217 protein-coding genes, 1 tRNA gene, 1 other RNA gene and 3 pseudogenes (1 of these 222 only partly in view) are annotated in these 224,142 nt (G+C 71.1%); 100 read left to right on the top strand and 122 right to left on the bottom strand.

The window, feature by feature from the left end; all coding sequences use genetic code 11:
• Nucleotides 1-641 (bottom strand): acyl-CoA dehydrogenase family protein (locus G569_RS0113820; protein WP_028063841.1); only part of this gene is annotated, 641 nt, incomplete at its 3' end.
• Between the two features lie 23 nt (nt 642-664).
• Between G569_RS0113820 and G569_RS0113825 the strand changes: the two genes are divergently transcribed.
• Complete coding sequence (locus G569_RS0113825) at nt 665-2,104, top strand: acetate--CoA ligase (RefSeq protein ID WP_028063842.1); 1,440 nt, start codon at nt 665-667, stop codon at nt 2,102-2,104.
• Here G569_RS0113825 and G569_RS48240 read toward each other — a convergent pair.
• The gene (locus tag G569_RS48240) at nt 2,079-4,043 is read right to left on the bottom strand and encodes an LVIVD repeat-containing protein (RefSeq protein ID WP_084284994.1); all 1,965 of its coding nucleotides are present in this window, start codon (nt 4,041-4,043) and stop codon (nt 2,079-2,081) included. The two genes, G569_RS0113825 and G569_RS48240, sit on opposite strands and share 26 nt — an antisense overlap.
• A gap of 52 nt (nt 4,044-4,095) precedes the next feature.
• On the opposite strand from G569_RS48240, the gene G569_RS0113835 reads away from it, so the two are divergent.
• Nucleotides 4,096-4,722 (top strand): DUF305 domain-containing protein, encoded by a 627-nt coding sequence (locus G569_RS0113835; protein ID WP_028063843.1) that lies wholly within the window; start codon nt 4,096-4,098, stop codon nt 4,720-4,722.
• Here G569_RS0113835 and G569_RS0113840 read toward each other — a convergent pair.
• Together G569_RS0113840 and G569_RS0113845 are read right to left on the bottom strand one after the other, a co-directional pair.
• Complete coding sequence (locus G569_RS0113840) at nt 4,709-5,503, bottom strand: hypothetical protein (RefSeq protein ID WP_028063844.1); 795 nt, start codon at nt 5,501-5,503, stop codon at nt 4,709-4,711. The two genes, G569_RS0113835 and G569_RS0113840, sit on opposite strands and share 14 nt — an antisense overlap.
• Nucleotides 5,500-6,759: an nSTAND3 domain-containing NTPase gene (locus G569_RS0113845; protein WP_028063845.1), complete on the bottom strand. Its 1,260-nt coding sequence runs from the start codon at nt 6,757-6,759 to the stop codon at nt 5,500-5,502. Before G569_RS0113845 ends, G569_RS0113840 begins: the two co-directional genes overlap by 4 nt.
• A 183-nt stretch (nt 6,760-6,942) precedes the next feature.
• On the opposite strand from G569_RS0113845, the gene G569_RS0113850 reads away from it, so the two are divergent.
• The 5 genes from G569_RS0113850 (at nt 6,943) to G569_RS0113870 (ending at nt 13,477) form a co-directional block, all read left to right on the top strand.
• Complete coding sequence (locus G569_RS0113850) at nt 6,943-8,589, top strand: alpha/beta hydrolase (RefSeq protein ID WP_169542141.1); 1,647 nt, start codon at nt 6,943-6,945, stop codon at nt 8,587-8,589.
• A 99-nt stretch (nt 8,590-8,688) separates the two neighbouring features.
• A complete protein-coding gene (locus G569_RS0113855) occupies nt 8,689-10,068 on the top strand; it encodes an aspartate aminotransferase family protein (RefSeq protein ID WP_028063847.1) in 1,380 nt (459 codons plus the stop codon).
• A 72-nt stretch (nt 10,069-10,140) separates the two neighbouring features.
• The gene (locus G569_RS0113860; protein WP_037496584.1) at nt 10,141-10,971 is read left to right on the top strand and encodes a hypothetical protein; all 831 of its coding nucleotides are present in this window, start codon (nt 10,141-10,143) and stop codon (nt 10,969-10,971) included.
• 2 nt (nt 10,972-10,973) lie between these two features.
• Nucleotides 10,974-12,089: a hypothetical protein gene (locus tag G569_RS0113865; protein ID WP_028063849.1), complete on the top strand. Its 1,116-nt coding sequence runs from the start codon at nt 10,974-10,976 to the stop codon at nt 12,087-12,089.
• Nucleotides 12,090-12,124: 35 nt separating this feature from the next.
• Complete coding sequence (locus tag G569_RS0113870; RefSeq protein ID WP_028063850.1) at nt 12,125-13,477, top strand: NCS2 family permease; 1,353 nt, start codon at nt 12,125-12,127, stop codon at nt 13,475-13,477.
• 35 nt (nt 13,478-13,512) lie between these two features.
• Here G569_RS0113870 and G569_RS63790 read toward each other — a convergent pair whose 3' ends face one another.
• On the bottom strand, nt 13,513-14,274 hold the full coding sequence (locus G569_RS63790) for a hypothetical protein (RefSeq protein WP_169542140.1): 762 nt from the start codon (nt 14,272-14,274) through the stop codon (nt 13,513-13,515).
• Nucleotides 14,275-14,455: 181 nt separating this feature from the next.
• Here G569_RS63790 and G569_RS0113880 point away from each other — a divergent pair, with 181 nt between their 5' ends.
• Entirely contained in the window at nt 14,456-18,043 is a 3,588-nt protein-coding gene (locus tag G569_RS0113880; RefSeq protein WP_028063852.1) for a serine/threonine-protein kinase, read from the top strand.
• Here the strand turns inward: G569_RS0113880 and G569_RS62550 are convergent.
• Nucleotides 18,028-18,843 carry an HAD family acid phosphatase gene (locus G569_RS62550; protein ID WP_053226337.1) on the bottom strand — a complete coding sequence of 272 codons (816 nt, stop codon included), beginning with the start codon at nt 18,841-18,843 and terminating at the stop codon, nt 18,028-18,030. The genes G569_RS0113880 and G569_RS62550 overlap by 16 nt on opposite strands.
• 97 nt (nt 18,844-18,940) lie before the next feature.
• On the opposite strand from G569_RS62550, the gene G569_RS64565 reads away from it, so the two are divergent.
• The gene (locus G569_RS64565) at nt 18,941-20,461 is read left to right on the top strand and encodes a hypothetical protein (RefSeq protein WP_028063854.1); all 1,521 of its coding nucleotides are present in this window, start codon (nt 18,941-18,943) and stop codon (nt 20,459-20,461) included.
• A gap of 42 nt (nt 20,462-20,503) precedes the next feature.
• Nucleotides 20,504-21,136: a VldE C-terminal domain-containing protein gene (locus tag G569_RS0113895; RefSeq protein ID WP_028063855.1), complete on the top strand. Its 633-nt coding sequence runs from the start codon at nt 20,504-20,506 to the stop codon at nt 21,134-21,136.
• Here the strand turns inward: G569_RS0113895 and G569_RS0113900 are convergent.
• Nucleotides 21,133-21,771, bottom strand: a complete 639-nt coding sequence (locus G569_RS0113900) for a ThuA domain-containing protein (RefSeq protein WP_211232985.1) — start codon at nt 21,769-21,771, stop codon at nt 21,133-21,135. The two genes, G569_RS0113895 and G569_RS0113900, sit on opposite strands and share 4 nt — an antisense overlap.
• Before the next feature lie 75 nt (nt 21,772-21,846).
• Here G569_RS0113900 and G569_RS0113905 point away from each other — a divergent pair, with 75 nt between their 5' ends.
• On the top strand, nt 21,847-23,919 hold the full coding sequence (locus G569_RS0113905) for a hypothetical protein (RefSeq protein WP_028063857.1): 2,073 nt from the start codon (nt 21,847-21,849) through the stop codon (nt 23,917-23,919).
• Nucleotides 23,920-24,000: 81 nt separating this feature from the next.
• On the top strand, nt 24,001-24,237 hold the full coding sequence (locus tag G569_RS48245; RefSeq protein WP_053226338.1) for a PspC domain-containing protein: 237 nt from the start codon (nt 24,001-24,003) through the stop codon (nt 24,235-24,237).
• Here G569_RS48245 and G569_RS57905 read toward each other — a convergent pair.
• The 8 genes from G569_RS57905 to G569_RS48260 form a co-directional block, all read right to left on the bottom strand.
• The gene (locus G569_RS57905) at nt 24,234-24,722 is read right to left on the bottom strand and encodes a DUF2017 family protein (protein ID WP_028063858.1); all 489 of its coding nucleotides are present in this window, start codon (nt 24,720-24,722) and stop codon (nt 24,234-24,236) included. The two genes, G569_RS48245 and G569_RS57905, sit on opposite strands and share 4 nt — an antisense overlap.
• On the bottom strand, nt 24,722-25,009 hold the full coding sequence (gene clpS, locus G569_RS0113920) for an ATP-dependent Clp protease adapter ClpS (RefSeq protein ID WP_028063859.1): 288 nt from the start codon (nt 25,007-25,009) through the stop codon (nt 24,722-24,724). Before clpS ends, G569_RS57905 begins: the two co-directional genes overlap by 1 nt.
• An 11-nt stretch (nt 25,010-25,020) precedes the next feature.
• Nucleotides 25,021-26,577 carry an FAD-dependent oxidoreductase gene (locus G569_RS0113925; protein ID WP_037496586.1) on the bottom strand — a complete coding sequence of 519 codons (1,557 nt, stop codon included), beginning with the start codon at nt 26,575-26,577 and terminating at the stop codon, nt 25,021-25,023.
• A 145-nt stretch (nt 26,578-26,722) separates the two neighbouring features.
• Nucleotides 26,723-27,643: a type I pantothenate kinase gene (coaA, locus tag G569_RS0113930; RefSeq protein WP_028063861.1), complete on the bottom strand. Its 921-nt coding sequence runs from the start codon at nt 27,641-27,643 to the stop codon at nt 26,723-26,725.
• Entirely contained in the window at nt 27,637-27,825 is a 189-nt protein-coding gene (locus G569_RS0113935; protein WP_028063862.1) for a YbdD/YjiX family protein, read from the bottom strand. The genes coaA and G569_RS0113935 overlap by 7 nt, the downstream gene beginning before the upstream one ends.
• The gene (locus tag G569_RS48255) at nt 27,812-29,920 is read right to left on the bottom strand and encodes a carbon starvation CstA family protein (RefSeq protein ID WP_037496588.1); all 2,109 of its coding nucleotides are present in this window, start codon (nt 29,918-29,920) and stop codon (nt 27,812-27,814) included. The genes G569_RS0113935 and G569_RS48255 overlap by 14 nt, the downstream gene beginning before the upstream one ends.
• Nucleotides 29,921-29,974: 54 nt before the next feature.
• Nucleotides 29,975-30,286 carry an AzlD domain-containing protein gene (locus G569_RS0113945; RefSeq protein WP_028063863.1) on the bottom strand — a complete coding sequence of 104 codons (312 nt, stop codon included), beginning with the start codon at nt 30,284-30,286 and terminating at the stop codon, nt 29,975-29,977.
• Nucleotides 30,283-31,032: an AzlC family ABC transporter permease gene (locus G569_RS48260; RefSeq protein ID WP_084284995.1), complete on the bottom strand. Its 750-nt coding sequence runs from the start codon at nt 31,030-31,032 to the stop codon at nt 30,283-30,285. Before G569_RS48260 ends, G569_RS0113945 begins: the two co-directional genes overlap by 4 nt.
• Nucleotides 31,033-31,063: 31 nt before the next feature.
• Here G569_RS48260 and G569_RS57910 point away from each other — a divergent pair, with 31 nt between their 5' ends.
• Nucleotides 31,064-31,699 (top strand): CGNR zinc finger domain-containing protein, encoded by a 636-nt coding sequence (locus G569_RS57910; RefSeq protein WP_169542142.1) that lies wholly within the window; start codon nt 31,064-31,066, stop codon nt 31,697-31,699.
• On the opposite strand, the gene G569_RS48270 is transcribed toward G569_RS57910, so the two are convergent.
• From G569_RS48270 to G569_RS0113975, 4 genes are all read right to left on the bottom strand, one after another.
• A complete protein-coding gene (locus G569_RS48270) occupies nt 31,656-32,744 on the bottom strand; it encodes a M24 family metallopeptidase (protein WP_037496590.1) in 1,089 nt (362 codons plus the stop codon). The two genes, G569_RS57910 and G569_RS48270, sit on opposite strands and share 44 nt — an antisense overlap.
• 12 nt (nt 32,745-32,756) lie before the next feature.
• Nucleotides 32,757-33,338, bottom strand: coding sequence for a CAP domain-containing protein (locus tag G569_RS48275; RefSeq protein ID WP_157592023.1), 582 nt, complete (start codon nt 33,336-33,338; stop codon nt 32,757-32,759).
• Between the two features lie 63 nt (nt 33,339-33,401).
• A complete protein-coding gene (gene ilvA / locus G569_RS0113970; protein ID WP_037496592.1) occupies nt 33,402-34,613 on the bottom strand; it encodes a threonine ammonia-lyase in 1,212 nt (403 codons plus the stop codon).
• A gap of 2 nt (nt 34,614-34,615) precedes the next feature.
• The gene (locus G569_RS0113975) at nt 34,616-35,002 is read right to left on the bottom strand and encodes a Rid family detoxifying hydrolase (RefSeq protein ID WP_053226340.1); all 387 of its coding nucleotides are present in this window, start codon (nt 35,000-35,002) and stop codon (nt 34,616-34,618) included.
• A gap of 19 nt (nt 35,003-35,021) precedes the next feature.
• Between G569_RS0113975 and G569_RS0113980 the strand changes: the two genes are divergently transcribed.
• Together G569_RS0113980 and G569_RS48280 are read left to right on the top strand one after the other, a co-directional pair.
• Nucleotides 35,022-36,974: a thioredoxin domain-containing protein gene (locus G569_RS0113980; RefSeq protein WP_028063866.1), complete on the top strand. Its 1,953-nt coding sequence runs from the start codon at nt 35,022-35,024 to the stop codon at nt 36,972-36,974.
• Nucleotides 36,975-36,984: 10 nt separating this feature from the next.
• Nucleotides 36,985-39,120, top strand: coding sequence for an MMPL family transporter (locus G569_RS48280; protein WP_169542143.1), 2,136 nt, complete (start codon nt 36,985-36,987; stop codon nt 39,118-39,120).
• Here the strand turns inward: G569_RS48280 and G569_RS0113990 are convergent.
• The 7 genes from G569_RS0113990 to G569_RS65970 form a co-directional block, all read right to left on the bottom strand.
• Complete coding sequence (locus G569_RS0113990) at nt 39,080-40,420, bottom strand: glutamine synthetase family protein (protein WP_028063867.1); 1,341 nt, start codon at nt 40,418-40,420, stop codon at nt 39,080-39,082. The two genes, G569_RS48280 and G569_RS0113990, sit on opposite strands and share 41 nt — an antisense overlap.
• A 56-nt stretch (nt 40,421-40,476) precedes the next feature.
• Complete coding sequence (locus G569_RS48285; protein WP_053226342.1) at nt 40,477-40,752, bottom strand: winged helix-turn-helix transcriptional regulator; 276 nt, start codon at nt 40,750-40,752, stop codon at nt 40,477-40,479.
• Nucleotides 40,753-40,849: 97 nt separating this feature from the next.
• Complete coding sequence (locus tag G569_RS0114000; protein WP_028063868.1) at nt 40,850-41,416, bottom strand: carboxymuconolactone decarboxylase family protein; 567 nt, start codon at nt 41,414-41,416, stop codon at nt 40,850-40,852.
• Between the two features lie 92 nt (nt 41,417-41,508).
• A complete protein-coding gene (locus G569_RS0114005) occupies nt 41,509-42,531 on the bottom strand; it encodes a hypothetical protein (protein ID WP_157592025.1) in 1,023 nt (340 codons plus the stop codon).
• Nucleotides 42,532-42,664: 133 nt separating this feature from the next.
• On the bottom strand, nt 42,665-43,174 hold the full coding sequence (locus G569_RS62560; protein WP_157592026.1) for a c-type cytochrome: 510 nt from the start codon (nt 43,172-43,174) through the stop codon (nt 42,665-42,667).
• Between the two features lie 31 nt (nt 43,175-43,205).
• Complete coding sequence (locus G569_RS57915) at nt 43,206-47,252, bottom strand: DNA polymerase III subunit alpha (RefSeq protein WP_245602487.1); 4,047 nt, start codon at nt 47,250-47,252, stop codon at nt 43,206-43,208.
• A 31-nt stretch (nt 47,253-47,283) separates the two neighbouring features.
• Nucleotides 47,284-47,412, bottom strand: coding sequence for a hypothetical protein (locus G569_RS65970; RefSeq protein ID WP_306765010.1), 129 nt, complete (start codon nt 47,410-47,412; stop codon nt 47,284-47,286).
• A gap of 57 nt (nt 47,413-47,469) precedes the next feature.
• On the opposite strand from G569_RS65970, the gene G569_RS48300 reads away from it, so the two are divergent.
• Complete coding sequence (locus tag G569_RS48300; RefSeq protein WP_053226345.1) at nt 47,470-48,003, top strand: GNAT family N-acetyltransferase; 534 nt, start codon at nt 47,470-47,472, stop codon at nt 48,001-48,003.
• On the opposite strand, the gene G569_RS0114030 is transcribed toward G569_RS48300, so the two are convergent.
• The 4 genes from G569_RS0114030 to rnpB form a co-directional block, all read right to left on the bottom strand.
• Nucleotides 48,000-48,533, bottom strand: a complete 534-nt coding sequence (locus tag G569_RS0114030) for an SMI1/KNR4 family protein (protein ID WP_028063870.1) — start codon at nt 48,531-48,533, stop codon at nt 48,000-48,002. The genes G569_RS48300 and G569_RS0114030 overlap by 4 nt on opposite strands.
• A complete protein-coding gene (locus tag G569_RS62565) occupies nt 48,520-48,783 on the bottom strand; it encodes a hypothetical protein (RefSeq protein ID WP_157592027.1) in 264 nt (87 codons plus the stop codon). Before G569_RS62565 ends, G569_RS0114030 begins: the two co-directional genes overlap by 14 nt.
• Nucleotides 48,784-49,102: 319 nt before the next feature.
• Nucleotides 49,103-50,707, bottom strand: coding sequence for a Y-family DNA polymerase (locus G569_RS0114040; protein WP_028063871.1), 1,605 nt, complete (start codon nt 50,705-50,707; stop codon nt 49,103-49,105).
• 181 nt (nt 50,708-50,888) lie between these two features.
• Nucleotides 50,889-51,217: RNase P RNA component class A (rnpB, locus tag G569_RS58065), an RNA gene on the bottom strand.
• A gap of 80 nt (nt 51,218-51,297) precedes the next feature.
• Here rnpB and G569_RS0114045 point away from each other — a divergent pair.
• Together G569_RS0114045 and G569_RS0114050 are read left to right on the top strand one after the other, a co-directional pair.
• Entirely contained in the window at nt 51,298-51,495 is a 198-nt protein-coding gene (locus G569_RS0114045) for a hypothetical protein (RefSeq protein ID WP_157592028.1), read from the top strand.
• A gap of 72 nt (nt 51,496-51,567) precedes the next feature.
• A complete protein-coding gene (locus tag G569_RS0114050) occupies nt 51,568-52,416 on the top strand; it encodes a 3-hydroxybutyryl-CoA dehydrogenase (RefSeq protein ID WP_037496599.1) in 849 nt (282 codons plus the stop codon).
• A 37-nt stretch (nt 52,417-52,453) separates the two neighbouring features.
• Here the strand turns inward: G569_RS0114050 and G569_RS48310 are convergent, their stop codons facing one another.
• The 3 genes from G569_RS48310 to lexA are packed head-to-tail and all read right to left on the bottom strand — an operon-like array spanning nt 52,454 to nt 54,166.
• Nucleotides 52,454-52,834 (bottom strand): nuclear transport factor 2 family protein, encoded by a 381-nt coding sequence (locus tag G569_RS48310; protein ID WP_037496601.1) that lies wholly within the window; start codon nt 52,832-52,834, stop codon nt 52,454-52,456.
• A 10-nt stretch (nt 52,835-52,844) separates the two neighbouring features.
• Nucleotides 52,845-53,507 carry a hypothetical protein gene (locus G569_RS0114060; RefSeq protein ID WP_157592029.1) on the bottom strand — a complete coding sequence of 221 codons (663 nt, stop codon included), beginning with the start codon at nt 53,505-53,507 and terminating at the stop codon, nt 52,845-52,847.
• Nucleotides 53,508-53,518: 11 nt separating this feature from the next.
• Nucleotides 53,519-54,166 (bottom strand): transcriptional repressor LexA, encoded by a 648-nt coding sequence (gene lexA / locus G569_RS0114065; RefSeq protein ID WP_028063875.1) that lies wholly within the window; start codon nt 54,164-54,166, stop codon nt 53,519-53,521.
• 109 nt (nt 54,167-54,275) lie between these two features.
• Here lexA and G569_RS0114070 point away from each other — a divergent pair.
• Together G569_RS0114070 and G569_RS0114075 are read left to right on the top strand one after the other, a co-directional pair.
• Nucleotides 54,276-54,360: transfer RNA gene (locus G569_RS0114070), tRNA-Leu, on the top strand.
• A 763-nt stretch (nt 54,361-55,123) separates the two neighbouring features.
• Nucleotides 55,124-55,444 (top strand): hypothetical protein, encoded by a 321-nt coding sequence (locus tag G569_RS0114075; protein ID WP_028063876.1) that lies wholly within the window; start codon nt 55,124-55,126, stop codon nt 55,442-55,444.
• Here G569_RS0114075 and G569_RS48315 read toward each other — a convergent pair.
• Nucleotides 55,426-56,259 (bottom strand): sigma-70 family RNA polymerase sigma factor, encoded by an 834-nt coding sequence (locus G569_RS48315; RefSeq protein ID WP_053226346.1) that lies wholly within the window; start codon nt 56,257-56,259, stop codon nt 55,426-55,428. The genes G569_RS0114075 and G569_RS48315 overlap by 19 nt on opposite strands.
• A 358-nt stretch (nt 56,260-56,617) precedes the next feature.
• Nucleotides 56,618-58,330, bottom strand: coding sequence for a GAF domain-containing sensor histidine kinase (locus G569_RS0114085; RefSeq protein WP_084284920.1), 1,713 nt, complete (start codon nt 58,328-58,330; stop codon nt 56,618-56,620).
• A gap of 10 nt (nt 58,331-58,340) precedes the next feature.
• On the opposite strand from G569_RS0114085, the gene G569_RS48320 reads away from it, so the two are divergent.
• Both G569_RS48320 and G569_RS48325 read left to right on the top strand, forming a co-directional pair.
• On the top strand, nt 58,341-60,083 hold the full coding sequence (locus G569_RS48320; protein ID WP_157592030.1) for a bifunctional aminoglycoside phosphotransferase/ATP-binding protein: 1,743 nt from the start codon (nt 58,341-58,343) through the stop codon (nt 60,081-60,083).
• Nucleotides 60,080-60,502 carry a response regulator gene (locus G569_RS48325; RefSeq protein WP_053226347.1) on the top strand — a complete coding sequence of 141 codons (423 nt, stop codon included), beginning with the start codon at nt 60,080-60,082 and terminating at the stop codon, nt 60,500-60,502. The genes G569_RS48320 and G569_RS48325 overlap by 4 nt, the downstream gene beginning before the upstream one ends.
• Before the next feature lie 120 nt (nt 60,503-60,622).
• Here G569_RS48325 and G569_RS0114100 read toward each other — a convergent pair whose 3' ends face one another.
• From G569_RS0114100 to G569_RS0114130, 7 genes are all read right to left on the bottom strand, one after another.
• Entirely contained in the window at nt 60,623-60,991 is a 369-nt protein-coding gene (locus G569_RS0114100; protein ID WP_028063879.1) for a DUF2089 domain-containing protein, read from the bottom strand.
• On the bottom strand, nt 60,988-61,647 hold the full coding sequence (locus G569_RS0114105) for a hypothetical protein (RefSeq protein ID WP_028063880.1): 660 nt from the start codon (nt 61,645-61,647) through the stop codon (nt 60,988-60,990). Before G569_RS0114105 ends, G569_RS0114100 begins: the two co-directional genes overlap by 4 nt.
• Nucleotides 61,644-62,726 (bottom strand): C45 family autoproteolytic acyltransferase/hydrolase, encoded by a 1,083-nt coding sequence (locus G569_RS48330; protein ID WP_157592031.1) that lies wholly within the window; start codon nt 62,724-62,726, stop codon nt 61,644-61,646. The genes G569_RS0114105 and G569_RS48330 overlap by 4 nt, the downstream gene beginning before the upstream one ends.
• A gap of 35 nt (nt 62,727-62,761) precedes the next feature.
• A complete protein-coding gene (locus G569_RS0114115) occupies nt 62,762-64,249 on the bottom strand; it encodes a biotin carboxylase (protein WP_053226348.1) in 1,488 nt (495 codons plus the stop codon).
• Between the two features lie 2 nt (nt 64,250-64,251).
• Nucleotides 64,252-65,667, bottom strand: coding sequence for an amidase (locus G569_RS48335; protein ID WP_053226349.1), 1,416 nt, complete (start codon nt 65,665-65,667; stop codon nt 64,252-64,254).
• Nucleotides 65,667-67,073, bottom strand: coding sequence for an amino acid permease (locus tag G569_RS0114125; protein WP_053226350.1), 1,407 nt, complete (start codon nt 67,071-67,073; stop codon nt 65,667-65,669). Before G569_RS0114125 ends, G569_RS48335 begins: the two co-directional genes overlap by 1 nt.
• Nucleotides 67,074-67,418: 345 nt before the next feature.
• Complete coding sequence (locus G569_RS0114130; RefSeq protein ID WP_028063883.1) at nt 67,419-67,976, bottom strand: hypothetical protein; 558 nt, start codon at nt 67,974-67,976, stop codon at nt 67,419-67,421.
• 201 nt (nt 67,977-68,177) lie between these two features.
• Between G569_RS0114130 and G569_RS57920 the strand changes: the two genes are divergently transcribed.
• Nucleotides 68,178-68,774: an ANTAR domain-containing response regulator gene (locus tag G569_RS57920; protein ID WP_053226351.1), complete on the top strand. Its 597-nt coding sequence runs from the start codon at nt 68,178-68,180 to the stop codon at nt 68,772-68,774.
• Between the two features lie 10 nt (nt 68,775-68,784).
• Here the strand turns inward: G569_RS57920 and G569_RS62570 are convergent, their stop codons facing one another.
• From G569_RS62570 to G569_RS0114165, 4 genes and pseudogenes are all read right to left on the bottom strand, one after another.
• A complete protein-coding gene (locus G569_RS62570; RefSeq protein WP_028063884.1) occupies nt 68,785-68,997 on the bottom strand; it encodes a hypothetical protein in 213 nt (70 codons plus the stop codon).
• A 149-nt stretch (nt 68,998-69,146) separates the two neighbouring features.
• Nucleotides 69,147-69,901: pseudogene (locus G569_RS66355) on the bottom strand (phosphoketolase family protein); the annotation flags it as partial.
• 97 nt (nt 69,902-69,998) lie between these two features.
• On the bottom strand, nt 69,999-70,700 hold the full coding sequence (locus G569_RS0114160; RefSeq protein WP_306765012.1) for a VIT1/CCC1 transporter family protein: 702 nt from the start codon (nt 70,698-70,700) through the stop codon (nt 69,999-70,001).
• Between the two features lie 24 nt (nt 70,701-70,724).
• Nucleotides 70,725-71,894, bottom strand: coding sequence for a cation:proton antiporter (locus G569_RS0114165; protein ID WP_028063888.1), 1,170 nt, complete (start codon nt 71,892-71,894; stop codon nt 70,725-70,727).
• Between the two features lie 450 nt (nt 71,895-72,344).
• Between G569_RS0114165 and G569_RS65975 the strand changes: the two genes are divergently transcribed.
• Nucleotides 72,345-72,476, top strand: coding sequence for a hypothetical protein (locus tag G569_RS65975; RefSeq protein WP_306765013.1), 132 nt, complete (start codon nt 72,345-72,347; stop codon nt 72,474-72,476).
• Entirely contained in the window at nt 72,476-72,724 is a 249-nt protein-coding gene (locus G569_RS65335) for a hypothetical protein (RefSeq protein WP_028063889.1), read from the top strand. Before G569_RS65975 ends, G569_RS65335 begins: the two co-directional genes overlap by 1 nt.
• Before the next feature lie 320 nt (nt 72,725-73,044).
• Here the strand turns inward: G569_RS65335 and G569_RS0114180 are convergent, their stop codons facing one another.
• The 10 genes from G569_RS0114180 to G569_RS57945 are packed head-to-tail and all read right to left on the bottom strand — an operon-like array spanning nt 73,045 to nt 82,337.
• Nucleotides 73,045-74,109, bottom strand: coding sequence for a 2,3-butanediol dehydrogenase (locus G569_RS0114180; RefSeq protein WP_028063890.1), 1,065 nt, complete (start codon nt 74,107-74,109; stop codon nt 73,045-73,047).
• A 3-nt stretch (nt 74,110-74,112) separates the two neighbouring features.
• Nucleotides 74,113-75,345, bottom strand: coding sequence for a metabolite traffic protein EboE (eboE, locus tag G569_RS48355; protein ID WP_037496605.1), 1,233 nt, complete (start codon nt 75,343-75,345; stop codon nt 74,113-74,115).
• Nucleotides 75,345-76,427, bottom strand: coding sequence for a zinc-dependent alcohol dehydrogenase (locus tag G569_RS0114190; protein ID WP_028063891.1), 1,083 nt, complete (start codon nt 76,425-76,427; stop codon nt 75,345-75,347). The genes eboE and G569_RS0114190 overlap by 1 nt, the downstream gene beginning before the upstream one ends.
• Nucleotides 76,424-77,389: an alpha-ketoacid dehydrogenase subunit beta gene (locus G569_RS0114195; protein WP_028063892.1), complete on the bottom strand. Its 966-nt coding sequence runs from the start codon at nt 77,387-77,389 to the stop codon at nt 76,424-76,426. Before G569_RS0114195 ends, G569_RS0114190 begins: the two co-directional genes overlap by 4 nt.
• 10 nt (nt 77,390-77,399) lie before the next feature.
• A complete protein-coding gene (locus G569_RS0114200) occupies nt 77,400-78,587 on the bottom strand; it encodes a dihydrolipoamide acetyltransferase family protein (RefSeq protein WP_037496736.1) in 1,188 nt (395 codons plus the stop codon).
• A 26-nt stretch (nt 78,588-78,613) separates the two neighbouring features.
• A complete protein-coding gene (locus tag G569_RS0114205; protein ID WP_028063894.1) occupies nt 78,614-79,594 on the bottom strand; it encodes a thiamine pyrophosphate-dependent dehydrogenase E1 component subunit alpha in 981 nt (326 codons plus the stop codon).
• A 13-nt stretch (nt 79,595-79,607) separates the two neighbouring features.
• On the bottom strand, nt 79,608-80,060 hold the full coding sequence (locus G569_RS48360; protein WP_053226352.1) for a VOC family protein: 453 nt from the start codon (nt 80,058-80,060) through the stop codon (nt 79,608-79,610).
• Nucleotides 80,061-80,068: 8 nt separating this feature from the next.
• Nucleotides 80,069-81,139: an SDR family oxidoreductase gene (locus tag G569_RS0114215; protein WP_037496607.1), complete on the bottom strand. Its 1,071-nt coding sequence runs from the start codon at nt 81,137-81,139 to the stop codon at nt 80,069-80,071.
• On the bottom strand, nt 81,139-81,900 hold the full coding sequence (locus tag G569_RS0114220; protein WP_028063896.1) for an SDR family NAD(P)-dependent oxidoreductase: 762 nt from the start codon (nt 81,898-81,900) through the stop codon (nt 81,139-81,141). Before G569_RS0114220 ends, G569_RS0114215 begins: the two co-directional genes overlap by 1 nt.
• Complete coding sequence (locus tag G569_RS57945) at nt 81,897-82,337, bottom strand: cupin domain-containing protein (RefSeq protein WP_053226353.1); 441 nt, start codon at nt 82,335-82,337, stop codon at nt 81,897-81,899. Before G569_RS57945 ends, G569_RS0114220 begins: the two co-directional genes overlap by 4 nt.
• Before the next feature lie 177 nt (nt 82,338-82,514).
• Here G569_RS57945 and G569_RS48370 point away from each other — a divergent pair, with 177 nt between their 5' ends.
• Nucleotides 82,515-83,801, top strand: a complete 1,287-nt coding sequence (locus tag G569_RS48370; RefSeq protein ID WP_211232990.1) for a M24 family metallopeptidase — start codon at nt 82,515-82,517, stop codon at nt 83,799-83,801.
• Between the two features lie 21 nt (nt 83,802-83,822).
• Here G569_RS48370 and G569_RS48375 read toward each other — a convergent pair whose 3' ends face one another.
• The 5 genes from G569_RS48375 to G569_RS62580 all read right to left on the bottom strand — a co-directional run bounded on the left by G569_RS48375 (nt 83,823) and on the right by G569_RS62580 (nt 90,433).
• Nucleotides 83,823-84,563: a helix-turn-helix domain-containing protein gene (locus G569_RS48375; protein ID WP_053226355.1), complete on the bottom strand. Its 741-nt coding sequence runs from the start codon at nt 84,561-84,563 to the stop codon at nt 83,823-83,825.
• Nucleotides 84,564-84,636: 73 nt separating this feature from the next.
• Nucleotides 84,637-87,102 (bottom strand): ATP-binding cassette domain-containing protein, encoded by a 2,466-nt coding sequence (locus tag G569_RS48380; protein ID WP_037496609.1) that lies wholly within the window; start codon nt 87,100-87,102, stop codon nt 84,637-84,639.
• Complete coding sequence (locus G569_RS0114245) at nt 87,099-88,226, bottom strand: substrate-binding domain-containing protein (protein WP_084284931.1); 1,128 nt, start codon at nt 88,224-88,226, stop codon at nt 87,099-87,101. The genes G569_RS48380 and G569_RS0114245 overlap by 4 nt, the downstream gene beginning before the upstream one ends.
• 34 nt (nt 88,227-88,260) lie before the next feature.
• Nucleotides 88,261-89,199 carry an ABC transporter permease gene (locus G569_RS0114250; protein ID WP_245602489.1) on the bottom strand — a complete coding sequence of 313 codons (939 nt, stop codon included), beginning with the start codon at nt 89,197-89,199 and terminating at the stop codon, nt 88,261-88,263.
• A 346-nt stretch (nt 89,200-89,545) separates the two neighbouring features.
• Nucleotides 89,546-90,433 (bottom strand): NAD(P)-dependent oxidoreductase, encoded by an 888-nt coding sequence (locus tag G569_RS62580; protein ID WP_028063899.1) that lies wholly within the window; start codon nt 90,431-90,433, stop codon nt 89,546-89,548.
• An 81-nt stretch (nt 90,434-90,514) separates the two neighbouring features.
• On the opposite strand from G569_RS62580, the gene G569_RS0114260 reads away from it, so the two are divergent.
• Together G569_RS0114260 and G569_RS48385 are read left to right on the top strand one after the other, a co-directional pair.
• Nucleotides 90,515-91,498, top strand: a complete 984-nt coding sequence (locus tag G569_RS0114260; RefSeq protein WP_028063900.1) for a zinc-dependent alcohol dehydrogenase — start codon at nt 90,515-90,517, stop codon at nt 91,496-91,498.
• A 32-nt stretch (nt 91,499-91,530) separates the two neighbouring features.
• Complete coding sequence (locus G569_RS48385; RefSeq protein WP_084284934.1) at nt 91,531-92,214, top strand: helix-turn-helix domain-containing protein; 684 nt, start codon at nt 91,531-91,533, stop codon at nt 92,212-92,214.
• On the opposite strand, the gene G569_RS0114270 is transcribed toward G569_RS48385, so the two are convergent.
• From G569_RS0114270 to G569_RS0114290, 4 genes are all read right to left on the bottom strand, one after another.
• Nucleotides 92,145-93,590 carry an alpha/beta hydrolase domain-containing protein gene (locus G569_RS0114270; RefSeq protein ID WP_157592033.1) on the bottom strand — a complete coding sequence of 482 codons (1,446 nt, stop codon included), beginning with the start codon at nt 93,588-93,590 and terminating at the stop codon, nt 92,145-92,147. The genes G569_RS48385 and G569_RS0114270 overlap by 70 nt on opposite strands.
• An 11-nt stretch (nt 93,591-93,601) precedes the next feature.
• Nucleotides 93,602-94,990, bottom strand: a complete 1,389-nt coding sequence (locus tag G569_RS0114275; RefSeq protein ID WP_157592034.1) for an alpha/beta hydrolase domain-containing protein — start codon at nt 94,988-94,990, stop codon at nt 93,602-93,604.
• Nucleotides 94,991-95,457: 467 nt separating this feature from the next.
• Nucleotides 95,458-96,456, bottom strand: coding sequence for an NADP-dependent oxidoreductase (locus tag G569_RS0114285; RefSeq protein WP_028063903.1), 999 nt, complete (start codon nt 96,454-96,456; stop codon nt 95,458-95,460).
• Nucleotides 96,453-97,316, bottom strand: coding sequence for an alpha/beta fold hydrolase (locus tag G569_RS0114290; protein WP_037496613.1), 864 nt, complete (start codon nt 97,314-97,316; stop codon nt 96,453-96,455). Before G569_RS0114290 ends, G569_RS0114285 begins: the two co-directional genes overlap by 4 nt.
• Before the next feature lie 80 nt (nt 97,317-97,396).
• Here G569_RS0114290 and G569_RS0114295 point away from each other — a divergent pair, with 80 nt between their 5' ends.
• Nucleotides 97,397-97,975: a TetR/AcrR family transcriptional regulator gene (locus tag G569_RS0114295; RefSeq protein WP_028063905.1), complete on the top strand. Its 579-nt coding sequence runs from the start codon at nt 97,397-97,399 to the stop codon at nt 97,973-97,975.
• 373 nt (nt 97,976-98,348) lie between these two features.
• On the opposite strand, the gene G569_RS0114305 is transcribed toward G569_RS0114295, so the two are convergent.
• Nucleotides 98,349-100,541, bottom strand: a complete 2,193-nt coding sequence (locus G569_RS0114305; protein WP_157592035.1) for a PQQ-binding-like beta-propeller repeat protein — start codon at nt 100,539-100,541, stop codon at nt 98,349-98,351.
• A gap of 203 nt (nt 100,542-100,744) precedes the next feature.
• On the opposite strand from G569_RS0114305, the gene G569_RS0114310 reads away from it, so the two are divergent.
• The 4 genes from G569_RS0114310 (at nt 100,745) to G569_RS57950 (ending at nt 102,951) form a co-directional block, all read left to right on the top strand.
• A complete protein-coding gene (locus G569_RS0114310; RefSeq protein WP_028063908.1) occupies nt 100,745-101,269 on the top strand; it encodes a hypothetical protein in 525 nt (174 codons plus the stop codon).
• Between the two features lie 133 nt (nt 101,270-101,402).
• Nucleotides 101,403-102,134 (top strand): Gmad2 immunoglobulin-like domain-containing protein, encoded by a 732-nt coding sequence (locus G569_RS0114315; protein ID WP_028063909.1) that lies wholly within the window; start codon nt 101,403-101,405, stop codon nt 102,132-102,134.
• Nucleotides 102,135-102,300: 166 nt separating this feature from the next.
• The gene (locus tag G569_RS62585) at nt 102,301-102,444 is read left to right on the top strand and encodes a hypothetical protein (protein ID WP_157592036.1); all 144 of its coding nucleotides are present in this window, start codon (nt 102,301-102,303) and stop codon (nt 102,442-102,444) included.
• 12 nt (nt 102,445-102,456) lie between these two features.
• Nucleotides 102,457-102,951 carry a DUF4232 domain-containing protein gene (locus G569_RS57950; protein WP_053226358.1) on the top strand — a complete coding sequence of 165 codons (495 nt, stop codon included), beginning with the start codon at nt 102,457-102,459 and terminating at the stop codon, nt 102,949-102,951.
• Nucleotides 102,952-103,081: 130 nt separating this feature from the next.
• Here G569_RS57950 and G569_RS0114330 read toward each other — a convergent pair whose 3' ends face one another.
• From G569_RS0114330 to G569_RS48395, 6 genes are all read right to left on the bottom strand, one after another.
• A complete protein-coding gene (locus G569_RS0114330) occupies nt 103,082-105,253 on the bottom strand; it encodes a hypothetical protein (RefSeq protein WP_028063910.1) in 2,172 nt (723 codons plus the stop codon).
• A gap of 156 nt (nt 105,254-105,409) precedes the next feature.
• Nucleotides 105,410-105,565, bottom strand: a complete 156-nt coding sequence (locus G569_RS62590) for a hypothetical protein (RefSeq protein WP_157592037.1) — start codon at nt 105,563-105,565, stop codon at nt 105,410-105,412.
• Nucleotides 105,566-105,738: 173 nt separating this feature from the next.
• A complete protein-coding gene (locus G569_RS0114340; RefSeq protein ID WP_028063911.1) occupies nt 105,739-106,581 on the bottom strand; it encodes an efflux permease Rv1217c-related protein in 843 nt (280 codons plus the stop codon).
• Complete coding sequence (locus G569_RS0114345; RefSeq protein ID WP_028063912.1) at nt 106,578-107,468, bottom strand: ABC transporter ATP-binding protein; 891 nt, start codon at nt 107,466-107,468, stop codon at nt 106,578-106,580. Before G569_RS0114345 ends, G569_RS0114340 begins: the two co-directional genes overlap by 4 nt.
• Before the next feature lie 75 nt (nt 107,469-107,543).
• Nucleotides 107,544-108,452 (bottom strand): lysylphosphatidylglycerol synthase domain-containing protein, encoded by a 909-nt coding sequence (locus tag G569_RS0114350; protein ID WP_028063913.1) that lies wholly within the window; start codon nt 108,450-108,452, stop codon nt 107,544-107,546.
• Complete coding sequence (locus G569_RS48395) at nt 108,449-109,078, bottom strand: glycerophosphodiester phosphodiesterase (RefSeq protein WP_053226359.1); 630 nt, start codon at nt 109,076-109,078, stop codon at nt 108,449-108,451. Before G569_RS48395 ends, G569_RS0114350 begins: the two co-directional genes overlap by 4 nt.
• Nucleotides 109,079-109,237: 159 nt before the next feature.
• On the opposite strand from G569_RS48395, the gene G569_RS0114360 reads away from it, so the two are divergent.
• Both G569_RS0114360 and G569_RS64585 read left to right on the top strand, forming a co-directional pair.
• Entirely contained in the window at nt 109,238-110,128 is an 891-nt protein-coding gene (locus G569_RS0114360) for a universal stress protein (protein WP_245602490.1), read from the top strand.
• A gap of 6 nt (nt 110,129-110,134) precedes the next feature.
• Entirely contained in the window at nt 110,135-112,132 is a 1,998-nt protein-coding gene (locus G569_RS64585) for a PKD domain-containing protein (RefSeq protein ID WP_028063915.1), read from the top strand.
• 3 nt (nt 112,133-112,135) lie between these two features.
• Here G569_RS64585 and G569_RS57955 read toward each other — a convergent pair whose 3' ends face one another.
• Nucleotides 112,136-112,363, bottom strand: a complete 228-nt coding sequence (locus tag G569_RS57955; protein WP_053226360.1) for a protein kinase family protein — start codon at nt 112,361-112,363, stop codon at nt 112,136-112,138.
• Between the two features lie 12 nt (nt 112,364-112,375).
• The gene (locus G569_RS57960) at nt 112,376-113,419 is read right to left on the bottom strand and encodes a protein kinase domain-containing protein (protein ID WP_053226361.1); all 1,044 of its coding nucleotides are present in this window, start codon (nt 113,417-113,419) and stop codon (nt 112,376-112,378) included.
• A gap of 150 nt (nt 113,420-113,569) precedes the next feature.
• Here G569_RS57960 and G569_RS0114375 point away from each other — a divergent pair, with 150 nt between their 5' ends.
• A complete protein-coding gene (locus G569_RS0114375) occupies nt 113,570-114,124 on the top strand; it encodes a hypothetical protein (protein ID WP_028063916.1) in 555 nt (184 codons plus the stop codon).
• 71 nt (nt 114,125-114,195) lie between these two features.
• On the opposite strand, the gene G569_RS0114380 is transcribed toward G569_RS0114375, so the two are convergent.
• The gene (locus tag G569_RS0114380; protein ID WP_028063917.1) at nt 114,196-114,891 is read right to left on the bottom strand and encodes a VIT1/CCC1 transporter family protein; all 696 of its coding nucleotides are present in this window, start codon (nt 114,889-114,891) and stop codon (nt 114,196-114,198) included.
• Between the two features lie 96 nt (nt 114,892-114,987).
• On the bottom strand, nt 114,988-115,437 hold the full coding sequence (locus tag G569_RS48405; RefSeq protein WP_157592039.1) for a hypothetical protein: 450 nt from the start codon (nt 115,435-115,437) through the stop codon (nt 114,988-114,990).
• A gap of 90 nt (nt 115,438-115,527) precedes the next feature.
• Here G569_RS48405 and G569_RS0114390 point away from each other — a divergent pair, with 90 nt between their 5' ends.
• Both G569_RS0114390 and G569_RS0114395 read left to right on the top strand, forming a co-directional pair.
• Nucleotides 115,528-116,181: a response regulator transcription factor gene (locus tag G569_RS0114390; protein ID WP_028063918.1), complete on the top strand. Its 654-nt coding sequence runs from the start codon at nt 115,528-115,530 to the stop codon at nt 116,179-116,181.
• A complete protein-coding gene (locus G569_RS0114395) occupies nt 116,181-117,404 on the top strand; it encodes a HAMP domain-containing sensor histidine kinase (RefSeq protein WP_028063919.1) in 1,224 nt (407 codons plus the stop codon). The genes G569_RS0114390 and G569_RS0114395 overlap by 1 nt, the downstream gene beginning before the upstream one ends.
• Nucleotides 117,405-117,445: 41 nt before the next feature.
• On the opposite strand, the gene G569_RS0114400 is transcribed toward G569_RS0114395, so the two are convergent.
• The 5 genes from G569_RS0114400 to G569_RS0114420 form a co-directional block, all read right to left on the bottom strand.
• A complete protein-coding gene (locus G569_RS0114400) occupies nt 117,446-118,984 on the bottom strand; it encodes a hypothetical protein (protein WP_157592040.1) in 1,539 nt (512 codons plus the stop codon).
• A gap of 4 nt (nt 118,985-118,988) precedes the next feature.
• Entirely contained in the window at nt 118,989-119,423 is a 435-nt protein-coding gene (locus tag G569_RS0114405) for a cation transporting ATPase C-terminal domain-containing protein (RefSeq protein WP_084284942.1), read from the bottom strand.
• A gap of 3 nt (nt 119,424-119,426) precedes the next feature.
• Nucleotides 119,427-120,473 carry an FAD-dependent oxidoreductase gene (locus G569_RS0114410; protein ID WP_028063922.1) on the bottom strand — a complete coding sequence of 349 codons (1,047 nt, stop codon included), beginning with the start codon at nt 120,471-120,473 and terminating at the stop codon, nt 119,427-119,429.
• 65 nt (nt 120,474-120,538) lie between these two features.
• Entirely contained in the window at nt 120,539-122,026 is a 1,488-nt protein-coding gene (locus G569_RS0114415) for a GAF domain-containing sensor histidine kinase (RefSeq protein WP_028063923.1), read from the bottom strand.
• Between the two features lie 3 nt (nt 122,027-122,029).
• The gene (locus G569_RS0114420; protein ID WP_028063924.1) at nt 122,030-123,217 is read right to left on the bottom strand and encodes an FAD-dependent oxidoreductase; all 1,188 of its coding nucleotides are present in this window, start codon (nt 123,215-123,217) and stop codon (nt 122,030-122,032) included.
• 130 nt (nt 123,218-123,347) lie between these two features.
• On the opposite strand from G569_RS0114420, the gene G569_RS0114425 reads away from it, so the two are divergent.
• The 10 genes from G569_RS0114425 to G569_RS48420 all read left to right on the top strand — a co-directional run bounded on the left by G569_RS0114425 (nt 123,348) and on the right by G569_RS48420 (nt 132,044).
• The gene (locus tag G569_RS0114425) at nt 123,348-124,475 is read left to right on the top strand and encodes an NAD(P)/FAD-dependent oxidoreductase (protein ID WP_028063925.1); all 1,128 of its coding nucleotides are present in this window, start codon (nt 123,348-123,350) and stop codon (nt 124,473-124,475) included.
• 11 nt (nt 124,476-124,486) lie between these two features.
• On the top strand, nt 124,487-125,659 hold the full coding sequence (locus G569_RS0114430; RefSeq protein ID WP_028063926.1) for an FAD-dependent oxidoreductase: 1,173 nt from the start codon (nt 124,487-124,489) through the stop codon (nt 125,657-125,659).
• 44 nt (nt 125,660-125,703) lie between these two features.
• The gene (locus tag G569_RS48410; RefSeq protein WP_084285004.1) at nt 125,704-126,198 is read left to right on the top strand and encodes a nitroreductase/quinone reductase family protein; all 495 of its coding nucleotides are present in this window, start codon (nt 125,704-125,706) and stop codon (nt 126,196-126,198) included.
• 81 nt (nt 126,199-126,279) lie between these two features.
• Nucleotides 126,280-126,609 carry a hypothetical protein gene (locus G569_RS0114440; RefSeq protein WP_028063927.1) on the top strand — a complete coding sequence of 110 codons (330 nt, stop codon included), beginning with the start codon at nt 126,280-126,282 and terminating at the stop codon, nt 126,607-126,609.
• Entirely contained in the window at nt 126,606-127,487 is an 882-nt protein-coding gene (locus G569_RS0114445; protein WP_028063928.1) for an FAD:protein FMN transferase, read from the top strand. The genes G569_RS0114440 and G569_RS0114445 overlap by 4 nt, the downstream gene beginning before the upstream one ends.
• On the top strand, nt 127,475-128,560 hold the full coding sequence (locus tag G569_RS62600; protein ID WP_064750356.1) for a ferric reductase-like transmembrane domain-containing protein: 1,086 nt from the start codon (nt 127,475-127,477) through the stop codon (nt 128,558-128,560). Before G569_RS0114445 ends, G569_RS62600 begins: the two co-directional genes overlap by 13 nt.
• Nucleotides 128,557-129,735, top strand: a complete 1,179-nt coding sequence (locus G569_RS65980) for an NADH-ubiquinone oxidoreductase-F iron-sulfur binding region domain-containing protein (RefSeq protein WP_028063929.1) — start codon at nt 128,557-128,559, stop codon at nt 129,733-129,735. Before G569_RS62600 ends, G569_RS65980 begins: the two co-directional genes overlap by 4 nt.
• Nucleotides 129,732-129,944, top strand: coding sequence for a ferredoxin (locus G569_RS0114460; RefSeq protein WP_028063930.1), 213 nt, complete (start codon nt 129,732-129,734; stop codon nt 129,942-129,944). Before G569_RS65980 ends, G569_RS0114460 begins: the two co-directional genes overlap by 4 nt.
• A 31-nt stretch (nt 129,945-129,975) precedes the next feature.
• Nucleotides 129,976-130,650, top strand: a complete 675-nt coding sequence (locus tag G569_RS0114465; protein WP_028063931.1) for a response regulator transcription factor — start codon at nt 129,976-129,978, stop codon at nt 130,648-130,650.
• Nucleotides 130,647-132,044: a sensor histidine kinase gene (locus G569_RS48420; RefSeq protein WP_053226363.1), complete on the top strand. Its 1,398-nt coding sequence runs from the start codon at nt 130,647-130,649 to the stop codon at nt 132,042-132,044. The genes G569_RS0114465 and G569_RS48420 overlap by 4 nt, the downstream gene beginning before the upstream one ends.
• Here G569_RS48420 and G569_RS0114475 read toward each other — a convergent pair.
• From G569_RS0114475 to ppdK, 7 genes are all read right to left on the bottom strand, one after another.
• Nucleotides 132,031-132,747 (bottom strand): GIN domain-containing protein, encoded by a 717-nt coding sequence (locus G569_RS0114475; protein ID WP_028063932.1) that lies wholly within the window; start codon nt 132,745-132,747, stop codon nt 132,031-132,033. The two genes, G569_RS48420 and G569_RS0114475, sit on opposite strands and share 14 nt — an antisense overlap.
• 336 nt (nt 132,748-133,083) lie before the next feature.
• A complete protein-coding gene (locus G569_RS48425) occupies nt 133,084-133,839 on the bottom strand; it encodes a hypothetical protein (RefSeq protein WP_157592041.1) in 756 nt (251 codons plus the stop codon).
• A 41-nt stretch (nt 133,840-133,880) separates the two neighbouring features.
• Nucleotides 133,881-135,512, bottom strand: a complete 1,632-nt coding sequence (locus G569_RS0114485; protein ID WP_028063933.1) for an NAD(P)-binding protein — start codon at nt 135,510-135,512, stop codon at nt 133,881-133,883.
• Nucleotides 135,509-136,480 carry a thiamine pyrophosphate-dependent enzyme gene (locus tag G569_RS0114490; protein WP_028063934.1) on the bottom strand — a complete coding sequence of 324 codons (972 nt, stop codon included), beginning with the start codon at nt 136,478-136,480 and terminating at the stop codon, nt 135,509-135,511. Before G569_RS0114490 ends, G569_RS0114485 begins: the two co-directional genes overlap by 4 nt.
• Before the next feature lie 2 nt (nt 136,481-136,482).
• Complete coding sequence (gene porA, locus G569_RS0114495; RefSeq protein ID WP_028063935.1) at nt 136,483-137,697, bottom strand: pyruvate ferredoxin oxidoreductase; 1,215 nt, start codon at nt 137,695-137,697, stop codon at nt 136,483-136,485.
• The gene (locus tag G569_RS0114500; RefSeq protein WP_028063936.1) at nt 137,690-138,205 is read right to left on the bottom strand and encodes a 2-oxoacid:acceptor oxidoreductase family protein; all 516 of its coding nucleotides are present in this window, start codon (nt 138,203-138,205) and stop codon (nt 137,690-137,692) included. The genes porA and G569_RS0114500 overlap by 8 nt, the downstream gene beginning before the upstream one ends.
• A gap of 11 nt (nt 138,206-138,216) precedes the next feature.
• A complete protein-coding gene (ppdK, locus tag G569_RS0114505) occupies nt 138,217-140,853 on the bottom strand; it encodes a pyruvate, phosphate dikinase (RefSeq protein WP_028063937.1) in 2,637 nt (878 codons plus the stop codon).
• A gap of 154 nt (nt 140,854-141,007) precedes the next feature.
• Here ppdK and G569_RS64590 point away from each other — a divergent pair, with 154 nt between their 5' ends.
• Complete coding sequence (locus tag G569_RS64590) at nt 141,008-141,277, top strand: hypothetical protein (protein WP_028063938.1); 270 nt, start codon at nt 141,008-141,010, stop codon at nt 141,275-141,277.
• Between the two features lie 27 nt (nt 141,278-141,304).
• Here G569_RS64590 and G569_RS0114515 read toward each other — a convergent pair whose 3' ends face one another.
• The gene (locus G569_RS0114515; RefSeq protein ID WP_064750357.1) at nt 141,305-142,435 is read right to left on the bottom strand and encodes a carboxylate-amine ligase; all 1,131 of its coding nucleotides are present in this window, start codon (nt 142,433-142,435) and stop codon (nt 141,305-141,307) included.
• Between the two features lie 167 nt (nt 142,436-142,602).
• Between G569_RS0114515 and G569_RS0114520 the strand changes: the two genes are divergently transcribed.
• The 6 genes and pseudogenes from G569_RS0114520 to G569_RS0114540 all read left to right on the top strand — a co-directional run bounded on the left by G569_RS0114520 (nt 142,603) and on the right by G569_RS0114540 (nt 146,864).
• Entirely contained in the window at nt 142,603-143,157 is a 555-nt protein-coding gene (locus tag G569_RS0114520) for a hypothetical protein (protein WP_028063940.1), read from the top strand.
• Between the two features lie 541 nt (nt 143,158-143,698).
• Nucleotides 143,699-143,869, top strand: a pseudogene (locus G569_RS66360) (excalibur calcium-binding domain-containing protein); the annotation flags it as partial.
• 105 nt (nt 143,870-143,974) lie between these two features.
• Nucleotides 143,975-144,430: a thermonuclease family protein gene (locus G569_RS65350; protein ID WP_053226365.1), complete on the top strand. Its 456-nt coding sequence runs from the start codon at nt 143,975-143,977 to the stop codon at nt 144,428-144,430.
• A gap of 146 nt (nt 144,431-144,576) precedes the next feature.
• A complete protein-coding gene (locus G569_RS0114530; RefSeq protein WP_028063941.1) occupies nt 144,577-145,302 on the top strand; it encodes a dihydrofolate reductase family protein in 726 nt (241 codons plus the stop codon).
• Between the two features lie 12 nt (nt 145,303-145,314).
• Complete coding sequence (locus tag G569_RS0114535; RefSeq protein ID WP_028063942.1) at nt 145,315-145,677, top strand: YciI family protein; 363 nt, start codon at nt 145,315-145,317, stop codon at nt 145,675-145,677.
• Nucleotides 145,674-146,864: an RNA polymerase sigma factor gene (locus tag G569_RS0114540; RefSeq protein WP_028063943.1), complete on the top strand. Its 1,191-nt coding sequence runs from the start codon at nt 145,674-145,676 to the stop codon at nt 146,862-146,864. The genes G569_RS0114535 and G569_RS0114540 overlap by 4 nt, the downstream gene beginning before the upstream one ends.
• A gap of 65 nt (nt 146,865-146,929) precedes the next feature.
• Here G569_RS0114540 and G569_RS48435 read toward each other — a convergent pair whose 3' ends face one another.
• The 4 genes from G569_RS48435 to G569_RS0114560 form a co-directional block, all read right to left on the bottom strand.
• Nucleotides 146,930-147,517, bottom strand: coding sequence for an excalibur calcium-binding domain-containing protein (locus G569_RS48435; protein ID WP_053226366.1), 588 nt, complete (start codon nt 147,515-147,517; stop codon nt 146,930-146,932).
• 115 nt (nt 147,518-147,632) lie between these two features.
• Nucleotides 147,633-148,571 (bottom strand): hypothetical protein, encoded by a 939-nt coding sequence (locus tag G569_RS48440; protein WP_053226367.1) that lies wholly within the window; start codon nt 148,569-148,571, stop codon nt 147,633-147,635.
• A 4-nt stretch (nt 148,572-148,575) separates the two neighbouring features.
• On the bottom strand, nt 148,576-149,604 hold the full coding sequence (locus G569_RS57970) for a hypothetical protein (protein WP_028063944.1): 1,029 nt from the start codon (nt 149,602-149,604) through the stop codon (nt 148,576-148,578).
• Complete coding sequence (locus G569_RS0114560; protein ID WP_028063945.1) at nt 149,605-150,201, bottom strand: hypothetical protein; 597 nt, start codon at nt 150,199-150,201, stop codon at nt 149,605-149,607. It abuts the gene before it with no gap.
• A gap of 256 nt (nt 150,202-150,457) precedes the next feature.
• On the opposite strand from G569_RS0114560, the gene G569_RS57975 reads away from it, so the two are divergent.
• Together G569_RS57975 and G569_RS57980 are read left to right on the top strand one after the other, a co-directional pair.
• Nucleotides 150,458-150,940, top strand: coding sequence for a hypothetical protein (locus tag G569_RS57975; RefSeq protein ID WP_157592042.1), 483 nt, complete (start codon nt 150,458-150,460; stop codon nt 150,938-150,940).
• A gap of 64 nt (nt 150,941-151,004) precedes the next feature.
• On the top strand, nt 151,005-152,555 hold the full coding sequence (locus tag G569_RS57980) for a 3-keto-disaccharide hydrolase (protein ID WP_053226369.1): 1,551 nt from the start codon (nt 151,005-151,007) through the stop codon (nt 152,553-152,555).
• A 19-nt stretch (nt 152,556-152,574) separates the two neighbouring features.
• On the opposite strand, the gene G569_RS48460 is transcribed toward G569_RS57980, so the two are convergent.
• Complete coding sequence (locus G569_RS48460) at nt 152,575-153,180, bottom strand: TetR/AcrR family transcriptional regulator (protein WP_053226370.1); 606 nt, start codon at nt 153,178-153,180, stop codon at nt 152,575-152,577.
• Between the two features lie 116 nt (nt 153,181-153,296).
• On the opposite strand from G569_RS48460, the gene G569_RS57985 reads away from it, so the two are divergent.
• Genes G569_RS57985 through G569_RS0114615 form a run of 8 tightly spaced genes read left to right on the top strand, consistent with a single transcriptional unit; the run spans nt 153,297 to nt 162,785 of the window.
• Complete coding sequence (locus tag G569_RS57985; RefSeq protein ID WP_053226371.1) at nt 153,297-154,088, top strand: alpha/beta fold hydrolase; 792 nt, start codon at nt 153,297-153,299, stop codon at nt 154,086-154,088.
• Nucleotides 154,085-154,345 carry a hypothetical protein gene (locus G569_RS0114585; protein WP_028063946.1) on the top strand — a complete coding sequence of 87 codons (261 nt, stop codon included), beginning with the start codon at nt 154,085-154,087 and terminating at the stop codon, nt 154,343-154,345. Before G569_RS57985 ends, G569_RS0114585 begins: the two co-directional genes overlap by 4 nt.
• A gap of 8 nt (nt 154,346-154,353) precedes the next feature.
• The gene (locus G569_RS0114590; protein WP_157592043.1) at nt 154,354-155,010 is read left to right on the top strand and encodes a hypothetical protein; all 657 of its coding nucleotides are present in this window, start codon (nt 154,354-154,356) and stop codon (nt 155,008-155,010) included.
• A gap of 13 nt (nt 155,011-155,023) precedes the next feature.
• Nucleotides 155,024-156,616 carry a sialidase family protein gene (locus tag G569_RS0114595; RefSeq protein ID WP_028063948.1) on the top strand — a complete coding sequence of 531 codons (1,593 nt, stop codon included), beginning with the start codon at nt 155,024-155,026 and terminating at the stop codon, nt 156,614-156,616.
• Nucleotides 156,604-157,824, top strand: a complete 1,221-nt coding sequence (locus G569_RS0114600) for a hypothetical protein (protein ID WP_028063949.1) — start codon at nt 156,604-156,606, stop codon at nt 157,822-157,824. Before G569_RS0114595 ends, G569_RS0114600 begins: the two co-directional genes overlap by 13 nt.
• 17 nt (nt 157,825-157,841) lie before the next feature.
• On the top strand, nt 157,842-158,666 hold the full coding sequence (locus tag G569_RS0114605) for a class I SAM-dependent methyltransferase (protein WP_037496628.1): 825 nt from the start codon (nt 157,842-157,844) through the stop codon (nt 158,664-158,666).
• A 2-nt stretch (nt 158,667-158,668) separates the two neighbouring features.
• Nucleotides 158,669-159,970, top strand: a complete 1,302-nt coding sequence (locus tag G569_RS0114610) for a glycosyltransferase (protein ID WP_028063951.1) — start codon at nt 158,669-158,671, stop codon at nt 159,968-159,970.
• 22 nt (nt 159,971-159,992) lie between these two features.
• Nucleotides 159,993-162,785: a helix-turn-helix transcriptional regulator gene (locus G569_RS0114615; protein WP_169542146.1), complete on the top strand. Its 2,793-nt coding sequence runs from the start codon at nt 159,993-159,995 to the stop codon at nt 162,783-162,785.
• Between the two features lie 8 nt (nt 162,786-162,793).
• Here G569_RS0114615 and G569_RS0114620 read toward each other — a convergent pair whose 3' ends face one another.
• The gene (locus G569_RS0114620; protein WP_028063953.1) at nt 162,794-164,695 is read right to left on the bottom strand and encodes a hypothetical protein; all 1,902 of its coding nucleotides are present in this window, start codon (nt 164,693-164,695) and stop codon (nt 162,794-162,796) included.
• Between the two features lie 157 nt (nt 164,696-164,852).
• On the bottom strand, nt 164,853-165,350 hold the full coding sequence (locus G569_RS0114625; protein ID WP_053226372.1) for a GNAT family N-acetyltransferase: 498 nt from the start codon (nt 165,348-165,350) through the stop codon (nt 164,853-164,855).
• Between the two features lie 205 nt (nt 165,351-165,555).
• Here G569_RS0114625 and G569_RS0114630 point away from each other — a divergent pair, with 205 nt between their 5' ends.
• The 5 genes from G569_RS0114630 to G569_RS48480 all read left to right on the top strand — a co-directional run bounded on the left by G569_RS0114630 (nt 165,556) and on the right by G569_RS48480 (nt 169,827).
• A complete protein-coding gene (locus G569_RS0114630; RefSeq protein ID WP_028063955.1) occupies nt 165,556-166,104 on the top strand; it encodes a hypothetical protein in 549 nt (182 codons plus the stop codon).
• Between the two features lie 155 nt (nt 166,105-166,259).
• The gene (locus tag G569_RS48470; protein ID WP_053226373.1) at nt 166,260-167,183 is read left to right on the top strand and encodes a universal stress protein; all 924 of its coding nucleotides are present in this window, start codon (nt 166,260-166,262) and stop codon (nt 167,181-167,183) included.
• 1 nt (nt 167,184) lies between these two features.
• Nucleotides 167,185-167,763: a GNAT family N-acetyltransferase gene (locus G569_RS57990; protein ID WP_084284961.1), complete on the top strand. Its 579-nt coding sequence runs from the start codon at nt 167,185-167,187 to the stop codon at nt 167,761-167,763.
• 9 nt (nt 167,764-167,772) lie between these two features.
• Nucleotides 167,773-168,453 carry a response regulator transcription factor gene (locus tag G569_RS0114645; RefSeq protein WP_053226375.1) on the top strand — a complete coding sequence of 227 codons (681 nt, stop codon included), beginning with the start codon at nt 167,773-167,775 and terminating at the stop codon, nt 168,451-168,453.
• A 111-nt stretch (nt 168,454-168,564) separates the two neighbouring features.
• The gene (locus G569_RS48480) at nt 168,565-169,827 is read left to right on the top strand and encodes a catalase family protein (RefSeq protein WP_064750358.1); all 1,263 of its coding nucleotides are present in this window, start codon (nt 168,565-168,567) and stop codon (nt 169,825-169,827) included.
• Here G569_RS48480 and G569_RS0114655 read toward each other — a convergent pair.
• From G569_RS0114655 to G569_RS48490, 6 genes are read right to left on the bottom strand one after another with little or no spacing between them, the layout of a single operon-like run.
• The gene (locus G569_RS0114655; protein WP_028063957.1) at nt 169,824-170,744 is read right to left on the bottom strand and encodes an alpha/beta fold hydrolase; all 921 of its coding nucleotides are present in this window, start codon (nt 170,742-170,744) and stop codon (nt 169,824-169,826) included. The two genes, G569_RS48480 and G569_RS0114655, sit on opposite strands and share 4 nt — an antisense overlap.
• A gap of 9 nt (nt 170,745-170,753) precedes the next feature.
• Nucleotides 170,754-172,037 (bottom strand): cytochrome P450, encoded by a 1,284-nt coding sequence (locus G569_RS62610; protein WP_053226376.1) that lies wholly within the window; start codon nt 172,035-172,037, stop codon nt 170,754-170,756.
• Entirely contained in the window at nt 172,022-173,836 is a 1,815-nt protein-coding gene (locus G569_RS0114665; RefSeq protein WP_211232993.1) for a peroxidase family protein, read from the bottom strand. Before G569_RS0114665 ends, G569_RS62610 begins: the two co-directional genes overlap by 16 nt.
• Nucleotides 173,833-174,279: a hypothetical protein gene (locus tag G569_RS0114670; RefSeq protein WP_028063959.1), complete on the bottom strand. Its 447-nt coding sequence runs from the start codon at nt 174,277-174,279 to the stop codon at nt 173,833-173,835. Before G569_RS0114670 ends, G569_RS0114665 begins: the two co-directional genes overlap by 4 nt.
• The gene (locus tag G569_RS0114675; protein WP_028063960.1) at nt 174,276-175,658 is read right to left on the bottom strand and encodes a Dyp-type peroxidase; all 1,383 of its coding nucleotides are present in this window, start codon (nt 175,656-175,658) and stop codon (nt 174,276-174,278) included. Before G569_RS0114675 ends, G569_RS0114670 begins: the two co-directional genes overlap by 4 nt.
• Entirely contained in the window at nt 175,640-177,028 is a 1,389-nt protein-coding gene (locus G569_RS48490; protein ID WP_053226377.1) for a hypothetical protein, read from the bottom strand. The genes G569_RS0114675 and G569_RS48490 overlap by 19 nt, the downstream gene beginning before the upstream one ends.
• Before the next feature lie 75 nt (nt 177,029-177,103).
• On the opposite strand from G569_RS48490, the gene G569_RS48495 reads away from it, so the two are divergent.
• Nucleotides 177,104-179,272 carry a GMC family oxidoreductase N-terminal domain-containing protein gene (locus G569_RS48495; protein WP_064750359.1) on the top strand — a complete coding sequence of 723 codons (2,169 nt, stop codon included), beginning with the start codon at nt 177,104-177,106 and terminating at the stop codon, nt 179,270-179,272.
• On the opposite strand, the gene G569_RS0114690 is transcribed toward G569_RS48495, so the two are convergent.
• Together G569_RS0114690 and G569_RS48500 are read right to left on the bottom strand one after the other, a co-directional pair.
• Nucleotides 179,226-180,389, bottom strand: a complete 1,164-nt coding sequence (locus G569_RS0114690) for a patatin-like phospholipase family protein (protein ID WP_028063961.1) — start codon at nt 180,387-180,389, stop codon at nt 179,226-179,228. The genes G569_RS48495 and G569_RS0114690 overlap by 47 nt on opposite strands.
• A 44-nt stretch (nt 180,390-180,433) precedes the next feature.
• Complete coding sequence (locus G569_RS48500) at nt 180,434-180,982, bottom strand: LmbU family transcriptional regulator (protein ID WP_053226378.1); 549 nt, start codon at nt 180,980-180,982, stop codon at nt 180,434-180,436.
• Nucleotides 180,983-181,131: 149 nt separating this feature from the next.
• Here G569_RS48500 and G569_RS0114700 point away from each other — a divergent pair, with 149 nt between their 5' ends.
• Both G569_RS0114700 and G569_RS0114705 read left to right on the top strand, forming a co-directional pair.
• Entirely contained in the window at nt 181,132-181,542 is a 411-nt protein-coding gene (locus G569_RS0114700) for a hypothetical protein (protein ID WP_028063962.1), read from the top strand.
• Nucleotides 181,543-181,548: 6 nt separating this feature from the next.
• A complete protein-coding gene (locus G569_RS0114705) occupies nt 181,549-182,253 on the top strand; it encodes a hypothetical protein (protein ID WP_157592045.1) in 705 nt (234 codons plus the stop codon).
• Between the two features lie 28 nt (nt 182,254-182,281).
• On the opposite strand, the gene G569_RS0114710 is transcribed toward G569_RS0114705, so the two are convergent.
• From G569_RS0114710 to G569_RS0114720, 3 genes are all read right to left on the bottom strand, one after another.
• Nucleotides 182,282-182,503 carry a hypothetical protein gene (locus G569_RS0114710; RefSeq protein WP_028063964.1) on the bottom strand — a complete coding sequence of 74 codons (222 nt, stop codon included), beginning with the start codon at nt 182,501-182,503 and terminating at the stop codon, nt 182,282-182,284.
• 155 nt (nt 182,504-182,658) lie between these two features.
• Nucleotides 182,659-184,386 carry a D-arabinono-1,4-lactone oxidase gene (locus G569_RS0114715; protein ID WP_028063965.1) on the bottom strand — a complete coding sequence of 576 codons (1,728 nt, stop codon included), beginning with the start codon at nt 184,384-184,386 and terminating at the stop codon, nt 182,659-182,661.
• Nucleotides 184,383-187,214 carry a helix-turn-helix transcriptional regulator gene (locus tag G569_RS0114720; RefSeq protein ID WP_028063966.1) on the bottom strand — a complete coding sequence of 944 codons (2,832 nt, stop codon included), beginning with the start codon at nt 187,212-187,214 and terminating at the stop codon, nt 184,383-184,385. The genes G569_RS0114715 and G569_RS0114720 overlap by 4 nt, the downstream gene beginning before the upstream one ends.
• Before the next feature lie 159 nt (nt 187,215-187,373).
• On the opposite strand from G569_RS0114720, the gene G569_RS48505 reads away from it, so the two are divergent.
• The 3 genes from G569_RS48505 to G569_RS0114735 are packed head-to-tail and all read left to right on the top strand — an operon-like array spanning nt 187,374 to nt 191,988.
• A complete protein-coding gene (locus G569_RS48505; protein ID WP_053226379.1) occupies nt 187,374-188,072 on the top strand; it encodes an RNA polymerase sigma factor in 699 nt (232 codons plus the stop codon).
• 19 nt (nt 188,073-188,091) lie between these two features.
• Nucleotides 188,092-190,827, top strand: coding sequence for an SGNH/GDSL hydrolase family protein (locus tag G569_RS0114730; protein WP_028063967.1), 2,736 nt, complete (start codon nt 188,092-188,094; stop codon nt 190,825-190,827).
• Between the two features lie 18 nt (nt 190,828-190,845).
• Entirely contained in the window at nt 190,846-191,988 is a 1,143-nt protein-coding gene (locus G569_RS0114735) for a dipeptidase (protein ID WP_028063968.1), read from the top strand.
• 4 nt (nt 191,989-191,992) lie between these two features.
• On the opposite strand, the gene G569_RS48510 is transcribed toward G569_RS0114735, so the two are convergent.
• On the bottom strand, nt 191,993-192,349 hold the full coding sequence (locus tag G569_RS48510) for a YidH family protein (protein WP_037496631.1): 357 nt from the start codon (nt 192,347-192,349) through the stop codon (nt 191,993-191,995).
• A 78-nt stretch (nt 192,350-192,427) separates the two neighbouring features.
• On the opposite strand from G569_RS48510, the gene G569_RS48515 reads away from it, so the two are divergent.
• Genes G569_RS48515 through G569_RS0114775 form a run of 7 tightly spaced genes read left to right on the top strand, consistent with a single transcriptional unit; the run spans nt 192,428 to nt 198,665 of the window.
• Nucleotides 192,428-193,531, top strand: coding sequence for an amidohydrolase family protein (locus tag G569_RS48515; protein ID WP_053226380.1), 1,104 nt, complete (start codon nt 192,428-192,430; stop codon nt 193,529-193,531).
• The gene (locus G569_RS48520) at nt 193,528-194,292 is read left to right on the top strand and encodes an ABC transporter ATP-binding protein (RefSeq protein ID WP_053226381.1); all 765 of its coding nucleotides are present in this window, start codon (nt 193,528-193,530) and stop codon (nt 194,290-194,292) included. Before G569_RS48515 ends, G569_RS48520 begins: the two co-directional genes overlap by 4 nt.
• Nucleotides 194,289-195,074 (top strand): ABC transporter permease, encoded by a 786-nt coding sequence (locus G569_RS0114755; protein WP_037496633.1) that lies wholly within the window; start codon nt 194,289-194,291, stop codon nt 195,072-195,074. Before G569_RS48520 ends, G569_RS0114755 begins: the two co-directional genes overlap by 4 nt.
• A gap of 12 nt (nt 195,075-195,086) precedes the next feature.
• Nucleotides 195,087-196,241 carry a substrate-binding domain-containing protein gene (locus G569_RS0114760; protein WP_028063970.1) on the top strand — a complete coding sequence of 385 codons (1,155 nt, stop codon included), beginning with the start codon at nt 195,087-195,089 and terminating at the stop codon, nt 196,239-196,241.
• Nucleotides 196,241-196,780, top strand: a complete 540-nt coding sequence (locus tag G569_RS65360; RefSeq protein WP_028063971.1) for a carboxymuconolactone decarboxylase family protein — start codon at nt 196,241-196,243, stop codon at nt 196,778-196,780. The genes G569_RS0114760 and G569_RS65360 overlap by 1 nt, the downstream gene beginning before the upstream one ends.
• Nucleotides 196,777-197,628 (top strand): LLM class flavin-dependent oxidoreductase, encoded by an 852-nt coding sequence (locus G569_RS0114770; RefSeq protein ID WP_028063972.1) that lies wholly within the window; start codon nt 196,777-196,779, stop codon nt 197,626-197,628. The genes G569_RS65360 and G569_RS0114770 overlap by 4 nt, the downstream gene beginning before the upstream one ends.
• Entirely contained in the window at nt 197,625-198,665 is a 1,041-nt protein-coding gene (locus G569_RS0114775) for an LLM class flavin-dependent oxidoreductase (RefSeq protein WP_028063973.1), read from the top strand. The genes G569_RS0114770 and G569_RS0114775 overlap by 4 nt, the downstream gene beginning before the upstream one ends.
• 178 nt (nt 198,666-198,843) lie before the next feature.
• On the opposite strand, the gene G569_RS58000 is transcribed toward G569_RS0114775, so the two are convergent.
• From G569_RS58000 to G569_RS58015, 5 genes are read right to left on the bottom strand one after another with little or no spacing between them, the layout of a single operon-like run.
• Complete coding sequence (locus G569_RS58000) at nt 198,844-199,677, bottom strand: LLM class flavin-dependent oxidoreductase (RefSeq protein WP_053226382.1); 834 nt, start codon at nt 199,675-199,677, stop codon at nt 198,844-198,846.
• A complete protein-coding gene (locus tag G569_RS58005) occupies nt 199,677-200,633 on the bottom strand; it encodes an LLM class flavin-dependent oxidoreductase (protein WP_053226383.1) in 957 nt (318 codons plus the stop codon). Before G569_RS58005 ends, G569_RS58000 begins: the two co-directional genes overlap by 1 nt.
• A complete protein-coding gene (locus G569_RS48540; protein WP_053226384.1) occupies nt 200,630-201,652 on the bottom strand; it encodes an LLM class flavin-dependent oxidoreductase in 1,023 nt (340 codons plus the stop codon). Before G569_RS48540 ends, G569_RS58005 begins: the two co-directional genes overlap by 4 nt.
• On the bottom strand, nt 201,649-202,182 hold the full coding sequence (locus tag G569_RS58010) for a peroxidase-related enzyme (RefSeq protein ID WP_053226385.1): 534 nt from the start codon (nt 202,180-202,182) through the stop codon (nt 201,649-201,651). The genes G569_RS48540 and G569_RS58010 overlap by 4 nt, the downstream gene beginning before the upstream one ends.
• Nucleotides 202,179-202,745 (bottom strand): carboxymuconolactone decarboxylase family protein, encoded by a 567-nt coding sequence (locus G569_RS58015; RefSeq protein ID WP_028063974.1) that lies wholly within the window; start codon nt 202,743-202,745, stop codon nt 202,179-202,181. The genes G569_RS58010 and G569_RS58015 overlap by 4 nt, the downstream gene beginning before the upstream one ends.
• Nucleotides 202,746-203,019: 274 nt before the next feature.
• Between G569_RS58015 and G569_RS62615 the strand changes: the two genes are divergently transcribed.
• The 7 genes from G569_RS62615 (at nt 203,020) to G569_RS0114835 (ending at nt 209,257) form a co-directional block, all read left to right on the top strand.
• The gene (locus tag G569_RS62615; protein WP_157592046.1) at nt 203,020-203,157 is read left to right on the top strand and encodes a hypothetical protein; all 138 of its coding nucleotides are present in this window, start codon (nt 203,020-203,022) and stop codon (nt 203,155-203,157) included.
• Between the two features lie 117 nt (nt 203,158-203,274).
• Nucleotides 203,275-203,898 carry a VOC family protein gene (locus tag G569_RS0114810; RefSeq protein ID WP_028063975.1) on the top strand — a complete coding sequence of 208 codons (624 nt, stop codon included), beginning with the start codon at nt 203,275-203,277 and terminating at the stop codon, nt 203,896-203,898.
• Between the two features lie 2 nt (nt 203,899-203,900).
• Nucleotides 203,901-205,376 (top strand): DHA2 family efflux MFS transporter permease subunit, encoded by a 1,476-nt coding sequence (locus G569_RS48555; protein ID WP_157592047.1) that lies wholly within the window; start codon nt 203,901-203,903, stop codon nt 205,374-205,376.
• Nucleotides 205,373-206,080, top strand: a complete 708-nt coding sequence (locus G569_RS0114820; RefSeq protein WP_053226387.1) for an SDR family oxidoreductase — start codon at nt 205,373-205,375, stop codon at nt 206,078-206,080. The genes G569_RS48555 and G569_RS0114820 overlap by 4 nt, the downstream gene beginning before the upstream one ends.
• Before the next feature lie 10 nt (nt 206,081-206,090).
• Nucleotides 206,091-206,573 carry a hypothetical protein gene (locus G569_RS0114825; RefSeq protein ID WP_028063977.1) on the top strand — a complete coding sequence of 161 codons (483 nt, stop codon included), beginning with the start codon at nt 206,091-206,093 and terminating at the stop codon, nt 206,571-206,573.
• Entirely contained in the window at nt 206,570-208,297 is a 1,728-nt protein-coding gene (gene poxB, locus G569_RS0114830) for a ubiquinone-dependent pyruvate dehydrogenase (RefSeq protein WP_028063978.1), read from the top strand. The genes G569_RS0114825 and poxB overlap by 4 nt, the downstream gene beginning before the upstream one ends.
• 9 nt (nt 208,298-208,306) lie before the next feature.
• Nucleotides 208,307-209,257 (top strand): acetamidase/formamidase family protein, encoded by a 951-nt coding sequence (locus G569_RS0114835; RefSeq protein WP_037496636.1) that lies wholly within the window; start codon nt 208,307-208,309, stop codon nt 209,255-209,257.
• Here G569_RS0114835 and G569_RS48560 read toward each other — a convergent pair.
• Nucleotides 209,247-211,967: an ATP-binding protein gene (locus G569_RS48560; protein ID WP_157592048.1), complete on the bottom strand. Its 2,721-nt coding sequence runs from the start codon at nt 211,965-211,967 to the stop codon at nt 209,247-209,249. The genes G569_RS0114835 and G569_RS48560 overlap by 11 nt on opposite strands.
• 75 nt (nt 211,968-212,042) lie before the next feature.
• Between G569_RS48560 and G569_RS0114845 the strand changes: the two genes are divergently transcribed.
• From G569_RS0114845 to G569_RS0114860, 4 genes are all read left to right on the top strand, one after another.
• A complete protein-coding gene (locus G569_RS0114845) occupies nt 212,043-212,945 on the top strand; it encodes a LysR family transcriptional regulator (protein WP_028063980.1) in 903 nt (300 codons plus the stop codon).
• Between the two features lie 48 nt (nt 212,946-212,993).
• Complete coding sequence (locus tag G569_RS0114850; protein WP_157592049.1) at nt 212,994-213,749, top strand: hypothetical protein; 756 nt, start codon at nt 212,994-212,996, stop codon at nt 213,747-213,749.
• 100 nt (nt 213,750-213,849) lie between these two features.
• Complete coding sequence (locus G569_RS0114855) at nt 213,850-214,293, top strand: COG4315 family predicted lipoprotein (RefSeq protein WP_028063982.1); 444 nt, start codon at nt 213,850-213,852, stop codon at nt 214,291-214,293.
• Between the two features lie 127 nt (nt 214,294-214,420).
• Nucleotides 214,421-215,161, top strand: coding sequence for a DUF4253 domain-containing protein (locus G569_RS0114860; RefSeq protein ID WP_028063983.1), 741 nt, complete (start codon nt 214,421-214,423; stop codon nt 215,159-215,161).
• A 12-nt stretch (nt 215,162-215,173) separates the two neighbouring features.
• Here the strand turns inward: G569_RS0114860 and G569_RS58020 are convergent, their stop codons facing one another.
• Genes G569_RS58020 through G569_RS64600 form a run of 3 tightly spaced genes read right to left on the bottom strand, consistent with a single transcriptional unit; the run spans nt 215,174 to nt 217,234 of the window.
• Nucleotides 215,174-216,118 carry a phosphotransferase family protein gene (locus G569_RS58020; RefSeq protein WP_028063984.1) on the bottom strand — a complete coding sequence of 315 codons (945 nt, stop codon included), beginning with the start codon at nt 216,116-216,118 and terminating at the stop codon, nt 215,174-215,176.
• Between the two features lie 10 nt (nt 216,119-216,128).
• Entirely contained in the window at nt 216,129-216,959 is an 831-nt protein-coding gene (locus tag G569_RS0114870) for an SDR family NAD(P)-dependent oxidoreductase (protein WP_028063985.1), read from the bottom strand.
• A 23-nt stretch (nt 216,960-216,982) separates the two neighbouring features.
• Nucleotides 216,983-217,234 (bottom strand): dihydrofolate reductase family protein, encoded by a 252-nt coding sequence (locus G569_RS64600; RefSeq protein WP_211232997.1) that lies wholly within the window; start codon nt 217,232-217,234, stop codon nt 216,983-216,985.
• A gap of 83 nt (nt 217,235-217,317) precedes the next feature.
• On the opposite strand from G569_RS64600, the gene G569_RS64605 reads away from it, so the two are divergent.
• Nucleotides 217,318-217,524 (top strand): hypothetical protein, encoded by a 207-nt coding sequence (locus tag G569_RS64605; RefSeq protein ID WP_211232998.1) that lies wholly within the window; start codon nt 217,318-217,320, stop codon nt 217,522-217,524.
• A gap of 49 nt (nt 217,525-217,573) precedes the next feature.
• On the opposite strand, the gene G569_RS0114880 is transcribed toward G569_RS64605, so the two are convergent.
• The 4 genes and pseudogenes from G569_RS0114880 to G569_RS0114890 form a co-directional block, all read right to left on the bottom strand.
• Nucleotides 217,574-218,002 carry an SRPBCC family protein gene (locus G569_RS0114880; protein ID WP_028063986.1) on the bottom strand — a complete coding sequence of 143 codons (429 nt, stop codon included), beginning with the start codon at nt 218,000-218,002 and terminating at the stop codon, nt 217,574-217,576.
• Nucleotides 217,999-218,133, bottom strand: a complete 135-nt coding sequence (locus G569_RS65985; RefSeq protein ID WP_306765016.1) for a hypothetical protein — start codon at nt 218,131-218,133, stop codon at nt 217,999-218,001. Before G569_RS65985 ends, G569_RS0114880 begins: the two co-directional genes overlap by 4 nt.
• An 18-nt stretch (nt 218,134-218,151) precedes the next feature.
• Nucleotides 218,152-218,328 (bottom strand): annotated as a pseudogene (locus G569_RS66365) (ArsR/SmtB family transcription factor); the annotation flags it as partial.
• Between the two features lie 15 nt (nt 218,329-218,343).
• A complete protein-coding gene (locus G569_RS0114890; protein WP_028063988.1) occupies nt 218,344-218,712 on the bottom strand; it encodes an ACT domain-containing protein in 369 nt (122 codons plus the stop codon).
• Nucleotides 218,713-218,920: 208 nt separating this feature from the next.
• Between G569_RS0114890 and G569_RS0114895 the strand changes: the two genes are divergently transcribed.
• The 5 genes from G569_RS0114895 (at nt 218,921) to G569_RS0114915 (ending at nt 223,715) form a co-directional block, all read left to right on the top strand.
• Complete coding sequence (locus G569_RS0114895) at nt 218,921-219,172, top strand: helix-turn-helix domain-containing protein (RefSeq protein ID WP_157592050.1); 252 nt, start codon at nt 218,921-218,923, stop codon at nt 219,170-219,172.
• Between the two features lie 420 nt (nt 219,173-219,592).
• Nucleotides 219,593-220,732 carry a hypothetical protein gene (locus G569_RS0114900; RefSeq protein WP_028063990.1) on the top strand — a complete coding sequence of 380 codons (1,140 nt, stop codon included), beginning with the start codon at nt 219,593-219,595 and terminating at the stop codon, nt 220,730-220,732.
• 373 nt (nt 220,733-221,105) lie between these two features.
• Nucleotides 221,106-221,651: an RNA polymerase sigma factor gene (locus G569_RS58025; protein ID WP_053226389.1), complete on the top strand. Its 546-nt coding sequence runs from the start codon at nt 221,106-221,108 to the stop codon at nt 221,649-221,651.
• A complete protein-coding gene (locus G569_RS0114910) occupies nt 221,648-222,565 on the top strand; it encodes a hypothetical protein (protein WP_157592051.1) in 918 nt (305 codons plus the stop codon). The genes G569_RS58025 and G569_RS0114910 overlap by 4 nt, the downstream gene beginning before the upstream one ends.
• A 259-nt stretch (nt 222,566-222,824) precedes the next feature.
• Entirely contained in the window at nt 222,825-223,715 is an 891-nt protein-coding gene (locus G569_RS0114915) for a hypothetical protein (RefSeq protein WP_028063992.1), read from the top strand.
• A 128-nt stretch (nt 223,716-223,843) separates the two neighbouring features.
• Here the strand turns inward: G569_RS0114915 and G569_RS48585 are convergent, their stop codons facing one another.
• Nucleotides 223,844-224,142: the final stretch of a LysR family transcriptional regulator gene (locus G569_RS48585; RefSeq protein WP_053226390.1), read on the bottom strand. The gene runs 649 nt beyond the window's last position; the window shows 299 of its 948 coding nt (coding positions 650-948); its start codon lies off the right edge, out of view; the stop codon is at nt 223,844-223,846.

Genomic DNA, 224,142 nt, shown 5'->3' on the forward strand with positions numbered 1-224,142 from the left:
ACGCCCTTATAGCCGAGCTTCTTGATCTTGGGCGGCACGATCAGCCCCGGGTTCTCCGGCGCGCCCGGCTCCTTCTCGGCGATGAAGCAGGTCAGGCCGCGATGCGGCGGCGACGCCTCACGATCGGTCCGCAACAACACGAACACCACCCCGGACAACAGCCCGTTGGTGACCCACATCTTCTGGCCGTTGATCAGATAGTCGTCGCCGTCCTTGACGGCGCTGGTCTTGATCGCCGCCACATCCGATCCCAGCTCGGGCTCGCTCATGCTGAACGCCGCCCGGATCTCCCCCGTGGCCATCCTCGGCAACAACCGCGCCCGCTGCTCCGGCGTGCCGAACTTCATCAACAAATACGAGCCGATGAAGTGCGTGTTCACGATCCCACTGATCGAGATCCAGCCACGCGAGAGCTCCTCCACGATCATCGCGTACGTCGTCAGATCCAACCCCATCCCACCGAACTCCTCCGGGATCGTCACCCCGAACAAGCCCAACTCACGCATCTGCGCCACGATCGGCTCCGGAAACTCGTCCACCGCGTCGTAATGCTCAGCCCGCGGCAGAACCTGCTCGTCCACGAACTGACGCACCATCTCGAGGATCGCCCGCTGGTCCTCCGTGACGTCGTAGAAGGCCATGGCGCGATCGTATCCTGGCGACGGTGAACTTCTGGCGTGACGTCGTGCACACAGCGCCGCCGCAGGCGCGCGCGGTGGTCGAGCTGACGCGCGACGGCCGCCGGTTCGAGTACACGTTCGGCGCGCTCGCCGGCGCCGGCGCCCGCCTGGCCGGGACGCTCGACGAGCTCGGCGTGCGCCGCGGTGACGTCGTCCTCACCCTGGTCGGAAACCGCCTGGAATGGGCGCTCACGATGCTCGCGTGCTTCCGCCAGGGCTACGTCGTGCTGCCCTGCACCGAGCAGCTGCGGCCGAAGGACCTGGCGCAGCGGCTGGCCGTCGCGCAGCCGCGGATCGTCGTCGCCGACGTCCGCAACGAGGCGACGCTGCGCGAGGCCGGCTGGTCGGGCGAGACGCTGTGGGTGCCGTTCGAGGCTGAGGCATCTCACACTCCCGAGCCCGCCGAGCTCGCCCCCGAGGACCCCTGCCTGATCACCTTCACGAGCGGCACCGCGGGCGAGCCGAAGGCCGTCCTGCACGGCCAGAGATACCTGACGGGCCAGCACCTCCAGGCCGAGCACTGGCTCGCGCCGCAGCCGGGCGCGCTCGTGTGGTGCACCGCCGCCGCCGGCTGGTCGAAGTCCGCCCGCAACGCGTTCATCGCGCCCTGGCTCCGCGGCGCCGCCGCGCTGCTGCACGACGCCCGCTTCGACCCGCAGGAGCGCCTCGAGCTGATCGCCCGCGAGCAGGTTGACGTGCTGTGCATGGCGCCGACCGAGTACCGCGTGATCGCCAAGCGGGTGGAGCTGCGTCCGCTCCCCAGCTTGAAGGGCGTCGTCGCCGCCGGCGAGGCGCTCAACCCCGAGGTCCTGCACGCCTGGCACGACGCCATCGGGCTGTGGATCCGCGACGGGTACGGCCAGACCGAGACCGGCCAGCTGACCGGCGCCCCGCTCGGAGAGCGCCCACGCCCCGGCTCGATGGGCAAGCCGCTCCCCGGGGTCGAGCTCGACGTCGTCGACGGGGAGCTCGTCCTGAACGCCCGGACCGACCCGACGTTCTTCCTGCGCTACCTCGGGGACGAGCCACACGAAGGCCCCTGGCACACCGGCGACCGCGTCACCCGCGACGAGGACGGCTACCTGCACTTCGAGGGCCGCACCGACGACGTGATCATCTCCGCCGGCTACCGGATCGGCCCGTTCGAGGTCGAGTCCGCGCTCGTCGCCCACCAAGCCGTCGCCGAGGCGGCGGTCGTCGCCGCCCCGGATGACGAGCGCGGCTCGATCGTCCGCGCCGTCGTCGTCCTGCGCGACGGCTACGAGCCGTCCGAGACGCTCGTCAAGGAGCTCCAGGACCACGTCAAGGGCACGACCGCGCCGTACAAGTACCCGCGCGTGGTCGACTTCGCGGCGGACCTGCCCAAGACCAGCTCGGGCAAGGTCCGCCGCTCAGTGCTCAGGGCGTCGTCGTCGACAGCGTGAACGTCAGCGTCTTGCTGTAGGTGCCCGTGCGCAGCGGATCGTTCTGGTTGATCCGCTGGCTGAAGCCGAGCGTCACGGCGTCGTTTGAGATCGGGCCGGAGTACGTGAGCAGGTTCAGCGGCGAGGCCGAGGAACCCACGTTGTTGTACGCCGTGCCCGTGTTCGCCGCGTTGCGGGCACGGGCCTGGAGCGGCTGCGCGAGCGCGAAGGCGCCGTTGACCAGGTAGCCCGTGGCGTTGGAGTTCGGGTCGGCCACGCTCAGCAGCGCGTCGCCCGCGGTCGAGATCACGGTGGCGCCGGTCGACGCCTCGTAGGTCTTGGCCAGGCCCGGCGTGAAGGCGCCGAAGCTGGCGGGCGGGCCGATGGCCAGCGACAGCGTCGCCGGCACGTTCCCGCCGACCGGTGACGTCGCCGGAGGCGAGGTCCACACGATCGCGTCCTGGCTCTGCGCGTTGAAGCGCTCGGCCTTGACCGTGCGGTTCTTGGCGAAGTCGATCTCCGCCTGCGTCAGGTCGGCGGTCGGCTTGAGGTCGAGCACGTCGAAGCCGCGCGCGATCTCCGAGCCGTAGATGGCGCCGTTGTACCAGTACGTCGACCAGTAGCCGCCGAGCACGAGCGAGGCCGCGCTGATCGGGCCGCGGTCGAAGTACCCGATCTCCTTCGGGTGCGCGGCGTCGGTGAAGTCGACCAGCGACGCGCCGCCCTGGTACCAGGCCTGGACGAAGATGTCGCGGTTGGGGATCGGCACCAGCGACGGGATGTGGCTGACGCAGTTCTCCGAGGTCGTCTGCGCGACCGGCAGCTTGTAGTAGCTGCGGAAGACGAGCTTGCGGTTGACGATCTCGTAGATCGCGTTGGCGCCCCAGCTCAGCTGGTCGGTCGCACGGCAGCGCGCGGCGGTGCCGCCGCCCCACTCGTCGGTGAAGAAGACCTTCTTGCCGTCGTTGGAGAACGTCGCGCCGTGCCAGTAGGCGAACAGCGGGTCGGCGACGGCGTCGATGCGCTTCGGGTTGGCCGGGTCGGAGATGTCGATCAGGAGGCCGTTGCCCTCGCAGGAGCCCGCGGCGATGTCGAACTTCTCGTAGACGGTGATGTCATGGCAGGAGTTGGTGTCCGGCACGGGACCCCAGTTGATGCCCGACGGGTGCTGCGGCGTCTGCGGGGCGTTCTGCAGGCCGTCGATTCGACCGCTCACCTCGTCCTTGAACAGGCGCGGCTCGCTGACGACCGCTGCGGTCGCGGGCGCGGCGAGCGGGACCTTGATGACCTCGATCCGCCACTGCGACGGGTTCGCGCCCGTCGCCGGGCCGCCGTCGCAGCCGGCGAGCTCGGTCGCCGCGCGGACCCCGCCCGTCCCCGAGACGTAGATGTAGACGTTGTTCGCGTCGTTCTTCGGCCGCACCAGCGTGTGCGTGTGCGAGCCGCGGCAGGTCTGGACCTGGCCGACCTGGACCGGGGCGTCGATGTTGGAGATGTCGAAGATGCGGACGCCGCGGAAGCGGGTCGTGGCGTCGGCGGCGGGCGTCAGCGTGCAGTCCTTCTTCGCGCGCGTCTCCTCCACCGACATGAACAGCAGGTTCTTGTAGACCGAGACGTCGCCCTGGCCGCCCGGGCACACGACCGACGTCTTGATCGCCGGCGCGGCCGGGTTGGAGATGTCGAGGATGTTGAAGCCGTTGAAGGAGCCGAAGAAGGCGTAGTTGCCCTGGAACGCGATGTCCGAGTTCGGGAACGCGAAGTCACCCGGGTTGGCCGGGTTGAACCATCCCGGCGGCTTGTTGAGGTGGGCGAGCAGGTCGAGGCCCTTCGCCGACGTCGCGGCGTTGTCCAAGCCGGCCGACAGCGCGGCGCGCGGATCGGACGTCGATGGCAGCTGGGCATCGGCGGTGGCTGGAACTGCGAGCGCGGCGCCGGCTAACAGCGCCGACAGGATCCTCATCCTCATCTCTCCTCCTTCTCACGCCAGTCTCACCGGACGATAACCTAAGAAGATGCGCATGGGCAAATGGCTGCTGTTGGCCGCGCTCCTCGCCGGATGCGGCGCCTCCAAGCCGCAGGAGGAGGCCGCGCCTCAGCCGACGGTGAACGTCGTCCAGCCCGGCGCGGTCGGCGAGCCGGCCAAGCGGGTGGACCCGAACGCGACGCCCGCCGCGGTCCAGCACACGCAGGCCGACGTGGAGTTCATGCAGGGCATGATCCACCACCACCAGCAGGCGCTGACGATGGCCGACTGGGTCCCGGACCGCACGCAGAGCACGAGCATCCGGCTGCTCGCCCGCCGCATGGAGCTCTCCCAGCAGACCGAGATCGACCAGATGTGGAAGTGGCTCGAGGCGCGCGGGGTCGACCCCACCGACCACACCCACAAGCACGTGGTCATGCCGGGAATGCTCAACTCACGTCAGCTCGAACGCCTCAAAGACGCCCGCGGCGCGCGCTTCGACGGACTGTTCCTGCGCTACATGACCATGCACCACCGCGGCGCGCTGACGATGGTGCAGGAGCTGCTCGACAAGGGCGGCGGCGCCGAGGCGGAGATCGGCGCCTTCACCCGGCATATCGACGCCGATCAGGCGATCGAGATCACGCGCATGCAGCAGCTGCTCAGAGGTCTCTGAGCACGCGCTCGATCGGGAACCCGTTCGAGATCGGGAGCTCGTCCGGGACCGCTTCGGCGACCTCGAACGTGAGCGCGAGCGACTCGTTCATCGCCTGTCCGGACAGCTCCTTGTCGAGGCTCGCCAGCCGCGCGAGCGACTCGATCCGCAGCTCGCGCTCGATCGGCGGCTCGTCGCGCGGTGTGCTGGTCGCGAACGCCTCCAGCACGCTCTCGTAGCGCTGCGGGAAGCCGAGGCCCTCGATCAGCTCGGGCGTGCGCTCGGTCAGCAGCTCGGCGAGGCGCAGCCAATCGGCCATCCGCTCGAGCTCCTCCGGCGTCTCCGGTGCGTGCGACGGCTCGAGCTCGAGCCACGTCATCGCCACGGCCGGCGGGTCCGGCCGCGGGTCGAGCTTGACCGAGAGCGCGGCCCACGCCCCGATCGCGTCGACGCTGACCGCCTTCCCGCTCCAGCCGAGCCGGTTGAGCACGAGCCGCGAGAGCGCCTCGACCTCGGCGTCCTGTTCGGTGTCGGCAAGCACGCCCAGGAGGAGCAGCGCCTGCGGCTCGTCCATCTCCGGGCCGCAGAGGTAGTGCAGGCCGTCGCCGAGCGCGTCCCAGTCGGCGTCGTCCTGCAGCAGCGGCCGGCTGCGCTCGCCGGCTGTCCCGCCGTGGCTCGAGAGCGCGAGCGCCGCGCCGTCGACGCCGCAGCAACGCAGGAAGCGCCGGCGTTCGGTGGCGTCCTCGGCCAACGACTCGATCACGACGTCACGCCAGCTCGGGTGGACCCAGTCGACCCTCATACGATCACCCGCAGGAAATGGTCCGCGAGGCGGTCGACGAGGTCGGCCGGCGCCTTCGGCAGTCCGCTGGTCGCGTGACGGCGCAGCCCCGCCGCGAGGTCACGCTCGGCGACCGGGCCCGGCGGGGAGTCGAGCATCGCCAACAGCAGCTCCCGGTGCTCGGGCTCGAGCGCGGCGAACGAGGTCCGCATCGCGTCGGTCGGCTCACGCAGCTCACGCTCGACGTCGTCGACCGGGATGCCGCGGCTCACGAAGCGGCGGATGCGCTCCGGGGTGAAGTGCGGGTCGTGGACGATGGTCGCGCCGTGCTTCTGGACCAGCTCGCGCTCCTGGATGGGCAGGTTCGCGGCGCGGGCGTGGCGGAAGAGGATCAGCGTCTTCTCCTCGACGCCGAGCGCGGACGCGTCGACCTGGACGGCCGCGGGCTGCGGGAAGTGCTCGCCGCCGCGCTCGCGGTGGAGCCGTCGCAGGCCGGCGCTGAGCGGGGCGGGACGTGACGTCCAGACGAGCCAGTGGTGCTCGTCGGTCGCGCGCAGGATGCGGTCGAGGTTGTTCGCCCAGCGCTCGGCGGCGTCCGGGCGGTACTCGGTCGAGCCGAACGCGTCGTCGGCGATGAACAGCTGCGGCCTGGAGCGGTCGAACAGCTGCTCCACCTGCTCGGGCCGGGTGGTCTCGTGGACCTCCCAGCCCTGGGTGAGGAGCGCCAGGCCGAGCATCCGCGCGATCGCCGTCTTGCCCATCTCGGGCGGCCCGGTCAGCACGAGGAAGTTGTGCGCCTTCAGCACGCCGACGGCGCGGCTCCAGGCGGGCGTGGGGACGAACACGCGGGCGAGCTGGCGGGTCGCCGCGATGTCGAACGTCGAGCGCCCAAGCGCGTCGGGGTCGGGCGGGGCGGCGTCGAGCGAGAGGATCGACGGCAGCTTCATCCGCAGCGCCGGCAGCCGCCGGATCGCGTCGCGCAACTCGTCCTCCCCGTAGTAGACATCACCGGGAAGTGGGCGGTTGGCGAACATGACGACCGACTTGAATCGCGGCGGCGGCGAATCGACCGGGTCGTTGCGGGACCACTGGCATCGGATCAGCACGGGCGGCGCCAGGGTCCGGCCGTTGAGGTGGATCTCGTCCTCGAGGACGACCTCACGGCAACGGTCTGCGGAGCCTTCCCACCGCGTCGGGTCCACGCCCGCGTCAGCCTCGAGCACCAGCTCGCAGAGACGTTCGAATTGCAGCCACCCGAGCTCTTCGAGACCAGGCATGCATGAAGTGTGCCTGGTTTGGAGACATTGGCCAACGTCCACACCCACCGTTTTCAGGAGTAACTCATGGCTGTAGGCAGGCCCCGCCGTGCGGTCGTACTCGCAGCGCTCTCTTTCGTGGTCCTCGCGCTGACTCCGGCCGCGGCGGATGCGGCGTGTCCGAAGGGTGCGCAGTGCTCGACCTTGACCGTTCCGCTGGATCACTCCGGCGCCACGCCGGGCACGCTCTCGCTCGCGTACGCGAAGCTGCCGGCGACCGGCACGCCCACCGGGACGATCGTCTTCCTCAGCGGCGGCCCCGGCCAGTCCGCGGTCCCGCTGACGAACGACATCGCCGAGGTGCTCAAGCCACTGAGGTCGGCGTATGACCTCGTCACGGTCGACCAGCGGGGCACGGGTGAGTCCGGCGCCGTCGACTGCGACGTGCAGCGCCTGAGCGACGTCGCCGGCTGCGCCGCCAAGCTGGGCGACAAGCGCGCGTTCTGGAGCACACCGGAGACCGCGATGGACGTCGAGGACCTGCGGCGCGCGTTGGGCGTGGACAAGCTGACGCTGCTCGGCGTGTCGTACGGGACGAAGGTCGCGAGCGAGTACGCGCGGCGCTACCCCGCCACGACGGCCGCGCTGGTGCTCGACTCGCCGACGCCGGTCGACGGGCTCGACGGCTACGACCAGCTGCGGCACCTCGGCACGCCGCGAGTGTTGAACGAGGTCTGTTATCCGGGACCGTGCGCGGTCACCGTCCGCGATCCCGACGCGGCGCTGACCGCGGCGGTGGAGCGGCTGCAGAACGGCTCGATCCGCGGCCCGCTGGTCGCTCCCTCCGGCAAGGTGACGACCGCACGGGTGAGTGAGCCGACGCTCTACAACGCGCTCTCGCAGTCCGACCTCGACCCCGGACTGCGCGCCGGCCTGCCCGCCGCGATCGCCTCGCTGGCCGCCGGCGACGCGGCGCCGCTGCTGCACCTCGGCGCGCTGATCCCGTCGAGCTCCGGCGGGGTCGACGACATCAACGAGGCACGCCTGCTGGCGACGTCCTGCATCGAGGCGCGCCTGCCGTGGACGCCCGACTCGCCGGTCGCCTCGCGCGGCGACGCCGTCAAGGCGTTCCTGGCGGCGAACGCGGACGTCTTCAAGCCGTTCTCGGCCGACACGGTGCTCTCGTCGAGCCTGGTCGGCCTGTGCGAGAACTGGCCGCCGACGCCGCGCCCGGCAGCCGTCTCCTACCTCGGCCCGGACGTCCCGGTGCTCGTCCTGTCCGGCCGCGCGGACCTGCGGACGCCGTTGGAGGACGCCCGCCGGACCGCGCTCCAGTACCCGCACGCGAAGGTCCTCGCGGTGCCCGGCGTCGGCCACTCCGTGCTCGGCACCGACCTCAGCGGGTGCGCGGTGAAGGGCACGGTGGCGTTCCTGCGGGGCGCGCCGGTGGCCGCCTGCTCGCGCACCTCGGCCTCGGCGCTCTACCAGGGCCTCTCGCTTCCGTTCGCCCCCGCGTCGATCGACGACCTCCGCCCGACGGGGACCTCCGGCCTCGCCGGCCGTACGTTCTCGGCGGTGTCGGTCACGTTGGCGGGTGTCGGCTATGACGCCGCGTTCGCGACGTCGTCCCGCCGCCCGGGCCTGCGCGCGGGCTACGTCACGTCGACGCGGACGAAGCTGACGCTGCATGGCGTCGAGTGGATCCGCGGTGTGCGCGTGTCGGGCACCTTCAGCTCCACCGGGACCGGCACGCTGACGGTCTCCGGGCCCTCCGCCGCCGCGGGCACGCTTGAGTTCTCACGTGCGCACGTGACCGGAACGCTGGGCGGAAAGCGCATCTCGGCGGGTTAACCGCACCAGATCGAGCCGGTCTCCGAGGTACGGTTAGCCGCACGGCGACCCTGCCCCGGTGGCCGGCTCTCTAGGTCACCCACGAGGAGGTGCTCACGCATGTCCGCAACGCTGCCTGCTGCCCCGTCGAACATCGATCGGGTCCGGGTCAATTCACTGATGGAGCGCGAGCGCGCTCTTCTGCTCGAGCGCACCCGCAAGTCGGGTGAGTACTACGAGCGCGCGAAGGCCGTGATGCCGGGCGGCGTACCGTCCCAGTTCCAGAAGAACGACCCGTGGCCGACGTACCTGACGGTCGGCAAGGGTTCACAGGTCTGGGACGTCGACGGCAACCAGTACACCGACTTCCACAACGGCTTCGGCGTGATGTGCGTCGGGCACGCGAACCCGGTGATCGCCGCCGCCGTCAAGGCGCGGATGGACGAGGGCACGCACTTCGCCGCGCCGACCGAGGGCTCGATCGTCGTGGCCGAGGAGCTGCGGCGCCGTTGGGGCCTGCCGCACTGGCGCTTCACGAACTCCGGCACCGAGTCGACGATGGACGCGGTCCACCTCGCCCGCGGCCTCACCGGGCGCCCGATCATCCTCAAGATCGAGGGCACCTACCACGGCCACCACGACGCCGTGATGGTGAGCGTGAAGCCCTCGCCGGAGACGATGGGCGACCGTTCGCGCCCGAACCCGGTCCCCTACGGCCTCGGCTTCGCCCCGGGCACCGCGGAGAACACGCGCGTCGTCCCGTTCAACGACGCCGAGGCGCTGGCCGCCGCGCTCGACGACCAGGTCGCCGGCGTGATCATGGAGCCGGCGATGATGAACATCAACATCGTCCCGCCGGTCCCGGGCTACCTGGAGAAGGTGCGCGAGCTGTGCTCGGCCAACGGCACCGTGATGATCTTCGACGAGGTCAAGACCGGCGCCGCGGTCGCGGCGGGCGGCATGACCGAGCTGTTCGGCGTCACGCCGGACGTGGTGTGTCTGGCGAAGGCGATGTGCGGCGGCCTCCCGGGCGGCGCGATCGGCATGACCGACCCGCTCGCGGAGCTGGTCGCGGCCGGCCAGGTCAAGCAGCAGGGCACGTTCAACGGCAACCCGCTGACGATGGCCGCCGCGCAGGCGACGCTGCTGGACGTCCTCACCCCCGACGCCTACAAGCAGCTGCACGCCGCCAACGAGAAGCTGATGGCCGGCTGCGAGCGCGTGATCGCCGAGTACGAGCTCCCCGCCCACACCGTCGGCCTGGGCTCGAAGGGCTGCGTCGTGATGTCGTCCGAGCCGGTGCGCGAGTACCGCGACTACCTGACGAAGATCCACCACGACCTGACCGACCTCGCGTGGCTCTACCACATGAACAACGGCATCTTCATGACGCCGGGCCAGGACGAGGAGTGGACGCTCAGCGTGCTGCACTCCGACGCCGACCTGCAGCGCTACGTGGACGTCTTCGAGACGTTCGCGCGCGAAGTCACCAACCGCTGATCGCAGCTCCTGGTCCAGCGGTGGTGGCCGACGCCGGCCACCACCGCTAGAACCTTGCTCGTGCTTCGAGCCTTGGCCATTTCTGCAGCCGCGGCGCTGCTCGGCACGACCGCCCCACCCCTGTCCGGGCGCGTGGTGGTTCTGTGCGCCCATGAGCCGCTCGCGGTCGGCATGTACGAGATCTTCGACGGACGTCTCGCCCGACTGACCGACATACGTCGTATCGATGCTTTCTCCGTAGCCAACGGACAGGTCGCGTTCTCCTATCCGATCGATCTCCTCGACCACGTCGTGGTCGCCGATCGCGAGGCGACGCCATACCAGGGCACCGTCATCGGTCCTGGGCACAGTCCAGCGCTCGGGACCGACGGCCGCCTGGCGTTCGCCCGCCTCGTAGAGCGCGACGGCCGACTGGCTGACCAGATCGTGACGCGAGCCCCTGATGGTGCCTTCAAGGACGGCGCGACCTACAAGTACGTGTGGGGGCTTGCCTACGTCCGCGAGAGCCTTACTGCGTTCGTCCAGGACAAGGGGAAGTTCGAAGTCATCCGCAGCGCGGGCGGCGCTGATGAACGGCACGTCCGCATCCACATGCGTAGCGCCGGACGCATCGCCTTCGCCGCGGACGGGCGCTTCGCGTACGGCATAGGACAAGCGAAGGGCGCTCGGTTGAGGATCGTGTCCGAATCCGACCGGCAGATCGCGAGTTACGGCACTGACTGGCAGCCATCCGCATGGTCTCCCGATGGGCGGCAGCTGCTCGTGGCAAGGACGCGGTACGCCGGCGGCCGTTTCAGGCGCCCGCAGCTCGGTCTCATGAACCCGGCCACTGGCAAGGTCAAGGCGCTGAGTGGCCCGCTCCCCTGCGGCGCGGTCGTGACGTCTCAGTGGCTAGCGGGGTAGCGATGGTGACGGTGGACGGGTGGGTGTGGACCGAGGTCCAAGAGCTGCGCGAAGACGGTCCGGGTTGGGCGCTCGAACTGGTCCTCGACCTCGAAGCGGGTGACCGTGAGGCGGCATGCGCGATCCTCCACGACGCTGTCGGAGCACAGATCGAAGGTTTCCGCGGCAACCTGGAGGTCTTCGGAGGGTGGCACTTCGAGGCGATCGCTGAAGGCGTCCGGTTCTATGTCTCGACGAGCGAGGTGTTCCAGGAGGTGCTTCCGGTACTGCTCGCCGCGCTTGACGCCAGTGGATTCCAGGGAACGCTGGTGGTTCGGGACACGACCGTATCGCGGCCTCCGGCACGTGCACCGATCCTTGCCTGCCGGGCGAGCCTCCGCGGTGAACGGCTCATGACAGGGCCCGGCGAATACGCCTGGGTCGCGGACCCGATGGCCGTCAGGGCGTTCATGACCGGCGCAGTCGAGCTCTGTCGATGGAACGGTGCGACCGCGGCCTACCTTGAAGCTCGCCACGGGGACTGGCAGCGTCGCGAGTCGGTGCTCGCTGACTCGTTCGCGTGGCCCGAGCTCGAGTTGCACGACAACGCCGTGCGCCGCATTTACGCGTCGAACGGCGACCGTTTCCGCAGTGTCGCCTGGGCCCGACGTTGCGACCGCATCGTCGTGGTCTTCGGCGGCGAAGATGGTGGCGAGTGGTGGCGTTCGATGCTGGATGACGTCGTCGCCCTCCTGCGCAGCCACGCGGCCGAACTCGAGTACGCCGCGGTCTGGCGAGGGTGGGACGTGAGTGGCGCACTGTCGCCGAACTACGTCCGCCGTGATTGGCCGCGCCGCCCGGACGGTCACAACGCCACCGCATTCGATTCGCTCGTCGCCGATGACGCTTACGGCATCCAGTTGCTGGGCGCTGGGTTCGCAGATCGCCTGCTGACGACCGACCCGAAGTGGACGAGAGAGGAACTCGCCGAAGGGCGTGTGCTCCTTCAGCACGAGGATCTCGAAGGCTGGTTCGGCGCGCCGATGCTGAACGAGCGGGAACCGCCGGACAAGCCCGTGCCGGACCTGCTCAGAGCCGCGCGTGAAGACCTCGCCGCGCTCCTGCAGATTCCGGGGTAGATGGTGCCGCCGCAGCCGGTTGTAGCTTGCGGCACATGGTCGAGCGCTACTTCGCCGTATCCCAACGCGGGTCGACGGTCCGGACCGAGGTGCTCGGCGGCCTCGTGACGTTCCTGACGATGGCCTACATCGTCTTCGTCAACCCCGCGATCCTCAGCGCGGCGGGGCTGCCGTTCAATGCGGTCGCGGTCGCCACGGCGCTGGCGGCGGCGATCTTCACGCTCGCGATGGGCCTGTTGACGAACCTGCCGTTCGCGCTGGCGAGCGGGCTCGGCCTGAACGCCGTCGTCGCGTTCGACCTGATCCTCGGCCGCAAGCTGCCGTGGCAGGTCGCGATGGCGTGCGTCGTGATCGAGGGCCTGGTCGCGCTCGTGCTCGTGATCGCCGGCCTGCGCGAGGCGATCATGCGCGCGGTCCCGATGGAGATCAAGCTCTCGATCGGCGTCGGCATCGGCCTGTTCATCGCGCTCGTCGGCTTCCGCGACGCGGGCATCACGGTCAACAACGACGCGACCGGGATCAGCCTCGGCGTCCTGACCGGGGGCGCGCCGATGGTGGCGTTGGCCGGCCTGCTGGTGATGATCGTGCTGACCGCCCGTGGCGTGCGCGGCGCGATCCTGATCGGGATCCTGGCGAGCACCGCGATCGGGCTGATCTTCGGCGTGCTCGATCCTCCGGACAAGGTCGCGCAGGTCCCGAGCAGCTCTGACTTCTCGACGATCGGCGACGCGCTGAACCCGGACTTCTTCTTCGACGCCTTCACGTGGGCGCTCGTGCCGGTGATCTTCGTGCTCTTCGTGAGCGACTTCTTTGACACGATCGGCACCGCCGTCGCGGTGTCATCGGCCGGCGGCCTGTTGCAGGAGGACGGCAACCCGCCGCGCCTGAAGCAGTTGCTGCTGGTGGACTCCGCGGCGGCAGCGGGCGGCGGCGTGATGGGCGTCTCGAGCGTCACCACGTACGTCGAGTCCGGCGCCGGCGTCGCCGAGGGCGCGCGAACCGGCCTGGCGAGCGTGATCACCGCGGGCCTCTTCCTCCTGACGATCTTCTTCGTACCGCTGATCGCGGTCGTCGGGCAGAGCGTCGGCGAGGCGGGGCTGCACCCCGCCGTCGCTCCCGCGCTGATCATGATCGGCTACCTGATGATCCGGCTCGTCGCCGAGATCGACTGGACCCGCCCGGAGGCGAGCATCCCCGCGTTCCTCGTGATCGCCGGCGTGCCGCTGACGTTCTCGATCAGCGCGGGCATCGGGCTCGGCGTCCTCGGCTACGTGGCGGCGATGATCGCGGTGGGCAAGGCCTCGCGGGTCCACCCGCTGATGTGGGCGATGGTGCCGCTGTTCCTCGCGTTCTTCAGCTCGGACTGGCTGACGAAGAACGTGTTCTAAGCCGGGGGGTCCGGGGGGCGGCAGCCCCCCCGGTGCTAATACGGCTTAGCCGTCGGGATGCACGTGTGGTAGTCGATCTGCTCGACGGCGGTGGTCGTGAAGCGCTTGCCGTCGCGGGTGCGCGTGATGCTCACGCGCAGCGTGTAGGTGTCCTTGGGCTCGCCGACCAGGTTGATGCGGATGCGGATCTCCTTGCGGCCGATGACGCTCTTGAGCTTGCGGCCGTTGAGCGTCGCGCGCACCCGCAGGTCCGTGCCGGCGGGGCGGAAGACGTGCTTGGTGAAGTCGCGGCGGCTCTTGCACACGTACGGGTCGGGCTCCGCGCGGATCACGAACCCGGTCCCGGCGAGGTGCGTCGGCGCGGGTGAGGCCTCAGGTGTCGGAGTCGGCGTGGGGGTCGGCGTCGCGGTCGGCGTCGGCGTCGGTGTCGCCTCGACGGGCGGAGCGCCGATCGTGAACACGAGCGGCGCGGAGTAACCCGTCTCCTGCTCGCTGTTGCGCTGCCGCGCGCGGGCCGTGTACGTGCCGTCCGGCAGCACCGCGGGCAACACGCCGCTGAAGCCGCCGGTCTCGCGGTCGAGCATCGCGTTCGCGACCTGCAGCGGCTTGTCGCCGACGACGTCGCCCGCCCAGATGTCCACCGCGATCTCACGGCTCTCCCACTCCAGCTTGCCGCCCGTGCCCGCGAACGTGGGCGGGTTCGCGGACTGGCGCCCGGACGGGGAGGTGAGCGTGACCTCCGGCGGCATCGCCAGCGCCGGGGCGGCGAACGCGAGCGTCGCGGCGATCGTGGCCATCGACATCCGACTGCGGGAAAGCTGGAGCATCAAGGCCCTCTGTCTCGGCGCCGACATCCTTGCGGCGACTTGGAGGCCGACGGTAGGAACCGTGACACCTACTACGGGCCCGGCCTAGACCTTCGGCGACTCTCAGGCAGGCCATTGCGCCAGGCTCTGGCGGGTGCTAAGACGCGGCGCAATGGACGAGTTCGCCGTCGGCGCCACCTTCGCCGATCACGTGATCCGCGGCGTGGCCGGCCGCGGTGGCATGGGCGTCGTCTACCGCGCGTTACACGTCCCGCTCAAGCGTGAGGTCGCGCTGAAGGTGCTCGCGGCCGGCATCTCGACCGACGACGAGTTCCGCACCCGCTTCCGGCACGAGTTCGAGGCGGCGGCGTCGATCCAGCACCCGAACGTCATCCCGATCTACCACGCGGGACAGCAGGACGGCCTGCTGTACGTGACGATGCGCTACATCGACGGCACGGACCTCGCGCGGCTGATCGCGGTCGAGACGCGGCTGGACCCGATCCGCGCCGCGGTCATCACCGGCCAGGTCGCCGCCGCGCTCGACGCCGCCAACCGCGCGGGCCTCGTGCACCGCGACGTCAAGCCGGCGAACATCCTGATCGAGGCACCGGGGGCGAGCGAGCGCGCGCTGCTGACCGACTTCGGCCTGACGAAGTTCCTCCACAGCGACACGAAGGTCACGCAGGCGGGCACGCTCGTCGGCACCTTCGACTACACCGCGCCCGAGCAGCTCAACGAGGATCCGGTCGACGCCCGCACCGACGTCTACGCGCTCGGGTGCGTGCTCTTTCAGGCGCTCACCGGCCGCGTCCCCTTCCCGCGTGACTCGCTCGCGGCGAAGCTCTTCGCCCATCTCGAGTCGCCGCCGCCGTCGGTCACCGCGCTCGTCCCCGAGGCGCCGCACACGCTCGACGCCGTGATCGCCACCGCGCTCGCCAAGGACCCGCATGACCGCTACGCGTCCGCGGGCGACCTCGCCCGCGCCGCGCTCGAGGCGGTCGACCGTCCTTCGCTCGCGCGCGGCATCCAGCGGCTGTCGATCGGCGAGCGCGCCCCCGGCTGGCAGTTCGCCGACACCCCGCTCCCCCGCCCGCGCGGCATCCCGCTGCCGGGTCCGCTGCAGGCGGAGCTGAGCCCGTTCGTCGGCCGCGAGGACGCACTGGAGCGGCTGCGCGACCGCTTCGCGCGCGCCGTGGACGGCGAGCGCCAGGTCGCGCTGCTGGTCGGCGAGCCCGGGATCGGCAAGACGCGGCTGGCGGCCGAGCTCAGCCGCGAGGCCCACGCGGAGGGCGCGATCGTCCTCTACGGGCGCTGCGACCTCGAGTCGCTGGTCCCCTACCAGCCGTTCGTCACCGCGCTGCAGCACTACATCGCGCAGCGCGAGACGCTGACGCTGCCGCGCGAGCTGGAGCCGGAGCTCGCCGAGCTCGCGCGGTTCATCCCCGCGCTGCGCCGCGGCGAGGGGCGCGAGCCGATCGCCGAGGACGGCGAGACGCGGCGCTTCCGCCTGTTCGAGGCGGTCACGCGGCTGCTCGCCCACATCGCCCGCGAGGCACCGGTCGTCCTCGTGCTCGACGACCTCCAGTGGGCGGACACGTCGACGGCGCTGCTGCTCGCGCACCTGCTCGGCGATCTCGAGCCCGCGCGTCAGTTCGTCCTGGGCACGGTCCGCGACGCCGACGCCCACCGCAGCGGCGAGCTGAACGAGTTGCTCGGGCGGCTCGCGCGCGAGCCGCAGTTCGAGCGGGTCCCGCTGCTCGGGCTCAGCGGCGGCGAGACGCAGGCGCTCGCCACCGCGGTCGGGCACGAGGCCAGCGACTCGCTCGTCGTGCGTCTGCACGAGACCACCGACGGCAACCCGTTCTTCATCAAGGAGACGCTGCGCAGCATCGCCGAGGGGTCCGACGCGAGCGTGCCGGAGGGCGTCAAGGACCTGATCGGCACCCGGCTCGCCCGCCTCTCCGACACCGCCAACCAGCTGCTGAGCGTCGCGTCGGTGATCGGCCGCGAGTTCGACCTCGAGGTGCTCGAGGCGCTCGTCTCCGAGCCCGAGGACCGGATCATCTCGGCGCTGGAGGAGGCGAGCGACGCGGCGCTGATCGGCGAGGTCGAGGACGCCGCCGACCGCTTCGTCTTCTCCCACGCGCTCGTGCGCGAGACGCTCTACGAGCGCCAGAGCACCACCCGGCGGGTGCGCGCGCACCATCGAATCGCCCACGCGCTCGAGGAGGTCGGCCGCTCGGCGCCGGCCGAGATCGCCTACCACTACTTCGAGAGCCGCCACCTCGATCGCGAGGGCAAGGCGGTCGAGTTCTCCAGGCGGGCGGGCGACGCGGCGACCCGCGCGTTCGCGTACGAGGACGCGGCGACGCACTACCGGCACGCGCTCGAGCGCCTCCCGGACGAGGACCCGCGACGCTGCGCGCTGCTGCTCGCGCTCGGCGGCGCGCAGTCGCGCGGGGGCGATCCCGAGGCCGCGGCGACGTTCTCGGCCGCGGCGGAGCTCGCCCACGCCCAGGGTCTCGCCGCCGAACTGGCCCACGCCGCACTTGGGCGCACCATGGGCTACGCCCAGGCGGCCGCGGTCGACACCGAGGGGGTCGCGCTGCTCGAGGCCGCGCTCGCGGTGGTGGACGACGACGCGCTGTCGGCGCAGCTGCACGCGCGGCTGGCCAACTCCCTGCACTTCACCGGCCAGGCCGACCTGGTGGAGACGCTCAGCGCGCGGGCGCTGGAGCTCGCCCACTCGAGCGGCGACCCGCTCGCGCTCGTGAGCGCGTTGGAGGCGCGCCAGACGGTCCTGGTCCAGTCGCCGGACCTCGAGGAGCGGCTCGAGCTCTCCCGCGAGTTCCTCGCGCTCGCCGCCCAGCTCGGCGACCGCGAGCTGAAAGCGATGGCACAGCATTGGCAGATCTACCACCTGCTCGACGCCGGGGACGTCGACGGCGCCCGCCGCGAGTCGCGTGTCCTACGCCACCTCGCGGAAGAGCTGCGCCAGCCCACCTACCTGCACTTCGCGAGCCGCTGGGAGACCCTGTGGGCGATGCTCGCCGACCACGAGGAGGAGGCGCAGGAGCTGATCCTGCGCACGTACGAGATCGGCCGCCGCGCCCAGGCCCCGGAGATCGACATCGAGGCCGCCGGCCGCCACCTGTCGCTCGCCTGGCGCCACGACGCGCTCGGTCAGTTCGCCGAGCTGCTGGCGGCCCAGGCCGACGAGAACCCCCAGCTCGGCACCAACCTCCCCGTGATGGCGCTCGCCTTCGCCCAGTCGGGTGACCTCGACCGCGCCCGCGCCGTTCTCGAAGGCATCGACATCGAGGCGCTGCCCCGCGACATGCTCTGGATGGCGGGCATGGCGATCCTCGCCCAGGCCTGCGCGATGGTCGGCGACCGCGGGCGGGCACGCGTGCTCTACGACCTGCTGATCGAGCACCGCGCCCGCAACGTGATGGTCGGTATGGCCAACTGCATGGGCTCGGTCGAGCGCTACCTCGGCCTTCTCGCTACCACCCTCGGCGACCTCGCGGCCGCGGAGGTCCACTTCGACACCGCGATCGAACGCAACGCCCTCGGCGGGCTCGACCACGTCTTCGCGATGGTCCGCAACGACTACGCGGCGATGCTCGAAGTCCGCAACGGCCCGGCCGACGCGCTGCGCGCCGCCCAGCTGCGCGCCGAGACGCTGCAGAGCACCGGCGAGGCGACCCAGGTCGCCCCGCCGCCGCCCACGCAGCGCGCTCAGGGCAGGAAGTAGAAGGGGTTGGCGAGCTTGTACGTCACGTCGGCGTGCCCGCCGGCGAGGTCGGAGTACTGGTCGCCCACGTTGGCCACGATCTCGTAGCCCTGCTTCTCGATGTCCGCCCGCGCCGCGCTCTTGTACGCGACGGTGGTGAGGGTCGAGCCGGCCGGCTTGAGCACGACCGCGTTCCACTTGGTGAAGCCCTGGGTCTGGAGGTTGTGCTCGGTGTGGGGGCGCGTGGCCTCGCCGCGGCCGGTGATGAAGAACACGGCGACGCCCTTGCTGATCGCGTCCTGGTAGAGCGCGAGCGTGCCCGGGATCGCGACGCCGATCTCGTTGGTCGCCTCGGCCTGGGAGTTGGGCCCGAACGTGAAGTTGTCGGCGTTGATCGCGGAGTAGTTGGACAGCGAGGTCTCGTCGATGTCGAGGACGATCGCGGGCTTGCGCGGCCCGTGGCCGTTGCCGCCATGGCCGTGGTCGTGCCCGTGGCGGGCGGCGCGAGCCTTCACGCGGCGATACTTGCGCACGCCGCGGTCGAGCGCGTTCTGGGCGATCTTGTCGATCTGGGCGACCTGGTTGAGGTAGGTCCCGGAGTCGTGGTAGGTGCGCAGGGCGTTCTCCCAGTCACCCGCGTTGTAGCTCGTGGTCGACCCGAGGTACGGGAGCCCGCCGCCTCCGTCATAGAGCTCGACCATCGGCGTCCTGTCGATGGTGGTGACGATCGGCTTGGGCGCCGGCGCGACCTGCGCGGCGGCGGGGGCGGCGGCCGTGACGAGCACGGCGGCCGCGGCGACGATGGAGATGCGTGCACGCATGGGTGCGCGGTACCCGGATTCCGGTGGAATCGATGAGAGCGCCGGGCCTTGGCTCTCATGTATCAGCGTGAGCGCCGACGCGTTCAGTTGTGCAGCCATGCGCACGCCCGATCCCGTTCCCGCGCCCAGCGCGACGGAGCCCGCGGTCGCCGAGCTCGGCCTGCTGCCGAGCTTCGAGTCCGGAGTGACGCGCGCCGCCGCGCTCGCCGGCGCGGCTGCCGGCATGGTCGGGCTGCTGTACGTGATCGGCGGCAGCGTGATGTGGCTGCGCTTCGAGAAGGCCGGGCTTCCGGCCGACCAGGCGGTCGCGCTCGTGCCCAAGGTCGACCTGCTGATCATCGGCCTGCGGGTGATGGTGCTGCCGGCGCTCGCGAGCGGCGCGCTCTTGCTGTGGCTGGTCTCGCGCTGGGGCCGCCCCGGCGCGATCGAGCTCACGCGCAAGCAGCGGCCGCGGCTCTTCTGGCTGCTCGTCATCCTCGCCGCGCTGACCGCGCTCGCCGTCCCGTTCAGTCCGGGCGCGCTGGCGTGGCCGGCGGGTCTGGCCGCCGTCATCGTCTCCTGGCGGCAACGACGCACCGAGGCGTTCCGCAATCCGGACGTGCCGCTCCCCGTCTGGCGCGTCGCGGCCGTCGCCGTCCTCGCGTCCGCCGTCATCTCGATCGCGCGGCAGACCGACCCGCCGGTCCAGCTGCCCGTCGTCCAGGTGACGGTGGCGGACGCGTCGAAGATCCCGCCGAACGTGTTCGCCGGCAACCGCCGGTCGTCGCCGGACGACACGATCACCGTCACGGGCGTGATGGTCGCGATGACCGCGAGCGACGTCGCGGTCGGCGATCCCGCCACGCACGCGATCGCGTCGATTCCTCGCGCCGCGGCGTCCTCGATCGCCGTCGGGCCGTCGGTCGACCGGAGCTCGCCGCCGCAGTCGATCCTGAGCCGGTACGTGATCGGACGGACCGCGTGGGCGATGACGCCGCTCGAGTTCTGGTGCGGGAACGAGCGCTACGGCTGGACGCGCCTGCACAAGGTGTGCACCGGGCGGCCGAGCGTCGTCGCCGCGTCGGCGACCACCCGGCCGGACGGTCTCGTCGGCCTGGCGGTCAATTGCCCCGCCGACGCCCCCGAGGTCTGCACCGGATTCCTGCACGTGACCACCAAGCGCGCCTTCCCCAGCGCCGACCACCGGCTCACCACGCCGCTGTCGATGCCGGCGGCGGCGTTCTCCGTCACCCCGGGCGACGACGGTGCCGTCAAGGTCTCCGTCGACCAGGCCGAGCTCTGGAAGCAGGTGGCCAAGGGCGAGCGCCGCGAGCGCGTCACCTTGGCCGTGGACCTGCGGATCTCGATGGACGCCGCGGGCAAGACCGTGGTCTACGAAGGCGAAGGCCGGCTCACGGCGATCCATCCCCCGCTCGCCAAGCCCCGCCCGGACGCCACCGCGACGCCCACGCCCACCCCCACCGGGACGGCGACGGCCACCCCCACCGGGACGCGCACCCCGACCCCGACCCCGACACCCACGCCCACCCCCACGCAGACGGCGACGCCCGACGCGTCGAGCCCGCTGCAGCCGCAAGAGGACAGCCAACTCGTCCCGGAAGCGACACCGACCCCCTGAGCGCGCTCAACCACCCCCTGGACCGTGCCGACAACAGACCGTATGCCGGTCCGTCTGTCGTTCCTCGTCGCCCTGCTCGCCCTCGTCCTCGCCGCTCCCGCCCGCGCGGACGACTTCAACTGGCCCGTCGCCTACACGTCGCAGGCCAAGAACCCCGCTGACGCGCTGGCGGACCTCCCGATCGAGGCGCCGGCGTACGATCCCGCGACGCACTGCTCCAAGAAGGCCAGGCCCGGGATGACCGCGCTCGTGAACTGGCTGACCGCGAACGCCGGCGGCACGTTCTGGGGGACGTACCGGTGCGAGAAGTGGGGGCCGCACTCGGCTTCGCTGCACGCCGAGAACCGCGCGGTCGACTGGGCGCTGGACGTCGACGTCCCCGCCCAGCGCAAGGAGGCCGAACGGCTGATCGAGTTGTTCCTGGCGCCGGACAGGCTCGGGCAGCCGCAGGCGCTCGCGCGCCGGATGGGCGTCGAGGAGATCATCTGGGACTGCGGCTACTGGGGCGCGGGGATGGGCCAGTACCGGCCGTACTCGCCGTGCCTGTCAAAGAAGGGCAAGCTCAAGCGCAAGGTCGACAAGACGATCGCCCACCGCAACCACCTGCACATCGGCATGACGAAGGCCGGCGCGGCGAAGAAGACGTCCTTCTGGACGCGCCGCCCGCCCGCCTAGCCGCGCGCGGCCCAGAGCATCCCGCGCCGCTGCATCGCGGCGACCTCGGGCACGTCGAGCTCCTCGATGGCGTGCCCGATCGAGCAGTAGAACACCGCGCCCGCGCCCCAGCGCCGCGTCCACGCCACCGGCATCACGACGCCCTCCGCCCATGGCGCGGTCTCGGGGTGGAAGACCGTCGTCGCGAGCACGTGGTTGGACGGGTCGACGTGCATGTAGTACTGCTCGGAGGTGACGCTGAAGTCCGCGAGACCGTCTGTGATCGGGCTCGCGCGGTCGACGATCGTCACGTCGAAGTCCTTGATGCCGTCGGGGTGGGCGACGAACTGCCCGCCGACCATGAACTGATACTCGGGCGAGGCGCGGAACGCGTCGCCCGCGCCACCGTGGAAGCCGGCGAGGCCGACCCCGCTCTCGACCGCGTCCAGCAGCGCACGCAGCTGCGGCTCGGCGATCGCCCCCATCGTCCAGATCGGGACGATCAGGCTCAGCTCACCGAGCTCGCCCAGCAGCACGTCCAACGTGTCCTCGACCGACACGTCGAAGCCCTCCTCGCGCAGCATGCCCGCGTAGGCCTCGGCGAACAGGTCCGGCGAGTGGCCCTCCCACCCGCCGTGGATGATCAGCGCCTTCACGACGAAGAGCGTATCCAGTGGGCCACGATTTGGGTCTCTTGAGCAATGGAGAAACAACCCCACAAGCCAGCCCATGTGGAGCCGACGCGGGCGAAGTTCCGCACGCTCCTCGCCGCCAACCCGAACTACTTCGGCACGGCACCCGGTCTCGTCGACTTCCCGGTCGTCGTCGAGCAGAGCTTCAACACGTCGTACGAGGCGCTCACGTGCGTCTCCTACAGCCCGCGTCTGGACCGGCTCGAGGCGACCCTGATCGTCAAGCGGCCGACCGGCTACGCGGGTGACCTCTGCACGAGCGGCAGCTACGAGTTCGTCCGCTTCTACATCGACTACGGCTCCGGCTGGCAGGACGCCGGGCCGGCCGGCGTCAACGTGCACGACATCCCGATCGGGCACGACTGCCACAAGGACCCGACGCACCCGCTGGTCTACGTCGTCGGCGTCGATCACCAGCCACGCCGCGACTGGTGCGGCAACCCCGTCCTGCCGCGCGTGCGCGCGATCCTCTCGTGGAACGTGATGCCGCCGGCCGGCCAGCCGGACTGGCACCCGGTGTGGGGCGACCGCCACGAGTGCAACGTGCAGATCAGCCCGCGACGCTGGTTCGTGAAGGACGTCATCGCCAAGCTCCCGAGCGACGCCGTCAAGAAGCTCGAGCTCCCCCCGCTCGAGCTGATCGAGGTCCCGACCCCGCCGCTCCCGGATCCGCCGCCGCTGCCCGACACGCCGATCGAGTACCTGGCGAAGCTCTACCAGCAGGTCGAGGTTCCGCCGCATCGGTTCGCGCTGCCGCACATCGCCAAGACGATCAGCGCGTCGGCGGACGCCGACCAGCTCGCGACCGTCGCGGTCTCGGCCAAGGACGCGGGCATCGAGCTCGCGCCCCTGCTCGACACGATCGATCAGACCTCCGGCAACACCGCCTACGAGGAGCTCGAGTGCCTCGGGCTCGAGCACCAGAACAACGCCGACCGGCTCGTCGCGACGTTCAACGTCAAGCTGCCCTACGGCTACTCCGGCCCGCCGTGCACGGCCGGGAGCACCGAGTACGTCGCGTTCTGGGCGGACTGGGACAACGACTGCAAGTTCGAGTACCTCGGCACCGTCGAGACCAACCTGCACGACTACCAGCAGCTGCCCAAGGGCGGGCTCTGCTACGCGGCCGTCCTGCCGGTCGACGTCAACGCGATCCGCAAGAACTGCAAGACGCCGGTGCTGCGCCGCGTGCGCGCGGTCCTCTCCTGGGGCGCGAAGCCGTCGACGACCGACCCGAACCTGCTCCCGACCTGGGGCAACCGTCTCGACACGCACGTGCAGATCGCCCCGGGCACGCCGTATGACGGCACGGCGAAGTTCGTGATCGTCGGCGGCGTCGCGACCGACGAGATCGACAACACGACCGGGCTGACGAAGCCGGTCGCGCACCTGGCGGTCAACGGGACGCCGCTCGATGCGCGCGGCTGCCCCTTCGCGGGCGCGGTCGTTCTCCACGGCCCGACCGACCCCGCGCTGAAGAACACCGTGTACCGGATCATGGTCACGAACACCCCCGGCGGCACGCCGTTCCCGTTGACCGGCGCGTTCCCCACGGTCACCGGCGACGGGCACTTCGTGAGCCGGACGCCGGGACCGGGCGGGTGGACGACCTGGCTCGGCTGGCAGGACAACACGACCGGGGTGCTCGGCTCCTTCCCGACGAGCGGCGACGCCGTCTGGAAGATCGAGCTCGAGCTCCAGGGCGGCACGATCGCCGACACGCGGTTCGTGCAGCTCGACAACACGCTCAACGGCGCGAGCGTCGACCCGAACAACGTCGCCGACCTCGAGCTCGACACCCTCGGGGACTGCGAGGTCAAGCCCGGCTGGGTGACGGGACGGTTCCGCGCCGCTGACACCCACTTCCGCCGGTGGGACATCGCGGTGCTCGGCGGGCCCGGAGGTGTCCCGTCGCTGCCGACGGGCGTCGCCGACCCGGCACTGGCCCACGAGGTTGCGACCGGCGGGTGGCACGGCTTCAAGGTCGACCTGTCGGCGCTGCCGCCCTGCGGCTACGTCGTTCAGCTCTCGGCCTCCGACCGGGCGGTGGTCGACAGCGCGTCCACAGGGCGAGCCGTGCACGTCCAGCGTGGGCTCTGCCTGCGTCCCTGACCCGGAACCCTAAGCCGCCCCGGGCCACCTAAGGGTCATTCCCAATGGTGCCCGGGGCGCTTTTGCACGATCTTTGATCCCATGAACACGACCAAGCGCCTCACCCGATCTTCCACCGACAAGTACGTGGGCGGCGTCTCCGCCGGCCTCGCCGAGCACGTCGGCATCGACCCCACGCTCGTGCGAGTCGGCTGGGTGTTCGCGACGCTCGTCTCCGGCGGCGCCGCGATCCTCGCCTACGCCGCGATGCTCGTGGTCATCCCGCGCGACGACGCAGACCCGCAGGTCGACGATCGGCTCCCCGGTGTCCCCGCTTAGCGAAGGGCTTCGAGCTGGGCATCGACGATCTCGTCGAGCAGACCGCCGAGATACCCGTAAAGAGCTTGCGTGCGAGCCTCCGGGTCATCGGGGTCGAAGCCCAGTTCCTGGTCATCGTCCGTGATGTCCAGGAGGGTGCCGAGCACCAGCCGCAGCGAGTTGATCGCCTGCATCCAGGCGGTCAGCTGCTCCTCCGTCAGCGTCGTGGCGTCGACCGACGCCTCGACGGTGTCGACGTTCGCCAGACGCGCCGAGCGCAGCTCCTCGTGCGTGAGCCGGCGGTACTCGTCCTCCTTCTCCGCGTCGTCGGCGTAGGCCGACGGGTACAGCCGCCGGACGCGGAGATCGTTCGCGTCGAGCATCAGCAGCGCGCGCATGTCGCCGAGGATCTGGCGGACCAGCGCGCGCTCGCGGTCGTCCAGGCGCAGCTCGTAGCCGCCGGCGGCCGGCGTGACGCGCGGCTTGGGCCGGTTGCGCCCGAACATCAGTCCTGCCTCATCGTGGCCCAGAGGCCGTGCTCGTGCAGGCGGAAGACGTCCAGCTCGGCCTTCTCGCGCGTGCCGGAGGACACGACCGCGCGCCCCTTGTGGTGGACGTCGAGCATCAGCTCGGTCGCCTTCTCGCGGTTGTATCCGAACAGCTTCTGGAAGACGAGGACGACATAGCTCATCAGGTTGATCGGGTCATTCCAGACGATGACGATCCACGGACGGTCCGCGGCCTGATCGTCGTCGGTCTCAGGGAGCTTGACCTCGGCGGGAGCGGCTGACACTCCCCCTTAGGCTACGCGCTCGGGACGTGACTCATCGCGTGCTCTGCCAGCGCGGTGATCGTCAGGCTCGGGTTGACGCCCACGTTGGCGGGGATCGCGGCGCCGTCGCAGACGAGCAGGTTCTCGTAGCCGAAGACCCGCATCCGAGCGTCTACGACGCCTTTCGACGGGTCCGCGCCGATCACCGCGCCGCCGAGGATGTGGGCGGTCGACGGGATGTTCGCCGCGGCTTCCATGATCGAGCTCTGCGCGATGCCGCCCGTGCGCTTCGCCAGCCACGCCGTGAACTCGTTGGCCACGGGGATGAAGGTGGGGTTCGGCCGCTCGGGGTCCTGCTCGGTCCGCAGGCGGACACGCCCGCCGCGCCCGCGACACGCGCGCAGCGAGATCGCGTTGTCCAGCGACTGCATGACCAGGACGATGATCGTGCGCTCCGACCAACCGCGCGGGTTGAGCGTCTTCATCAGCGTGCGCGGGTGCCGCACCGCCGCGCCCGCGAGCTTCAGCGGCCGCGTGAGCGGCGTCCCTTCGCCCGTCAGCAGCGTGAAGAGCGGTGACGCGCCGTCGCCCGCGTTGCCGTAGACCACGGTCTCGATGTGGGTGTGCGGGTCGGGGTAGATCGAGCCGGTGATCGCCACCCGCCGGATCACGTCCGGCGAGCCGTGCGGCAACGTCACCGCGAGGATCGCCTCGGAGTTGGTCCGCACGAGCTCGCCGAGCCGGGGCGAGATGTGCGGCAGCGAGCCGTTGAGCCGGCACGCCGCCAGCAGCCGGTTCGTGCCGAGCGCACCGGCCGCGACGACCACGCCGCGGGCCCTCAGCGTCTGGCGGCCGCGCCGCAGCCCAGACGGCGTCGACGTGACCGCGTAGCCGCCTCCGGCGAGCGGCTTGATGTCGAGGACGGTGCGCTCGGGCATGATCCTCACGCCCTCGCGCTCGGCGAAGTACAGGTAGTTCTTGACGAGCGTGTTCTTGGCGCCGTGCGGACAGCCCACCATGCAGCGCCCGCACCGCAGGCAGCCGGTGCGGTCCGGCCCCTCGCCGCCGAAGAACGGGTCGGGCACGGTCTTCCCCGCCTCGCCCAGGAAGACGCCGACGCGCGTCTTGGCATGCGTGGACGCGACCCCGATCTCCTCCGCGTACTCGCGCAGATAGTCGTCGGCGGGATCGTCCTCGTCGTACGTGGCGACGCCGAGCATCCGCTCGGCCTCGTCGTAGTGCGGGGCGAGCGCGGTCTGCCAATCGTCGAGCCCCGCCCACTGCGGGTCCTCATAGAACCGCGCCGGCGCGCGGTAGAGCGTGTTCGCGTACCCCAGCGACCCGCCCCCGACCCCCGACCCCGAGGCGATCGCGACGTCCTTGAAGATCGTCAGCCGGAAGATCCCGTTCAGGCCGAGCCGCGGCGCGTACCAGTAGCGCCGCAGGTCCCAGGTCGACTTCGGGAACTCGTCGTCGGCGAATCGCCGCCCACACTCGAGCACGCCGACCTTGTAGCCCTTCTGCGCGAGCCGCAGGGCGCTGACGCTCCCGCCGAAGCCGGAGCCGATGACGAGCCAGTCGAAGTCCACCGGCGGAATCTAGGGGACCGAGAGGCCGTCCGTGTGTGAACGTGCTCCGAGCGCCTCGCCGCCGGCGCGGCGTGGAACGCGATCGGCGGCGCCAGGCTGGTGCGGCGACGCGCGGCGCGGCACCAGAGCCAGACGGCAAGCGTCTTCACGTGCGGCGGAGCAGCACTCGGGTGACGAAGTGGTCGGCGCCCTTCTCGAGGATCACGTCGGCGCGGGGGCGGGTGGGCTGGATGTTGTTGAGGAGGTTCGGGCGGTTGGTGCGCTCCCAGATGCCCGAGGCGACCGCGAGCGCCTCGTCGTCGGAGAGCTGCGCGTAGCGGTGGAAGTAGGACTCGGGCTTCTGAAAGGCGCCGTTGCGGAGCTTGAGGAACCGGCTCAGATACCAGCGCTTGACGTCCTCCTCCTCCGCGTCGAGATAGAGCGCGAAGTCGACGAAGTCGGACACGTAGACGCGCCCGCTGCCGCGCTGGAGGACGTTCACGCCCTCCAGGACGAGCACGTCCGGGGCGCGCACGAGCTGGGTCTCTTCGAGCACGTCGTAGGTGAGGTGCGAGTACAGCGGCGCGCGCAGCTCCTCCACCCCGCTCTTCAGATCGGCCACGAAGCGCAGCAGCGCGCGGCGGTCGTAGGACTCGGGGAAGCCCTTGCGGGCGAGGATGTCGCGCTCGATCAGGGTCGCGTTCGGCAGCAGGAAGCCGTCGGTGGTGACGAGCTCGACGCGCCAGTCGGGGCGCAGCGACTGCAGCAACCGCACGACGAGTCGCGCGGCGGTGCTCTTGCCGACGGCGACGCTGCCGCCGAGCGCGATCAGGTAGGGCACGCGGTGCGACTCGCCGAGGAACTCGCCCTGGGCGGCCGAGAGGGTGCGGGCGGCCGAGATCCGCAGCTGCAGCAGTCGCGCCAGCGGCACGTAGACGTCGGTGACCTCGTCGACCGCGACCGGCTCGCCGAGCCCGCTGAGGCCGGCGAGCTCGTCGTAGGCCAGCGACTCGTCGCCGCCGCCCAGCTCCCGCCAGCGCTCACGTTCGATCGCGGCGAACGGCGACGCCGCCCGCAGCTTCAGCAACAGCGGGCCTGCGGTCGGGCCTCGCGGGCGTCCTGGCGGCGGCGCTCGAAGTCGCGCCGCGACATCACGGGCTCCCCCGGGTGCTCGCGCCGCCGGTGCTCGACGTAGCGGTCGTACGCGCTCTCGCCCGAGACCTCGCGCAGGTACCAGCGCACCCCGCTGAAGACGTCACGCGGTGTCATAGACCTCCTCGCGGTCACGGGTGAACAGCCCGGACGGCGCGCGCAGGTGCGACTCGGCGGGCGGAACCTCCGTCGTCGGCAGGCCACCGGCGCGGATGGCCTTGATCGAGATCCGGGCGGCGTCGGCGATCACGATGACGATCAGGATCGCAAAGAACGCCGAGAGGATGCCGTCGACCGTCGAATTCGTCACCACGGCGTGCATGTCGTCCATCGACTTGGCGGGCGGCAGGACCTGTCCCTGCGCGATCGCGTCGTTGAACTTGTCGCGCTGGGCGAAGAAGCCGAGCTTCGGGTTGTCGCTGAAGACCTTCTGCCAGCTGGCGGTGAGCGTGACCGTCGCGTCCCACGCGAGCGGGATGCCCGTCACCCACGCCCACTTGAGCTTGCCGTGCTTGATCAGCAGCACGGTGCAGACCGTCAGCGCGACCGCGGCGAGCAGCTGGTTGGCGATGCCGAACAGCGGGAAGAGCTGGTTGATCCCGCCCAGCGGGTTCGTCACGCCCGCGTAGAGGAAGTAGCCCCACGCGCCGACGATGATCGCGCTGCAGAGCCACACGCCCGGCTTCCACGAGACCTGCCGGAACGGCTTGTAGACGTTGCCGAGCGTGTCCTGGAGCATGAATCGCCCGACCCGCGTGCCCGCGTCCACCGTGGTGAGGATGAACAGGGCCTCGAACATGATCGCGAAGTGGTACCAGAAGGCCCGCAGGCCCTCGCCCGTCGCGCCGGCGAAGATCGTCGACATGCCGACGGCCAGCGTGGGCGCGCCGCCGGTGCGGGCGACGAGGGTCTGTTCCTCCACGCCGCGGGCGGCCGCCTCGAGCGCGCCCGGGGTGATCGTGAAGCCCAGGCTGTTGACGGCCTCGGACGCCGATTGCACGGTCGATCCGACCAGCGCCGCGGGCGCGTTCATCGCGTAGTAGAGCCCCGGATCGATGATCGAGGCGGCGATGATCGCCATGACCGCGACGAAGGACTCCATCAGCATCGCGCCGTAGCCGATGAAGCGGACCTGGGTCTCCTTCTCGATCATCTTCGGCGTCGTGCCGGAGGCGACCAGCGAGTGGAAGCCGCTCAAAGCGCCGCACGCGATCGTGATGAACACGAACGGGAACAACGCGCCCGCGAACACGGGGCCTTCGCCGCTGGAGGCGAACTTCGTGACCGCCTCGTTCTTCATGACGGGCAGCGTCACGAGGATGCCCACCGCCAGCAGCAGGATCGTCCCGATCTTCATGAAGGTCGAGAGGTAGTCGCGTGGCGCGAGCAGCATCCAGACCGGCAGGATCGACGCCACGAAGCCGTAGGCGATCAGGCAGAACGTCAATGCCTCCGGCGACAGCGTGAACGCGTCGGCCAGGCTCGAGTCCTGCACGACCTTGCCGAGCGCGATCGCCAGCAGCAGCAGCGTGACGCCGATCGCGCTCGTCTCCAGCACCCGCCCGGGCCGGATCACGCGCATGTAGAACCCCATGAACAGCGCGATCGGGATCGTCATCGCGAGGCTGAACGTGCCCCACGGCGAGTTCGCCAGCGCGTTGACCACGACCAGCGCCAGGACGGCCAGCAGGATCACCATGATCGCCAGCACCGCGACCAACGCCGCGGCGCCGCCGACCGGGCCGATCTCGTCGCGCGCCATCTGCCCGAGCGACTTCCCGTCCCGGCGCATGCTGAAGAACAGCACGACCATGTCCTGCACCGCGCCGGCGAAGATCACGCCGACGATGATCCAGATCGTCCCCGGCAGGTAGCCCATCTGCGCGGCCAGCACGGGGCCGACGAGCGGGCCGGCGCCCGCGATCGCGGCGAAATGGTGGCCGAAGAGCACGCGCCGGTCGGTCGGCTGGAAGTCGACGTCGTTCTCGAGGCGCTCGGCCGGCGTCGCGCGATTGGCGTCAGCGCCGAGGACCTTGTACTGGATGAACCGCGCGTAGAAGCGGTAGGCGATCGCATAGGACCCGACGGCGGCGATGATCAGCCAGGCGGCGGAGATCTGCTCACCGCGAACCAGGGCTATCACGCCCCAGGCGATCGCACTCACCACCGCAACCGCGACCCAGATCGCGATGGAACGTTGCTTCGTCCTCATGGCGTCTCCTCCCTGCAGGGGCTCCCGACTCGGGAGTCATCCCCAAGGTAAGGATCAGCTAAACGCGCGCAGGCCCGCCGTCACCGCGGCGGCGAAGAGGATCACGACGATCATCGGCGCACGCAGGGCGATCGCGACGACCGCGGCGCCCAGACCCGCGGCGCGGGCGTCGAGCGTGATGCCGTTGCCGCTCGCGCTGAACGTCTCGTAGACGACGAGCGCGGCCAACAACGCCGGGGCGACGAGCCCGGTCATCGCCAGCGTGCGCTCGCCGGGCGGGCGCTCGCCGAGCAGGAGCGGGCCGGCGATCTTCATCCCGGCGGTGCCGACGGTGAGGACGGCGATGGTGATCCAGACGGCGGTCATGACGCCTCCCCGGTGGCGAGGTCGGTGCGCGTGGCGGAGCGGCGTGGCGGGGCGTCGCCGCCCGTCGCCATCTTCGGCGATCTGGCCGCGCGGCCGCGCAGGCCCAGCAGCGCCGCGGTGGTCGCCGCGAGCACGGGCACGCCGGGGGGCGCGAACGGCATCAGCGCGAGCGCGATGACGGCGCCGATCGCCGCCGCGGTCAGCGGCATCCGCCCGATCCGCGCCTCGCCCCACAGCAGCACCGCGAAGAACGCCGGGAACATCGCGTCCAGGCCGAGCGCGCCGGGGTCGGTGAGCACCGAACCGGTCAGCACGCCGATCAGCGTCCCGCCGCTCCACGCCGCCGCTTGCGGCAACGTCGCACCGATCAGGATCCCGCGGTCGTAGGTCCCGTCGGCGCGCCGGGAGAGCGCGAACGACGCGTCGACCAGCGCGAGCGACTGGGCCGAGCGCTTGAGCCGGCCGCCGGAGAGGAACGGGCCGATCGCCAGCCCCATCGGCAGCCAGCGGCCGTTCATCAGCATCCCGGCCGCGATCGCCGCCACCGCGCTCCCGCCCGCCGTCAAGACGGTCAGCGCCGCGAACTGCGCCGCGCCCGAGAAGACGACGAGCGACATCAGGACGGGCGCGAACGAACCCATGACGGGCTGGGCGAGCACTCCGAAGGAGATCCCGCCGGCCAACGTGGGCAGCACCAGCGGGAGTCCCTTGCGGACCCCGGATCGGATGTCGCTCGGCTTGTGCATCACCGTCACCTTACCGTATAATGTCCATGTCGTGGTAAGGGTAACCCCCGAATCGATCAAGTTGCAGGGCGGCGCGTTGTCGGTCGACTTCGCCAATTCGGTCGACTGGACCGAGGACGAGCGCGAGATCCCAGCGACGGACGCGTTGCTGGAGCCGGACTCGCTCGATCGCTGGGGCGCCCGCCTGGAGGTGGCGGGCAGCCCGGGCGGGCCCGAGGAGCTCGAGCTCGCGCGTGGCCTTCGCGAGGCGCTGCACCACATCTTCTCCGCCCTCGCGCGCGAGGAGACGCCGGACGAGTTCTCCCTCGCCCGACTGCGCTTCGCCTACGCGCAGGCGGTGGCGGCGGGCACGCTGTCGGTGCGCGAGGACGGCGGCTACGGCCTGGACTGGCGGCCCGACGAGCCGCGCCGCGTGCGCTTCGCCGTGGCGGCGGACGCGGTCGCCCTGTTGGGCGACCCGGCCCGCATCGCCCGGCTGCATCGCTGCCCCGGGCGCGATTGCGGGTGGGTCTTCCTGGACACGAGCGGCCGCCGCCGGTGGTGCTCGATGGCGACGTGCGGCAGCCGCGCGAAGATGCGCCGGATGTACGAGCGCAAGCGCGCCGAGCGCGCGGGTGGGCGGGCTATCCCAGAATCCTCAGTTGGAGGGGATGCGACGACAGCATGACCGGGCCGTCGGGGCCGACCGCGACGTCGTCCTCGAGCCGCATGCCGCCGACATCGGAGTTGTAGATCCCGGGCTCGATCGTGAAGATCATGCCCTCGACCAGGTCCACGTCCCAGGTCGGGATCAGGAACGGCGGCTCGTGGACCTCGGTGCCGATCGCGTGGCCGGCACCGTGCAGGCAGGCGCCGATCTCCGGGTGGGCCTCGATGATCACGCGCTGCGCCGCGTCGACGGTGCGGGTGGTGCCGCCGAGGCGGGTGGCGTCGACCGCCGCCACGTAGGCCTCGTGCACGACCTCCCACGCCTTGGCCGCCCAGTCGCTCGGCGCGCCCGCCGTGGCGCAGCGGGTGAGGTCGCCCCAGTAGCCGTCGGCGAACTGCGCCGCGACGTCGGCCACGACCACGTCGCCGACCTCGAGCTTGCGTTCGCCCGGCGTGCCGTGCGAGTCGGCCGAGTGGGTGCCGAAGAGGATGTGCGGCTCGGAGTGCTTGGCGCCGCGGCGCATCAGGCTGAACGCCACGCGGGCGTTGATCTCGGCCTCGGTCATGCCGGGCACGAGCTCGGCCCACAGCTCGTCGTACGCGGCCTCGATGTGGGTGCAGGCGCGGCGGACGGCCTCGATCTCCTCGGCGTCCTTGGCGGCGCGCAGGCCCATGACGATGTCGGTCGCCGGGACGAGCTCGTAGCCGGCCGCCTGCAGCGCGTGGGAGCGCGCGAAGTTCAGGTGGTCCTCCTCGACGCCGATGCGCTTGGGCGCGTCGCCGAGGATCTCGGCCAGCTCGGTCAGCCCGTTGGACGTCGCGGCGTTGTAGAGCGCGCGGTCGAGCTTGGTGGCAGCGGCGTTGACGCTCTCGCGGTCGAGCGTCGGCGCGATCAACGCGCCGGTTCCGCCGCGCTTGACGACGACACCGAAGAACCGCTCCATCTGGAGGCCCCAGAAGCCGGTGAAGTAAGCGATGGAGGCGTCTTTGGTGGCGAGGACGGCGTCGAGACCCGCCTCCTCGAGCAGCCCGTCGAGGGCGGCGACACGGGAATCAAGCGACATTGGGGCGCCACCCTAGCGGCGGCGCACCCCGAATTCGGCTGACACCGTCACGCCCGGCTCACCTTCCGGGGTGCCGAGGCGCACCGCGAGACCGAGCTCGCGGTAGCGCGGGTTGAGGATGTTCTTGCGATGGCCCGAGGAGTCCATCCAGGAGCGCATCATCGCGGCGGGGGTGGCGAGGTCGCCGGTCGCCCAGATCAGGTTCTCGGCCAGCGACCAGCCGTCGTTGCGGCGGGCGTAGCCGGCGGCCAGGATGCGCTCGTCGAAGGTGCCGCCCTCGGGCGTGTCGTGGTCGAAGTACCCGCGGGCGATCATGTCGTCGGTGTGCTCGGCCGCGGCGGTGTCGAGCGCCTCGTTGGCGGCCAGCGTGCCGAGCCCGCGCTTGGACCGGACCTGATCGTGGAGGCAGTCGAGCGCGCCGCGGATCAGGTCGAGGTTGCCCTCGTCGGGCATGAGGTCGGCGTTGGGGCAGACGGCCGGCGTGGCGACGGTCGCCAGGACCTTCTTGCGCTTCTTGGGCGTCTCGGCGGACGCGGGAGCGGACGTGACGGCGCCCAGCAGTGCGAGCGCGACCAACAGACGGCGAACGGACACGGCATCCGTATCGACCGTGTGCGGTTTGGCGCAAGCCCCGATGTCCCCCAGGCGGGGGTGAAGTCAATGGAGGACTTGCGCGACGTATCCCTCGTCGTTGAGCGTGCCGACCACGCGCTGGGCGTGCTCGTGGCCGCGGGTCTCCAGCACCATCTCCACCGCGGTCTCGCGCACGTGCAGGTCGAGCCCTTCGCGCATGTGGCTGACATCGACGATGTTGGCGCCGGTGCCGGCCACCGTGGCGAGGATGCGGGCCAGGGCGCCCGGGCGGTCCGGGACGCGGGTCAGCAGGACGAGGCGGCGCCCGGACTCGTTCTCGTGCCGGCGGGCGATCGCGGCCAGCAGGCCCGCGTCGACGTTCCCGCCGCTGAGGATCGCCACGGTCACGCCGGTCGTGGCAGGCTTGACCTGACCCCCGAGCAACGCCGCGACGCCGACCGCGCCGGCGCCTTCGACCACCAGCTTGCAGCGCTCGAGCAGGAGCGCCATCGCCTCGGCGGTGGCGTCCTCGCCGACGCAAACCACGTCATCGGCCAGCTCGATCAGCAGCGGCAGCGTGATGCCGCCCGGGCGCTTGACCGCGATGCCGTCGGCGATCGTCAGCGCGGTATCGGCCGCGATCGGTACGCCCGCCTGGATCGATGCCGGGAACGGCGCGCAGGCGGCGGCCTGGACGCCGACGATCTGCACGTCGGGCTTGACGGCCTTGATCGCCAGCGCGACCCCCGCGCAGAGCCCGCCGCCGCCCACCGGGATCACGACCTTCGCCAGGTCCGGCACGTCCTCGAGCAACTCGAGGCCGAGCGAGCCCTGGCCGGCGACGATCACGGGATCGTCGAACGGGTGGATGAACGCGAGCCCGCCGGTCGCGGAGCGTTCCCGGGCGGCGATGAGGCACGCGTCGACGCTGTCGCCGGCGACGTGGACGGTCGCGCCCGAGGCGCGGGCGGCCTCGACCTTCGCCATCGGCGCGTCGGCGGGGACGTAGACCTCGCAGTGGATGCCGAGCTGGCGCGCGGCGGCCGCGAGCGCCTGGCCGTGGTTGCCGGCGCTGGCCGCGACGACGCCGTGGCGGGTCTCCTCCTCGTCGAGCGAGGCGAGCTTGGCCGCCACGCCGCGGACCTTGAACGAGCCGGTCCGCTGCAGGTTCTCGGCCTTGAGCACGACCGTCCCACCCGCGCGCTCCGAGAACGTGCGGGTGGAGAGGATCGGGGTCCGGCGGGCGACGGTCTCGACCGCCCTTCTTGCGGCAGTTACGTCGCTCGCGGTGACCATCTTCAGACGGCGATGATGGCGTCCATCTCGACCTCGGCCCCCATCGGGAGCGCGGCCACGCCGATCGTCGTGCGGGCGGGCGGGTCGGACGGGAAGTAGGTGGCGTACGCCTCGTTCATCTCGGCGAAGACGCTGACGTCGGTCACGTAGACGGCGACGCGGACGGCGTTGGAGAGTTGCGCGCCCGCGGCCTCGGCCACGATGGTGAGGTTGTCCAGGCAGCGCCGGGCCTTCTCGGCGGGCGTGTCGCCGGTCAGCTGACCCGTGGCCGGATCGAGGTGCACCTGGCCCGACAGGAACAGCAGGCCGTTGGACTTGACGGCATGCGAGTACGGCCCCGCAGCGGGCGGTCCGGGGTCCGCGGTCACGGTTTCGCGAGAATGGGACATAGGAAGGACCGTATCTGAGATGCCGAACCGCCTCGCCTCCGAGACATCCCCATACCTGCTGCAGCACGCCGACAACCCCGTGGACTGGTACCCGTGGGGCGACGAGGCGTTCGCGCGGGCTCGTTCTGAGGACAAGCCGGTCTTGGTATCGATCGGGTATGCGGCGTGTCACTGGTGCCACGTCATGGAGCACGAGTCCTTCGAGGACGAAGAGGTCGCGCTGGTGATGAACACGCACTTCGTGTGCGTGAAGGTCGACCGCGAGGAGCGCCCGGACGTCGACGCGATCTACATGGACGCGGTCCAGGCGATGACCGGGCAGGGCGGGTGGCCGCTGAATGCGTTCCTGACGCCCGACGGCGTGCCGTTCTTCGCCGGCACCTACTTCCCGCCGGTGGCGCGCCCGGGGATGGTGTCCTGGAAGGACCTGCTCGTGGGCGTGTGGAACGCGTGGACGACCCAGCGGGCGGAGATCGAGGAGGCGGCGCGGAACAACGTCCCGCGGCTGCAGGGCGCGCGGTTCCTGGAGGCGCCTGAGGGTGAGGTGTCGCCGGACGTGCTGTCCGCGGCCGTCGTGACGTTGCGCCGCCAGTTCGACGAGGCCAACGGCGGCTGGGGCGGCGCGCCGAAGTTCCCCTCGACGTCGGTGATGGAGTTCCTGATGGCGCGCGGCGAGCCGGCGATGCCGCTGCAGACCCTGCGGCGGATGGCCTCCGGCGGCATCTACGACCAGGTGGGCGGCGGGTTCGCCCGCTACTCGGTCGACGCGCAGTGGCTCGTCCCGCACTTCGAGAAGATGCTCTACGACAACGCGCTGCTGGCCCGCGCGTACCTGCACGCGTTCCAGATCTCGGGTGAGCCGCTGTTCCGGCGGGTGTGCGAGGAGACGCTCGACTGGGCGATGCGCGAGCTGCGTCAGGACGAGGGCGGCTTCGCGTCGTCGCTGGACGCGGACAGCGAAGGCGTCGAGGGCAAGTTCTATGTGTGGACGCCGGACGAGATCCGCTCCGTTTTGGGCGATCTCGCCGAAGTGGCGATCCGCGCGTTCGGCGTCACCGAAGCCGGCAACTTCGAGGGCGCGAACATCCTCGTCCGGGCGACGTCGGACCCGCCTGAGTTGGCGGAGATCAAGAGGGCGCTGCTGGCCGCGCGGGCCTTGCGCGTCCGGCCGGCTTTGGACGACAAGCGGCTGACGTCGTGGAACGCGCTGATGATCAGCGCGCTGGCGGACGCGGGTGCCGCGTTCGAGCGCGCCGACTACCTGGCCGCGGCGGTCGCCTGCGCGTCGTTCATCGAGCGCGAGCTGCGCGACGGGGACGGCCGCCTGTTGCGGACGTTCAACCGCGGCCGCGCCAAGCTCCCCGCGTTCCTGGAGGACCACGCCTACCTCCTGGAGGCGTACCTGGACCTGTACGAGGCGACGTTCGACGCGCAGTGGTTCGGGCGGGCGGTCTCGCTGGCCGACGAGGTGTTGGAGCGGTTCTTCGATTCCGAGCGCGGCGGGTTCTTCTCGGTCTCGGACGACCACACCGGCCTGATCGCCCGCCGCAAGGACCTCGAGGACGCGCCGATCCCTTCGGGCGGCTCGGCGGCGTGCTTCGGCCTGTTGCGGTTGGCGCGCTTCACGGGGTCTTCGCGCTACGAGGACGCGGCGCTGTCGTTGGTCCGGCTCCTGCACACCGTCGCGCCGGAGCACCCGTTGGCGTTCGGCCATCTGCTGCGCGCGATCGACTTCGTGTTCGCGCCGGTTCGCGAGGTGGCGCTGGCGGGCGAGGACGTCGCGTCGTTGGCTCGGGTGGTCCGTGGCGGGTACTTCCCGCACGTCGTCCTGGCGGGTGGCTCGGGCGACATCCCGCTGTTGCGGGACCGCGAGCCGGTGGACGGCCAGGCCGCCGCGTACGTGTGCGAGCACTTCACCTGCCGGCTGCCGGTGACCGCGCCCGAAGATCTGATTCGGGCTTTGACCACGTAGCGTGAGCATGATGCTGACGCTCCCCGCTGGGCGGACCGCGAAGTGGTTCGTCCTGATCGTCGTCGTACTCGTCTTCGGTGCCCTGGCCAGTCAGGCGGGCAAGCTCGAGGGCGCGCAGAAGAACGAATCGAGCTCATGGCTCCCCGCGGACGCCGAGTCGGTGAAGGCGCTGGACGCGGTCAAGACGTTCCCGGGCGGGGAGCTCGCGCCGGCGGTCGTCGTGTACGAGCGCCGCGGTGGCTTGACGGCGGCGGACAAGGCGCGGATCGCCGGCACGGTCGGGAAGCTGAACGCGAACCGGCTGCCGCTCGTGCTGGAGGCGCAGCCGCCCGTGTATTCGCCCAACGGCGATGCCGCGCTGATCGTGCAGCCGGTCCAGCCCGGCGACGGGTCCGGCGACACGTTCCAGAACGCGGTGCAGTCGATCCGCGACCGGGTCGGCGAGCCGAGCGGCGGGCTCGACGTCAAGCTGACCGGCGCGGCGGGCTTCAGCCTCGACGCGATCAAGGTCTTCGCCGGCATCAACGGCACGCTGCTCTATGCGGCGATGGCGATCGTGCTGATCCTGCTCGTCCTGATCTACCGCTCGCCGATCTTCTGGGCGATCCCGTTCTTCACGGTGCTGCTGGCCGAGGGTGCGTCGCGCGGCGCGGGCTACCTGCTGGCGGAGGCGGGCGTGACGATCAACGGCCAGACCGGCGGGATCCTGCCGGTGCTCGTGTTCGGTGCCGGGACGGACTACGCGCTGCTGCTCGTCTCGCGCTACCGCGAGGAGCTGCGCCGGCACGAGGACAAGCACGACGCGATGCGGGTCGCGCTGGGCAGCGCGGGACCGGCGATCGTCGCGTCCGGTTTGACGGTGATCGCGGCGCTGCTGACGCTCTCGATCGCCGAGGTCAACTCGACCGCGGGGCTCGGCCCGGTGGGGGCGATGGGCGTCGGGCTGGCGATGCTCTCGATGCTCACCGTCCTCCCCGCGCTCTTGATCGTGTTCGGGCGGCGCGCGTTCTGGTCGCCGTTCACCGACGCGATCCCGCACGTGGGCGAGACCGGGACCGACGAGACGCACGGGTTCTGGCGTCGGATCGGCGACCGGGTCGCCCGCCGGCCGCGCGCGATCTGGATCGCCGGCACGATCGTCCTGCTGGTGCTGGCGGCGAACGTCTTCAGCCTCGACACCAGCCAGACGACCGGCAACCAGTTCCGCGGCTCGGTGGACTCGGTGGAGGGCCAGCAGGTGCTCTCGCGCAACTTCCCGGCGGGTGCGTCCGCGCCGGCCGACGTGATCGTGGGAGACGCGACGCGTGCGCAGGCGGTCGCGGACGCGCTCTCGGCGGAGTCCGCGTTGGTGAGCAGCGCGCGGGTCGCGGCCCGCGGCGACGCCGGCGCCCAGCTGTCGGTGACCCTCAAGGGCGACCCGTACGCGTCGGCGACGATGGATCAGATCCCGCACCTGCGCTCGGTGGCGCGACAGGCCGGCGGACCTTCGACCCTGGTCGGCGGGCCGACGGCGCAGGAGTACGACCTACGCGTCTCCGCCACGCGGGACAACAAGCTGATCCTGCCGCTGACCCTGTTGGTGGTGCTCGCGATCCTGATCGTGCTGCTGCGGTCGCTCGTCGCGCCGGTGCTGCTGATCGTCTCGGTGATCCTGTCCTTCGCGGCGGCGCTGGGCGCCGGCATCTGGGTGTCGGATCACGTGTTCGGCTTCACCGGCGTCGGGCCGACGCTGCCGCTGCTGGCGTTCGTCTTCCTGGTGGCGCTGGGGATCGACTACAACATCTTCCTGATGGCCCGCGTGCGCGAGGAGTCCATCAAGCACGGCACGCGCGAGGGCACGCTGCGCGGCCTCGCGGTGACCGGCGCGGTGATCACCGGCGCCGGCATCGTGCTGGCGGGGACGTTCGGCGCGCTGGCGGTGCTGCCGCTGGTCGTGCTGACCCAGATCGGCTTCATCGTCGCCTTCGGCGTCCTGCTGGACACGTTCGTCGTCCGCTCGGTGATCGTGCCGGCCGCCGTCATCGACGTCGGCCGGCGCGTGTGGTGGCCTTCGAAGCTCGCCGCGCCCCACCGCGCGGGCGGCGGCGCGGCCCGCGCCGGCGGCCTCAGAGAATCGCCAGATACCTCTCGAGTTCCCACGGAGTGACCTGGACGCGATAGTCCTCCCACTCCTGGCGTTTGATCTCGACGTAGCGGTTGAAGATGTGCTCGCCGAGGGTCCGGAGCACGAGCTCTGACTCGGCGGTGACCTCGATCGCCTCGCCCAGCGTCTCCGGCAGCTGCTCGATGCCGAGCCGGCGGCGCTCGTCGGGGCTGAGGTGGTAGAGGTTCTTCTCCATCGGCTCCGGCAGCTCGTAGCCGCGCTCGATGCCCTCGAGGCCGGCCTGCAGCAGCACCGCGAACGTGAGGTACGGGTTGCAGGCGGGGTCCGGCGAGCGCAGCTCCATGCGGGTCGCGTTCTCCTTGCCGGGGTGGTACAGGGGGACGCGGACGAGCGCGGAGCGGTTTCTTCTCGACCACGCCACGTAGACCGGGGCCTCATAGCCCGGGACGAGCCGCTTATACGAGTTCACCCACTGCGCGAAGATGCTGCAGATCTCGCGCGCGTGGCGCAGCTGCCCGGCGATGAAGGCCTTGCCGATGTCCGACAGGAAGTACTTGTCGTCCGGGTCGTAGAAGGCGTTGCGGCCGTCCTTGAACAGGCTCTGGTGGGTGTGCATGCCTGAGCCGTTCTGGCCGAACAGCGGCTTGGGCATGAACGTCGCGTGCCAGCCGTACTTGAGCGCGTACTCCTTGACCGTGATGCGGTAGGTCATGCAGTCGTCGGCCATCTTCAGCGCGCTCGAGTAGCGCATGTCGATCTCGTGCTGGGACGGGCCGACCTCGTGGTGGGAGTACTCGACCTCGATGCCGAGGCGCTCCAGCGCCAGCACCGTGTCGCGCCGCACGTCTGACCCCGCGTCCAGCGTGGTGAGGTCGAAGTAGCCGCCCTCGTCGAGCACCTCCGTGCCGCGGTTGTCGCGGAACAGGTAGTACTCGAGCTCGGGGCCGACGTTGAACGCGTCGAAGCCCATCTCCTTCGCCCGCTCCTCGGCGCGGCGCAGGACATGGCGCGGGTCGCCCTCGTACGGGCGCCGCTCGGGGGTCTGGACGTCGGCGAACATGCGCGCGACGCCGGCGCCGTCATCCGGCCGCCAGGGCAGGATGTTGAACGTCGTCGGATCCGGCAGCGCGATCATGTCCGACTCCTCGATGGCGTTGAAGCCGGTGATGGAGGAGCCGTCGAAGCCCATGCCGCCCTCGAAGGCGTCATCGAGCTGCTCAGCGGAGATGGAGAAGGACTTCAGCTGCCCGAGGATGTCGGTGAACCACAGGCGCACGAACCGGATGCCCTGCTCCTCGACGAGCGCCTTGACGTCTTCAGGTGTCTGGGGTCGATCAGCCATAGCGGCCTGCAGGCTAATGGACCGGACGGCGGTGACGGGTGGACGTGCGGTCGGACTCAGTCCAACCAGCGGTCCGCCCAGACCTTCAGCTCGGCCATCGCCGGTGCGAGCTGACGGCCTTTCTCCGTCAGCTCGTAACAGACCTTCGTCGGCGTGCCGTCGGACACGTGGCGCTCCACGATCTTGCGCTGCTCGAGCTCCTTCATCCGCTCGGACAGCAGCCGGTCAGACAGATCCGGCACCGCGTTGGCGATCTCCGTGAACCGCAGGCGACCGCCGTGCAGCAGCACATACAGGATCGCGCCCGTCCACCGCTTGCCCACCAGCTCCACGGCCTCGTGGTACCGGGGGCAGCACTGACTGCACGCCTGTTGCGCTTGATCGTGTTGATGTTGGTGTTGGGCGGTGAGGCCCATCTCTCTCAGTACGTCATGCCGCGCGCAGCACGCGCGTCTCCTCGACCGACCCGTCCACCGGGACGTCGCCGGCAATGTTCACCATCGCGGTAAAGGATTCCATGCTGAGCACCGCGATGGCCTCCAGAAGCTGTTCTTCCGTCCAGCCTGCCTCCCGCGCCTCCTCGTGCAAATGCTGCGGGAAGTTCGCCCGGTCGCCCAGCAGCGGACGCAGATACCGCAGCAGAGCGGCCTCCGCGGCATCTCCCGAGTCCCACCGCTTGGCGCGCGCGACCTCGTCGATGCCCAGACCCGCCTGCCGGCTCGTCCGGGTGTGAAGTTGCAAGCCGGGCTTGGATCCGTAGTGCTCGGACACCGCCAGGCCGATCCGCTCGGCGGAGTGCCGCGGCAGGTGACCGTGCCGCAGTTCCGCTCTGTAGCGCGTATAGGCCTTCAGCGCCGCCGGCGCGCCCGCCAGCACGCCGAGGAAGTTCGGAAGCTGCCCTGCTGCTGACGACGCGCCCTTGAGAATCGGAAGCGATTCTTGCGGCGCCGTCAGGTCGTCGTGGATGGGGAACCGACTCATCTCTGTCTTGGGCATACGCCACCACCGTGGGGGAGCTGGGGGGCTGAGACTTACAAGACGTAAGTCTATGTCTGCCGCATGAGACCCGCAAGGGTCCAAGAGGTCGTTTATTGACCCGTGGTGAGAACCGCGATCAGCACCAGCACGAACCCGAGCAGCACCGCATAGCCCACGATCCGGTCCGGGCTCGCCCCGATCCGCTCCAGCGCCGTCTTCGGCGGCCGCTGCGCCCGCGCAACCGGCATCCGGTCCGGGTGCCCCGTGATCGTCACCGTCCGCCGCGCGGGCGGCGCCTCTTGGAACTCCGGCTCCTCGAGCTGCGTGACGACCGCCGCCGTGTCAGACGCCATCGTCTCGAGCACGACCGTCCGGCTCTCCCCGGGCGCGAGCTCGAGCTCCCGCCCCGCCTCGGGCGCCAGCCACGAGTCGATCGACCGCTTCCCGTCCTCGACCGGCACATGGTCGTCGGTGACCGTCCACGACTCCGCGGGCCGCCGCGCGCGGCGCGGCGCGGCGCCGTCGGCGCGGTCGAGTGCGGCGAAGTCGTCAGTGGTGCGGCGGGTGTCGTCGCGGCGCGCGTCATCGCGCGTGGGCGCGGCCCACTCGTTCGTCGCCCGCCGGCCGTCGTCGCGGCGCCCTTCGTCGCGCGTGGGCGCGGCCCACTCGTTCGTCGCCCGCCGGCCGTCGTCGCGGCGCCCTTCGTCGCGCGTGGGCGCGGCCCACTCGTCGGTCGTACGGCGTGGCTCGTCCGTCGTGCGGCGCGGGGCGTCGTCGCGGTCCGGCCAGTCGCCGCGGCGCGGCGCGATCTGGCGGCGCTCGTGCTCGTCGGTCCAGTCGTCGCGGCGGAGCGGGTACGACTCGTCGCCGAGGGTGTCCTCGCCGCGCGGGGCTCCGTCGCTCCACTCGTCGACCGGGCGGGACGGGCCGGAGACGCGGCGTTCGAAGCGGTGGCCGTCGAAGTCCTCGTGGTGGGCGCGACGGTCGGACCGCGTGAAGCGCCGGCTAGGCATGCGGTCGAAGATGTCTTCGTTCACGCCCCAGTCGGCAGCGGCACGACGCCGACGCGGCGACGGCTCGTCGCTCTCATGGTCATAGAACGCCCTGGTGCGGGCGTCGTGCTCTGGGGCCATGTTTGACTCGTCCTCTTCTTTTTGCTGACGGCGTCGAGCATTACGGCTCGCGCCAGAAGAGCGGCGCTACGACAACCGGACCGTGTTCGATCGTACCAGCGGTCGGAGCACCTGCACGCTTGTGCTTTTTACATCAACCGCCGGACGACTCGTCAGAGCCCACGGACTTTGCGACAAATTTCGCCACGTCCTCCGCGTCTTCGCCCGTATAGATGCCGGCCGGCATCTGACCGTTGCCGTTCGCGCGACCCTTCTCGATCGCGTCGAGCACGAACTTCTCGTTCGGCGCGAGCTGGTCCAGGTCCGGACCCACCCGCGCGACGGCGTTCGCGGCCTTGAGCGAGTGGCACAGGCCACAGCGACGGCCGAACAGCTCCTGCCCGTGCTTCTCCTGCTCGGTGAGGTTGTGGATGCCCGCGGACGGGATGTCGTCCTTGTTCTGGTCCGCGGCGATCACCGCCGCCGGCACGGCCACGCCGAGCACCAGCAGTGACACGAAGAACGCGAAGGTGGCGAAGCGACGACCGCCCCGCGACTGTGAATGCGCGACCGAACCCAACCCACCGCGCCCGCCACTCATGGCGAACAGCAGGGTCCCAAGGCCCAGGACAACGAAGGCAGCAACGAACGCGATGGTGCTCACAGGTGCGCAATCTACCCACTCCCGCGGTCACCTAGCGTCGTCGTCCGGACGCGAAGCTCTGGATCGGCGGCGAAACCTGCCTGAACTCGCCCATCGTCGAAGCCGCCTCGCGCCCACCCTGCGCGCCCTCGCCGCGACCCGTCGCCGCCGCCGCGACCCGCTTCTCCGCCAGCGCGACAACCTCCGCCGCCTGCTCCTGCGGCGCCACCAGCGGCCGCACCCCCTTGACGAACACGTTGATCCCCCCACCCGCCTGCGGCAGCTTCTCCAGCCGCCCTTCGCACAACAGCAACGGCTCACCCCGCACCGTCAGCCGGTTCGCCTCATAGAGATCCGGCGGAACGATGAGGTTGATCGTCCCGAACTCATCCTCGAGCAGCAGGAACACGATCCCCTTCGCCGTCCCCGGCCGCTGCCGCGCCACCACCAGCCCACCGAGCTTGACCGCCGTATTGTGCGGCAGCCGCGCCAGATCCCCGATCGACAACGTCCCCGGCTCCAGCGACGGCCGCAACAGCTGCATCGGATGCGGCCCGAGCGTCAGCCCCGTCGTCGCGTAGTCGCCGATCATCGACTCCCACGGCGTGAGCGGCCGCAGCGCCGGCGCATCCGGCACCTCGAGCGGCAACGCCAACTGCGTCCCCTCCAGCAGCCGCTCCCCCGGCACCGCCACCCCGAGCTGCCACAACGCCGTCCGCCGCGCATGCTCGGACGACCCCCCGATCAGCGAGTCGCACGCCCCCGCCCACGCAAGCCGATCCAGCGACGGCCTCCCCGCCCCGGCCCGTGACGCCAGGTCCGCCAACGACCGGAACGGCCCACCCTCCTCCCGCGCCGCGACGAGCGCTTTGACCTCCTCTTCCTTGACCCCGAGGATGAACCCGAGCCCAAGCCGCACGACCGCCGACGGCGCCCCGGTCGGCGCCCCGGAATGGCGCGCCGCGGCAGCCCGCTGCGCGGGAAGCAGCGGGGACACCGCACCCCCGCCAGGTGATGCACTCCCAGCCGGCGACGACGTCGCCGCGGCGTCGGCGAGCTCCGACGGCTCGCGACCCCCGGCACCGAGCAGGATGCCCGCGGTCCCCGCCGACGATCGCGCCACGGCGGAGAGGTGCGCGAGATCCTCGCCCGCGGCGAAGTGGGCGGTGGCGGGCGGGGCGGCGTCCACGCCCGGCGCGGCGCCCGCTGCGAGGCGGGCGGCGGCGCCCAGGGCGGCGGCGGCGCCCGGCCCAGCCGGCGGCGTGGCGGCCGCGCCCAGCCCAGCCGGCGGCGTGGCGGCCGCGCCCAGCCCAGCCGGCAGCGTGGCGGCCGCGCCCGGCCCAGCCGGCAGCGTGGCGGCCGCGCCCGGCCCAGCCTGCGGCGTGGGCACGGCGGCGAGTGGTGGGTGGGTGGCTTCTCGCAGGCGGGCGGGGGTGACGCCCTCCGGGGCGGGTGGCTCGCCGGGCGCGCCGGACCAGCGGGCGTCGGCCAGCGGTGGGATCTCGCCCATCTCCGGCACCCACTCGACGGTGCAGAGGGCTTGGCTGGCGTTGACGTCCGGGGGTGCGAGGGCGATGCCACGGCGTTGGGCCTCGTGGGCCAGGGTGTCCGGGGCGTAGAAGCCCATCGGCTGCTCGTTCATGAGCGCGCAGAGGAACTCCGGGCCGTGGTGGACGCGCAGCCAGGTGGACTGGTAGGCGAGGAGGCCGAAAGCGGCGCCGTGGGCTTTTGGGAAGCCGAAGCCCGAGAAGCCGACGATCATGCCGTAGACGCGTTCGGCGACGTCCTCACCGACGCCGTGGGTGGCCATCGCGCCGTCCAAGAACCGTTGGTGGTAGGCCTCGATCGCCTCGGCGGAGCGTTTGCGGCTCATCGCGCGGCGTAGGCCCTCCGCCTCGCCGGGCGAGAAGCCGGCGAAGGCCATCGCGACCTCGATCACCTGGTCCTGGAAGATGATCGTGCCGAGGGTGTCGTTCAGCACGCCGCGCAGCGACTCGTGCTCGTAGGGCACGACGTAGTCCGGGTTCTCGCGCAGGGTCTGCAGGCGTGAGATGTAGGGGTTGACGGCACCTCCGAGGATCGGCCCCGGGCGGACGATCGCGACCTGGATCGTCAGGTCCTCCAAAGATCGCGGGCGCGTCCGCAGCAGCGACGCCATCTGCGCCCGCGACTCGATCTGGAAGACGCCCATCGTGTCCGCGACCTGGATCGCGTCGTAGGTCTCCGCGTCGTCGTAGGGGATGCGCGAGAGGTCCACCCGCTCGCCCCGCACCCGCCCGATCTCCTCCACGCAGCGCTCGACCGCGCTCAACATCCCCAGCCCGAGCAGGTCGATCTTCAAGAAGCCCGCGTCGGCGCACGAGTCCTTGTCCCACTGGCAGAGCTGGCGGCCCTCCATCGCCGCCGGCAGCACCGGGCAGCAGTCGATCAGCGGCCGCGTCGAGACGATCATCCCGCCCGAGTGCTGCGAGAGATGGCGCGGCAGCCCGTAGGCCTCGTCGCACAGCCGCGCGAGCCACCGCCAGCGCCCCGGCAGGTGGTCGTAGGAGTGGGTCTCGGGCGAGGTCTCGTGCGCCTCCGCCTGGTCCGGCCGCTTGCCGTTGACCATCGCCAGCCACTCCGACGTGCTCATGGCGAACGCGTTCGCGCGGGCGTCAGGGTCCACGAACGGGCCTGGCTCCCCCGTCGGTTCCACCCCCATCGCGACCTCGACGTCGCGCCCCACGTTCTTGACCGCCCACGGCTCCGCCCCGCGCGCGACCCGCTCGAGCTCCCCCGGCGGCAGCCCGAGCACCTTCCCCAGCTCGCGGATCGCCCCGCGCGAGCGGAACGTCGGGAACGCCGCGACCAGCGCCGACCGCTCCTTGCCATAGCGGTCGTGCACCCGTGGGATCAGCTTCTCGCGGACGTCGCGGGGGAAGTCCAGGTCGATGTCCGGCAGTGCGTTGAGCTCCTCGTTGAGGAAGCGGCCGAGGAAGAGGTCGTTCGCGATCGGGTCGATGTGCGAGAGCCCGGTCAGGTAGCAGACGATCGAGGAGACCGACGACCCACGCCCGCGCCCCGGTGGCAGCAGCGCCCGCGCCGTGGCCGGCCCGCGCACCTCGACCGCGACGTCGCGCGCCAGCTCGAGCAGATCGCGGTGCAGGAGGAAGAACCCCGCGAGACCGAGCACGTCGATCACCCGCAGCTCCTCGATCAGCCGCGCGTGCGCCGCGCCGTGGTTCGCCGAGCCGGTCGGGTAGCGCACCTCCAGCAGCGACCAGCACAGCTCGGACAGCTTGCGTGACGCCGACGGGTCCTCCGCCCCCGGATAGCGATAACCGAGGTCCGCCGTGAGGTCGAACCTCAGCCGCTCGGCCAGTTCGCCCGATTCGGCGACCGCCGCCGCATGCCCTTCGAAGCGCGCGGCCATCGCCTTCGGCGTCGACAGCACGTGCGCGGTGTTGCCGCGCCGCACCGGCTCGGACGCATCCAGCGTCAGGTGATGGCGCAACGCCACGAACGCGTCCTGCAGCGGCGCGCGCGAGCGCGCGTGGGTGTGCACGTTGCCGGTCGCCACCGTCGGCACCCCCAGCCGCCCGGCCAGCTGCGCCAGCTCCCGGTTGCGCGAGCGGTCGTGGCGCTGGAACGGCCGTTGCAGCTCCACCCGCAGGTGGTCGGGCCCGAATGTGTCGAGCAGGCGGCGCAGCGTCGGCTCGTCATGAACGCCGTGGTCCGCGCACCCGCTCAGCAGCACGAGGCCGGCCGAGTACTCCTCGAGCGTCTCCAGCGGCACCGCCGGCGGTGGCTCGTGTTTCTCGCGGTCGTACTTGTGCGCCCGCGTGACGATCCGGCACAGGTTCCGCCACCCGACGCCGTTCTCGACCAGCAGCGTGACGTGACGACCGTCGACGAGGTCCATCTCGACCCCGTGGATCGCCCGCAGGCCGAGCGGCTTGGCCGCCATCGCGAACTCCATCGAGCCCGAGACCCCGTTGTGGTCGACCACCGCCATCGCCGAATGCCCCAGCTCCGCCGCGGCCGCGGCCAGCTCGGATGGCGACGACGCTCCGTCCAGGAAGGAGAAGGCGGTGTGGGCGTGGAGCTCGACATACGGCACGAACACATGTTCGCAGCCGGGTCGGACGAACTCACGTTCGCAGCTGCCGGATCGCGGGCACCGACAGCAGCGAGCCGTTGACGACGACGAGCGAGGCGACCGCCGCCCACAGCGCGGGCGAGAGCCCGATCGCCGCCGCGATCGGCCCCCATATCGCCATCCCCACCGGGACCCCTCGCGAGTCAGCGTAAGGCCCGTGTCAGGTAGAACCGGGGATGTGGACCAGATCGAGACGCCGCGGCTGCTCCTCCGACCGTTCCGGCGGGACGATGCCGTGCTCGTCCATCGCGTGTACTCCGACCCCGAGGTCATGCGCTACGTGGCGACCGGACCGATGGCCGACCTGGCGGTCACCGAGCGGCTGCTCGCGGACTACCAGGCGCACCAGAAGCGGCTCGGGTACTCGTTCTGGGCGGTGATCGAGCGGTCCTCGGGCGCGCTGATCGGCGACGCCGGCCTGTACCGGACGCCGACGGGCGAGGTCGAGCTCGGCTACACGCTGGGCGCGGAGTGGTGGGGACGCGGGTACGCGACCGAGGCCGCCTCGGCGTGGCTGGAGTGCGCGTTCTCGTCGCTCGGGATCTTCGAGGTCGTCGCGCTGGCCGAGCCCGCGAACGTCGCCTCACTGCACGTGCTGGAGAAGCTCGGGATGCGACGGACGGGCGAGCGGATCGCGTTCGGGCGCCCGCACACGGTCTTTCGCAAGAAGCGGGTGCCGAGTGGCGCGGCGATCCCGTCGAGGACGCACTAGACACCGAGCGTCCCTCCGAACCATCCGAGCCACAGTCCGCGCAGGTCGCGTGCCACGGTCCGGCGCTGGGCCGTGATCCGGTTGTAGTGGAGCGCACCGGTGCCCTGCAGCGGCAGGCAGAACCACCCGCTCCCCGCATCGTCGCCGACGAGTAGCAGGTCCCGCGGGCGTTCCGCCTCGAAGTTCTCGTCCACGAGGCGCTCGAGCGACCACGCGTACCAGTGGTGGCTGTCGATGTCATAGATGCCGTCCGTCGCCCCGAGAAACTCGGCGAGCTCCGGCGACAGCCGCAGCCCGAGGCTTCCCTCCGCGGCGGCCAGCGCGTGGCGGGAGCAGCCCGGAGGCAGGAGGACGTCGGGCGCGACGAGCTCGAGCTCCGCTCGCCAGTCGAACGCTCCTCCCCCGCCACCGTGGCTCTCTCGTGGATACCCGACCGCGCGCAGCCGCGCGCCGCCGCCACCACCGATCGCGCCGCCTGAGAGCCCGCCGCCGGCCACCACCCGCAACCGCGGCGCCTCACCGCTGCGCATACCAGCGTCCCTCGATGAGGTCGCGAAACACGACCAGGTCCCGTCCATCACCGGTCACCACCTCCCAGTACCGCCGTCTCAGCGGCGCATCGGTCCACCATCGGTCCTCCACCAGCCACGACTCCCGCACCGCGTCGACCTCGCGCTTCTCGATCTTCAGCGGGCGCCCGGTGTCATCCGCCTTCACCCGCACCGCCTTGGGCTTGGCGAGGCGCCGCGGCCCACGACTCGCGATGGGCTCGATGCCCACCGCCGCCGGTGTGACCGCCCCGGCCGGACGCCGCGCGCTTGCGCCATCCGGCGCCACGCGCCGCGAGCCGCCGCGTGGTGTCTCCCCACCCCGCGGCGCGGGCCGCGACGCGCGGGCGTCCTCGTCGCCCGGCGGCGCGGGCCACGACGCGCGGGCGTTGTCATCGCTCGGCGGCACGCGTCGCGGGCCGCCGTGGGCGGGCGGCGGGCCGGCCGGTGGGCGGCTCGGCGGGTGGCCGCGCTCAGCGGTCATCGTTGCCTCCAGAGGAGGGGTGCGCGACGTTTGTCCGGACAGGCCGAGCGAACGTGACGCACCCCCATCACGGCTCCCACGGGGCGAGCGCGAGGCGGCGTTCCGGCACGCGCGAGTCGGGGTCCACGGCGAGGATGCGCAGGGCGGCGTCCGGACCCGCCGCCGCGCGGGTCTGGCGGACGGCTTCGCGCAGGCGGGCGCGGCGGATTGTCGCCGGCTCGGCCAGCAGCGAGCGCTGATCGCCACTCGGCGGGCCGAACGCCTCCACGCGCAGGCGCAGCGAGTCCGCCGGCGCGGGCAGCTCCGTGAGCCGGCCGGTGATCGCGAGCCGCATCCGGCGCGGGTCGGCCAGCGCTTCCCGGAAGGTCATCTGCGACCGCCACGTCCCCCCGCCCACGAGCGCGGCCGACAGCACGACCGCGCGCACCGTTCGCCCGCGGCGCTCCGGGCGGGCGAGGACACGGTCGATCAGCATTCCCAGCGCCCGCTCCAGCTGTGGCCCCGAGGCCGACTCCGGCAACTCGAGCACCTCCTCCAACCGCTCGGACGGCACCCGCGGGCGCAGCGGCGTGTCCTTCCCACGGGCGAGGTCGCGGGCGAGTGGGCCCGCCGGGCCGAAGCGATCCGCCAGCTGCGCGCGCGAGAGCGCCGCGAGCTCTCCCAGCGTCGCGATCCCGAACCGCTCCAGCGACTCGGGCAGCGCGGCGACCTCCGGCCGCGCGTTCAGCAGCGAGACCGGCAGCGGCGCGAGATAGGCGGCGAGCCGCGCGGGCGCCTCCGGCGCGATCTCCGGTCGCCGCGCACGCGCCCGGTGCGCCGCGGCGAGCGCCGCGAACCGCGACGGCGCCGCCCCGACCCGCCCCGCCCCGGACGACGCCGCACCGCCCTGGGCCGCGCCGATCCTCCCCACGCTCGCCACCCCGGTTCCCCCGCCGGGAGAGCCCAGGCCGCGTGTAGTGGGGCCGCCGCCGCCCGGCGGGGCGATCTCCACCGGCGCGCTGCCGAAGGGGATGATCTCGCCGACGCGCGCGGGAGAGGCGGGGGCGCCACCGGGCACGGCGGTGCGCGGGGGCGCGGCGGCGCCACGCGCGGGTGAGGCGGGAGCGCCACCGGGCACGGCGGTGCGCGGGGGCGCGGCGGCGCCACGCGCGGGTGAGGCGGGAGCGCCACCGGGCACGGCGGTGCGCGGGGGCGCGGCGGCGTCGCGCGCGGGTGAGGCGGGGGCGCGTGGAGGCGCGGCGAAGGAGTTCGCGAACGGGGGTGTCGTCGCGCGTGTGGCGGCGGCGAGGGCGCGGCGGGCGGCCGTGATCACGGCCTCGGCGGACCCACCGTGGACGCCGCGCAGGCCCTTCTCCTCGAACCAGGCGATGCCCGGGTGCTCGGACTCGACCGCCGCGCCGATGCCTTCAAGGGCGGCGACGATGCGTTCCCAGGCGTCCGCGACACCCGCGGGATCGGGCGTGACGAGGCGCAGGGTAGGACAGCGGGCGAGGGCCTCCCCCAACCGCAGGCCGGCGCGGACGCCGTAGGCCTCGGCGGCGGCGGAGGTCTCGCCGATCAGGGGCTCCCGCCCGATCTCGGGAGCGAGGGCGAGTGGGCCCGAGGCGAGGGCTTCGCGACCGCCGGCGGCGACCGCCAACTCGAAGCGCGGGAGAAGGATGCAGACGACCATGTGTCGAACACATGTTCGCATCCGGGTCGGACGAACTTTTCGGCCTGTCGCAGTCCCGACGCCCGCTCGCCTGCATCCGCGTGACCGGCTCGACCCGCACCGCCGGCCCTGTCTCGATCACAGTGAATTAACGCTCGGAGCGGCAAGACTCTTGAAAGTAGGTGGGGCCCCGAAGGGCCCCACCCGTAGCGAATCTGTAAGCCGGATTCTGTCTTGAGCAACCATCCATCTCTGCGACCGACCTGGACCTTGGCGGGCAACCTGCAAACGGTCCGGCTTGGTCTTGCATCAGGTGGGGTTTGCCTGGCCGCCGCGTCACCGCGACGCCGGTGCGCTCTTACCGCACCATTTCAACCTTGCCGGGCCACGCTTGCGCGCGGCCTTAGGCGGTGTCTTTTCTGTGGCACTTTCCCGCGAGTTTCCCCGGGTCGGCGTTACCGACCACCTTGCCCTGCGATGTCCGGACTTTCCTCGAGGGCCGTCGGCCCCCGCGGCTGCTCGATCCGCCAGGTCAAAGTAGCTGGTTGTGACGGTACGGTGATCGGAACGTCACGAAGCCGTCCGGGACGCCGAACACACTGGACATGAGCATGTACGACGTCGTCTATATCGACGCGCACGGGGACGAGACGCCCGTGGCACGACAGCTCGACGACCGCAAGGACGCCGCGGAGGTCGCGCGGCAGGCCGCCGCCGAACGCGGCGCCGGCCGGATGGTCCTGCCGGGTTCGAGCCGTCTGCCGAACTGCGTCTGCGTCATTCCCGTTCCGCCCGCAGAAGCCGCGTAGCACCAGCCGCTCCGAACGGCCGTTTGGCGTTCGTCCGTGCGTCGGGCCGTCGGTCCGCTAGGTTCTGGCGCCATGCGAGTGGGTGTGATCGGTGGCGGCCTGATGGGGTCGGGGATCGCGGAGGTGTGCGCGCGGTCGGGTGTGGACGTGACCGTCGTCGAGGCCGACGACGAACGAGCGGAGCGCTCACGCGCCGCGATCGAGCGCTCACTGGCGCGCGCGGTCAAGTCGGGCAAGCTCGATGACGACGGCAAGGCCGCCGCTCTCGAGCACCTGGCCGTTACCTCGGTGTTCGAGGACATCGAAGGCGTCGACGCGGCGATCGAGGCCGTGGTCGAGAACGAGCAGCTCAAGCGCGACGTCTTCCGGCGTCTGGACGAGCTGCTCCCCGACGCGCAGTTCCTCGCCTCGAACACGTCGTCGGTGCCGATCATGAAGCTCGGCGCGGAGACCAAGCATCCGGGCCGCGTCCTCGGCATGCACTTCTTCAACCCGGTGCCGGTGCTGCCGCTGGTCGAGCTGGTCACGTCGATCATGACCGAGCCCGAGACCGTCGAGTCCGTGCGCGGCTTTGCCGAGGGCACGCTCGGCAAGCAGTGCATCGACTCGCAGGATCGCGCCGGCTTCGTCGTCAACGCCCTGCTCATCCCGTACCTGCTGAGCGCGATCCGGATGTACGAGTCCGGCTTCGCGTCCAAGGAGGACATCGACCAGGGCATGGTCCTCGGCTGTGCGCACCCCATGGGCCCGCTGCGGTTGTCGGATCTGATCGGGTTGGACACGCTGCTGGCGGTCTCCGAATCGCTCTATGACGAGTTCCGCGACCCCGCCTCCGTCGCCCCGGCGCTGCTGAACCGGATGGTCGAGGCAGGTCTCCTCGGCCGGAAGTCCGGGCGAGGCTTCTACGACTATTCGAAGTAAGGCGCGCGCGGCGACAGGGCCGCGTGACCGGCGAGCGTCAGCCGAGGATCGAGGAGTGGCGGGCGACGACCTGCCACTTCCCATCGCGGCGTGACCACACATCGGTCAGCCGGAACACGTTCGACAGGTTGTTCTGATCCCAGCTCGCCATCTGCGAGTACCGCGCGTGGATGACACCGGTGTCCCCGAAGACGTCGATGTCCATGTGCTCATACGCGAACGACACGATCGTGTAGCCCTCGCGCGCCGCGTCCATCCACTGCTGACGCGACATCGGCTCGGGATACAGGTGGATCGCGGTGAACCGGAAGCCGGGCGCGACCAGCTCCTCGAGCCGGTCCATGTCGCGCGCCTGCATCGCGGCCATCCACTCCTGCTCGAGCTCCGCGAGCTCCGTCCGATCCGCCGAGTCGCTCATCGCGCGGAAGCTACTCGATCGTCGTCCCGCACGAGGAGCACGTTCCGCGCGTCACACCCGCCGACGTCGGCACCACCTCACCGTCGCACAGCGGACAGGCCGCGGGCATCCCCCTGACCAGACCCTCCCACGCGCGCGACATCACGTCGTCGAGCGTCGGCCCGGCCAGTGGCGCCCGCGGCCTCCGCGCGCCGTCCGGGGCGAGCGTCGCCCGCTCCAGCGCCGCGAGCTCCTCGCCCGCGTCGTGCGTCGGCACCTCTGTCGGCGCGGAGCCGACCGCGAGGTCGTACGCCGCGAGATCCGCGGTCGACGGACCCGACTCGTAGCCCGTGAGGTACTGGCCTTCGTCGAACGGCGGGTGCTGCTCAAGCGGCGTGACGACCCCGGCCTCGAACGCGCTCGTCTCGGCGCGTGGCGCTTCATCCCAGGCCGCGCCATCGGTCTCGTGGGCAGGGGCGTCGGCGTCGATCGCCGTCGCCTCGGGGGACTCGGCCCCCACGTCGAGCGGCAGGTGCGCAGTCGCCTCGGATCGGTCGTCGCGGCGTGTGCGGCCGGGCGGGGCGTGCTCGCGCTCCCACGCAGTCGGAGCCGGCGGACCGGCCGCAAAGGCCTCGCCGCCGAACAGCGACTCCTGGCCGTCGTCATCGTCGAGCGGGCGTCTCCGCTCCGTCATCAGGGTTGACACTAGGCCACCTTCCTCAGGACTCCGACGACGCGCCCCAGCACGCGCACCTCACGCGAGCGGATCGGCTCCATCGTCTCGTTCTCGGGTTGCAGGCGCACGTGATCGGCTTCCCGGAAGAAGCGCTTGACCGTCGCCTCCTCCCCGACCAGTGCGACGACGATCTCGCCGTCGTCCGCCGTGTCCTGACGGCGAACCACGACCCAGTCGTCGGGCAGGATCCCTGCGTTCTTCATCGACTCGCCGCGGACGCGCAGCAGGTACTCCCCGTCGTCGCCGCCGGCGATCTCCGGGATCTGCACGTAGTCCTCGATGTTCTCCTCGGCGAGCAGCGGCTCACCCGCCGCGACTCGCCCGAGCACCGGAATACCGGTGGGCGTGACCGCCGACTTCATGGCCTCGACCGCGGAGACCACGGGAGCGGTCGCCCGGTCGAGCAACTCGATCGCGCGGGGCTTCGAGGGGTCCCGCCGCAGCAGGCCGACCTTCTCAAGGTTCGCCAGGTGCGCATGCACCGTCGACGACGACGCGAGCCCCACGGCCTTGCCGATGTCCCGCACCGTCGGCGGGTATCCGTGCCGCGCGGAATAGCGCTTGATGAAGTCGAAGATCTCCTGCTGGCGCTTCGTCAGATCCTTCCCAATGTCCATGCGCTTCGCGGTCTCCTCAACGGGTCGAACGTGTGTTCGCACAAGGTACTCATCCCGCCGGACGGACTCAACCCCCACCTCATGCGGGCTATACTGCGCCACCGCTCTTGCGCCGATGGCGGAATTGGTAGACGCGCCAGGTTGAGGGCCTGGTCCGGGCTAACCGGGTGGAGGTTCGAGTCCTCTTCGGCGCATCACGAAAGCCCCGCAAACGCGGGGCTTTCGCATTTCATCGCTCCGACTGGGCCGGGCATCGACGGGCATTAAGATCGCCGAGGATCGGCTCGAGGCGGGAGCCGCGGTGGCTGGTAAGTCGGCCGCTGCTCGGCTCGTCCAATCTCGACGGGCCGCCTCCTCTTGGAGATCGAGCACCACCTGTTCCCCGAACTGCCGAGCAACCGCCTCCCCGAACTCGTACCTGGGTTCGCGAGATCTGAGAGCGCTACGCCTGCCCTGCACCAGCGACTCGCTGCGGCGCAATACACGCATGCCCTCAAGACCGTCCTACGCCTCGCGTTCCTCGCCGGCGGTGCTCACTGACGTACACGGCCGAGTTCTCATCGATCGGCGGCGTTACGGGGACTAGTGTGGTGGTCAGCGCGGCTCCGAATTCGCACCTAGCGAAGCGCCCGTGACGGCAAGTGACCCAGGCCTAGCGCAGCCCCGGCCGCTCGCCCGACGATCCGAGGCGATATGGCCGGCTTGAAGCCCTTCCCTAGAGACGCGACCCGCGATGGCATCCGAGTTGCGAGGCACCGACCCGACGCCAGGACGGTCTCCACGGATCGGCCCCCGTGGTTCACCCGCTTGACGCTGGGCGCGATCGAAGCCGACCGTGACACGCGTGTTCAGCGCCGCACATCCCAGCATCGTCGTCCTACCGAGGACCGACGAGTCCCAGGGGTCCGCTTTCCGAGGCTCGCCGACGCATACGCACCTCAAGTGCCAGCCGCAAGCGTGACGCAGATCGAACGAGACCGCTCCAGCGATGACGACGGCACTGTCGACCCGCCCGCTCAATCGCTCACGGCCGACCCGTCAGCTGCGAGCGACATCGCACGTGAGCGCTTCGCGATCCGCAAGCTGCTGACACGGATGACCGGCGAAGAACACCGTCTCGAGCGGTTAGGGAGCACGTTCGACACGAATGAACAGACCACGAAGGACGGAATCGAGAGCATGTGGCGCCAGGAACACTGGGGACACGCGCCCACGCGCCCGCCGGCATGGCGACCTGACGCCCAGTCCGCCGCCGGAGCTCAGGTCCGGGGGGAGTAGCGCTCCGCAGGCGCGCACGACGGGGAGCGTTCGTCGCTCGCCGCCACGCGCAGCTGTTCGAGTGAGTTGCGAACGATCCGCGACACGTGCATCTGTGAGACCCCGACGATCTCGCCGATCCGTGACTGGGTCAGGTCCTCGTTGAAGCGCAGGTGCAGGACCAGCCGTTCGCGTTCGGGCAGGGCTCGCATCAGCACTTCGAGAAGAGCGGCGTCTTCCGCGGTCGCGAAGCCGGCCTCGTCGATCGCGACTTCGAACCTGCGAGTGTCTTGCTCCGCATCTCCAAAGCCCGTTTGATCGAGCGAAAGAGCGTGGCGGGCGGTCGCGGCCTGGAGGGCTTCGAGGACGTGCTCAACGGTGCTGTCGGCGAGTTTGGCAAGCTCGGCGGGCGCGGCGGAGCGGCCGAGCTCGGCATGTAGGTCGGCGGCGTGACGACCGACGCGCGCTGCCAACTCCTGCACGCCGCGGGGTGGCCGAACCGACCACCCGTGATCGCGCAAGTGGCGCTTGAGCTCACCCAGGATCGTCGGAAAGGCAAAACTGGTGAACGCGAGTCCTCGCTCGGGTTGGAAGCGATCGACGGCCTTCACGAGCCCGAGAGCAGCGACCTGTTCGAGATCCTCTAGATCTTCGGCGTGTTGGTAGCGCCGCGCGAGGTGCCGCGCGAGCGGCATGAAGTGCCGCACGATCGCCTCGCGCGCCGCGGGATCACGATCAGCGGTCAGCTGTGCAAACAACACGCGCTCCGCGTCCCGGCGCAACGGGTCGCGCCACGCGGGCGAACCGGGCTCAGCCATGACCAGCGTCGCTTGCATCGGCGCGTCCGACTGGGGGCGGTCGCGTCTTCCGCAACGCACGCAACGACCTGGGGTACGGCATAGATCCACCCTCCGAAACGCGCTCGCACGTCGTCAAGAAGTCAGACCGCGATGCCGGAGTAGGCCGACCGCGCCGCGATGCCCTCCCGACCCAGTCCACGGTGCGATCAACGTCGACGGGCAGAAGTGCGGGAAAAGGCACCATCCCGATTGGCGTCGACGCGACGGGTCCGGAGGCGTGTACCGCCGAGCCCTCGCCGAGCAGACCGCCCGCGGCATGTGCGACCGGCTCGACGCAGTGACCGCCGACCGCCGACCGCCGGCTCGCGCGGCTACGGTCCGCTGCGGTCCGTGATCATCGTCCCGCGGGGCTTGGAGGCGCCGCTCGCGATGCTGTTCCCGCGTCCGGCGTTGGCCGCGGGGTGAGCAGGCGGATGGAGATGTCCAGCGTCGTCCCGACCCCCGGAGCGGATTCGATCTTCAGCGCTCCCCGAACGAGCGCCAACCGCTCGCGTATGCCGAGCAATCCAAAGCCTGCCGAGCTTTCCTGAGGGTTGAAGCCCTTGCCGTCGTCGCGCACTGTCACGTTGACCGTGCCGTCGCGGTCGCTGACGCGTATGCGCACACGGGTCGCCTCCCCGTGCTTGACCGCGTTGGTCAGAGCTTCCTGCACGACCCTGTAGACGGTGGCCTCGATCTCGGGCGAATACCGGGAGTCGGCTTCGTCGTCTTGGACGAGATCGACCTCGAGGTCCACGGCGACATCGGTCTGCCGGCTCACACGCTCGGCGAGCGCTTCGAGCGCGGACTCGATCCCGAACTCGTCCAGCGCCGCGGGCCGGAGGTCGGTGATCAGCGACCGCAGGTCGCCGACGCCGGTCTTGAGGTACTCGATCGCGTCACCGACTGCGGTTTGCAACCGGTCGTGGTCACCGCTTCTCAGGGCACCCGAGAGCAGGACCCGCAACGCGGCCAGCTGCTGCAGCGTCTCGTCGTGCAGCTCGCGTGCCCACCGGCTGCGCTCCCGTTCCGACGCTTCGATGCTCCGGCGCAACGCCTCATCGCCCGCGTGTTGGGCAGTGGCCACCGCGATCGCGGCACTGGCGGCAAACGCCTCGAGGAGCCGTTCGTCCTCCTCGTTGAAGGGCCGATCGCCGCGCAAGCGATCGAAGACGATCAGGAAGCCGACCGGCTGACTCCGGAACGACATCGGCGTCACGAGCGCCGAACGCGCCCCGAGCTCGCGGTAGGCGAACGAGTCTTGCGGGATGTCCGGGATCCGGTGCAACCGACCCGATTTCAGCGCCGCGGCAGCGAGCGACTCGCCGATCGAGATCCGCGTGCCCGGGATTCCGCCGACGCCTTCTCCGGCGACTGCCGCGATCACGAACTCATCGCCATCCAGCAGCGCGATCTCCGCGGATCGCGCTCCGACCAACGCGCGCGAGCGCTTGACCACGAGCTCGAGTACTCGCTCGAGGTCGGTCTCGCCCCCGAGCGCACGGGTGATCTCGGTCGTCGTCTCGAGCCCGCGCACGGCCCGCTCCAGTTCGTCGCGCCGTTCACGGACGGCTCGGAACAGGCGCGAGTTGGTGATCGCGATGGCCGCCCAGTCGGCGAGCACGACGGCGGCTTCCTCGTCGTCGTCGGTGAACTCGCCTCCGTCCTTCTCGGTCAGGTAGAGGTTCCCCCACGCTTGGTCCTCGACCACGATCGGCACGCCCAGGAAGGTGGTCATCGGCGGATGCGCGAGCGGAAATCCGTAGGACCGCGGATGCGCCGCGACGTCGGCGAGCCGTAGGCGCTGGGGCTCGTCGATCAGCACCCCGAGCACGCCGTGGCCGCCCGGCAGCTGACCGATGAGCCGATGCGTGTCGTCGTCGATGCCCGCCGTGAGGAAACGCTCGAGGCGCTCGCGTCGTTCATCAAGGACCCCGATGGCGGCGTAGCGCGCGCCCGTGAGTTGGCGCGCGACCTCGAGCAGGCGCGCGAACACCGCCTCCGGGTCCAGCTGCGTGATCAGCGACCGGCCGACGTCCAACAGACGCCGCAGGTGCGCTTCATCCACGAGTTCGTCCTTGCCGGGCGCCGCCGCCCGTCGCCCCAGTCATGGCACTCGCGAGGCTACCGACCCCACGAGAGTCTGCGCACAACTACGCGCCGCGGTGAGGGTTTCGCCCGATGGAAGGACGGCCGTTCGTTGGCAGCATCGGACGCTCTGCTCGTCCGAGGAACGGAACACCGTGAGAGCCATCCCAGCAGTCGAACCCCGTGGCGCGCGGCGGACGTTCGGATCCACGATCGGCTTGCCGGACGCGCTCTTGGATCCGGCTGCCTACCAACAGGAGCCGGCGTCGGTGGAGCTGCGCGAGACCCACATCTCGTGGGTCTTCCTCACCGAGACGACGGCCTACAAGGTCAAGAAGCCGGTGCAACTCCCGTTCGTCGACTACAGCACGCTCGAGCGGCGACGAACCTGCTGTCACGCCGAGCTCGAGCTCAACCGCCGCTTCTCGCCGGGGCGCTACCGCGAGGTCGTCGCGCTCGTCCCGCGTGGGCGCAACGGCTTGACCGTCGCGCCCGAGCGCGACCCGCGCGCGGTCGAATACGCGGTCGTCATGGACCGCTACGAGGACTCGACGACCCTGAAGGCACGCCTCGCGGACGGCCGTGCGACCGAACCCGACTTGGTCGCGGTCGGGGCAACGATCGCCAGGTTCCATGCGGCCTCTGAAGTCGAGGCCGACGCCGATTCCGACGGGCTCGCCACGGTCCTCGATGAAACCCTCACCACCCTCCGCAGGGTGGGTGCTCCAATGGGGCGGCTCGCCGATCTGGCCCGCTTCTGCGGCGCGGCGCTCGCTGGTTTCGGACCCGAGCTCACCGACCGTGCGCACGCGGGCCGCGTCCGCGACGGCCACGGCGATCTGCGGGCGGAGCACATCCTGCTCGGCACTGACGTCCAAGCGGTCGACGGCGTCGAGTTCGACCGTGCTCTGCGCGTCGCCGACGTCGGTTACGACCTCGCCTTCTTGATCATGGACGTCGCCCGCCACGACGACGACCTCGCACGCGCCTTGCTCCGCGGCTACCGCTCCGCAGGAGGCGACCCGGGCAGCGAAGGACTGCTCGCCTTCATGTGCGTGGTGCGCGCCCTGGTCCGTGCCAAGGTCGACTTCCTGCGTGCCGCACAACTGCAGGGCGCGGCGGCGGACGATCGATCGGCTCGGGCGCACGAATTGCTGGGCGTGGCCGAGCGCTTCGCATGGCGTGCCCGGCTGCCGCGGGTGGTCTGCGTGACCGGGCTGCCCGCCAGTGGGAAGTCGACGCTTGCCGAAGCGCTGGCCGCGGCGGCCGAGCGCAGCGTGCTCTCCTCGGACCGCATCCGCAAGTTGCGCGCCGGCCTCGACCCGTACCAGCGGGCCCCCCCGAGCGCGTACAGCGACGATGAGAGCCAGGCCGTCTACGCCGAACTCGGTCAGCGCGCGGCCGCCGCCGTTCAGCGCGACGGGGGTGTGGTCGTCGACGCGACCTTCCGCCGCGCCGCTGATGCCGACGCCTTCGCTGCGGCGTCACACGCTGCCGCAGCGGCCGCCTGGATCGTCTGCGAAGCACCCCCAGCAGTGTTGCTCGAACGCTCCAAGGCTCGCGAGCGCCACGGATCGGTCTCTGACGCCGGGGCGACCATCGTCGCGCATGAACTCGCCACGTATCGTGGCCCCTTCCTGACTCCCGCGCCACCCCTGGCGCGGCTCGACACGACCCGCACGACAGCGGTGCTGTTGGCCGAGCTCGCATGCGCACTGGACGCGCGGCTATGACCACCATCGTCGTCGCCGACGACCACGCCGTCGTCCGAGAAGGGTTGCGTCTGTTGATCAACGGCGAGGAGGGCCTGCACGTCGTAGGCGAGGCCGAGACGGTCCCAGACGCTGAACGCCTCACGTACGCGCTCCGGCCGGCCGTGCTCGTCCTCGACCTCAACATGCCCGGCGGCTCCAGTCTTGAGGCGATCCCGCGCCTGCTCACGGCCGCGCCGACGACAGCGATCGTGGTCCTGACCATGCAGGACGACCCCGCCTTCGCTCGCCAAGCGCTACGTGCCGGCGCGTTGGGCTACGTGCTCAAGGAAGCCGCCGACGATGAACTGCTTCCCGCGATCCGCCTCGCCGCCACGGGCGACACCTACCTCAACCCCGTCCTGGCGGCCCGTCTCGCGCCCCACCCTGTCATCCGCTGATTCAAGGAGCCCCAGACCCGCACCATCATCGTCGCCTACGACCCACGTCTCGAGGATCACGCTCCGGTCGAGCTCGGCTCGCGCTCGCAGAGATGACCGGCTCGCGTCGCGGTCTGACCCTCATTCCGCCTCGCCGATCGCGGCCATTGCCGCGTCGACGTCGATCTCCCCGCGGGCGAGCGCCTCGAGGGTCTCGAGGCGCCGGCGCTCCTGTGAGCGCAGTCCGAGCCGGTCGATCATCGCGTCGACGCGGGCTCGGGCCGTGGGGTAGCTGACGCCGAGCCGGCGCTCGACCTCCTTGAGGTTGCCGCGTGACAGCAGGAAGAGCTCGAGTAGCGCGCGATCGGCGGCGTCCTGGGCACAGAACGGGCACGTCATGAACGATCCGGTGACCTCGGTCCCGCACGCGGTGCACGAGAGCCGGGTGACGAGAAGCTCCGAACGACACGCCGGGCAGTCGGCCGGTGGGCGGCGGTGCTCGTGGCTCATGTCGTCCTGACGACGACGTCGGAGAACGCGGCCTCGATGTCGATCGCCCGGCTCCCCGATCCGAGCACCGCGTGCGTCTCTGAGCCGAGGGCGTCGACGCGCGAATGTCGGCCGGTCACCGCGATCGCCGCGTCGGCGCCCGCGTCGAGCACGAGTTCGATCGAGGCGCTCTCGCTGCGCAGCCGCCAGTCCCCGTCGCGCGGTGACCCGGCGATCACCGCGGAGCCCGCCGTGACCCGGAGATCCAGAGCTCCCGACACGCCTTCGATCCCGGCGCTGCCGGCCTGCACGACCGCGCGCAGCGCTCCATTGATGCCGCGCACCGTGAGCAGCGCCCCGGTCACTTCGACGTCCACGTCGAGCTCCGGATTCACGCGCACCGCAAGCCGGCCGCCGCCGTGCCACGTCCCGAAGCGCGAGCCCCCGAACGCCGTGTCGCTGACGACGAGCACGTCGCCCTCGCGCTGGACGTGGTGCGTTCCGTCCACCACGACGAGGTCGGCGACTGCCGGGTCGGCCTCGACCTCGATCGGGTGGTAGGCCGACCGCACGCGTAGGCCCCGCGGGAGACCAACTGGAACGTCGAGCAGACGAACGGCATCGATCGGCTCCAGTCGGCCGGCCGCGACGTCCTCGAGGATCTGGCGGCGGCTCATGCCGGCGTCGCCGCGGTCTCGAGCTCGACGTCGAACGCACCTTCGTCGAACTCCTCGAGCGAGTGTCGCCAGGTCGCACCCGGCCAGTGGTACTCCACCTCGCCGCTTTCGGGTCGATAGACGGCCGTGTACAGCGTGCCGAACCCACCTTCGTAGTCGGTGCTGCGCAGCGGAGGCTGCAGCATGCCGGCGACCACGGCCTCGACATCGTGGTCCAGCAGCCCTTCGAGGTGGTCGAAGCGCTCGACCGTGCGCGTCCAGCGCGCATATTCCGGCCAGTCCACGACGCCCTGGTGGTTCGTCGCCACCCGGTGCTCGGTCACGCGCGTCGCCTCGCCGGGAGCGAGCCAGACCGTCGCGTGGTCGCCGTGGCGGTCGAGGAGCGTGACGTTGTACGCAGCCTGCACCGGGATGCGCTTCAGCGCCGCGACGCCGTCGGCGACAGTCGCGCACGTCTCCAGCACGTAGCGCACGACGATCGGGATGCTGAACCCGCGACCTGCGCACCGGCGCCCGCCAAATGTGAAGGACACCGCCAGCCCATGGTCGTTGACGCCGTCGAGCAGGCCCCACAACTGGTCGGCCATGCCGACCACGCGCGTATTGGCGAGCTGCGTGTGCAGCACGACGGCGTCGAACAGGTGTGGGTCGTAGTCGTAGTTGCGGACCAGCGCCGCGCCGCCGGCGAGCGCGGCCTGCGCGCAGCCGCTCAGCAGCGGTGGCGGGTCGTACAGCGTCAGCATCCGCGCGCCGAGCTCGTCGGCGCCGACCGCGGCGACCAGCGCAGACCACGCCGGCACGAGCTCGGGCATATGACGCTCAAGGGCCGCTCGCGCCTCCGCCAGCGGGGGGCGGGCCGCACCGTGTTGCTCATACCAGCGCCGATATGCGGGCCAGCGCTGCTCGAACAGCCCTCGCAGCCCGCCCGCGCCGACTGCCTGGAAGGCGAGGTCACTCGAGCGTGGGCCCGGGTCGGCAGATCGCTCGGCGCCCCGGATCTCAGCCAGGACCAGCTCGCGCACCGCGGCATCGGCGATGTACCGCGTGGCGGCGTCCTCAGCGATCTTCTGCCAACTCATCTCTCGCAAATTAGCAAGAGCGACTTGTCATATTGCTACCCCGGCTGCTTGAGGGCTACCAGCCTCACCGGCGCGGAAGGCTCGCCCGGGGCCACCGGCGTCCCGGCGAACTGCGCCTTGAGCGCGTCGATCCACTCGTGGCACCGCTCGGTCAGCTCGCCGTCGTCGTTCTGCATCCGCCCGCGCGCGACGAGGATGCCGAGGTCGGCGCCCTTGTAGCGGTACTCCCCGCGGGTGGCGATGCTCAGATAGAACGCCTCACCCTCGTCGATCAGGCTGTGCCAGTCGTTGGCCCAGCGCCCGAAGGAGATCCTCCCCCGCTCGTCGAGCCGCCAGACCCCCGTCTTCGGCGCGGCGGTCAGGAGCTCGATCTCGGGGTTGGTCTCCTTGATGATGATCTGACTCCAGACGTCGTCACCGGCACTTTGCGCCCAGCGGCGGTTGATGTCAGCCACGTCGATCTCGTACGGGACGTCCATGTACTCGAGCAGGTGGAACAGGAACAGCGGCATGTCGGCGTAGGCGCCGGCGGTCACGTTGGTCATCGAGCTGATGCCGCTGAGGCGCGGGTTGAGCTCGCCCAGATACAGCTCACCCGAGTCCTTGTCGACGAGGAAGTCAACCTCGAAGAACCCCCGGTAGCCCTCTTGCGAGAGCCGATTGCCGAGCTTCTCGGTGAGGTCGCGGGCTCGCGCGCGATGCACCTTCGGCAGCGCGTCGTGATAGATGTCGTTCCCGCACCATCCGCCCTGGTACGGCGTCAGTTCGGGACAGCCGATCATGCTGGTCATGAATGGCCCGACGACGGTGCCGCAGCGGGTCAAGCACGCTTCCAGGCACACCTCGAAGTTGTTGATCCGCTTCATGATCTTCAGCTCGCCGCCGACGAGCTTCTCGGCATGGCGGTCCCAGTCGCGCTGGCCGCGGATGAAGAACGTCGTCTTCCCCGAGTCGCCGTACGCCGTCTGGACGACGAGATCGTCACCCAGCGATGCCGCGTCGGCGAGCGTCTGCAGCTCCTGGTAGGTCGACGCCCAGGCCATCGTGTTGGGCACGCTCGGCAGGCCCGCCTCCTCGGCCAGCCGGGTCGTCACCAGCTTTGAGTCCAGCCGGGAGCGCAACTCGGCCGGGGGATGGATGACCTGCAGGCCGGCCTTGGCGGCCAGCGCCTCGGTCTCACCGTCGAACATGACGAACGCAGCTTTTCCGCCAGGCCCTCGCGCTGCCATCCACGCGAGGATCTCGGGGTCGCGCAGCAGGTGGTTGCAGACGTCCTCGATCGACGTGAACTCGCGATGCGTGCGATCGGTGGGCACGACGACGCGCGGATGCCCGCCCTCGAACGAGTCAAAGAAGGTGACGTAGAAGAAATTGCGCACCCACCGGTCGATCCCTAGCAGGTTGAACGCCGTTGGAGAGATGAAGTAGATCGGCGTCTCGTTGGTCCGGAAGAACTGCCGGATCTCGGCGATGCCACGCAGCGTCGGGTCGGCAGGGGCGTGCACGACAGCGCTCTTCAACATGGTCACTTCTCCAAAGTCTCGAATTCGGTTGGACGGGCGCTGAAATCGACGAGTCGCTCGATCGCCTCGGCCGCGGCGAGCACGGCGCCGTCGCTCCCGCGCGGACCGAGTACCTGCACCGAGACGGGCAGCCCGTCGTCGCCGAACCCGACGGGCACCGCGCAGGCCGGCAAGCCGGCCAGATTGGCGTCATAGAGGAGCCCGCACCAGTCCAGCCACGGGGCTTCGACCGGGAGCCCGCCGATCCGCCGCGGGTGCGCCGACCCGTGCGCGAAGGCCTCGATGCCGAGGGTAGGTGTGAGCAAGACGGACGCGCCCGATCGGTCGAAGAGATCGACGTAGGCGCGATGGATCGGTTCCCTCGCCATCTGCGCGCTCACGTACTGCTCGCGCGTCACACGGCCGCCGTGCGCCATGAACTCGGCGGCTGCCTCACCGAGCAGGGCATGATGATGCTCGAACGAGGAGGCCTCGGCATGTCTGGCCTCGGCCGTCGCGATCGTGGACCACGTCATGACTGACGACCCCAGACCGGTCGTGTCGTCGATGATCTGTGCGCCGGCGTCCTCGAGCAGCGCAATGACGGTCCGGAAGGCTGCTCGCACGTCGTCGTCGAGCGGCGCGAACCCGAGGTCCTCTGATGCCACGACTCGCAGTCCGCGCGGGTCAGCGACGGGGGTGTCGAGAGCGTCGACGTCGAGGCTGTGCCGGTCGCGAGGATGCCATCCGGCGAGCGCCCGGAGCATGAGCCGTGCGTCGGCCACCGAGCGCGCCATCGGGCCATAGGCGACCAGCGTCTTCCAGGCCACCGCGCACGGCTCGCGAGGGACGAGCCCGAACGTCGGCTTGAACCCGACGAGGCCGCAGAAGGCCGCCGGGATGCGAATCGAGCCGCCCCCGTCGCCGCCGAGCGCGAGCGGGCCGAGGCCGGCCGCGACCGCGGCGCCCGCTCCGCCGGAGGACCCGCCGGGCGTACGGCCGAGGTCCCACGGGTTGCTGGTGCGTCCGTTCACCGGCGAGTCCGTAGTCCCGAAGTAGCAGAACTCCGGCGTCGTCGTCTTGGCGAAGATGACCGCTCCAGCCGCTTCGAGCCGCTCGACGGCCACCGAGCTCTCAGCCGGGACGAAGGCCTCGAGCGCGCGCGACCCGGACGCCGCGCTCACGCCGGCCAGGTAGTGCGAGTCCTTGATCGTGACCGGCACCCCGCACAGCGGCCCGCCGCGCCCAAGCGTCAGGTCCGAATCCGCCGCCAAGGCCGCGCTCCTGGCGCGCTCGTCCAACCGCACCGCGAACGGGTTGATGGGCCCAGCGAGACGGTCGGCGCGGCCCAACACCGCCTCGAGCACCTCGACCGCCGAGACCTCTCCAACCGCCAGCGCCGAACGGAGCTCGACGGCCGAGCGCAAGCAGGGGTCCATCAGGTCGCCAGGGCGGGTACGCCGCGCCGCCGCCGGAGCAGGTACGCCCCGCTCACGACCGCCAGTGAGATGAGGCTCAGCACCAACTGCGAGCGGCTGCCCTCGATGAACCACATCGACCCGACAACCACCACGATGGCGACCATCGCGAGGTAGGTGAGAACCGGAAACAACCACATCCGCACGCGGATCAACCCCGGGCTCTCGCGTTCGAGTTGCCGCCGCATCCGAAGCTGTGCAGCGCAGATGAGGAAGTAGACGAACAGCACGATCGCCCCGGACGAGTTCAGGAGGAACAGGAACACCGTGTCCGGCGAGATGTAGGCCAGCGCGATCCCGACGTAGGCCACGCCCGTGCACGAAAGGATCGCTTTGACCGGCACGCCACGCGCATTGACCGCGAGCAGCGAGTGCGGCGCGTCACCGTTGCGGCTGAGCGAGAGCAGCACGCGGGAAGCGGTGTAGATCCCGGAGTTCAGACACGACAGCACGGCCGTCAGGACGACCGCGTTCATGATGTCGGCGGCGCCCGGAATCCCCATCACGTCGAACGCGGCGACGTAGGGCGAGTCGCCGAGCTTCGCGTCGTTCCATGGCAGGATCGTGACCAGCAGGACGATCGAGCCGACGAAGAAGAGCAGGATGCGGGAGACCACAGCGTTGGTCGCCTTGGCGATCGCCTTCTCCGGGTTCTTTGCCTCCGCGGCGGCGATCGTCACGATCTCCGCCCCGACCATCGAGAAGATCACCACCACGATCCCGCTGAAGATCGCCACCGCCCCTTTGGGGATGAAGCCGTCGTGCGCGGTCAGGTTGCTGAAGCTCGGGCCCTTGTCGGGCCATAGTCCGAGCACGTAGGCCGCACCGATGACCAGGAACACGATGATCGTGACGACCTTGATCGAGGCGAACCAGAACTCGAACTCCCCGTAGGCGCGGACCGACCACATGTTCGTGGCGGTCATCAGGATCGTCAGGACCAGCGCCATCAGCCACAGCGGGCCGTCGATCCAGCGCTGCAGGATGCTCGCTCCCGCCACCGCCTCGAAGCCGACGACGATCACCCAGAAGTACCAATACAGCCATCCGCTCGTGAAGCCCGCCCCGTCACCGAGAGAGCGACGGATCAGTTCCGTGAACGAGCCCAACGTCGGATGAGCGGTGGCCATCTCGCCGAGCATTCGCATCACCAGCACCACGAGGACGCCGGCGAGTACGTACGAGAGGATCGCGGCCGGCCCGGTGACGCTGATCACCGCGCCCGATCCGACGAAGAGACCGGCGCCGATCACGCCGCCGAGGGCGATCATCGTCAGATGCCGCTGCTGGAGTCCGGCCTGCAGGTGCGCGGCTTCGGGTTCCGGCGGCTCCGGACTGCTCACACGCTGCGGTGCGGTGACGGACATTCGGGCTCCTGGCGCTTGCGTTGTGCGCCGACCGTCGTTCGGTCATGCGCTACGCCGGCCAAGGGTTGGAGCCGGAACCATCGCTCCGCCGAGGGATGAAAGCCGAGCAAGGTGGAGACTACCACCGCGCACCGCCCAGCAAGGCGCAGTCGCGGGGGAAGTCGCTGACATGCCGACCGAGCACCCCACGGAGCCGACCGGCCCCCCGCGTGACCCCCGAACCGGTTCGGGACGTGCACGATGCTGCCGGGGGCCACGCGCCGAGCGTCCCGGGGTGATGATCCCGCTGTAATGCCCCGGCGGGTCAGGCCGGGGCGGGAGGCTGACGGAACCAGCGGGTCGCCGCTACGCGACGGGGACAGCGGCGGCGGTTGCTGAGCGCTCACGTTTGCGGGCACCCGCTGGGATAAGCGCCGCGAGCGTGAGGACGGCGAAACCGATGCCACTGAGCAGCAGGGCAAAGCCCATGACGATCGCGAAGGTGGCCACGCGTTCGGCGAAGAAGGCGGTGTTGAGCGCAGTCGTCAGCGCGGTCTCGGTGACCCAGATCTGACGCGCCTGGTTGGCGACCGGCTTCTTGGTCTGCGGGTCGACGGCCGCCAGGGCCTTGTCGTCGGTGGGGTTGCCCTTGGCGTCGAGGTACTGGCCCATCTGCGAGTAGGTCTTGCCGGCGGTGGCCTCGAGCGTGTGGTGGCGCATGATGGCCGCGAACGCCTGCGCCTCGCTGCCCGTGTCGACCAGCTGCCCGGGGATCGTCGAGTCATCGGTGCCGACGATCTGCTCGGCGGCCAGATCGGTGCGCACCTGGCTACGCCCGTTGAACCCGGTGAAGATGGCGCCGATGCCGAAGGCGATGAGCACGATGCTGGCGGCGATGCCGCCGTACTGGAGGAGCTTGCGCATCCGATGTCTCCTTGAAACTGCGTTGCCTGGTGAAGCTCACCTCCATCTCACCGGAAAACGACGCACCGCGCGTCCGCAATCGGGCGCTGACCAGCTGCGGGAAAGCCGCAGGGCCGCCGCGCTGGTCAGCCACGAGCGGACTGGCCGTCACGTCCTATGAGCGCCGCCCTCGTGCGTTTAAACTTGTGTCGGCGGCATCTCATGAGCTATCACGACACCGATCACCTGCGGGTCCTGATCGCCAATGAGCGCAGGGATCGCCTTGCGCTCGTCGCGCCGATCGTGGCTGCCCTGGGGCACGAAGTGATCGCGCGCGAGATCGATGTCGCCGACGTGGGTGCGGTGACCGCGCGAGAACGGCCCGACGTCGCGCTCGTCGGCCTCGGTGAGAGCTCTCAGCACGCCCTGGACCTGATCGACAAGATCGTGCATGAGGCTGCCTGCCCGGTCATCGTCCTTCTGCACGCGCGCGATCCGGCGTTCATCAAAGAGGCGTCCAAGCGTGGCGTCTTCGCCCATATCAGCGACGCGGACGTCGAGGACTGGCAGAGCTCGATCGACATCGTGCTGCGCCGCTTCGCCGAGTACCACGCCCTCGAAGGCGCATTCGGACGGCGCGCGCTGATCGAACGCGCCAAGGGCATCCTCATGGAGCGCCATGGGATCGGCGAGGCGGAAGCTTTCGCACTGCTGCGCGACCACTCCCGGATCTCCAACCGCAAGCTGATCGACCTGGCTACCGCCATCGTCGACGGACATCGGCTGCTACCCAAAGGTTCAGTCGGCGTGCCGCAGTGACCGCTCGTGCTCAGCCAGGGGTGGCACCGGCCGGCAGCGCCGCGCAGGCGCGCGCGAACTCGTCGACCGCCGCCCAGTCGGTGAAGTCATAGTCCCGGCTGGCATCGGTCGAATGGTCTTGGCGCTTCATCAGCAGGCGCGTCGCGAAGTCGTACTCGCGATATTGGTCGAACCGGCTGTCGGAGAGCCCGTGCGGATGCTCGCTCTCGGGCTGCAGGCGCATAGGTCGACGACGTTGATCAGGCGCACGCGCAACTCTGGAGGTGGTGGCGCCGGAGCGCCGCGGCGGCGACGGTCTCGAGCGTCGGGATGTCCCCCGCGCAGGCCACGATCACGTTGACGTAGTCGCGCGAGCGCAGGCAGTGGTCGGCCGACGACCTTGAGTCCGGTCCAGCCCTTCGGCGTGCGCAGGACGATCATCGGCCATGCCGGTCGCCTGGTCTCTCCCGCGCGTGCGCGTAGTCGGATCCCGGCGGTGTCGTCGGCGACCTCGTCCAGTGTGGCCGCCGTCAGCTGGTGCATGGCCTCGGGCTCTGAGTCCTCGACGAACCGGGGCGCATGGCCGTAGCCCTACAGCAACGCTCGCAGCTCGCGCTCTCCGATCCGCGCCGGCACCGTTGGGTTGGCGATCTTGTGGCCGATGAGGTGCAGCACCGGCAACACCGCGCCGTCGCGTGCGGCGTTGAGGAACTTGTCCGCGTGCCAGCTCGCGGCGAGCGGGCCGGTTTCGGCCTCCCCGTCGCCGATGAGCAGCACTTCGCTGTAGGTCCCGTCGAGGTAGGTGTTCGCGACGAGGCCATGTCAGCCGTGGCCGGGACCAGTCACGTACAGCACGCCGAGGTCACGTTCGCGGATCAGCCGGTTCAGATGCGCGTACACGAAGTTCAGCCCGGTGTCGTGCCCCAGTGCCCGAGCAGCCGCGGCTTGACGTTCTCCATCGTGAGCGGCTCGCGCAGCAGGGGTTGGCAAGCAGGTAGATCTGCTCCGACCGAGAGGTAGTTCGCCGCGCGCCAGTAGCCGTCCAGCACGGACAGTTCCTCGGCCGAGAGCGGCTGCGCGAGCGGGACGGTCGGGGTGAGAAGGTCGGTCGTGCGGCTCCTGTCGGGTGGCGGCGTCGACGCGCCCATGCCGGCCAAGGGTTGGAGCCGGGGACTGCATTCGCTCGCCGTGGGTTGAGGCGAAGCGAGGACAGCGCGTACACCGCGAGCGTGCGAAGGCCGTGCGTCAGGCGACCGTGCCGACCAGCACGCCAACGCCCGCGGTGATCGCCATGGCGACCGAACCCCAGATGACGATCCGGATCGAAGCGCGACGCTTCGGAGCCCCTCCGAGCCGCGCGCCAAGATCCCCGAGCCATCCAAGCGCGATCAGCGTTATCGCCACCGTGCCGCCGATCCGCAACGGCTTCGGAAGCGCGGCGACTGCCACCAACGGCAAGGCCGCGCCAGCCGTGAAGGACAGCGCGGACGTCCACGCCGCCTGGAACGGACGAGCCAGTCGCCGCTCGTCCAGACCGAGCTCGTCGCGCGCGTGCGCCTCGAGTGCCCCCTTGCGCGAGAGTGCCTCCGCCACGTGGCTCGCCAGCTCCGGCGTAAGACCTCGCCGTTCGTAGATCCTGGCGAGCTCGATCAGCTCGCCCTTGGGATCGCTGAGCAGCTCGCGTTGCTCGAGCCGGATATCGGCGCGCTCGGCGTCGCGTTGTGAGCTGACCGAGACGTACTCGCCCGCGGCCATCGACAGCGCCCCCGCGGCCAGTCCGGCCACCCCGGCGGTGACGATCGCGGCACCCGATGCGCCGGACGCCGCGACGCCGAGCACGAGGCACGCCGTCGAGACGATGCCGTCGTTCGCGCCGAGCACCGCCGCGCGCAGCCAGTTGGAACGGTGGCTGAGATGCACCGCGGGATGCCGCGTAGAAGCGCGCACGCCGAGTCGACCGTACACCTCCCGTCAGCCCGCTTCGAGCGCTGGCCGCGGCGCACTCGCCGATGGCTTCGTGCGACGGCTGAGCAGGTCCGTTCCGAGCGCGCAGAAGCCGAGCGTCGTCAGTGCCGCGAGCGTCAACGCGGCGCCCAGGCCCGGAGTGATGACGTGTTCTTGGAGGCCGATCTGGACCACCGCCGCGGGCACGCCGAGCTGGGCCGTCGCGACGAGGGCCGCCGCGGGCGGCTGTCGCGTGGCCACCGCAGCGATGGCGTGAACGGCGAGATTGAGCACGATCAACACGCCCGTCACGATCAGCAGATGGGGGTGGTCGACCAGCGCACTTACATCCAGCCGTGCGCCGAGCACGACGAAGAACAGCGGGACGAAGAAGCCTTCCGCGACGCCGCGGACCTGACCCGACAGGCGCTTCGGTCCTCCGATCCCGGCCACGACGAGGCCCATGGCGAACCCACCGAGGAGGACGCTGGCGCCGCTCTCCTCGGCAATCCACGCCAGGCCGAAGAGCACCGCCAGTGCGAGCCGCAGATCCAGCGCCCAGCCGCGGCGCTTTGAGCGCTTGCGCAGACGGTGGACCCACGGCCGCGGGCGGAGCGAGCGGGCGACATAGAAGACGATCAGCGCACACGCGGCGATGAGCAGGCCGCCGAATGCAATATTGACGACCCGGCTCGGCTGCAACACCAGAGGAACGGCGAGGATCGCGGTCACGTCGGCGACGGTGACCTGGGCGATGACGACCAGCGCCTCCGGGCCGTCGAGCCTTCGTTCCTGCAACGTGGGCAGCACGATCGCCGCCGAGCCCGAGGCCAGGACCACGCCGTACACCGCGGCATGGCCGGTCCCGGTCAGCTCGCCCGCGACCAATGCACCGACGGAGGCGGCGATCGCTGCCACGCCCGCCGCCAGCGCGCCCCGCCCGAGGGCGCGCCGCAGCCGCCGATCGCGCAGCGGAATGTGCATCCCCACGGTCAGCATCAGCATGGCGAACCCGGCCTGCGCCAGAAACGACACCGTCGCGTCGTCGGCCTGGATGACATTCAGGCCGCTGCGGCCGAGGATCACGCCGGCGAGGATCTCGCCGGCCACGACCGGCACGAACACTCGCCGGCTGGCCGCCAGCAGCGGACCGGCCAGACCGGCGGCCACGATCAGGGCGAGGTCGCCGAGGCTCACCGGGCGAGCCTACGCTGCGCGTGCCCGGACGTTGAAGCGCGGAGCAACTCCGCGAGCCGCAAGAGAGGTGGTAGCCGCACGCAGCGGCGGCAGGGGGCCACCGCCGGGCCGGGCCGGGCGCTATCTCGGCACACATTCGCTGGTCGACTATCTCGCGCTCTTCGAGTGCCTGCTGTTCAACGCTGACCCAAGAACTGTCATGCCCACTCGGAGGAATCAACGGCTTCGGCCCCAGCGGACGCGGCGTCGTCCGTGCGTCCGTCGAGTCCGCGCGCTCACCGAGCGCGACTCCGCCGACCCGCCATAGACGGACCTCGGCGTCGACGTCGTGATCGAAGCGACCGGCAAGTTCCGCTCGCGCGCCGACGCGACGCGCCACCTGGAGGCCAGAACGCGGAAGGCCATCCTCTCCGCGCCCGCAAAGGCGACGAGCCTGCCGACGCGAACCTCGTGCTCGGCGTCAACGACCACCTCTATGACCCCGAGCGCCACCGCATCGTCACCAACGCGTCATGCACGACCAACTGCCTGGCGCCTGTGGCCAAGGTCCTGCACGAGACCGTCGGCATCCGCCACGCGTGATGACCACCATCGACGCCTACGCGTCCGACCAGCACCTCCACGACGCGCCGCATAAGGACATGCATCGCGCCCGTGCCGCCGCGCTCAACCTCTTCCCCACGTCCACCGGTGCCGCCAAGACCCTCGGGCTCGTCATCCCTGAACTCGCCGGACGCCTGAACGGCTACGCCGTCCGTGTCCCGCTCGCAACCGGCTCGACCGTCGAGCTCGCCGCGCTGGTGATGGCGGAGGTGCCGGTGCTCAGGTGATCTCCCGGCCCGTGCCGGACGTCGTCGATTCACTCGAGGGGCAGCTTCTCTTAGCTGTCGCGACAAGTAGGCGACGAGACCCTGGTCTCTTATCGCGACAACATCCAGATCGTCCAGAGCGTCCAATGTGTTCACCGGCGTGGACGGAATCGACCGCATAGAACGAAACGACACGCATCGCGCAGGCGCGAACCAGGTTGAGGGCCCCGTCCGGGCTAACCGGGTGGAGGTTCGAGTCCTCTTCGGCGCATTGCACGAAAGCCCCGCACCCGCGGGGCTTTCGCCGTTCATCGGCTGCTGGACGGCCTGGCCCCCGGCGGCTAGGAGCCGACCGCGACGAGCACTTTGACCTCGGCGCCCTGGGGATCGGCGAGGACGTCGAAGCCGCCGCTCACGACATCGCCCGCCTCGACCCGAGCCGTGATCACGTCCTGAACCGGCAGGTCGCCGTTCGCGATCAGCGCGGCGATCCGCGGCCAGTCGTAGACCTTGTAGCACCAGGTCCCTTCGATGGTGAGGTCGTTGAGTGACCAGAGCATCGGGTCGACCTCGGTGGTGCCGACGTGCAGACCGGTCTGGACGACGACGCCCGCGCGCCGGGTCGCGCGCACGCAGTCCGAGAGCGCGCGGCCGTTGCCAGCGCACTCGATCGCGACGTCGACGCCGACGCCGCCGGTGCGCGCGCGTAGCGTTTGCACGATGTCCTGGGCGGTGGGATCGAGAATGTCCGACGGCGCGAGCTTCTCAGCGTGCGCGCGGCGCTGGGCGTTGGGCTCTGAGAGGTAGACCGCGGCGGCGCCGGCTGCCTTGGCGCAGAGCACGGCGAGCGCGCCGATCGGGCCGCCACCAGTGACCAGGACGGTGTCTCCTGGGCCGACCTTCCCGCGCTCGACGCCGTACATCGCGACCGCGGCGGGTTCGATCAGCGCGCCTTGCTCGTACGACAGCGACTCGGGGATCACCGCGGCCTGGTACTCGAGCACGATCGCCTGCTCGCCCAGCCCGCCCCACGCCCAGCTGAGTCCGACGCAGCCCATCTTCTCGCAGAGGTGGTTGAGCCCGCGCACGCAGAAGTAGCACTGCCCGCAGTAGGCGAGCGGCATGATCGCGACGCGGTCGCCGACCGCCACGGTCCGGACGTCCTCGCCGATCGCGAGCACGTCGGCCGAGAACTCGTGCCCGAGGATCTGCGGGTTCTGTGCGCCGGTCAGCGGGTGTGGCTCGACGGGCGTGACGATCGGGCCGGCAACGTACTCGTGCAGGTCCGTGCCGCAGATTCCGCACCAGCGCGGCTGGACGAGGATCTCGTGCCCGTGGGGCGCCGGCGGGTCCGGGACGTCCTCGACGCGGATGTCCCGGCGACCGTGGAAGCGAACCGCACGCATGTATCAGCCCTCCAGAGCGGTGGTCAGTGGGCGCTGGCCGAGCTCGGCCGCCGCCCATTCGATCTCACGTGAGACGTAGTCGACGATGTCTCCCGTCTTGAACTCGTCGGGAAGCACGTCGAACGTATACGTCTCGATCTCCACGTGTCGTGACAGCGGGCGCTCTCGATGCAGGGCGAGTGCGTCGGAGGTCTGCGCGCGGGTCGTCTGCACCGCCCCGAGGTGCCCGAGGAAGATCGGCACGTGGAAGTGGATGCGCCATTCACGCGGCGCTCCGCCTGGGTCGGCGGCGTACGCGGCCAGCGCGTCCTCGAGGTTCAGGTAGTGCGTGATCGCGCTGCCGCGGCGTTCGACGGTCTGGGTCAGGTAGATCGTGCCGGCGAAGCGCTCCAAGCGCTCGACCTCGTCCGGGCGGACCTCGGGCACGCGCAGCGCGGCGGCGAGCTGGAACTTGAAGATCGGGATGCCCGCGTCCACCAGCTTGTTCAGCGCCGGGCGTGGATCCTCGAACTCGACGGCCTGGTGGCCGACGTCGTAGACGAGGCCGATGTGGCGGCGCAACGCGGCCGTGGCCTCTGACACGGGGAGGCCGGCGAGCGCGGCCAGTGTGCGCGCCGCGTCGCCGCTGTAGAGGTGGTTCGCGAAGTAGTCGATCGCCTCGTCCGCGGTTTCGACGAAGCAGGCCGGCTCTGGCTCGATCGCGAGCGTGATCGTCTTGCCCGTACGGCGCTCGAGCTCGACCAGGTGCGCCGCGACGCGCAGCACGTTGCGGCGGTAGGAGTCGATCACGTCCGGCCCCGTGACCTTGGGCTTGAAACCCATCGGGGGCGTCTGGATCGACGGCTGGACCTCCGCGGGGGAGATCTCGGCCAGGAGGTCCGCGACCTGGCACGTGTAACGCACGCGGTCCTCGGTCTCCCAGTCGGGCTCGTACACGCGCTCCTTGACCAGCACGTCCTTGAAGCCGCCGTAGACGAACGCGTTGACGGTGAACACGTAGAGGTCGTTCTCGAGCAGGAACGTGCGCAGGGCGTCGCGCGCTGCGGCGTCGGCGGCAAGCGTCGCCGCGGACGCTGCCGAAACGCGCAGACAGAGACCGAACGGCGCGTCCGGTGACACGCGGGCCTTCACGCGTGGGACGTAGGTGGTGAGGCTCTCCCACAGCTGGTCCAACGTGTCGCCGGGATGGACGAGCATCGAGTACGTCAGGTGGCCGAGCCCGTTGCCGAGCCGCATCAGTAGCGCGCCGGTCGAGTGGTCGCCGCCGACGGATCGAACAGCGCCTTGATGCGATCACTGGAGCCGTTGGCGAGGGGGCGGATGCCGGCGTCGAGCACATCGTCGAGCGGCAGCACGTCGGGCGCCACGTCCGCCCAGCCCACCTCACGCGCAGCGAGCAAGCGCAGCGCTTCCGGGAAATCGTCGGCGACGACGTGGGCGACCGTGCCGATCAACTCGAGCTCGTCGAGCGTGACCCGCGCCATGTCGACCGGCGGCGGGGCCTTCTGCACTCCGACGGCGACGATGCGCCCGCCGCGAGGCGCCAGCCGCAGCGCCTGTTCGAGGGCCACCGCCGCGCCCGAGGCCTCGAAGATCACGTCCGGGGCGCGGTCGAGCGCCTCTTCCAACGTCTCTCCCGCACTCACGTCGACCGTGCGGGCCGCGCCGAGCGCCGCGGCGATCTCGAGCTTCTGCGGGTCGGTGTCCGCGACCACGACGGTGGCGCCCATCGCGCTCGCGGCGTAGGTGAGGAATGAGCCGATGCCACCGACCCCGATGATCGCGGCCAATTCGCCGTCCGCAACACGACCACGGCGAGCAGCGTGGACGGCGATCGCCATGGGCTGTGCGAGCGCGGCGGCGTCAGCGCCGAGGCCGTAGGCGCCGGCGTCGAAGCAGATGGCCGCCGGTGCCAGTACCGCCTCGGCCAGACCGCCGTCCTGATGGAACCCGATCGTGGCGTATGTGGTGCAGAGGTTCGTCCGGCCGTCGCGGCACGGCCCGCACGTACCGCACGACATCCCGGCGCCGCACGCGACGAGCACGCCGGGTCGCAGGTCGTCGACGCCGTCGCCAACGGCCGTGACCTCGCCCGCGAACTCGTGCCCGAGCGTCAGCGGGCCCACATGTCCGGTGACCGGGTGCGGGGTGTCGAGCGGCCGGACGAGGACAGGGCCCTGCTTGTACTCGAGGCCGTCGGTGCCGCAGATGCCGACCGTGCTGACCCGGAGTAGGACCTGTCCCGGGCCGGGCGCGGGCAGGCCGTCGACCTGCTCGACGCGGACGTCGCCTGCGCCGTGGAAACGAACCGCCTTCATCCGAGCCGCTCCTTGATGTTCGCGGCGATCGTCTCCGCCGAAGGCAGGAAGTCGGCCTCGAGCGGTGGGCTGTACGGGATCGGCTGGTCGGGGGTGGCGATTCGCCAAGCGTCGTCGAGATCATGGAGGGCCTCCTCGACCACACGGGCCAGCACTTCGCCCGCCCAACCGCCTGTGCGCGGCCCCTCCTCGACGACGACGATGCGGTTGGTCTTGGCCACCGATGCCAAGACCGTGTCCATGTCGAGTGGGCGCAGCGTGCGCAGGTCGATCACCTCGGCGTCGATGCTGTCGTCGGCCAGCTTCGCCGCGGCGTCGAGGCAGTCGGTCACCGACTTCATCGCCGAGACGAGCGTCACGTCGGCGCCCGCGCGCCGAACCTCCGCGCGGCCCAGTTCGGCGGCGGCGCCGTTGACCTCTCCCTTGACCGAGTACAGGCGCTTGTGCTCGAGGAAGAGCACTGGGTTGTCGTCGCGGATCGAGGCTTTCAACAGCGCCTTCGCGTCGCCCGGCGTCGACGGCGCGACGATCTTCAACCCCGGCACCCCCATGAACCAGCTGGCCGGGTTCTGCGAGTGGATCGCGCCGAAGTTGCCGCCCGCACCGAGCGTCGAGCGCACGACCAATGGCACCGACGCCTGCTCGTTGGACAGGTACCAGTACTTCGCCGCCTGGTTGACGATCGCGTCCATCGCCAGCGGCAGGAAGTCGCCGAACATGATCTCGATCACCGGGCGCAGGCCGTTGACCGCGGCGCCGAACGCCGCCCCGGAGATGACCAACTCTGAGATCGGCGTGTCGAAGACGCGGTCGGCGCCATGGCGTTCGCGCAGCCCCGGCGTGACCGCGAACACGCCGCCGGGTTTGGCGACGTCCTCGCCGAAGAACACGACTGACGGATCACGCTCGAGCTCCTCGTCGAGCGCGTCGCGGATCGCCTTGCGGAACTCGATGGTCTCCACGGGTTTCCTCCTACACGAGCAGTCGAAGTGGCTCCTGCAGCCCCGCGCGGACGTCCGCAAGGAACGCCGCAGCATCCGCTCCGTAGAGGATCCGGTGGTCGGAGCACAGCGTGAGCGTCATCACATGTCCGAGCCGCAGCTCACCATCGCGTACGACGGGACCCGGCTCGAGCGCGCCGACCGCGAGGATCGCCGCCTGCGGCGGGTTGACGACGGCGGTGAACCGCGTGACGCCGAACATCCCGAGGTTCGAGATCGTGAACGTCCCGCCGGCCAGCTCGGGCGGTGTGAGCTCGCCGTTTCGCGCGCGCTCGGCCAGCCGCCGCGTCTCGGCGGCGATCGTGCCGATCGACTTGACGTCGGCGTCGGTGACGACCGGTACGAGGAGCGCGTCCTCGGCCGCGACCGCCACGCCGATGTTGACGCGCGTGTAGCGCTCGATCCTGCCGTCGCGGTAGGCGCCGTTCACGCGCGGGTGCGCGGCGAGCGCGCGTGCGCAAGCCTTGATGACGAAGTCGTTGTACGACGGCGCCTCGCCAAGGTCGCGCTTGAGCTGCGCCCGCAGCTCGACCAGCGCAGCCGCGTCGACGCGCATCTCGACCTCGAAGTCGGGGACGGTCGCGCGCGAGTCCGACATCCGCCGCGCGACGGTGGTCTGCAGCCGCGAGAGGTCATCGAACGAGACCGCGCCCTTGGCGCCGTCAGGAGCGGTGGGCGCGCCCGGCCGTTCGGCAGAAGAGGGCGGCGAGGTCGCGGCCGCGGGCGGCGGCGCGGTGGGCGGGGGCGCCGACGCGGCGGGCGGCGCAGCGGCGTGGCCCTGCGCGGCACCCGCGCAAGGCGCGGCCGCGGCGCGCTCCACGTCGCGCTTGACCACTCTCCCCCGCGGGCCTGAGCCCGGGAGCAGCGTGGCGAGGTCGATCGCCAGGTCGGCGGCGATCCGGCGTGCGACGGGCGAGGCCGGGACGCGACCGTTCCCGTCACGCTCCGGGAGCAACTCCGCGAGCGGCGCGCCGAGCGCGACCGTCTCCCCTACGGCGGCGAGCTGGTGCAAAACGCCGGCGGCCTCGGCTTCGTAAGGCATCGTGGCCTTGTCGGTCTCGATCTCGACGAGCTCGTCGCCCACCTCGACGACGTCGCCGTCGGCCTTGCACCAGCGGACGATCGTGCCCTCCTCCATCGCATCCGAGAGGCGGGGCATGACGACGAGCGTCGCGGCCGCGGTCGTCACGGGCGGAACTCCGCGTCGGAGTCGGAGGGCTCGGGGTACGGAGCGGCGAGCGCCTCCTCGGCGATGCGCTCCATGTCGGCGTCGACCGCCTCGTCGACGCCCGAGATCTCGTCGTCGCCGATGCCGAACCGCTCGCGCAACGCCGCTGCCGCGACCTTCAGCGGGTCACGCTCGCGCCATGCGTCAAGCTCGCCGGGCTTGCGGTAGGCAGCGGGGTCACTTCGCGAGTGCCCGACGAACCGGTACGTCAGCGCCTCGAGGAACACCGGGCCGTCGCCTGCACGCGCCGCGGCCACCGCGGCGTCAGCTGCCGCCCGCACCGCGAACACGTCCATCCCGTCGACCTGTGACGCGCTGATGCCGTAGCTGCGCGGGCGATCGATGATCTGCCCGGCGGTGACCTCCTCCCATGGCGTGAACTCGCCGTAGAGGTTGTTCTCGCACACGAACACGACCGGCAGCCGGTTGACCGCGGCGAAGTTCAGGCACTCGTGGAAGTAGCCGTGGTTGGTCGCCCCGTCGCCGAAGTACGCGACGGCCACGCCGCCCCGTGCGCGCAACGCCAGCGCAGCGCCCACCGCGGCGGACATGCTGCCGCCGACGATCCCGAACGAGCCGATCAGCCGGTGCTCGAGGTCGATGACGTTCATCGATCCCGCGCGTCCGCCGCATACGCCGGTGCTGCGGCCGAGCATCTCGTCCAGCAGCGCTCGCGGATCGACGCCGATCGACAGCGCATGCCCGTGCCCGCGGTAGGTGGCGGCGACGCGGTCGTCGGGACCGAGTGCGCTGCCGACCCCGGTCGCGACGGCCTCCTGGCCGATGTACAGGTGCGTCGTCCCGTGCACCTCGCCTCGGAGGAAGAGCCGCTGCACGGTCTCCTCGAAGCGCCTGATCAGCCGGACGGTGCGGTAGAGCTCGAGCGCGTCGGCCGGTGCCGGCTCGGTGGCTTTCGGCTCGCTCTGTGAAATCGTCATGTCCACCTCGATGTCAGGCGTTCGAGTACGCGATCTCGACGAGCTCGACCAGGATCCCATCGGGGTCGCGGAAGTAGACCCAGCGCCAGCCGGCGAGCACGCCGTCGTCGACGACCGTCACGTCGCTGAGGAAGTCGACGCCCAACGCGCGGAGCCGTTCGACCTCGGCCGCCACGTCATGCACATGCAATGCGACGTGCTGCGAGCCCAGTGCGTTCTGCGGCAGCGGCTCCGCGACCGGCGACGCGGGCTCGACGTACTCGAGCAGCTCGAGCAACCCGTCACCGACGGCGAACGTGACCAAGCGCAGCTTGGCGCCGGGTACGCCGACCTTCGCGCCGAGCCCGGGGTCGTCGAAGACCCCGCTCGGCTCGGAGGCGAACGGAAGCCCGAGGACGTCGTGGTAGAAGCCGATGGACCGATCGAGGTCCGAGACCGTGATGCCCGTGTGATGGATCGCGTGCATGTCAGCTCCTACGCGCTCGGGATGATGCGCTCGCGCCGGAGCGCGTCGAAGACATCGAGGAACGAGGCGGCGCTGTCCTGGTACGAGAGAAAGCCGAAGCGCCGCGACTTGCCCATGCTCGTGAAGGTCTCGAGCGTGCGCCCGAGGTCCGCGTCGGTGTGCCACCAGGAGGCCAGTTGCTCGACGCGGTACGACCGCAGGCCGTACCGCTCGACCATCGTCTCCCAGAGCGGGCCGGCGTCGCGCATCTGTTCCTCGAGCGGCGTCGGAGCGCCGGGGTACGGCGCGGCCTCCAGGCCGAGCCCCTCGGCAACGACGCGCCACATGCGCTTCCAGCGGAACACGTCGCCGTTGACGATGTTGAACGCTTCGTCGGCCGCCGCCGGCGTGGTCGCGGCCCATTCGAGCTGCGCCGCCAACAGCCGCGCGTCGGTGATGTCGGTCACGCCCTCGTATTGCTCGGGGGTGCCCGGGAAGACGAACGGTCGCCCTGTCTGTTTGCAGATCGAGCCGTACACCGCGAGCGTGACGCCCATGTTCATGGCGTTGCCCAGCGCCCAGCCGATCATCGTGTGCGGACGATGCACCGACCACGTGAACCCTTCACGCTCGGCCGCCTCGAACAGGATGTCCTCCTGCTCGTAGTAGAAGTTCTCGTACGGCAGCCGCGGCTGCTCCTCGACGAAGGGCGTGTCGGGCTTGGTCTGCGCGTAGGCCTCGAACGGCCCGAGATAGTGCTTGAGCCCAGTTACCAGCGCCGCGTGCTGGAGCGAGCCGCCCACCGCCTCGAGCACGTTGCGCAGCATCGCGCCGTTGACGCGGATGTTCCCCGCCTCGTCTGCCTGCCGGGACCACGTGCAGAAGAAGAGATGAGTCGGCCGCGTATCCGCGAGCGCGGCTCGCGTGGCCTCGGCGTCTGTGATGTCGGCGGCGACGTGGGCGACGCCCTCGGGCACCTCCGCGGCGCGGCGCGAGACCCCCGTGACGCGCCACCCGTTGCCCGCCAGCCGACGGGCGACGTTGTTGCCGGAGATCCCGGTGACGCCGACGACCAGCGCGTGACGATCGGAGCCGGACATCAGTGGAGTTGCATCCCGCCGGTGACGTTGATGCCCTGCCCGGTCATGTTGCGCGCCTGGTCGGACGCGAGGAACGCGACGACCTCACCGACGTCCTCCGGCGTCTGGGGGCGCCCGAGCGGGACGCCGGCGATGAACTCATCGAACGCCGCTTCGCGCGTGATGCCCTTGTTCGCGGAGAGCTGGTCCAGGAGCGGCTCCCACAGGGGCGTGCGCACGACGCCCGGGCAGACGGCGTTGACGTTGATGTCGTAGGCGGCGAGCTCTTTGGCAAGCCCTTGGGTGATCCCGATCACGGCGAACTTCGAGGCCGAGTAGTGCACGAACAACGGGATCGCCTCCTTGCCGACCATCGAGGCGACGTTGATGATCTTGCCCGCGCGCCGCTCGATCATGTGCGGGGCAACCGCGCGACAGACCAGGAAGACGCCTTTGACGTTGATGTCGAAGACGCGGTCCCATTCGGCCTCGTCGATCTCGACGAACGGCAAGCTCTTCGACACGCCCGCGTTGTTGACGAGGATGTCGATCCGTCCCGCGCGCTCGATCGTCTCGTCCACGAGCGCAGAGATCGATCCGGCGTCAGTGACGTCGACCTGCGCGGCCCGCGCGCCGATCGCGGCCGCGGTCTCCTCGGCGCCGGTGCCGTCGACGTCGGAGACCGTGACATCGGCACCGTGACGGGCGAGCGCCTCTGCGATCCCGCGCCCGATGCCCTTGGCGGCGCCGGTCACGATCGCGGTGCGGCCCTCCAGGGTCATGACGCCTCGGGGATGTACCCCGCCTCGCTCAGCGACGCCGCGCCGTGGTAGGACCAGACCATCACCGCGGTCTCGGTCTCGGACGTGTTGCGGAACCCGTGCAGCTCGTCGCGCGCCACGAAGACGGCTTCGCCCACGCGCATCGACACGTCCGCATCGCCGACGCGCGCGACCCCTTCACCCTGAATCAGGTACTCGACCTCTTCCGCGTGCGGGTGCCGATGGATCTCGTGGGTGCTCCCGGGCGGGAAGTACGTGACGCCGAAGACCGACTTCTCGGCGCCCACGGTCTCGCGCGTGACGAGCCAGCGTACGTCCATGTCGATCCACCCGGGCTCACCGGCCTCGGGACGGTCGGCGGCGCTCGTGCGCACGGACTCGAGACTGGTCTTCTGCGGATGCTCGTCGACGACGGGTCGATCGGTCTGGCTGGCCATGGCTCCTCCGGGTGTCTTGGCGATTCAAACTTACTGGACATTTGCGCCAAGTGTCAATCCATAGTCGACGCCACTCCACAAAATCCCTGCATACAGCCGTTCATCTTGACTTTACGCGGTCCGTGGCGTTTAGTGTGAGCGGACAAACGGCCCTCGAAGACCAGGGAACAAGCCACCGTGAGCAACGCATCACCGGGCGCCACCATGGGCGTCGATTGGGAACAGCGGATCGACTTCGCCAAGCTGCGGTCGGATCGGCTGGAGCGGGCGAAGGCCTCGCTCGAGCAGTCGGACCTCGGCGCCTTGCTGCTCTTCGATCCGAACAACATCCGCTACACCACGAGCACGCACATCGGAGAGTGGGCGCGCGACAAGAACGCGCGCTTCGTCCTGCTTCCCCGCGGACACGATCCGATCCTGTGGGACTTCGGATCGGCCGCGCGCCATCACCAGCTCTACGCGCCTTGGCTGCCGGAGGAGTCCTTTCAGGCCGGCGTGACCCCGATGCGCGGTGCAATGCCGGACGAGACCGGCGTCCCGGACGCGATGGCCGCCCAGATCGCCCACGCGCTGCGTGAGCGCGGACTCGAGGGCGAGCCGGTCGGCATCGACATGACCGACATGGTCGCCCTGCACGCGCTGCACCGCGCAGGCATCCCGACGACGGACGGCTCGCAGGTGATGCTGCGCGCTCGCGAGCTCAAGACCCCGGAGGAGATCGAGCTGCTCGACCACGCGGCGGCGATCGTCGACGCGGTGTACGAGGAGATCTATCGAATGCTGCGCCCGGGCGTGACGGAGAACCAGATCGTCGCCCATGCCATGCGCTTCCTGTTCGAGCTCGGCTCCGAGCAGGTCGAGGCGATCAACGCCGTCACCGGCCCGCGCAGCAACCCGCACCCGCACGTGTTCTCGGACCGCCTCCTGCGCCCCGGCGACACCGCCTTCTTCGACATCATCCACTCGTTCATGGGCTACCGGACGTGCTACTACCGCTGCTTCAGCGTGGGCACCGCGAGCCGCTCTCAGCTCGACGCCTACAAGCAGTGCCGCGAGTGGCTCGACCAGGCGATCGCGCTGATCCGCCCAGGCCAGACGACGGACGAGATCGCGCGTGTGTGGCCATCCGCGGAGGAGCTCGGCTTCCCCAATGAGGAGGCCTGCTTCGGGCTCCAGTTCGCGCACGGGTTGGGCGTCGGCCTCTACGAGTCGCCGATGATCTCGCGCTTGCACTCGCTCGAGCGCCCGACGGAGATCAAGGAACACCAGGTGTTCGCGATCGAGACCTACTGCGCGGGAAGCGACGGCGTGTCCGCCGCCCGGATCGAGGAAGAGGTCGTCGTCACCGAGACCGGCTGCCGCATCATCACCCGTTTCCCGGCCGACGAGCTGCTCGTCGCCGGCCGCGTCTACGTCCGCGGCGCCGACCTGATGCCCACCGCCGAGCCGACGCCGGCAGCGTGATGTCCGACGACGCCGCCGCGGCTAGTCCGCGGCGGCGTTGTTGCGCGTGACGCGCGTGTCGTCGCGCCCGATCACGAACCACAGCGCTTTGGCCGGCACATCGCCGACGTTGAACAGGCGGTGGGGCGTCGTCGAGTCGAAGGCGATCGAGTCGCCCGGCTCCAGTTCGTAGGTGTCGAACCCGACCGTCACCGCGAGCCGCCCTTCAAGCAGGTGGCCGTACTCCCGGCCACCATGCCGGATCAGCGAGCGCTCCGGCGCCGAGGCGCCACCGACCTCATAGACCACGTAGAGGAAGTCGACGCCGTGGTCGGTCGGTGGGCTCATCCGCTCCCACGTCACCCCGGAGCCGAGGTGGATCGACTGGCGCTCGCCGCTGCGGACCAGAGGCCCGTCAGGATCGGGCGCCGGCTGCGTGCGCCGCTTGGTCCGTCTGACCGGCGGGTGGCTCGGGTCGTGATCGTCGGCGGTCTCGTCGCGGCGCTGGTGCGCCGGCGCACTGCGAGGCGGCGTCTGAGGCCGCTCGTCGAAGAACAGCTCGTCGAGTGACATGCTGAGCTCGTTGACGATCGTGTAGAGCGTGCCGACCGACGGCGTCGCCCGCCCGAGCTCGATCTGGGAGATCAAGCTGGCCGACACGCCGACGCGGCGAGCCAACTCGCGGAGCCCGATCTTCTGCCGCTCGCGCTCCTGCCGGAGGCGCTGACCGACCGTCGCGGTCGCTACTGCGGCGGGGTCCTCATCCCCTTGCGGCCGACTCATTGGTTGCAGCATCCGATCATCCGTCCCGACGAGTGTAAAGCCTCGGTCGACATTGACCCGAGCGACTTGACAGTCACGCCACCGCGGTGCCGCCGGCACGCCGAGCTGTGGTGTAGATCGCCGCGGCCGCGAGCGTCAACAGACCCAGGAACCAGAACTGCCATGCCTGCGACAACTGCAGGAACGTCGTCGCGTTCGTGATCTCGGTGATCAGCGCCGCGCCCAGCAGCGCGCCGATGAACGATCCCCGGCCGCCGAACAGGCTGGCGCCACCGAGCACCACCGCGGTGATACTCGAAAGCGTGTAGCTGACACCCTGCGTCGGATCCCCGACCCCGAGCTGCGCCATCAGCATGATGGCGCCCAGGAACGTCAGTGACGAGCAGGCGATGTAGGCGGCGATGAATGTCCGATGGTTCTTGACGCCGAGCCGATGCGCGGCCTGCTCGTCAGAGCCCGCTGCACGCAACGACAACCCCCAGCGTGCCCGCCGCAGTCCGACTTCGAGCGCCACGGCCATCACAACGGCGACGATCAAGGCCACCGGGATCGTGCCGACCGTGGACTGCACGGCATTCACGACGCCGGAGGTGATGAAGCCGCCCTGCTCTGGCCGCAGCAGCAGCGATACGCCTTGCAGCGCGATGTAAGAGGCGAGCGTCGCCGCCACCGGCGTGAAGCGGCCGTACCGCACGAGTGCGCCGTTGGTGAACCCGACCACGACGCACACGCCGAGCATCAGCGCGAACCCGGCCACCATCATTGCCGTCGACTTCCCGTCGACGATGAAGAACGAGCTGACCACGACGGTGAGCCCGGCGAGCGGCCCGACCGATAGGTCGATGCCCGCGGTCATCACCACGATCAGTTGCCCGAAGGCCATGAAGGCCAGCGCGGCGAGGAGTGTCAACAGCGAGGTGATGTTGAACGAGGCCAGGAACCGCGCGTTGTCCGACCATGTGTACAGCGCCAGGAGCACGATGACGACGGCGAGGATCACGCTCGGCGCGTAGTCGCCTTTGGCGAGGCGGCGGACGCGATCGGCCGTGGTCTCCTCGGCGCGCGCGGCCTCGTCGGCGCGCAGCGACGTCGCGGTGACCATCTCGCGGCCGATCCGCTCCTCGGTGACATCATCGCCGCTGAGCTCGCCCACGACCTGGCCGCGCGAGAACACCACCACGCGGTCGCACAGGCCCTCGAGCTCGACACCGTCCGACGACAGCACCAGGACGGGCGTGCCGGCGGACGCGATCTCGCGCAGGATGCGGTAGATCTCGACGTGCGCGCCGGCGTCAACGCCCTGCGTCGGCTCCTCCGCGAGCACCAGCGCGGGCTCGGAGAGCAGCGCCCGGGCGAGGACGACCTTCTGCTGGTTGCCGCCCGAGAGTGTGGCCACCGGGTTCTCGATCGATGCCGTGCGGATGTTCAGCGCGGTGCGCTGTGCCTCGACCGCGTGCCGTTCGCGGGAGCGGTCGAGGACGCCATGTGACGAGTACGCGGGCAAGGCCGACAGCGCCGCGTTCTCGCGCACGGTCAGGCTCATCAATAGGCCCTCGCCGTGGCGGTCGGCGGGCAGATAGGCGACGCCGGCGTGACGCGCGGCGTCGGGACGGCCGAGCGCCAGCGCGGCCCCCGCCAGCTTCGCTTCGCCGGACGCGCGCTCGAGGCCCGCGAGTGCGCGCATGAAATCGCTCTGGCCGTTGCCCGCGATCCCGGCGAGACCGACGATCTCCCCCGCGCGCACATCGAGGGTGACATCACTGAAGTTGTCGCCGGACAGGCCGCGCACGGTCAATGTGCTGCTGCCGTCGACCGCCTCGGCCTTGGGTGGGAACGTCGCCTCGACCGCGCGCCCGACGATCAGGTGCAGGATCTCGTCGTCGCTGATCTCCTCGAGCGCCCGCGTGGCCTGGATCGCCCCGTCGCGCATGACCGTCACGCAATCGGCGATCTGGCGCACCTCGGGCAGCCGGTGCGAGATGTAGACGACGGCCGCGTTGCGCGCCGCCGCGTCGCGCACGGCCTCGAACACGCGCCGGACCTTGTCCGCCCCGAGCGCGGCGGTCGGCTCGTCGAGGATCAGGATCCGCGGCTCGAGCGCCAGCGCCTTGGCGAGTTCGATCAACGCGCGCTGCGCGACGCTCACGTCCTCCATGCGGTCCGAGAGGCGGGCCGTACTGCCGGCGCGGGCGAGCGCCTCGCGCATCCACGCCTCGCCCGGCTTGCGGACCGCGAGCGAGAGGTTCTCGGCCACGGTCATGTCCGGCAGCAGCGCGGGGTGCTGGTGGACGATCGCCAGGCCGAGTTGCCGGGCGAGGTCGGGCGTCAGACGCTCGACGATCTCACCGGCGATCGAGACCGTGCCCTCGTCGGGCGCGATCTCGCCGCCGGCGACCCCCATCAGCGTCGACTTCCCGGCGCCGTTCTCGCCGAGCAGGGCATGCACCTCGCCCGGCCGCAGCTCGAGCGAGACGTCCTTGAGCGCGACGACGCCGGGGAAGCGCTTCCAGACGCCGGTCAGCTCGAGCAGCGCGGTCATTTCGCCAGCGCCGCCTTGATCTGGGGCTTGGTCAGGTGGCTGGAGAGGAACGCGTCACCGGACAGCGTCGGGTCACAGGTGACCTTGTTGGGCTGGCCGGAGATCGAGTCCTCGAACGCCTTCTGCGGGACCTCGGTGGAGTCCGGGACCTTCCCGCCCGTCGCCTTGGCCACCGCGAACTGCACCGCGGTGCGCGACATCCAGTTCTGCGAGTCGACCGTGAACAGCTTGAAGTCCGGGTTGGAGGACTGCTGCTTATCCCATGCGCAGGCGAGGACGTTGGCGTCCTCGGTGGCCACCGCCGGGATCTTGCGGTTGGCCTGATCGAACGCGCCGAACGAGCTCGCCAGTGCCGCGCCGAAGTCGGTCGTGATGGCATCGATCTGGGGGTACTTGGCGAGCACCGCGGTGACGACCTTCTGCGTCTCGGCAGGGTCCCAGTTGGTGACGTAGTAGGGCGTCGTACCGATGAACTTGATCCCCGGGCTGCCGGCGATCGCCTGCTTCATCCCCTCGAACTCGGCCAGGCTCTGCGAGTTCGCCGGCGGGCCGCCGAGGTTGATCACGTTCCCCTTGCCGTTGAGCGCCTTGACCAGCCAGTCGCCCCACAACTTCCCGGCCTGCGTGAAGTCGGTCGAGATGAAGTAGTCGTAGTCCTTCCCGGGGGTGCCGCCGGGGTCCACCCGGTAAGGCACCGTGACGACGCCGGCCTGATGCGCCTGGCGCAGCGAAGGCAGGATCGCCTTGCCGGCGTCGGGGAAGACGACGAGCGCGTTCACGCCCTGGGCGACGAGGCCCTTGATGTCACTGATCGCCTTCTGCGTGTTGCCCTGGCCGTCGGTGTAGATGTACTTCGTCACGCTCGGACACTTCTTGGCCTCGTCCTGGGCCTCCGCCGAGGTGATCCGCCGCCAGTTGTTCGCGCCGAACCCGTCGGCCAGAGCGAGCGTGATCTTCTTGGACCCGCACCAAGACGGCGCCCCGGCGACCGGCTTGCCGGCAGCTGCCGAAGCGTCTCCACCACCGCCGTCGCCCCCGCACGCCGCGACGCCGATCGCGAGCGCCGCGGCGCCGATGGCGAACCACGCCGCGCTGCCGCGGCGGAACTGCGCAAAGACGCTCATGCTTGCTCTCTCCTCGATTGCATTCCGGCTTGACCTAGTCCTGCGTCGCGAGCCCGGGGCGGTGAGACCGCCACTCCGTGAGGCGCTGGCGAACGCGAGACCACGGGACGCTGTAGATCGCGATCCCGACCACAAGAGCGAACGCCTGGACCAGGCTCTGAAGCGCCTCGCTGACGCCCGAGGTGAGCAGGAACTGGTCCAGTTGCGTCAGAAACAGCGCGGCGATCGCGCTGGCGGCGACATCACCGCGGCCGCCCAGCAGCGACGTACCGCCGAGGACCACCGCGGCCACCGACGGGAGCAGGTAGCTGTCCCCCTGAAAGGCGCTGGGCGTCGACACGACGCCGGCCAGCAGCACGCCCGCGCAGCAGTACAGCAGCGTCGCCCCGACGTAGGCGCTGAGTTTGTAGCGGCGGACGACCAGGCCGGCCGCCCGCGCGCCCGTGTTGCTGGCACCGACGCCCTCGAAACGTCGGCCGGCGACCGTCCGCTTGACCACGAACGCGACCAGCAGCGTGACCGCGACCGCGATCGGCACCGTGATCGGGACGCCCAGGACGCGGTCGCTGGCGAAGTTGCGCAGAGCGTCGGTCGTGGTGCGGGGCGTACCGCCCGAGATCTGCAGCACGGCGCCGTAGAGCAACGCGTTCATGCCGAGCGTCGTGACGATCGCGGTGATCCCGACGCGGCTCACGAGCAGCCCGGTGATCACCCCGGCGACGAGCGCCGCGCCGAACGCGAGCAGCAGCGCCACCACGACCTTGCCCGAGTCCCCGTTCGGGTAGCGCGTCATGATCACGACGGTCAACGAGATCATCCCCGGCACCGACAGGTCGATGCCACCCTGCTGGATGACCAACGTCTGACCGACCGCGACGATCGCGAGGATCGCCGCGAACGGGAGCATCCCCAGCAACGAGCTGTGACGCACGCTCTCGGGCTCGACGATCAGGCTCACGAGGAACAGCAGCACGGTCGCAGCGACGATCCCGGCCGCCCCGCCGATGCGGATTCGCGTCCGGGCTCGCGGCGCGGACACCTGGTGAGGGACCGGCGCCGCGCGTGCCGGCTCGGCCACTGGTGTGCTCGAGCTGGGACTGGAACTGCCGGGGATATCGGGGCTCATCCGCTCATTCCTCCGCTCGCCGCGCGTGCTCGCCGTTCGAGCCAGCCGCGTCGGCCACAGTTCAGCATTACTACACAGCTACTGCGGTCGTGTCAAGTCTCAGCAGACGATTGGAATCGACGGTTCTCGGCCGTGCAGCGGAGTTCCGAGAGCTATCCGTCAATCCGGGATGGACGAGCGTCGTTCAAGCGAGCTACACGAGCTGCGGCAGCGTCTTGCGCTGTCCCGCGTCCTGTTGCAGCTTGGCCACAAGGACCGCGAAATCGAGTTCGCCGAGCCCGGCGCCGATGCACGCGCGCAGAAGTTGCTGGACCGTCGCGGCGATCGGGACCGGCACACCCGCCGCGTCCGCGCAGTCCAGCACCAGGCCGAGATCCTTGTGCATCAGCCGAGCGGCGAACGTGGTGCTGTAGTCGTCGGCGATCAGGGGTTCTGCCTTGTACTTGGCGAACGGCGAACCGACCACCGAACCGCCGATCACCTCGAGCATCTGCCCGCGGTCGAGCCCGTGCCCCTCGCCCATGACCAGCGCCTCGGCCAAGAGCTGCATCGTGCCGGCGACCATCAGATTGAGCGCGAGCTTCATGACCCGCGCCTCCTCGCCGGCACCCAGATGGAGCACGGTCGGGCCGATGGCATCGAGCACGGGCCGCACCGCGGTGAATGCGTCGTGATCGCCCGAGGCGAGGATCACGAGCCGGCCAGCAGCGACGACGCCGGGATTGCCGCTCACGGGCGCGCGCACATACGCGACCCCGGCCTGCGCGATGCGCTCTGCCACGCGCGTCGACGAAGTCACGTCGATGGTCGACATGTCGATCACGACGTTGGGCGGTGACGGCGCCGCAAGCACCTCGCCCAGAACCGTCTCGACGGCTGGGCCGTCGGACAACATCGACACGCAGACGTCGACTCCGGCGCAGGCCGCTGCGGGTGTTCGAGCGACCTGTACACCGCGTTCCGCGAACTCGCGCCCGGGCCCGGGCGAGCGGTTGTACACCGTGAGGCCAAACCCGGCCGCCTCCAGGCGCCGTGCGATCGGCGCGCCCATCGCGCCGAGGCCGAGCACTGCGACGTTCATCAAGTCCTCCGCCGTTGCGTTCAGCTCGACTGTACAGTATACGTAGATGCCGACTGAACAGTCGCTCGACGAGGAGAGAAGATGAAGGCCTTGGTGTTCGAAGCCCCGCATCGCGCGGCGGTAGCCGAGATCGACGCGCCCGAGATCGGACCCGATGAAGTCCTTATCCGCTCGCGCGCCGTCGGCATCTGCCACTCCGACTTCGAGCTCTTCGAAGGTCGCTACATCATCCCGATCTCCTACCCGATCATCCCCGGGCACGAGTGGGCCGGAGAGGTCGTCGAGGTCGGCTCGGCCGTGAACGACCTGCGTCCCGGTGATGCCGTCGTCGGCGAGTGCGTCGTCGGCCCGGGCGGGCGCGATCACTTCGGCTTCTCCATCAGCGGGGCCGACGCCGACTACTTCAAGGCTCGCGCAGAGTGGCTGCACCGCCTGCCCGAGGAGATCGATTACCGCACGGGAGCGCTCGTCGAGCCGTTCTCGGTCGCCTACAACGCGGTCCTGACCGCGGGTGGGATGGATGCGAGTGACACGGTCGCCGTGATCGGCGGCGGCCCGATCGGCCTGCTGTGCGTGCTCGCCGCGTCAGCGAGCAATGCGCGCGTCGTGCTGATCGAGCCGCAGGCGACGCGTCGCGAGCGAGCGCTGACGCTGGGTGCGCGCGCCACGCTCGACCCGACCGCCGACGATTTCGAGGAAGCCGTCGCCGAGGTCACCCAGGGACGGGGCTTCGACGTCGTCCTCGAGGCCGCCGGCGTGCCCGCGGCGATGGCGAACGCGCTGCAACTCGCCGGCCACGGAGCGCGCATCGTCTACGTCGGGATCGACGTGGGCTCGAGCGCCCCCGCGCAACTCGGTCTGATCCAGTCCAAGGCGCTGCGCATCCAGGGTGTCATCGGCTCGCCCGGCGTCTGGCCGAAGACGATCCGGTTCCTGGCGAGCGGCGTCGTCGATCCGACGCCGATCGTGACCGCCGCGTTCCCGCTCGATCGCGGCCTGGAGGCGCTCGCCGCCGCGCGCGACACAAGCGCCAACGTCAAGGTCCACATCGAGCCAGGCGCTTAGCCATCCTCGACCAGCCCCTAGGATCCCGGGCAGTGCCCGCCCGGGACCCAGCATCGCTGCCCTCGCCACTCGACCAGACGGGCGACCGCCTCCGCGAGCGCCGGCAGGAACTCCGGATGTCCGCCCGCGAGCTGGCGCGCCGCGTGTCGCTCTCACCCAGCCTGATCTCGCAGATCGAGCGGGGAAACTCTGTGCCCTCCGTCGCGACGCTGTACGCGATCGTGTCCGAACTCGGTCTGTCGCTCGACGAGTTGTTCTCGCTCACCGGCAACGGCGATCACCCGCCCGCACCGGTCGCGCCGCGGCCGAACCCGGTGGTGCGGGAGGACGAGCGCGAGAGCTTGAAACTGGCCTCCGGGGTGCGCTGGCAGCGGTTGACCCCGGCGACAGACCCGCGCGCCGATTTCCACTTCCTCATCTACGAGCCGGGCGGGGCGTCGTGCGAGGAGGGTGTACTCGTGCGTCACTCGGGCCATGAGTACGGCCACGTGATCAGTGGCCGGCTCGCGGTCACGATCGGTTTCGATACGTATCGGCTCGGCCCGGGGGACTCGATCTCGTTCGAGTCGGCCCAGCCGCACCGGCTCGCCACCATCGGGGACGAGCCGGTGCACGCGGTGTGGGTCGTTGTCGGGCGCCTGGAGCCCTACGGCACGTTCGACAGCGCTGGGATGGCCGACTCCTCGGCCTCGTCGACCAGCGGGCCGACGTCGTAGGGCTGAATCCAGCCGTCGGACACCGCGTCGTTGACCGCGCGGGTGAACTTGCGCACGTAGATGTCGTGCGTCGGGTACAGCGACGCCAGGGTCGCCGCGTCGTAGGGCTGCTTGTTGCCCGCCAGCGTGCACGTCCCGACGCCGGTGTTGCCCTCGCCCTTCTGCGCGCCGGTCGGAACCACGATCTGCGGGAGGCGAACGCCGCCCTTCGTGATCCCCAGCTCGTTGCGGACGTAGTCGGTCGCCGTGCCGTTGGTCTGCACCTGCAGCAGCGGCGGTGTTGCCGGCTTGCGACCGTTGACGATCCAGCGCCCGATCGCGTCGAACGCCGTGTCGACGAGATCGCTGACATGGACGTCGTTCATCTGCTCAGGGCAGGTGTTGTACTGCAGCGGCGGGTTGGCGAAGGGCCACTCGCGGAACGCCTGGATGCGCATCAGCGCCTCCTCCTCGGCGTTGAAGTGCGAGGTGCCGGCGGCCTCCCAGAGGCGGAACGAGTCCGAGTTGGCCTGGCGCGCCAACACGTAGCGAGGCTGGCCATTGCGGACGACGTCCGACTCCGACTCGAGCGTCAGCACCTTCGCCGGGACGTCCGCGCGGATCAGCGTCGGCGAGGGGACCGGGATGCCCGGCGCGAGGTCGGCGCCGCCCGCCGAGCGGCTGTGGATCAACAGGGCGTCGAACAGCTGATCGCGCGGCTGAATGGCGTCCGCGTACGTCACCAGACGCGACGCCGATTGCGAGTCTCCATACGCGACCGTCTCACGCGGATGCCCGCCCGCGAGCGGATCGACCTTGCGACCGTTCAGTACGCCTTGCGCCACCTGGGAGAAGATGTCGTAGGAGTACTGGTCGCCCGGATGCGTCAGGGTCCCGTAGCGGTCCGGATCCCACGCGATCAACCCCGTGGGCGATGTCACAGTGATCGCCTGCGCGGTCACGCCGACGTAGATCGAGCCGCTCTTGAGCAGTTCGTTGTGGCCGAAGATCCAGCCGACGTCCAGGTCGCGACCGGTCGTCGCGTTCATCCACTCGAACACGACGGTGCCGTTGAAGCGGCTCATGTCGATCGGACGTCGGACGATGATGCGGGTCTTGTAGGGCGCCGTCGTGGACGGCTTCACCTGCCACCGGCCTTCACTACCCAGCGTGCCGACGGGCGCGTACGCCCGCGCGGTCCCGGAGACGAAGAACTCCTGCTCGGTGTACCCGTGCGAGCGCAGGTCGACCGACGACGACGTGTACGGGATGCCGTGCGTCCCGTCGAGCGAGCGTGGCGTTTTCACGGGGCCGCTGATGGCCGGCGACGGGACGATTGCGGCCTGTGCGGCGCCGGCGATCGACAGCGTCGCGGCCAGCGCGACGGCGGCGAACATGCAGCGCGGGCTCATGGGACGTCCGCCCGCGCGGCTTCGGCCACGGCCTCGACGGCGTCGGCGGGCAGCAGCCACCCCTCACGGACAAGCTGGGCGGCGCGCAGCGTGACCTTGAGGACGTAGACGCCGTGCGTCGGGTAGAGCGCCTTCAGCTTCTGGTGGCTGAACGCCTCCTGATGTCCCACGCTCGAGTTGCTGCAGAACCCGGCGTCACCGGGCAACGGAGCGTTCGTGTCGAAGTACGTCGCGGTCGGAACGTCCAATCCGATCGAACGCACACCTCCGAGCTCGTTCCCGTTGGCGTCCTTCGCCGTCGTACCGTCCGCGTTGAGACGGATGCGCTGCGCGTGCGGCGGTGACCAGCGCGGATCAGTCGTCCAGCGCTCGAGGTTCTCGAGCGCGACGCCCCATTGCTGCCGGAACGGGAACGCGTTCATCGGGTGCTGGCACCGGAACGGGTACATCGTTGCCCCGAACGACGTGTTCTTGAGCTGCAGGAACGTCGGGAACTGGTCAGGATGGGTCGCCGCGTCGGCGTGCGCCGGGCCGGCGACCTCCCACGTCCGGTAGCGATCCGCGGGCGCGTCGCTGTCGGGCCGCTGCTGCGAAGCGGGCTCGGGATGGCTGTGGAGCTTGATCACCGGTACGCCCGGTGGGATCACCTTCTGGCGCGGGTCGGTAGCGGGGATCGCGGGCGCCGTCGAGTTGATGCGCGGGTAGCCGCTCGGCTCGCCGACGATGTAGCCGTCGACGATCGGGCCGCCGCCGGGCATCCGCATCACGCGGGAGAAATCGTTGACCCAGATCTGCACGATCGCTCCGGCGCCCGACCACCCTGACATCAGCATTCGCCGGACTGGATAGCCGGCGAGCGGGCTCGTCGGGCCGCCGGACTTGATCAGCTTGCCGACCTGTGCGATCACGTCCCAGTTCAGGCCGTCCTCGGGGTAGTTGATCGACGCGTACCGGATCGGGTCGTACTCCTTCGCCAGCCCGACGCTCGACGTCAGCGGACCGCCGCGGCTGGTCGTGATCCGCACCCACGCGTCGCCGTCGCGCATCATCTTGTCGTGGTTCCACGCCCACACCTGCGTGTCCACGCCGAACTGCGGATGGCTCATCTCGTACTGGACGGTGCCGCTGAACCGATGCGGGTTCTTCGGCCGGCGGACCAGGATCAGTGTCGTGTACGGGACGTTCGGCGTCTTGACCTGGAGCGTCTGGCCCGACGCGTCGTACTCGTAGACGTTGGCGTTGCCGGAGACGAAGTACTCCTCTTCGACGTACCCGTTGCGGGCGAGATCGACCGACTCGGCTGCGCCCGGCAACTGTGCCGTCCCGATCGGGATGGACGTTGCGGTCCGCGGGATCGGCCCCTGCAGCGTCGGAGTCGTGGGCACCGTCGGTACCGCCGGGGCCGCAACGGCCACCCCCGGCATCACGAGCAGGACCAGTGAGAGACCCGCGACCGCTCCGCGGCGGCGCGCGACACGAGGAAGCGCGTCGACAAACGTCGACGTCGGACGACTGAACACATCTCTCCCCTCTTCAGGACGCAGACGCGCCTCACGGAGACCGGGCGAGGCGCCTACGACCGCATGGTTAAGACGTACTGGACACTAGTCCGATCTGAGCGCGCGTGTCAAGCGAAAATGAACGCGGAGCGCACACATCGAGGTGCACGGTGTTCACTTCTGGACAACACGCCAGCTGACCTTGTTGCGGTCACGCCTCTGCCGAGGAGGCTTCTAGCCCGCGAACGCGACCGCGGCGCACACCTGAGCCTGCTCGATCGGGTGCTTCACCGCGAGAGCCTTAGTCGACTCCACCCTCATACGAGGGGTCGCATCGGGCGAAACGGCTTGAATCAATCGAGGCTGATGACGACTTTGCCGTTGGCGCGGCCCCGTTCGACGTAGGCGAGGGCCTCCGGAACCTGGTCGAAGGGGAACGTCTTGTCGATGATCGGTCGGAGGTACCCCGCGTCGTAGAGGGAGGCCAGCTCGCTCAACTGGGCGCCGCTGGCCTGCATGAACAAGAACGAGTAGCTCACACCGAGCTTGCGGGCCTGCGTGTGGACCTTGCGGCTGAGCAGCCCCATCACGATGCCCATGACCTTCGGTGCCCCGAGCTGCTTCGCGAACCCGGGATCGGGAGGGCCTGCCACGCCGATCGCCAGTCCGCCGGGTTTGAGGACCGTGAGGGACCGCTCGAGGTTCTCGCCGCCTCGCGAATCCAGCACGACGTCGTAGCCCGAGAGGACCTCGGTGAAGTCCTCCTTGGTGTAGTCCACGACGACGTCCGCACCGAGGCTGCGCACCAGCTCCGCGTTGTCGCCGCGGGCGGTCGTCGCCACTGTGGCGCCGAGGTGCTTGGCGAGTTGGATGACGGTCGAGCCCAGGCCGCCGGACCCGGCATGGACGAGAACCTTCTGACCGGGCCGCACGTGGGCTCGGTCGACAAGGGCCTGCCATGCGGCCAGTGACACGAGTGGTACCGCGGCCGCCTCGTCCAGTGTGAGAGAGGCCGGCTTGAGTGCGACGTCGTTGTGGTCGATCGCGATGTGTTCGGCGAATGATCCGATCCGCAGATCGCGCGGACGAGCGAAGACCTGGTCGCCGACCTGGAAGTCGCGCACGGCCGGTCCGACCCTGGTGACGATTCCAGCGACGTCGTGACCCAACACGAACGGGGTGCGGTACTTCAGGAGCCGCTTGAACTCCCCGTTGCGGACCATGGAGTCCAGTGGGTTGATGGCGGCCGCGCTCACCTTGACCAGCACGTCACCGTCGCCGACCTCAGGCTCGGGTACGTCAGCGGCGCTGAGACCGTCCTTGCCGTACCGCTCTACGACGAACGCCTTCACAGGAACTCGAGCGCGCGTTTGACGAAGTCCTCGTGGAACTGGAACACGCCGCCATGCCCGGCATCGGGATAGATGACGAGCTGGCTGTTCGGGAATCGCCGGTCGAGATCGACGGTGTTCTTGGTGGGCACCATCTTGTCGCTCTCGCCGTTCATCACGAGCACCGGTTGATCGATGCTCGAGAGGTCCGCCGGCTCCTGGCGACCCCACCGGTGGATGGCCTTGAGCTGGGCGCGAAATGCGCCGACGGAGATGGCGTTGTCGCGGTCGTCCGTACGTTCTTCGAGCCGTGCCAGGAACTCCTTCGCCGCGGCGCGCCCGTTCGGCGTCCTGGTGAAGAACAGGAACTCCTTGGGGTCATGGCGGGTGAGAAGGCCTCGCGCGGTGTCCAGATAGGAGATGCGGGTGACCTTGTCGATGCCCTCGCCGCCCGCGGGACCGGTCCCGGCGAGGATCATCTTGCGCACCAGTCGCGGCTCGCGCTGCGCGATCACCTGGGCGATCATGCCGCCCATCGAGAACCCGAACAGGTCGACCTGATCGAAGCCGAGCGCGCGGATGAAGGTCACGGCGTCACTCGCCATCTGCTCGATCGTGGTCGGCGTGGAACCACTCGAAGCGCCAACACCGCGGTTGTCGAAGGCGATGACCGGATGCCTGGTAGCGATGCCATCAACGACTCGGGGGTCCCAGTTGTCCAGGACCGCCGCCAGGTGCGTGAGGAGCACCACGGGCACGCCGGTGGCCGGACCCAGTCGACGGTAGGCAAATCGTACGCCGCCGGTGTCGAGGAAGTGCGTCGGCGCGTTCTTCCACGTCGTGTTCAAAGCCGCGTCAGTGCGTGCGCTGGTCGTTGTCATCCCGTCGCTCCCTGCGAGTCCCGCATCGTGATTGACTTACGATCATAATATCATCGTACGATCGTAATACAATGCGGGTCATGCGCTACGGCAAGGACCAAAAGCAGGCCACGAGACAACGCATCGTCGAAGCGGCCGGGCGGCGCTTCAAGAAGGACGGCATCGACGGCGCCGGCGTAGCAGCAGTCATGTCCGACGCCGGCCTGACCAACGGCGCCTTCTACGCCCACTTCGCCTCAAAGGAGGATCTCGTCGCGAACGTCCTCGCCGACCAGCTGCGCGGCCAACGCCAGAACCTTGACGCCGAGGCCGCGGATCGAGCAGGACTCGAGGCGTTCATTCGCGCCTATCTATCTCCCGAGCACCGCGACCAGACCGCCGATGGCTGCCCTTCGGCTGCGCTGCTCGACGAGATCGTCCGACGCTCCGTCGCCACCAGACAGGTGTTCACCGACGGACTGATGGCCGAGATCGATGACATCGCGTCGCGCCTGGAGACGACGGACATCGAGGCCGCTCGCATCGATGCGCTCACGGCGTTCGGGCTGATGGTCGGCACCCTGCAGCTGGCCAGGGCACTGACAGACCGTGACTTGTCCGATCAACTCCTCGCCCGCGGCGTGGAAACGACGCTGAAGCTGCTCGCCGAAGCGACGTGACCGACACTCTCCTGGGCGATCAGCGCGAGTGTCCGGACGAACGCCCAGCGCGGATGTCAGCCAGATCCTGGACGGCGTGCTCCGGCGGGTCCGTCTCGAGCTCGCGAAGCCGCTCGACCCTCGACGGGCTTGTCAGCTCCTGTGAGTGGTGCGTATCGCTGCCTTCGACCGCGCTCAGCGCGTTGCGAAGGAGAATCGAGACACGCCCGGTGCACAGTCCCACGTGCTGGGCAAGGTCCTTCTGCGTCTCGACCTGGGAACGAAACCGCCGTCTCGGCACGATCCGAGAACTCAAGGCGCCATGGTTGCGAGCCGGTTCGCGAACTGGACGTCCTGTCGCTCCTCCGCGAGGAGGCCACAGCCGCGAACGTGGCTAGGGACGGTGACCCGTAGATGCGGCGGCCGTGGATGCTGCCGGGAAGATTCCGAGGCCCGTTTGGCCCGTACCGCCGAGCGAGGTGAATGATCCGGCGGCCACGAGCCCCGCGGGCATGGTCAACAGGGCCGTGACCACTCCGTCGGCTCCGGGGTCCCAGGGGGTTGGCGCTCCGCTCTCTGCGTCGAGTGCGGCGATGTGGTGCCGCGCGGCGCCGGCGATGGTTCTGAAGGCACCGCCGACGTAGATGGTGCCGTCGAGGACGGCGAGCGCGTGGACCGGCGCGTCGGCGCCGGCTCGCCACGATTCGACCTTGCCGGACGAGGCGTCGACGGCCGCGAGGTGTGCCCGGGACTTCCCGCCGACGTGGCGGAAATCGCCGCCGAGATACACCGTCCGGACGGTCAGGGCGATGGCACGAACGCGGCCGTCCGGGTTCGGGTGCCAGGCTGTGACGCGACCGGTACGCAGGTCGATCGCAGCCAGGTGGCGACGGCGTTGGCCTCCCACGCGGGTGAAGTTGCCGGCGACGTAGAGCGTGTTGGCTTTGATCGCGAGCGTGTTCACGGCGCCGTTCGTGTCGGCGTGCCAGCGTGTCGCGCTGCCGGTGCGAACGTCGAGAGCTGCCAGGCCGCGGCGCGGGCGGCCGCCGATGCGCCTGAAGTCACCGCCGACGAACAGCCGGCGCCCATGCACGGCGAGCGCCCGTGGCCGGCCGGTCGGGCTGACGTGTGCGTTCCAGCGGCGTGCTCTGCCTGTGGTGGCATCGAGCTCGGCGAGCCCGTGGCGGTGGCGGCCGCCGATCTCGACGAAGTCTCCGGCGGCGAACAGGCGGTCGTGGTGCGTCGCCATGGCGTCGATCGGTCCCAGGTCCCAGTTGTCGGTCAGATCGGGGGCGAACGCGAGCAGCGCGCCCGTGTCGAGATCGATCGCCGCTCCATTGGTACGGGTCTCGCTGTCCAGGCCGCTGAAAAGGCCGCCGGCAAGCACACCGTCGTCGGTCGCGACCAGCGACGACACCTCCCCATCCGGCCTCGGATTCCACGACCCCAGCACGCCGGTGGTTGCGCTGACGACGCGAAGGAACCGACGGTTTGGTCCAGCTACCGAGTCGTAGCCGCCGCCGGCGTACACGCGGTCGCCGGCGGCAGCCAACGCCAAGATCGGCGAGAGCTCGGAACACCAGCGGACGTCAGCTCGCGTCGTTGCGGCGAGAGCGACGAGGTACATCGGATGACGCCCGTCGAAGCTCCCGCATCGCTCGCCGGTGAAGCCGAAGCTCACACTGACGTACACGGTGTCCCCGGCCGCCGTGATTGCTTCGACTTCGTTCATGAGCCTGTCGATCTCGCGGGGGTTCCACGGGCTCAGCTCCCCGGTGGTGGCGTCGAAGGCCGCGATCCCTGGACGGACCTGACCGGCGACCGCGTCGAACTGACCCGTGACGTACAGGGTGCCGCGATCGATCAGTAGGCGCTGCACCGCCAACGGCTCGCCCGGAAAGTCTTGTCCGGTCACGTCGGGGTTCCAGGCGTTCAGGCGGCCGCCGGCCGTGTCGAAAGCTGTGAGATGCTCGCGGCGCGCCGAGCCCACGCTCGTGAAATCCCCGGCCACGTACACGGTCCCGGCCGTCGCGGCAAGCGCGGTCACCTCCGAGCCGTCGAGACGTGGAGCCCACGTACGCACCTGACCGCTCACGGCGTCGACCGCGGCCAAGTGGCTGCGCGGCTGCCCGTCGATCTCCTCAAAACGCCCGCCGACGTACACCGTGTCGCCCACGACGGACAACGCCATGACCCCGCCGAACCCCGGGTCCCAGTTGCTCAGATCCACGTCAGGCGACCAGTTCAGGTCGAGTTCACCAGCGGACCCGACATGCGCCAGCCCAACTCGCCGCTGGCCGGCCACATGCGTGAACGCGCCGCCGATGAACCAGCCGCCCCCGCCGTCCGGCACTACCGCGCGCACACTGCCGTCGACCTCCGGCCATGCGGCATCGCGCGCCCCCGAGGCGTCGAAGCGCACCCAGTGGCCCGTGCGCTTGGCCACGGATGAGAACGTACCTCCCAGATACATCACGTTTCCGGGTCCGGCCAGCAGGGACGTCACAAGACCGTCGGTGGTGAACCCCGACGCGGGAACTGGGGCAACCTGCGCGCTCGCCGGAGTGCCGGCGATCAACAGCAACATCGATGCCAATGCGAGTTGCCCCAGCCGCACGATGGGCGATCCGGATCCCATGGCCGGAATCGGATCACGTCCCCCCGGCGTCGACAACCGCAACCGACCACGATCCCAAGTCCGTAGTTCGACGCGATGACCGCGGAGTCGCCGACGGCGACGATTGACCGATGTGGAGGACGTCTTTCTGGCTCTCAGGAGCCGGTCGTGCAGTGTTGACGACCGTCGCAGTACTCGCGGCCAACGTTGCCGGCGGTTTCGACGCTGGCGCAGCGACGGCTGCCGTGCGACTGGACAGCGGAACAGCATCCGTACTGGCCGACGACATCGGTTTCGATCACTTCTGCGACGCGGACTGTGACGTTTCGCTTCACCGCTGCTATCGCGTCGATTCCCTGCGCGTCGACTGCATCATGAGCCTGGACACCGGTGGCGACGACTGGCGCTATTTCGTCATCGCCACGGCGCTCGTCGGGGACGTATTGCAGTTCGGGGACTACTCGATCAGCGGACACCCGCGCATCACACGATCGTTGATCCGACGGTGGCCGCCCGGCTTCCACACGCGCCGAATCGCCGAGTGGTACGCGCACTCCCCGTGGACCAAGAGTGGGTTCAAGATCTTCTATCCGAACCGCCTTCTGCGAAAGCACGTGGGCTACGGGAGGCCGCACCTGCGATCGGTCATACGCGCCCAGTGTCACCTGCAGCCTCGGCTGCACTGCTCCTGGCGCTAGCCGTACTTGCTGCTGATCCCGTCTCGGTAGTCCGGCCTGATGCGCTCGCCTGGAGCGAGCGGTATCCATCGATGGCATGGCGCCCGGGACACACCAAGCCGCACCGAGACGCTCGTGGAGCGTACGGTCGGCGGTGCTCGTCGCCTTGCTCGGAACGGCGGCGTGCGCCCTGACGGCGACCGGTGCCCCCGCCTCCGGTCGCACCGTCAATCTCACGGCGTTGCGCGTCCGCACCGCCGATCATCCCGCCGCAGTCCGGGTGGTGGTCGACTTCACGGACGGCCGGCTCGATGGCAACGACGGTGAAGTCACCGATCCAGTGCCGTTCGACGGCTCGGCCATCGTCGTCGTGCGGCATCGCGCGATCGAGAATCGTGCGGCGAACGTCAACGCCGACGGCGTGCGGACCACGATCGCCCAGGGCACCGACAAGCTGACGATCCGCCTCCGGAGCGACGCTGGGCGCTTCAAGTACATCGCCTACAGCCAACTTCGCTCGCCCGAACGTGGCGTCATCGATCTCTACAAGAGCGCGCCACCGAGCCCGGCGGCCGAGATCAGGCAGAGCGCTGACGGGTGCCTTGCCTTGCGCAGCTGGCGCGTCTCGGGCGAACGCGTGCTGGTGAGTGGCAACGCGCGTGACATCTTCGAGAACCAGTTCGTCACGATCGTGCGCGATCGAGTCGGGCACGTCATCGGCCACCGGCCGGTCAGCTTCGGAGCATCGGGCGCCTGGTCGAGCACGATCCGGTATCGAAGCAGCCGCGTCCAACCCGCGACGCTCGAAGCGGTCGACGACTCCGAGCGCGACGGGTCGCTCGCATGCCTCGCGCAAGTGCGCGTCCAACTGCAGCGGACGAAGTGAACGGAGCCATTGCCATGATCCGCTTGAGCATCCCAGTGCTCGCTGTATCCCGGCAAGCTGCGCGTCCGCTTCTTCCGCGGCAGCAGTCACTACTGGGTGCACCAGATCTCTGTCGCCGGACCGACCGACCGCACAGCCAAGGGCATCGGTGTCGGCTCGACTTCCGATGAAGTCAAGGCGCGTCGCCCATGTCAAGTGCGACGCGACGAGCTGCTACACGACGAATCCCGCAACCACGCCGGTGTTCACGATCTTCGCTCTCAAGGACGGCCGAGTCTCGAAGGTCGTCGTCGCCTACGTCCCCGACTGAGAAGGGCATCCGATGCGCACAAAGCTGATTCTCCCTGCCGCCGTCTGTGCGATCGGCGCGATGGCGGCGGCCTGGTCGAGCGGCGCCCGCGGGGCGGCTGTCCAGCGCTGCACGGCGAGGGGCCTCGCAGGCGCGATCATCGACGTCCAGGGTGCCGCGGGCTCGAGCTACGCGCGCATCGTTCTCGTGAACACCTCGAATGGTCCGTGCTTTCTCAAGGGCTTCGTCGGCGGCCGGCTGTACACCGCGGACAATCACGCGCTCACCACCACGGTTCGACGAGATCACACGCACAAAGCGCGCCGCGTGAACCTGCGTCCGGGCGCCGCCGCCGCGTTGCAGCTGCGCTGGAGCAACGTGCCGAGCGACAACACGCCCTGCCCAACCGCGGAATGGCTCCGAATCACGCCCCCGGACGACACGAAGACGCTTCGGGTCTACTTCGGAACGGCAGCCTGCCGCGGAGATCTGGAGGTCCGTCCCGTCGTCGATGCTCGCAACGTGTGAGCAGCGCCGACGGCGCTGACGTGCCCTCGCGCCCTGCCGGCCATCGTCGCGTCCACGCCCGCGCCCTGAGCCTCGGAGTTCCGGACTTCCCGCGGATGACGGGCCGGCGTCCTTCGGCTCGCCGGCCGGATCAGCGTGGACACGCCGGGCAACGGAGCGTCCCCGGCCGGAGCTCGGCGACGGCCGTCGCGGTGGCCTGGCCGCCGAGGACGTCCCGGAAGTGCGCCGTCACGTGGACGCGCAGCGGAGCGTGGCGACGCAGCTTCGTGAGGCCGTCGCGGGTCAGGGCGACACCGACGAGTTGCCGGCCGATGCGCGGTACGTCGACGGTCTCCTGGGCGATCGTCGACCCGCCCGCTGTCACCGTGATCGCCGCGAGGCCCGGACCGGAGCTGTCCAGACGCAGCGTGACCCGAGGCGGGATCGCGATCGTCGCGGTCCAAGTGACGTCGACGCGGGTGTCGGCGACGGCGGCTCGCAGCGTGGTCGTCGGTGCGGTGGGTGCGCCGAAGCGCGGGTCCGGCTGGAGGCCGTGGTCGACGACCAGGATGGCGGGTTCGTTGAGCACGGCGTCTTCCTCGCCGGCAGGGGCGGCGATCGACACGGCGCCGGTCATGACGATGCGGCCGCCGGGGGCTGCGAACGTCGCGGCGGCGGTGAAGGCCGTCTGGTCGACGGGAGGCTGCGAGGTGACGAAGAGGTCCGCGGTGCCGCTCGCGCGGCCGCCCCCGAACAGCGGCCTCGCGGTCACCGGGACCCCGACGCTGCCGTCCGCGCCCATCGAGATCGCGCTGATGCGGGTGACCGGCGCGACGAACGGGGTGCTCTGGACGCCGACGAAAAGCTCGTCGCCGCCGGGCAGGGACAGGAGCGCTCCCGCCGGCACCAGGTAGTCGCCTGTGGGGGCGACCGGAAGTGTCGCGACGACCGAACCGGCGACGCCGGAGCGAGCGATCCGCTCAACCTGCATGGCGCCGTTGCTGCGGGTGAGGAGGTCGAGCGTGCCGTCTGGGCGCTCGACGGGGGCGTCATCCACGAACCCGCTCAGCGGGACCGGCGCACCGCCGTTGAAGCTCGTGTCCGGGCTGCCATCGGGGTGTAGCACCGCGAGCTCGGGGGTGTTGCCCGCGTAGCCTGTGGTGGCGACGCTGCCGTCGGCCCGAAATGTGGCGCTGCTGCCGGTGCCCTCGCTCGTCGACACGACGGTGACGCCACCCGTGCCGAACCCGAGATCTGGGGTTCCATCGGGGTGCAGGTGCTCCACGGCCCAGCGATAATGGGCGGGCGTCACGAGCCGGCCGCCCTGCACGACGGGCGGCGTTCCGGTCATGCCGGCGATGACGATGTCCCCGTCGGGCCCGATCGTGACGGAAGCGCACTGCCCACACCCGAACGCGAGCTGTGACCGTGCCAGCCCACCGGCGCCGAACGACCCGTCCAAGGCACCACCGGCGGTGAGCGCGATCAGGTCGAGCGACGCACCCGCCTGAGGCGTCACCCCGGGCACGGCGACGGCCAGCAGGAGACGCCCATCTGGGCGCACGCGAAGGGTGAACCCGCTCGCCAACGGTGCGAACGTGACGGGAAGATGCACCGTCCCGTCCAAGCCGAACGACCGGTCCTCGCGCCCGTCAGGCTCCAGACGGATGAGCCCGACGCCGGAGACTTCACGCCGCGCGAGCACGAGCCGGCCGTCCGGCTGCGCGACACCAGCGAGGAACGGACCCGAGTTCGATTGAGAGCCAGGGGCCTCGCGGTCCTGCGGATAGACGACGCGGCCCGGAGCCTTCAGGGTGGCCGGTGCTGGGGCCACCGAAGTGAACTCGATGACCACCCGCTTCACTCGTGTCCGCGGCGTGAAGCGGTCCACCACGAACGCGGTCCGCACGCTGCGGCCCTGGTATCGCCCCGCGATCACGTAAGCGCGCCCGAGCGCCGGGTCGCGGCGCGGTCGCAGCCGGCTGCCGAACCGATGGCGGATCTTGACCAAGGCACCGCGAGTGAACACCGACTCGCCGCCGGACAGGCGCCATTCCGGTCCGCGCGATCTGATCGACATCCGATCGATGAGACCGTCACCGGCAGCCTCATGAAGGGTCAAGACGCCCGCCGAATCGGTGTAGCTCAAGGTCGACGCGCTCTCGGTCGTCGGCAACCCCAGGGCCAGCAGGACCTCTGCCCGCCCCATGCCCAACGTCGCGCCGCCGGCACCGCGCCCGATGTCGATCGTGCCCGCCGACGCGGGGGCGGCGAGCAGCAGCGTCGCGGCTGACGTGGCGAGCGCTTGACGTAACCGGAGCACCCACGAATCGTGCCCGTCCGCCGCGCCGGCGTCATCCGCAATTCGCCGCGAAGACGATCGCAGGAAACCCCCCGGTCTCGGCGTCGTGTCGCGATACCACGGCGCCGGGGAAGGCTCTCTGAGTCTGCATGCGCCGGGGCGCGGTCGCAGGATCTCTCAGCGTGAAGCGCGCGGGCGCGCGAAGAACGCGACGACCGCGGTGAAGAACGCGATGAAGCCGAGCACCAGCGCGGCGGGTCCGAGGGCGATGCCGACGACGATGACGACGGGCAGCGCCAGCACGGCAGCCAGCATCCCCACAACGATGGTCAATAGGACCTTCACGATGTTCACCTCCTCGCTCGTGTGGAACGTAGCCCTCGCAGGCGCCGGGGTCATCGGTACATGCGCGTCGCTTCGCTTCGGGCTACCACGGTCATGCCGGTCGCGCGATCCGTAGTCCGCCTCGCACCCGTCCAACGGCCTACCGCCTCGATCTCAAAGGGTTAGAGGACGTCGCGCCGCTCGAAGAGCATGGCTCCGGCGACCGCGAGGATCAGCGCGACGAGCAGGATGCCGCAGAACGCGACCGGGTCGATGCCGTTCTGGATCGCCGAGCCGTAGTACTTGAAGGCGGAGACCGCGCGCATCGGGTCCAGGGGCGAAGCGAGCTTGCCGACCAGGTCGAGGACGTACATCCCGATCAGCGTTCCGGCCGCGACCGCGGTCACCGGAGACCCCGAATGGAGTCGGCCTGAGGCGAGCACGGCGAGGCCTGCGAAGAGCATGGCGAGCGGCCACACGTTCGCGAAGCCGCGGGCCAGCACGGCCATGGAGGGGTCGGCACCGACGAGGGTCCCCGCGAGCCATGTCGTGACGGTCACCATCGCGAGCACGCCGGCGGTGACCGCCCCGGCCACGATGACGGCGCCGGCGACGAGCGTCCGGCGGGCGACGGGCGCGGTGAGGATGATGTCGAGATAGCCGCGCTCCTCGGCGCCTGTGAGTGTGCGGACGACTGTGCGGATCGCGAGGAAGGCGACCGCGAGGGGCACGATGAAGCTCAACATCTCGGCGTCCACATACGCCTCGACGCTCGTGATGGACGTGATGTTGAATGCCTGCTTGAGCTGGGCCGGGTAACTGTCCATGAGCGTGCTCATCGAGTCCTCGATCGTCGGCCAGACGGCGGCCATCAGCGCGCCCATCACGCCCAAGGGCGCGCCCCAGCTCAGGACGGTGCGCCGGCCGTCGCGCAGGCCGCGGCGGACGACGGCCCGCAATGAGGCGCCGCGACCGGGCGGACGGGCGACGACGGGCTCGGCGCGGTCTGGCAGCGTGGCGGTCACTGCAAGCTCCCGTAGTAGGTGAGGAAGACCTCCTCGAGCGTCGGTCGCGCGAGCTCGATGTCGGTCACGGTGTGACGCGCGGCGGCCTTGATGATCGGGTCGAGATCGCCGGTGGCCTTGAAGGAGATCGTTCGCCCGCTCGCATCGAGGTCGGTGACGCCTCCGAGCCGGCGGAACTCGTCGGGGTCGATCGCCGAGGCGAACTCGAGCGTCACGTGCCGGTAGGCGCGGCCGGTGATGTCGGCGACATGCTCGACGGCCGCGAGGCGGCCGGCGCGGATGATGCCGACGCGGTCGCAGGCTCGCTCGACCTCGTCGAGGTCGTGCGAGGAGAGAAACACGGTCCGGCCGCGATCGCGCTCGTCACCCACGAAATCGAGGAAGGCTTCCTGCATCAACGGGTCCAGCCCGCTCGTCGGCTCGTCGAGCACGAGCAGCTCGGGGTCATGGAACGCGGCCTGCACGAGACCGATCTTCTGACGGTTGCCGCGCGAGAGCTGCCCGAGCGGGCGGTCGAGGTCAGCCTGGAAGCGCTGCGCAAGCTCGTCGGCCCGCCCGAGACCGGCGACGCCTCGCAGGTCTGCGAGAAAGGTCAGCAGCTCGCGGCCTGTGACGCGCGGGTCATAGGCGAAGTCGCCGGGAAGGTTGCCGAGGCGGGCATGGATGGCTTCGCGATCGCGCCGGCTGTCCAGACCGAAGACACGTGCAGCGCCGCTGGTCGGATGCAGCAGGTCGAGGACGGTCCGGATCGTCGTCGTCTTGCCGGCGCCGTTCGGCCCGAGGAAACCGAACACCTCCCCTCCTTGCACAGCCATCGAGACGTCCTCGATGCCACGCGAGGCGCCGTAGCTCTTGGTCAGGTGCTCGAGCTCGATCACTGCGGTCACGATGCCCCGATCGTGCCGCCGCCGCCTCGGCCCGGCATCCGTCGTTCCCCGCGGAGCGTCCACGGGAAGTACGCATCAAGCGCGGGCGCCGGCGAACGCCGAGCGCACCGCCCGGACCGGACGGACGCTGCGACACACGGTCATCGCCGCCGCCAGGCCGATGGCGGCGTTGACCACGGTCACGCTCGCCTGCATCGCGAGGGAGAAGGACACGACGGCCGCGGCGGACGCGGTCTTGCTCAGCGCCACCGCGAGGAGCACCTGTTGCGTGCCCGCGCCGCCGGGGGTCAGCGGGATCACGGTCGACGCGCCGCCGACGACCATCACGAGTGCGGCCACGGCGACCGTGGCGGGGAGGCCGAACGCCGCCAGGAGGCACAGGACCACGCACACCCTGCAGCACCACGCGGCCAGCTGCGGCAAGGCGACGGCGACGAGATACCGCGCCGGCGTCCGCAGCACCGCGCCGCCCTGTCGCAACCGGGCGGCGAGCGCCCGCAGGCGACCTCGGAACAGGAACCCGGCGACCGTCACGACGAGGATCACCGCGGCGATGATCGGCGCCGCGGTCGTCACCCGACCGACACCCGCTCCGAGATCCAGTGGCACGGCGCCTGTCAGTCCCACCGTCAACACCAGCAGCGTGCCGATCACGAGATCGAGGGCGACGAGCACCGACAGCGTGGCGGCGATCGTGGTGAACGTGGAGCCCGGGATCGCCGTGCGGACGAGCCCGACCTTGACCGCGTCACCCCCGCGGGCCGGTGTCACGGCGTTCAGTGCGACGCCGGCGGCATAGCCGGACAGCACCGGCAGCAGCCGCACGCGCTCTCTGGGGTAGGCCGCGGCGAGCACGCCCCGCCAGGCGACCGAGCGCAGGACGTGGTTGGCGAGGTGGGCGAGCAGCGCGAGCACCGCTAGGCGCAGGTCGGCGCCGGCGAGCCGGTTGCCGACCTCGTCGAGCATGCGCAACGCCGCGTTCACGCGATCGCCTCCGCGAGGGTCTCGAACTCGGACGTCGTGACCCCGTGGACGCCCAAGCGGCCGAGCCGCAATGCCTCCTCGGGGGTCTCGACCGGCCATGAGACGATCAGCTCCGCTCGCCTGCGCAGCTCGGCGGCGACGTGCTCGTCCAGCAGCCGCCGGTGGATCGAGACCCCCGACAGCCGCCGGCCGGCGAACCGGCGCCGCAGCGCCCGCAACTGGCGGCGGCTGCCGACGGAGTGGACGACCCGGACGCGCGCGTCGGCCTCGAACGCTTCCAGCAGCCGCCACGACCGGGAGCACACGACGATCTCATCCACCCCGGCGTGGACCGCCAGCTCGGCGAGCACCGCGCGGGCCAGGCGCCGGCGGAAGCCCTTGAGGTCGAGCATCAGCACGGTGTCGCGCCCGGCGGCGACCAGGAGGTCCGCCAGCTCGAGCCGCGGCGTGCGGGGCGACGCGATGTACCAGCGATCCCACAGGATCGGTCCCACCGCCTTCAGATGTCGCACCTCGAGCCGGCCGCGGCGGAGGTGCACGTCGGCCTCGACGAAGCGCGCCCGGCCGGCGCGGCGGAGCTGTGCGAGGTCGTTGCCGGCGCGATGGGCGACGATGAACGGCGGCATCGTTCCGACTGTATTCGCCGGAAGGGGCGATTTTCGCGAGTCGCGCGACGACGCGGAGAACTACGGATGGCAACGGCGGGGGAACGCGGTTGGCGGGCGTTCCCCCGCCGACGAAACTTGGGGTCGATCACCCGGCGCAAGGAGTCCATCGTGCCCACCATGCTCATCGGTGTCGACGCCACCAGCCGCTCTGAGGACGCCATCGCGTTCGCACGGCAACTCGCGCCGGCCACAACGGGCGACGTCGTCGTCGCCACGATCATCCCGCGATCCGCCGAACTCGGATCCCCTGCGCGTCATGCAGCGCACGAGACGGTCAACCGCATGAGCGGCCTGCTCGCCGGCGTCGAGTTGCAGCGCGTCCACACGGCAGTGATCGCCGAGCGCAGTGCGCCACAAGGTCTGCACCTGCTGGCGGCGGCCGAGTCCGCATCGCTGGTCGTCGTCGGCTCCACGCACACCGGTCCGCTCGGTCGCGTCCGTCCTGGCAGCACGTCGGAGCGGCTGCTCGCCGGCGCGCCCTGCGCCGTGGCGGTCGTCCCGCTCGGGTACCGGACGGGGTCCGACCCGCCGATCAGCCGGATCGGCGTCGCCTACGACGGCTCCGCCGAGGCCAAGAACGCGCTCGACCTCGGGGTCACCGCGGCCCGAGCGCTCGGGGCCGCGCTCGACATCATCTCCGTCGTCCCTTCGGACGTCTACGGCGCGCCCGCCCTGATGGCCGGCCCGAGCTACATCGTGGTCGCCTCGGACGTGGTGGCGGACATCCGCGCGGATCTCGACGCCGCCAAGGCCGGGCTTCCGTCCGACGTGCCGACGCGAGGGATCGTGCTCGAAGGCCGCCCCTGGCGCGAGCTGGCGGAAGCGAGCGAGAAGCTCGACCTGCTGATCGTCGGCTCGCGCGGGTACGGGCCGCTCCACGCCGTCATTCTCGGCGGGACGAGCGGACCGCTGATGCGCGAGGCACACTGCCCGGTCGTAGCGCTGCCGCGCGGGGCCGGGAGCGATCTCGCCGAGCTCTTCGCGTCGCAAACGGCGACGACAGCCTGAACCACGGTGCTCCCGGAGTGTCGGAAGGGCAACGCGCGGCGCGCGATCGTCGCGTTGAGCGTCGCCGTCGCGTCGTTCGCGGTGACGGCTCCGGCGTCGGCCGCGCCGCAATGGCTCGCGCCGGTCGACCTAGCGGGCCCATCCGCCACCTACATGGGCGGCGATCTCGCGGTCGCGGCCGACGGCAGCACGCTCGTCGTCTTCACCGAGATCATCGACGGCTTCTCGCGCGTCCGCGCCCGGCTGCGCCGCCCGGGTGGTGGCTTTGGAGACACCTTCGAGCTGAGCCCGCCCGGCCGCCGCGCCGACAGTCCTAGCGTGGCAGCCGATCGGCAGGGCAACTTCACCGTGGCGTGGACCGTGCTCGGGACCCCCGGCGGCGTGCAGGCCGCGCGGCTCCCGGCGGGCTCGAACGCATTCGAGGCGACCCAGACCGTCTCTTCGGCATCGGAGTGCCTGCCGTTCCCGAACGTCGTCGCCGTTGGCGCGAACGGGACCGCCGTGATCGTGTTCAAGACCCGGGGCTGCGTCAGCTCGGCGCACAGCTTCCTGAAGGCGGCGATCCGGACGGGCGCACAAGGCCGCTTCGACGAGCCGACGACGATCTCCGCGGCCGATCCGAGCGATTACAGCGTCGCGGTCGATGACGGCGGCGACGCGATCGCCGTCTGGGCGCGAAGGTTCTCCGCGGACGCCATCGTCGTTGAGGCAGCGGAGCGGCCGGCCGGGCTCGCGTTCCAGCCGGCGCACACGCTCTCCAGCGAGTCCTCCGGAGAAACGAGCTTCAGCCCTGCGATCGGGATGGCGCCGGATGGTCGCGCGCTCGTGCTCTGGAACCATCGGATCGGGTCCGGCCCGTACGAGGTTCAGTATCGCGAGCGCGGGCCCGATGGCGTCTGGACGGGCACGCCAGAGGTCGCCTCACGACCCGGCGAGCAAGCGCGGGATGCCGAGGTCGCGGTCGCGCCCGACGGAGCGGCGGTCGCGACCTGGAGGGTGACCGACGCCGGCGCCGACGTCCTCCGGATCGGCGTGCACCCGCCCGGCGGTGCCTTCACGGACTTCGCTCCGACCGCGAGCGCGATCGGGGGGATGCGGCCCGTCGCCGGCAATCGAGCGGGCGACATCATGGTCGGGTGGCAGAGCGCCGACTTCATCTTCGTCGTGCGCCGGCCCGCGGGCGGGGTCTTCGGCGGCCCCGAGAAAGTGGCGCCCAGCTCATCCCTCACCCCCGATCTGGACACCTCCTTGTCGCTCCTCGACCTCGCCGTCGACGACGAGGGGAACGCCACCGCGCTGTCGAGGAGGTGGACGAGCACACGAGGGACGAGCTTCTACGGCCTGGAGACGGCGACGTTCGACGCCGCGCCACCGCGACTCGATGCCGTCACCGTGCCCAGCAGTGGCTCGGCGGGTGCAGCCATCGGGATGGCGGCAACGGCGTCTGACCGAGTCTCGACGCCCGCGATCGCGTGGGCCTTCGGCGACGGTGCCCGCGCCGCCGGACCGACCGTGTCCCACACCTACCCCGTCCCCGGCACCTACACGGTCACGATCACCGCCACGGACGTTGTGGGCAACAGCGCGAGCGTCGAGCGTCCGATCGTGATCACACGGGCGCCCCCACCGCGGGTCGTCTCTCCTGTCTCGGCGCGGTGGGGGTTCCGGCGCGGACGCGTCTACCTGCTGCGACTCCGCGTAGATGCCGTGCCCGTCGGCGCCACGGCGCAACTGCGCTGCGCGGGCCACGGGTGCCCGTTCAGGCGGATGAGTTCGAGCAGGGTCCGCGACCGCGCGATCGTGCTGTTCAAGGACCTCGTGCTGCGCAAGGCGGTCGCCGTCAAGCACCGCCGGCTGCGCCCCGGTCAACGCCTGGAGCTGCGGATCACGGCACCCGGCCACGTCGGCGAGGTCGTGCGGTACCGGCTCAGACGCGGCAAGGTCCCCGTCACCAGCGTCCTGTGCCTGCCACCCGGGGCGGCCACGCCGCAGACGACGTGCTGACCGTCAACCTGCCAGGGCGACTCGGGTCTGCCCGGCGAACGCGCCGGCGGTGGACGGGCGATCGGCGGGATCCTTGGCCATCGCCGCGGAGATCGCCGCCACAAGGCGTTCCGGCAGGTCGGGCCGGACGGACTGGAGGTCAGGGACAGGTTCGTACACGTGCGCCCACAGGTTGTCGAGGTCGCTCTCGTGGTCGAAGGGCAAGTGGCCCGTGAGTGAGTGGAAGAGCACGCACGCGAGCGACTACACGTCGGCTCGTGCGTCGACCGACCGCCCGCGGGCCTGCTCGGGGGCCATGTAGTCCGGCGTGCCGATGGCCAATCCGGTACCGGTCAGCTCCGCACCCGCCGCGCGGTGCTTGCTCACGCCGAAGTCCGTGAGGTACGCGCGCTCTTCGGCGGCGCGCTGCCGGATCAGGATGTTCGCGGGTTTGACGTCGCGATGCACGAGCCCTGACGAGTGCGCTTCGTCGAGCGCGCCCGCGACCTGTTCGACGAGCGCGACCGCGCGCGGCGGCTCGAGCGCGCCCTGGGAGCGCAGCAGTGCACGGAGGTCCGTGCCCTCGATGAACCGCATCGTGACGTAGAGCCGTCCTCGTTCCTCGCCTGCGTGGAACACCGTCACGAGGTTCGGGTGGTCGAGCGATGCCGCCAGGCGGCACTCGCGCTCGAACCGCGCGCGGAAGACGTCGTCGCGCGCGTGCGCCGGCGCGATCAGCTTGAGCGCGACGCGCCGGTCGAGCGCGAGGTCCGTCGCCGCGTAGACGACGCCCATGCCGCCCTGGCCCGCGATGGCGTCGATCCGGTGCCCGGCGAACTCGGCGCCGATGCTCAGGTGCTCGTCGTCCGTCGCGGTCAAGAGCCGGGCTCCGAGCGTGGGATCGACGTAGCTGCGGCCGTTCGCGGCCGCCCGCACCGCATCCACGAGCGACGACTCGGCGCCTTCCTTGAGCACGTAGCCACGGGCGCCCGCCGCCAACGCCGCCCGCGCCATCGAGGGATCGTCCTCCATGGTCAGCACCACCACGGCGCTGCCCGGAGCCAGTGCGAGGAATCGGTCGATCGCCGAGATCGTCGGCGTGCCCGGCATGTTGAGGTCGAGCACGACCACGGCCGGCCGCAGGTCGCGAGTGCGATGGAGCGCGGTCTCGACGTCCGAGGCTTCGGCGACCACGGTGAGGCCGGGTTCCGCGTCAAGCACCATCCGCAGGCCGTGGCGGACCATCGTGTGGTCGTCGGCGAGCACGATCTCGATCCGCTCACGGTCGCCGGAGGACGGGTGCGACATAGCAGTGCCGATTGAATCGCATCGCGAGGTTCTGCTCTCGGAGTCGCGGGTTTCCCGCAGTGAATCGGCGCCGTTCTGCGGAAGTCCGGAGCGCCGATCCGGGATGAAATGGCCGCAGTCACCAACCACCGCAGCCAAGGAGCAAGGGAAATGCGCAAGCTCTTCCAGTACGGCGGGATCGCCGCCAGCATCGTGCTGATCGCCTTCGGGATCGGCGCCATCTACATGGGCATCGACGGACGCAGTTATGTCCGCGACAACCTCGCCGCCGAACACATCGTCGGCACCCCCGACTCCACGATCCCCGGCCAGAAAGTCGACACCGGCACCGAGGCCCAGGCCTTCGCCAAAGTCATGCGCAAGCACACCCTCGAAGCCACCGGCGGCCAGACCTACGCCCAGATGGGCCGCTTCCTGGACAACAACGGCAAGCCCACCAACGACGAGAACGCCGCCGCCATCGACCCCAAGACCAAGCAGCCCGTCGAAAACGGCCTGCGCAACATGTGGGTCAACGAGACCGCGCTGACCACCGCCCTGAACACCGCCTACTTCGCCGAACAGGTCGCCACCTTCGCCATCGTCATGGGCATCGCCCTGCTGCTCGCCGGCATCGGCTTCGGCATCCTCAGCCTCAACGCCCTGCCCGCCACCAACCGCAAGGAGGAACGCGCCCCGGCCATGGCTGCGGTGCCTGCCGCCTGAGCGCCACCCGTCACACCTCCCTGCAGGACCCGCCGCCCCGACCCAACAACCGGGGCGGCGGTGGTATGTCGCTAGACCACGCCGCCCACCAGGCTGCCGATGCCATAGGTCACCGCCATGGCCGCCGCGCCCCAGCACAGGACCCTGACGGCGGCGGCCTTCGGCGGCGCGCCACCGAGCCGCGCGCCGGTGGCACCGAGCAGGCTCAACGCGACGAGCGTGACGACCACGATCGCGGCCGCGCGGACGTCAGGGGGCGCGAGCGCGGCCGCGGCCAACGGGAGGATTGCCCCTGAGGAGAAGGCGGCAGCGGAGGACCACGCCGCCTGCAGCGGGCGGGCGCGGCGGTCTTCCTCGAGGCCGAGCTCGTCCCGCGAGTGCGCTGCGAGCGCGTCCCGCTGGGTCAAAGCCACGGCGACCTCTTCGGCGAGCGCGTCGGGCAGCCCGCGCGCGCGGTAGATGTTCGCGAGCTCGCGCAGCTCGCCGTCCGGGTCGCTCGCGAGCTCGCGCCGCTCCAACTGCAGGTCCGCCTCCTCGGCGTCGCGCTGTGAGCTGACCGAGACGAACTCCCCGGCCGCCATGGAGAGGGCGCCGGCGACCAGGCCCGCGATCCCAGCGGTGACGATCTCGCTGCTCGAACCGCCCGCGCCGACGACGCCGAGAACCAGACCTGCCGTCGAGACGATGCCGTCGTTGGCGCCCAGCACCGCGGCACGGAGCCAGTTCGAACGTGTGCTGAGGTGTCGCTCGCGGTGGCGTGCAGGCACGACGATCAACCTATGGCATGTCCGCCTCTGGCCGCTGTGCGCCGAGTGTTTCAGGGGTCTCGATCGGCAGGCAATGGTTCCGGCGAAGGCCGAGGCTCAGCGAGCGCCGGCGATCGCCACGCGAGTGCGGCGGGCGAGCATCGTCACCGGTCGCAGCGCGGCGAGCGCGTAGCCGGCGACGGCGATCACGGCGCCTTCGACGAACAGGGCGGCGAGCCCGAGCGGCTCGCTCCAGTTGCCGATGTCCCCGTGGGCCTGCGGCAGGCCGACCGTGCGGGTCAGGACGAAGCCCACGATCGCCGAGGCGGGCAAGGCGATCGCGGCGAGCCAGGCCTCGCGAGCGTGACTGTGCAGGAGCGTCGCGGCGGCAGCCAGGCAGGCGATCATGAGGCCGACGTACATCCAGCCCATGTAGGGCGTCTCCTGGAACTTGCCGAGCGAGTCGAGCAGGTGGATCAGCGCGATGCCGGCGAGGCCGATGGCGGCCACGGAGCGCGTGACGATCTCGCGTGCCAGCCCGGCGGGGTGGTCTATGGAGGGGTGCATGGGCAGAGTGTCGGATCCGGTGAGCAACGGATCGGCACGCGAACGGCAAAGGTTTGGTCAAGGTCTCCGATTGCGGCCTAGGATCAGGTCGTGACCCGTGTGCTGCTCGTCGAGGACGACCATGACATCGCCGAGCCGCTTGCGCGAGCGCTCGGGCGCGAGGGGTACGAGGTCAGTTCCGCCGGCGACGGTCGGGTGGCGCTCCAGCAGGTATTGGACGCGCCTCCGGACCTGATCATCCTCGATATCGGGCTCCCAGGCATGGACGGATTGGACGTCTGCCGCCACGTGCGCGAGGTTCGCCCGCAGGTGCCGATCCTGATGCTCACCGCCCGCGACGGCGAGCTCGAGACCGTCGCAGGGCTGGACGCCGGCGCCGATGACTACGTGACCAAGCCGTTCCGGCTCTCGGAGCTGCTCGCCCGCATACGGGCGATGTTGCGTCGTACGGCGCCGCCCGAGTTGCTCGCGAGCGACGTCCGCATCGATGAAGCATCGCGGCAGGCGTGGCGAGGCGACCGCCTGTTGGACCTCTCGCCGAAGGAGTTCGACCTGCTCGCGCTGCTGGTGCGCGAAGCGGGCACGGTCGTCACCCGCGAACGGATCATGGACGAGGTCTGGGACGTGAACTGGTTCGGCTCGACCAAGACCCTCGACATGCACATGTCCTGGTTGCGCAAGAAGCTCGGCGACCCGCCGCTGATCGCGACCGTGCGGCGCGTCGGGTTCCGCTTCGAGCGCTGATGCGCCGGCGGCTGATCGCCACCACGGCGCTGATCGCGCTCGTGGCGACGCTCGTCCTCGGGATCCCGCTCGGACTCGTCGAGAGTTCCCGCGCGCGCGGCGACGCGCTCAGCCGGCTCGAGCGCGAGGCCGACGACATCGCCGCCGCCGTCGACGATCGCGCGGCCAAAGGGCTCACCGCCGCCGCGCTCGCCCCGTGGCTGCGCGCAGGACATGCCGCCGACGTCGTCTCCGGCACGACACGGATCAGGGTCGGGCGGATACCGGTGGGTGGCGTCCTCTCCGCCCGCTCCGGCGCGACCCAGGGCGTTCGCGTCACCGTCTACGCCTCCGCCGCCGAGGTCACCCGCCGACGCCGCCAGATCTGGCTGCTCGTCGGCGGTCTCGCCCTGGCCGGCACCGCCGCCGCCGTCGCACTCGCGGTGCTGCAGGCGCGCCGCTTCACCCGCCCGCTCGACCGCCTCGTCGCCACCTCCGGCCGGCTCGGCCAGGGCGACTTCTCCGCCCGCACCGGCCACCTCGACCTCCCCGAGTTCGACCGCGTCGCCACCGCACTCGACGCCGCCGCCGTCCAGATCGCCCAGCTCGTCGGCCGCCAGCGCGAGTTCACCGCCAACGTCTCCCACCAGTTGCGCACCCCGCTGACCGCCATGCGCCTGCGCCTCGACGAGCTCAGCACCCTCCAAGACCCCGCCGCCGCCCGCGACGAGCTCGACGCCACCCTGCGCGTCGCCGACCGCCTCGAGCGCACCGTGACCGAACTGCTCGCCCTCGCCCGCGCCGGCGACATCGGTCGCCCGACCGATGTCGATCTTGCGAGCGTCGCTCGCGATCACACGGCGACCTGGAAGCCCGTGTACGCACGTGCAGGCCGCACGCTGGTCCTCGAGGCAACGGTCCCGCTGCCCGCCCGCGTCAGCCCCGGCGGTGTCGCGCAAGCGCTCGACGTCCTGCTCGAGAACGCCCTCCACCACGGATCCGGGACCACACGGCTGCAAGCGACCGTGACCAACGGGCGCAACGTGCTCACCATCGAGGACGAGGGTGCGGGTGTCCCCGTCGCACTGGAGACGGCGATCTTCGAGCGCAACGTCTCGACCGCCGGCTCGACCGGCCTCGGGCTCTCGCTGGCACGCGCTCTCGTCGAAGCCGACGGCGGCCGTCTGATCCTCGTCCGCCCTCGCCCGGCGCGCTTCGAGATCATCCTTCCGCCGCGCTCCTGACGATCAGCCGGCGCGCTGCCCACACGCGAAGAGGGTGAACTTCAACTCGGGCGCGTGGCCGCGGCGGCCGGCTCCAGGCAGCCCGACCCGCGGCGTGCCCGCAACAGCGCGATCCGCATCCCATCGACGCGCTGGCGGGCCGAGAACACGCCCCCGCAGTACGGCTTGCCCACCGTCCCGTGCTCGTCGAAGTCGGTGAGCACCAGGCCGCAATCGAGACGCCGCGTGCCGCGGATGGCACAGCGTCCGAGCTCGCTCTCGACGCCCCCGCCTGGATCGCCGACACCGCTCCGCTCAGCCTGCTCACGGATCAGCCTGCGGGCTCGCGCGAAGTCGAGGCGTCGCCGCGTACTCACGGCCAAGCGGGCCGTGGCGGTACTCGCCCCGTTCTGGACCTGCATGGTGACCCGCAGATCTCCGCGCGGCGGCCGCGCCGGGAGGGGCACGCTTCCGCGGCCGCGCTCGACCGGGAAGGTCACGTAGTCCAGCATCGCGTCTCCTCGTTGGATCCAGAGACGCGCTTGGCCGGCGATCGACGAGCGGTAGCTGACCCGGCCGCGCGCCAGCGAGCTGAACGTCGCCCGGGTGAGCGCAACGGCCGAGCGGCGCGGAAGTCTCCTGGTCGCCAACCGGAGCAGTCCGCTCTCTGGATTCGTCTCGGCCCGGTCGAGGTCCGCGATCCAGCGCCCGCGGCGCACGCTCGCCCACGCCGCGAACCGGCCGCGAAGGAACGGTGCGGTTCTGTCGACGAACACGAAGCCGCCACTGGGCAGGCCGGCCAGAGCCACCGGAGCGATCAGTGCGCGGCTCAGCGCCCCTCCGTCACCGATGCCTGGCCCGGGCGTCACCGAGACGTAGGGCTGTACCCGAAGCCGCTGGTCCACCCGGAGGAGCCGGTCTCCGGTCGCGAGGAGCACGTCACCACCGGGCAATGCCAGGATGTCGCCGCTGACCCCGTCTTCGAAGCGGCCGCGGAACCGACCTCCGGCCGAGCGGATGGCCAGACCGTCGTAGCCCGTCAGCAACGCGAGTCCACCGCCGTCCAACTCCGCGACGCCTTCGCCACCGCCACGATGAAGCGTCTCGATGGTGCCGCCGTCGTGGTCCAGCACCCAGGACAGGTACGTTCCGCCCACGAGGACCCTTCCACCCGACATGTGCGAGACCCGCTCGGCCTGCGCGGCGTTCAGGGCCGGCGCGTGCGCGGGCGGGGGCGTGAACACGAGTTGCCACGTCGTCATGCCGGCCGGAAGCCGGAAGAGCTGTCCCGTGGACACAGCCAGCAGCGAGCCGTCAGGCTCGGCGTCGATGTCCTCGGCGCGTGCGACCAATGCCGGCAGGCGGTGGAGGAGACCGTCAGCGTCGACCGCCCACGGCTGACCTGACTCGAGGAAGACGACCGTCCCGTCGGCCTCGACGGTCACCGCGGTCGGCTCCAGCCATGATTGCGCCGCCAGCATCCCTTCAACAGGGCCTCCGGTGCCGCCCCCACCAACGGTGAACACCACATCCTCGGCAGACGCCGGCGCGGCGCAGCCGAGCACCGCGCAGGCGACGAAGATCACAGCTGCCGCGCGCACCCCGTCACCGCCTCGCGCGCACCCGCCATCGGCGCAGCTCGTCGACGCCCCACACGATGAACGGGAACGTCGTGAGCACCGCCAGGTCGCCGAGCCCGAGCGCCCGCGTACCGAACACCGACTGCGGCGGCGGGGGGTAGATCAGCGCCGCCGCGAAGACGAGCTCGAAGGCGATACCCCAGAGCAACAGCGGGTTGCTGGTGAACCCGATCGCACGCGACGAGGACCGTTCGACGCGCGAGGCGAACGCGGTGCCGACCTGGCAGGCGACGATCCCCGCGAAGGTCATCGTCGTCGCGCGCAGCCAGTCGTCGTGGAGCGGCAAGCCGGCGCTCGTGTCGTCGCCGGGATGCCAACCGGCGCGGAGCAGCGTGAAGGTCAGCGAGAACGCGCTCTGGCGGCTCGGCCTCCAGGAGCTCGACGGACGTCTGTTCGGTATCCATCAGACGGGCTGTGACGCCGTCTGTGCCCAGCGCGCGAGGTACGGGCCGAGGTGGGCGCCGGGAAGCTTGTCCGGTCCCTGTCCGCCGTTGAGGAGCAGCGGGTCGCCTTTGCCGGTGTGCAGCGTCGCGCGAAGCTCGGGCTCGAACCGCTTGGGTGTGGTGGCATGGCCGTACAGCGCGGCGACGGACTGGGCGGCGATGTCGGCCTGCTGGCACGCGATCTCGCCCTGCTTGACCGGAAAGTCCGTCGCATCGCCGATGGCGTACGTCCCCCGCAACCCGACGACATGCCCGAAGCTGTCGACCGGGATCAGGCCGTACAGGGTTGTCGTGGGCACGCCCGCAATCTCCGGCCCACGGACGAGCGGCACGGAGACGACCCGGTCGACCGTGAGTGGGTCGAACCGTTGGCCGCCGCCGGCGAACTCGATGCCGGCTTGTTCGAGCGCCGCAGCCACAGCGTCGCTGGCGGCCGCGCCGAACCGCTCGAGCGGGCGGTCCTCGGGGGTGAAGAGCGAGACCGAGACCGCGTCATGTCCGTTCGCGGTGAGCAACGCGGCCTCGTAGACCGGGAGGGTCCAGCCGGCGCGCGAGGGGATGACGAAACCGACACGCCGTACGTCGCCGGACTCGATCTCATCACGCAGGTGGCGGAAGCCTTCCGCGCCCGCGGCGTCTCCGAGATGGATGGCATCGTCGAAGGTGGGGAGGGTCCTCGCTCCCAGCGCCAGGACGAGCGTGTCGTAGCCCAACGCGTCACCGGTCCGATCGATGATCCGGCGGTGGTCGTGATCCACCGCGCGCACGGCGGCGGTCACGAGCGAGAACCCCAGCTCGCTCGCGAACTGGCTCAACGGGCGCCGCCAATAGCGGCCGACACCGAGCGGGGCGGCGACGAGTGCCGGTCGCAGGACGAAGTCGGGATCGGGCGCGACGACGGTGAGCTGGATGGCATCACCCGCCAGTGCCCGCAGCGCGAGGACGAACTCGAGCGCGGCGACGCCGCCACCGGCGACGACGACCTGAGGCTGTCGATTGCGGGTCATGATCCGACCGTACGCCGCACGATCTGACCCGCCATCGGCGCAACGCCGCGCTCCGATGTGGCGGACTACGGAGCCGGAATCGCCGCCGAGACCGTCGTCCCGTCGGCTGATGAGGCGATCTCGAGGTCGCCGCGCAGCATTGCTACGCGTTCGCGCATCCCGGCCAGGCCGAACCCGTCCGCCGGACGCTCAGGATCGAAGCCGTGGCCGTCGTCGGTCACGCGCAGGCGCACGACGCCCGAGTCATCGCCGATGGCGATCGCGACCCTGGTCGCGTGGGCGTGCCGGATCGCGTTGCCCAGCGCTTCTTGGACGATGCGATAGATCGCCGTCTCCAGGTCCGGCGCGTAGCGCTCCGGCGGCAGGCGCACGGTCGCATGCACGTCGACGGCCTCCCGCTCGGTGGCGCGGGTGACGAGGCCTTCGATGGCGGCGGCGAGCCCCAGATCGTCGAGTGCCGCGGGCCGCAGCTCGCGGATCAGCCCACGCAGGCTGTCGATCTCGCCTTCGATCCGCACGACCGCGTCGCGGACCGCGCTGTGCAACCGGCCGGGATCATCGATCCGCGACGCGGCGACGAGCAGCATCCGCAGTCCGCCGAGACCTTGCAAGGTGTCGTCGTGGAGCTCGCGCGCCCAGCGCTTGCGTTCGTTCTCGGCCGCGTCCATCGCGTCGTGCACGCGTTGCTCCTCCACGCTGCGGGCCGTGGCGACGGCGGTCGCGGCGCTGGCGGCGAACGCCTGCAGCAGTGCCGCGTCGTCGGGGTCCGAGTGTGCGCCGAAGGCGACCAGCATCCCGAGCGTCCGGCCGTGGTAGAGCAACGGCACGAGCGTGCCGCCGGCTGCGGCGAGGCCGAACGGATCGCGGAGCGCGGCGGGGACCTCGCCTGCTTCGGCCGCCGCGACCATCCCGCTCGCCTCGCGCAGGAAGATCACGAGGCCGCGCGCCTCGAGGATCCCGCAGCCGCGCTCGACGATCAACCGCAGGATCCGGTTCAGATCGGTCTCGCCGCCGAGGGCGCGAGCGATCGCGGTCGTGGCCTCGAGGCGGCGTACGAGCCCCTCGAGCTGTACGCGCCGGCGCTCGCTCTCCTTCAGGTTGCGGGCGTTGTCGATCGCGGTCGCGGCCCACTCCGCCAGCGCGACGACGGCATCCTGGTCCGCGAGCGTGAACGGCTCGCCGTCCGCTTTGTCGCAGAGGTAGAGGTTGCCCCACGCCTCGTCGTGCAACATCACGGGCACGCCGAGGAAGCTCTCCATCGGTGGATGGCCCGGCGGGAAGCCCGCGGACGCTGGATGGTCGCGGACCGCGTCGACGCGCACCGGGTGGGGATTCGCGATGACGGCGCCGAGAAGGCCCGCGCCGTGGGGCGGCGCACCGATCGCCCGGCGCTCCGCTTCCGTGACGCCGTGGGTCACGAAGCGCTCGAGTCCCGATCGGTGCTCGTCGAGGATGCCCAGCGCGGCGTAGCGCGCGCCGGTCATCTCGGCCGCCGCCGCGAGAAGGCGGTGCAGGACCTCCTCGACTTCGATGTCGGTTGCGACCGCGGTCATGGCTCAGTGAAGGTGCAGGACCTCGACGCTGCGGCTTCCGGCGTCGCCGATGTCGACGTTGACCGGCATTCCGGGAGCGCGGCCGGTCTCTTCGTCGAGCGCTTCCAGGTAGCCGGCGAGCTCGCGTCCGGCGATCTTGGTCGGCGGCCACCACAGTGCACGGCCGGCCACGTCGTCGCCCGCGGCGGGATCGTGGCGGAGGAATCGTGCCCAGCGCTCGGTCAGCAGCATGCCGCGCAGCACCGGTTTGAACGGCTCGGCGTCGACCTGGGCCCCGGCGCGGCGCGCGACGTCGGCGGCCACGGCGTCCGCCTGCTGGCAGGCGATGCCGCCCTGCTTGATCGCGAACGCGGTGATGTCGCCCGCGGCGTAGACGTCGTCGACGCCTTCGACGCGACCGTGCTCGTCGGTGACGAGGAAGCCTTCGGCGTTCGCCGGGAGGCCTGGGATCGCCGGGCCTTCGAGTCGAGGCAGCGTGACCAGGCGGTCGACGTCGATCTGCTCGCCGGTCGCGGTCAGACGGATCCGGCCGTGCGTCATCAGCTCGATGTCGGTTCCGACGTGCACCCTCACGCCGGCCTCGCCGAGCAGCTTTGCCACTTCCGCGGAGGCCTTGCTGCCGAAGATCGCCAACGGCGCCGTCTCGGGCGTGACGACGTGCACCTCGAGCGTCGCGCACATCTCATACGCGCGTTCCGCGAGCATCAGCGCCAGCTCGTACAGCGGCAGCGGCCACGTGCTCCCGGATGGGACGACGAACGCGAGACGCTTCAGATATCCCTCTTCGACGTCCTGCACGATGCCGTGGAGACGTTCCTGATCCGTCGGCGACCCCGTGAACATCGTCGCCGTCTTGAACGGCTCGACCGGGCGGGCGCCTGACGCCATCAGCAGCATGTCGTAGGCCAGCCGTTCACCTTCGGTCGTCACGACCTCGCGCGCCGTCGCGTCGACGCGCGCCAGCCGGCCGCGGAAGTGCTCGAAGCCGGCGTCGGTCGCGATGCGCTTGAGCGGGTAGGTCGGCGCGCCGCCGGCGGCGAACGGCGACAGCACGCTCAGAGGGCGGTAGGTGAGGTTCAGCTCGGGTGCGAGGAGCGTCGTCGTGACGCGATCGCCGGCCAGCCGGCTCAAGGCGAGGGCGGCTTCCAGCGCGGCGGGTCCGCCACCGGCGATCAGGACGTTGGTGGGCATGGTGCAACGCTAGGTGCCCGCAGCGCTTGATTCGTCCGGGACAAGCGCGGTTCATGTGTGCGGGAAACCCGCAGTCTGTCCGCATGTAGCGACGGATGCCGGGGCCGGTCGGCGCGCCTAGGTTGAGGGCATGCCGGACCGTTCCGAACTGCTGATCGCCGGTGGTGGGCCGGCAGCGCTCGAAGGCGCCATGGCGGTCCAACGCCTGGCCGGCGAGCGCGTCCACATCACCCTGCTGAGCGATCGCGAAGACTTCGTCTACCGCCCCGTGTCCGTCGCCGAGCCCTTCGGACTCGCGCCGCCCGAGCGTTTCTCTCTCCGTGGCATCGCGGCCGAGCGAGGGATCGGCTTCAGGGTCGGCCCGTTGCGTGCGGTCGATGCCGAGGGCCATCGGGTCCTGTGCGACGACGAGTGGGTGCCCTACGACACGCTGCTCCTCGCGATCGGTGCCCGGCCGGAGGAGGCTGTCCCTGGCGCGCTGACGTTCCGCGGCCCGCAGGACAGCGCGCGGCTGCGCGATGCGCTCGGGCGTCTCGGGCCCGACCCGTGCCGGGTCGCGTTCGTGTCAGGCCCGGAGACCGGGTGGACGTTGCCCATGTACGAGCTCGCCTTGATGACCGCGCACTGGAGCGCGACGCGGCCCGCGTCGATCGAGGTGTGGGTGGTGACCTACGAGCATCGCCCGCTGAGCGCCTTTGGCGACCGGGCCGCGGCCGACGTCGCGCAGCTGTTGGACGAAGCGGGCGTGCGCCTCTGGACCGGCGCCTTCGTCGAGGCCGTCGAGGACGGCCGCCTCTGGGTCAGCATCGAAGGCGGGCTGCCGGTCGACCTGGCGGTCGCCTTGCCGCGGCTCGCGGGCCCCGCGATCCCCGGGCTCCCATGCGACTCCGCCGGGTTCGTCGAGGTCGATGAGCATGGGCGGGTGCGTGGCGTGGACGACGTGTACGCGGCGGGTGACATGACGAGCCGGCCGCTGAAGCAGGGCGGCCTGGCCACGCAGCAGGCGGACATCGCCGCGGCCGCGATCGCCGCCGCCGCCGGCGCGGACGTCGAGGCCGAGCGCTACCGCCCCGTCCTGCGCGCGATGCTGCTCACCGGCGGCCGGCCGCGCTATTTGCGGCACGGCGCAGGTGACCGTGGCCATGCCTCCGATGACGCGCCGTGGTGGCCGCCGCACAAGATCTCCGGCCGCGAGCTCGCCCCGTACCTCACCGCCCACCCCGAATTCAGGCTCGAGTCAGCTCAACCCACTCCGTGAAGGTGCCGCACATGTCCGCCCCGCTCCACGCTCCCCCACTCCGCGTCCTCGTCGCCGGCGGTGGCGTGGCGGCCCTCGAGACCGTGCTTGCGCTGCGTGTGCTCGCGGGTTCGCGGGTGAGAATCGAGATGCTGGCGCCGACGGGCGAGTACGTCGAGCGCCCGTCCTCGGTCCTGTCGCCGTTCAGCGGTGCTCCCGCACCGCGGGTGCCGCTCGACGAGTTGTCGGCGCTCGGCGTCGTCCGCCACCGCGGCGCGCTTGCCGCCGTCGACGCGGACCATCGCGAGGTGCGCACGACCGACGGCGGCCGGCTGACGTATGACCGCCTCGTGGTCGCTCCCGGCGCCCACGCCATCGACGGTGTGCCGGGCGCGGTCACGTTCCGCGGTTCGATCAGTGCCGGCGCGGTCGAGGGGTCGATCCGCGGTGCGACCTCGCGCGTCGTCTTCGTGGCACCAGCCGGGGCGGGCTGGATCCTGCCGCTCTACGAGCTCGCTCTGCTGACCGCGCACGAGTTCCCGGATGGCCCGGACGTCACCGTCGTCACTCCTGAGCCGCGGCCACTCGACGTCTTCGGCCCGGTCGCATCGGATGCGCTCGCACGCCTGCTTCACCGGGCCGGGATCGAGTTCATCGGCCGCACCCACGCGGTCGAGTACGTCGACGGCGCGCTCGCGATCAGCGATGGCTCGCTCATCGCCGCCGACGCGGTGATCTCACTCCCGCGCATGCAGGGTCGCTTCATCGAAGGCCTCCCGGGCGACGAACGCGGGTTCATCCCGACCAACGCCAACGCCCGCGTCATCGGAGTTCCGCACGTGTTCGCCGCCGGCGATGTCACGACCGAGCCGATCAAGCAAGGCGGCCTCGCCACACAACAGGCCGACGCCGCCGCCGAGGCGATCGCGGCCGAGGTCGGCGCGGCGCTGATCCCGCGCCCGTATCGGCGCATCCTGCGCGGTGTTCTGCTCACGGGCGAGCGCCCGCTCTACCTGCGCCGTGACCTCGACGAGGCCGACGGCATCATCCGCCCACTGCGCGGCGTGCCGCCAGGAGTCGCTCGCAGCCAGCTCTGGTGGCCGCAGGGCAAGGTCGCGGGCCGGTACTTGACCTCCTTCGTCGCCGAGGGCGGGAGGCCCGGCGCGCCCCTTGCCGACCGCCCTCCCGCGACCAACCACGTCTGAGCGTTCACCTCCGCCGCACGAGCAGTGTGTACGGTCCGCGCCGGATGCGCGACTACCGCCCACAGTCGGAGAAGTCCCGCTTCGATCGCGTCCTGCAGGCGTTCGCGCAGACCCGGTTGGGCGGCTGGCTGTTCATCAACGTCCTGCCCACGGTCGACCGGCCGCTGCTGCGGTTGAGCCGCGGCCGCATCTCGACCGGGATGGGACAGACCTACGTGCTGTTGCACGTGCGCGGGGCGAAGAGCGGCATCGAGCGAACCGTCCCGCTCCTGGGCACCAAGTGGGGTGACGCGATCCTGCTGGTCGCATCCAAGGCCGGTGCCGCGCACCACCCCGCGTGGCTGCACAACCTGCGCGTGAACCCGGACGTCACGGTGACGGTCAACGGCGAGCCGCAAGCGATGCGTGCGCGTGAGGCCGACGCGCAGGAGCGCGAGCGGCTGTGGCCGATCGTGTGCGATCACTACTCGGGCTACGCGGCCTACCAGGCGCGGGCGGGCGGGCGCGTCATCCCCGTCGTGGTGCTCGAGGCGCGCTGACGCGGTCAGCCCGCCGGAGCCGTGTCCCTACACGGGCACGCTCCTACAGAGTTCTTATGGCCTCCGATCAGGGTCGGTGGTATGGCCGACCGAGACACCCAGCGACGTTCACGCGCCCGCGATCTCGCGGTTCGCCGGACGCAGGCCGCGATCGTGGCGGTGGTCGCCGGCGCGGCCGCGCTCTCCGGAGTGTTCTCGGTCGTGGCGGCACGTGCGTTCAGCGGTCACCCGCGCACCGTGGCGGCGAGCCGAGTCGACCAGCCCGGCGCGTCCCGGTCCCGGGTGCCCGGGCCTGACTCCATCCCCGCGATCGAAGGCGACCCCGCGCCGCTGCAGCCGCCGGCGCAGCCCCCGAGCGCTTCCGTTCCGGACCCGGCCGCGACGGCGCCGGAGGTGTCACAGGGATCATGACCGCGGCGCATTGGCGGGCCATCGGCACGACGGTCGGGGTGGTCGTGCCCGATCGCGCCGCGCTGGCCGCCGCGCGCCGCGCGGTCATCGCCGAGCTGGCCGCGATCGACGCCGCGTGCAGTCGCTTTCGCGACGACTCGGAGCTGGCGGCGATCAACGCGGCCCAGGGCCGAGCCGTCGCGGTGTCACCGCTGTTGCAGGACGCGGTCGCGGTTGCGCTGCGCGCGGCGGCGCTGACCGGTGGCCTCGTCGATCCCACGATCGGCGACGCGCTCGTGCTGGCGGGCTATGACCGCGACTTCGCGCTGGTGCGCGCGTCACGCGTTCGCCGCGTGCGGGCGGCGCGCGTCGCCGGGTGGCGGACGGTCGCGCTCGATCGCGACGCGGGCACCGTCCGCGTGCCCGCCGGCGTGCGCCTGGACTTGGGCGCGACCGCGAAGGCGTTCGCCGCGGACCGGGCCGCCGAACGCGCGCTGGCGGCGAGCGGCGCGCCCGGGGTGCTCGTGAACCTGGGGGGCGATCTGGCGGCGGCGGGGCTCGCGCCGCCGGCGGGATGGGCGGTGCGGGTGGTCGAGCCCGCGCAGGATCTCCTCCTGGTCTCCGGCGGCCTGGCGACGTCGAGCACGACGGCGCGACGCTGGCGGCGGCGCGCCGGCGATGCCCACCACATCATCGACCCGCGCCTCGGCGCTCCCGCCGTCGAGCACTGGCGGGCGGTGTCGGTCGCGGCGGCGACGTGCGTCGACGCCAACATCGCCAGCACAGCGGCGATCGTCCTCGGCCCGGCGGCACCGGCGTGGCTCGCGCGAGCGGGTCTGCCCGCCCGGCTCGTCAGCGTCTCGGGCGAGGAACAGACGACGTCAGGATGGCCCTCGTGATCGCGGCCGCGGCACCGTCCGCGTGGTGGTACCTCAACCGGGCCACCGGGATCGTGACGCTGCTGGCGCTGACCGCCTCGGTCGTCCTCGGGATCCTGCAGACGCTGCGCTGGGCGGCGCCGGGCACCCCGCGCTTCGTCGTCGTGATGCTGCATCGCTCGATCTCGCTGCTGGTGGTGGCACTGCTCGGCGTGCATGTCTTGAGCGCGGTGCTCGACGGGTTCGCCCCGATCCGCTGGCTCGACGCGGTCCTGCCGTTCGCCGGCGCCTACCGGCCGCTGTGGCTCGGCCTGGGCGCGCTCGCCGCGGACCTGTTGATCGCGCTCACCGTGACGAGCCTGCTCCGGAGGCGACTCGGGCTGCGTGCCTGGCGGGGCGTGCACTGGCTGGCCTACGCGTGCTGGCCCGTCGCGCTGGTCCACGGCTGGGGCACCGGCTCGGACGCCCGCACATCCTGGATGCTGGCGATCACGATCGGCTGCGTCGCCGTGGTGATCGCCGCGCTGACGTGGCGGTTGGCCGGCGGGTGGCCGGAGCGGCGACCCGTACGGATCGCGGCGGTGGCGGCGATCTCCGGCGCCGTCGCGTTCGTGGCGCTGTGGCTGCCCGCCGGCCCGCTGGCCGACGGGTGGGCGCGTCGCGCCGGCACGCCGCAACGGCTGCTCCCGCGCGCCCGGCCGCTCGCTCCCGTCGCCGCGCGAACCGCCCCGCCCGCACTCACGCGCAGCTTCACCGCCGGCCTGCGCGGCACGATCACCCAGGGCATGAGCGCCGACGGCCAGGCGGTCGTGGACCTGCGCATCCGCCTGACCGACGGTGTGGCAGGGCGGCTGCGGGTGCGCGTCGCCGGCGACCCCGCCGCGGGCGGCGGTGTGATCATGCGCCGCAGCGCCGTGGCGCTCGGCCCTCCGCAGCACCCGGGCGAGTTCCAGGGCCGCATCGACGCGCTCGATGGGACGCGGCTCGAGGCGCTCGTAGGATCGACCGACGGACGAGCGGTGCGCCTGCGGGTCGCGCTCACGCTCGACGGCGACGCCGTCACCGGGACGGTCTCGGGGCAGCCGGTGCGATGAACCCGCGACTGCTCTCCGGTCATGCCGGCGGCCTGGACGTCGCGTACCGCGGCGCGGGTCTGATCGACGCGGTCGCCGCCGCCGGGCTGCGCGGTCGCGGCGGCGCGGCCTTCCCGACCGCGGTCAAGCTACGAGCCGTCGCGCAGGCCCGTGGGCGCTGCGCGGTCGTGGCCAATGCGACCGAGGGCGAGCCCATGAGCGCGAAGGACCAGCAGCTGCTCGTCGTCGCCCCGCAGCTCGTCCTCGACGGCGCCGCGCTGGCCGCCGAGGCGGTCGGCGCCCGAGACATCGTGATCGCCGTCAAACGCTCCGCGTGGGCGGCGCAGGAGTCGTTGACGCGCGCGCTCGCCGCCCGCGGCGACCGCTCGCGCATGCGCATGGCCGTCGTCGGTGACGCGTATCTGGCGGGCGAGGAGACCGCGCTCCTGCGCGGTCTCAACGGCGGGCCGACCAAGCCGACCGGAACGCCACCGCGCCCCCACGAGCGCGGACTCGCTCGCCGCCCGACGCTGGTCTCCAACGTCGAGACGCTCGCCCACGTCGCGCTGATCGCGCGCCACGGCGCGGCGTGGTTCCGGGAGCTGGGGACGCCGGAGCACCCGGGTACGGCGCTGGTCACGGTCAGCGGCGCCGTCGCGCGCCCCGCGGTCTACGAGGCCGCTCTCGGGACGCCGGTCGAGCACGTCATCGCGGCGGCCGGCGGTGCGAGCTCGCCGCTCCGAGCCGTCCTCTTCGGTGGCTACCACGGGACGTGGCTGAGCACCGGCGCCCCGGCGCGGCTCGATGCCACACTCGGACCCGGCGTGATCGTGGCGCTGGGCGCCGACGCGTGCCCGGTGGCCGAGCTCAGCCGCGTGGTCCGCTGGATGGCCGACGCGAACGCGCGGCAATGCGGCCCGTGCATGTACGGGCTGGAGGCGATCGCCGGCGCGATCGAGTCGCTCCAGACAGGGATCGCCGCCCGCGATGTGTTCGCCCAGCTCGAGCGCTGGGGCGATCACGTGACCGGACGCGGCGCCTGTCGCCACCCGGACGGGGTCGTGCGCTTCGTGCGCAGCGGTCTCGACGTGTTCGCGGGCGAGTTCGAGGACCATCGCCGCTTCGGTCGCTGCGATGCCTGCGATGCCGAGCCCGTGCTCGCCGTCCCGAACCTCGGGAGGGAGCTGGCGGCATGACGTGGCGCGTGACCGTGGACCCGATCGCGTGCACGGGGCACGGGGCGTGCGCCGAGCTGTTCCCCGAGCGGATCGAGCTCGACGACTGGGGCTACCCGATGCTCGACGACGCGCCGATCACCGAGGAGTTGCTCGTCCACGCGCGCCGCGCGGTGGCCGCCTGCCCGACGCTCGCGCTGCGCCTGCGCGCCGCCCGCGAGGGCGCGTGACGGACCCCGGCGAGCACACTTGTGTGTGTCCGTGCGCCTGCTGATCATCGATGACGACCGCGCCCTCCGCGCCGCGTTGCGACGTGCGCTCACGCTCGAGGGCTATGAGGTCGACGACGCGGCCAGTGGCGACGAAGCGCTCGCTTCGATCGCCGCGCGGCGCCCGGACGCGGTCGTGCTCGACATCGGGCTGCCGGGCATCGACGGGCTCGAGCTGTGCCGCAGGCTCCGGGCCGCCGGCGATCGGGTCCCGGTGCTGCTCCTCACCGCCCGCGACGCGATCGAGGATCGCATCGACGGGCTCGACGCGGGCGCCGACGACTACCTGGTCAAGCCGTTCGACCTCGGTGAGCTCCAGGCCCGCCTGCGCGCCCTCCTGCGGCGCACGAACGCCCAGGAGCAGGCCGCCGCACCCACGTTCCACGAGCTCCGTCTCGACCCGGAACGCCACGGCGTGGTCGTCGGTGAGCGCTTTGCCGAGCTGACGCGCACGGAGTACCAGCTGCTGGAGCTGTTGCTGCGCAACCCCCGGCAGGTCCTGCCGCACGACATCATCTACGAGCGGGTCTGGGGCTACGACTTCGGCCCGGCCTCCAACGCCTTGCGCGTCTACGTCGGATATCTACGACGCAAGCTCGAGGGGTTGGGCGCGCGGCCGCTGATCCACACGGTGTACGGCGTCGGCTACGTCCTGCGCGAGCCATGAGCCTGCGCCACCGCATCGCCGCCGTCGCCGGCCTCGCCGTCGCGGTCTCGGTGCTCTTCGCCGCCGTCGCGATCTTCTTCGCCGTGCGCGGGCAGCTACACGGCCAGATCGACGACGCCCTGCGCGCGCGAGCCGCCGAGCTGACCGACCGCGGCCGCGACGGCGAAGCGGCGTGCGGCGCCGGGCTGGGCACCGGCGAGCACCCGTTCCCGGCCCCCACCGATCGCGACGACGCGCGCCTCGGGGGCGCCGAGGGCTACGTGCAGGTCGTGTGCGCGGACGGAACCGTGCTGCGTCCGGCGGGCGCGACCACGCCGCTCCCCGTCTCGGCGCGCACGCGGGCGATCGCGCGGTCCGGCTCCGGGGAGAGCCTCGTCAGCACCACCGTCAGCGGGGTCCGCGTGCGGGTGCTCACCCGCGCGACGCCGGCGTGGCGAGGCGCGATCCAGGTCGCGCGCCCGCTCACCGAGGTCGACCACTCGCTCCGGGAGATGCTGGCGATCCTGATCGTGGTCGCCGCGGTGGGGATCGCGCTCGCCGCCGCGCTCGGAGCGGTGGTCGCGCGCGCCGCGCTGGCCCCGGTCAGGCGCTTCACCCGCACGACGGAGGAGATCACCGGCAAGCTCGATCCCGGCGAGCGGATCGAAGCCGAAGGCGACGACGAGCTCGCCCGCCTCGCCACGAGCTTCAACGCCACCCTCGACGCGCTGCAGCGCTCCGTCGACGCGCAGCGACACCTGGTCGCCGACGCCAGCCACGAGCTGCGCACGCCGATGGCCAGCCTGCGCGCGAACATCCAGACCCTCGAGCGCGCCGACCGCCTGTCGCCAGAGGATCGCGCCGCGTTGCGAGCGGACATCCTGGCCGAGCTCGACGAACTCACCGATCTGGTCGCCGATGTCGTCGACCTCGCCCGCGGAAGCACGCCCGGCCGTGTCCTGGACGACGTCCGTGTCGATCGCATCGTCGCCGCACTGATCGAGCGCGCGGAGAGCCGCAGCGGCGTCGCCGCGAGCTTCAGCGCCGACCTCGAGCCGACGGTGATCCGCGGCGAGCCGGACCGCATCAACCGCGCGATCTCCAACCTGCTCGACAACGCGGTCAAGTGGAGCCCGCCGGGAGGCGTCGTCGATGTCGCGCTGCGCGACGGAACCCTGACGGTACGCGACCACGGGCCCGGATTCGCCGCTGCCGACCTCCCCCACGTGTTCGAGCGCTTCTACCGCTCCGACGGCTCCCGCGGGACACCCGGTTCCGGGCTCGGCCTGGCGATCGTCCGACAGGCCGCCGAAGCCCACGGCGGGGGCGCCGAGGCGAGCAACGCGAATGGCGGCGGGGCCGAGATCCGCGTGCGCTTCACGCCCGCCGGGAGCCCGCGCCTCATCCAGCGTTGACGGTGCCGCTCCCGGTGACGCTCTGGGTGACGTGCGGAGGGTTGCCGCCGTAGAGGATCGCGCCGGTGCCCGAGAGCTTCGCGTTGAGGCTGCGCGTCGCCGTGAGCATGATGGTGCCGTTGCCTGCGAGCGCGACGTTCGCGTCGCGCGCGACGAGCCGCCGCAGCAGCGCGGTTCCCTGGCCGTCCATCGTGAGTGTGAGCGTCCTCGTGGTCCCCGTCGCGTCGATGACGCCACTGCCCGGCATCGCGACGGTCAGGTGCTCATTGGCGATGCCGCTCGCGGAGATGTTCCCCGCGCCGTCGAGCCGCAGGCCCGCGAGCGAGGGAACGCTCACCACCACGAACATCGGGCTCTTCGCGTTGAGGTCGCCGGGAGTGGTATCGATCAGCAGCGTGCCGGCGTGGACGCTGGTCGTGACGCGTCCGAGCAGGTTCTCGTCAGCGTGGACGACGACCGACTGCCTCGCCCCCACTCGCACGACGACGTTGTTGGCGCCGGTGAGATCGACCGTGGTGAAGGGCGGAACCGAACGCGCCTGCGTGGCGGCGTGGCCCGACCCGGTGCCCGTGCTCGTGGTCGAAGTCGCGAAGAAGATCCGGTCCACGAGCAGCATGAGGAGGATCGCGACCACGATCGCGCCGGCGACGATGACCGCTCGCTGAAACCGGCTCCGATGGGTTGTCGTGTGTCCGGTGCTCATGGCGCACATCCACGGCAACCGTCTCACCGCGCCGACGCCGGCACATCCGCACGTGTCCACAATCGGGGTGCGCACAACTACTCACGTGCTTGTGGCCGGGATCGATCGCACCCCCCAAAGCGGGGGGAAACCCCTCTGCGATCAAGGGGTATCGCTCCGGATCGGTCCGCCGCGGAACGCCCCACACAGGACGGTGACCGTGCTCCCGCGGGAGTAGGCGCTGTCTGACCCCTGCAGCGCCTTGCACGGACGGACCCGTGTGCAGGCGCGGGTCGGCCGTGCGTGGACCCCTCCTCCCGCGTTGCCGGCCCGCGCCACGGTTCGACGAACGAGCCGCTAGAACGGCGGGTGCTGCGTCCAGTCGTGACCTGCGATGTGCGGCGGCCCACCCTTCGGGACGATGCTGTGCCACTGCGCGCGCCAGCGCTGTGGCGCCAGCAGCAACGTCTCTGCGATGGCCGCGGCCAGGGTCGCGGGCGTGTGCCGGGACCAGTCGAAGCTGAGGAAGACCTGATGCGAGCTCCGGTATCTGAGGGTGACCGCGAAGCGCTTGGGGTCATCCCACGCCGTCTGGACCCAGTCGAAGCTCAGGTCATGCTCGGCCAGTGCGGCGGCGACGTCCGTGCGGGTCAGGATCAGTCGGCCGGCTTCACGCCCGGACGTTTCCCACGAGTGGTCGCTCCCCGCACGCTCGACCTCGCGGTCGTACTGATCGGCCGCGAACACCGCGGCGCGGTTCATCGGAACCTCCTCGCGCCACTCCCAGTGCACCTCGTCGTCGACGCGAACGATCGTCGCGTCGGTCATCCCGCAGCCGTACACGCCGCACTCGCAGCGCGCGACGCCGATCGTGCGCGGCTCCGGCGTCGCCCGAAATCGGTTCTCGGGGATCAGCACCGCATAGGGATCCATGCCCATCCCAGCCCCGGCCTTGGTCATCTCCACGTCGTTGACGAAGATTTCAACCTCGAACTCGTCTGGGCTGTCGTCGACACGCGCGATTGAGAGACGAAGCCGATCGGCCATCGGCTCAGCGTACTTCGACCACGGCGATCTTCCGCTTGACGGAGACCTAGCGGTCAGGCAGACCATAGGCTCACCGGCCCGACACGGATCGTGATCCACGTCGCGCACTAGATCGGTTCGGGCTCCATCTCGATCGCGCCGCACGGGCATTCCTGCATGCACAGGCCGCAGCCTTTGCAGTAGTCGAGGTCGAAGGCGTAGGCGTAGGCCTCTGTGCCATCGAGCTTGATGACGGCGTTGTCGGGGCAGACGCCGTAGCAGTTGTCGCAGGCGAAGCACGAGCCGCACGAGAGGCAGCGACGGGCTTCGAAGAGCGCGGTCGAGGTGTCGAGGCCGCCGGTCACCTCGTCGAAGGTCGATGCGCGGCGGGCCGCCTCGATCTGCGGCCGGACGGTGCGCGGCGCGTCGTCGTAGTACCACGGATTCAGGGCGTCGAACGTCGCGGGCGATCCGGAGGATTCTGGGACGAAAGCCTCCTCGCGCAGCCATGCGTCGATGCCTCGGGCGGCGACGCGCCCGTGGCCGACGGCGGCAGTGACGGTCCGCTCGGCGGGGACGATGTCACCGCCGGCGAACACGCCCGGGCGGCCGGTCATCAGGTTCTCGCCGACGTGGACGACCCCGTCGACGATCTCCACGCCGGACGCGCGTTCGAGCAGTGAGAGGTCGGACTCCTGGCCGAGTGCGAGCACCAGCGAGTCGGCTTCGAGCTCCTCCAGCTCGCCGGTCGGCTGCGGGAAGCCCGACTCGTCGAGCTCCATCCGTTCCAGCGTCAGCCGCCCACCGTCGGCGTGACGGACGGTCGAGAGCCACTTGACCTTCACGCCCTCGGCGAGCGCCTCCTCGAGCTCGGAGTCGTGAGCGGGCATGCGATCGCGCGTGCGGCGGTAGACGACGACGGCCTCCTCGGCACCGAGGCGCTTGGCGGTACGGGCCGCGTCGAAGGCCGTGTTGCCGCCGCCATAGACGGCGACGCGACGGCCGAGCAGCGGCGGGCCGGCGCCCTCCATGTCGTGCAGGAGGGCGACCGCGTCGAGCATCTTGGCGGCGCTGCCGGCGGGGATGTACGCGCGCTTGCCGAGATGGGCGCCGACCGCGACGAACGCGGCGTCGAACGCGCCATCGCGCATGACGCCCGCCAGATCATCCACGCGCCGGTCGCAGTGCAGCGTCACGCCCAGTGCGAGGATGCGCGAGACCTCGGCGTCGAGGACCTCCCGCGGCAGGCGGTAGCGCGGAATGCCGAAGCGCATCATCCCGCCCGCGGCGGGGCCGGCCTCGTAGATCTCGACCTCGTGACCGAGCAACGCGAGGTGGTAGGCCGCGGACAGGCCTGACGGGCCGGCGCCGACGACCAACACGCGCTTGCCGCTCGGCGGCGCGGTGACCGACATGGTCCAGCCCTGGCGGATCGCCTCGTCGCCGAGGAAGCGCTCGACGGAGTTGATCCCGACCGCCTCGTCGAGCTGGGCGCGGTTGCAGGCGGTCTCGCACGGGTGGTAACAGACGCGGCCCATGATCGCCGGCAGGGGGTTGACCGCCATGATCGTGCGCCAGGCCTGCTCGTAGTCGCCCTCCTCGGCGTGGTAGAGCCACGCCTGCGGGTCCTCGCCGGCGGGGCAGCCGCTCGCGCACGGCGCGGTGTTGCGGACGTAGACCGGGCGCTCGGTGCGCCACGAGCCGGTCTTGTTGGCCAGGCTCGAGCCGATCTCCAGGGTGATCGCGAAGGGGCGGTTCATGGCAGTAGTCCGAAACGGTCGATGGTGCGGTCGGCGCGGGCCTGGATGCGCGCGATGACATCGTCGCGACGCTCGGGCTCGAACAGGTGGCGGAAGCGGCGCTGCGGGCGCAAGTACTCCTCCACGCTGACGCGATGGCGGATCTTGGTCGTCGCGGTGACGTCGCCGCGCGCGCCCTCGAAGACCGGGAACAGCCCGCTCTGGGTCGCGAGCCGGGCGATCTGCACCGCGCCATGGGATGCGGTACCCCAGCCGAGCGGGCACGTCACGAGCACGTGCAGGTAGCGCGCGCCGCGCATCCCCATCGCCCGCTCGACCTTGGCCTCGAGGTCGTGCAGGTCGGCGATCGTCGCCGTGGCGACGTATGGGATCTCGTGCGCGAGCGCGATCAGCGGCGCGCTCTTGCCCTGGCCGAAGACGTTGCCGGGCTCCTCCCCGACAGCCTGCGTGGTGGCGGTGCGCGCGGCGGGCGGCGTCGCGCCGGACCGCTGCACCCCGGTGTTCATGTAGCCCTCGTTGTCGTAACAGACGTAGAGCACGTCGTCGTTGCGCTCGAACATGCCCGAGAGGCAGGCGAAGCCGATGTCCACGGTCCCGCCGTCACCGCCCTGGCCGAGGACGCGCACGTCGGTGCGGCCCTTGGCCTTCAGCGCGGCCGCGATGCCAGTGGCCACGGCGGGAGCATTGCCGAACAGCGAGTGCAGCCACGGCAGCTGCCATGAGCTCTCGGGATAGGGCGTGGAGAAGACCTCGAGGCAGCCGGTGGCGTTCGCCGCGATCAACTGCCCCGACGCCGCGCGCAGCGCCGCGTCGACGACGTAGCGCGCGCCGAGCGCCTCGCCGCAGCCCTGGCACGCCCGGTGGCCCTTGGTGATCGCGTTGGCGCGTGCGCCATCGGCCTGCGCGGTGCGCTGCTCGATCGGCAGCAGCCGGTTGCCGACCGCGAAGGAGCCGACTTGGTAGGGCATGATCAGCGCCTCCCGGCGAGGTCGGAGAGCATGTTCTCGGCGTGCGGGCCCGAGGTGCGGGCCAGCTCGCGATCCACGAGCTCCCGGTTGAGATCGAGGAAGGTCAGCGGACCGAGGTCGGCGTCGAGCATCGCGTCCAGCGACGCGCTCGTGATCGGGCGGCCCCCGAGGCCGGCGATCACGTCGCGGACCTCGATGCCGCTGCCTTCCAGCGCGAGCCGCACGTTCTGGCCGACGATCCCACCCACGCCGACCGCGAACGACTTCTCCACCACGACCACCCGCTGCGCACCCGCAAGCGCCGCCCTGACCGCCTCCAGCGGGAACGGCCGGAACGTGCGGATCGCGAGCGCCCCGATCCGCTCGCCGGCGTCCCGGCGCCGGTCGATGACGTCCTCGATCGTGCCCAGGACCGAGCCGAGCGCGACGACCACGGTCTCCGCGTCCTCGAGCCGGTACCCACGCACGAGCCCTCCGGAGGCGCGGCCGAACGCCGCCTCGAACTCGGCGGCGATCCGGGGGATGGTCTCCAGCGCGAGCCGCTGTTTGGCGTGCATCAGGTAGCGGACCTCCATGAACGCCTCGGGGCCGACCATCGCGCCGATCGTCATCGGGTCATCGGGGTCCAGCACCTGGCGCGGCTCGAACGGCGGCAGGAACCCGTCGACCTCGGCTTGCGTGGGCAGCTCGACGCGCTCCACCGCGTGTGTGAGCACGAACCCGTCCATGCAGACCATGACCGGCAGCGAGAGCTCCTCGGCGATCCGGAACGCCTGAACGTGCACGTCGACCGCTTCCTGGTTGGACTCCACGAACAGCTGGATCCAGCCCGAGTCGCGCTGTGACATCGAGTCGCTGTGGTCGTTCCAGATGTTGATCGGCGCACCGAGCGCGCGGTTGGCGATCGTCATCACGATCGGCAGCCCGAGCCCGGAGGCGTTGTAGACCGCTTCGGACATGTAGAGCAGGCCCTGGCTCGCGGTCGCGGTGTACGTGCGCGCCCCGGTCGCCGACGCGCCGATGCACACCGACATCGCGGCGAACTCGGACTCGACGTTGATGAACTCGCAGGGCGCCAGCCGGCCCGTCTTCACGAGCGCCGACAGACCTTCGACGATGTGCGTCTGGGGCGAGATCGGGTACGCGCCGATCACCTCCGGGCGACAGCGCGCGACGGTCTCGGCGACGGCGCGCGAGCCTTCGATCTGGCTAGGCATGCGCGTGCACCGCGTCATAGGCCGCCCGGGCCGCCGCGACGTTGCCGTCAGCCAGCGCACCGGAGAAGCGCTCCCGGATCGCCGCCTCCAGCGCGCCGAAGGTCGCGACACCCGTGGTGGCGACCAGCGCACCGAGGAGCGCCGTTCCCGGCATCGGCCGGCCGAGATGCCTCCGCGCCAACTCGGTCGCCGCGACGGTGATCACACGGCCCGGGGCCTCGACATCGCCGCTGGTGTTGACCAGCAGCAGCGGTGCCGAGAGATCGATCGAGTGCAGCAGCGTCGGGTCCTGCACGACCAGCACATCGGGGTCGGCGATCGGCTCGCGGGTCCGGATCTCGTGATGATCGATGCGACAGAACGCCATCACCGGCGCACCGGTGCGCTCGGAGCCGAAGAGCGGGAACGCCTGCGCGTGAAGCCCGTCGCGGAACGCGGCGACGGCGAGCAACTCGGCGGATGTCACCACCCCCTGACCGCCACGCCCGTGGAAGCGAACCTTGAGCATGCGCGCGAGGGTCATGACAACGCCGCCTGCGCCGCGGCCACGCGGGCGACCGGGAGCCGGAAGGGCGAGCACGAGACGTAGTCCAGGCCCACGCGATGGAAGAACGCGATCGAGTCCGGGTCGCCGCCGTGCTCGCCGCACACCCCGAGCTCGAGCCCCTCGCGGCGCGAGCGCCCGAGCCGAACGGCGGTGCGGACCAGCTCGCCGACGCCGTCGACGTCGACCGTCTCGAACGGCGAGCGGTCGAGAATCCGCCGCTCCAGGTACGCGGGCACGAAGCCGGACTCGAGGTCGTCGCGGGAGAAGCCGAGCGCGGTCTGCGTCAGGTCGTTGGTCCCGAACGAGAAGAACGCCGCCTCCTCCGCCAGCCGGTCGGCGATGAAGCACGCGCGCGGCAGCTCGATCATCGTGCCGACGCTGAAGTCCTCGCCCTCGCGGAGCCCGTGCTCGGCGCCGACGCGGACCACCATCGCGCGCAAACCGGCGAGCTCGGCCTCGAAGTCGACGAGCGGGATCATGATCTCCAGCCGCGGTGGCTTCTCCGCCGCCCGCGCGGCCCGCATCATCGCCTCGACCTGCATCTCGTAGACCTCGGGATGCACGATGCCGAGCCGGCAACCGCGGGTGCCGAGCATCGGGTTGACCTCGCCGAGGCGCAGGACGAGGTCGAGCTCGCGTTCGAGCGCCGGCAGCGCGGGCGCGTGCTCGTCCCGCGCCTGCTGCACGAGCTGGGCCAACTCGACGCGATCGGGCAGGAACTCGTGCAGCGGCGGGTCCAGCAGCCGGATCGTGATCGGCTTGCCTGGCATCGCCGCGAAGAGCCCCTCGAAGTCCTGCTGCTGCAGCGGGAGCAACTCGGCCAGCGCCGAACGGCGCTCGGCCTCGGTCGCGGCCATGATCATCGCGCGCATCTTCGGCTGGCGGTCGGCCGCCATGAACATGTGCTCGGTGCGGCACAGGCCGATGCCCTCGGCACCGTGCTCGAGCGCGCGCAGCGCGTCCGCCGGCGTGTCCGCGTTGGCCCGCACCCCGAGCCGCCGGAACTCGTCAGCCCAGCGCAGCACCCGCTCGAAGCGGGCGCTGCGCCCGGGCTCCACCAACGGCACGTCGTCGCGCGTGACCAGGCCGGTGCTGCCGTCGATCGCGATCCGCGCGCCTTCGGCGATGATCTGGTCGCCGGCGCGGATGACGCGAGCGCGCAGGTCGATGTCCAGCTCGCCGGCGCCGACGACCGCGGGGCGGCCCATGCCACGCGCGACGAGCGCCGCGTGGGAGGCCTTGCCGCCTTCGGAGGTGAGGATGCCGCGGGCGGCGTGGAAGCCGGCCACGTCGTCGGCCTCGGTGAACGGGCGAACGAGGATCACGTCGATTCCCAGGGCCGCGGCCTCGACCGCCTCCTCGGCGCTGAACACCACCTGGCCCTTGGCCGCACCCGGCGACGCGGCGACGCCCCGAGCGAGCACCTCGAACGTCGCGTCCGGGTCGAACGTGGGATGCAGGAGGGCGTCGAGCGTGTGCGGGTCGATCGTCCGCAGCGCCTGCTCGCGCGTGAGCAGGCCCTCGGCGACGGCGTCGACCGCGAACCGCACGGCCGCCTGCGCGGGCCGCTTCGCGTTGCGGGTCTGCAGCATGTAGAGCCGCCCGCATTCGATCGTGAACTCGGTGTCCTGCATGTCGCCGTAGTGGGCCTCGAGCCGGTGCAGGATCTCCAGCAGTTGCGCGTACGGCTCCGGGAGCTCGCTTGCCAACTCGCGCAGCGGTCGCGGCGTGCGCACGCCCGAGACGACGTCCTCGCCCTGTGCGTCGAGCAGGAAGTCGCCGCTCGGCTCGGGCGCGCCGGTGACCTCGTCGCGCGAGAACGCGACGCCCGAGGCCGAGTTCGCGCCGCGGTTGCCGAACACCATCTGCTGGACGTTGACCGCCGTGCCCCAGTCGTCAGGGATGTGATTGATGCGGCGGTAGGCGACCGCGCGCTCGCCGAGCCACGAGTCGAACACAGCGCGGATCGCGAGCCGCAACTGCTCGCGCGGGTCCTGTGGGAAGGGCTCGCCGGTGTGCGTCTCGTAGAGCGTGCGGAAGCGGCGCGTCACGTCCTGCAGCTGGGCGGCGCTCAGCCCGCGGTCCTCGCGCACGCCCGCCCGTTGGCGGGCTGCCCGCAGGATCTCCTCGTAGCGCTCGCCGGGCACGCCGCGCACGACGTTGCCGAACATCTGCACGAAGCGCCGGTAGGAGTCCCACGCGAAGTGCTCGTCGGCTGTGCGCGCCACGAGCCCGAGCACCGACGCGTCGTTGAGACCGAGATCGAGGATCGTCTCGAGCATCCCCGGCATCGAGTCGCGCGCACCCGAGCGCACCGACACCAGCAGCGGGTCCTGCGGGTCGCCGAGCCGGCGGCCCGCCCGCGCCTCGAGCCGTGCAATGCCGTCGGCGACCTGCTCGGCCAGCCCGGCGGGCTCGACGCGGTCGTCGCGCATGAAGGCCACGCAGGCCTCGGTGGTGATGGTGAAGCCGGCGGGCACGAGGTCCGGGCCGAGCACACGGGTCATCTCGGCGATGTTCGCGCCCTTCCCGCCCAGCAGCGCGCGCAGCTCGCGCGATCCGTCGTCGAAGTCATAGACATAGCGGGTCTTGCTGGCGATCGCGGTCATGTCGGCGATTCTCGACGCGCGCGGGCCTCGCCACATGCGCAGTAGGGCGCGGAGTTATCGCGGAGAGCTACGGACCGCGACGGGGGTGGTTTCCCGATGACCCCGCGCTCAGCCGTGCATACCGTTCCCCTTAGACCGTCGACAGGAGGATGACGTGCCCCTTCGCGCCGGCAGTAACGGCTTCGGCCACATCGGCCGCGGGGCGTCGCCCGAGGCCATCGACGCGTTGCAGGCCCGCGACCCGGCGTTCGTCGCCCGGACGCTGCCCGCCTCATGGGCGTTCCTGTGGGCCTATTTCCGGCCGGAGGCGCGAGACGAGCGCGAGCGGCTGCGAGAAGAGCAACGGGCCGAGCGCGAGCTCGCTGCCGAGCGAGCCCGTCTCGACGAATCGGGGCTCGCAGACCTCAACGCCAGAGCACTTTGACGCCACTGCGCCGGCGTCGTCGGCCGGTCAGCTCGCCGTGCGGGCTGCGATGTCACGCGTGACATCACGCAGGCCGCCGGTCGCCGCGAACGTGTCGAGTTGGCGGGAAGCGCCGGTCCCGTTGCGCAGGATCCGTTCGATCCCGAGCAGCTGGTGGGTCGACCCGAGCTCGGCGGCGGACGGGGCGATCCGCTCGAGCGTGCGGGCGATCATCTCGCGGGCCGGGATGGGGCCGCCTTCCGACGGGTCGCAAAGCGTCGCCTCGAGGCCATAGCGTGCTGCCTGCCACTTGTTCTCTTGCGCGATCAGCGGATGACATGGGCCGGCCGGGGTGGTGGCGTAGTGGTGGACGAGCGCCTGGACATAGGCCGCGAGCGCGATCGCGTCGGCGACGTGCGTGATCGCGTCCATGACGCGCACCTCGACCGTGCCGAACCGCGGGTGCGGGCGCACGTCCCACCACGTCCGCGTGTAGTCCTCCAGACAGCCGGACTCGACCAACTGCTCGATCACGCGGACGTACTCGGCGTAGGACCCGAACGACGGGGGCGGTCCTGAGCGCGGGAAGGCGGAGAAGATCAGGTGCCGGCACGAGGCGTAGCCGGTGGGGACGCCGCGCCAGAACGGCGAGTTGGCGGACAGCGCCACGAGCTCGCACAGATGCGGGCGCAGCGCCTCGACGACGCGGATCGCGCGGTCGGGGTCGTCGACGCCGACGTGGACGTGCAGGCCGTAGATCAACTCGCGACGGCCGGCGTACTGCAGCTGGTCCAGGAGCATCCGGTAGCGCTCGCGGCGCATCACCCGCTGGTCCTCGAACAGGCCAAACGGATGGGTGCCGGCCGAGCCGAGGCGAACACCTTGCCGGCGCGCCGAGAGCACCGCGTGATGCCGCACGCGCCGTAGCTCCGCCGAGACCTCATCGATCGTCGCGCAGACGCCGGTATGGAACTCCACGAGCGAGTCGAACAGCTCCGGGGAGACACGGTCGGCGAACTCGCCGTCGCGCTCGGCCTCGAGCAGACGCTCGGCCGCGGGCACCAACTCGAACGACTCCGGGTCGAGCAGCATGTACTCCTCCTCGACCCCGATCGTGAACGGCGGGAGCGCGCCGAACCGGTGGTCGCGCACATCGAGGGCAGCGGCGAGCTCAGACATTGGATCTCGCAGCGTGCCGCCAGGAGGCCGCCCGGTCATCCGCGTGTTCTGCTCTCGGAGTCGCGGGTTTCCCGCAGTGAATCGGCGCCGTTCTGCGGAAGTCCGGAGCGCCGATCCAGGATGAAATGGCCGCAGTCACCAACCACCGCAGCCAAGGAGCAAGGGAAATGCGCAAGCTCTTCCAGTACGGCGGGATCGCCGCCAGCATCGTGCTGATCGCCTTCGGGATCGGCGCCATCTACATGGGCATCGACGGACGCAGTTATGTCCGCGACAACCTCGCCGCCGAACACATCGTCGGCACCCCCGACTCCACCATCCCCGGCCAGAAAGTCGACACCGGCACCGAGGCCCAGGCCTTCGCCAAGGTCATGCGCAAGCACACCCTCGAAGCCACCGGCGGCCAGACCTACGCCCAAATGGGCCGCTTCCTGGACAACAACGGCAAGCCCACCAACGACCAGAACGCCGCCGCCATCGACCCCAAGACCAAGCAGCCCGTCGAAAACGGCCTGCGCAACATGTGGGTCAACGAGACCGCGCTGACCACCGCCCTGAACACCGCCTACTTCGCCGAACAGGTCGCCACCTTCGCCATCGTCATGGGCATCGCCCTGCTGCTCGCCGGCATCGGCTTCGGCATCCTCAGCTTGCGGGCCCTGCCCGCCACCGACCGCAAGGAGGAACGCGCCCCGGCCATGGCTGCGGTGCCTGCCGCCTGAGCGCCACCCGTCACAACCTCCCTGCAGGACCCGCCGCCCCGGCCCAACAGCCGGGGCGGCGGTGGTATGTCGCTAGACCACGACGGCCCTGCCCCCTCCGCGACACCACGGCGGACTACGGAGCCGATGCCGGGGGTCCTACGGTGTCCCTGGCTGGCATCGATCGCGAAGATGGTGAGAGAGCGTCACCTCTGGACCCCTCATCCCGGCGCTCTGATGCCGCCCGACCCGCGGCCCCTCCAAGAGGGCGGCCCGCCCCGGCATCATTCCCCCGCCGGGCGGGCCGCACCTCCTCCTGATGAACGCGTCAGCAGGCAGGGTGCGGCGCCTGGGCTCGCGCAGGCGCGACAGGTCCTGTCGGCCGCCTCAAGGCGACTCGCACCGATGTGCGATCAAGCGGCGGCCGCCTTCTGCCGACCGATGAGTAAGGAGTCCCAACCCACCCGGACCTCGGAGGTCTCATGAGGAGCGCCGTCAGGACACAACGGTGACCGTCGCGAAGAGCACACGCAGCCGCCACCGCGGCCCGTTGTTCGCTGGCGTGCTGGCGCTGATCGTCGCGGTCGCCGCCGCTGCCCTCAGTCCGGCCCCAGCCCCGGCGCGTGACGTTGACTGCGGCCACTTCGCAACGCAGGCCGCGGCGCAAGACCATTTCATCGCGCTGGGCGGACCGGCCCAGGATCCGGATCGTCTCGACGGGGACCACGACGGGATCGCCTGCGAGTCGCTGCCGTGTCCGTGCAACACCACGAGCACGCCGAGCGGGGGCGTTGCACCGCCTTCGGCGACGCCGACTCCAACGCCCACACCTCGCCCTGTGGCGGCACGTCGCGCGGCCCAGATCGTGCGCGTGATCGACGGTGACACCGTCCGCGCCCGGCTGGCATCCGGTCGCCAACTGACGGTCCGGCTGATCGGGATCGATACGCCCGAGACCAAGCGCCCCGGGGTGGCGGTCGAGTGCGGCGGCAAGCAGGCAAGCGCGTTCATGCGTCGGATCGCGTTCGACCACGGCCGCGGTCGCCAAGTGACGCTCGTCAGCGATCCGAGCCAGGACCAGACCGACCGCTACGGCCGTACGCTCGCGTTCCTCGACGCGCGCGGCAAGGGCGACCTTGGCCGGTTGATGCTGCGCGCGGGGTGGGCGAGCGTGTACGTCTTCGAGCAGCCGTTCGCGCGCTTGGACCGCTACCAGGACGCCGCCGACGCCGCCGAGCGCGCATCGAGTGGCGTGTGGGAGCGGTGCCGCGGCGACTTCCACAGCGAGTCCTGACCCCGCGGACAGCCCGACGGCGGTCACACCGGCCGTCGTTGGCGGCCGGGATTTCTCGTCGGCGCGTGTCGAGAAACGTGCGGTCGGCTCCGACTCATGGGCACCGGCGGCCATCGGGGCCGCCGACTCGAGAAGGAGCGCGAACGATGACTAAGGTGACCGCACAGATGTCGTTGTCCCTCGACGGCTTCTACACAGGACCGCGGGACGCGCGGGACCCGAAGGACATGAACGGCTGGTGGGAGGGTCCCGAAGCGCCCGGGTTCTTCCGGGTCACCCGCTGGGCCGTCGACGCGATGGCCTGGCGCGAGCGGATCGGCTTCGCCGGGGGCGAGCGGTCGATCAACTCGGAGATCGTCGAGGAGACGTTCGCGGCGGCCGGGGCGTATGTCATGGGCCGGCGGATGTTCGACGCCGGCGAGGTGCCGTGGGGCGAGGAGCCGCCGTTCCGCGCGCCGGTGTTCGTCGTCACCCACCGTTCCCGGGAGGTGCTGGAACGGCGGGGTGGCACGTCGTTCACCTTTGTCACCGAAGGACTCGAGCGGGCGGTCGAGCTGGCTCGGGACGCCGCCGGTGGCAAGGACGTGGCGGTCGCCGGCGGCGGGGAGCTCGTGCGCCAGGTGCTGAGCGCCGGGCTGCTCGACCAGCTCGAGTTGCACATCGCGCCGGTGCTGCTGGGCGACGGCCAGCGCCTGTTCGACGCCGGGCTCGGCCTCGACGCGGACGACGGCATCGAGCTGGTCGCGACGCGGGTCGTCGAGGCGCCGGACGTCGTCCACATCCGCTACACCGTCACGGGGCGGTCGAAGCTGGTGCTGGACGATCGCGGCGCCAGCGGCGACCTGGTCGGACCCGCCCAAGTGAACCAGTAGAAGGAGCGAGCCGTGAAGTACATGCTGCTGATCTATGGCAACGAGGAGGCCTTCAGCTCGGTGGGTGCGGAGGCCTTCGCCGAGATCCTCCGCGAGACGGATGCGCTCAACCGGGAGCTGTTCGAGTCGGGTGAGCTGGTCGGCGCGTATGGCGTGGCCGACCAGGTGAACGCGAAGCTGGTCCGGGTCGCCGGCGGGGCGCCGGTGGTGACCGACGGCCCCTACGCGGAGGCGAAGGAATACCTGGGCAGCTTCACGATCGTCGACTGCGACAGCCTGGAACGGGCCTTGGAGATCGCGGCTCGCAACCCGTCGGCGCGCTACTGGGGTGTCGAGGTCCGGCCACTGATGCACGAGGCCGACGTCAACCCGTGAACGACTGGCGGGACGTCCGGAGGCTGGTCCCGGAGGTGCTCGGCATCCTGGTGCGTCGATACGGCCACTTCGACGCGTGCGAGGACGCCGTCCAGGAGGCGCTGGTGGCGGCCGCGGCCCAGTGGCCGGCGCAGGGGTGGCCGGAGAGTCCCCGAGCGTGGCTGGTGACGGTGGCGTCGCGTCGCCTCGCCGACCAGCTGCGCAGCGACGCCGCCCGCCGCCGGCGGGAGGAAGCCGATGCCACCAGCGCTCCGCCCCCGCCCGCGGGCGATGACACCCTCACCCTGCTGTTCCTGTGCTGCCACCCGGCGCTGACGCCACCGTCACAGATCGCGTTGACCCTGCGGGCCGTCGGCGGCCTGTCGACCGCCGAGATCGCCCGGGCCTTCTTCGTCCCGGAGGCGACCATGGCGCAGCGCATCAGCCGGGCGAAGCAACGCATCAAGGCGGCCGGAGGCAGCTTCGACCTGCCGCCGCCGGCCGAGCAGGCCGAGCGCCTCGCCGTCGTGCTCCAGGTGATCTACCTCGTCTTCAATGAGGGCTATACGGCCACGTCGGGGGCGCAGCTGGTACGGGCAGAGCTGACGGCCGAGGCGATCCGGCTGGCCCGCGAGCTCCATCGGCTCGTCCCCCGCGACGGCGAGGTGACAGGGCTCCTGGCCCTGCTGCTGCTGACCGACGCCCGCCGCGAGGCCCGCACGGCCGCGGACGGGTCGCTCGTGCCGCTGAGCGAGCAGGACCGGACGCTCTGGAACACCGAAGCCATCGCCGAGGGCGTGGCGCTCGTGACCGAGACGCTGTCGAAGGGCCCGATCGGCTCGTACCAGCTCCAAGCCGCCATCGCCGCCGTCCACGACGAGGCACCCACGGGCGATGCCACCGACTGGCCGCAGATCCTGGCCCTTTACACGGTTCTGGAGCGTGTGGCGCCCAACCCGACGGTGACGCTCAACCGGGCGGTGGCAGTGGCGAAGGTGCACGGACCCGCGGCCGGGCTGGCCCTGCTCGACGCCCTCTCGGCCGACGAGCGCATCTCCGCCTCCCACCACCTCGTGTCCGTGCGGGCCCACCTGCTGGAGATGGCCGGCGACCGCCACGCGGCGCGCGCCGGGTACCAGGAGGCGGCCCGGCGCACCACGAGCGAACCCGAGAGGCGCCACCTCCTGACCCGCGCCGCGCGGCTCTAGGTGGTCGGCGACCTCGCCGGCCGAATCACCGCAGACTGCAGCGAGAGGGTGATGCCACCGCCCGGTCAGTTCTCGCACGCCACGCCGTCGCCGTCGCGATCGAGATGCGCGGCATAGCCGGGGTCGCCGGTGGTCAGAGGCGCCGCGCCCGCGGCGCGCGCCGCGGCACAATTGGCATACGACACAGGCTCATCGACGTGAGGCTCAGGAGTGGGTGTCGCGGTCGCGGCCGGCTTGGCGGCGGCACCTGAGGTCTTCGCCACCTTCAGGCGGAACGCCTGGCCGTTGCAGTATCGCCGGAGCTGTCCACCCATGCTGGCACCGGCGGCCCGATTCTCGCTCGACTTCACATAGCGCACGTCGGCCCGCTCCCCGCCCTCGCGGCTCATCGCCGGCGGGTACTCGTCGCGGTCGTAACCGCGCTTGGCCGGGAGGTCGTCGGTCGACGCCGCCCGGTGCTCGTCGGCATGTCCGCGATCGATGTGCAGGATCACCGGAAGGCCGATGCCGATCGCATCGCGCACGTGGTCGGCGATGTGCGGGTACTTCGTCAGGGAGACGACGACGGCGCGCTTTTGGCGGGTGCATCCCGCACTACGGTCACGATCGCTCGCCTGCTTGGCATCGACGGCTGCGGCGGGCGGCGTCGCCACCGGTGCCTGGGCACTCGTCGCGGCACCGCACCCGGCGAGAACGAGGGCGCCGAGAAGTGCGGCGATGAGGGATCGTGTCCGGTGCAACAGAGGTCCTTGTTCGGGTGTCGAGCTGCTAGCAGCGAGGCGTCGGGGGAACGACTCGCGCGTCGGCGTGCGCGACGAGCCAGCGCGCGATCAGCGTGAGGTTGCGCGTCGCCGTCTCGTGCGAGCCGTCCGTGGGGTTGGAGGCGATGCTGACCGCCAGGGCCTTGTCGCCGAGGTTGATGATGCCCAGCTGGCGGTCGAGCCATCCGCCGCGCGCACCCGGTTGGGTGCCCGGCCCCCAGCCGCCCTTGAAGGACGCGGGCACACCCGCCGAGCCGAGGCCCCAGCGCTGTCCCGGGACGACCTGGCCCATCAGCGAGAGGACCGTGTCCGAGCCGGTGACGCACACCATCCCGGCGGTGAACCGCGCTTGGTCGTCGAGCGACCATTCGGTCTGGCCGAACGGCGTGTAGCCGGGACCGCCGATGGCGCGCGATTGCACGTGTGTGCTCGTGTCGCCCGCCGCGGCGAGTGCGGAGTCGGCGGCGTGCGCGGCGTCGTCTCCGGCGCCGAGCGAGTTCCAGAGGCGGGTCGCCGCGGCGTTGTCGGAGGCGGTGATCGCCTGCACGAGGTCGGCCTGTCGCGGGCGGCCGCCGGTGACCGCGGCGAGCGCGATCGGCACCTTGCTCGTCGACCAGGCGATCCCGGTGCGCAGGTTCCCCAGGTGTTCGACGCGCTGCTCACGCCCGAGTCCGGAGACCGACACGCCCGCGGCGCCGCCCAGCTGCGTGACCAGACGGTCGAAGCTCGACCGGTCGGCCGGCGAGAGGATCGCCGCCGGGGCGGCCGGGCGGACGCGGTCCGGCCGACGCGGCGTCGGGGTCGGGGTCGGGGTGTCGATCGGGAGCGCCGGCGGAGCGACCGCGTGCGCCACGACCGGCGGTTCGGACGGCAGGGCCGCCGCGTGCCCGCCGCAGCCGGCGACGGCGCTCGCTGCCGCGAGCCAGAGCCACGTCGAGGCGCGCATCGGGCTAGAACGTCACCGACGCGTCGTTGCCGCCCGAGCAGGTCGTTCCGTCGCCCGACGGAGCGCAGTTCATGGTGTACGTCTGGCCGGTGGAAGGGCTGTACACGCGCAGCGTGTTCGTCCGGCCCGGGGCGTCGTAGTACGCGTCGCGGACGTTCTGGGCGAAGCCACAAGTGGTCACGCTGTTGGCGAACAGACCATCGCCGCAGCTGCGGCCGGGAGGAGCCGAAGGCGATGCCACCCGAGTCGGAGCCGGCGTGGGGACAGACGCGTGCTTCGGGGGCTTGCGGATCGAGCGGTGGGCCCAGCGGGCGAGGCTGTCTGCGCCGCTGACCGTGACCGTCTGCCCGGCGACCACCGGGCCCGCCGTGTGGAACGCGCTGTTGAGGTTCGACGACAGCGCCTGCAGCGAGCTGGCGCCGGCCACCGACGGCGACTTGAGCACCAACGCGACCTGGTTGAGGTACGCGGTCTCGCGGTCGATGACCTGACGGGCATCTCCGGCGAGCTTCGTGGAGGCCGGCGGCGCGGTGAGCGCGGTCAGCGCGCCCTGCGCGGCGGTGGTCGCCACCTTGGCCTGGGACACGGCGCGTGTGGCGGAGCGCGCGTGATGGACCCTCAGCTCCACGAGCGCCTTCGAGAGCTTCTCGTTCGCGCCCAGAACGGGCCCGAAGGCGTCGGCGACCTTCTGCTGGTAGCGAACGTTCTCGTCCGGGCCGGCCTTCGCGGGCGCCTTCGAGCCGGACGACGCGAGGACGAACACCACGGCCGCGCCGGACACGACCGCGATACCGCCGGCGATCGCCGCCGGCAGGGCCCAGCCGCGCTTGCCGGCAGGGCGGGTGGCATCCTCGGCCGGCTCCGCCCGGTGTCGAGGTTCGGGATGCTCGTCGGCGACCGGGATCGCCTCGAGTGCAGAGATCGCGGAGTGAACGCCCGATGCCGTGCCGCAGTTGGCGCAGAACTTCCCGGTGGCCGGTGCGCCGCAACCCGTGCAGAACTTCTGTGCGGTCTGTGTATGGATGTCAGTCATCTAGTCGGCCTCGTAGTACCGGCCCGCCGCGACGTCGACCGAGGTCGAAGCCGTCACGAAGGTCCGGTTGCGGTCGCCGTCGTACATCAGGGCGCAGACCTGCAGCCGGTAGCCCGGCTGGTCGTTCCACCCGCTGAGACCGATCGAGGTGTGGTAGACGCCGAGCAGATCGGAGCCGACGAAGTTCCTGGCCCAGTCATCGACGGCGACATCGCCGCGGTTGCGGGCCTCGCCGTAGGTCTGGTAGCAGTCGTCCTCGGTCGTGTAGAGGACCACCGCGTCGCGGTCGGACTGCCCGCGCATGGAGACGTCGACCTCCAGCGTGTCCCCCGGGTCGGCGGCGGTGGGCTGGACGTCGAGGCTGATCGAACGCGTCGGCTCGGGCTTCGAGACCCGCCACAAGGTGACATTGCGGGCGCCGCGCTTGTGGCAGCTCCACGCGATCGAGCTGGTCGGCGCGCTCGAGCAGCGGTACCCGCTGTAGCGGCGCCGCACGGTCTTGCCGAAGGTGGCCTTCGCGACACGCCGCGCCTCCCCGCACGCCGGCCCTCCCGCTCCGAAGGTCGTGACCTTGAACGTGCCCCGAGCGGTCGCCACCGTGCCGCATGGCCGGTCTCCTTCCGCTGATGCGCGAGGAGCAGCGACGGTCGCGATGCCTGCCAACGCGACGGCCAGGACTGGGACGGCTCGGGTGAACGATTGCAACGACATGAGACGGACATCGGACCGAAACCGGGGGCGACGAGATCCCACTGACGTGGGATTGAGATCAAAGCCGTGCCCCGACCGCCGATTCCCCTCGGCGATGACACACAACAAGAAGCTTCTCTCGCTCGCACTAACAGGCACCCTCTTGCTCGGTCTGGGCGGCACGGCGGTCGCCAAGGGCGGCTATCTGATCACCAAGCCCAACCAGATCAAGCCGAGCGTGCGCGCCGCGCTGAAGGGCGACTCCGGTCCGCAGGGCATCCCCGGCCCGCAGGGGCCCCAGGGCGTCCAGGGTCCGGCCGGTCCCGCGGGTTCGAGCAGCGCCGTGGGCGTGTCGACCGTGGTGGCCAGGTCGTCCGCCGCGCCCGGAGCCGTCGTCGGCGCGCAGGCGTTCTGTCCGGCCGGCAAGGTCGTCATCGGCTCCGGCTTCTACGCCGGCATCACCAACGCCGCCTTCGTCAAGACCTACGGCAACAGTGTGGGAGCCGGATTCCTGAACACCAGGTCCTTGACCGAGCAGGTCGAGGTCCAGGCGATCTGCGCCCCGGGCGCGATGAGCGCCACCGCGACCGAACGCGGCGAGGACTTCCAGGACGAGCTCGACGCGCTGCGAAGCGAGCGCCCTTGACTGTCTGACTGAAACGTAAGTAGTGTCTGACTCACAAGTAAGTTGGATTGTGAGGAGACGCTCTGTGAAGCAGGTCCTGCGTTCCGCTGCGGTGCTCGGCGCCGCACTCGCCCTCGCGGCGCCCGCCGTCGTGCACGCCGCCGAGCCCGGTTACACGACGATCTACGACGGGACGGCGACCGGTTCCGACGCGTCGTTCGACAAGTGGGCGATGGTCGGCGGCGGCAGCATCGATCGCCAGGCCGACGGCGTGATGCGCTCGTCGGGCGGCTTCGGCATGCGCTGGTACACCGTCAAGCGGTTCGGCGACATGTCGCTGAAGGTCGACTTCCGTGATGCCCGCAGCACGCCGGGTTACTCGAACGGCGGCGTGCTCGTGCGCTTCCCGAACCCGATGACGCCCGCGGCTGAGACGCCCGCGTCCTGGTCGTACGACTGGAAGGGCGCCGGCGGGCCGTTCCCGCCGGCCAAGCAGTACTCCAGCGAACCCGGCTGCCAGCGCGTGCAGCCGTCGCTGCTGCCGGCGAGCTGGCTGCCCGCCTGGGTGCCGGTGGTCTGCGGTGAGGAGGTGCAGATCAACGACTCGCCGGACGTCGGCGCGCCCGATCCGCGCAAGACCGGCTCGCTGTACGGCTTCGCCGACCTGGACGCGACGCGCTCGAACGCGATCGAGCGCTACGGCAACCTCGGCGTCTGGCACACGATGGAGATCCGCACCGTCGGCCAGCAGTACACGGTGCTCGTCGACGGCAAGACGATCAACCAGTGGGACGGAGCGGTGCCGATGCGCTTCCCGGACCGTGGTCTGGGCGACCCGCCGACGATGGCGCGCCAGTTCGCGAACGGCTACATCGGCGTGCAGGCGCACTCCGACGGCGATGTCATCGAGTACCGCGACGTGCGCGTGAAGGAGCTCGCCGCCGCGCCGAGGAACACCGCCGCTCCGACCGTCACGGGCGACGGCTTCACCGGCCGCGCGCTGAGCTGCGCGCCCGGCACCTGGACGAACGTCGCCGCCGACCAGAGCTACGCCATCGACTGGCTGCGCTCCAACGCGCCGACGAACGACGCGCCGACCGACGCCGAGCTGGGCACGGTCAAGGTCGGGTCCGGGACGACGTACACACCGACGGCCGCCGACTTCGGCAAGGTCGTCTGGTGCCGCGTCAACGCGACCAACGCGGAGGGCGGGACGAGCTGGGCCACGAAGGCCGCGCCGGCGATCACGTTCGCGAGCGACGTCCCCGGGTCCGTCGGTGGCTCCGTGGGCGCGACGCTGTCACTGACGCTCGGCGCTCCGGCGTCGTTCGGCGCGTTCACCCCGGGTGTCGCGCGCGAGTACACGGCCACGACGCAGGCGACCGTGCTCTCGACCGCGGGCGACGCGACGCTGACCGTCGCCGACACCGGCGCCAACCCCGGCAACCTGGTCAACGGCGCGTTCGTCCTCGCCCGGCCGCTGCAGGGACTCGGCGTCATCAAGACGTGGAGCGCCCCGACGTCCAACGAGGTGGTCCCGGTGACGTTCAAGCAGGCCGTCGGCGCCACCGACGCCCTGCGCACCGGCACGTACTCCAAGACGCTCACGTTCACGCTCAGCACGACCACGCCCTAGGACGATGCCGCCGGGCGCTTCACGCGCCCGGCGGCGCGGTCTGCATCAGCTCGAGCAGCTCGATGATCGTCTCCTCGAGGTCCACCGACCCCTCGTCCAGGTACTCCTGGAGCTGGAGGCCGTCCGCGAGCGCGACCACCACCGCGGCGAACTTCTTCGCACTCATCGCGGTGCTCAGCCGCCCGGCCTCCTGGCCCTGCGCCACCCACCCCTCCACGTCCGCGCGCGTCTTGCGATAGCGCTCGACGAAGAAGGCATGCCCGGGATGGTCGGAGTCCATCGCCTCGGCCGCGAGCACGAGCAGCATGCGGATCAGCCCACGGTTCTCGACGGCCGCGCGCATGTACGCACGCATCGTCGGCACCAGTGCGTGGTCGTGGACCTCCAGCAGCTCGGCGAAGCGCTCCGCGTTGTCCTGCTCGTGTTGCTCGAGCACCGCGAGCAGCAGCTCCGCCTTGCTCTCGAAGTGGTAGAGGATGCCCTGCCGCGACACGCCCGCCTCGGCGGCGATCACGTCCAGCGGCACGCCGCGGAAGCCCTGGCTCGCGAAGACGCGGATCGCGACCTCGATGATCCGCTCGCGCGTCCCCCGGCCCTGCGGCGTCGTGTAGGTCCTGTCGGTCATGCTCCGCGAGAAGGCTAGGCGACCCGCTCGGTGACGGAGAGGGAGCTCCCCAATTGATGTGGGGAGCCCGGTCCTGGACACTCGCCTCCTCCTCCCCCGGACTGGCAAGGATCTCTATGTCTCCCTCACTCGCGGCGTACGCGCGCGGGCACGTCGGCGTGCCCGGACCGCCGCTCGTCTTCCTGCACGGCCTGACGTTCGACCACCAGATGTGGGCGCCGGTGATCAGCGCTCTGCCGCCGCGGCGGCGCGCGCTGGCCATCGACCTGCCCGGCCATGGCGCCTCGCCCTCGCTTCCGTGTCACGACCTCGAGCCGGTCGTCGAGGCGGTGCATGACACCGTGCTCGAGGCCGAGCTGGAGCCGCCCGTGGTCGTCGGGCATTCCCTCGGCGCGGCCGTGGCGAGCTTGTATGCCACGCGACATCCCGTCGCCGGCGTGGTCAACGTCGACGCGCCGATGGAGGTCGCCGCGGCGGCGCGGTTCATGCAGGCGCTCGAGCCCCAGCTGCGCGGCACGGGATTCGGGCGTGCCTGGTCGGTGTTCCGCGACAGCATGCACGTCGAGCTGGTCGCACCGCGGCTGCGCGCGCTGCTGGCGGCGGGCGAGCACGTCTCCCAGGAGCTGGTGCTGAGCTATTGGAGGCAGCTGCTCGACGAGGAGCCGGCCGAGCTGGATGCCCTCGCCGAGGCGATGCTCGCGCGGATCTGCGAGGACGGAATCCCGTACCTCGCGATCTACGCGGCCACGCGCCGGACCGTGGAGCTCGAGTGGCTGCAGGAGCGCCTGCCGCACGCCGAGATCGACTGCTGGCCGATCGGGCACCACTTCCCGCAGCTCGCCGACCCGGTGCGCTTCGCGACCCGGCTGATCGCGTTCGCCGCTCGCGAGACGACGGCGCCGCGATGAGGCGCGCGCTGATCCTGGCCGCGTGCCTGGGGATGGCCGCCTGCGGCGGCGGGGGCGCAGCGTCCTCGCCGCCGCACGGCGGCGGTACCGTCGCCGACCGCTGCGCCGATCAGGCCAATGGCGACCCCGCCAAGATGACGCTGTGCCTGGCCAGGCACCACGTCGCGGTGGCCATCGGCGAGCGCGCCCGGCCGTGCTTGCGCAAGACGCACGGCGGCGACGGTGTCATCGACTGCTTGAAGGCCGCGGCGCGATGAGCAAGCCGATGCTCCTCCTGGCGGCCGTGCTCGCGGCCGCCGCGCCGGCGCACACCGCAACCGCCCGCTATGGGAACGCCGAGCTGCAGCTGCATAAAGGGGACCTGGCGTTCGTCCGCGCCCCCGGCGCCACACCACGTGTCCTGACCCGGCAGCTGCCGGCGGCCGCCGCGTCACCCGCGCTCGGGCTCGATGCCACTGGGCGCCTGACGGCGCTCGTGGCCGGCCGCGGCGGCCTCTACGAGACCGCGATCAGCCGTCCCGGGCGGCTCGTGCACGTCACGGGCACGACGAGCAGCGATTCGCTCCCGGGCCTGTTCCGCGGCCGGCTCGCGTACGCGCACGGCTCCGCGGTCCAGACCCGCGCGCTCGCGGGCGGGAGCCCGCGCGCCGTCTGGCGCAAGGCGGGCTGGTTCCCGCTCGCCGTCGCCCCGGGCGCCGGCAACGCGACCGCCTTCGTCGCCGGCCGTGACGGTGCCGGCAACGGCGCCTTCCAACTGCTCCTCGCCCGCCCCGGACAGCCGGTCAAGCGTCTGCTCTACCTGCCTCTGGGCGACACGCACTCCGGCCGGCTGACGATCGACGGCATCGACACCGCCGGCCACGAGCTGCGGGTCACCCGCGAGCTCGACGGTGCCGTCTCGCACCGCTCCTTCTCCCTCTGACCAAGGAACGCCGATGAACCTCCTCCGCAGCGCGGTGGGAGCGCTGGCGGCGACGAGCCTGCTCGCCGCCGTCCCCAGCGCCCATGCCGCCAACCGCTTCACGCTCGACGAGCACCCGGAGACGCCCGGGCACGTCCTGCTCAACCCGCCCGGCAGCGCGCCGGGCAGTGTGCTCGTCGCCTGGACGAGCGAGTCCGGGTCGGGCGAGCTCGCCCCGATCCCGAAGGTGTGCGTGGTCGCGCCCGGGCTCGGCTGCGGCGCCCCGCAGATCCTGCACGCGCCGGAAGGCGACGGTGAGGACGACGCCGTCGACGGGCTCTTCCCCGTCGCCGGACCGGATGGAACCGTCACGCTCGTCGGCCCGCGCCAGTCGCGCGGGGACGCGATCACCTGGACCTCGACGAACGGCGGCGCGTTCGGCCCGCCCGCCCGCATCCGCGGCGTCGCGCCCGCACTGGCACCGCCGGAGGACGTGATCGGCGCCGGTGCGAGCACGCTGATCGGTGCCGCCGACGCGGACCTCGGCGTCGGCGCGTTCGGCGCCGCCCGTGGCTCGTTCACGTTCGCGAATCCCGGGCACGACGTGAAGACCTCGAGCCTGGCCCTCGACGCCGCCGGCCGTCCGGTCGACGCGTACTTCCACTTCGGCGACAGCCCGACCGGTGCCGACAGCGTGGTCGGCGCCTACCGCTACAGCGGCACCGGATCGATCGCCGATCGCGACAACTGGGCGGGCCCGATCACCGTCTCCACCGCCGGTGACGAGCCGGTGCTCAGCGGTGGCGCCGCGGGCCTGTTCGCCGTCGACGTCGACACGGCGGCCGGCGGGAGCGAACCGACGTTGCTCGACATCCGCCGGGACGACGGCTCCAGCTTCGGACCGCCGAAGCTCCTGGCGAACGATCCCGATGCCGGGCTCTTCGACGCGGGCGCGGCGACCCAGTCGCCGAGCGGGCGGCTCGCGATCCTGTGGCCGGGCACCCGCGCCGGTGACGGCGAACGGGTCATGCGCCTGTTCTCCTCCACCGATCACGGAGCGAGTTTCACCGAGTCCGACGTCGCCACGGTGGGCGAGAACTACCTCGACGACCGCAACGCGTCCGCTGCCGTCGCCGACGACGGCAGCGGCGCGGTCGCGTTCGTCGACGAGACCGGCCTGGAGCTCGCCGACCTCGCGCCCATCGCCCCGTTCGTCCCGCCCGGCCCGGTGAAGGCCCCGCCGCCGACCAGGTATCCCGCGCCTCCCGGCGTCGTCTTCGACCCAGACCGCGGCCCGTTCGCGAGCACGTCCTTCCGCGTCGGCAGTGACATCGTGACCCTGCAGACGCCGCGCGGCTGCGTTCGCTCCGGTGACATCGTCATGCGTCTCAGGGTGCGTTCGAGCAAGCGCAAGGGCCACGTCGTGGTGAAGGTGCGCAAGGTCCTCTTCCGCCTCGACGGCAGGCTGATCCGCCGCAGGACCAACGCCCCGTTCAGCGCTCGCTTCCACGTCACCGTGGCCCCCGGGAGCCGCCACGTGCTCACCGCGCGGGTGTTCCTGAAGGTCCATCACGGTCCGAAGCGCTCCAGGACGCTCACCAACCACTTCACGGCATGCTCCGGCTGATCGCGACGACGGCCGTGCTCCTGCTCGTCGGCGCGGGGGTCGCTCGCGCCGACGACTGCGAGTTCGAGGGCACCGCGGGCAGCACCCGCGCGCCCGTCACGGCTCGAGGGCTGCTGCTCGCCGACTCGTTCGCCGACGAGGGCGCGCTCGACGACGGCGAGGTCGATCTCTGGACGCTCACGCGCAGCGGGCACGCCGCGGGAACCAGCGACACCGGCGATCGTGACGGCCGGCCGTTCTCGCCCACGCTCGTCACGCGACCCGACGGCGACCCCGAGATCGTCGAGTGGCGCGGGGACGAGACGGGCGGAGCGATCATCGCGGTCGACCGCGGCGTCGAGCGCGTGCTGGTGCCGGGCGTCGCGTTCCCGGGCTACGACGGCGTCGCCGCCGCCGAGGGTCCCGACGGGACGATCACGCTGCTCTACGGCGGCGTCCTGGAACGCGTCGCCCCGGACGGCACCGCCGGTCCGGCGATCCCGGTCGCGCCGCACCCGTTCGCGCCGCTGCTGGCGGTCGACGGACAGGGAACCGTGTTCGGCGCGGCCCGCGGTGACGGCGGCGGCGTCGCGATCCGGTGGCCGCAGGCGGGCACTCCGACGCTGACCAGCACCGCCGCGCTCGCTCGCCCGACGACCGAGCCCGTGCTGCCGAGGGTCGTGCCGGACGGCCACGGCGGCGCGTGGCTGAAGACCGGCCACCTCTCGCTCCTGCGTCTCAGCGCCGACGGCGTCACCGTCACGCGCGTCACCGGCGCCGCCGACTCGGCCACCGACCCCGTCGTCGACGCCGAGGGCGACGCCGTCATCGGGTGGAGCGAGGGACATCGCGCCTACGTCCAGACCGTGTCCACCGACGGGACGCGGTCGCGCCGGACCGCGCTGCCCTCGCGCGACGTCGAGGGCCTGGCCTTGGACCCGCGCTCCGGCGACCCGTGGGTGCTGACCCACGTCCACAACGTCCTCGCCCTCCAGACGCCGGGCCGTACGATCGCCGTCCGCGGCCGCCGCCGGTACGGCGAGTTCTACGGCTCCGTCGCCATCGATGCCACCGGCCGTGCCTGGGTCGTGTGGCAGGAGGAGAGCGATCGCCTGGACAGCGAGTGCCACCTCTTCCCCGCCGTCGCGGACGTGCGCTGGGCGACGTTCGGCCTGCGCTCCCGCCACGTCTCGAGCCACGTGCTCAGCGGCGCGTCCCCCATCTCATGACGACACAAAGGAACGACATGACCACGACCCTGCACGCCATCTGGTCGGCCGTCGCCCCCGCCTGGGCCGAGCACGCCGACTACGCCGACGCCCGCGGAGCGGAGGTGACGTCGAGGATGCTCAGCCTCGCCGACCCGTCCCCGGGTGACCGCGTGCTCGAGCTCGCGTGCGGGCCCGGCGGCGCCGGGTTGGCGGCGGCCGCGCTCGCCGGCGAGGTGGTGCTCTCCGACGTCAGCGCCGAGATGGCCGCCATCGCGGGCGACCGCGCCGCCGAACGCGGCCTCACCAACGTGACCACCCGCGTGCTCGACCTCGAGCAGATCGCCGAGCCCGACGCCGCCTACGACGTCGTGCTGTGCCGCGACGGCCTGATGTTCGCGTTCGACCCCGCGGGCGCCGCGGACGAGATCAAGCGGGTGCTGCGGCCCGGTGGGCGCCTCGCGATCGCCGTGTGGGGCCCGCGCGAGCGCAACCCCTGGCTCGGCATCATGTTCGACGCCGTGACCGCCCAGCTCGGCCACCCGGTGCCACCGCCGGGCATGCCGGGTCCGTTCGCGCTCTCCGACGCCGGCCGGCTGCGCTCGATCCTCGCGGGCAGCGGGCTTGAGGACGTCACCGTCGCCGAGGTGCCGGTGCCGATGCGGGCGGCGTCGTTCGTCGCATGGTTGGAGCGCACGACGGCGCTGGCGGGGCCGCTCGCGGGCCTTCTCGCGGCCCTTCCGGAGGAAGCCGCGCGCGAGCTGCGCGGCCGCCTGCGAGACGCCGTCACGCCGTACCGCACCGGCGAAGGCCTCGTCTTCCCCGGCGTGGCGCTCGTCGCATCCGGCCGCCGCGCGAGCTGATCGTGGCGCGCTTCCTGTTCGCCACCATGCCCGCGGCCGGACACGTCACGCCCGGCCTTCCGATCGTGCGTGCGCTCGTCGACCGCGGGCACGACGTGCACTGGTACACGGGCGAGACGTACCGCGACGCGATCGAGGCGGCCGGCGCCACGCACCGGCCGATCCGGTCGGCGTATGACTTCGGCGGCCTCGGCATCGACGACGCCTTCCCGGAGCTGACCGGGCTGACCGGGCTGACGATGGTGCGCCAGGCGATGCAGCGCGTCTTCATCGACAACGGCGTGGGGATGCTGCGCGACCTCCAGGCGATCATTGAGGACTTCCCCGCCGACGTCGCCGTGTCGGAGGCGCTGTTCGTCGCGACCCGCTGGCTGCACGAGCTCGGCGGCCCGCCGTGGGCGACGCTCGGCGAGACGATGCTCGGCACCTACAGCCGCGACACGGCGCCGTTCGGGCCCGGGCTGTTCCCGCTGCGCGGCCCGCTCGGGCGGGCGCGCAACCTCACGCTCAACGCGATCCACCGGCGCGTGGTGTTCGGTCCCGTGACCGCGCGCTACGAGCAGGCGCGCGGCGAGGTCGGGCTGGCACCGCTCGGGCAGAGCTTCCTCGACACGCTGATGTCACCGTTCCTCTACCTGCAGGGCACCGTGCCGTCGTTCGAGTACCCCCGCGGTGACCTGCCACCGCACGTGCACTTCATCGGGCCGCTGCTCCCGCCGCCCGCCGAGGCCTTCGTGCCGCCGGAATGGTGGCCCGAGCTCGAGTCGGGACGGCGGGTCGTGCTCGTCACGCAGGGGACCGTGGCCAACGACCCACGGCTGCTGATCGCCCCCACGCTGCGCGCGCTGGCCGACGAGCCCGTGCTCGTGATCGCGACCACGGGCGCGCCGGTGCAGGCCGCGCTGGGCGCGCTCGGCGGCACGCTGCCGCCCAACGCCCGGCTCGAGCCGTTCGTCCCTTACGCCGAGCTCCTGCCCCACGTGTCGGTGCTCGTGACCAACGGCGGCTACGGCGGGCTCCAGCAGGCGCTGGCGCATGGCGTCCCGATCGTCGTGGCGGGTGCGACCGAGGACAAGCCCGAGACCGCCGCGCGGGTCGCGTGGTCGGGCGCGGGTGTGCGCATCAAGACGCAGAGCCCGGCGCCCGAGCGGGTGCGCGATGCCGTCACGCACGTCCTCGCCGAGCCGTCCTTCCGAGGCCGGGCGGCGGCGATCTCGGCCGAGATGGCCGCCTACGACGCCCCCGCGACGGCGGCGCGCCTCCTGGAGGCGCTGGTCCGCACCCGCCGGCCGGTGGCGGCGTAGCGGGCGCACATCGTCGGCTCACGTGGCTCCCGGTACGGTCGCGCGCGTCTCCCGGATGCAGCGAACAGCCGCGGCGCAGGGCGTCATCCGCCGCGAGGCCGAGCGCGCGGCCCTGCGGGCGTTCCTGGCTGCCCGCGACGGACCGGCGGCGCTCGTCATCGAGGGCGAAGCCGGGATCGGGAAGACGACGCTGTTCGAGGAGGCGTTGCGCGAGGCCGGCGCGGGCGGCTGCCGCATCCTGCGCTGCCGCCCCGCGCCGACGGAGACGAGGCTCGCGTTCACGGGGCTCGCCGATCTGCTCGCGGGACGGATGCTCGACGACGCGCTGCCGACGCTCCCCGCGCCGCAGCGGCACGCGCTGGAGGTGGCGCTGCTGCGCGAGGAGGCGACCGGTGCGGCGCCGGATGTCCGTGCGATCGCGAGCGGGCTGCTCGGCGTTCTGCGGCACGTGTCCGCGCAGAGTCCCGTCGTGATCGCCATCGACGACGTGCAGTGGCTGGACTCGCCCACGCGGACGGTGCTGGAGTTCGCCGCGCGCCGCGGCTTCTTCGCCGGTCAGGTCGTCCTCCTGCTCGCGCGGCGATCGTCGGGGGATGAGGAGCTGCCGCTCGGCCTGTCGGGGGCGCTGCCCGAGAACATCATCGTGCGCATGACGCTCGCGCCGATGGACCCGGCCGCGCTGCACGAGTTGCTGGCGACGCGGCAGGCGCTCACGCTGTCGCTCCCGGCGCTCCGGCAGCTGCACGAGCGCTCGGGCGGCAACCCGTTCTACGCGCTGGCCCTGGGGCGCCGGGCGACGCCGTCCGGGCTCGACGCCGAGCAGCCGCTCCCGCTGCCGAGTGTCGTCGACGAGCGCCTCGCGGAGCTGCCGGAGCCCGTGCTCGACCTGCTCCAGCGGGTCGCCCTGCTGTACGACCGTCAGGTCGGCGCGGTCGCCCGTGTGGCGGCACCCGGCGCCCTGGACGCGGCGGTCGAGGCCGGCGTACTCGAGCTCAGCGGCGACCGCGTCGCCTTCACCCACCCGCTGCTCGCGGCGGCCGTCGAGAGCATGACGGGCCCGGAGCGCCGGGCGACCTTGCACGGCGAGCTGGCAGGCGTGGAAGCCACGGGGGAGGCACGCGCCCTGCACCTCGCGCTGGCCACCTGGGTGCCCGACGCGACGGTCGCCGGCGAACTCGATTCCGCCGCCCGGCGGGCCGCCCGCCAGGGCGCGGAGGAGACCGCGGCGCGGCTCGCCGAGCACGCGGCACGGCTGACACCGCGCACCGCGGACTCGCTCGCCGCTCAGCGCACCGTCGCCGCCGCCGAGCACTACGCGGCGGCCGGTGATCCACGGCGGGCGCACGAGCTGCTGAGCGAGCTGATCGACCGGCTCGAGCCCGGTCCGGCACGCGCCGAGGCCCTGTCGTTGCAGTGCTGGCTGCACACCTCCGTCGTGGACTTCGCCGCGTCCGTGCGCGTCGGCGAGCAGGCCATCGCGGAGGCCGGCGGCGACGCGCGGTTGATCGCCGTGACCCGCCAGCGGCTCGGCACCGCCGAGCGCATCCGCGGACGTCTTGATGCCAGTGAAGCGCACGGCGTTGCCGCGGTCGAAGGCGCTCAGCGGGTGGGTGATGAAGGACTCGAGGCGCTGGCGCTCGCGTCGCTCGGGCTGACGCGCTTCGTGCGCGGCGCCGGCGTCGGGCCTGAGCTGCGCCGGGCCGCGGAACTCGAGCGACGGCTGCCGGAGTTCCTCGGCCAGCAGGCGCCGTCGTTCCGTCTCGGCCTGGCCCTTCTCGTCACCGACCAGTTCGACGAGGCACGCGCCGTCTTCACGGATCTGGGCGAGCAGGCGCTCGCCGCCGGGCACGAGGACGCGCGGGCGATGGTCCTCTCCTACCTGGCCGATCTCGAGCGCCGCAGCGGGCACTGGGAGCGGGCGCAGGCATTGACCGTCGAGGCGCGCGACCTCGGTCTCCAGGCCGGCACCGAGCAGGAGCAGAACGCGGGCGCGGCCAACGCGGCCCTGCTCGCGGCGATGCTCGGGCACGTCGACGAGGCGCGAGCGATGGCCCGGCGCGGCCTGGCCGTCGCCGATGACATGGGCGACCGGATCCACGCCATCGCCCACCGTGGCGCGCTCGGGCTGCTCGAGTTGTCGCTCGACGCACCCGCGGCGGCCGTCGAATGGCTCGCTCCGGCGACCGACGAGCTCCTGGAGCAGGGCGTGGTGGAGCTCGGCCTGCACCCGGAGATCGTCCACAACGAGATCGAAGGGCTCGTCGCCGTCGGGGACCAGGGTCGTGCCACACGCCTCACGACCCATCTCGAGACGGTCGCGCGACGGACCGACCGCCCGTGGGCGCACGCGATCGCCGCCCGCAGCCGCGCGCTGGTGTTGGCCGCCGAAGGCGACCTCGGCAGGGCGCGGGAGTGCGCGTTGCGAGCGGTCACGGAGCACGAGAACGCGGGTCAGCCGCTCGAGCTCGCCCGCAGCCTCACGGTGTCGGGGGCGCTGGAGCGGCGTGCCAAGCAGCGACGCTCCAGCCGTGTGGCGCTGGAGCGCGCGATCGCCGTCCTCGACGCGCTGCCGGCGCCGCTCTGGGCGGCCCGCGCCCGCGCCGAGCTCGGGCGGCTCGGCCAGCGACTCGGGCCTTCCGAGCTCACGGTGACCGAGGCGCGAATCGCCGCGTTGGCCGCTGAGGGGCGCTCGAATCCCGAGATCGCGGCGGCGGCCTTCGTCAGCCGCAAGACGGTCGAAGCCAACCTGTCGCGGATCTACAAGAAGCTCGGCGTCCGTTCCCGCGTCGAGCTGTCCGGCAAGCTCGATCGCTGATCCGCGGACTACTGCCGCGTCACGGGCACGACCGCGATCCGCCGCTCGGTGGCGGCGGGGGTGTAGAGCAGGAAGAGCTGCACGTAGCGCTTCCCGAAGATCGAGCTCACGCTCATGTGAAAGCGCGTGCGGCCTTTGCCTTCGACGGCGCTCCCGAGGAACGGATCCTCGAGCGCCTTGTGGTCGGACGAGATGGCGATGATGGTGGCGTTCCGCAGCGGGCGGTCGGTGTGCCAGCTCACCGCGATCTTCTTCCCGCGGCGGACCGCTGTGAGGCCGAGGAAGCGCGGGAGTCGCGGGACGCGCAGCTTGGCGGTGACGGACCTGCGAGGGACGGTGCGCGCGCCGGGTGCACCGGCGAGCACCTCGACCGGCACGGAGTCCGGGCGCCGGAGCATGATCGGGTCGAAGTCGGGCACGATCTTCAGGCGGCCCGAGCCGGCGGCCCGCAGCGAGCGCCGGCCGCTGATGCCGTCCGGGACCGTGGCGCGCACGTCACACGCGGCCGAGCAATGGAACGGAATCGCGAGGCCGTGCGGGATCTGCACGACGCGGCCGATCTCGACTGCCGGCGCCGGGGGCTCCGGCGCCGGGGGAGCGCCCTCGATCGCGAGGTGCAGGCGGTAGTCCCCTCCGGTCGAGACATCCGACCAGGCGATCGCGGGCCGGCCGTCCGCGAGGATCACGGGCGTGACGGAGTCCGCGTCGCGCAGCGGGCCGCTCAGCGCCTGGACGCCGCCTGGGAACGTCGCGATCGTGGCCGCGGTCCAGGTCAGCCCCGCCAGCGTCTGGGCGGGCGCCCACGTGAACACCGGTCGGCCGTCGGCGGCGAACGCGGCCCGCGGACCGCGCCCGCCGTCCTCAGCCGGAGCGCCGCCGTCGAAGTCCGCGAGCTCTTGCGCATACGGGTGCAACGGCCTCGCGCCGACGCGCTCCGGCTGGTCGAACGGCCCCGGACCGTCGCGGCGGATCGCCCACGCCTGGACGTCTGACAGATCCTCCCACGCGATGATCGCGGCTCCGTCCGGCCGCAGCGCCACCGTCGGGGAGCCACCGAGCAGGGTCTCGGTGAAGCCGAGGGCGGCCACTTTGGTGAAGGCCCCGCCGGGCGCGCGCTCCAGCACGGGTGACTCGTCCCCCTCGTGGACGACCGCGAGTGCGCGGCCGTCCGGGGCGACGGTGACGGAGAACTCGTGGAAGATGAGCTGCTCGGACAGGCGCTGCGCCGGACCGAACGGCGCTCCCGGCGCGGCCACGGCGCTGAAGAGCCGCTCACGCAGGAAGCTCTTGTCGCCGTCGGCGTTCCAGAGCGCGGTGACGGTGCCATCGTCCTGCACGCCGAGGGCGACGTGCGGCGCCGCCAGGCTGTACCTCTTCAGCGGCTGCAACTCGATCGGCTTGGCGAACGCCTCGCCCGCCGGACGGCGCGCGACCAACAGGCGCGCGGCGCTGCCCGAGTCCAGCAGTGTGGTGTCGGTCCAGGCGACCACCGCGTCGCCGCGGGCCGAGATGGCCGCGGCGGGGTCGTCGACGGAGTGGCCGTCGGCCTCGGCGAGCGTCTGCGTGGGTCCCCAAGCGCCCGTGGCATCGCGGACCGCGAAGGCGATGCCGTCGTACGTCTTCTCGACGACGATCGCGACGCCGCTCGGCTGCGCCATCGCCAGCGGGCAGTGGCCGTATCCGTCGCCCAGCGCGACGTGCACCGGCGCGCTGAAGCCGGACGCGGTCGCCTGCAAGAAGTCCGCGCCTCCCGGAGCCCAGCGCACCACTTCGCCGGGCGCGCCGGTCGCTCGCAGGCACCGTGCGGGATCCGTGACCGTGAGCGGCGCCAGCTCGCCGAACGGCGCGGCCGACGCGGCGGCCGGGGTCGCGGCGAAGAGGGCGAGCAGAGCGAGCGCGAGGCGGTACATGGACCGACTCTCCGCGAGCGCCTGGGTCCCCGCAATCGGGGAGCTACCCCGAACTTTTTGGAGCTGGTCGAAGGGGTGGGCAGGAAAACCTTCCTCTGAGTCAAGTTTCCCTTGCCACCCCCCCGGGGCGCGGTTCGAAATCCTGGCGACTCGCCGGTCAGAGCGCCTTGAAATACCGCGCCATCGGCATCAGCGAGTACCCGACGCGCTCGTAGAGGCGACGCGCGGCGGCGTGGCCGGCATCGCCACCCGTTCCGATCATCGCGACCCGCATACCGGCCGCACGCAGCCATTCCGTCGCATGCTCGGTGAGCGCTCGGCCGATGCCGTGCGCTTGCTCGGCGGGGTCGACGGCGAGCATCGTGATCTCGCCCAAACCGCGAGCGGGGTCCACGATCGCGGCCACGACGAAGCCGCGGATCTCGGCGCCGCGCTCGGCGACCCAGGCGTGCTTGGAGCGATCGGAGACCGTGTCGACGACCGACTGCGCCTGGTACACCCGCCAATCGTCTCCGTGGAGTCGACGAGCGAGCTCATCGCCGAGCAGCGACTCCATCGACAGATAGTTCGGCGCCCACGCTCGGAGCGACAGCGCGACCACCGCGTCGAGATCCGCCGGCGCGAACGCTCGGATCGTCGTCTCTCTTTCGGACACACAGCGAAGTGTGCTGTCTTGGAGGAACACGCGTACCCGCATGATCCGCCGACGTACTCGAGCACGTGCGATCGCGATCGCACTTTCGGCCAGCCTGGGCGCGCTTCGCCGCGAAGTCCCGAGACTCCGCTCAGGGCGCCGGCGCAAAAGGTCGGGGACGGGCCCTGATTGTGCGCTCGTGCGTGACCACGTTGACTCGCGGCCCATGCACAAACTCACACGTCGGGCCCTCGCCGTAACGCTCGGAGTCGTTGCCGTCGCGCTGGTCGTGCTCGCTCCACAAGCCTCGGCGAACCAGCGACTCGGCTCCGACACCCAGGCGTGCAACTACGACGGTCGGTTCTTCTACGCCTGTCATCTCATGACGACGAAGAGCCTCTTCTCGTGGGACGACGACGCTGTGCTGCACCTGAACATGCCCGAGCAGTACGCCCGCGAGGTCATGGCCGGAGGGGCCAATTGCTGGGTCGACTTCCGGGCCTCGCTGTGGGGCAACGACGGCGGCAACGGCATCGACTCCGAGGACGACTTCATCACGAATCTGCAACTCGATCCGGGCTGGCCGCGGGCCGACTGGTCCGGGCTCGAGGCGCATCTCAGCGTCCACGGCGTGCCCGAGTACAGACTCAACGAGGATGACGACGACGGCGAGGACGAGCTCTACGTCCGCATCTCGTACGTCGACTGCAACACCGGGTTCATGCGCACGTTCCAGACGGACAACGAGGTGGGCCGGATCACCCGCCATAACTAGGCGCAAACTTGGACGGGTCGTGCACTCGGTCCTCGCACGGCGCATCATGGGGCGTGACTGCGGGAAGTCACGGACCCGGTCGGTGGTTAGACGCGGATAGCAGCCGCGGCGGAGCGTCATAGCGTCAGGCTCATCACTATCGCAAGGAGCCGAGCATGAGCACCATCCTGATCGGCGTCGACGAGTCAGAGCGCTCCGAGGACGCGGTCGCCTTCGCGCGCCGCCTGGCCGACGTGGCCGCTGCCCACGTCATCGTCGCCAACGCCTACCCCTACTCCGACATCCCTTCTCGCGGGGCGAACTCCGCCTACCGGGACGCGCTGCGCGACGACGCGCTCGCAACCGTCCGTCGCATGCGCGACCTGCTCGACCGCGTCGCCGACGATGACACCCAGATCGCCGTCCGAGCCGAAATCTCGCCGGCCAAGGCGCTGCATCAGCTGGCGCACGCCGAGCAGGCGGCCCTCGTGGTCGTGGGCTCGTCGCACACCGGCCGGGCCGGGCGCGTCGTGCCCGGCAGCACGGCCGAGCGGCTTCTCCACGGCTCACCGTGCTCGGTCGCGGTCGTCCCCAAGGACTACCGCAACCACCCCGACGACCCGATCCGCCGGATCGGCGTGGCGTACGTCGACACCGACGAGGGACGCGCCGCGCTGAGCGCGGCCACCGCACTCGCGCGCGCTCTTCGCGCGGAGCTCGTCGTGATCGGCATCCTCTCGACAGAGTCCATCGTCATGCCGCCGTACATCGGCTCTCCGGGCCCTGCGTCGCTGCGGGTCGACCTCGAGCGCTACGTCGAGGAGCAGGTGCATCAGGCCGTCGACACGGTGCCCGACGACGTCGCCGCCACCGGGTTCAGGGCGACGGGTGACACCGCCGACCTCCTCGTCGCACGGAGCAACGAGCTGGACCTCCTGGTCATGGGCTCGCGCGGCTACGGCCCACTGCACGCGGTCCTCGCCGGCGGCGTCAGCGGGCGTGTGCTCCGCGACGCGCACTGCCCGGTGATCGTCGTGCCGCGGGGCATCGAGGCGCCACTCGACGTCCTCTTCGGCGACACCACCGCGACGGCGGCGTGACATGCCCACGGCCACGCATGCAGCGTCCGGCGTGGCCCTGCGCGACGGTTCGACCGTCCGTGTCCGGCCCGTGGCGGCGACCGACGTCGCACAGTTGCGGGCCTTGCTGGCCTCGCTGTCAAGCCAGTCGCTCTGGCTGCGGTTCTACACGACCGACGTGAACCTGGACCTGAGGGCCCGCGCGGCGGCGACCCGCGGGTTCGGGGTCGTCGCCACGGCCGGCACGCCGGAGCGGATCGTCGGCCACGCCGGGTTCGTCGAGACCGGCCCGGGCACGGCGGAGATCGCGTTCGAGGTCGCCACGGAGTGGCAGGGGCTGGGCGTGGGAACGATCCTGCTCGCGCACCTCGCCGGCCTCGCCCCGGCTGCGGGCATCCACACGTTCACGGCCGTGGTGCATCCCACGAACCACCGCATGGCGCACCTGCTGCAGGCTTCCGGAATCCCGCTCGAGGTCACCGCCTGGCCCGGTCAGCTCCTGTTCGAGCTTCGACCCGAGAGCGGACCGTTTGAGCGCGTGGGAAAGTACGGATCGGGTCGGCGGCCTGCTCCGGATCGTGTGCGACCCGCTGCGGCGTAGGGTTGTGACATGTCCAGTCACGCCACCGAGAACCCCGCGGCCGAGCGGGTCGACCCCGCGCACGTGACGATCGTCATCGCCGACGACCACACCGTCGTCCGGCAGGGACTCCGGCTCCTGATCGAGAACGAGGACGGGCTCCAGGTCGTCGCGGAGGCCGGCACCGTTCCGGACGCCGAGCGCTTGACGCGTGCCCATCGGCCGACGGTGCTGATCCTGGACTTGAACATGCCCGGGGGCTCGAGCCTGGACGCGATCCCGCGCCTGCGCGAGCACGTCCCGGAGACCGCGATCGTCATCCTGACGATGCAGGACGACCCCGCCTTCGCGCGGCGCGCGCTCCAGACCGGCGCTCGCGGCTTCGTGCTCAAGGAGGCTGCCGACGAAGAGCTGCTCGAGGCGATCCGGCTCGCCGCCGCCGGCGACACGTACCTCAACCCGCGCCTGGGCGCGCGCATGGCCGCCACGCCCGACACGCCCCTCGGCCCGCCGGACGACCTGTCCGCGCGCGAGCTGCAGGTGCTCAAACTGATCGCTCTCGGCTACACGAACAGTGAGATCGGGGAGCAGCTGTTCCTCTCCACGCGCACGGTGGAGACCCACCGCGCGCACATCCAGCAGAAGATCTGCCGGACGACGCGCGCGGAGCTCGTCCGCTACGCGCTCGACCACAAGCTGATCTGCACCTGACGCCGCGGTACTCGGCGGCGGCGTTGACCACGGCGCGCAACGCACGAAACGTCGTCCATCACGGATTCCTGAGGATTGGTAGAGGCTCGGCCTATGGGCTAGCGTTGGGGAGTGAACGCCATCAAGCTGCTGAACTCGGTCGCGGTGACGGCGCTGGGGCTGGAGCGGCGGGTCGACGGGCTCTACCGCGGCCCGGTCGATCGGGTCTTTCGCGAGCCCCTGTTCTCACTTGCTCAGATTGTGCTGAACGCGCAGCGCGAGCACGACGAGTCCCTGGGGATCGCGGAGGAGCGCGAGCAGCCCGACGAAGTGGCGGACACGCAGAAGGTGATCGACACGATGGCCGCCTTCCTGCACCGGACGTGGGCGCCCGGGCACGCGGAGCGCGCCGGGAACACGAAGACCTACGGCGTGGTGCGGGGCGAGTTCCGAGTCTTCGACGACATCCCGGAGCGGCTTCGGCGAGGCCTCTTCGCCCACCCGCGCTCCTTCCTCGCGTGGGTGCGGTTCGCGGGGCCGGGTCCGCTCGCGCCGGCCGACGTCGACGACAACGGCATCCTCAGCTTCGCGATCAAGGTGATGGGGGTTGCGGGACCCAAGCTCGGCGACGAGCTCTACACTCAGGATTTCCTCGGTATAAGCTCGCCGACGTTCACGACGCCGAACGTGCACGCGAACGTCCGGCTCCAGGAGCATGTGCTCGACGGGACGCCGCTGTTCTACTTCCTCGACCCGCGCGACTCGCATCTGCTCGACCTCGTGATGCAGGGCTTGTACGCCCGGACCCAGACCAGCCCGCTGGAGGTTCCGTACTGGAGCTGCGTGCCGTACCTGCTCGGTGAGGGACAGGCGATGCAGTATTCGCTGCGCCCGCGCTCGAAACGGACCACCCGCGTGCCGCTGTTCCCGTCCGACAACTACCTGCGCGAGACGATGGCCGAGACGCTCGACAGCCGCGAGGTCGTCTTCGACCTCTACGTCCAGCTCCAGACGGACGCGGATCGCATGCCGGTGGAGAACGCGTCCGTGCGCTGGTCGGAGCGGCTCTCCGAGCCGGTGCCCGTCGCGGAGCTGCGCCTGCCGATCCAGCGGTTCGACTCACCTGAGCAGCTGGCGTTCGCCGGCAACCTCAGCTTCAACCCGTGGCACGCGCTGCCGGAGCATCGCCCGCTCGGCAACCAGAACCGGGCACGGAAGGCGATCTACGAGACCCTGGCGCGCGTGCGGCAGGAGATGAACGCCCAGCCGCACATCGAGCCGACGGGCGACGAGCGCTTCCCGGGGTCGGAGCCGATCGACCGCGTGTGGTCGCCCGAGCGTCCACGCAGCCAGAACGGCACGCCGAGCCCGCCGCTGGCGGAGCGCCGACGCTAGACGCCGACGGCCGGGCGCGGCCGGGCCGCGCGGGCGGGAACGACGCGCGCGATCTCGGCGGCCAGGAGGTCCGGCCGCTCGAGGCTGACGAAGTGCCCGACGCCGGGCAGCCGGCGCCAGTCGAGAGGCCGTCCCGCGTCGCGCTCGCTCTTGCGCGCGACCGCCTCGGGCAGCGCCTCGTCCTTCTCGCCCCAGACGACCGTGACCGGAACCTGGATCGGGCGGTCGTAGAGCGAGTACAGCCGCGCGTGGCTCCATGGGAGCGCGAGCGTCCGGACCATGTCCCGGTAGTAGGTGATCGGCGGGCGTGTGTCATCGGCGCTGCGGAAGCGCGCCACGAGCTCGTCGACGACGCCTCGGTCCATCGTCCCGGGCTTCCCCTCTCGCAGCGTGAACGAGAGCCGGAGCAGCAGCCGCCCGACCGGTGTGGCGATCAGCGTCTCGGGGACCCACGGGATCTCGAAGAACGGAACCCACGGGATGCGGAACGGCTGGAGATGATCCACCTGGAACACCGCCCGCACGAGCGTGCGCGGGTGGGTGCAATTGACGATGACGACGTGGCTGACGAGCTCGCTGTAGCGGTGCGCGAAGATCCACGCCAGCGCGCCGCCCCAGTCGTGCCCGACGAGCACGGGGCGCTTCAATCCGAGCTCCCGGATGAGCGCGGCCACGTCGTCGGTGAGCGTCCAGACGTCGTATCCGCTGCGCGGGCGCTCCGTCTCACCGTACCCGCGCAGATCCGGGACGCACACCCGCCGGCCGGGCAGCTCGCGCATGACCTCGCGGAAGCTCATCCAGCCCTCGGGGAAGCCGTGCAGGCAGAGGACACCGGGGTCGTTCGCGCGGCCGCTGACGGCGACGTGGAAGTCGATGCCATTGGCCGGGACCGTTCTGTGCCGGATCTGCACCGCCATGCGCCGACGCTACCCGACTCCCACGCGCACGTCGAAGACGTCGAACGTCACCGGCAGCGGCCGCGACGCGACCAGGCGCGGCGCCAGCAGGCGCAGGTCCGGCCGCCCGAGGGCTCCGGCGAGCATCCGGCCGCCCAGCAGCCGCGCCAGCCCGGCGCCGGGGCAGCCTTGGCGCCCATGGCTGAAGTGGTTGAACATCCAGTCCTCTCTGGCGTCACCGTCGGTCCACGCCTCGGGCGAGAAGCGATCCGCCATCGCCCGCTCCGGATCGCGGTGGTTGAAGGTGTTGGAGATCAGCACCTGCGTGCCGGCCGGCACGCGGCCGCCGCCGAGGTCGACGTCGGTCAGCGTCACCCGCCCGAGGATCGGGGTCGTCGGCCAGAGCCGCATCGTGTCGTCCAGGCACGCCTCGACGAAGCGCAGCTCGCCGCCCCGCGCGACCTCGCGCCGCGCCTTCGCGGCGATGCGGGTGTGGCTCGCCAGCAGCGCCAGCGCCCGCAGCGAGTTCATCGCGAGCGTGTCGCTCATCGCGAACAGCCAATGTGGGAGCTGTCCGACCGTGTCGGTGCCGGCACCCGACGGGGCCTGCGCGAAGAAGGACACCAGGCTGCCCGGCTCGGCCGCCTCGGCATACGTCCGCAACCGCGCCATCAGCTCCAGCAGCGGCTCGCTCGGCGGCGCCGAAGCGGGCAGGCCGTTCGCCTCACCCATCAGCCGTGCCAGCAGCTGCGACACATAGTCGTCGTGTCGCGCGGCGTCGCCGAGGATGACCCTGCGCGCGACACGCCGGTGGCCCGCGTGCCACTCGTCCCACCCCAACTCACCCCCGGACGCGTCGAGAAGCGCCCGCACCTCCTCGTCGGCGACCGCCGCGAATCGCTCCGCCGAGCCCGCCCCGAGGACCGTCTCGGTGAACCGCCGGCGGTCCGCCCACGCCTCCCCGCGCGAGATCGTCAGCGCGTCGGGTTGGAAATGCTCCATCCCGCGGCGCTTGGCCGGCGGGTCGGGGGCGAAGGGCTCGGGGGAGCCTTCGAGCACCGTTCGCACGTCATCCGCGGCGAACACGAGCACGGCCGGATCGCGCAGCGCTCGCAGTCGGACGGGCCGCGCGGCGGCAGCGTCGCGCAGGCGGCCGATCAGCCCGATCGCGAGCCGGTTGACGTCCGCCCGCTTGGCGACCGCGGTCACCGTCCGGCGTGGCGTGAACAGCCCCTGGAGCGCGTTGGGAACCAGGACGACCGCGTTGAACGCCAGCTGCTCGGCGAGCGACGCCTCGGTCAGCGCCTCGTCCACGGCGCGAACGCGTTCTGCACGCCCTCCAGCGCCGGCGCCAGCGCCGGGTGATGGCGCAGCAGTACGTCCACCATCGTGCTGCGATCGATCCATTGGAGACCCTCGGGGGTGTAGACGTCCGGCGTGTAGTCGTCGGTGAAGAAGCGGTCGCTGCGCAGGCGCCGCGAGGCCATCAGGATGAAGATCCGGAACGCGGTGTCGCTGAAGCCGAAGCCCGGCGGCACGGGCTCGCCGAGCAGGCCGACCTGGAGGTCGACCGCGTCGATGTCACCTTCGTAGAGCTCCTCGATCTGTTTCGCCCACAACGGGTTGGCGGTGAGCTGCGAGAACCGTGTCAGGCGCGGCTTGCGCAGCCGCTCGCGGAAGTCGTTGTAGCGGCGGACGCCGCGCTCGCGGTCGCGCAGGACGTCGCGGGTGGCGAGGTCCACCCGCTCGCCGCTGACCAGCGTGAGGTCCTGCAGCGCCCGCGGATGGTTGTGCAGCGTGATCGCCCCGGGGTTGGCGACACCGAACGAGTACAGAAGGTCGTCCCAGCCCCAGCGGTCGACCGCCGCGCGCGTCTGATGGCCGTGGATCTCCGTGAACTCGGCCCGCTCGATCAGCGCGTCGCTGCGATGGTCGCGGATCTCGTAGTCGTCCGGGACCAGGGGATGCAGGCGGTAGACCGAGACGAACTCCTCGGTGATCGCGTACGGCGCGTGCCCCTGGGACTGCTCGGAGCCCACGATGCCACTGATCATCTCGGTGCCGACGTGACCGAACGTCTCCGACACCCACTTGGGCAGGATCCCGTACCAGTTGGCGTGCATCGCCCGCGCCAGCGCAGGGGTGTTGAGGATGCCGGGCGTCCACTCGATCGTGTGGATCTTGGCCATCAGCGCGGCGTTGACCAGCCGCGCGGTGAGGAACAGGCGCTCGTCGTCCCACCGCGGGTACGAGCCCTTGAGGTGGTCGCAGATCGCGTTGTGCTCGCGCACGAAGAGCGTGTGCAGAAGCGAGAGCCCGAGCCAGTAGTTGCGGTTGAAGCCGGTCAGGTCCACCCCGGTCAGCGCGGCGTCCTCGGGGAGCTTGTCCCCGTCCAGAAGCAGCTTGCCGTCCTCGCCGGTGCGCAGCGAGCGACAGCGCTCCTCGGACGACCCGTAGATCTGTGACCCGTCCCACCAGTGCGTGACGGTGTTGATGTACGTCGGCGGCTCGGTGTCGCCGGGCGCGTGGGTCCGGTCCGGGCTGGTCCGCGGGACCCGCATCCGCTTGTCGGGCCACGTGTCGCCGCGCGCGAGCGGGACGTCGAGGTACTCGGTCGCGGAGTTGTCGCCGTGCCCGAACCAGTCGTGGGTCTGGAACTGGATCCAGCACGCGGCGAGCACGTTGAGCGTCGTCGCCGGGATGAACGTGTCGCGCGTGAAGAGCTGCAGGCTGACCTCGCGCGGGCTCGGTGCCATCAGCCGCGGCGGCTTCTCCGGAGCGGTCGCGTCGAGCGGCGCGTTGCGGCCGAAGCGGGTCCCGACCATGCCCATGTCGGGGTCCTTCGCGTCCTGCAGCGAGCCGTCGTAGGTGCGGTACTTCGGCAGCAGCGAAGGATCGACCGGGAGATCGGCGTCGGGATCGCCCGTGTCATAGAGGTTGAACTCGCGCAGGTCGTCGCGCAGCGCCCGCAGGTTCAGGAGCGCCGCCGGCAGGGGGAGCTGATACCAGGGGACGACGCGGTTGACCTGCCGGAAGACGGTGGAGTTGACGTGGCCGAAGCCCCACTCGAGCGGGCGCAGCGCGCTCGAGGTGGCGCGCGCGAGCGCGCTCACGAGCGTTGCTCCAGCGCGAAGTTGACCGTCTTCATGCCGTCCCAGTAGACGATCCCCAGCCAGACCCCGGGCGCGACCTCGCGGATCTCGTCCCGGATCGGTCGGAACCCGGGCGTGCTGCGCGAGTAGTCGAGGATGATCGCCTCGCGCTGGTCGAGCCAGCTGTCCTGGCGATAGACCTTCGCGGGGATCAGCGGCACGCCGAGCGGGCCGATCCGGTTGCGCAGCGACCCCCCGTCGGGCGCGAAGGTCTTGCCGATCCAGCCCAACCGCGCCACCGCCACGAGCGGAGGTGCGATCGGCGTGCCCGGCAGCGCGATCGCCGTGCCGTGCGTCACGCCCTTCGGGATGTCTCCGGCGACCGCGGCGCGGAACACGTCGTCGAGCTCGGGCTGTGACATCCGCACCATCTCGGCCACCGTGACCGCTGTCGCCGTCGTCATGACGCGCTCCGTTCGCTCAGACGCCCGAGATACCGCGTCGCGCGGACCCCGGGCAGGAAGAAGTAGCCGCCGCCGACGGTCTTGACGAACGACGGGAGGTCCATCACCCGCTTGCGCACCGGCTCAGCCTGGATCGTCATCGTGCGCCCGGGCGGCCCGAGCAGCGGGTCGGCGTCGTCGCGCAGGCCGGCGAACTTCGGGCTGTTCACCCACGTGTGCTGGATGAACTCGAACTGTCGTTGGATGTTGCCGCACAGGCAGAGGAAGTGCAGCCCGCGCGAGCCCTCCGCTCCGCCGTTGATCGCGGCGTCGCGTGACATCTCGGTGCCGTACCGCCGTCCGCGGCGCAGCAGCCGGTGGTGCTTGTCGATGCCGATCGAGTGTTCGGTCCCCGGGTGCGGGTCCAGCATGTCGCGCGGGTGGGCGCGGCGGACGTGGGCGCCGAGTGGGCAGCGCAGGCCGTCCGGGTCCAGCCGGTGATAGCGGAAGGCATTGAGATCGCCGAGCTCGGGCGGCGGATGGTCCGGCGCGAGCACCAGCGGCGCGCCGTCGGGCCAGCGGCCGACCATCCGGGAAGCGAGCTCGATCGCGTCCCCGTCGGCGGCGCCTTCGACGAAGGACCAGAACGCGGGCACGTCCTGCTCGAGCTGGCGGAAGACGAGATAGCTGCCGTTGGCTCCCAGGTCCGCCCCACCCGAGCCTTCGGGGTCGGGCGGGAGGATGCGGTCGCGATCGTCGCGCGCGGGCAGCAGCGGACGGCCGGTCAGCTGCCCGTACTGGTTCGGATAGCCGAGCACGAACTCGCCCGCCTTGACGACGTCGTCCGGGCGCCCGTCACGCATGCCCTCGATCACGGGCTGCGAGATCCCGTCGGCGAACCCGAAGTGGTCGCGGTCCCCGGGCGTGGTGTCGAGCTCCGCCGTGACCGACACGCCGGACGAGGCGTCGCCGACCAGGTCCCGCTGGATCGCGTCGAGCTCGGTCCCGTCGCCGGCGTAGAGCAGCAGCGCCAGGTGCACGGCGGGTCCGTTCGGCCCGCCCCACGCCCAGTACTCCGGCGCTCCGTCCCCGATGTCACCCAGCGCGCGGCTGCGGTGCTCGCTGACGATCCCTTCGCGGAACTGCGCGGAGAAGCCGTCGAGCGCCTCCCTCGGGAGGCCGAGCGCCAGGAGCCCCGGCGCGGTGAGCGCGACGTTGACCGTGGGTCCGGCCGTGCGCCCGCGGGCGGTCGTCAGCTCGCCCGCCAGACGTTCGAGCCAGGGCCCGGCCGCACCGGCGTCGGTGACCGAGAGCAGGACGAACCGCGCGGCCGGAAGGTGTCCGTAGCCGCTGGCCAGCAGCCCCTGCATGTCGTCGCGGTTCAGATCCGCAGCAGCCATTCGCGCGCCTGCTCCCTTGTCATCTCGCCGTAGAGGCCCGCCCGGATCTCCGCGTTGGTCTCGATGTTCAGCGCGGTCAGGTCGGGGTAGGCGGCGAACCAGACCTGCGTCGGGATCTGGTGGCAGCGCAGGTAGTCCTTGAACTCCTGCTCGCGCTTCGCGCCGCCGAAGAAGAGCCAGCTGGTCTTCGGCCATCCGTACCCGTTGCTGAAGACCGCGTTCAGGCCCCACCAGACCTTGTCGATGAAGTCGTCGTTGTAGCTCTCGACGCTGCCGTCGTAGTTGCTCGTGAAGATCATCCGCCGGCCCTCGTCGAGGGTCACCCAGCGCGCGAAGTGGATGGTCTTGACCCCGGCCAGGTTGGCGTGGTCGAAGATCGTCTTGGCGCCGAAGTCCAAGCCGCGGGTGACGACGCCGATCGTCGCCCGCCGCACCAGCCCGGTCTTGACCGCGCCGATCGCGCTGAACTGGTTGACCGCGGTCCGGTCCTCGGCCTTGGCGAGCTCGCGCACGTGCGCTGCCGTCGGCCGGATGTGCGGCGCCTTGTCGCCGAGCTCCTGCAGACGCAGGAGCAGCGCGAAGACCGGCACCGCCGGCACCAGCACGGGCGAGAGCGCGGCGGCGGTCAGCGGCAGCTTCGCCAGGCCGGCGTAGTGCAACGCGCGCTGGGTGAACCCGGGAGACGGCCGCCGCCGGCGCGCCCACGCCAGCTCGGGCGTGATCGCGACGTAGTCCTGGATCGCCGCGCGAACGTCCTCCGGAACCCTGTGGCGCCAGTCGCCGTGCTCGTCCAGGAACGTCTCCAGCGCGCGGTGCAGGGACTCCTCGGCGAGGATCTGCCACACCGAGCGGCCGACCGTGTTGACGTAGGCGGCGGCCGGCGTCACCCGGTGGGCGAGCAGGAACTCCAGGCGCGCCTCACGTGACCGGCGCCGGCGCGGATAGCCGGCGCACGCGCCGAGGATCCGGTCCAGTCCAGGAGCGCTCTCCACGAGCTCGCGCAGGTGGCGCTCATCCGGCGCGTCCTCGTCCAGCGGCGCGTCGATGTCGGCCATGTAGACGAGGTGGGGCTCGATCGCCCCGCCGTCCAGGTCCGTCGTCGCCTCCAGCAGCACGAAGCGGGCGAAGTGGGTGCCGGGCAGGCGGCCGAGTGGCACGACCTCGTTGCCCGCGGGATCGCCGGCCATCGATCGCAGCAGCTCGCGCAGGCGGTCCAGAGCGGACGCGTCGACGTCGGCGACGACGGTGACGGCCACCTGGCGCGTCGGTTGCTCGCGCGTCACGGGCTGGTTCTCGGTCTTCGTCTCGGCGGTTCGCCTGGCGGCGCGGGTCGTGCGCGCCGGTGGTTCGAGTGTCGTCGCTTTGGGCACGGGGTCAGCCTCCTGAGGCGAATCTAGCCGCAGGTCGCTTCCATGGCGAGCCGGGCGTGTGGGAGCATCGCCGCGATGGCACACAAGCGGCTTGCCGCCGCCCGGTCAACACTGGGCAGCGCCTATGACATCGTCATCGTCGGCTCCGGCTACGGCGGGGCGGTGACCGCGGCCAGGCTCGGCTGCGCGAACCAGCGCGACGGCCGAGGCCTGAGGATCGCGGTCCTCGAACGCGGCGCGGAGCGCCGTCCCGTGCAGGCCCCGGAGAACCAGGCCGCGTTGCTCGAGCAGCTGCGCACCGACGAGAACCCACTCGGCTTCTACGACATCCGGCGGTTCGACACCGTCGACGTGATCCAGGGCTGCGCGCTCGGCGGTACCTCGCTGAACAACATGAACGTGGCGATCGTGCCCGATCGAGAGGTGTTCCAGGAGTCCTGGCCGGCCGCGATCCGCGACGACGAGGCCCTGGACGAGTACTACGCGCGGGCCCGGCGGATGCTCGACCCGGTGCCGTGGCGGGACGGACGGGCGCTGCGCAAGACCGCGGTGTTCGACGCGATCGCCGACCGCGCCGGAACCGCCGGGGAGACGCTGGAGATCGCGGTCAGCGCGGAGGACCGCGTCACCCGCTACGGCGTCGAGCGCCACGCCTGCGTGAACTGCGGCGACTGCTGCATGGGCTGCAGCTACGGCGCCAAGAACTCGCTGCCCACCAACTACCTCCCGATGGCGCGCCATTTCGGCGTCGAGCTGTTCACGGGCGTCGAGGTCGATCGCGTCGAGGCGGACGCCGAGGAGGGCTACCGCCTCGTCTGCCGCGTCCGCAGCGGGGCGACCGGGACGAGCGAGCGCCGCCGCACGATCACCGCGCGCCGCGTGGTCCTCTCGGCCGGGTCTCTGGGGAGCACCGGCATCCTGCTGCGGTCACGGTCCGCGGGCTTGTCGCTCTCCGAACGGCTCGGGCACCAGTTCAGCGGGAACGGCGACAACTTCAGCTTCGCGTACAACACCGACGAACGGACGGACGCCCAGGGGTTCGGGCGCGAGACCGGCGCGCGGAGCGCGGTGGTCGCCGGCCCGAGCATCACGTCGATGATGCGCTTCGGAGGCGAGGAGCTGCGCAGCCGGTTCGCGGTGCAGGATCTGACGGCGCCGCGGTCGCTCGTGGACGTCTTCCGGCTCGGGTTCATCGGCCTCGACCTGCTCGAGCGCGACGGGCTCGCTCCCGACGCGCTCGGACGGCGGGCGCGTGACTTGCGGTTCAACACCGGCGGTGCCATGAACCATTCGCTGGGCTTCCTGCTCATGGGCCATGACCGGTCCGACGGGCGGATCGTGCTCGGCGACGACGGCGAGGTGCGGATCGACTGGCCGACCGCCCCGGACGACCGCATCTACACCGAGATGGACGACCTGCTGGAGCCCGCGGTCGAGGCGCTCGGCGGCTCCTACCTGCGCAACCCGGTGTGGAGCAGCCGCTGGCTGGGGAACAACCTGATCACGGCGCATCCGCTCGGCGGCTGCGCGACGGCCGACGACGCCGGCACAGGCGTCGTGGACGACGCCGGGCGCGTCTTCGACGGCCAGGGCGCGGTGCACCCCGGGCTGTACGTGATCGACGGGGCGGTCATCCCTCGGGCGCTCGGTGTCAATCCGTTCCTGACGATCTCGATGTTCGCGGAGCGCGCGGCCGAGCACCTCCGGCGCGAGCTGGAGCTGCCGGCGTATGACGTCGCGCTCGAGGGCGACGACCGGCTGCCGGGGGGCGCGGTCACCCGCTCGCCGAGCCCACCGGCGCCGCGGCCCGTCACGCTGCCGCGGCGCGACCACGCCGCCGCGCGCCACCTCGCGAGGCTGCGGGTGCTCGCCGCCGACGACGGGGCCGCCGCCCAGGACCAGACGCTGGCATGGATCGGCGAGCTCGGCGCGGGCCACGACGCGGATGCGCTGGCCGAGCTGTTCGCGCTGGGCGCGGCGCCGAGTGACACCGCGGGCGAGCGGAGGTTCGTGACCACGGTCGTGGGCCCGCTCGTCGACACCCCGGTGGGCTGGCTGTCACGGGTTCCGTCCGGCCCCGCGCGGGCGCTCGTCGCCGGGCGCTTGAAGGAGGAGCTGGCCGAGTTGGTGCCCGGCACGATGCTGGGACGCATGCTGCTCCCGCTGCCGCTCGCGGGCAACCTCACCGTGGGCTATTTCACGCTGCGACGCTCCACGGATCGCCGTCCTCGACACCGGCGATGAACCGGCGCGCGTCCTCGCGACCGAGTTCGATCAGGCGGTCGGCGAACACGCGCTCGAAGAACAGGAAGCTCAGCAGGTCGCCGCGCGTCGCGTTGCGTCCGGCCGAGACGAGGCGGCCGAGTGACGCGAGGTCGCGGGACTCGGGATCCATCACGGACCCGACGCCCGAGAAGCACTCCTCGTAGACCTTCTGCGCGATCTCACCGATCGCCAGCCGACCCTTCGGGGCGACGAGGATGTACGGGATCACGTCCTGACCCGCCGTCTGGTTGCGGGCGGCGAGCGTCGCGACGTCCTGGAGGAGCTGGTCGGTGAGCAGCGGCTGCATGAACTGGGCGACGCCGTCGAACACGTCCGGCTCGCGCCTGGGGTCCGCGTCCGGATCGACGCTCGAGTTCAGCGCCGCCACCACGACGCGCCGCGCCCCGAGCTTGAGCGCCGGCTTGATCGGCGTGTTCAAGCGCGTGCCGCCGTCCCCGTACCAGCCGTACCCTGGGCCGTCGACATCGACCGCCGGGAAGAAGACCGGGATCGCGGCCGACGCGCGCACGTGGACGGCGTCCAGCGGCGTGGCCTCGTACCGGATCGCGCGCTTGTCGTCGCGCTCGACGCGCAGGCTCGTGTCGTGGCTCTGATGGAACGCGACGCTCTCACCGGTCGCGTACGAGGTCGCCACGACCGCGATGCTCGACAGCTGGTTCGCCTCGACGTTGCGCTGGAGCTGATCGAAGTCGATCTTCTCGCCGATCGTCGCCTTCATCGGCGCGTTGCCGAGCAGGCTCCGCACCGTCCCGCACGGGATCCTCGCCACCTCGCTGATGTAGGTCACCAGGCGCGCGACTTGATCGACCGATACCAGCGGACCGCAGATGTCCGAGTAGCGGACCCCGCGCCAGAGCTCGATGCCACGCTCCATGGCCTCATCCGCGGGCTCATGCATGGTCGACGCGATGAAGGTGCCGTTGAGCGCGCCGATGCTCGTTCCCACGATGATCCCGGGCCGCTCCCCGCGGGCATCGAGGAACGGCAGCAGCTCGCGCAGGACGCCGACCTCGTAGGCGCCGCGGGCGCCGCCACCGGCGAGGACCAGCGCGATCTCCGGATTGGCGGGCGTCATCAGCGGTTCCTCTCACTTCGGAATGTCCCGCCGGCGGGACACGGTCAAGCCGCCGCCGGGAGATCGCACAACAGCGTGTCCACGGCGTCGTCCACGGCCCGCATGAGCAGCTCGGACAGATCGCAGTGCGCGACCGCGGCCGCTTCACGCCAGCGACGCTCGCGCTCAGGGGTGATGCGCACGCTCACGGTGACGTCGGCCTCGAGACCATGCGCTTCGCGCCGCGCGGCCGCCATCTGCCGGCGCAGCTCGGCACGCGACCACCCGAGCGTCTCGCTACGGGCCAGCCACAGGTCCTGCTCGGCTTCGTGGAGCGCCGCGACCTGCGCGTGATGCTGAAGGCTGAGCGCGCGGCGCCGTCGCGAGCTCGGGAAGCGCCGAGCGACCCACGCGTAGTTGCGCAGTGTCTTGTACTCGACGTTGGTCGCTTCGAGCGCCTTCCTGTACCGGTCGCCGTAGGTGTCCTGGCCGAACACGATCCAGTCTCCCAACGCCCACGCGGAGCCGTCCGAGATGCGTGCCAGACGGCAGCCCAGCTCCGCCCATTCCGCGAATGACATGCCGCTGCGCGGCCGCAGCTGGTCGTTCGCCACAGGACATCTCTACCAGTTGCTCGTCGGTCCGGTCAAGCCGTTGTGTCGTGTATTTCTCACCTGCCACAGGCGCTCTCTGACAGTGTCATTAACATCATGCGACACCGAAAAACAGTGAGTCACCGACCCTCGCGCTTTGGAGGTCAACCTTGAGCGTCAGCATCCCGCAGCCGTTCCGTGCGCGGGTCGAAGGACCGATCGGTCCCGTGAGCTTCAGCGGGATTCCCAACAGCTTCTCATTGAAGATCCTGGACCCGATCCCCAAGGTCACCGCCGCGCTTGACGCGTTGACGACGGACTCCAAGGTTCGCATCGACCCGCTCACGACGGACTCGACGGTTCGCATCGACCCGCTCACGACGAACTCCAGCGTGCGCGTCGAGCCGCTCGACATCGGGCTGTCGCTGGACAAGATCCCGGACATCCGCGCCCACCTGCCGGCCCACTTCTCGCTCTGCCTGCGCGTGCTCGGCGTCCCGCTGCTCTCGATCTCACTCGGCGGCGAAGCCCAGGTGATCACCGAGCCGTACCGGCCCGGACCCTGCGAGCGGTGCGGGTGAGAACTGATGGTCGTTCGCTTCCACGGGCCGCCGTCGGCCCTCTCGGCATTGGTCCCGGACGCGGTGCTCGGCGCGCCCGAGGCGCCACTGGCCGCCCGGCTCGCGCCACCCGGCGACGAGCGCGGCGCGACCGCCTTGGAGGACCTGGACGTGCACCACGCGCCGGCCGGACGCGGCGCGCAGTGGCTCTCGCTCTCGCTGCCCGAGGACCTCGCGCCCGGGCTCTATCGGGGCACCGTCCTCGTCGACGGCACCGAGCTCGAGATGACCGTCTCGATCGCCGCCGAGCTCAACGTCCTCGTGTCGCCGCCCTTCATCCAGGCGCGCGCCGCGCCGGGCGCGACGCTGACTGAGACCTTCACGATCGCCAACACCGGGAACGTCCGGTTCGACGTGCCCCGCACGGGCGCGTTCGGCCTCGCCGAGCAGGACAGCCTCGACACCGCGATCGGCATGGCGATGCGCTCGGACGTCGAGGGCGAAGCGCGGCTCGGCCGACTGGCCGACGAGCTCGCGGACCGGCACGGCGGGCTCGTCATCGTCAGCTATGGCGAGGGCCGGGGCGCGCTCGAGCCCGGCGACGCGCGCGACCTGACGGCGAAGTTCAGGCTCCCCACGGAGCTCAAGCCGGGACGGCAGTACTACGGCATGTGGCAGCTGGCGAACGCGAGCAGCCGGATCGAGATCGACACCGAGGAGGCGGCCAAGTGATCGCGCACCTGATCAGACGGTTCACACGTCACGACGAGATCCCGCCGCCGTGCTGGCTGCCGCGAGAGCTCGGACCGCTGCGGACCTGCGCCCGCGCCGGCCACAAGGCCACGATCTCGCTCCGCATCGAGAACGCCGACGTCGCGGCGCGCACGTTCACGATCGAGACCAGCGGCGACGACAGCGACACGACAGTGTCATCGGCGTCGGTCCCGATCGAGCCGTATGAGCGCGCGACCGTCACGATCACGGTCGCGCTCCCCTTGAGCGCGCGACCGGGAAGCCGACGCGAGGTCCTCGTGTGGGTGCGTGGATGCCACACGCACGTGCTGCGCTGGACGCTCGAGGTCTCCCGTCACGACTCGCGCTGTGTGAAGCCGGTGGCGGTGCGCGATCACCGTGACTTCACCCATCACTGGTATGACCACTTTTACTGTGAACACCCATGCGGTCTTCCCAGTAACTCGTGAGGAACGTGTCGTGCGGATCAAGTTGCTCACGTAGGGCGAGGAAGTCATCCCAGCGCGGGTACTGGTCCTTGAAGAACTCCCGCCACTTCTCCCCGTCCGCGCCCGCGTAGATGGGCTGGAACTTGCCCCAGTGCAGCCGGAACTTGATGTCGGTCTTGTCGCGGAGGTGCTCCCAGAGCTCTTTGAAGATCCCGCGCTCGGGGGCGCCGTCGTTGAGCGCGAACCAGTAGGCGTTGAACCGGAACGCGCCGTCGCGCCATGGGCAATCGTCCGCCCGCGTCGTGTAGGCGGGGCTGAGCCACGAGTCGCTCGCCTTGGCGGCGTACGCCTCGAACGCGAACAGCCCGGTTCGACGGTAGGCCACGTGCTTGTCGTCGTCGCCGCTGAAGTACGTGCGCAGCTCCCGCATCAGCTTCGTGGCTTCTGAGAGCGGCACGAAGAGCTCGGTGAACGCGGTCGGGATGAAGACGTCGCTGAGCTCGTTGTCCATCGGCAACCCATGCCAGGCGCGATCGGTGAAGGGGCGCGCCGCACCCCTCCCCCGCCGGGGCTTGTCCAGGGGGCAGAACTTGTTCAGCAGCCCCGGGAAGACGTAGGGGATCAGGCGCGGCAAGGGCGCCTTCGTCCAGCGCTCGATGAGCCGGAAGACGGCCAGCGACAGCTTCGCGACCGCCGCGAACAGGATCCCGATCACGATGTCCATCTCACGCAGCTCGGCGTAGACGGCCTTCAGCTTCCATCTCGCCTTGCGGAGGTTGGTCGTGTTGCCGAGCAGCGTCAGCACGAAGCACAGCGCCAGCTGCTGGAGCATCGGTTTGCGGCCGAAGCGCCGGTAGGGGTTGATCTCCGAGTCCGCGAGCGGCGTGTCGAGCATTCGTGCCTGCCACACGACGACCCGTTCCGCCTTGCGCTGGGGCCACCATTCGATCCGCGCGAAGTCGGTCCGCTTCAGGAACTCCTCCAGCGAGAGGCCGCCGCGCTCCCCGAAGAGATCGATCTCGCAGTTCTCGATGGTCGTGACCACCTCCGTCCCGCTGATGTCGAACGTCGGTATGCAGTTGAAGGTGACCTGAGAGACGACACCGAGGAGCCCGAGGTTGCCGAACATGGCCCCGAAGTGCGGGTCCCCCTTCTTGATGTCCAGGATGCGTCCGCCCCCGTCGATGATCCGGACGCCGGCCAGGGTGTCCTCGAACGAGTGCTTGATCGACCCGCCGGCGGACGCCGTGGCCATGAATCCGCTGACCGTCTGGTGGGTGATGCCGCCGACGTCGGCCAAGGTCCAATGGTGCTCCTGGTAGAGCCTGTGGAGCAGGCTCCGCTCGAGGGTGGCACCGCCCTCGCTCGGGTCCTCTCCGAGGTGGATGCCGGCGTCGGCGATGACGACGTGATCGCGCGCCGGGTCCAGCCGGAGCCCCCGGTAGCCGTCGAGCTGGACGCTGATGTCCTCGCCGGGCGGCGGCAGCTGCTCCAGGATCCGGTTGGGATGATCTTCCGAGTGGTTCGCGTAGATCGCGCGCGAGCCCGAATGCGCGGCGCCCCGGACGCGGAGCTTGACCTTCCTCCGCAGGGCGCTCCCGACGAGGCCGACGAGCGCGCCCTCGCTCGCCGGATGCTCGAGCGTCCCGTACGACCGGTGGCGGCGTTGGAGCCAGAGCTTCATGGCTCCTCGATGTCGTCGGAGTCGGCATGGCATGGGTCGAAGCCCTTGAGCCCTTCGCGCAGGTCGTCCCGCCGCTTGATGTCGAGCTTGCGGTAGATGCTCGTCAGGTGGGTCTCCACGGTGCGCCGCGTCACGAACAGCGACTCGGCGACCTCGCGGTTGCCGAGACCCTGGAGCACGAGACACGCGATCTGACACTCGGCGCGGGTCAGGGATTCGGGGCCGTCGAGCACGTGCGCACGTTTCGGGCGCCCGCCAGCGACCCGCAGCTCCGCTCTGGCCCGATCGGCCAGCGCCACCGCGCCGCAGGCCTGCGCGAGCTCCCAGCCGCGTCGCAGCTGCTCCTGCGCGTCGTGACGCCGGTTGCAACGGCGGCTGTGCTGGCCGCGCGCCACCTCGGCGCGCGCGAGATCGAGCCTCGTCATCGGGGTGTCGAGCACGGCGACCGCCTCCTCGAGCAGCTCCGCCGCGGCGTCCGGCTCGACGGTGCCCGCGGCCGCGACGAGCGCCTGCCCGAGGGGGCGTGGCGCGCCGAACTTGCGGGTGATCTCGAGATCCTCCTCGGAGAGCGTCCGTGCCTGCTCGTCCTCGTCCATGAGCTGCAGCAGGGTCACGAGCCGAGGGCGCCAGCTCAGCGCCCCGGGGCAGGCGAAGTCGCGGTTCTTGGACTCATCGCGCAGGAGCTCGAAGTCACGCCGCGCCTCGCGGAGCCGGTGCTGGGCGACGTGCAGACGGCCGCGAGCGTCGATCAGGCCGAAATAGGTGATGTCGTCGTCGCCGTGCGGTGGCGGCAGTGAGTTCACGAACTGCTCGGCCTCTTCGAGCCGGCCGAGCTCCACGAGCGGATCGAGCGCGAACGCCTTCACCGACATGTGGGTGTGATCGTCGAGATCTTCGAGCACGGCACGCGCGAGCTGGATGTCGTGCCACGCGGCATTGATCTGCCCTTGGCGCGTCCTCCCGTACGACCGCCACGCGGCGCCGAGGGCGAAGTCGATCGACGCGCCCCGGACCCGCGCACGCTCGATCAAGGCGTCCAGGAACGCGTCGCGCTCCTCGTAGCGGTCGCACCAGGCGAGGCCGGCGGCCAGCCACGCGCAGTCGAGGCTCCACTCCAGCGCCGAACGATTGCCGAACGGAGGCGCCTTCAGCGCCGCCTCCAGTTGCGTCGCACACGTCTGCGCCGGGGCGCCGACCCAGAGCGAGACGATCGACACCAGGCTCAGGGCCGCGCGGTCCTCGCCGGGCGCGTTGCCGATGGCCACGACCGCGTCACCGACGGCGGCCAGCACCTCGTCGGGCTCGAATCGGCTGCCGAGATAGGCCAGGGCCCGCCGCGCGAGCGCCGGGGTGTGGAACGCGTCGCCGCCGCGCGACTCGGCCAGCACCTCGTCGTAGTACGAGATGCCTTCGGTGAGCCGGTCGACGGTGACGAAGGCGTCACCCACCTCCAGCCTGACGCTCGCCTGACGGCCCCGGTCGGCGATGTCCGCGACCGCCACGCGCAGGACCCGCAGCCCGGCGTCGTCGCCGGACATCAGTTGCGCGCGGCCGAGGTCGAGCATCACATCGCAGCGATCGGCGTCGGGGATCGGCTCGGCGAGACTGCGCTTGAGGAAGGCCGCCGCCGAGGCGTGCGCCGCGCGGTCGAAGGCGCGGCGCCCGGCGCGAACGAGCAGGTCGGCGGCCCACGGCTCGCCGACCGGCTCGGCGGGGAGGAGATGCAGGGCGGCCTGGATGACATCGGCCCCGTCCTCGGCGAGCACCCGCGCGGCGCACCTGCGGAGCGTCTCCATCCGCGCGGCGTGGACGCCGTCGCGCACGATCTTCAGCAGCCACGGATGCTGAAAGGCGAGCGGGATCCGATCGGCGAAGATTCCCGCCGCCGTGAGGCGCTCGGCGGCCAGCGCGGCGGCCTCGATGCTGAGCTCGGCGACGCTCGCGGCGCGCCGGAGCGAGGTCGCGACGCCGAGGACGGCCACCGCTCGCGCGAGCGCGACCGCATCGTCCCCGAGGCGGGCCAGCCGCAGCTCGGTGACGCGCGCGAGGCTCTCGGGGCGTGCCTCGTCGACCTCCTTGGCGGAACGGGGCGCGCGGCCGAGGTGGCGCACGAGCTGGTCGAGCAGGAATGGGTTGCCGTCAGTGGCCTCGAACGCGGCTTGCGACGCGGCGGGATCCCCGTCCAGCAACGCCGCGGTCCCGGCGCTCGAGAGCGGTTTGAGATGCAGGCTCGCCCCGGATGCCGCGAACTGGGTCAGCAGCAGCCGAGGTGCGTCGGGCTCGTCGGGGCGGAATCCGGCGACGATCAGCAGGCGGTCTTCGGCGGCTCGCGTGGCGAGTTGACACAGCCAGCGCAGCGACGGGACGTCCGCCCAATGCACGTCGTCGACGAACACGGCGATCGGCCGCTGCGTCGCGAGCCGGCGGACCGCGATCGTCAGCGCCGCCGTGATCGACGCCACGGTGCCGGACGTGAGCGAGGCCCGATCGTGCTCGGCGGTGCCCGACAGCACGAGTTCGCACGGCGCCGCGCGGCCCGCGAGCGCGCTCGCGCGCTGCTGGTCGTCGGCATGCTCGAGCAGTTGTTCCAGCAGCTCGGCGGCGACGCCCCACCCGAGGTCGCGCTCGAGCTCTGAGCCGAGCGCCCGCACGAGCCAGAACCCCGCGGTCGCGGCCTGTTCCGCCGCGACGCCGAGCAGGCTCGTCTTGCCCAGGCCGGCCTTGCCGACGATCGACACGATCTGGCCAGTGCCATCGGCCGCGGCGCAGATCGCTTGCGCGAGTACTGATTGCTCGCGATCGCGCTCCAACAACGAGCCGGGCGCCATCGGTCAACCATACCTGCGCGGCATGTTGCCCGCACGGAAATCGTGGTCCCGCCGGGGGAGGTCCGGGAAAAGATCGTGGAGGCTCCACGATGCGAGCGCGGACCGCCTCAGGGAGCCTGCATCCCAAGACAAACGCCCACGTCTTGCGGGGAGTCTCGAATGCACCTGTCAGTCCACATCGTGGAGTACACCGAAGCGCAGGCCGCCGACCGCCGTCACAAGCGTACGCAGCCGCCGCGGAGCGTCCCCACCGTCCGCTTTCGCGCACGCCGGGACGCGCGCCGCGACGAGGACCTCGCGATGACCGTGCAGCGCGCGGCGGACGGCGACGCCGGCGCCTGGAAAGCGATCGTGAAGCGCTTCGACGGCTCGATCCGCATGATCGCGCGCCGCCACGGTCTCTGCGAAGCCGACCGTGACGAGGTCGCGCAGCGGACGTGGGTCGCCTTCTCCCGCCACGTCGGCCAGCTCGAGACCCACCCGGCGCTCGGTGGCTGGCTCGCCCTGACGGCACGCCGCGAGAGCCTGCGGGTGCTCGCCGCCGCTCGGCGCGAGCCCTTGGTCGCGGACCTGCCCGAGCCGTCCGTGCCCGACACGGCACACGAGCACGTCGAGCGCGAGGAGCTCCGTCACGCACTGCGCAGCGCCATCGCCCGCGCGCCGGAGCATGAACGCCGGGTGATGGACCTGCTGGTGTCCGAACCCTCGCTCAGCTACGCCGAGATCAGCGCGACGCTCGGGATCCCGGTCGGCAGCATCGGTCCGATCCGCGGGCGCTGCATCGCGCGTCTGCGTCGCGACGCGGAGCTCGCACTCGCCATCCACGGCCGACCGGTTGGTGGTCATGACCTCGCTTGAGGATCCCCCAGATCACCGCATGTCCGGCCTGAAGCCGTACAACGGCCAGTGGCCTTCGCCCAAGTGGGCGGTCTGGCACATCGCGGTCTTCATCGCGGCCGTCGGCGGTGTCATCGCACTCTGGCTCGACCTGTCGCCCGTCTGGCGCGTCGTGATGGCCGTCGTCGTGATCGGCGTGATCGCGATCCGCCTGATCCCGCTCAGCCACGGAAACGCCGGCCCGCTACGAACCGTCGAGAACATCGGCGCGTTCGTCAGCCTGATCGTCGTTCCGGTCTTCGCGCTGCTCGGGGTCGACGCGCTCCTCTCCGTGTTCTTCGGCCCCGTCGACCCGGTCGTCGGCCTCGTCGTCGGCGGACTGATCATCTTCGGCGCCGGCCGTGTCGTGCTCGAGCCGGTCTGGACGGCCAACGAGCTCGATCACCGGTGGCTCTTCGCCGCCATGAGCGCGCTGGCGCTGACGTTCGGACCGGGCATCGTGATCGCGGGCCTCGGGCAGCTGAACGGCGACGAAGGGACACTCGCCGCGCGGCCGATGGTCACGCAGCTCGACGTCATCGTGCTGCGGCCCGGCGCGCTGCCGTCAGGCCCTGAGACGTCGCCGCCGCAGGGCGACTGGCGCGTCAAGGTGTGGACGGGCAGCGTCAGCGGCGACGAGATCACGTGGGCGGGCGGTCAGGCCCCTGAGCTCAACGGTCAAGCCGATGCCGATCGCGTCCTCCTGCTGCTTCCGCCCGCCGGCGACAACGACGCGCAGGCACGCTGGCTCAAGCTCGCCGACCAGGCCGAGCCGCGGACGACCAGCACCTACGCGCTGCTGACCGGCGCGACGCCCGACCAGCTCAAGCGCTGGCGTGGCCCGCTGACGGGCATGACCGGCCGTGTCGGCGACGCCCTTCCGATCGGCGCGCTCGGTGGCCCGGATGCCACCGCGGCGGAGCTCGGGATCCGTGCCGCGACGCAGTCCGAGAGCGCCACGACAGATCTCGCGCTCGCGATCGCCCACCGCCCCTACCTGCTCTTCGACAGCGGCGAGCGCGACGCCCGCCCGCTCGACGTCAACGAGCTCTTCAAGCGCGGGTACATGTCGATGTGCGAGGCGGGGCAGAAGGTCCGCTCGCGCTGCGTCGCAATCGATGGCGGCAACCAGCTGCGGACCGGGTTCAACCACCTCGCGTTCGACACCAAGGCGGTCGTCGCGGATCGCACGATCCCGACCCGCATCTACTTCAACGCGACCCGCGGGCCCGCGCGCGGCGACGAGTATCCGGACGGGCTGATCCTCCTCGACTACTGGTGGTACCTGCCCGACAACCCGGCGGACTCGGGCCGCGGCGCCTTCTGCGGCCCCGGCTTCAGCATCGGCGGTGTCACGTGCTTCAACCACCAGTCCGACTGGGAGGGCGTGACCGTGGTCCTCGACGCGCAGCACCCGGACGAGGCGCCCGTGTCGGTCAACTACGCCGAGCACGACGGCAGCGTGCGCTACAGCTGGGCGGCGCTCCAGCGCCTCTGGGCCCAGACCGGTGTCAAGCCGAGCGACCCGGTTCGCGCTGTCGTGTATCCCGCCCGCGGGACACATGCCTCGTATCCGTCGCAATGTGGCGATCAGTCGTGCCCGCGCGGCGTGCTCAAGAACGTCGGCGACGCCTCGGCGCTGACCGATCGCCCGCACGACGGAAAGGTCCAGTGGGCGGGCAACACCGACGACGGCTGCGCCGCGATCTGCGTCGCGGCCTTGCCGACCCGGACCGCCGGCGCGGAGCCGGCGAGCTGGAACGCCTGGCGTGGGCACTGGGGAACGGCGAACTGCGTGATGGGCGTCTTCTGCTCATCCGCGCAACCGCCGCTGTCACCCGGCAATCAACCGCGCTACCAGTCGCCGTCGTGCACCGGCAAGGCCTACGACGTCGCCGGCGCCGGGTACGTCGCCGCCGATCGAGGATGTCTGATCGCGCCGGCACCGACCCGCGGCCGGCTGCTCGCCCTCGGCGACTCGTACTCGTCCGGCGAAGGCGCCGGGCAGTACGAACCCAGCTCCGACACGTCGGGGAACAGCTGCCACCGGTCCGTCAATGCCTGGCCACGCCTCGTGGCGCGCGAGCGGCACATCACCGCGATGCCATCCCTGGCCTGCAGCGGCGCGCGCCTGAGCGACGTCCTCCACGGGCGGCCGTCGGGCCAGAGCGAGCGTCGCGTGAGCCAGCTCAGCCGCATCGGCGGAGCTCCGGACATCATCACGATCAGCATCGGCGGCAACGACCTCGGGTTCGCCGAAGTCCTCAAGTCCTGCATCGCGACCAACTGCGTCCGCAAGTACGCCCAGCCCTCCGGCGACGTGCTGGACCGCCGGATCGAGCAGCTCGCGCTCGCGCTGCCCGACGCGTACCGCGCGATCCAGGCCGCCGCGCCCGGCGCACGGATCGTCGTCGTGGACTACCCGCGGCTCTTCCCCGAGGGCAAGCCGAACTGCGCCGCCGCCAAGACGATCACCGTCGCGGAGGGCGACTACCTCAACGAGAAGGTCGAGCGCGCCGACGTCGCGATCCTCGGCGCCGCCCGTCAGGCCGGCGTGAGCGCGGTCGACGTCTCGCGTGCGCTCGCCGGCGGTGAGCTCAGCTGTTCCGGCCGCCAGTTCCTCAACCGCGTCAACCCGCAGTTGAAGGTCCTCAGCGGTTCTTTCCATCCCAACGCCGACGGCCAGGAGCAGATCGCCGATGCCGTCTTGACCGGACTCGCCGCGCTCGACGGCTGACAGACAACAGAGGTTCGAATGATCGCTGACCTGCACTGCCACTTCCCGATGCACCTCGTGGAAGCACTCGAGGAGCATCCCCGCCACCGGGTCACGGGGTGGTTGGAGCGCCTCCGACAAGAGCTGGACGCCGAGGGGTTCGCGATCGCGAGAAGGCTCTTCAACGCCGGGTTCACCGACCCGTGGCGGGTCTCGTCCGCCGGCCTGCGCGAAGGCGGGGCGGGCATCGTCTGCTCGGTCCTGTACTGGCCCTTCTACGAGTTCCAGATCGGGGCCGAGTACGGCTCCCCGCCCGACCCGCGAGCGTTCGCCGCGCTGCTGGACCAGCTCGACGACGTCGAGGAGCGGCTGGCCGGCGAGGACATCGTCGTCGTCAAGCGCGCGAAGGATCTCGACGAGGAGCGGATGCGCTTCGTGCACTGCGTCGAGGGGGGCTTTCACCTCGGCCCCAACCGCATCGACGTCGAGGACCAGATCCGGCAGCTCGCCGACGCCGGCGTCGCGTACATCACCCTCGCGCACCTCTTCTACCGTGGCGTCGCGGCCGACGCGCCGGCGATCCCGGTCCTGAGCGATCACGAGTACAACTGCTTCTTCCGGCAGCCCGAGGACGGCCTGCCGGCGCTCGGGCGGGCGGTCATCGAGGCCATGTGCGAGCACCACGTGGTGGTCGACCTGAGCCACATGCGCCCCGACGTCATCGCCGCCGCGCTCAAGCAGCTCGACGAACTCGACCCGGACCGGCGGATCCCGGTGATCGCCTCGCACGTCGGCGTCGCGTCCGCCGGCCCGGCGGGCCACACCTACAACCTCGGACCCGAGACGATCCGCTCGATCGCCGGCCGGAACGGCGTCATCGGCCTCATCACCGGCCAGCACCTCCTCGGCGAGACCAAGACCCCGCAGGACTCCGTCGCCCTGCTGTGCAGGCACATCGACGCCATCCACGACCTCGTCGGGTCCCACGACCACACGGCGATCGGCACGGACCTCGACGGCTTCATCAAACCGACGCTGTCCGGGCTGGAGCGCGCCGAGGACCTCGCGAAGCTCGAGGGCTGGATCCGCAACGCGTATCCGAGCGCGGACGCCGACAAGCTGCTGCACGGCAACGTCGAACGCGTGCTGCGCACGACGTTCGCGCTGCGTGAGCGAGGGTGACGCTTCAGCCGTCGAGGAGCATCGCGACGAGCACCACGAACGCGTAGATCGCGAGGCCGACGCCGAGCGCGGTGAACCCGCGGCCGATGGGCAGCCGCCGCCCCGCGGTCATCGCCTCCTCGTAGCCGCGCCACCGCCTCGCCGCGGTCGCCGCGAGCACGCACCCCGCGAGCAGCGGCGGAGCCGACACGACCCACCGCCACAGCTCGTGGTGGAAGTCGATCGCCTTCGCCGCCGCGATGCCGCCCGCGAGCAGCGCCAACGACGTCCGCACCCACGCCAGGAACGTCCGCTCGTTGGCGAGCGAGAACCGGTAGTCGATCGGGTGGGGCTCAGTGCTCGGTTCCCGCGCCACCGCCATAGCTTGTCAAGCGAGGACGCATCGCCTACTGCATTAACTTGATCGGGATTATCGAGTTTTGATTTACTCCCGGCTCTGATGCCGGTCGCCCCACTCTCGAGCCCGCTCGTCCCGACCACGGCCGCCAAGCCGTTCGTGTTGCCCGCCCTGGCCGATCCGCACGTGCACCTGGACAAGGCGCTGACGGTGGATCAGGTCGCCAATCCCGCGGGCGACCTCGCCGGCGCGATCGACGCGTGGCTGGGCTTCCGCGCCACGCAGAGCGCCGATGCCATACGCGAGCGGGCGCGGCGCGCGGCGCTCACGCTGCTGCGCAACGGGACCACCGCGATCCGCGCGCACGTCGACACCGGGCCGGACATCGGCCTGCGAGCGGTTCACGCGCTGCTCGGCCTGCGCGAGGAGCTGGAGGGCGTGCTCGACCTCCAGGTCGTCGCGTGCGCGTTCCTGCCACTCACGGGGCGCGGCTCGGCGGACGTCAAGGCGCTGGCCGCCGAGGCGCTCGCCGCGGGCGCCGACCTCCTGGGCGGCGCGCCGTGGCTCGACGCCGACCCGGCGGGTGCCTATGACGCGGTCGTCGAGCTCGCGCACACGGCCGGCGTGGGGCTGGATCTACATGTGGACGAGACGCTGGACCCGCGGGTGTTCACGCTGCCGGCGCTGCTGGACCGCGTCGAGGGCGGCTTCCCACATCCCGTCGCGGTCGACCATCTCGTCAGCCTGCCGCTGCAGGACGATCCGGTGCGGGCCCGGACGGCCGAACGGCTCGCGACCGCCGGCGTCGGCGTCGTCGCGCTGCCCGCCACGAACCTCTACCTGCAGGGCCGGGAGGCGGGCGCCTTGGCGTCGCGCGGGCTCACAGCGGTCCGGGAGCTGCTCGACGCGGGGGTGACGGTGGCCGCGGGCGGTGACAACGTGCGCGACCCGTTCAACCCGACGGGCCGCCTGGACCCGCTGGAGACGGCCGGGCTGCTGGTCACCGCCGCGCACCTCTCGCTGGATGAGGCGTTGGCCGCGGTCTCGGACTCGGCCCGCGCTCTGATGGGGCTGGCGCCGAGCACGGACTCGGTCACGCTGCCCGCCTCGTCGCTCGCCGATGCCATCGCGGCCGCGCCCGTGGACCGCGTGGTCGAGCGTGACGGGCGGGTCGTCGCACGGACGACGGTGCGGGTGGAGGCGTGACCGCGGTCGAGGCCACGCCGGCGACTGAGCTGGCCGCGGTCGCGTTCCGGGACGTCGGCAAGCGCTTCCCCGACGGCACGCTCGCGCTCGAGGAGGTCGACTTCGAGGTCCCGCACGGGACGATCGCGTCGATCGTCGGCCCGTCGGGCTGTGGCAAGTCGACGCTCCTGCGGATCGCCGCGCGCCTGGAGACCGCGTCGGTGGGTGACGTCGCGGTCTCCGAGCGGCCGGTCGGCTTCGTCTTCCAGGACCCGACGCTGCTGCCGTGGCGCAGCGTGCGCACCAACGTCGAGCTGCTCGGCCAATTGCACGGGCTGCCGAAAGAGGAGCGCCGCCGCCGCGCCGCCGAGGCGATCGAGCTCACGGGCCTGCAGGGCTTCGAGGGGCATCTCCCCCGCGCGCTCTCCGGCGGGATGCGGATGCGCACGTCGCTGGCGCGCACGCTCACGCTGCGGCCCCGGGTCCTGCTGCTCGACGAGCCGTTCGGCGCGCTCGACGAGATCACGCGCGAGCGGCTCAACGAGGAGCTGCTCCGGCTGCACGCGGCGACCGCGTTCTCCGCGCTGCTGGTGACCCATTCCGTCGCCGAGGCGGTGTTCATCTCCTCGCGGGTGGCGATCATGTCACCGCGTCCGGGGCGGATCGTCGAGCAGCTCGAGGTCCCGTTCCCGTACCCGCGCGACGAGCGGCTGCGCGCGGACCCCGCCTTCCACGCCTTCGTCGCAAGTGCCTCGGCGCGTCTGCGGAGGGCGATCACATGACCCGCCGGGCCCGGCAGGCGCTGCCGCCCGCGCTGCTGTTCGCGGCGATCGTCGGGATCTGGTTCTTCGTCAGCTACGTGCTGCTGGAGCCGCGCCGCCGCTTCCTGTTGCCACCGCCGCAGGACGTCATCCGCATCGGCTTCCTCGACGGCGACAACCTGAGCGAGATCCTCGACGGCCTGGTGCAGTCGATCGCGGTCGCGGTCGTCGGCCTGTCGATCGCCACGGTGTTGGGACTCGCGCTGGCGATCGCGATGAGCCAGGCGCGCTGGATCGAGCGCTCCCTGTACCCGTGGGCGGTGGTCCTGCAGACCGTGCCGATCCTGGCGATCGTCCCCCTGATCGGGTTCTGGTTCAAGTTCGGCTTCTCGAGCCGCGTGCTCGTGTGCGTGCTGATCTCGCTGTTCCCGATCGTCACCAACACGTTGTTCGGGCTCAAGTCGGCGGCGCGCGAGCACCACGAGCTGTTCACGCTCAACGAGGCGACGCGGTGGCAGCGACTGTGGCGGCTGCAGCTGCCATGGGCGCTCCCCGCGATCTTCGCCGGCCTGCGGATCTCCGCCGGGTTGTCGGTGATCGGCGCGATCGTCGGCGACTTCTTCTTCCAGCAGGGACCGCCCGGGCTCGGGCGCCTGCTCTCGGACTACACGTACCAGCTCCAGTCCGAGCAGCTGCTCGCGACCGTCTTCTTCTCCTGCCTGCTCGGCCTCGTCGTCTTCTGGCTGTTCGGCCTCGCGGCCCGGCTCGCGACCGGCGCCTGGCACGACTCCTACGCCCCATGAAAGGACCCGCTAGTGAAACGCCTCTCCACGTTCGCCGCGCTCGCCGTCGCCGTCGCCGCCGGTGTCACGGCCTGCGGCGGCGATGACACCCCCACCGGCGGGGCCGCCACGGGCAAGCCGGCGGCCACGAGCAACGCCAAGTACACGACGCCGCTGAAGGGCATCTGCCCGGACACCGTGGTGGTCCAGACGAACTGGTGGCCCGAGGCCGACCACGGCGGGACCTACCAGCTGATCGGGCCGGGCGGCAAGGTCGACGCGAACAAGAACAGCTACACAGGTCCCTTGGGCACGACCGGGATCAACCTCGAGATCCGCGCGGGCGGCCCGGCGACCGGGTTCCAGCAGGTCTCGTCGTTGCTCTATCAGGACGACTCGATCCTGCTCGGCTACGTCGGCACCGACGAGGCGATCCAGAACTCGGTGAAGGCGCCGACCGTGGCGGTGTTCGCGACCTACGACAAGAACCCGCAGATCTTCATGTGGGGCAACCCCAAGTGGGACTTCAAGAGCGTGGCTGACATCGGCAAGTCGGGTGCGAAGGTGCTGGCGTTCGACGGCGCGACCTACCTGAGCCTGTTCACCCAGAAGGGCCTGTTGAACAAGAAGCAGCTCGACACGTCCTACAACGGGTCGCCCGCGCGGTTCGTGGCCGCCGACGGCGACGTCGTCCAGCAGGGCTTCGCCACGAACGAGCCGTACGCGTACGAGAACCAGACGCGCGGATGGAACAAGCCGGTCAAGTTCCTGCTCGTCAACGAGTACCCGGTCTACCAGTCGGCGCTCTCGATCCGCGCCGACAAGCTGGCCGCCAACCAGGCGTGCCTGAGCAAGCTCATCCCGCTCTTCCAGCAGGCGCAGATCGATTACCTCAACGATCCCGCGCCGGTCAACAAGACGCTGGTCGACATCGTCGGCAAGCTCAAGACGAGCGGCTTCTCGATCGACGAGGGCGGCACCGCGGCGGCGGTCGAGCAGATCAAGAAGCTCAAGCTCGTCGAGAACGGCAGCGACGGCACGCTCGGCTCGTTCGACACCGCCCGGGTGCAGACGCTGATCGACACGCTGAGCCCGGTCTTCGAGGCGCAGAAGGCCAAGCTCAAGGCCGGCCTGACACCGGCCGACCTGACGACGAACGAGTTCCTCGATCCGAAGATCGCGCTCTGATGCCCTGGATCGAGATCGTCGAGCCGGGGGACGCGTCCGGCGTCCTGGCCGAGGCCTACGAGTGGCAGGCGCGCAAGCTCGGCGAGCCGGCGGCGTTCACCAAGCTCGGGAGCCTGTATCCGGAGCTGGTGTTGGAGCGGCTGCGGCTGTACAAGGTCGTCGAGGCCTGCCCGTCTTCTCTGACGCCGGTCGAGCGCGCGTTCGCGGCGTTCGTGACGTCCTCGCTCAACGGGACGCCGCACTGCGGCTCGGGGCTGCGGCTGAAGCTGGGCGAGCTCGGCGTCGACCCCGACGCGCCGGGCGACGACCCGCGGCTGACGGCGATCCGCGAGTACGCGGCGAAGCTCACGTCGGCGCCGGGCACGGTGGCGGCAGGTGACATCGAGGCGCTGCGCTCGGTCGGGCTCGGCGACCTCGAGATCCTCGACGTGAACAACATCGTCGCCTACTACAACTACATCAACCGCGTCGCCAACGGGCTCGGGCTGCGCGAGCCGATCGCCACCGCGCATGAAGCGCTCGGGGCCGTCCCGGCGTGACGCGCACCGGCATCTGGCTGTTCCCGAGCCTCGAGGCGTCTCGGCTGGTGGCGCTCGCCGAGGAGGCCGAGCGGCTCGGGCTCGACGAGCTCTGGCTCGGGGACGAAGGACCGGCGCGCGACCCGTTCGCGCTCCTGGCAGCGGTGGCGGTGCGGACCGAGCGCCTGCGGCTGGGGATCGCGGTCACGAACCCCTACCTGCGCCTGCCCGCGATCGCGGCGACGAGCGCGTTGACGCTGCAGGAGCTCTCGGGCGGGCGGTTCGTGCTCGGGTTCGGCACCGGCGGTGGTTACGCGCTCGATCCCCTGGGCGTCCGGCCGACGACGCCCGCCGCCGACACCGAGCGCGCGCTGCTGACGGCGCGCGCGGTCGCTTCCGGCGAGGCGTTCGCGGGCGTCGCGCATGCGATTCCGCCCGGCGGGCTGCCGCTGTTCGTCGGGTCGCGCGGGCCGCGGTTGAACCGCTTCGCCTCGCGCGCCGCCGACGGCGCGTTCGTCGGCGGCGTGCCGCTCGGCCTGCTCGACCGGGTCCTCGGATGGGCGCGCTCGGAGCGTGAGATCGAGACCGCCGTGTACCTGAACGTGGCGTTCGACTCGGCGATGCTCGAACGGCGCAGGCCCGACCTCTTGCGCGTGCTGCAGGACTCGCCGCCCTATGTGCGCGAGTACTTCGGCGACGACCACGAGAAGCTGGTCGACGAGTACATCGTCCACGGCGATGTCAGCGGCCGTGTGCAGGAGCTCGTCGCGCGCCATCGGCCGACGAGCATCGGCATCTCGCTGCTCGGCGCGGACCCGTTCGAGCTGCTGCCGCGGGCCGCGGCGGTCCTGACCGGGGTGCCGGTATGAGCGTCGGCGTCATCTCCCACATCCACAACCCGACGCTGGCCGACGTCCGTTCGCTGGCCGTCGAGGCCGAGGCGGCGGGCGCCGACTGGCTCGGCGTGCCCGACGCGTTCTGGTGGCGCGACAGTTGGCTGCTCGCCGCCGAGGCCGCCCGCGCCACGTCCGCGCTGGCGGTCGGCCCGCTGGTCACCAACCCGTACCTGCGTCACCCGTTCCACACGACCGCCGCCGTGGCGACGCTGCAGGAGCTGGCCGGCGACCGCGTCCGGCTCGGGCTCGGCGCCGGCGGGAGCGAGCTGCCGGCGTCCACGGGCATCGACCGCGGCGACGCCGCCGAGCGGATCGTCGAGCTCGTCGCGCTGATCCGCCGCGTCGCCGGAGGCGCGCCGCTGAGCGAGACGAGCCGGCGGGGACTCGAGGTCCCGCTCACGCCGCCGCGGGTCGTGGTCGCCGGCCGCGCGCCGAGCGTCCTGCGCGCGGGCGCCGCCGTCGCCGACGACGTCCTCCTGTGGGCGGTGCCGCGCAGCGAGTTGGCCTGGGCGGCCGGCCTCGCCCGCCGCGGCGACCCCCGCGTGGCGGCGGGCGGCGACGCGGCGGGCGCGCCCGGCGGCGACCTGCGCGCGGCCGCGGGCGCGGCCGGCGCCGGCGAGCCGCGCGTGGCGGCGAGCGGCGGCGCGGCGGCGCCGCGCGTCATCTGGGCGCCCCTGCTCGTGAACGGCGACGCGACGCCGCACGCCGCCGCGTACGCGGCGCTCAACAGCCGGCCCGCCACGCGGCGGGCGTGGGGGCTCGACGAGGGTCGGGTGGACGAGATCCGGCGCGGGCTCGTGGCCGGCGAGGCCGTCGAGCGGCTCGTGCCCGAGGCGGTGCTGCGCGACGTGATCGTACGCGCCGACGCGGCCGCCGAGGCCGCGGCGCTGGCCCGGGGGATCGGCGCGGACGCGATCGCGGTGCCCGCCCACAGCGTCGCGGAGGTGGCACCGCGCGTCGCCTGGGCGCGCGCGGTGCTCGCACAGAGTCGCGAGGCCGTCGCCGCGTAGCGCGTCGTCGCGTCGTGCCGCGCGGGGCGTCGTCGCGCCACGCCATGCGGCGGCGTCGCGCCACGCCATGCGGCGGCGTCACGCCACGCCATGCGGCGGCGTCACGCCACGCCACCCCGCGGCGCGCCGCGGCGCGGCGCGGCGCGGCGCGGCGCGGCGCGGCGCGGCGCGGCGCGGGTCAGCGCAGCGCCGGGAGGATCTCTTCCGCCAGCGCTTCGAGCGTGCGCAGCGAGGTGGCGTCGTCGCGGCCGGGCATCAGTGAGACGTCGGCGAGGCCGAGGTCGCGGTAGGCGGCGAGTTGCTCGGTGAGGTAGGCGGGTGGGCCGGCGAGGGCGTCGTCGCTCTCGACGACGGCATCGGCGACCTGCAGCGCGATCCGCATCGCCAGGTCTCCTCCGCCGCGATCGAACCACTCGCGCGCGGTCGCCGCGAACGCAGAGGGTGGCGTGGTGCGGGCTTGGAAGCCGAGGCCGTGGCGCAGCGCGCGTTCGAACGTCGGCCGCCCGCCGGCGAGCCACAGCGGTGGGCCGCCGACCGTGAACGGCACGGGTGAGAGGCGGCCGTCGGGCGGGAGCGTCACCTGTTCGCCCGCGAACGGCTCGCCCGCGAACGCGGCGCGCACCACTCGGATGAACTCGTCGAAGCGCGTCCCGCGGGCCTTGAACGACAGTCCGCGGAAGGCGAACTCGCGCTCCCATATCCCCGGTGTCACCACGAGGAAGAACCGGCCTTCGGTGAGCTGGTCGAGCGTCGCCGCCTGCTTGGCCACGTACAGCGGGTCGCGCAGCGGGAGCACCGCGGCGCCGACGCCGATCGCCAGCGAGGGATGCCGGCCCGCCAGCCAGGCGAGCTCCGCGAACGGCTCCAGCCCGCCCGACCACTGGGGGAAGTCGGGCACGACGAGCAGGCCGTCGCCGAGCCACAGCGTGTCCACCCGCGCCGCCTCGGCCGCTGCGGCCACGCGCTTCACGCCCGCCAGCGACGTACCCCACGGCGAGACGCCGACGCGCATCACAGGAGCCGCGCCCGCGCGGCGACATCGGCGACCTCGTTCACGTACGCGACGGTGTACTCGTGTGCGTGGAAGGCGACGAGCTCGGGCCGCGCGAACTCGACCGTGCGCGCGATCGTCGCCGCCACCTCCTCCTGCGAGCCCGCGATCGCGTACCGGCTCGTCACGCGATCCGGCACGAGCACCGCCGCGGCCGCCGGACCCTCGAAGTGGACCGCCGCGCGCAGCTCTTCCACGTGCGCGTCCGTGATCTCGAGGGCGGCGCGCTCCTCCGGCGGCAGGTCGACCGTGATGTAGGCGAAGTGGCCGCGCAGCTCCTCGACGTGCTCGTCGGTCCACGCGGCGGACGGGTTCCAGACGATCGTCGGTCGCCGCCCACGGGCGCGGATGCCCTCGATCAGCTCCGGCACCGCGTCGACCGGCTGGCCGGCCAGGATCACCCAGTCAGCGCGGTCGGCGGCCAGCCGCCGGACGCGCGGGCCGCGACCCGCGATCGCGACCGGCAGGCGCTCGGGCGACCACGGGATCGCCGCGTGCGCGGCGGTGAACTCGCCCTCGTGATCGACGACCTCGCCGGCCAGCAGCCGGTCGACCACGTCGACGGTCTCCGTCAAGGCCGTGAACGGGCGCGCCGGCCGCAGCCCCAACGGTCCGAAGACCATGTTGCCGCCGACGCCGAGGCCGGCGACGACGCGGCCGGGAGCGAGCTCGGCGAGCGTCGCCAATGCCACCGCGGTCGTGACCGGGTGACGGCTGTGCGGGTTGGTGATCGCGGGGACGAGCGCGATCCGCCGCGTCGCCGTGGCGACCGCCGCCAGCGTCACGTAGATGTCACGCTCGATGCCCTCGTCCGCGAGCAGCAGCGCGGCGGCGCCGCGCTCCTCCGCCGCGCGAGCGATCGCCACCAGCTCGGGGACGGGTCGCACCCCGTGGATCCACAGCGCCCAGCGCGTCATGCGGCTCCGACCGGCGGCTGGATCGCGGGCAGGACCTCGGTCGCCAGCAGCCGGAACGACTCGTCCCGCGGCGTGCCCTGGATCTGTGCGATCAGGCCGTGGATGCCGGCCGCCGCGTACTCGCTCAGGCGCCGCGCCACGTGGCCGGGCTCGCCCGCGGCGGTGAACGTGTCGATCAGCTCGTCGGTGACGTACCGTGCGCCGGCTGCCGGCCCGTCGTCGCGCACGGCCGCGGCGACCGCCGCGATCGCCTCGGGATCGGCGCCGGACTCGTCCGTCACGACCGGCTCGACGCGGTACAGGTAGTACGCGAGCGGCTCCTTGACCGCCTCGCGCGCGGCGTCGTGATCGGTCGCGACCGCGGTCATCAGCGGCGCCGCGATGTCGAGGTCGGCGAGCGTGCGCCCACTCAGCCGGGCGCCCTCGTCGACCAGCGCCAACGCCCACTTGACGTAGCCGATCGACATGATCGCGCCCAGTTCGACGGCGTCCGCCCATTGCCCCGCCGCCCGCATCATGCGCCGGTTGACCGCGCCGATGTAGAGCGGGAGGTCGCGGCGCAGCGGCTCGAAGTCGAGCCGTGCCCGCGGTGACACCGTGTAGATCTCGCTCTCGATCCCGGGCTCGCCCCGCAGCAGCGCGCGGATGATCCGGATCGCCTCGACGGTCGCGGTCAGCGGCTTGGCCGTGCGCGGGTCGTCCTCACCGAGGTTGCGCAGGTTCCACAGCGACGCGCCGAGCCCGAGCTTCAGACGCCCGCCGGAGAGCTCGTCGAGCGACGCGGCCTCCATCGCGATCACCGACGGGTGCCGGTGGAACGGGTTGACGACGCCGATGCCGATCCCGATCTCGCTCGTGGCCGCGGCGATCGCCGCCGCCTGCGTGAATGCGCCGCGGTGATGGCCGTTCTCGTTGATCCAGACCTCGGCGAACCCGAGTTCCTCCGCCAACCGCGCGTCGGCGACCGAGGCGGCGATCGGCCAGTCGTTCTGGAGTGACACCGACAGCCGGGCGCTCATCCTTCGTGCAGGAGGCCGAGGCCGGTCGCGACGCGGTTGATGTACGAGTAGTACGCCGCGATGTCGTTGACGTCGAGGATGTCGAGATCGCTCCAGCCGGCGCCGCGGAGCGCGTCGACGTCGGCCTCGACGATCTCGCCCGGCCGGCGGACGAGCTTGCGCGTGTAGTCCAACAGCGCGTCGACGGCCGGATCGCCGGCGCTCGCCGTCTCCGGCTCGGCCTTGATCGCCGCCGCCAGCTCGCCGCGGCCGGCCTCCTCGAGCTTGGTCGTGTGACCGACGGTGCAGAAGCGGCAGCCGTTGAGCACGGAGGTGAGCAGCGCGACCGCGCGGCGCGCCCACGGCGGGACGCCGGACGGCGCCGACTCGACGACGTCGTAGAGCCGCAGGCGCCGCTCGACGAGGTCCGGATAGAGGCTGCCGAGCTGCGTGAGCTCGGTGACGAAGCCCAGCTTGTCGTGCTGGACCTCGTAGGCCTCCGCCAGCGCGCCCGTCGCGTCCTCGGGCGCGACCGTGGTGATCCAGGTCACGCGGGGACCGTGTCGAACGCCGGGAAGTCCGCCTCGACCTCGGTCAGCAGACCCAGCCCGTTCGCCACGCGGTTGGTGTAGTTCAGGTGCGCGACCTGGTTGTTGAGGTCCACGATCTCGTGGTCGCCGAGACCCGCGGCGCGCAGCGCCTCGATGTCACCCACCGCGATCGCCCCCGGGTCGCGCGTGAGCTTGTCGGCGTAGCGGGCCACCGCGGCGTCGGCGGCCCCGAGCCCGTCGTAGACCCCCGCCTCGACGGCGTCCACGGCCTCCGGCGTCAGCCCGAGCTCGAGCAGCTTGATCCGCGAGCGCGACGTGCAGTGCGGCGTCCGGTTGACCGCCGACGCCACGTGGCCGGCCAGGGTCCGCTGGAGCGGCGTCAGCGCACTCGAGGCGTTCTCGCTCGCCTTGTACAGCACGAGCCGCGCGTGGACCAGCTCGGGCTCCAGGCTGCCGAGCTGGGTGAACTCCGTGGGTCGGCCGAGCCGCTGCGACTGCCAGGCGTAGGACTCGGCCAGTCGGCCGGTGGCCGCTTCCGGAGAGATCGTCGAGATCCAGGGCATGCTGCCGCAGTCTACGGCAATCTCGACAAATCTGATCGAGAAACTCTAGTTTCGGTCGGCGGACCGGGATGTCCAGGCCCGGCCCGCCACCACCGATGCTGTCTTCGCCGCCGCGGGAGGAGAGAGTTCGCGACGACCGGAGGGATGATCGCGCACCCTCGGCGGCCCTCAATCGACCGGAGGTCCTACGTGACGCGTTCACAAGTGCCAGCGCGGCGAAGCGCCGGAAGGCGGTGCCTGGCGTCCAGGAGCGAGGCGCGCTACGGTCCAGTTCGTGCTCGCGCACTTCAATCACCATGAGCCCGAAGACCGGCTCCCGTGGCCGTGGATCGCCACGATCGCGGTCGCCCTCGTCCTGGCCGTCGCGACGCTGGCGCTGATCGTGCCCGACGCGATCGCGCCGACCATCTGACCCCCGGGCACGGGCATCGACCCCCGGGGGTGTGTGACCCGGGGGTTTCGCGGATGCGATGAGGTCCCCAGCCGGGGGATGCTTCCTGCCGTTCCCCGACGGCAAGGAGTTCTCCTGATGAGCACGGTTGAGATGAAGCTCGAGGTCGTGGTGATCCCGGTGACCGACGTGGATCGCGCGAAGGCGTTCTATGAGGGCCTCGACTGGCGGCTGGACGCGGACTTCGAGGACGGGCAGGGGTTCCGCATCGTGCAGTTCACGCCCCCGGGCTCGGGGTGCTCGATCCAGTTCGGCGCGAAGATCACGTCGGCGCCGCCCGGCTCGGCCACCAACGTGTACCTGGTCGTCTCCGACATCCAGGCCGCGCGCGACGCGGTCGCCGCCCGTGGGGTCGAGATCTCGGAGGTGTTCCACGAGGGGGCGCTCGGCGATCGCTTCAACCCGGACGCCCGGGTCGCAGGCCCGGCCCCGGACGGCGCGACGTACAGCTCGTTCGCCTCGTTCAGCGACCCCGACGGCAACACCTGGCTCTTCCAGGAGATCACGGACCGGCTGCCCGGCCGGATCGACGTCGGCATGACGTCCTTCGCCTCCGCCGAGGAGCTCGCGGAGGCCATGCGACGCGCCTCGGTCGCCCACGGTGAGCACGAGGCGAGGACGGGCGAGGAAGACGCGAACTGGCCGGCGTGGTACGCCTCCTACATCGCGGCCGAGCAGGCCGGCGCCGCGCTGCCGGTGTGACGATGAGCGCCACCGCCATCTCCCCCGCGGCCGCGCCGTCGTTCGCGTCGCTGCACGGACGCACCGGCACCGCGCTGATCGCCGGGACCGTCTTCGCGTCGGGCGTCGCGTCCTATGACGCCTACGTCGTCAACGTCGCGGTGCCGGCGATCAGCCACCACTTCGGCGCCGGGGTGGCGACGATCCAGTGGACGCTGACGAGCTACCTGCTGGCGGTGGCGGCGCTGCTGCTGATCGCGGGCGCGCTCGCCGACCGCTTCGGACGCCGGCGGGTGCTCGTGATCGGCCTGTGGGTGATGGCGGCCGCCTCGGTGCTGTGCGCGGTCGCGCCCTCGGCCGGCGCACTGATCGCCGCCCGCGCGCTGCAGGGCATCGGGGCCGCGCTCGTCGTCCCGACCGCCCTCGCCCTCCTCAACGGCACGCTCCGACCGGCCGACCGGGCGCGAGGGATCGGCATCTGGGCCGGACTCTCGACGCTCGCGACCACCGCCGGCCCGTACGCGGGCGGGTGGCTCGTCGACCATGCAACGTGGCGTTGGGTGTTCCTGCTCAACCTCCCGCTGATCGCGCTCGCGCTGGCCGCGCTGACACGGGTGCCCGAGACCACCGGGGAGCGCCGGTCGCTCTCGCTGGACGCGATCGGCGCGCTGCTCGCCGTGCTCGGCCTCGGCGGCGTGATCTACGGACTCACGGACGGCGCGCAGGCCGGTTGGACGAGCCCGCGGGTGCTGATCTCGCTGATCATCGGCGCGCTCGCGCTGATCGCGCTGGTGCCGGCCGAGCGCCGGCGGCGGGCGCCGATGCTGCGGCTGTCGCTGTTCTCCTCACGCCAGTTCGACGCGATCAACCTGGTGACGGTGTTCTTCTACGGCGCGCTGAGCGCCGCGGGCTACCTGATCGTGGTCCAACTCCAGCTGCGTCTCGGCTACACGGCGACGCAGGCGGGCGCGGCGCTGATCCCGGTGACGCTCGTGTTCCTCGTGCTCGCGCCGCTCAGCGGCTCGCTCGTCGCCCGCTTCGGGCCACGCTGGCCGATGGTCGCGGGCATCCTGCTCGTCGCCGTCTCGCAGGTGTGGCTGGCCGCGCTCGAGCCCGGCTCCGGCTACGCGTCGGCGGTGCTGCCCGCGGCGCTCATCCGTGGCATCGGCCTCGGGCTCGCGGTGACGCCGCTGACGGCGGCGGTGCTGGACGCGGTGGGTGACGCGGACCTCGGCGAGGCCTCCGCGATCAACGACGCCGCGTCACGCGTCGGCGGCGTGCTCGCCGTGGCGCTCGTGCCGCTGCTGATCGGCGTGACCGCGGGCGAGACGCTCGCCCAGTCGCTCGCCACCGGCTATGAGCCGGCGATGATCGTGATCGGCGGCATGTGCGCGGCCGGCGCGCTGATCTCCGGGCTCTTCGTGTCCGACAAGCCCGGGGTCGCGCCGCGGATCGCGGCGCCCGACCGCGGCTGCGCGCTGCCCGTCAAGGAGGCATGATGACCCTGCAGGGACAGACCGTCGTGGTGATCGGCGGCAGCGCCGGGATCGGGCTCGAGACCGCCCGCCTCGCCCGCTCCGAGGGCGCCGACGTCATCATCACCGCGCGCAACGCCGACCGGCTGAGCGAAGCCGGCCGCGAGCTCGGGGCCAAGATCGCGGCCTTCGATGTCACCGACTTCGAGCGGCTCCGGCGCTTCTTCGAGGAGCTCGGCCCGGTCGACCACGTGCTCGTCACCGGCCCCGGTCCGTACTACGCGCCGCTCGCGGACTTCGAGTTCGACGAGGCGCGCCGCGACGTCGAGTCGCACCTCTTCCTCCCCATCCTGGTGGCGAAGAGCGCCATCGGCCGGGTGCGCGGCACCCTGTTGTTCGTGGGCGGCACCGGCGGCCGCCGCACCGGGCCGGGCCTGTCGCTGATCGGCGCCCTCACCGCGGCGATGCCCGCACTCGTGAAGAACCTCGCGCTCGAGGCCGCGCCCACCCGGGTGAACCTGATCGCGGCCGGGTTCGTCGACACCCCGCTGTCGGCGAGGCTGCTCGGCGACCAGCTCGATGCCCGCCGCGAGGAGCTCAGCCGCACCCTTCCGATCCGCCGCGTCGTCGGCCCGGCTGACATCGCCGCGCTCGCCGTGCACCTGATGGCCAACACCGCGGTCACGGGCGCCACGTACGACATCGACGGCGGCCAGCAGCTCGTCTAAGGAGACAGCAGTGATCAAGCACGTCACGCGCGGCGTCGCCGCGAGTGCCCTCGGCACGCTCTCGATGGACCTCTTCCTCTACCGCCGCTACCGGCGCGAAGGCGGGGAGAGCGGCTTCGGCGCCTGGGAGTCCTCGGCCGGCCTGGCGAGCTGGGAGGACGCGCCCGCGCCGGCGAAGGTCGGCAAGCGCATGATCGAGACGCTCACGCGCCGCGAGCTCTCGCCCAAGTACGCGCGACTCGTCAACAACGCCACGCACTGGGGCTACGGGATGTCGGCGGGCGCGCCGTTCGGGCTGCTCGCCACATCGCCGAAGCTGCGCTACGGCCCGCCGTTCGGCGCGAGCGTGTGGGCGAGCGGCTACGTCACGCTCCCGCTGCTCGGCGTCTACAAGCCGATCTGGAAGTACGACCTCACAACGCTCGCGAAGGACCTCAGCGCGCATCTCGTTTACGGCACGGCCACGGCGGCTGCGTTCCGGGTGCTGCCATGACCGTCGCCGACGCGATCCTCGACACGCTCGAGGCATCGGGCGTGCGGCGGATCTACGGGCTGCCCGGCGACTCGCTGAACGGTCTCACCGACGCGCTGAACCGCGACCGTGACATCGCCTGGGTGCACGTCCGCCACGAGGAGGCGGCGGCGTTCGCGGCCGCCGCCGAGGCGACCCTGACCGGCGAGCTGGCCGTGTGCGCGGCGAGCTGCGGGCCCGGCAACCTGCACCTGATCAACGGGCTCTTCGATGCCAATCGCAGCCGCGTGCCCGTGCTGGCGATCGCGGCGCACATCCCGCGCGAGGAGATCGGCGGCGGCTACTTCCAGGAGACGCACCCGCAGGAGCTGTTCCGCGAGTGCAGCGTCTACTCCGAGCTCGTCAGCGTGCCGGATCAGCTGCCGCGCGTGCTGGAGATCGCGATGCGGCACGCCGTCGAACGCCGCGGCGTCGCGGTCGTGACGATCCCGGGCGAGATCTTCCTGCGCGCCGCGCCGGATGCCCGGCCCACGGTGATCCGCGCCGCCAAGAAGGCCGTCATGCCGGATCCGTACGCGCTGCAGTCCGCCGCGGAGGTGCTCAACGGCGCGGCGCGCGTGACGATCCTGGCGGGCGCGGGGTGCGAGGGCGCGCACGACGAGCTGATCGCGATCGCGGGCGCGCTCGAGGCGCCGGTCGTGCACGCGATGCGCGGGAAGGAGTTCGTCGAGTACGACAACCCGAACGACGTCGGCATGACCGGCCTGCTCGGGTTCGCGAGCGGCTACCGGGCGATGGAGCACTGCGACGCGCTGCTGATGCTCGGCACCGACTTCCCGTACCGGGACTTCTTCCCCGAGCACGCGCGGGTCGTGCAGGTCGACGTGCGCGGGGAGCAGATCGGCAAGCGCGTGCACGTGGACGTCCCGCTCGTCGGCACCGTGAAGGACACGATCCAGGCGCTGCTGCCGCTGCTGCGCGACGGCCGCGACGCGGATCACCTCGACCAGATGCGCGACCACTATCGGCGCACCCGCGCCAAGCTCGACGCGCTCGCGCGCTCGCAGAGCGCCAACCGCCCGATCCACCCGCAGGCGCTGACGGCGGCGATCGACCGCGCCGCGGCCGACGACGCCGTGTTCATCCCCGACGTCGGCACCCCGACGCTGTGGGCGGCCCGCTACCTGCGCATGAACGGCCGCCGGCGGCTGATCGGCTCCTTCATCCACGGCACGATGGCCAACGCGCTGCCGCACGCGATCGGCGCCCAGGCCTCGCAGCCCGGGCGGCAGGTGATCGCGCTCTCCGGCGACGGCGGCCTCGCGATGCTGCTCGGCGAGCTGCTCACGCTGCGCCAGCACCGGCTCCCGATCAACGTCGTCGTGTTCAACAACAGCGCGCTGTCGTTCGTCGAGCTCGAGATGAAGGCCAACGGGATCCCGACGTACGGCACCGACCTCGACAACCCCGACTTCGCCGATGTCGCCCGCGCCATCGGACTGCACGGCGTGCGGGTCGAGCACCCCGGCGAGCTCGACGACGCGCTGCGCGACGCGTTCGCCCACGACGGTCCGTCCCTGATCGACGTCCCGGTCGCGCGCCAGGAGCTGGCGCTCCCGCCGGGCATCACCGCCGGCCAGGCCAAGGGCTTCGCGCTCTGGGCCACCCGCAGCGTCCTCTCCGGCAACGGCGACGAGCTCCTCGAGGTCGCCGCCACCAACCTCCGGCAACTCATCCACGAGTAGGAGCCCAGCATGGCCATCGCCACCACCCCCAAGACCCACTACCTGCGCGACGAGGTGGTCCACTACAAGTGGGACGTCGACAACGCGCCGACGCTGGAGATCGAGCCGGGCGACACGGTGATCGTCTGGACCCGCGATGTCAGCGACAACCAGATCACCCCCGGCGCGGACATCAGCGCGCTCGCGAACTTCGACTGGGACCGCGCATACCCGCTCACCGGCCCGATCCACGTCGCCGGCGCGATGCCGGGCGACACGCTCGCGGTCGAGGTGGTCGACATCCACACGCAGGGCTGGGGCTGGACCGGCGTGATCCCGGGCAACGGCCTGCTCCCGGACGAGTTCCCCGACGCCTACATGAAGATCTTCGACCTCTCCCACGGCGACGTCGCGTACTTCCGCGAGGACATCGTGATCCCGCTCGCGCCGTACTTCGGCACGATGGGCGTCTGCCCCGCCGGCGCGCACCAACAGGACATCCTCCCGCCCGGCACGTTCGGCGGCAACATGGACATCCGCCAGACCGTCCGCGGCTCGACCGTCTACTTCCCCGTCCAGGTCGAGGGTGCGCTGTTCTCGTGCGGCGACGCCCACGCGGCGCAGGGCGACGGCGAGGTCTGTGTCACCGCCATCGAGTCGCCGATGATGGCGTCGCTGCGCTTCACGCTCGAGAAGGACATGACGATCCCGGCGCCGCAGTTCTCGACGCCCGGCCCGCTCACCCCGCGCGTCGACACCGCGCCGTTCTACGGGACCACCGGCGTCAACGCCGACCTCTACGTCGCGGCCCAGGACGCCATCCGGGCGATGATCGACCACCTCGGCCGCAAGTACGGCCTCAGCCCCCAGGACGCCTACCTGCTCTGCAGCCTCGTCGTCGACCTCAAGATCTCCGAGATCGTCGACGGCGGCCAATACATCGTGAGCGCGCTCCTCCCGGAGGCGATCTTCACACGCTGACCTCTCCGAACGCGTCGCGCAACTGCCGTCGTGAGCTGATGTCGAGCTTGGTGAACACCTTGCCGAGATGCCACTCGACGGTGCGGGCGCTGAGGAACAGCCGCGCGCCGATCTCCGGGTTGGACAGGCCTTCACGGGCCAGCCGGGCGATCTGCAGCTCCTGCGCGGTCAGGTCGGCCCGCGTCCCCTCGCGCCGCTTGCCCACCCGTTCCCCGGTCGCCACGAGCTCGATCCGCGCACGCTCGGCGAACGCCCCCATCCCGATCGCCGCGAGCTGGTCGTGGGCGCGGCGGAGGTGCTCGCGGGCGTCGGCGCGGCGTCCTTCGCGCCCGAGCCACTCGCCGTAGAGCAGGTGCGCGCGGGCGAGCTCGGGCCGGAGCCGGCTCCTCCCCAGTCGCTCGATCGCATCCTCGTAGTGCCGCTGCGCCTCGTCGCCCTCGGCCACCAGGGCACGCGAGCGCGCCGCGATGCCCTGGGCCGCGTCGTTGGGCACGTGGTCGGCGGACTCGAGGATGCGATCGAGCGCGAGGCGCGCCCGATCCGGCTGCCCGGCCCGGGTGGCGGCCTCGAGCAGCTCGACCGCCGCCCACGACGACATGTACATGCGCGGCATGTGGTCCGCCGCGTGCTGCGCGGCGGCCGCCGCCTCCTCGTAGAGGCCGAGCCCGTTGCAGAGGATGGCGCGGGCGAAGTGGCAGCGCTCGAGAAGGGAGGTCTTGCCGGACGCCACGGCATCGTCGGCCACGGTGCGGATGAGCTCCCGCGCCTCCGTCTCCCGCCCCTGGTAGGCGGCCAGCAGCATCGGCAGGGAGGAACCGACGACGCCTCCGATCGCGGCCCTCGCCTCGTGGAACTCCTCGATCGCCCGCGACGCGTTCGCGAACTCGCCGCAGCGCATGGCCTCGACGGCGAACGCGCTCAACTCGATGTGCAGGCGGGCGAGCGCGCCCGTCCGGCGGGTGACCTGCAGCGCCCGCTCGCAGAGCCGCAGGGCGCTTTCGTCGTCCCACAGCGTCCAGGCGGCCATCACCGCCAGCGAGTTCCAGCGCAGGATCGCGTCCTCGGGGCACGCCTCGTCGGTGAACGCCGACGTCGTGCGCTCGAGCGATGCCGCCGCGGCGCGGCGCCCATCCGTCGTCAATGTCGCGAGGCTGTCGAGCAGCAGATCGGAGGGCCGTTGAGTCGCGCCGGGCGCTTGGCGTGCGGCGCGGGAGACGTCCAGCAGGCTGGCGTTCCCGGCGATCAGCGCCGCGAACCAGGCGTCCAGGTAGGTCTCGCGCGCGAGCCCGGCGTCGAGCGACTCGAGGCGCTGCGCCGCCTTGAGCAGTGACGTCGACGCCTCGCCGCTCAAGGCCGAGAACATGGCCACCTGTCCGCGCAGGATGTCCACCCGCGCCTGCTGGAACGGATCGAGCGGCCCGGTCTGGGCGCTGGCGAGGAGGTCGCGCGTGATGTCATAGCGGCCGGCGTCGAGGTTCGCCCGCGCGGCCGCCAGCGCCCGCTCCGTCCGCCGCAGCGGGTCCGCCGTCAGCATCACCGCCCACTGGAGGAACAGCGCCGCCGCCGCCAGTCCGCCGCGCGACTGCGCGCGACCCGCGGAGCGCTCGAGCTCGACCGCCGACTCCTCGTCGAGGCCGGGCGTGGCGCGCGCGCGATGCCACGCCCGCCGGTCCGGGTCGGTCTCGGGATCGGTGGCGAGCGCGAGCGCGTGGTGGACGCGGTGGCGGTCGGCCGCGGGCGCCGAGCGGTAGGCGGCCGAGCGGACGAGCGGGTGCGCGAAGTGCACGCGGGCGCCGATCTTCAGCAACCCGGCCTTGACCGCGGGGTCCAGGGCGGAGATGTCGACCTCCAGCGTCCCGGCGACGCGGTGCAGGAGCAGCGGGTCGCCGAGCGGCTCCGCCGCGGCGGCGATGACCAGCAGGCGGGTCTCGGGGGCGAGCGCCGCGATCCGCTGGGCGTAGCTGCGCTCGACCTTGCCGCTGACCGGCCGGCTGTCCGGGACCGCGAAGCCTCCCGCGAGGTCGCCGTCCGCCCACGTGCGCGGGAGCTCGAGGAGCGCGAGCGGGTTGCCATGGCTCTCGGCGACGATCTGGTCGCAGACGGCGACGTCGAGCGGGGCGTGGATGTTGCGCAGCAGCAGCGCGCGGGCGTCGCTGTCGTTCAGACCTTCCACCGCGAGCTCGGGCACGCCTTGGAGCACGTGGTCGCCGATGCCCGACCGTGCGGCGCACACGACCGCGATCCGCTCCGCGAGCAGGCGGCGCAGCACGAACGCGATCACCTGCGCGGATGCCTGGTCGAGCCAGTGGGCGTCCTCGACGATGCACAGCAGCGGTTGGCGCTCCGCCGTCTCGGCGAACAGCGTCAGCGCGGCGAGGCCGATCAGGAACCGGTCCGGCGGCGGCCCTGTGCTCAGGCCGAAGACCGTCGCGAGCGCGTCGCGTTGCGGCGGCGGGAGCCGCTCGAGCTCGTCCAGCAGCGGCGCGCACAGCTGGTGCAGGCCGCTATAGGCGAGCTCCATCTCGGACTCCACGCCGACCGCCTTCGCCACGCGCCAGCCCTGCGCCTTGTCGGTCACGTACGTGAGCAGCGCGGTCTTTCCCATGCCGGCCTCGCCACGCAGGATCAACGCGCCGCTCTCACCCTCGAGCGCGCCGAGCAGCAGGCGGTCGAGCACCTGGCATTCGCGCGTGCGCCCGAGCAGCTTCATCGCAGACGTACACGTTGTCATGGCGGACACACCGGCCGCCGTTCGAAGGTCTGACGGCAGACGTAAGATCCGCTGATGCTCGACGCCCGCCGTCTCCGCGCTCTGCAGGCGGTGGCGCGGACCGGGTCGATCGCGGCCGCGGCGACCGAGCTCGGCTACACGGCCTCGGCCGTCTCGCAGCAGCTCTCCGCGCTCGAGCGCGAGGCCGGCACCGAGTTGCTGGTCCGCGAGGCGCGGGGCATGCGCCTGACCGCGGCGGGGCGACTGCTGGCCGACCGCGCCACGGCGATCCTGTCGCAGCTGGCCGAGGCGGAATCGTCGCTCGAGGCGCTGCGCAGCGGGAACGGCGGACCGCTGCGGGTGGCCGCGTTCTCCAGCGCCGCGACCCGGTTCGTGCCCGCGGCGATGGCGGCGTTCGGTACCTCGCATCCCGACGTCTCGCTGAGCCTGATCGTCGCCGAGAACGACGCCGCGGTCGCGGCGATCCGCGACGGCGAGGCGGACCTGGCGCTGGTCATCGACTACAACGTGGCGCGGATCGCGCCGACGACCGGGCTCGACACCGTGCTGCTGCTCGAGGAGCCGATGCACGCCGCGCTGCCCGCGACGCACCCGTTGCGTGACGTCGAGGCGCTCGACGTCCGTGCGCTCGCCGACAGCCCGTGGATCCGGTGCGCGACGCCGGGCTGCGCGGCCTTCACGTCACGGGTCTGCGAGCTGGCGGGCATCTCGCCCACGATCGGCATGCAGACCGACGACTACCCGGCGATGCTCGCGCTGGTCGAGGCGGGCGTGGGCGTGGCGTTCGTCCCGGAGCTGGCGCTCGTGGGCAAGCCCGAGGGCGTCACCGTGCGGCCGGTCGTCTCGCCGGTGCTCCGGCGGCACATCTCCGCCGTCCTGCCGCCAGTCGCAGACCGCGTTCCCGCCGTGATGGCGTTCTGCGACGCCCTGCGGGTCGCGGCCCAGGCGCACGCGTAAGCGCTCGCTCTCATCGAGCCTTCTTCCGGATTTCGGGAACGTGGGCGGATGCTTCGAACCCGCCTCACTTATGCCAACGTGGTCGCCACGCTGGCGCTCTTCATCGCGCTCGGGGGCACGAGCGTCGCCGCGACCAGCGTGATCAGCGGCAGCAAGATCAAGAAGAACTCGATCCCGGGCGATCGGGTGAAGAAGCACGCGCTGACGGCGACGCAGGTCGACGTGACCAAGCTCGGTACGGTGCCGAGCGCGGCGACGGCCGCCCACGCGGCCGCGGCCGACAACGCGACGCACGCCGCGACGGCCGACAACGCGACGCACGCGGCCACGGCCGACAACGCGACGCACGCGGCGACGGCCGACGGCGCGACGCATGCCGGTGACGCGGACACCGTCGGCGGCAAAGCCGCGTCCGCGTTCACGGGGACAGAGCGCTTCCGGGTGGGCGCGGCGGAGTCGACCTCGCCCACCGTGCAGACGATCCTCGACTACCCCGACATGGGCCTGCGCGTGGAGACCGACGGGAACACCGACTTCGACCAGAGCGTCGTGGTCCGCAACACGACCGCCAACCAGACCCTGGCGCTCGACGGCGACAGCGGCGGGGCGAACATCTTCCACGGCGCCGCGGCCACGCTCAGCAAGGGCACGGCGTGGCTGGACTCGCAGCCGGATGAGCTGCTCGTGATCATCCAGAACCTCCAGATCGCGCGGGACGAGGTCCTGCTCGACTGCCACTTCCCAGCCTCCGGCAGCACCGGCGGCATCTTCACGTTCTGCACCGGAGTGCGGATGGATCGCTAGTTCCGGGCTCAGACGCCGCTCATGACCCGTCCGGGGGTGCTGAACCGGCTCGTCGGTGGTCGCGTATGACGTGAACCGAAGGTCAAGCAGGAGGTTCAGCATGCGTCGTGTGTTGGCATCGCTCTTCGTCGTCGCGGGGCTCGCCCTCGTCGTCACCGCCACCGGGAGCGCGGCCGGGGACGCCGCAACCGTGAAGACCCGGCACGGCAAACTCGGTACGTTCCTGGTCGGCACCAACGGCCGCACGCTCTACCTGTTCGAGAAGGACAAGACCAAGAAGAGCACGTGCTCGGGCGACTGCGCGACCGCGTGGCCGCCGCTGCTGACGACCGGCAAGCCAAAGGCGGCCGGCAAGGCCAAGGCGTCGTTGCTCGGCACCACCAAGCGCGCCGACGGCAAGACGCAGGTGACCTACAAGGGCCACCCGGTCTACTACTTCGTGCAGGACAAGAAGGCCGGCGACACCAAGGGCCAGGGCATCGACGGCTTCGGCGCCGAGTGGTACGTCATGTCGCCGTCGGGCAAGAAGATCGACGAGGACTGACGCGCGAACGGCGATCGCGGGCCGGCCGCGGGCGACCGCGGTCAGGCCGGCCGCCGCCGGCAAAGGGACACGACGACACCTGTCCAGTCCCACTTGCCGCCTGCGAGGGCTCGACTAGCCTCGCATCATGAGTGACGAGCTCCCTCCCGGCGAGTGGTACCGCGACCAGGCGTATTGGTTGAGCGACGGCGTCGTCGACGATGTCGCCGGCGCCTGCGTCACGCACGCGCGCGCCTTCTCGGAGACCGGCTTGTGGCCCCTCGCCTGGGGAACGAGTGACCTGTACGACGAGGAGGAAGTATCCGGGGGAGGCGGGGTCGACGCCGTTGACGCACTCGATGCCGCTGACGTCATCGCCGCGCATTGGGACACGACGTCCTCCTACGGCGACCGACTGAGCCTCGACGGTCCGGGGCTCGCGCCCGCCTCCGTCTGGAGCACGGCACTCGCTCCCGAGAAGCGTTTCGCTCCGCTGCGCAGCTACACCGGTCACCGCCTGATGCTCCTGCCGTGTTCGCACCCGGCGGACGCGATCGCCGTGCTCGACCCGTTCTGCGAGTCCGAAGTGACGACCGCTGAGATCTCCGCGGTGTTGCGTTCCTGGGAGCGACGCTTCGACGCCGTCCTGATCGCGATCGAGGACACCGTGTTGACGTTCAGCGTCGGTGCGCCACCGGCAACGCACGAGCAGGCACTGCTGCTCGGCGCGGAGATTCAAGTCGTGCTACCGACGTACGACTGGATGCGCCCCGACGGGCCGCGCAACGTGGTTCATCAGCTGCTTCACGGCACCACTGCCGATCCGAATTTCCCACGCGAAGCGGAGCTCAGCCCGCACCTCTGGCGACTCGCGATGTACGACGACTAGTGTGGAGTTTCGCTATCCAAGGCGCCGTAGCGCTGTCTCGATAGCGACCTCGAGCCGGGATGTCATGCCGGGCACATCGACGGGACGGCGCCCAGCGACCTGACCCCGGATCCACTTCGGCGCGCTGTTGTCATGGTGCAGCAGGGCATACAGGTCCCACCACGGAGCGAGAGTCACCCCGGCGATCGACTCATAGAGCGACCGAAGCTGCTCCGCCCACTCGGGCGAGTAGAGCGCCGCCAAGTATCGCCGACAGTGCCCGACGTCAATCGCGCGCGCCCCGCGATGGATGGAGTTCCAGTCGGTGAGCCCGGTAATCCTCCCGCGCGACCACAGCATGTTGACGGGCAGGAGATCGCCGTGCAGAAAGACGGCAGTGTCCTTTGGCGGCGGCGCCGCCATGACACCGAACGCCGCCTTCCACACAGCCGGCTTCTGTGCGTCGACCGGCACCTGAAACCCGTCTAGAGGAGCGATCCAGGAGTCCGTCCAAGGTCTGAACGACTTCGCGGGGAGATCGAGGGAATGCAGCGATACAGCAAGCTCCGCGATCCTCGTCATCCACGACCGAGGTTCCGCCGGATTGAGGTGAAGATGCCCCCGCAACCGTGTCATCAGCAACGATGGCGCGCCCTGAGTCGAAGCACCGGCAACATCGGTGGCCAGGATGCTCGGAACCGGGAGCCCGCTTCCGGCCACGACGCCAAGGTTGGCGATCTCCTTCTCCAAGCTCCTCTGCAGGCCAAGCCCGCCCGGGTACTGCCGCAGTACGACGAATGTTCGCTCTCCACGCCGCTCGACCGTCAGCCGATGCACGGCGGAGCAGACGCCACCGGTCAATCGGCGATAGCCGACGACGCGACTGCCCCGACCCATCGACGCCGCAACCCAGGCGAGAGTCTCCGCAGAGGGCCGACGCTGCCTGAACCCGCCATCCCTCCAGTCGCCGTCGGTCACGAGCGCGAGTCTAGGTCCCATCGGAGACGCTCAGACTGACTTCTCGCCAGGCCTCGTCGCTGGCGGCGAGCTCCTGTGCTGCCTGCCGCGCCATCGGAACGGCATCGGCGCCGAGCAGGAGACGCACGGGCGCATCGTCGAGGCCGGCGAGGTCGCGCACCACCTGGGCGACGCGACGCGGGTCCGTCGCCTCCTGACCAGAGCCGGCGCGCACCAGCTCGGCGAACGCCTCGATCGTCGGCTGATACGGGACGCTGGGCTGCGGGATCGTCATCGACGAGCCGGCCCAGTCAGTGCGCATGCCGCCTGGCTCAAGAATCGTGACCTTGACCCCGAACGGAGCGATCTCCCGGGCGAGACCGCTGGAGAACCCGGCGATGGCCGATTTCGCCGCCTCGTAGGCGGTCAGGCCTGCGCCGGACACGCGTGCACTGAGCGACGCGACCTGGAAGATGTGACCACCGCCCTGTTCGCGCAGCACCGGCACAACCGCCTTGGAGACGTTCACGACGCCGTAGAAGTTGGTGTCGATCTGGGTCCGGAACGAGTCGATCGTCGTGTCCTCGAACGAGCCCAGGTCGCTGTACCCGGCGTTGTTGACCACGACGTCGATGCGACCGAACGTCTCCTTTGCCCGAGCGACCACGCGGGCGGCCGCGTCGTAGTGGGTCACGTCGAGCTGCATGGGAAGCAGAGCGTCGCCGTAGTCGTCGAGGAGGTCGTTCAACCGCTCGGGGTGACGCGCCGTCGCCGCCACGCGATCACCGGCTTCGAGCGCGACCTCGACGAGTGCGCGCCCCAGACCGCGCGAGCTTCCCGTCACGAACCACACCTGTGACATCGAGCCCGATGTCTCACGGCCGCTCATGACGTGACCCGGTAGCGCAGGTGCGTGACGCCGGCCGCTTCGAGCACGCGCGTCGGCTCGAGTTCTATGCGGTCTGTGCCGAACAGCCGCCGCCCGTCGCCGAGCACGACCGGGATGAGGTGGATCTCCATCTCGTCGAGCAGCCCTTCGCGCAGCAGCGACTGCGCGAGGTCGGCGCCGTGCACCATCACGTCCTGGTCGTCGGCGGCCGCCTTGGCCTCGCGTATCGCGCTCGCGGCGTCGGGCATGTAGTGGACCCAGTCGCTCTGCGGTTCCGGGGGGCGCCGCGGGTGGGCACGAAGATCGGCACGCCGTGATGGTCGCCGCCCCAATGACCGGCGTAGTCGAACGTCTTGCGCCCGACGACGACCGCGCCGGTCGCCATCGCCTCGGCGAAGACCTGCCCGCTCAGTCCCTGTGGCGCGAAGTGCGGCCGCTCGGAGACGGGTTCGCCGAGCCACTCGTGCAGCCGGTGCCCTCCGGTCCCCAGCCCGTTGCGCGGGCCGTCATCCGGTCCGGTGATGAACCCGTCGAGTGACATCGACATGTACAGGATCGACTTTGCCATGCGGTCCCCTTCCTCAGGTCTACAGCGCCCCTGCCAGTCGATCGAACGCGTGCGAGAGGCCGCGGGCGTGCTCGTCGCGTAGCTCGTCGGACGGGAAGCCCGATTGGACCATCGTCATCAGAGTCGCCCCGTCTCGGGGCACGAACGTGAACTCGGTGCTGAAGGCGAGCCTGGACCCGTCGAGGCGGGTCTCGGTCGTGGCCAGCAGCAGGTGGCGGGGGCGCTCGATCGCCTCGAACACGTGCCGGTGCCGGTAGAGCTCGCCCGGCGACGGGCCGAAGTCGATCTCCCAGGCGCCGCCTACGCGCAGCTCGCAGCGCGAGTGCACGACCCAACCTGGCTCGTCCTTGCCGTAGAACTCGCGCTGGCCCGCCGGGCTCGTGAACAGGTCGAACACGCGCGCGGGCGACGCCTGGATCAGGCGCTCGTAGCGGAGCTCGCGGCTCAACCCGAGCGCTCCACGAAGCGCTCGAAGCGGTCCAGCCGGCCCTCCCAGGCGCGGCGGTGGGCCTCGATCCACTCGCCCGCCTCGCCGAGCGCCCCGGCCGGGCCGAGCCGGCACTCGCGGGCGCGCCCCACCTTCTCGGTCTCGACGAGGCCGGCGAGCTCGAGGATCCCGACGTGCTTCTTGATCCCGTTGAGGGTCAGGCCCGACGGCCTCGCGAGCTGGCTCAGCGTCGCGGGGCCGCGTCCCAGGCGTTCCAGAATGTCCCGCCGAGTGGGGTCCGAGAGCGCGAAGAACGTCGCGTCGAGCGTTGGCGATAGTGCACCGATCGGTGCACTATATCGCTACTCGTGAGCCACGTGGTGGCCGGCACGGCGCAGCACGTGCACGGCTTCTTCCAGCCGCCCAGCCGGAACCAGGACGAGGTCTCCGTCGTAGCTCGCAGCGGTCCAGACCGGGAGCTCGGCGGCGGCGAGTGGCGCCACGATGGCGCTCAGCATGCCCGTCGCCTCCGGGTCGTGCGCGTCATCTCCGTTCCAAAGTGCCGCCCACGCGTCTTCGGCCTTGTCGTCGCGCCGCATCGTGGCACCCCCGTCCGGGCCGAGCACGAGCGCGAGGAGATCGGCTTCGAATGCCACCGTGCGCACGTCGGTCACGCGAGTGAGGACGAAGCGGCCCTGCAGCACGCGCAGGCTTTGTCGAGCGGCCGGCATCGAGCTCACGCGCCCCGTGGGCGGAACCCGTCGAGCGGGATTGACGTATAGAGAACCGTCGAAGCCATGCGCTCCTCCTCGACCGAGGCCGGGTTATGGTGCACCGATCGGTGCACCATAACGAACCCGCCTGATCGGCGGTCGGCGAACTCGTGACCGTTGCCGCCCCGTTCCTCTCGACGATCGCGAGGCGTGCGAGGATCAGTACGTGAGCCGGCGAGATCTGGTCCGCCTTCTGGAAGCGTTGTGGCGCCTGTCGGACGGCGTTGCGGACGTCGGTGTGCGCGTGGTCGACCTCGACCGGGCGATCGGCCGTGGGCACGGCGACATGCGCACACCGTTGAACCTGCAGACGCTCAGTGACGACGGCCTCGTCGCGCGGGTGCCCGATGGCGGCTGGGCCCTGACCGCACAGGGCATCGCGTGGCTGAAGGAGGATCGCGAACTCTCCGACCGCTGAGCGGGCCCTTCGGCTCGCCGGAGGGTTGTTCGACGACCCGTACGGCTCTCTGGGGTGAGCGCGGGTCCCCTGTGTCCCTAGGCGGAGAGCCAGAAGCAAAAGAAGTCGAGGACCGAAGACCCAGCGCCGCACTCACTATGTCCGGCACTATCGCGTCGCCGACAGAGACGCAGTGTTGCGTGCGTCGATTCGCACATGGAACGGAGCAGCGGGCCGCGCGATCCGTTCGGCCCGATGCCCGGCGGATGCCAACCCGCCCTGCCACGGTCCCAGCCCGCGCGGGATTCGGCTTCGGGGCGCCGTCGACGGCGTAATGCGGCGACGGCAGGCTGGGGAACCGCCGCGTGATGTGACCGACGGCGACAATCCCTGGCAACCATCGCGCCTCGGCGGTGTTGATGGTGGTGCACGATCCGATCTATGAATCGCCTCGCCGCCGGCCGGACGGCCGGGGGCGCGCCACCGAGAACTTCGATGCACGACGAATCCAATCATCCGCGCCGCACCACCGTGACGGTGGGCGAACACGAGATGACGTTGGCCGGGACATGCGTCTCCCTCGGCGGCTTTGCTCTCGGCGATGTCGAGCGCACCGTTGCCAAGCCACCGACGTGGACAGCGACACTCGACGACGGCCGCACGCACACCGCCAGCACCCGCCGTGATGCGCTGCAATGGCTGCTGGACGCAACGGCCGAGGAGCGCGCCGAGCGGGACGCCGCCAAAGCGCAAAGACGCGCCGACTACGACGCCGAGATCGCGCAGCGCGGTGTCGACGACGCGCAGGCCGCCGACACCGTCACGCAGTTGGTTCGTACGGTGCGTCCCGATTACCGCGGGCCTGACGACCGTTCCTGGGCGGGCGTACCGATGCGGCCAACGTTCACCTTCTGGGCGCCCGACTTGCGAGACATCCTCGTCGAACTCACGCGCCCAGCCGCCGTAAGGACGCTCCCGACGTGGCTGGCGGTCGAGCACCTGCGCGAGCACCAGGTTGTCCTGTGCCACCGCGGGCGCGAGTTGGAGGACCAACTGGTCCCATGGGATTGGGGCTATCTGCTTGACGTGCAGGTGTACGACGACCGTGACGGCTGGGTGCACGTCGAATTCGTGTTCGAGGACGATCAGGCCGACGTGCCGCGGGATGAGCGTTGGCGGTCGATCACGGTCCCGCTGATCGGCGCGACGGCGGAGGTCACCGCCGACGCGGTGACGATGCACGATCTCGACCGCCCTTGGGGGGAGCCAGACGACCCGGACGACAAGCGCCCGCACCCTTCGCTGGTGGCAGTGATCGCCGAGGACGTCGACGACCTGGCGATCTCCGGCACCAGCAACATCGAGGTGTATTCGCGATCTGGCTTCGAGGAGCTGGCCTCCACGCAGTCGCCGATGGCCGAACCCGTCGAGGACGAACCGGTCGAAGTCACCATCGTGTTCAAAGATGGGACGACGCACACGGCGGCCATCGGCGGCGATAAGCCGGGCGCCGGCGATGCGGGCACCCCGCAGCCGGACGACGCGGCCACGGACGACCCGGCGGGCAATCACCCGGAGTGACCGCGGCCCGCGCCGCCCATCCCCGCACCACCTGACGGCCCGTCCTCTGTGACCGTCATAGCGCTCGGACGGCTCCGGTCCCTGGACGTGACAGCTTGTCCTGGGGGACGTATTGGCACCGGCGAGCAATCCGCCGGAGCTTCGACTCGCCGAGCTCGCCATCGACGCTTGCCTTCGGGCGACGGTTCGCCGCTGCCGCCTTGGACGAGAAGCGAACTGCTGCTTGTCGACGATCTCAAGAGCGTCGGGACAGTCGGCGGGATGCTCGGGCTCGCTGCTCCCTTCAGACGAACGCGACAGCGCGCCGGCCGGCGATCGTGCTCGTGTCGTTGACTTCGGTCACAAGGTGCGGTCTGCTGCGACTGATGGGGTGATGGTCAACCACGAGGCCACGGATCGGGAGCTGCTGTTGAAGGGCGATGCGGCGGCGTTCGCGGTGTTCTATGACCGTCATGCGGAGTGGGTGCTCGGGTTCTTGCGGCGGCGCAGCCCCGATGGCGAGGCGGCGGCGGACCTGGCTGCGGAGGTGTTCGCGGCGGCGCTCAGCGGCCGCCGCCGGTATCGGTCCAAGGACGAGTCCGCGCATGCGTGGTTGCTGGCGATCGCGTCCAACAAGCTCAACTCGGCGTTGCGGTCCGGCTATGCCGAACGCCGCGCGCGGACGCGACTCGCGATGCGCCCCGTCGAGGTCACCGACGACGATGTCGCGCGCATCGACGCGCTGGCCGAGGCGTCGGTCGTCGTCGAACTGCTGCAGGACTTGCCCGCGGATCAGCGCACCGCGGTCCTGGCCCGGATCGTCGACGAGGGTGAGTATGCCGACATCGCGGTGACGCAGGGCGTCAGTGAGGCCGTTGTCCGTCAGCGCGTGAGCCGCGGCCTGGCCGGCCTGCGGCGGCAGTGGGGGAGGCGGGGATGACGGGTCATCGGCAGCCGTGGTACCTGGACCGGTTGCGCGCCGAACTCGAACGCGTGGCGGCGATCGAAGACCGGCGCGAACGCGGCCCGGGGCTCGGCCGGCTGCGCCCGGTGCTCGGCCGCTTACGCCCGCTGGTGGCACTCGCCGTGGTCGCTGCCCTCTTCGCGGTTGTCTTGACCGTCGCGCGGGAGTCCGACGTCGAACGGCCGGCGGTGCCGCCGGGCAAGAAGCTCGTCGCCACCGACGTCGAGCGCGGCGTGCGCTTCAGCCTCGACGGCCGGGTACTGACGGTGCAGCTGCTCCCAAATAGGCCCAACGCGACCTTCGAAGCGGTCAGCGGCGCGGAGATCAGCGCGACCTGCGGCACGAACGTCGCCGCGCCGTCGGGTGATCCGCGAAGCGAGATCACAGTCTTCCGGCGCTGGCCGGCCGGCCAGACGAGCCTGAGCTACCGCTTCCCGCGCGACGTCTCGAGCTGGTGCCGGCTCGACCGCCAGTCAGTCGGCATCGTCGCGTCCGTGAGCTTCCCCGTCGCGTGGTCGGGAGCGAGGAGGCAGATCGCCGAGACAGCCAACAACTGGGCGCGCGTGTTCGCCTCCACCGAGCAGGCCTGCAACGCCTACACGGCCCCGTCCGTCTGCAAGCAGATAGGGTGCCAACTGGTGGGCGGCAAGCCCACCGAGGCCTGCAAAGCGTGGTTGTTACCCGCCTCGAGCACGCCCTCGGGCAAGGGCTGGGCATGGGAGCACCGCGGCGCGACGGTCCAGAAAATCGCCATGAGCGGCGACCGAGCGGCCGCCACGCTCTCGAAAGACGGCCTCGAGATCGACACGGTCCAGCTGCGACGTACCGCGACGGGCGAATGGCTGATCGACAAGCTCGGCCCGATCGGGGCTGTGGGCTCTTCAAAGTAGTAGCGCTCAGGACGACACGGCGCAGCGCGCCGAGTTGTTCCGTTGCCGCTCGCCGCGCTGGTCCTCCGAGGCAGGATCGATAGTGCCTCGGCGGTCGGGCGCGCTGTTCGCATTGGACGAGACGCGGTAGTCAGGCCCATTGCTCCACTGCGCGATTGAGCGAGCGCGTCCCGGCGTTTCCCGGCTGTGGTGAGCCGTCTCGTCGCTCTAGCGGTACCTGGGCTTGACACGACGACCGTCCCGCGACGAGTCTTCGAGTGTGTCCGAGCAGTGGGCAACCTTCTCGATCTATGACCACCGGCGAGCGACGTTCCGGCGGGCGCTTGTGCTCTTCGACCGGGTAGTCGTGCCGGTGCCGAGTCAGCCGTTCGGCCGGCTCGATGCCAAGGAGATCGAAACTCTCGAGGCCGACATAGCGTTTCTCGCGGATGCGGATGCCGCCGTGCGATTCGAGTGGGATCCGGCACGGTTCGCCGAATACGAGGCAGGCGTCGTTCGAGAGTCGGCGGCAACGTTTCTTGACGGCAGTCCCGAATGGCGTACACGCATGCAGCTCGTCCACGCTGTCAAGGCCGGCTCGGTCTCGCTAGCAGTTCCGGACGGGGTGAGAGATGTCAGCGCGGTGCCCGTGTATCAAACCGCCGACGACTTCAAGGCCCTCGCAGTCGACACCGCGGGTGAGGCGGCAGAACAGGACACGCTGGAGTTGATCCTGGACCACATCCCGGTTCCGGCCGATGACACACCACTCGAACTTGTGGTCGAGTTGCGCGACAAGCCGGCCTTTCGCCAGGCCAAGCTCGCGCTCGATCTGTGGCGGACGACGCTCGTGCTTGAACTGCTCGAAGCTGGAGAGGACGCGATCAAGCGAAAAGCCGTCCTGTCCAAAGCGAGCGCCGAGCTCGCCAAGTGGGCCGCGGACTACACGCGGGCGATGTCCGACACGAAGTTCGCCAAGGTCGAGGCGGGCTTTACGTTCGTGGGCGTGATCGGCAAGCTCCTCTCGCTCGATCCCACCGTCGTGCAAGATGCGAAGGACATGGTCATGCTCCGCACGATCCGGCAGCCGTGTTGGCGCGCGCTTGCAGGCGAGCCGTTCGCACCCGCCGGTGTCATCTACGAGGCGAGCCAGGCTTGGCAGCACGCGTAGGGCGGTCTCGACGGTTCACCCGCGGCAGCTGCTTGCCCACCTGCGGTCTCACCTCATGTGTGCGGTTGCACCCTCCGTGCCGCCCGCGCTGGTCTTCGGTATCGCAGCCGCACGGGTCGCGCTTTGCCTCACTCGGGTTCCGACGCCCCGCCGTCGTCAGGCTCAGCGGCGCTTGTCGTAGGGGCCGGCGCGGGCCATGCAAGCGCCCGGGCCACGCTCAAGAACGCGTCCCGGGCGGGGGCCGCGTGTGCCGGACTCCACATCAGGTCGATCCGTTCTTCCAGCACGTCGTCCGCCAGAGGGATCCAACGAAGACCGGGCGGGAGCGACGCCCGCACCGACGCTGACGCCGGCAGCACTGCGCGGCCTTCGGCGACGTCGGCGAACGTGGGGTCGAAGGGCAGGCGAGGGGCGACGATGCGCGGCC

Source organism: Solirubrobacter soli DSM 22325 (assembly GCF_000423665.1).
Lineage (GTDB): Bacteria > Actinomycetota > Thermoleophilia > Solirubrobacterales > Solirubrobacteraceae > Solirubrobacter > Solirubrobacter soli.

What these genes read in the sequence shown, in the direction of transcription:
- G569_RS0114190 (WP_028063891.1), bottom strand. Translation starts at nt 76,427, where the DNA reads ATGAAGGCGGTTCGTTTCCACGGCGCAGGCGACGTCCGCGTCGAGCAG.
- G569_RS0113980 (WP_028063866.1), top strand. Translation starts at nt 35,022, where the DNA reads ATGCCGAACCGCCTCGCCTCCGAGACATCCCCATACCTGCTGCAGCAC.
- ilvA (WP_037496592.1), bottom strand. Translation starts at nt 34,613, where the DNA reads ATGGTCACCGCGAGCGACGTAACTGCCGCAAGAAGGGCGGTCGAGACC.
- G569_RS57960 (WP_053226361.1), bottom strand. Translation starts at nt 113,419, where the DNA reads ATGTCGCACCCGTCCTCCGGCGACCGTGAGCGGATCGAGATCGTGCTC.
- G569_RS0114860 (WP_028063983.1), top strand. Translation starts at nt 214,421, where the DNA reads ATGAGTGACGAGCTCCCTCCCGGCGAGTGGTACCGCGACCAGGCGTAT.
- G569_RS0114305 (WP_157592035.1), bottom strand. Translation starts at nt 100,541, where the DNA reads ATGTTGCTGTTGATCGCCGGCACTCCGGCGAGCGCGCAGGTTGCCCCA.
- G569_RS0114270 (WP_157592033.1), bottom strand. Translation starts at nt 93,590, where the DNA reads ATGTTCGCCGCCGTCGCGCTGGCCGCGACGCTGTCGATCGCCGGCGCC.
- G569_RS57920 (WP_053226351.1), top strand. Translation starts at nt 68,178, where the DNA reads ATGAGCTATCACGACACCGATCACCTGCGGGTCCTGATCGCCAATGAG.
- G569_RS0113840 (WP_028063844.1), bottom strand. Translation starts at nt 5,503, where the DNA reads ATGAGGGTCGACTGGGTCCACCCGAGCTGGCGTGACGTCGTGATCGAG.
- G569_RS0114410 (WP_028063922.1), bottom strand. Translation starts at nt 120,473, where the DNA reads ATGACCCGCAATCGACAGCCTCAGGTCGTCGTCGCCGGTGGCGGCGTC.
- G569_RS0114245 (WP_084284931.1), bottom strand. Translation starts at nt 88,226, where the DNA reads ATGAGCGTCTTTGCGCAGTTCCGCCGCGGCAGCGCGGCGTGGTTCGCC.
- G569_RS57905 (WP_028063858.1), bottom strand. Translation starts at nt 24,722, where the DNA reads ATGTTCGGGCGCAACCGGCCCAAGCCGCGCGTCACGCCGGCCGCCGGC.
- G569_RS0114775 (WP_028063973.1), top strand. Translation starts at nt 197,625, where the DNA reads ATGAGCGTCGGCGTCATCTCCCACATCCACAACCCGACGCTGGCCGAC.
- G569_RS48555 (WP_157592047.1), top strand. Translation starts at nt 203,901, where the DNA reads ATGAGCGCCACCGCCATCTCCCCCGCGGCCGCGCCGTCGTTCGCGTCG.
- poxB (WP_028063978.1), top strand. Translation starts at nt 206,570, where the DNA reads ATGACCGTCGCCGACGCGATCCTCGACACGCTCGAGGCATCGGGCGTG.
- G569_RS48425 (WP_157592041.1), bottom strand. Translation starts at nt 133,839, where the DNA reads ATGGTCTGCCTGACCGCTAGGTCTCCGTCAAGCGGAAGATCGCCGTGG.
- G569_RS0114655 (WP_028063957.1), bottom strand. Translation starts at nt 170,744, where the DNA reads ATGGCGGTGCAGATCCGGCACAGAACGGTCCCGGCCAATGGCATCGAC.
- G569_RS0114100 (WP_028063879.1), bottom strand. Translation starts at nt 60,991, where the DNA reads ATGAGCCACGAGCACCGCCGCCCACCGGCCGACTGCCCGGCGTGTCGT.
- G569_RS0114690 (WP_028063961.1), bottom strand. Translation starts at nt 180,389, where the DNA reads ATGACGCCCGCCAATCCGGAGATCGCGCTGGTCCTCGCCGGTGGCGGC.
- G569_RS48405 (WP_157592039.1), bottom strand. Translation starts at nt 115,437, where the DNA reads ATGCACCCCTCCATAGACCACCCCGCCGGGCTGGCACGCGAGATCGTC.
- G569_RS48325 (WP_053226347.1), top strand. Translation starts at nt 60,080, where the DNA reads ATGACCACCATCGTCGTCGCCGACGACCACGCCGTCGTCCGAGAAGGG.
- G569_RS0114445 (WP_028063928.1), top strand. Translation starts at nt 126,606, where the DNA reads ATGACCGCGGCGCATTGGCGGGCCATCGGCACGACGGTCGGGGTGGTC.
- G569_RS0114415 (WP_028063923.1), bottom strand. Translation starts at nt 122,026, where the DNA reads ATGACCGCGGTCGCAACCGACATCGAAGTCGAGGAGGTCCTGCACCGC.
- G569_RS0114040 (WP_028063871.1), bottom strand. Translation starts at nt 50,707, where the DNA reads ATGGTCGTCTGCATCCTTCTCCCGCGCTTCGAGTTGGCGGTCGCCGCC.
- G569_RS0114900 (WP_028063990.1), top strand. Translation starts at nt 219,593, where the DNA reads ATGAATCGCCTCGCCGCCGGCCGGACGGCCGGGGGCGCGCCACCGAGA.
- G569_RS48240 (WP_084284994.1), bottom strand. Translation starts at nt 4,043, where the DNA reads ATGAGGATCCTGTCGGCGCTGTTAGCCGGCGCCGCGCTCGCAGTTCCA.
- G569_RS0114630 (WP_028063955.1), top strand. Translation starts at nt 165,556, where the DNA reads ATGCACAAACTCACACGTCGGGCCCTCGCCGTAACGCTCGGAGTCGTT.
- G569_RS0114395 (WP_028063919.1), top strand. Translation starts at nt 116,181, where the DNA reads ATGCGCCGGCGGCTGATCGCCACCACGGCGCTGATCGCGCTCGTGGCG.
- ppdK (WP_028063937.1), bottom strand. Translation starts at nt 140,853, where the DNA reads ATGACCGCGATCGCCAGCAAGACCCGCTATGTCTATGACTTCGACGAC.
- G569_RS0114675 (WP_028063960.1), bottom strand. Translation starts at nt 175,658, where the DNA reads ATGGCTGCTGCGGATCTGAACCGCGACGACATGCAGGGGCTGCTGGCC.
- G569_RS0114005 (WP_157592025.1), bottom strand. Translation starts at nt 42,531, where the DNA reads ATGGCCCCAGAGCACGACGCCCGCACCAGGGCGTTCTATGACCATGAG.
- G569_RS48375 (WP_053226355.1), bottom strand. Translation starts at nt 84,563, where the DNA reads ATGAGTCGGCCGCAAGGGGATGAGGACCCCGCCGCAGTAGCGACCGCG.
- G569_RS0113990 (WP_028063867.1), bottom strand. Translation starts at nt 40,420, where the DNA reads ATGGCTGATCGACCCCAGACACCTGAAGACGTCAAGGCGCTCGTCGAG.
- G569_RS0114910 (WP_157592051.1), top strand. Translation starts at nt 221,648, where the DNA reads ATGACGGGTCATCGGCAGCCGTGGTACCTGGACCGGTTGCGCGCCGAA.
- G569_RS0114605 (WP_037496628.1), top strand. Translation starts at nt 157,842, where the DNA reads ATGACCACGACCCTGCACGCCATCTGGTCGGCCGTCGCCCCCGCCTGG.
- G569_RS0114845 (WP_028063980.1), top strand. Translation starts at nt 212,043, where the DNA reads ATGCTCGACGCCCGCCGTCTCCGCGCTCTGCAGGCGGTGGCGCGGACC.
- G569_RS48270 (WP_037496590.1), bottom strand. Translation starts at nt 32,744, where the DNA reads ATGTCGCTTGATTCCCGTGTCGCCGCCCTCGACGGGCTGCTCGAGGAG.
- G569_RS48540 (WP_053226384.1), bottom strand. Translation starts at nt 201,652, where the DNA reads ATGAGCGCCCGGCTGTCGGTGTCACTCCAGAACGACTGGCCGATCGCC.
- G569_RS0114130 (WP_028063883.1), bottom strand. Translation starts at nt 67,976, where the DNA reads ATGCGCAAGCTCCTCCAGTACGGCGGCATCGCCGCCAGCATCGTGCTC.
- G569_RS0114200 (WP_037496736.1), bottom strand. Translation starts at nt 78,587, where the DNA reads ATGCCCCGCCTCTCGGATGCGATGGAGGAGGGCACGATCGTCCGCTGG.
- G569_RS0114000 (WP_028063868.1), bottom strand. Translation starts at nt 41,416, where the DNA reads ATGCCCAAGACAGAGATGAGTCGGTTCCCCATCCACGACGACCTGACG.
- porA (WP_028063935.1), bottom strand. Translation starts at nt 137,697, where the DNA reads ATGCCTAGCCAGATCGAAGGCTCGCGCGCCGTCGCCGAGACCGTCGCG.
- G569_RS0113945 (WP_028063863.1), bottom strand. Translation starts at nt 30,286, where the DNA reads ATGACCGCCGTCTGGATCACCATCGCCGTCCTCACCGTCGGCACCGCC.
- G569_RS58015 (WP_028063974.1), bottom strand. Translation starts at nt 202,745, where the DNA reads ATGCCCTGGATCTCGACGATCTCTCCGGAAGCGGCCACCGGCCGACTG.
- G569_RS0114870 (WP_028063985.1), bottom strand. Translation starts at nt 216,959, where the DNA reads ATGTCACAGGTGTGGTTCGTGACGGGAAGCTCGCGCGGTCTGGGGCGC.
- G569_RS48255 (WP_037496588.1), bottom strand. Translation starts at nt 29,920, where the DNA reads ATGAGGACGAAGCAACGTTCCATCGCGATCTGGGTCGCGGTTGCGGTG.
- G569_RS0114855 (WP_028063982.1), top strand. Translation starts at nt 213,850, where the DNA reads ATGCGTCGTGTGTTGGCATCGCTCTTCGTCGTCGCGGGGCTCGCCCTC.
- G569_RS48460 (WP_053226370.1), bottom strand. Translation starts at nt 153,180, where the DNA reads ATGACCGACAGGACCTACACGACGCCGCAGGGCCGGGGGACGCGCGAG.
- G569_RS0114295 (WP_028063905.1), top strand. Translation starts at nt 97,397, where the DNA reads ATGCGCTACGGCAAGGACCAAAAGCAGGCCACGAGACAACGCATCGTC.
- G569_RS0113865 (WP_028063849.1), top strand. Translation starts at nt 10,974, where the DNA reads ATGGTGACGGTGGACGGGTGGGTGTGGACCGAGGTCCAAGAGCTGCGC.
- lexA (WP_028063875.1), bottom strand. Translation starts at nt 54,166, where the DNA reads ATGGACATTGGGAAGGATCTGACGAAGCGCCAGCAGGAGATCTTCGAC.
- G569_RS48470 (WP_053226373.1), top strand. Translation starts at nt 166,260, where the DNA reads ATGAGCACCATCCTGATCGGCGTCGACGAGTCAGAGCGCTCCGAGGAC.
- G569_RS0114520 (WP_028063940.1), top strand. Translation starts at nt 142,603, where the DNA reads ATGCGCAAGCTCTTCCAGTACGGCGGGATCGCCGCCAGCATCGTGCTG.
- G569_RS0114730 (WP_028063967.1), top strand. Translation starts at nt 188,092, where the DNA reads ATGTCCGGCCTGAAGCCGTACAACGGCCAGTGGCCTTCGCCCAAGTGG.
- G569_RS62600 (WP_064750356.1), top strand. Translation starts at nt 127,475, where the DNA reads ATGGCCCTCGTGATCGCGGCCGCGGCACCGTCCGCGTGGTGGTACCTC.
- G569_RS48380 (WP_037496609.1), bottom strand. Translation starts at nt 87,102, where the DNA reads ATGACCGCGCTGCTCGAGCTGACCGGCGTCTGGAAGCGCTTCCCCGGC.
- G569_RS0114720 (WP_028063966.1), bottom strand. Translation starts at nt 187,214, where the DNA reads ATGGCGCCCGGCTCGTTGTTGGAGCGCGATCGCGAGCAATCAGTACTC.
- G569_RS0114485 (WP_028063933.1), bottom strand. Translation starts at nt 135,512, where the DNA reads ATGAACCGCCCCTTCGCGATCACCCTGGAGATCGGCTCGAGCCTGGCC.
- G569_RS65970 (WP_306765010.1), bottom strand. Translation starts at nt 47,412, where the DNA reads ATGGCGATATGGGGGCCGATCGCGGCGGCGATCGGGCTCTCGCCCGCG.
- G569_RS48410 (WP_084285004.1), top strand. Translation starts at nt 125,704, where the DNA reads ATGCGCGACTACCGCCCACAGTCGGAGAAGTCCCGCTTCGATCGCGTC.
- G569_RS48395 (WP_053226359.1), bottom strand. Translation starts at nt 109,078, where the DNA reads ATGCCGCCGTTCATCGTCGCCCATCGCGCCGGCAACGACCTCGCACAG.
- G569_RS0113835 (WP_028063843.1), top strand. Translation starts at nt 4,096, where the DNA reads ATGCGCATGGGCAAATGGCTGCTGTTGGCCGCGCTCCTCGCCGGATGC.
- G569_RS0114290 (WP_037496613.1), bottom strand. Translation starts at nt 97,316, where the DNA reads ATGACAACGACCAGCGCACGCACTGACGCGGCTTTGAACACGACGTGG.
- G569_RS48335 (WP_053226349.1), bottom strand. Translation starts at nt 65,667, where the DNA reads ATGGACCCCTGCTTGCGCTCGGCCGTCGAGCTCCGTTCGGCGCTGGCG.
- G569_RS57945 (WP_053226353.1), bottom strand. Translation starts at nt 82,337, where the DNA reads ATGGCCAGCCAGACCGATCGACCCGTCGTCGACGAGCATCCGCAGAAG.
- G569_RS0114515 (WP_064750357.1), bottom strand. Translation starts at nt 142,435, where the DNA reads ATGTCTGAGCTCGCCGCTGCCCTCGATGTGCGCGACCACCGGTTCGGC.
- G569_RS65980 (WP_028063929.1), top strand. Translation starts at nt 128,557, where the DNA reads ATGAACCCGCGACTGCTCTCCGGTCATGCCGGCGGCCTGGACGTCGCG.
- G569_RS48330 (WP_157592031.1), bottom strand. Translation starts at nt 62,726, where the DNA reads ATGAGTTGGCAGAAGATCGCTGAGGACGCCGCCACGCGGTACATCGCC.
- G569_RS48420 (WP_053226363.1), top strand. Translation starts at nt 130,647, where the DNA reads ATGAGCCTGCGCCACCGCATCGCCGCCGTCGCCGGCCTCGCCGTCGCG.
- G569_RS0114050 (WP_037496599.1), top strand. Translation starts at nt 51,568, where the DNA reads ATGCGAGTGGGTGTGATCGGTGGCGGCCTGATGGGGTCGGGGATCGCG.
- G569_RS0114220 (WP_028063896.1), bottom strand. Translation starts at nt 81,900, where the DNA reads ATGACCCTGGAGGGCCGCACCGCGATCGTGACCGGCGCCGCCAAGGGC.
- G569_RS62570 (WP_028063884.1), bottom strand. Translation starts at nt 68,997, where the DNA reads ATGCGCCTGCAGCCCGAGAGCGAGCATCCGCACGGGCTCTCCGACAGC.
- G569_RS0114045 (WP_157592028.1), top strand. Translation starts at nt 51,298, where the DNA reads ATGTACGACGTCGTCTATATCGACGCGCACGGGGACGAGACGCCCGTG.
- G569_RS0114105 (WP_028063880.1), bottom strand. Translation starts at nt 61,647, where the DNA reads ATGAGCCGCCGCCAGATCCTCGAGGACGTCGCGGCCGGCCGACTGGAG.
- G569_RS0113975 (WP_053226340.1), bottom strand. Translation starts at nt 35,002, where the DNA reads ATGTCCCATTCTCGCGAAACCGTGACCGCGGACCCCGGACCGCCCGCT.
- G569_RS0114475 (WP_028063932.1), bottom strand. Translation starts at nt 132,747, where the DNA reads ATGAGCACCGGACACACGACAACCCATCGGAGCCGGTTTCAGCGAGCG.
- G569_RS0114030 (WP_028063870.1), bottom strand. Translation starts at nt 48,533, where the DNA reads ATGCGCAGCGGTGAGGCGCCGCGGTTGCGGGTGGTGGCCGGCGGCGGG.
- G569_RS0114755 (WP_037496633.1), top strand. Translation starts at nt 194,289, where the DNA reads ATGACCCGCCGGGCCCGGCAGGCGCTGCCGCCCGCGCTGCTGTTCGCG.
- G569_RS57990 (WP_084284961.1), top strand. Translation starts at nt 167,185, where the DNA reads ATGCCCACGGCCACGCATGCAGCGTCCGGCGTGGCCCTGCGCGACGGT.
- G569_RS48495 (WP_064750359.1), top strand. Translation starts at nt 177,104, where the DNA reads ATGGCACACAAGCGGCTTGCCGCCGCCCGGTCAACACTGGGCAGCGCC.
- G569_RS62550 (WP_053226337.1), bottom strand. Translation starts at nt 18,843, where the DNA reads ATGCGTGCACGCATCTCCATCGTCGCCGCGGCCGCCGTGCTCGTCACG.
- G569_RS58005 (WP_053226383.1), bottom strand. Translation starts at nt 200,633, where the DNA reads ATGACGCGCTGGGCGCTGTGGATCCACGGGGTGCGACCCGTCCCCGAG.
- G569_RS48510 (WP_037496631.1), bottom strand. Translation starts at nt 192,349, where the DNA reads ATGGCGGTGGCGCGGGAACCGAGCACTGAGCCCCACCCGATCGACTAC.
- G569_RS0113880 (WP_028063852.1), top strand. Translation starts at nt 14,456, where the DNA reads ATGGACGAGTTCGCCGTCGGCGCCACCTTCGCCGATCACGTGATCCGC.
- G569_RS0114125 (WP_053226350.1), bottom strand. Translation starts at nt 67,073, where the DNA reads ATGTCCGTCACCGCACCGCAGCGTGTGAGCAGTCCGGAGCCGCCGGAA.
- G569_RS0114850 (WP_157592049.1), top strand. Translation starts at nt 212,994, where the DNA reads ATGCTTCGAACCCGCCTCACTTATGCCAACGTGGTCGCCACGCTGGCG.
- G569_RS64605 (WP_211232998.1), top strand. Translation starts at nt 217,318, where the DNA reads ATGACCGGCGTAGTCGAACGTCTTGCGCCCGACGACGACCGCGCCGGT.
- G569_RS0114180 (WP_028063890.1), bottom strand. Translation starts at nt 74,109, where the DNA reads ATGCGTGCGGTTCGCTTCCACGGTCGCCGGGACATCCGCGTCGAGGAC.
- G569_RS64600 (WP_211232997.1), bottom strand. Translation starts at nt 217,234, where the DNA reads ATGCCCGACGCCGCGAGCGCGATACGCGAGGCCAAGGCGGCCGCCGAC.
- G569_RS58000 (WP_053226382.1), bottom strand. Translation starts at nt 199,677, where the DNA reads ATGCGCGTCGGCGTCTCGCCGTGGGGTACGTCGCTGGCGGGCGTGAAG.
- G569_RS48315 (WP_053226346.1), bottom strand. Translation starts at nt 56,259, where the DNA reads ATGCAAGCGACGCTGGTCATGGCTGAGCCCGGTTCGCCCGCGTGGCGC.
- G569_RS0114360 (WP_245602490.1), top strand. Translation starts at nt 109,238, where the DNA reads ATGCTCATCGGTGTCGACGCCACCAGCCGCTCTGAGGACGCCATCGCG.
- G569_RS63790 (WP_169542140.1), bottom strand. Translation starts at nt 14,274, where the DNA reads ATGGCCACGATCGCCGCGACGCTCGCGTTCGCCGCCCCGGCGCTGGCG.
- G569_RS0114460 (WP_028063930.1), top strand. Translation starts at nt 129,732, where the DNA reads ATGACGTGGCGCGTGACCGTGGACCCGATCGCGTGCACGGGGCACGGG.
- G569_RS0114600 (WP_028063949.1), top strand. Translation starts at nt 156,604, where the DNA reads ATGCTCCGGCTGATCGCGACGACGGCCGTGCTCCTGCTCGTCGGCGCG.
- G569_RS65360 (WP_028063971.1), top strand. Translation starts at nt 196,241, where the DNA reads ATGCCCTGGATCGAGATCGTCGAGCCGGGGGACGCGTCCGGCGTCCTG.
- G569_RS0114810 (WP_028063975.1), top strand. Translation starts at nt 203,275, where the DNA reads ATGAGCACGGTTGAGATGAAGCTCGAGGTCGTGGTGATCCCGGTGACC.
- G569_RS48515 (WP_053226380.1), top strand. Translation starts at nt 192,428, where the DNA reads ATGCCGGTCGCCCCACTCTCGAGCCCGCTCGTCCCGACCACGGCCGCC.
- G569_RS64565 (WP_028063854.1), top strand. Translation starts at nt 18,941, where the DNA reads ATGCGCACGCCCGATCCCGTTCCCGCGCCCAGCGCGACGGAGCCCGCG.
- G569_RS0114530 (WP_028063941.1), top strand. Translation starts at nt 144,577, where the DNA reads ATGACTAAGGTGACCGCACAGATGTCGTTGTCCCTCGACGGCTTCTAC.
- G569_RS0114645 (WP_053226375.1), top strand. Translation starts at nt 167,773, where the DNA reads ATGTCCAGTCACGCCACCGAGAACCCCGCGGCCGAGCGGGTCGACCCC.
- G569_RS58025 (WP_053226389.1), top strand. Translation starts at nt 221,106, where the DNA reads ATGGTCAACCACGAGGCCACGGATCGGGAGCTGCTGTTGAAGGGCGAT.
- G569_RS62580 (WP_028063899.1), bottom strand. Translation starts at nt 90,433, where the DNA reads ATGAACGTCGCAGTGCTCGGCCTCGGCGCGATGGGCGCGCCGATCGCA.
- G569_RS0114205 (WP_028063894.1), bottom strand. Translation starts at nt 79,594, where the DNA reads ATGACGATTTCACAGAGCGAGCCGAAAGCCACCGAGCCGGCACCGGCC.
- G569_RS0114375 (WP_028063916.1), top strand. Translation starts at nt 113,570, where the DNA reads ATGCGCAAGCTCTTCCAGTACGGCGGGATCGCCGCCAGCATCGTGCTG.
- G569_RS48505 (WP_053226379.1), top strand. Translation starts at nt 187,374, where the DNA reads ATGCACCTGTCAGTCCACATCGTGGAGTACACCGAAGCGCAGGCCGCC.
- G569_RS48260 (WP_084284995.1), bottom strand. Translation starts at nt 31,032, where the DNA reads ATGCACAAGCCGAGCGACATCCGATCCGGGGTCCGCAAGGGACTCCCG.
- eboE (WP_037496605.1), bottom strand. Translation starts at nt 75,345, where the DNA reads ATGCGGCTCGGCAACGGGCTCGGCCACCTGACGTACTCGATGCTCGTC.
- G569_RS0114835 (WP_037496636.1), top strand. Translation starts at nt 208,307, where the DNA reads ATGGCCATCGCCACCACCCCCAAGACCCACTACCTGCGCGACGAGGTG.
- G569_RS0114215 (WP_037496607.1), bottom strand. Translation starts at nt 81,139, where the DNA reads ATGTCCGGCTCCGATCGTCACGCGCTGGTCGTCGGCGTCACCGGGATC.
- G569_RS48440 (WP_053226367.1), bottom strand. Translation starts at nt 148,571, where the DNA reads ATGCGCGCCTCGACGTGGCTCTGGCTCGCGGCAGCGAGCGCCGTCGCC.
- G569_RS0114490 (WP_028063934.1), bottom strand. Translation starts at nt 136,480, where the DNA reads ATGCCCTACCAAGTCGGCTCCTTCGCGGTCGGCAACCGGCTGCTGCCG.
- G569_RS0114430 (WP_028063926.1), top strand. Translation starts at nt 124,487, where the DNA reads ATGTCCGCCCCGCTCCACGCTCCCCCACTCCGCGTCCTCGTCGCCGGC.
- G569_RS0114670 (WP_028063959.1), bottom strand. Translation starts at nt 174,279, where the DNA reads ATGACGACGGCGACAGCGGTCACGGTGGCCGAGATGGTGCGGATGTCA.
- G569_RS0114590 (WP_157592043.1), top strand. Translation starts at nt 154,354, where the DNA reads ATGCTCCTCCTGGCGGCCGTGCTCGCGGCCGCCGCGCCGGCGCACACC.
- G569_RS65335 (WP_028063889.1), top strand. Translation starts at nt 72,476, where the DNA reads ATGACCACCATCGACGCCTACGCGTCCGACCAGCACCTCCACGACGCG.
- G569_RS0114115 (WP_053226348.1), bottom strand. Translation starts at nt 64,249, where the DNA reads ATGTTGAAGAGCGCTGTCGTGCACGCCCCTGCCGACCCGACGCTGCGT.
- G569_RS0113855 (WP_028063847.1), top strand. Translation starts at nt 8,689, where the DNA reads ATGTCCGCAACGCTGCCTGCTGCCCCGTCGAACATCGATCGGGTCCGG.
- G569_RS0114425 (WP_028063925.1), top strand. Translation starts at nt 123,348, where the DNA reads ATGCCGGACCGTTCCGAACTGCTGATCGCCGGTGGTGGGCCGGCAGCG.
- G569_RS0114440 (WP_028063927.1), top strand. Translation starts at nt 126,280, where the DNA reads ATGGCCGACCGAGACACCCAGCGACGTTCACGCGCCCGCGATCTCGCG.
- G569_RS48280 (WP_169542143.1), top strand. Translation starts at nt 36,985, where the DNA reads ATGCTGACGCTCCCCGCTGGGCGGACCGCGAAGTGGTTCGTCCTGATC.
- G569_RS48560 (WP_157592048.1), bottom strand. Translation starts at nt 211,967, where the DNA reads ATGAAGCTGCTCGGGCGCACGCGCGAATGCCAGGTGCTCGACCGCCTG.
- G569_RS0114595 (WP_028063948.1), top strand. Translation starts at nt 155,024, where the DNA reads ATGAACCTCCTCCGCAGCGCGGTGGGAGCGCTGGCGGCGACGAGCCTG.
- G569_RS0114705 (WP_157592045.1), top strand. Translation starts at nt 181,549, where the DNA reads ATGGTCGTTCGCTTCCACGGGCCGCCGTCGGCCCTCTCGGCATTGGTC.
- G569_RS57985 (WP_053226371.1), top strand. Translation starts at nt 153,297, where the DNA reads ATGTCTCCCTCACTCGCGGCGTACGCGCGCGGGCACGTCGGCGTGCCC.
- G569_RS0114735 (WP_028063968.1), top strand. Translation starts at nt 190,846, where the DNA reads ATGATCGCTGACCTGCACTGCCACTTCCCGATGCACCTCGTGGAAGCA.
- G569_RS0114060 (WP_157592029.1), bottom strand. Translation starts at nt 53,507, where the DNA reads ATGACGGAGCGGAGACGCCCGCTCGACGATGACGACGGCCAGGAGTCG.
- G569_RS0114620 (WP_028063953.1), bottom strand. Translation starts at nt 164,695, where the DNA reads ATGTACCGCCTCGCGCTCGCTCTGCTCGCCCTCTTCGCCGCGACCCCG.
- G569_RS0114500 (WP_028063936.1), bottom strand. Translation starts at nt 138,205, where the DNA reads ATGCTCAAGGTTCGCTTCCACGGGCGTGGCGGTCAGGGGGTGGTGACA.
- G569_RS0114260 (WP_028063900.1), top strand. Translation starts at nt 90,515, where the DNA reads ATGAAGGCCTTGGTGTTCGAAGCCCCGCATCGCGCGGCGGTAGCCGAG.
- G569_RS0114890 (WP_028063988.1), bottom strand. Translation starts at nt 218,712, where the DNA reads ATGCCGGCCGCTCGACAAAGCCTGCGCGTGCTGCAGGGCCGCTTCGTC.
- G569_RS0113935 (WP_028063862.1), bottom strand. Translation starts at nt 27,825, where the DNA reads ATGACACCGCGTGACGTCTTCAGCGGGGTGCGCTGGTACCTGCGCGAG.
- G569_RS0114715 (WP_028063965.1), bottom strand. Translation starts at nt 184,386, where the DNA reads ATGAAGCTCTGGCTCCAACGCCGCCACCGGTCGTACGGGACGCTCGAG.
- G569_RS57950 (WP_053226358.1), top strand. Translation starts at nt 102,457, where the DNA reads ATGCGCACAAAGCTGATTCTCCCTGCCGCCGTCTGTGCGATCGGCGCG.
- G569_RS0114820 (WP_053226387.1), top strand. Translation starts at nt 205,373, where the DNA reads ATGATGACCCTGCAGGGACAGACCGTCGTGGTGATCGGCGGCAGCGCC.
- G569_RS0113870 (WP_028063850.1), top strand. Translation starts at nt 12,125, where the DNA reads ATGGTCGAGCGCTACTTCGCCGTATCCCAACGCGGGTCGACGGTCCGG.
- G569_RS0113845 (WP_028063845.1), bottom strand. Translation starts at nt 6,759, where the DNA reads ATGCCTGGTCTCGAAGAGCTCGGGTGGCTGCAATTCGAACGTCTCTGC.
- G569_RS48310 (WP_037496601.1), bottom strand. Translation starts at nt 52,834, where the DNA reads ATGAGCGACTCGGCGGATCGGACGGAGCTCGCGGAGCTCGAGCAGGAG.
- G569_RS62585 (WP_157592036.1), top strand. Translation starts at nt 102,301, where the DNA reads ATGAAGTCAAGGCGCGTCGCCCATGTCAAGTGCGACGCGACGAGCTGC.
- G569_RS0114585 (WP_028063946.1), top strand. Translation starts at nt 154,085, where the DNA reads ATGAGGCGCGCGCTGATCCTGGCCGCGTGCCTGGGGATGGCCGCCTGC.
- G569_RS48360 (WP_053226352.1), bottom strand. Translation starts at nt 80,060, where the DNA reads ATGCACGCGATCCATCACACGGGCATCACGGTCTCGGACCTCGATCGG.
- G569_RS0113895 (WP_028063855.1), top strand. Translation starts at nt 20,504, where the DNA reads ATGCCGGTCCGTCTGTCGTTCCTCGTCGCCCTGCTCGCCCTCGTCCTC.
- G569_RS48245 (WP_053226338.1), top strand. Translation starts at nt 24,001, where the DNA reads ATGAACACGACCAAGCGCCTCACCCGATCTTCCACCGACAAGTACGTG.
- G569_RS57970 (WP_028063944.1), bottom strand. Translation starts at nt 149,604, where the DNA reads ATGACTGACATCCATACACAGACCGCACAGAAGTTCTGCACGGGTTGC.
- G569_RS0114420 (WP_028063924.1), bottom strand. Translation starts at nt 123,217, where the DNA reads ATGCCCACCAACGTCCTGATCGCCGGTGGCGGACCCGCCGCGCTGGAA.